The sequence below is a fragment of the Rhizobium indicum genome, from assembly GCF_005862305.2.
GTDB classification, from domain to species: Bacteria; Pseudomonadota; Alphaproteobacteria; order Rhizobiales; family Rhizobiaceae; genus Rhizobium; species Rhizobium indicum.
Genome location: NZ_CP054021.1, coordinates 4,651,527 through 4,875,726 on the forward strand (window position 1 = coordinate 4,651,527; position 224,200 = coordinate 4,875,726).

The window sequence follows — 224,200 nt, forward strand, 5'->3', positions numbered from 1 at the left end:
TCACCGTGCGCAGCGTATCCTCCCTGTCGTGCCCCTCCGTCGAGACGACATGTTGTTCGAACGGGCCAAGTGACGAGAATTGCTGATAGAGCGCCGCAATAGGGCCGGGATCGGTCAGCGTGTCGCCGCCGCGCTCCCGGCAGCGCCGGATGGCGACATCGAGCGGCGGACGCAGAATCACGTAGTGGAGGGGTGCCGCGATTTTCCGGAACGGTTCCAGGAACCACGGCCCGACGATGCCGTCGACGACGACGAAGTAGCCGCCGCCGGCATAGCCTGTCGCCGCCTTGGTCAAGACATCGACGACGACGACATTCTGTTCATGCGCTTCCGGCAGATAGGGCGGGATCACGCCGTTCTTGATGAAGTGCCAGAAGTCGTCGCAATGAAGATGAACCTTCGGCGAGCCGGGCTCGCGGGCGAGCGCCTCGGCCGTCGTGGTTTTCCCGGAGCCCGGCGGCCCGGTGAGAATGAGAACTTCGCCCGTGTGATCCATCGCGCGGCATTTTCGCACGAAGCAGCATCGTTTCGCAATTAGCCGATAGGGGGTCGGCAATAGCCCGGCATGACCCCTTCGTTCGGAAGAAGCCGCTGAAGCGGCGGCTACTCCGGTAGTCCCGCCATCCTGAGAGCCTCGATATATCCATTGCGATCGTCCGGTCGCCGGAATGGTGGCAGCACGTCGGCGAGATTGGAAAGTCGGAGGGCTGGGTCCATCAGGCACAGGCGGGCGATCGTTTCCCGGGCTTGCGCAAGCCGCCCGGCCATGGCCTGGCTCGCCGCCATCACGCGCATCGCGCTCGGGTAGTTCAGCTGGTGGCGTAGCGATTTTCCTGCCCAGACGGCAGCATCGTCATAGTGGCCGGCGCAAAAATGCGCGAGACCGATGTTGAACTGCCAGGCAAACAGGCGCGGATCCAAAGGGCTGAGACGCATGGCGAGTGTTGCGTGTTCAATGGCCCTATCAGGCTCGCCCAGGCACGCCTTCACCCAACTGCTGACGCCGAGCGCAGCCGCCAGGTTCGGGTTGAGGAAGAGTGCGCGATCGATGCAGGCCGCACTGTCATCGAGGTCGCCGCCGACATAACCGATGACATATCCGCCGTAGGTGAGCGCAACCGCATCGTCCCAGCCGAGTTCGACCGCTCTCCTCGCCAGCCGGGTCGCTTCGGCAGTCTCGTCTGCGGGATTGAGCATCCAGCCATTGCTCTTTCGTGTGGCGTAGCAGCGTGCCGCCCGTGCATGCGCTACGGCGAATTCCGGGTCACGCTCGATTGCCTCCCTGAAAAGCCGCAGCGCCTCGTCGATGACCGATCGGTTGGTGACCGTCCGGTCGAAGGCCGCCAGGCCGCGGAGATAGTAGTCGTAGGCGTCGAGGTTCTCTGTCGGCTTGCGTTTGGCACGCTCGATCTCAGCCTCCTCCACTTTCGGCGTTATGGCGCCGACGATGCTCGAGGCGACCTGATCCTGGAGATCGAAGACATTCGCCAGGGTTCCGTCAAAACGATCGGCCCAAAGATGTGTACCGGTCGACGTATCGATGAGCTGCCCGGCAATGCGCAGGCGGTCACCCGTCCGGCGCACGCTTCCTTCGACCACATAGCGCACGTCCAGCTCGCGCCCGACCTGCTTTATGTCGACCGCCTGACCTTTGTAGGTGAAGCTCGAATTCCGGGCGATGACATAGAGGTGGCGGAATTGAGCAAGCGCGATGGTGATGTCCTCGACAATGCCGTCGGCGAAATACTCCTGCTCCGCGTCGCCGCTCAGATTCTGAAACGGCAACACGGCAACCGATGGCCGGTCGTGATGTTTCGCCGAGGCTGAGATGGCCTGCGGCTGCAGCGCGAGGTCGGGGCTCGGTGTGGTCCGCTGATGTTCAGATCCCTGGCGCGATTGCAGCGAAGCGGCCAGGGAAGAGGTCTCTGCCTCGGGTTCTGCCTGAAGATGCTTCTTCAAGAACGCCCGACAGGCCTCGAACTGGCGCAAGGCCGCGTTTTCGTGACCCCTGAGAGCGTGGATCCGCATCAGCGCCCGATGGGCTGCCTCCATGGTCGGGTCCACAGCCAGCAGCCTCTCCGCCAGCGCTTCGCAGGCCGATTCTTCCGCCGCGCCCGGCTCGGAGAGCGCGAGGCTCAACCGCTCCACCAGCTGCAGCGCCTTGCGTTGATATGTGCTCTGGTAAGGTCCAAACCACTCATCCAGCCCGTCCGGAATGGCCTCGCCTGCGAGCACCTCGCCACGGTAGAGATCGGCGGCGAAGGCGAGATCGGCGGTCCGACCTGCCTCCAGTTTACGGTCGAAGATCGAAATGTCGGTTTCATCAGGACCTGTTATCAGCGCGACGGTCTCCTGATCCCCGTCGATGTAGACGGCGGCATCCCCGCCAGCCGGGAACGATCGTCTGATATCGACCAGCGCCTGGCGCAGGCTGTTGCGGGCCTGCTCATTGCTTCGTCCCGGCCAAAAGGTCTCGGAAAGCAGTTCCCTGCGATAGCCGCGGCGGCCTGCGAGCACGAGGGCAGCAAAGAGAAGCGACGTCTTGCGCGTGGTGAAGCGAACCTGCCGATGCTCCGGCGAAGTCACTTCGAGGCCACCCAGCAACCTGATGCGCACAGATTGTCCCCCAGATTTCGACTGCCGCCGCAGAATAGCATCTCGGCAAAGAGATTTAACACCGATTTAGCGGCGGCTTGTCGAAGTTTTCCCGGCCGTTCACGCTGAGCCGAACAGCGCGAAAACACCCGCGTGGCAGGCTCCCACTTGCAAATCTCACAGATGGGAGACTGAAAATGGCTCACACGGAAACGCATGCCGGCATCAGCGCGCCGGAAAGACAGCTGTTCGGGTCCGAGCCGAACAGCTTGGCAACCATCGTCGCCGCCCTGAGGGCGTGGCGGCGGGCCGTCGTTAGACGGAAGGCACTGGCAGAGTTGACGCCCGATCAGCTGAGGGACATCGGGCAGCCTGGGGATAATCGACCCGTGCTTGAAATCAAAGCCGGTCTGATGACGAAGTTGATGTCGATGAGGTGATCACAAAAGCGACGGTGCGGACGTGGCTGCTGCTGGTCGACAAGGCGAGGATCCAAGGCGCAAGGCTCGCGCCAGATTCGATTGGCAGAAGGCAGTCATTGATTCCTCCCAGGACGTATTGCCGACCGCTTTTCAGCAAGCACAGCCCCGTCAATGATTGGCGGGGCTTTTTGCTGTCCGGCGGCGCCGATCGGTCTGGCCGCTGGAAAAACGCGGAAGGAATATCAATTATGATGGGACGCAGGAACGATAGGAACGGCACGGCATGATCGATCATATCACCATGGCAGTCAGTGACCTTGAGAAGAGCAAATTGTTCTACGAACGCGCTTTCGAACCCCTCGGTTATCGCCTCTCCTTCGGGAAGGAGGGCGTGTTCTGGGCCTTCGATGTCGGCGGCAGCCTGTTCGAGATCCAGCACACCGACGACAAGCCGCCTTTGACGCGTGTGCACGTTGCCTTCCGGGTGCAGAGCAGGGCGGAGGTCGAGGCGTTTTATCGGGCTGCGCTCGAAGCCGGCGCCCGGGACAACGGCTTGCCCGGCCCGCGGCCGGAATATGAAGAGAACTATTATGCCTGCTTCGTTCTCGATCCCGACGGATACAATATTGAAGCGATGCTCAACCAGCCGGCGCCGCATGGGTGAGGCGCAGGCTCCGCCCAAAGATTGCAATCGAGGGGAGGTGGATATGTCGAGTTTCAGGAATGCTGTCGTCTCTTTACCCGGCAAGGAGCGTGTGGCGAAGACGCCGTTTGGCGCGAGGATCGTCATCCATGCCACGGCCGCCGAGACCGGCGGCGCGTTCGGGATGTGGGAAACCTTCACGCCGCCCGGTCATGGTCCGGCCCCGCACACGCATACGCGGGAGATTGAAGTCTTTCGGGTCATCCGCGGTCTCTATCGATTCCAATGCGGCGACGAGGCGTTCGACGCGCCTGTGGGAACCGTCGTCGTTCTGCCGCCACATGTACCGCACAGCTGGCGAAACATAGGCGACGAACCCGGCCAGATGTTCGGCACAGTCACGCCAGGCGGCTGCGAGCAAATGTTCATCGATATCGAGGCTTTTGGTGCCGATACGCCTGAGAAAATCGCGGTGATCGAAGCGCGACTGGGGATCATCAACGACATCACGCTGGCCCTCGGATTGACAGGCCCGCAACCGCGCTGATCGATCATCTGGGTGTCGATCGGATCCAGTTCAGCCCTGCGCCATCGCCCGCCACAACACCTCTCATTCGGGCTGCTCTTGGGCTTGGGCGTCGGCCTTCTTGGGTCTCAGCCGACAGTTTCGATGACAGCGGCAAGATCGGCAGTTGTGAACGGCTTGGTCAGCACCGGTCGGCCGGCAAAGGCGGGATCGATACCCGCTGGCCCATATCCGGTTGCGAAGGCAAACGGGATACCGCGCTGCTGAAGGACTGTCGCCACCGGGAATGACTGATGCCCAGCCAGGTTCACATCGAGAATGACGAAATCAAGATTTCCATCGGCGGCAACCTCCAGCGCCGTGGGCAAACGCGCGGCTGTCGCGACAACCTCGTGACCGAGGTCGATGAGCATATCTTCGATCATCATGGCGATGGTCATTTCATCTTCAACGACAAGAACGCGCTTGGCCATGTCATTCGTTCCGAAGACGGTCTGCCGGAGCGTCGAGGCTGAAGGAAAAACCCGTTTCGGCAAACGAAATCTCCACATTGCCTCCCGTCTCCGCGGCGAGGCCGCGCTGTATGAGGACCGTGCCGAATCCCTTCCGCTTCGGCTGTTCGACAGGCGGTCCGCCATGTTCGTTCCAGTCTATGCGGTAGCGTTGCGTTCCGTCGATGATTTGGAGGGAACATTTGACGCTGACGGCGCCGCCGTCATTCGACCATGCGCCATGGCGCACAGCATTCGTGCCGAGTTCGTGAAAGGCCATGGTCAGGGCCAGCGCCGTCTTTGCGGAAACCCGGATTTCGTCTCCGGTCAACTCCCACCGCCCGCCGTCCGGCCGATGTGGAACGGTCGCCTGGTCGAGCGTCTGTTTCAAGGAGGCGCTGCTCCACAATTCGCCTGTCAACAGATCATTGGCACGGCCGAGCGACACCAGCCGCGCCGTGAAACTGTCCAGTGCACGAGGGATGTCTTCGGCATCCCGGAAGGTGCGGTACGCAAAAGCCTGCACCATCGCCAGATTGTTCTTTACGCGATGGTTGAGCTCATGAACGACAAGTTCCAACTGCTGCTGTTTGCGTCGCCGCTCGGTGATATCGGTCGCGGCCCCAAACCATTCGACGATGGCGCCTGCGTCGTTCAGGAGTGGAACAGCCCGTGACAGCACCCACCCGGTGCTGCCGTCGGCCCGCCGGACGCGATGCTCGCATTCGAAAACACCCTTACTTGATATGGCCTCGTCGATCACCGCCTGGATCGCGGGAATGTCCTCGGGAAATAAATAGGCCTCCTGCCACGCGACAGTCGGATCGGCCGTGTCGGCGAGAACGTTACGACCGTCGAGCTGCTGCATCTCCTTCCAGTCGGCACTCATACGATAGACGATGTCGGTCGTCGCGGTCGTGAACGCCCTGAACCTCTCTTCGCTCTCGCGCAGTCGGCGCTGGCCAAGGACGCTTTTCGTCGTTTCGACGACGATCGCGATGACGCCGGCGGGTTTGCCGCTTTCGTCGAGGACGGGCGAATAGTCGAGGTTCATCCAGGCGGGAGCCGGACTGCCATGGCGCAACAGCGTCAACTCCTGGTTCTCGTAGGCGAGCGTTTTCCCCGACAGTCCGACTTTCATCACATTGTCATTGAAATCGGCAATTTCGCTCCAGCCCTCGCGGACCTTGGAACCGAGAAGATCCGGATGGCGGCTGCCTGCGAAGACGGAGTAGGCGTCGTTGTAGATCATCACACCGTCTTCGCCCCAGAGAAGAACGATCGGCACGGGTGAAAGCAGGAGCATATTCGTGGCCGTCTTCAGACTTTGCGGCCAGAGGTCGAGAGGACCGAGCGGCGTCTTGCTCCAGTCGCGGGTCTGGATCAGCCGGCCAATTTCCCCGCCACCGACAGGAAAGCGAGTAGTAAGTGGCTTAGGGGATTCGGAATCCAAGGCTCGCTCCAGAATTTGATGGTTTTTCTAATTAGCGCATCCTTTGATTCTTTCCACCCATGGATGTTGCGGCTTCTTCCTACCAATCTCCCTTGAGCATTGGCGCTTATTGAGCCGATCATCCTCTACACCCGCGCCATCGCCCGCCAGGCGGCCGGTGGGGTGGCGAAGGCGCGGGAGAAGGCGCGGTTGAAGGCGGCTTCGGTGGCATAGCCGGCCTCGTAAGCGATCGCCGCGATCGGCTGGCCTGATGTGGCGAGTGCGACGCTTGCGAGGTAGAGCCGCCAGTCCCTGATATAGCGGATCGGTGATGTCGAGAGCATCGCCTGGAAGCGGTCGGCGAGGGCGCTGCGTGACTGGCCGGCGGCGGCGGCGAGGTCCTCCAGCGACCAGTCACGTTTGGGATCGTCGTGAATGAGGGAGAGGCAGCGCGACAGCGCCGGGTCGGCGAGCGCTGCCAGCCAGCCGACCGAGCGCGGCTCGGCCATCATGATCTGATGGCGCAGAATCTCGATGAAGACGATTTCCGTCAGCCGCGGCAGCATCGAGACGCCGCCGGCGCGCGGCCTGTCGACCTCCTCGACCATCTGGCGGATGGTGGCGCGCAGCCAGTCGCCGTCATTGGCGGCTCGTGTCCTGACATGGATCAGCTTGGGCAGCGCTTGACGCAGCGGCGCAAAGCTCAACCCGTCCCATTGCAGATAGCCGCAGAGCAGCCGCACCCCTTGAGCCGCCTCACCATAGCGCAGCACGGGAATCTCACGCCATGGCTTCTGCGGAAGGTCGCGGGTTGGCAGGACCAGCGTGCCGTCTCTGCCCGCGCCGAGCTGATGGCCGGTGCCGAAGGGGAAGACCAGTACGTCGCCGGCCTCCAGCTCGGTCTCTTCGCCTTCCGTTTTCAACCAGCAGCGGCCCTCCACGACGATGTGAAACGGCATCGTGCCCGAAGCCTTGGCCGAAAGATTTGCCAGCGACGGCGCGGCATCGGTCTGCCAGTCGCCCGTCGGCATGAAGCAGAACTGCAGCGATCCCGAAAGGCGGATCGTCGACAGCAGCGCCGACAGCACGTCGTCGCGCGCAACACCCGCAGCGTCTGGATTTTCGGACAAGGCTTCACGCATTCCGGCCAAATACGCGCGCCGCGCACCCTCCTATGGTGTTCCCGCTCGCTCGTAGTGAGCGTTCACGTCAACTCACTGGGAGAATACTATGCAAACTCAAAGCGACAAACTGGTCGTGCTTGTTACCAAGGGCATCGAATCCGAACTGTCCTCCGTCGCCTTCACCATTGCCAATGGCGGCATCACCGCCGGGCTGAAGGTTTCTGTGTTCCTCACCAGCACCGGGATCGACCTGGTGCGCAAGGGCGGCCAGCGCATGACGCATGTGCCGCCGCTCGATCCGCTGTCGAGCCTGATCGAGAATTTCCAGCAGCGCGGCGGCACGATCTGGGCCTGCCCGCCCTGCGTGACCTCTCGCGGTTACACGCAGGAGGACATGCTCGACGGCGTCGTCATCGTCGGCGCCAGCGCCATGCATGCCGAGATCAAGGAGGGTGCTGCAACGCTGTCGTTTTGACGATACACCGTCGGGATGGGCGGGAGTTCGGGCGGCGTCTCCCGCCGGCGTCGTCAGGCTTTGCGGACCGGCGACAGGCGCGGAGGAATACCAAGCGCCTATTCTTGCGCTCGGCAATATACTTGTGAGATTGTATCGATATACATGCGATAATGCCCGACGAAGGCAGCGCGGGGACTTCGATGACATCCGTGAAGGTCAATGAGCTGATATCGGTGGCGGGGCAGCCCGATGCCGCAGGCTTTGCTGCCTTCGCGGCTCAAGGCTTTGCCGCCGTCATCAATGCCCGGCCTGACGGCGAGGAGCCGGAGCAGCCGGGCAATACGGTGGAAAAGGCTTCCGCCTCCGCGGTCGGGCTTTCCTACAGTTTCGTGCCGGTGAAGGGGACCGAGATCACCGAAGCCGATATCCGCGCCTTCCAGGCGGCGATGGCGCAAGCGAAGGGGCCGGTTGTCGCCCATTGCAAGAGCGGCACGCGGGCGCTGATGCTCTATGTGCTGGGCGAGGTGCTGGATGGGCGGATGAAGCCCGGGGATGTCGAAGCCTTCGGTCAAAACCTCGGTTTCGATCTTGCCGGCGCGCGCCGCTTTCTCGAGAAGCGGGCAGGGCAGGTGCCTCATGTGAAGGCCTTCTTCGAGCCCCGCACCTGCAGTGTGCAATATGTCGTTTCCGACCCGGCGACGAGACGCTGTGCCATCATCGACCCGGTGTTCGATTTCGACGAGATGTCGGGGGCGACGGGAACGGCCAATGCCGACGCCATCCTCGCTCATATCGAAAGTGAAGGGCTGACAGTCGAATGGATCCTCGACACGCATCCGCATGCCGATCATTTCTCCGCCGCGCATTATCTGCATGAGAAGACCGGCGCGCCGACGGCGATCGGCGCCCATGTCACCGACGTGCAGAAGCTCTGGAAGGAGATCTACAACTGGCCGGCCCTTAAAACCGACGGTTCGCAATGGGACCGGCTGTTTGCCGATGGCGACACGTTCGAGATCGGTGCGCTTAAAGTCCGCGTGATGTTTTCGCCCGGGCACACACTCGCCTCGATCACCTATGTGATCGGTGACGCCGCCTTCGTGCACGATACGGTGTTCACGCCGGATTCCGGCACGGCGCGTACGGATTTCCCCGGCGGCAGTGCGAGCGCCCTCTGGCACTCGATCCAGGCCATCCTGTCGCTGCCCGAGGAAACCCGGCTCTTTTCCGGCCACGATTATCAGCCCGGCGGCCGGCACCCGCGCTGGGAAAGCACGGTGGCGGCGCAGAAGCGCTCCAATCCGCATATTGCAGGCATCGACGAGGCCGGTTTCGTGGCGCTGCGCCAGGCACGCGACCGCACGCTGCCGAAGCCGAAGCTGATGCTGCACGCGCTGCAGGTGAATATCCGCGGCGGACGGCTGCCCGAGCCGGAGGGGAATGGCCGGCGGTATCTGAAGATACCGCTGGATGCTTTGTGAGAGCGGGGGATAGTTGGCCGGTGACGACGTCTGGACGCTGCGCCGCCCGGGAAAAAGAGCTGGGTATCAGGAGCGACCTTTGCCATCGAGCAATTCTGACACCGGTAGCGGCAGGTCTGGATGTGCACGGCATAATCCGAGTAGATCTTCCCTTGCATCCGGGTAATCCTGAAGTGCAGCACGACGGTACCATTTGAATGCTTCTGTCAGATCGATCTCGCAGCCCACGCCGTGCTCTTTCAACTGGGCTAGCCTGTACTGTGCACCAGCATGATCCTGATCTGCGGCTTGGCTGTACCATCTGACAGCGTCTGCTGCATCGATATCGCAACCGTCGCCGTCTTCTCTCATCAAGCCCAGCAAATATCGCGCGTCGGCGTGGCCTTGATTGGCGGCTTTCTCAAGCCACTCGCAGCCTTCGGGCGCGCTCTGTGCAACTCCGTCCCCCATGAGATAGAGGCCCGCCAGGAGGAATTGCGCGTCGGCATGACCTTGTTCGGCGGCTTTCTGAAGCCATCCCGCGCCTTCTGTTTTATCGCGGGTGACACCTTCACCTCGTGCGGTGATGTGGCCCAATTCAAATTGTGCTTGCGCATCGCCTTGCTCGGCTGCTTGGCGAATCGCGTCTATCCTGGCGGCGGCGAGATCGGTGCTATCCGGATTGCTCATTGCTACATCAAACCTCGTTGAAATCGGTGGCGCCAAAACTATGTCGGGGCCTGCCTTCCGCAATCCGTCGTGACGCAGGTCCGGCAACGACTACGCCTGCGGATGTCCCAGCGCTTTTTCCAGCACGCCAGGCGGCAGCTTCTGCGCGAGGGCATCGCCAAGCTTTGCCTCGAGGTCCCGCAATTTGCCGTCGAGGGAGGGAAGGCCCGCGGGGCCGAAGGCTTCGATGTAACGATCGGCTTCACCCTTTGCCAGGAATTCGACCAGGACGTTGTCCTCGACCCAGAGCTTGACGATCCGGAAGAGGCCGGTTTCCACCTGCTCGGCGCACCAGCCTTCGCGGGCGGCGGCAGTCTCGATCGACGCGGCGTCTACCGCGGCGCTGACCAGCACGTGGGCGGTGACCGGCTCGAAGGTCGCCGGGCGCTGGCGGATGCCGAGCGGTGCGTCCGGATCGAAGACCGCGGTTGCGGGCAGGATTTCGAGGAAGGAGCCTTGCGTATCGCCCGATACGACGAGCCAGGCGTCATGGGGAAAGGGCGGGGTCGGCGCCCGCAGCGCGGTCGCCTCCATGAGCTCCGCCAGCACCCGGGCGACGCGACCGGGATCGCGCACGCCGAACGACATGTGATGAATCATCGCGCGTCTCCTTCCATTGTTGCCGGCTGGCGGGCCTCGGTCCCGCGGGAACGCCGGCGTGCATCGTCGATCAGGGCCTGCACGGCCCATTGCGCGGCCTTCGCGGCTTCAGCGCCCGACAGGCTCCAGTTATCTTTCATGCTCTCCCATCCCGAAGCAGAGCAGAGCGCTGTCACAGCGGCGAGCAGATGCCGGGCATCTTCTGCGGGAATCGTCCCGGTGACATCGCGCAGCGCGATCGAAAACTTCTCGCGCCGCGCCTCGGCATGGGCGAGCCTCACCGCGCGACCATGAGGATTGTGCAGCATCGCTCTCACCAGCGGCTCGTCGCGGTCGAAGGCAGAAAAGAGCTCGGGAATATGCGCCACTACTTGCTCAGGCGAAGCCGGCAGCGCCGGCACGGCGATCAGCGCATTCACCCAGTGCCAGAACGCGGCGAGCAGTGTCTCCTTGTTGGCGAAATAGCGATAAAGCGTGCGCTGCGGCACGCCGGACTGGCGGGCGACGAGATCGAAGGTGACCTCGTCGCTACCGGCGCGCAACAGGGCGGCAAGACCTTCCATGATGCGGTCCTGCGTGATGGTCGCCAACTCTTCGCGGGCCGTGGGTCGAGGCGGTGTCACTTTATTCATGGCAGTATTAATGCCATAATGGCAGCATTGCTGTCAAACGTCTTCTGGCAACCGGCGGTTTGCGCGGTGAGACGGCATGAAGCGCATTTGTCGGTGAGGCGGCATGACACGCGGGAATAGTTATTGACGCCGGGCGGGCCGGCGACGTAACTGGGTGCGACGGTTCCCTGAAGATGACTCCAAGGGGATTAATAGGGAACACGGTGAGGATGACCCAGTAGGGACCGAGACCGTGGCTGCCCCCGCAACTGTAAGCGGATTGTCGATCATCTCAGGAGTGGCCAGCGACTGGCCATCTCTGAAGGGCTCATGGCCCTGCCACTGCGAGATATCGCGGGAAGGAGGATGAAACGACGGATATCCGCAAGCCAGGAGACCTGCCGTCAATCACGATCCAATCAACCGGGCGGGGATGCCCGGACAAGGAACAGATATGATTGACCTGCTGAACCTTCGCCGAATTCCGGCATGCATCCGTCTCGATTGGGCCTCCTGCGGCTAGTGCACGCCTAAGCGTGCTTTCGGTCCGCGCATATGCGCGGAACGGCCGTGATTTTCCCTTCATCGAGGTTTTCCATGCGCCAGATTCTCGCCACCATGACATTTGCCTTCGGGCTCGCCGGCTTTGCGGCACCAAGCCTTGCCGCGACCCGATATCCCTTGACCATCACCAATTGCGGCCAGCAGGTGACCTTCGAAAAGGCGCCATCCAAAGTCGTTTCGATCGGTCAGGGCATGACCGAAGTGCTCTTCTCGCTCGGCCTTGCCGACAAGATCGCCGGAACGGCCGTCTGGGTCGGTCCCGTCCTGCCGCAATATGCCGAGGCCAACAGCAAGATAAAGCGGCTTGCCGACAACGACCCGAGCTTCGAATCCGTCGTCGGGCAGGAGCCCGACCTGGTGACGGCCGAGTTCGAATGGCATGTCGGCGCGCAGGGCTCGGTCGGCAAGCGGGAGCAATTCAAGGATCTCGGGATCAATACCTATCTCGCGCCGGCCGATTGCGTCGCCAAGGTCAACACTGATGGCGGCGACGGCGTGCGCAAGGAGCTGTTCACGATGGACCTGATCTACCGGGAAATCGCCGAGCTCTCGGAGATCTTCGACGTCAAGGAGCGCGGCGATGCGCTGATTTCCAAGCTGAAGAAGCGCGAGTCGGATGCCGTCGCCTCGATATCAGGCGCGTCGGGCAAGAACCTGCCCGTCGTCTTCTGGTTCTCCAGCAAGGAGGTCAATGGCGACGCCTTCATCGCCGGCAAGAACAGCGCGCCCGCCTATATTCTGAAGACGATCGGTGCGAAGAACGTCGTCACCACGGAAGAGGAATGGCCGCTGGTCGGTTGGGAAACCATCGCCCAGGCTAACCCTGCCGTCATCGTGCTCGCGACCATGGACCGCCGCCGTTACGCCGCTGACGATCCCAAGGTCAAGGTCGATTTCCTCGAGAACGATCCTGTGACCAAGGAGCTGGACGCGGTCAAAAACAAGCACTTCGTGATGATGGACGCGCAGTCGATGAACCCGACGATCCGCACGATCGACGGTATCGAGACATTGGCGAACGGCATCAAGTCCTTCGGCCTGGCGCAGTGAAGGCAGTGTCGGTCAGGCAACAGGGATGGTGGGCGCTTGCCGCGCTCACCACGGCGGCACTTCTCCTGCTCGGGCTGATGGTCAGTCTTGCCGTTTCGATCGGCGAGATCGCGATCCCGCTTGCGACGACGGCGGAGGCGATTTCGAACCGTCTGTTCGGAACGGATTTCGAGCTCAGCCGCATCCACCAGGGCATCGTCTGGGATTATCGTCTGAGCCGCGCGCTCGTCGCGGCCAGCGCCGGCGCGTCGCTCTCGCTTTCGGGCGCGATCCTGCAGGCGCTGCTGCGCAATCCGCTGGCCGAACCCTACGTGCTCGGCATCTCCGCCGGTGCCTCGACGGGGGCCGTCTGCGTGATGATCCTCGGTTTCGGCTACGGTGTTCTCGGCCTGTCGAGCGGCGCCTTCATCGGTGCGGTCATTGCCTTTTTGCTGGTCGGCATCCTGGCGACGGGTGCGGGGGGAACCGGTGAGCGCATCATCCTGTGCGGCGTCGCCGGTTCGCAGCTCTTCAATGCACTAACCTCCTACATCGTGACGACATCGGCGAATGCCGAGCAGGCGCGCGGCATCCTGTTCTGGCTGCTGGGTTCGCTCAGCGGCGTGCGCTGGCCCGATGTCTATCTGTCGGTGCCAATCGCGCTTGCCGGCTTCGTCATCTGCATGGCCCATGTGCGGGCGCTCGACGCCTTCGCCTTCGGCACGGATGCCGCCGCCTCGCTCGGCATTGCCGTACGCCGCGTCCAGATCGTGCTGTTCGCCATGACGGCGGCGATGACGGCAAGCGTCGTCAGCATGGTGGGTTCGATCGGCTTCGTCGGCCTCGTCATCCCCCATGCCGCCCGCTTCCTCGTCGGGCCGGCGCATAGGCGGCTGCTGCCGGCAACGGCGCTCGGCGGCGCGATCTACATGGTCGGAGCCGATATCATTTCGCGCATCATCATCCCGCAGCAGATCCTGCCGATCGGGGTCGTCACCGCGCTCTTCGGCGCACCGGCCTTCGCCGTCATCCTCTATCGTGTGCGGGGGAAGGCATGAGCATCAGCATCGACGAGGTGAGCTTTGCCGCCGGTAATATCGTCATCGTCAACGGCGTCAGCCTGACGGTGGAAAAGGGCAAGGTGCTCGGTCTGCTCGGGCCGAACGGTTCCGGCAAGTCGAGCCTTCTCAGATTGATCTGCCGGCTGCGCAGGGTTCGCAGCGGCATCATCCGGCTGGGTGACGACGACATTTCCTCGCTGCCGCGCGCAGCCCTTGCGCGTCGCGTCGCCTTTGTCGAGCAGCAGTCGACGACCGATACGCAATTGACTGTGCGCGACGTGGTGCGGCTCGGCCGCACGCCGCATCGCGGGCTGTTGTCGTCCTGGGGTGCCGGAGACGACGCCGCCGTCGACGAGGCCCTGTCGCGGGTGGGTATGCAGGAGAGGGCGGGCCAGCTCTGGCAGACGCTGTCGGGCGGCGAGCGCCAGCGCGTCCATATTGCCAGATCGCTGGCGCAGGCGCCGAGCGAACTGCTGCTCGACGAGCCGACCAACCATCTCGATATCCAGCATCAGCTCGACATTCTCTCGCTGATCTCGAAGCTCGGCATCACCTGCATCGTCGCGCTGCACGATCTCAATCTGGCGGCGATGTTCTGCGACAGGCTGGCGGTGCTTCAGAAAGGCGAGATCGTCGCCTCCGGCGCGCCGGAGGAGGTGCTGACCGAGGATATGATCGGCCGGGTCTTCGGCGTTCGCGCCCATGTCCAGAAATCGGCCGTGCATGGCCGGCATCATATCCAATACGTCATGGATTGACGGATGGCCGGGAATTTCGATCTCAAGGAGGGGATCCGGGATTGTTGGTCGAGACGGTCGGAGACCTTCGACCTCGCTTTCGGCCACAGGATCGCCAGCGGTCACAAGGCCGGCGCTGTCTCTTCATGCATGCCGTCCTGCCAAAACCGCTGGGCATTTTCCGGCGACATGCATGAGTACAAAGATCTAAAGCGGCGGAAACCGCATTGCCTCCCGCAGCAACTTAATAGCCTCTGAGACAGAAGGCCCTCTGATCGGCGGCGGCTCTGCGCGTTCACAGAACTCTCGCCAGACAAACAGCGTCAGTTCTGCGCCATCCGTTGCAGTTTCCCCCGGTCCCTCTGCAAAATTCTCAAGCAGGCGATATCGAGCGTCCTTCCAGAACAACGCCTCCACCCATTCATATATCGGGATCACATGGAAGTGGATCGGATAACCGGGCGTGTGTCCATACCGGCCGATATAGACGCGCTGAGCATTCAATTGCCGTTTCAGCGTACTCTGAGCCCTTGCGAGCAATGGGCCGAATTCGGCCAAAGCGTCTTCAGGCAGATCCGACAGATCGTTGGCGTCGGTCTTGGAACTGATCATGAGGTAACCGGGAAGGGCGGAGTTCATGCGGTGGTTCACAAGCCATCCGGCCGTCTCGACAACGTGAAAGCGCTGAGGGATCTCCACGGACTGCCTCTTACTCCTGATGCCCCGTCAGGGGACGCTGTAACACATTGGATTGCTGCATAATTTTATCCTTAAATCGACTGCAATTTAAGGTATGGGTTGAGATAGCAGCCGGCAACGGTTATCTCCAGCCGACCTGCAAGCGGATCGTCCGCGAACGACAAGGCGCATAGCTCCCATGATCCCCGATTTCCTCGTCACCCATTCCGGTGGCTTTCATGCCGACGAATTGCTGTCGAGCGTCATCCTGACCCGGCTTTTCCCGCAGGCTCGTATCGTTCGCAGCCGCGCGGCGGAGTGGATCACGCCGGGCGAAGACCGGATCATCTACGATGTCGGCGGAGCCTATGATCCCGCTGCCGGGATATTCGATCACCACCAGCGCGGCGCGCCGTTGCGCGACGATGGCCAGCCCTACAGCTCGTTCGGCCTGATCTGGAAGCATTACGGCCGTGATTATCTCGCAGCCTTCGGCCTTCCCGAAGCGCATGTCGAGGCGATGCATGGCTCTTTCGACGCCAGCTTCGTGCTGCCGGTCGATCTGACCGACAATGGCGCGCTCAGCCCATCCGGGCCGCTGGCCGCGCTGACGCTGCCGGCGCTGCTGGAAACCCTGAAACCGGTTTTCGACGAAGCAGACCCTGAGGCCGACGATCGCGCCTTCCACACGGCCCTTGCCATTGCCCGCAGTTTCGTCGAGGCCAGGATCGCTCAGAGTGCCGCAAAATTGCGGGCCGAGGCGATCGTGCATCGGGCAATCGAGGCTGCGGGGCAGGGGCGTGTTCTGGAATTGCCGAGGGGCATGCCCTTCCGTCCCGCTATCGTCAAGGCGGGCGCCGATCACCTGCTGTTCGTCGTCCACCCGCGCGAAAAGGATTGGTGCGTGACCGGCATCCGCCGCGCCGAGGACGGGTTCGAGCTCAGGGCCGACCTGCCGGCGGCCTGGGCCGGGCTCACCAATGGCGCATTGGAGGCGGTTTGCGGCATAGAGGGCGCAAGCTTCTGCCATAACGGCCGCTTCATCGCTGCCGCCAGGACCCGCGAAGCCGCTCTCGCCATGGCCGAGCTGGCGGTAAAGGAGGCGCTTTCGATCGGCACGTAGGTCAAATGGCGGCAGTTGAGGTGGCGCGGGGCCTGCATCATATCCATTACGCCGTGGATTGAAGGATAGCTGGCCGGATTTTCGATCTCAACGAGCTTATCCGCGTCTCGAGTCCCCTGGACATCAGATGGCGTTCAAGTGGCCCCAATTGTGGGGCCGATTGACTTGTTGCCGCGAAGGACTAAGCTTTATGCCATAACAACCACTACTCCCACGCGAGAGATTGCGGAGGGTGCAAGTGGCTGGCAACCTTGAGGAGGATGAGGTTTGCCATGGATTACCGTGTTGTTCTGCTGATCGCCACATCCGTGATTGCTCTTTCCCCTGCTGACGCCGGGGCGCAGGAGGGCGATGCGACGGCGGGTGCTGCCGTTTTTAAGAAATGCGTGACCTGTCATGTCGCCGATTCCGATACGAACAAGGTCGGCCCGTCGTTGAACGGGCTGTTCGGCCGGAAGGCCGGAACGCATCCCAATTACGCCTATTCGGCCGGGATGAAGGCGGCCGGCGAGGGCGGTCTCGTCTGGGACGAGACGGTGCTGCGCGACTATCTGCACAATCCGAAGGGGAAGGTGAAGGGTACGAAGATGGCCTTCGTCGGGGTGAAGGACGACCAGGAAATCACCAATCTCATCGCCTATCTCAAACAATATTCCAAGTGATGGGCAACATTCCCCGCGACGGGCAATACTCCAAATGGCGGCTCGCGGCCCGGGGCGCATGCCTAAATTGCCGTAATTGCCGATATTTTCTATCTGTGCGATAATAAACACGGACTTTTTGCGGAATGCGGTTTCACGGGTCGACCTGCTCGAGGAGGAGCGGACATGGCTGTCGTGCTGATCCTCGTCCTGATTGTCGTCGGCTCCGTGCTGTTCCATGTGCTGAGCCCGTGGTGGTGGACGCCGATCGCGTCCAACTGGACCTATATCGACACCACCCTCGTCATCACCTTCTGGATCACAGGCATCGTCTTCGTGGCGGTGGTTTTGTTCATGGCCTATTGCGTCTTCCGCTTCCGGCACAAGCCGGGCAACCGTGCACATTACGAGCCCGAGAACCGCAGGCTGGAATTGCTGCTGGGAGGGGGAACGGCGGTCGGCGTTGCGGCGATGCTGGCGCCCGGCCTGATCGTGTGGAACCAGTTCATCACAGTGCCTGCCGATGCCGCATCCGTCGAGGTCGTCAGCCAGCAGTGGCTGTGGAGTTTCCGGTTGCCCGGAGCCGACGGAAAGCTCGGCCGCGCCGAAACCGGCGACGTCACCCCCGAAAACCCGCTCGGCCTTGATAAAAACGACGCAAGCGGCCTTGACGACGTGATCATCGAGGGCGGCGAATTGCATCTGCCGATCGGCAAGCCGGTGCACATATTGCTGCGCTCGGTCGACGTGCTCCATGATTTCTACGTGCCGGAATTCCGCGCCAAGATGGACATGATACCCGGCATGATCACCTATTTCTGGTTCACGCCGACGCGGACAGGGACCTTCGACATCCTCTGCGCCGAACTCTGTGGCGTCGGCCATGGGCAAATGCGCGGCACCGTCGTTGTCGAGGAGGATGCGGATTACCAGACCTGGCTCGGGCAGCAGCAGACATTCACCCAGCTTACGGCGTCATCGGGAGAGATGCCGCCGGCAAACTGACCCCCAGCGGTCGCAGACCGCTGGGAGACGAAGGGGAGAGAGATCATGGTCGAGATTCCATCCGACAGCGCAGGCGCCGTCCCCTCTGCTGAAGTCGAGGATGTCGAACTCTATCATCCGAAAAGCTGGTGGACAAAATATGTGTTCAGCCAGGATGCCAAGATCATTGCCGTCCAATATTCGCTCACGGCGATCGCAATCGGCCTGGTGGCGCTGGTACTCTCCTGGCTGATGCGGATTCAGCTCGCCTTTCCCGGCTATTTCACCTTCATCGATGCCGATCATTATTATCAGTTCATCACCATGCACGGCATGATCATGGTGATCTATCTGCTGACCGCACTGTTCCTCGGCGGCTTCGGCAATTACCTCATTCCGCTGATGGTCGGCGCGCGCGATATGGTGTTTCCCTACGCCAACATGCTGAGCTATTGGATTTACCTGCTCGCAGTGCTGATCCTCGCTGCGGGCTTTTTCGCCCCCGGAGGCCCGACGGGGGCCGGCTGGACCCTCTATCCGCCACAGGCCGTTCTCTCCGGCACGCCTGGCGGCAAGGACTGGGGCATCCTGCTGATGCTCTCCTCGCTGATCGTCTTCATCATCGGCTTCACCATGGGTGGGCTGAACTATGTGGTGACTGTGCTGCAGGGGCGGGCGCGCGGCATGACACTGATGCGCATGCCGCTCACCGTCTGGGGCATCTTCACCGCGACCGTGATGGCGCTGCTCGCCTTTCCCGCGCTCTTCGTCGCCTGCGTCATGATGATGTTCGATCGCCTGCTCGGCACGAGCTTCTTCATGCCTGCCATCGTCGAAATGGGCACGCAGCTACAGCATGGCGGCGGCAGCCCGATCCTCTTCCAGCACCTCTTCTGGTTCTTCGGGCATCCGGAGGTCTATATCGTCGCGCTGCCTGCCTTCGGCATCGTTTCGGACCTGATCAGCACGCATGCGCGCAAGAACATCTTCGGCTACTGCATGATGGTCTGGGCGATCGTCATCATCGGCGCGCTCAGCTTTGTCGTCTGGGCGCATCACATGTATGTCAGCGGCATGAACCCGGCCTTCGGGTTCTTCTTCGCCACGACGACGCTGATCATTGCCGTCCCAACGGCGATCAAGGTCTACAACTGGGTGCTGACGCTGTGGCGCGGCGACATCCACCTGACCCTGCCGATGCTCTTTGCGCTCGCCTTCATCGTCACCTTCGTCAATGGCGGGCTGACGGGCCTGTTCCTCGGCAACGTCGTCGTCGACGTGCCGCTGTCGGACACGATGTTCGTCGTCGCGCATTTCCACATGGTCATGGGTGTGGCGCCGATCCTCGTCATCTTCGGGGCGATCTATCACTGGTATCCGAAGGTGACGGGACGCATGCTGAACGACGTGCTCGGCCATATCCACTTCTGGATCACCTTCCTCGGCACCTATGCGATCTTCTTTCCGATGCACTATCTCGGCCTGCTCGGCGTGCCGCGTCGCTATTTCGAGATGGGGGAGACGGCCTTCGTTCCGCCTTCGGCCCATACGCTGAATATCTTCATCACCGTCATGGCGCTGATCGTCGGGGCCGGACAGATGGTCTTCCTGTTCAATCTGGTCTGGAGCCTTTTCCGGGGCAGGGAGTCCGGCGGCAATCCATGGCGGGCAACGACGCTCGAATGGCAGACGCCGCAGACGCCGCCAGCCCACGGCAACTGGGGAAAGGATCTGCCTGTCGTCTACCGCTGGGCCTATGACTACAGCGTGCCCGGGGCGGCCGAGGACTTCATTCCGCAGACAGTGCCATCAGGCGGCGGCGTCACACGGGAGGTCCACGCATGAACGTCATGCTGATCTTCCTCGCCGCAGTCGCCGCCATTATCTTCTGGTGGCTTTCCGGGCAGCGGTTGACCTCGAAGCCCTGGCTCGAAACCGGGTCGGTGCAACTGCCGGGTCATGACGGTGCCGAGCGGCAAAGGCTGCCGGCGCCGGCGGTGAAAATCGGGCTCTTCGTGTTTCTCGGCGTCGTCGGCGCTGTCTTCAGCCTTGCTGTTAGCGCCTATTTCATGCGCATGGCGTCGACCGACTGGTGGGCGACGCCTGTTCCCCGGCTGCTCTGGGTGAACACTGCGGCACTGGCCTTAAGCAGCGCTGCCCTTCAATGGGCGAAAAGAGAAGCAGGTCATGGCCGCATGGAAGTGCTGCGACCGGCGCTTGCTGCAGGGCTTGCGCTTGCCATTTTCTTCCTCGTCGGACAAATCCAGGCATGGCGGGAGCTGACGGCGGCCGGGTACGTGCTGGCCGATAACCCTTCCAACAGCTTCTTCTACATGCTGACCGGGCTGCACGGCCTGCATATCCTCGGCGGGCTTGCCGTGCTCGCGCACACGACGGTCAGGGCCTTTTCAACGGCTGTGGCGACGGACAGGCTGCGCCTCAGCGTCGATCTTTCCGCCATCTACTCGCATTTCATGCTCGCCGTCTGGCTGTTGCTCTTCGCGCTCTTTGCCGGATGGGCGAATGATTTCGTCGATCTCTGCCGCACACTGCTCAGTTAGGAGATTTGCAGATGGCACATCCTGTCCAGACACACGGCGAGCCAGGCCTAGGCCCGGTCGGCCTGCGCGGTGTCGCCGCCGATTTCAGCTCGGATCAGCGCGCCTTCAAGACCGCCTCCTGGGGCAAGGCGATGATGTGGATCTTTCTCTTGAGCGACACCTTCGTCTTCGGCTGTTTCCTGATCGCCTATATGACGGCCCGGATGTCGACGCCGGTTGCATGGCCCAATCCGAGCGAGGTCTTCGCGCTGCATATCGGCGGCCAGAACGTTCCGCTGATCCTGATCGCGATCATGACTTTCGTGCTGATCTCAAGCAGCGGCACCATGGCGATGGCGGTCAATTTCGGCTATCGCCGCGACCGCCGCATGACTGCCATGCTGATGCTGCTCACGGCCGTTCTCGGCGCAGGCTTCGTTGGCATGCAGGCCTTCGAATGGACGAAGCTGATCACCGAAGGCGTGCGCCCCTGGGAGAACCCGTGGGGGGCGGCACAGTTCGGATCGACTTTCTTCATGATAACAGGTTTTCACGGAACCCACGTCACGATCGGCGTCATCTTCCTCATCATCGTCGCCCGCAAGGTCTGGCGTGGCGATTTCGACGTGGAACGGCGCGGCTTCTTCACCAGCCGGAAAGGCCGCTACGAGGCCGTCGAGATCATGGGCCTCTATTGGCACTTCGTCGACCTGGTCTGGGTCTTCATCTTCGCGTTTTTTTATCTGTGGTGAGGTCGTCATGAGCGAGACAACGGCGCATGCGCAAAGCCAAACGGTGCATGCACAAACACACACCGGACAGCAGCACCCGATCCGGCTCTATCTATTCGTCTGGGGCCTGCTCTTCGTGCTCAGCGCCTTTTCCTACATGGTCGATTATCTCGGCGTCCAGGGTTATCTCAGGTGGACGCTAATCCTCGTGTTCATGATGCTGAAGGCCGGGCTGATCGTCGCCGTCTTCATGCACATGGCCTGGGAACGGCTGGCGCTCGTCTACGCCATCCTGCTGCCGCCGCTGCTGGTGCTGGTTTTCGTGGCGCTGATGGTATCGGAAGCGGACTACACGATCTTTACCCGGCTGGCATTCTTTGGGGCTGGGCCGTAGGGTCTGTTGGACAGGATGGACAGATCGGAGCGGACTTCGACCATGACCCAGGAAATCCGCCTTTTTGGCGCTATTGCGGTCCGACCCGCCGTCCTTGCTCTCATATCCCAGTTCGAAACGGACACAGGATTCACAGTTGCGGTCAAGTGGGAGCTCAATCCTGTCGTCAAGAAGCAGATTGAAGCTGGGGAGCCTTTTGACCTCGTCATCACCAATCCGAACCTGGTTGAGGATCTGGCCGCCTTGGGAAAAGTCAAGGCGGGGAGCGAGGTCGCGTTCGGCCGGATAGCAATGGGGGTGGCGGCCAAGGCAGGCGGTCGGTCGCTCGACGTCGGGTCGGTGGAAGCATTCAAACATGCGTTGAAGAGCGCCAGATCGATCGCCTACGCCAGTGAAGGAAGCAGCGGCGGCTACTTCTCCGGTTTGCTGGAACGCTTGGGAATAGCCGATGAGGTGAAGCCCAAGCTGGTGGCCATATCAGGAGGGCAGACAGCGCCGGCCGTAGGCCATGGGGAGGCCGAGTTGGGCGTCGTTCCCGTGACTTCGATTCTCGCCGCCGCTCCCGAGGTCATGCTTGTCGGTCGGTTTCCGGCAGAACTCCAAAGTTACATCGACTTCGCTATTGGCATCAGCGCCGATTCAACGGACGCAGAAGCTGCCAGGCAGCTGTCGGAATTTCTGATGTCGACAGCCGTTGATGACATCCTGGCGGCAAAGGGCGTCGAGCGTTGCTGAAAGCGTGCTTGGCTGACGACGGGAACGCCAACCCAACCTCCCTCATTCCTGTGCTCGTCACAGGAATCTAGTGTGCCCAAGTCCTTGGGCGCGGGAGAACGACCTCGTCGTATGAGAGTCATTCACGGCGCGGACGCGCCGTGAATGGATTCCTGTGACGAGCACTGGAATGAGGGAGGAGAAGTAGGCACCGTCACCATAGGGGCGTTGGAGAATGCCGCGCTTGGGCGCTGGAGGATGCCGGGCTTTTGCTTCCGTCCGTAGGGCAGTAATCGTGCGGTCTCCGTTGCCGTGCATCTTCGATCAAGCTGTCGAAGATGGGTCGTTCCCCTTCTTTTCCCAGGAGCGCAGCGCACGCCAGAGCACCGTGTTGTCTGCATAGCCCAGCACACGCGCAATCTCGGACATCGGTGCGGCATGTCGGTCGCCGAGATAGTGGGCGGCGAGTGTCTGGCGGTGCTGGCGAACGAGATCGCGAAGCGACACGCCTTCCTCCGACAGCCGGCGCTGCAGGCTTCGCGGCGACATTTTCAGTTCGGCGGCAAGCGTTGCGACCGTGACCGGTTTGCGGCCGAGATAGATGCTGATCAGAGCCCGCACCTTTTCCGTGACGATATCGCCGGCGGTTGGCTCGTTGACCAGATCGCCGATATGCCGCTCCAGGATTTCGATCAGGCTTTTGTCTTCCGCACGGTGCACACGGTCAGCCTCCGCCTTGTTCATGACGATCCGGTTGCCGGATTGGCCGAACAGGATGGGCGCGCCACAGATGCGTTCCAGCACACTGGCGTCACGCGGGGCGTGATGCTCGAGCTGGATTTCGATCGGCCGCCAACCACGGCGGAAGCACGAACGGACGAGCTGACAGGAGGCGGCGATCGTGAATTCGCTGTCTTGCCGGCGCGGCCACATCGCTGGATCGACGATCCGATAGCTCCAGACAAAATCGCCATTTTCCTCGAACACGCCGGAACTGGTCGCGCCTTGTACCGCGTTGACATATTTCGACAGCCGCTCGAAAGCGCTGCGAATGGTCGGCGAGAGCGCAAAGAGCATACCGATAGGGCCGATGTCGGCGGGCTTGAATCCAGTGCCCATGCGGGCTCCGAGTGCCGGTTCGTCGGTTATGGTCGCGGCATCTTCGAACAGCGCGACATAACGCGCCATGGGCAGGACAGCGTAGGGATCTTCCAATTGCAAGCGCAGGATGCCGTGCGAAGCGAGAAGAAGGTCGGTTTTCCCGGATCTTTTATCGATTTGTTGCACCAGCGGGATCAAGACGGAGGCTCGAATTGAAGCAACTGCGGGCATGCGGCTGATCAAATGCGATGCAACTGCCATTTTCAGCGTCTCCGGCGACATCAGTGGCGCGAATTATCGATTCATTGGCATAAACTGCAATTTCGGGGCCAGATCGCCGCGCTTACCTTCTTGGCAACAAACAAGCAAAGAGGGGTTCTCCATGACACTGGAAGCAAGCATGCCCGCACCATCATCGCCGGAGCGTCGTCTGGCCAAGGACTCGGTGGGTCTCGCCCACATCGTGTTCTTCGTCGTTGCCGCGGCCGCGCCGCTCACGGCTGTCGTCGGCGCTTCGCCGGCCGCCTTCGCTTTTGGCAATGGCGCAGGCGTTCCCGGCGCTTTCGTGCTTGCCGGCATGCTTTACCTTCTCTTCTCGGTCGGCTTCACCGCCATGAGCCGGCATGTGGGCGGGGCAGGAGCCTTCTACACCTATATCACCCACGGTATTGGCAAGCCGGCCGGTGTGGGTGGTGCCTTCATGGCGCTGGTTACCTATAGCGCGGTTCAGATCGCCATCTATGGCCTGTTCGGTTTCTTCATGGCCAATGCCATGGCGCCGCTCGGGCTGGTCCTGCCTTGGTGGGCCTGGGCCTTCGCGGCACTGGTCGTCGTGCTGGTCTGCGGTCAGCGCAACATTGCCTTCTCAGGCGCGATCCTCGGCGTCTGCATGATTGCCGAAATCGCCATATTGCTGATTCTGGATCTTGCCATCGTCTTTTCAGGCGGCGGACCAGAAGGCATCAGCTTCTCCTCCTTTGCGCCATCGTCGGTCTTTGCGCCCGGTCTTGGTGTGGCGCTGGTCTTCGTCATCGGTTCCTTCATCGGCTTCGAAGCGACGGCCATTTTCGGCGAGGAAGCCGAAGATCCGGAAAAGACCATTCCCCGCGCCACCTATGTCGCCGTGCTGCTGATTACCCTCTTCTATACCTTCTCCACCTGGGCAATCGTGCAATTCTATGGTCCGGGCCAGGTGCAGGCCGCTGCAGCCGCCAGCCTCGAGAGCTTCTACTTCACCGCCGCCAATTCCGTGCTTGGTCCATGGTCGAGCCAGGTGATGAACGTGCTGCTGATCACCAGCCTGTTTGCCTGCATCCTGTCCTTCCACAATACGCTCAACCGCTATTTCTTCGCCCTTGGCCGTGAAGGCCTGGCCGCCAGGGTGCTTGGCAAGGTTCATACCAAACATGGCTCGCCCTATGCCGCAGGTGTTCTGCAAAGTCTTATCGCGGCTGTCGTCCTTGCCCTGTTCGTGATCTTCGGCGCCGATCCCTACACTGTCGTGTTCTCCTGGATGGCAGCGCTGGCAGGTATCGGTATCCTACTGGTGCAGGTGCTTGTCTCCGTCGCGATCATCATGTTCTTCCGCAAGACGCCGAACAGCTACAGCGCCTGGACCACGATGACCGCGCCAGTGCTGGCGCTCCTCGGCCTCGTTGGTTCGCTGGTGCTGGTCAGCTCCAATCTTTCACTCCTTTCCGGCAGCGAAAGCCTGATCGTCAAGGCTTTCCCCTATGCCATGGTGCTGGTGGGGATTTTGGGCGCGCTGTTTGCCATGCGGGTCAAGAAGTCCAAGCCCGCTCTCTACGCCTCGCTTGGAAAGGTCTTCGAATGACTGCGGTTGCTGAATTTGCACCCGTCGATCGCCTTCTGGTTCTCGCGGTCGCGATCCTCGCCGGCGCAACATTGCTGGTTGCCGTCGAGGCACACGCCTTCTGCTCGATGTTCTGCATTCATGCAGACCAGATGATGATCGAGACACAGATCTGCTCCGGTCGATCCTGATCACCGCAGCTTGCGACGCGCCATGTTGCGTCGTCTCTTCCAAAAACAAGAGGTATACCAATGGACGCCGTTGTCGCAGTTAGCCATCCGCTCGATCCTCTGAGCCTCGACGAGATCGCTTCTGCCGTTGCCATACTCAAGGATACGCAGACACTCGCAGCCACCTTCCGCTTTCCGATCACCCGGCTGGAGGAGCCGACCAAGGCAGATCTTGCCGCCTATCGCCTGGGCGACAGGCTGCCGCGGCTTGCCTTCATCCTGGCAATCGACATCAGCAATGGCGAAACCTTCGAGGGCATCGTAGACCTGACTGTCTGCACGGTATCCTCCTATATCCGGCTGCCTCTTGATGAATTGCCCTATGGTCAGCCGCCGATCATGCTGTGCGAATTCGAAACCGTTGAAGGCACCGTCAAATCCGATCCGCGCTGGATCGCTGCCGTCAAGAAGCGCGGCATTACCGATGAGGATATTCCGCTCATCCAGATCGATCCTTTTTCCTCGGGCTATTTTGGCCGCGAATTCGAGAAGGGAAAGCGCATCGTCCGCGCCGTGTCCTATTGGCGCGAGGATGTCCGTGACAACGGCTACGCGCATCCGATCGAGGGCGTGGTGGCGGTGGTCGATCTGATCACCAACCGGGTGGTCGATCTCGTCGACGATGAGAAGATCATTCCGGTCCCGAGGAAGAAGCGCAATTATGGCCGCGAAACCTTTCCGGAACCGCGGCCCGATCTCACGCCGCTGCATATCGTTCAGCCGCAAGGGCCGAGCTTTACGGTCGACGGCTGGAAAGTCGAATGGCAGAACTGGAGTTTCCGTGTCGGTTTCACTCCGCGCGAGGGCCTCGTTCTGCATGAACTCGGCATCAAGGATCAGGGCAGGCTCAGGCCCGTCGTCTTTCGCGCCAGTGTCACGGAAATGGTCGTGCCCTATGCCGATCCGACCGCCAACCACTATTGGAAGAGCGCCTTCGATGCCGGCGAATATGGCCTCGGGCGCCTGGCCAATTGCCTCGAACTCGGCTGCGACTGCCTGGGCCATATTCACTATTTCGACGTGCCGGCGGCGGACGATCTCGGCCAGCCTTTCACCATGAAGAACGCCATCTGCATGCATGAGGAGGATTACGGCATCCTCTGGAAGCACTACGAATTCCGCAACGGTATTTTCGAAGTGCGCCGTTCGCGCCGCCTCGTCATCTCCTTCTTCGCAACCGTCGGCAATTACGATTACGGCTTCTACTGGTATCTCTATCAGGACGGCACGATCCAGCTCGAAGCCAAGCTCACCGGCATCATCCAGACGGCGGCGGTCGCGACCGGCGAAACCTATCCATGGGGCGGCATGGTCGATGACAATCTCGGCGGTCCGACCCACCAGCATTTCTTCAATGCGCGCCTGCACATGGATGTCGATGGCGGCGACAATACCGTGACCGAGCATGAGTTCGTGCCGCGTCCCTGGGGTGAGGATAATCCCTATGGCAATGTCTTCGATACCAGGAGCCGTGTGCTGAAACGCGAACTTGATTCCCCGGCACTCGCCAATGGCGAGACCGGCCGTTACTGGAAAGTCTCCAACCCCAACATAAAGAACAGCGTCGGCAAGGCGCCGGGCTACAAGATTGTCGTCATGCCGTCGCCTGTTATGCTTGCCCAGCCGGATTCGACCGTTGCCCAGCGCGGCGGCTTCGCCAAGAAACACATCTGGGTCACGGCCTTCGATGCCAGGGAAAAATATGCGAGCGGCGATTATCCGAACGTGCATGCCGGCGGCGACGGCCTGCCGGGTTATGTCAAGCAGAACCGCGAAATCGAGAATGCCGATGTCGTGCTCTGGCATTCCTTCGGCCATACCCATGTCTGCAAGCCCGAGGATTTTCCGATCATGCCCGTGGAATATGCCGGCTTCACGCTGAAACCGAACGGCTTCTTCGCATCCAACATCGCCATGGACCTGCCGCCGGAAGGAAACAGCCAGAGCGTCGACAATCGCCTGCAACATTCGCCTGATGACACCGGAAATGGTTCCTGCTGCCACACATAGCTGGACGGCTGTTCCTTTTTAACCGCCCGGAAGGGGCCTTCCCCGTCAGGTCAGACCTTCAGAAGAGGATATCTTCTGTTGCCGATCGATCGCTCGGCGGCTATGTTGCCGATGTCGGAAAAGGCATGACTTGGTGTGGTTGGCCCAAGTCCTTTCGGAAACGAAAGCTCTGTTCCTTGCCTCGTGCATGAGTACTCCACGACGAACAACGGACGCTGTTCAAGCGTCCCATTGTTCGTCCGTGTGGTTCTCAAAACGACGAACTGCTCCGGTCGAACGACCATAAAGGAGTAGTTCATGCCCGATTTTCTCATGATTCATGACGTTGTGATTTCCGGTGCAGGTCCGGTCGGCCTGTTTCTGGCCTGCGAGCTGCGGCTGGCCGGCCTCTCGGTGTTGGTGCTGGAGCAGGCCGAAGACCCGCATTCGCCGTTGAAGCGGCTGCCGTTCGGCATGCGCGGCCTTTCCGCACCGACCATCGAAGCCTTCTACCGTCGCGGGCTGCTGGATGACATCATGGCGCCGCAGCGCGAAAAAGATCAATCGACTTCAGCGCATTGGATGCAGCAGCCGCGTCGCCCGGGCGGGCATTTCGCCGGCATTCAGTTCTTTCACGACACCATCGACACCTCGACGTGGCCCTATCGCCTGCCAGGTCCGGCCGGTACCAGCATGGCGGTCGAGATGGAGCACTTCGAATCCGCGCTGGCCGCCCACGCAAGCGCGATGGGTGTCGAGATCAGGCGCGGGCTCGGTGTCGATGGCTTCGATCAGTCGGGCGAAGGCGTGACCGTTCGCGCGGGTGGCCAGATCTTTCGCGGACGATGGCTCATCGGTTGTGACGGCGGGCGCAGCACCGTGCGCAGGGCAGGCGGTTTTGAATTCGTTGGCACCGATCCGGAGTTCACCGGCTATTCCGTTCAGGTCGAGATGGCCGATCCGGAGAAGCTCGTCGCGGGCCGCCATTACACGCCAACAGGCATGTATACCTACCAAAAGCCCGGCACGATCGCGATGGTCGATTTCGACGGGGGCGCATTTCACCGAACGCAGCCAATCACGCCGGAGCATGTGCAATCGGTGTTGCGGCATATTTCCGGCGCCGATGTCACGGTGACGGGCCTTGAGCTTGCCACCACCTGGACGGATCGCGCCTATCAGGCGACGGCTTACCGCAAGGGGAGGGTGCTGCTTGCGGGTGACGCTGCGCACATCCATTCCCCCTTGGGCGGCCAGGGCCTGAACCTCGGGCTCGGCGACGCGATGAATCTTGGATGGAAGCTTGCAGCGACGATCCGTGGCGATGCGCCGGAGGGCCTGCTCGACAGCTATTTCTGCGAACGGCATCCAGTTGGAGCGCAGATTCTCGACTGGTCGCGCGCCCAGGTCGCACTGATGCGGCCGAGCCGGAGTTCGCGCGCGCTCGAAGCCATCATCCGCGATCTGATCGACACGCGTGACGGCGCGACATACTTTGCCGAGCGCGTCTGGGGTGTGTCTCTCCGCTACGATCTTGGCGGCAGTCACCCGCTGGTCGGCCGCAGCGCTCCCGATTTCGAGCTGGCCGACGGCACGAAGCTCGGCGATCATCTCAGGGAGGGCAAAGGCCTGCTTTTGGACTTTGACGCCGGTGCACCGCTGCAAGCGCTCGCAAGCCGCTGGAATGGGATCACCTATGTCGCCAGTGACGCCAGGGCTCGGCTGGGGCTGAGCGCGCTGCTCGTGCGCCCCGACGGCTTCGTGGCGTGGGCTGGTGAGGCTGCGCCTGACAATGAGGAAGCCGCGCAGGCCGCATCGCGGTGGTTCGGCAAAGCCTGAAACTATGAATGGAGCAATCGATGTACCGGTCTCGGAAAGGTCCTTTATCAGTCCGGTAGAGCGTCAGGAGGTTTCCCCCCGATCGGTTTTCGGCGGGGTTGCAGATGTTGCTTCGGCAACGTGTCCGCACTCTTCCCGGCAAGGCGGCGACGCTGTAGAGTGGCGATGCGCCCGACCGTTCCGCCCGGAGGCTCCTTATGGCTGAGATCCTGTTGTTCCATCATGCACAGGGGCTGACCCCAGGTGTCCGCTCGTTTGCCGACGATATCAGGGCAGCCGGTCACATCGTGCACACGCCTGATCTGTTTGACGGGCGCACATTCCCAAGCATCGAAGCGGGGATCGCCTATATCGGCGAGATCGGATTCGATGCCATGCGGGAGCGCGGCGTGCGCCTCGCCGACGAATTGCCGCCCACGCTGATCTATGCCGGGTTCTCGTTCGGGGTGCTGCCGGCGCAAAAGCTGGCGCAGACGCGGCCCGGCGCCCGCGGGGCTCTGCTCTTCTATTCCTGCCTGCCGATCAGCGGCGAGTGGGCCTTCGGACCGTGGCCGGACGGCGTCGCGGTGCAGATCCACGGCATGGACAACGACCCGATTTTCGTCGGCGAGGGCGACATCGACGCCGCCCGTGAGATCGTGGAGAAGGTCGAGGACGCGGAGCTTTTCCTGTACCCAGGCGACCAGCACTACTTCGCCGACAGCTCGCTGCCCTCCTATGACGCGGAAGCGACCGCGCTGCTCACCCTCCGCGTGATCGAGTTCCTGAATCGCGTCTGACCCAGACATTCCGCGGGAGATCCGGTTTGGCGCTGGCATAGCCGACCTGAGATGGGTGCCGTTCATGCTGCAGGGCGGGCTTTCGGCCCGGAGGGGACTATTCCGACACCACGCAGAAATTGTTGCCTTCGGGATCATTCAAGACCGTGTATCCATCCGCTTCCCGGACGAAGCTCGCACCGAGCGATAGAAGCCGCTCTACCTCCCTGGCCCGATCGGGGGTGGCAATATCGAGATGAAGTCGGTTGCGGGCGGGACGTTCCCCTGGGCGAAGGTGGAAGCAAAGGCGGGTTCCGGGACCTTCGACCATCACGGTCGGGTCAGTCTCGGGTGTCAATCCGAGAGCGGCCAGGCGGGCCAGTTCGTCGTCGTCATATGGCATCACGTCGTAGCCATCGAGCGCCTCCGCCCAGAAGCGGGCGACACGCGAGGGAATGTCGCAATCAATGACGATTTCTTTCAGCCTTGCCATGGAACCCTTCAAGAATTGTTGGGTCGGCGATGGCAAACGCGTTCGACGAGAGCGCCGCCGACTGCCGGCAGCAATGCAAAAAGCACGAGCTGCGGTGTCTCCGACAGCATCAACAGGCGAGATATGAGAAAGGCGACCAGCAATCCTGCCAGCGCCCCGGCTGCATAGGGCAGATAATCCTTCAAGAGAACCTCCGTCTTGTGCTGATCTCAAACAGAAGGGGCATTATTGGCTTGAGATAGAGATCTTCGCGGTATCGGCAATGGCTTGTTGCGGCCGAACCTCACGTCGTCCGATCGGCTTATACGGAATGGCACCACGTTGGTTTACGGGACAGGTCGATCCAAACAACGTGAGCCGGTGTACCTGTTTTGCAGGAGACGACCGATTTCTTTCGCGCTATGAAGACTGACCGCATATCCCGCCACATCCGACACTGAGGTCCTTCCCATGGCTTTGAAAATCCTTTTTGTTGGCGGTACCGGCCAGATTTCATATCCATGCGTCGAGCGCGCCGTGGCTCAGGGCCACCATGTCAGCGTCTATAACCGCAGTTTGAGAGGCAACCCATTGCCTGCAGGGGTTACCGCGATCGTCGGCGATCTCGCGGCGCCCGCCTATGCGGACTTGGCCAAGGCCAATTATGACGTCGTGTGCCAGTTCATTGCCTTTACACCCGATCAAGTCGCGCGTGACATCGATGTGTTTGCCGGGCACTGCGGCCAGTACATCTTCATCTCTTCGGCTTCGGTCTATGAAAAGCCGCCGCGCCATTATGTGATTACCGAGCAGACACCGGCGATCAACCCCTACTGGCGCTATAGCCAGGACAAGATTGCCTGCGAGACGCTGCTCAGGAATTCCGAGAATCTCGCCTGGACCATCGTCCGTCCCAGTCACACCGTTCGCACCGGCCTGCCGATCATGATGGGCGATAGCGACGTCATGGCGAGACGCATGCTGGACGGCGAGCCCACCATCGTGGCGGGCGATGGCCACACGCCCTGGACACTAACCCGCTCGGTTGATTTCGCGGTGCCCTTTGTCGGGCTTTTCGGCAAGCCGGCGGCGTTGAACGAGATCTTCCACATCACCTCCGATCGCGCTCATATCTGGGATGATATTCAAAAGACGATCGCCAGATTGCTTGATGTCGAGGCCAAGATCGTACACGTGCCGACGGACATCCTGGTCCGGTACAATCCGGAGTGGCTTGGCCCGCTGCGAGGCGACAAGGCATGGTCGGCGATCTTTGACAATTCAAAGGTCAAAAGCGTGGCGGGCGACTTCACCTGCGCCGAGAGCCTTGATGAAATTCTGGCGGAGCCGATCATGCATCTCAAGCAGCGCCTGGCCAAGAACCGTCCGCCAAGGGGCGATCTCGATGCTTTGGTCGATCGGATTTGCGCAGCACAAAGCGCTCTCGGCTAGGCAGGTCCTCGTAGAGCGCGTGCAGGGTATTTTATGATCCGCGTTCGCCTGTAGGGGCGCGCATTGCCAAATGCCAACCGGCGCACGGTTCGCCACAATGATCGCCGCCACTTGTCCTCGACGCAGAATCTGCACGGCCGCCCCGGACCGTCGGATGAGGGATGGCACGGCATATCGCTCACAAAAATCCCAACCTAAAACGCGTCCTAAAACATGATGGAGGTCGCGCCGGCTGAGGATCTCGGCAATGATGGCCATCCATTCGCCACTCCGATCCTATCAGGCCATGCTGTTCATTCCGCTTCCCTTCGTCGTTGCCCTTCTGCTGCTCATCCTCTTCGTCACCGTCCTCAGGCGGGACGAGGAGGCGCAGCCCAACCTGCCGTTTCTGGCACTGATCCTGCTCGCCCTGCTGCAATCCGTCCTCTCCGGCCTGCGCTGGGGGTATGGAGTGCAGGCGGTGGGTGTGATTGCGCCTGTCACCGCGGCGATGGTGCCGCCGCTTGCCTATGCTGGGGTTTCCAGGCTGGTGAGGACGAGCCGGCGGCCGCTGGCGGCGCGGATTGCGCTGCATGCCGTGCCCGCTGCCGTCATCCTCACGTTGATGGTGGTCCGGCGGGATGTGATCGATATTGCGCTGGTGCTTGTTTTCGTCGGTTATGCCCTGGCGATCCTGCTTCTGATGCGGTTGGGCGCCGATGCGCTTCGGCTTGCGCCCTTCGAGGGAGCGGTGCCGGCCTATCGGGCCATCATCTTCGCGGCGGTGGCGCTGTGCCTGTCGGCCTCGGTCGATATCTTCGTCTTTTTCGATTTCACATGGGCGCATGGCGAGCATGCGCTGACGCTGATCAGCGTCAGCAATCTCGCGGTTCTCGTCATCCTCGGCATTGCGGCAGCCGCCGCCAGCCGAAGCCGGGCGCCGGCCGAGATGGTGGAGGCGGTGCCGAAGTCCGAAACGACCGAAGACAAGGAGACGATCGCCACCGTCGATGCGCTGATGGAGGCAAAAAAACTCTATCGCGACGCCAATCTCAATCTCGACCGGCTGGCCCGCAAGGCCGGCATTCCCGCCCGCCAGATCTCGGCGGCGATCAACCGGGCGATGGACAAGAACGTCTCGCAATATGTCAATGACTACAGGATCGGCGAGGCCTGCCGGCTGCTTGCCGCGACCCAGAAATCGGTGACCGAGGTGATGTTCGAGGTCGGCTTCCAGACCAAGTCCAACTTCAACCGCGAATTCCGCCGGGTCACGGATATGACGCCGATTGGCTGGCGGGAGAGGAAGGGTGAATCCGGCGTCTCTTCGGCTTCGTCGTGAAGTGACGCCTGTCCTCTCTCCAGCCTCATCCTGAGACGCCCGGTAGGGGGCCTCCAAGGACGGGGCGGGCCACCGGCGCTTCACACAGCAAGCATGAGGCTGCACCCACGCAATCACCCGCCCTCGCGGTTCGAGCCGGCGCTTCGTTCGTCACTGCAATCGATTCACTGGATCGATTGCTCCGCTTCGCGGATCGCTTCTCACCCTCACCATGAGGGCTGACCCGGGTGTCTTGCCGCGCCAAGTACACAATCGCGATCGAGGACTGTCGGAAACGCGTTCGAGGTCGCGGTTTTGCTGCCGTTGGTCATTCTGGCGGCATGAACACGACATCAGAACATGACCGAGACCTTGCCGCTAAGCTGAGATCGCTTTCGATCGAACCCGCGGCCTTCAAGACGGAACCGCCGGATCGTCAGGCCCGGCGGCGGGTGATTCCCGGAGCAATACTGGCCCTTGTCGCGACGGCATCGCTGGCGGTGGCGCTTCTCTATCGGCCCGAGACGCTGGAGCGCATCGAGACCGTGCTTGCGGGTCTTATAAGCAAGGACGAGATCACAATATCCGTCGATGGAACAGACAGGCCCGCCGCCAGTCCTATTCGGGCTCTGCCCTCAGATACCCCAACGAAGAGGGGATTGCCAACCCGGGAAGTCACCGGCTCCGGCTACGTCGTGGCGCCCGATATCGCTACCGTCTTTTCCAAATATGAAGGTCGGATCGTTGCCGTCGAGGTCGAGGCGGGCGACAGGGTCGTACCAGGCCAGGTGCTGGTGCGGCTCGATGATGCGGGCGCCCGCTTTGCGCTTCAGGGCGCCGAGATCGCCCGGCAATCGGCGGAGCTGGCGCTGGCGGCGAAGACTATTGAATTGGGGCAGGCGCGGTCTTCCCTCAAGCGCACCGAGCGGCTTGCCGGGCGCGATGCGATGTCGGCGCAGACGCTGGAGGAGGCGAAGACGGCATTCGACGCTGCCGAGAATGCCGCCCTGCAGGCACGGCAGGACGTGGCCAAGGCGGATCTCGATATCGACAGGGCGCGCGAGCAGGTGGAAGCGCTGACCGTACGGGCGCCGATATCGGGCACCGTCACGCGGCTTACCGCACATGTCGGCGACACCGTGCTGTCGAGAGAGGACAGCGTCCGGGAGAATGAAAACCTGCTTGCGATTGCCGACATGGCAACCATGGTCATCGATGCCGACGTGGCCGAGGCGAATATCGCCTTGATGCGGTCGGGCTTGCGTGGCGAGGCGGTGCTCGACGGCTTTCCCGACCGGCCTTTTGCGGTCGAAGTATCGAAGATCGCGCCGATGATTTCGCGGGAGAAGGGGACGGTGACGCTTCGCCTGTCACTTTCCTCACCGCCGTCAGACATGCGCCCCGCCATGGCCGCGCGCATCCGCCTTCTGGTGGGTGAGGCCGGGGATAGCACAGACCATCAGCAAGGAGCAGAGCGATGACCGACACTCAAGAACCCTATATCGCGCTTCGCGGCGTCAGGAAGGTATTCAGGATCGGCGCGGAGACGATCCCGATCTTTTCCGGGCTCGACCTTTCCATAGCACGCGGCGATTTCGTCGCCGTCATGGGCCCATCGGGCTCGGGGAAATCGACGCTGCTCAACATGCTCGGCGGCATCGACAGCCCCGACGGAGGGGAGATCAGGATCGGCCGCAGCCATCTCGAGCAGATGGGCGAAGGCGCCAGAGCCGCCTGGCGGGCACACAGCATGGGCATCGTCTTCCAGTTCTACAACCTGCTGCCGATGCTGAATGCGGGCGAGAATATCGAGATGCCGCTGCTGTTGAAGCCGCTCAAGCGCAAGGAGCGGCGGGCGCGCGTCGAAACCGTGATGGATCTGGTCGGGCTCTCCGGGCGGCAGCGGCAGTTTCCATCCAGCATGTCCGGCGGGCAGCAGCAGCGCGTCGGCATCGCCCGCGCCATCGTCGGCGACCCCGACCTCTTGCTCTGCGACGAACCGACTGGCGATCTCGACCGGAAATCCGCTAATGATATCCTTGAGATGCTTGGCTTTCTTAATCAAGAACTGCGGAAGACCATCATTATGGTGACGCATGATCCCGAGGCGGCTTCCTTTGCCCGGCGCACGCTGCATCTCAACAAGGGCGAATTCGTCGAGCAGGAAAGGTTGGCCCAATGACCTTCTTCCAGCTGATGCGCCGCAATGCCTGGCGTAAGCCGCTCAGGGCCACGCTTCTGATGTTCTCGGTCGGCGTCGCCTTCCTGATCTATGGGCTGACGGCGAGCTTCCTCAGCGGCTCGCAAGGGGCGGCCGGGGCGAGCGATACGCTGCTCGGCGTCTTCAACAGATCGGGGCGGGCGCAGCCGCTGCCGCTTGCCTATCTCAACAGGATCGCCGCCGATAGCGATGTCGCCGCCGTCGCCTACATGACGCGCATGCGGGGCTTCGTCGATGTCGAGAAGAATGTCGTGATGACGAGCGCGGTCGATCCACGATTGATCGCCGCGGCCAATGGTGACGAGCTCGGGCTGACGCCGCAGTTGATATCAGCGCTGGAAGAGGGCCGTGACCGGGTGCTGGTCGGCCGGGCGCTGGCGGAGGCGCAGGGCTGGTCGGTCGGCCAGCGCATCGGGGTCACCAGCCACCTGACAAGGGAAGACGGCAGCCGCAACTGGAGTTTTGAGATCGCCGGCATCTTCGAAGGGGCCGACGCCAGCACCGACACCTATTTCATGATCGCCCGCTATGATGCCGTCAATGCGGCGCGCGCCCGCGGCAACGATACGGTCGATGGCTTCGTGGTGCGACCGCGACCGGGCGTTTCATCCGGCGTGCTGGCGGCAAGGATCGACGCGCTGTTTGCCAATTCGGCGGCACCGACGCGCACTCAATCGGAAAAGCAGTTCCTCGAGGCTTTCTTGCGGCAGTTCGCCGATATCGGCCTGATCGTCAGCCTCGTCGTCGGCGCCGCCTTCGTGACGATCCTGATGATCGTGGTCAACACCATGCTCTTTGCCGTGAGGGAGCGCAGCTTCGAGATCGGCGTCATGAAGGTGCTCGGCTTTTCCAGGGGGCGGATCATTGCGTTGATCCTCGGCGAGACACTGTTCGTCTTCGCCGTCGGCGGGGCGGGCGGGCTCGTTCTCGCCAAGCTCGCGACGCTGTTTGCCGGGCCGGAATTCGGCCTCGCCTTCACCTCGTCCGTGCTGCTGAAATCCGTCGCCATCATCGCCGGTCTCGGCCTCCTGACTGGATTGTTCCCTGCCGCCAATGCCATGCGCCTGCCCATCGTCAACGCCTTCAGATCGAGATAGTCCAATGTCATCAGCGCTCAAGCAGATCTTTTTCATGATCAGAGTCAATCTCGGCAGCCTGCCGCGGCGGCTTTGGATCTCGCTGTCGATGGTACTCTCGGTGGCGCTCGTGGTGGCGGTGCTTGCGGGTTTTCTCGCCATGGCCAGGGGCTTTGAGGCAGCGCTTCAAGGCGCGGGTTCGACCGGCATCGCCGTCATCCTCGGCGGCGGCACCAACCAGGAGACCGGCTCGGATGTGCCTGCCGAGGCAATCCGCAGCCTGACTGCCGCAACCGGCGAGATCGGCGTGGCGCGGAATGCCGCGGGCGGCCTGGCGCTGTCGCGCGAGATCGTTGTTCCCGTCGATGTCCTCAGGGCAAGCGACGGGGTGGAACAGACACTGTCGTTGCGCGGCATGGACACTACGGGGCCGGGTTTGCGCGATCGCGTATCGCTCTCCCAAGGGCGGTTGTTTTCGCCGGGAGCCCGCGAGATCGTCGTCGGTGGGCGCATCGCCGATGAATTCTCCGGCTTCGCCGTCGGCGACAAGGTGCGGCTCGGCGCGGTGGACTGGACGGTCGTCGGGGATTTCGCGTCAGGCGGCAGCGCTTTCGAATCCGAGATCTGGGCGGATCTGGAGGCCGTGCAATCGGCCCTCGACCGGCAGGGGCAGGTGCAGAGCCTGCGCGTGCGTCTCGATGGGGCAGGCGGGTTGCCTGTGTTGCAGGAGCATATCTCCGCATTTCCCGGCCCGCCGCTCACCGCCGTCTCCGAGGCCGATCTCTATGCCGCGCAATCTGAGCGTACCGCGAGCCTCATCCGCCTGTTCGGTTGGCCGCTGGCGCTGTTGATGGCGGTCGGCGCCACCGCTGGCGCGCTGAACACGATGATGAGTTCGGTCTCCGACCGCACGGTCGAAATCGCCACGCTGCGCCTGCTCGGCTTCGGCCGCCTGCCGGCCTTCACTGCCACCTGGGTCGAGGCCGTGCTTCTCTCGATCGCGGGTGCCGCCCTCGGCATCCTCGCCTCATGGCTCGCCTTCAACGGCTGGCAGGCCAGTACGATGGGCGCTAACAATACCAAGATGGCCTTCCAGCTCGACGTCACCGCCGACGTCGCGCTGACCGCCGGGCTGCTGGGGCTTGCAATCGGCATCATCGGCGGGGCGTTGCCGGCGCTGGCGGCGACACGGCTGCCGTTGACTTCGGCTTTGAGGGCGAGGGTGTAAGAGGCCTGCTGTCTGAACCTTCCCGGTGGGTCACGTCATCACGGCGACCCGTCAGGCGGAGCGCCGCCGCCTCATCTGTGCAGCCCATGGAAATTGTGGCATAACTGAACCATGGCAATGAATGTCTTGGCGGTCCATCGCGACACGGTCGGGACGGAACAGGCGGGGGGCAGTTCGCTTGCCGCCGCCTATTCCGTCGGCATTTTCTGCTGGCTGCTGTCGGCCGGCGTCTATATCGCTGCGAAATGGGTCTCTTCAGAAATGCCGCCCTGGGCGCTCTGCTTCTGGCGCGTGCTGATCGCCTTCGCGATCCTGATGCCGATCGTGCGCCGGCATTTCGCCGAGATGGTCGCGCTCGCGCGGGCTCGCGCCCTCGAACTGCTTCTCATCGGCGGTGTGGGACTGGCGATCTGCCAGGGCATGATTTTTGTTGGGCTGGAACATGCCGATGCCACCACCGCGGGCATCATCATCGCCCTGATCCCGATCATCACCATGATCCTTGCCCGTTTGATGCTGGCCGAGCCGATGGGACGCTGGCAGGTGATCGGATCGATCTTGGCCTTTCTCGGGATCGTGGTCATCATTATCAAGGGCAGTCCGGCCGCGCTGATGCGGCTCGACTTCAACCGGGGTGAACTGTGGATCGTCGCCGGCGCGTTCTGTTTCAGTCTTTATACCGTCCTGCTCCGCCGCGCGAAATTCGACATGAATCGCCTTGCGCTCCTGGTGATGCTGCTCGGTGCGGCGGTGCTGACGGCGCTGCCCTTCTACCTGTTCGAGCTATTCTCAGACGAGCGCTCGACGCTCAACGGCAGCGGGCTGATCGCGCTCGCCTATGTCGCGATCCCCGGCGGGGCGGTCATGTACTACCTCTTCAATCGCAGCATCGAGGCACTGGGCGCGGCTCGGGCGGGCGTCCTCCTCTACATTCAGACCATCTTCATAGCCGTGCTCGCCTATCTGATCCTCGGCGAGCAGTTGCAACGCTATCACCTCGAAGGCGCGGCACTCATCATCGCCGGCTTGCTTCTCATCATCCTGCTGAAGCCGAAGATCAAGGCCGAAGCGGCTACTGCATAATTCCTTAAATCGGGATCGATTTAAGGATAAAATTATGCAGCAATTCAAAGTGCTACAGCGTCCTTTGCGCGTCTGAAAAGACGCGCGGCGCTGTAGGGCCTGAAGTCTCGCCATCGCTGCGACATGGTTGCCGCTGACCTCGGCTTTGAGGGCGAGGGGTAGGGTTTCACCTTGGAGTGCGCCTTTCGCTTACGCTCAAGGCGTTCGTCGCTGGCGCTCCTCCCCCCCTGAGCGGAAGCGAAGGCAAGAATCACATGGCGCACAGACCGAAGGCGACGTATGCCTCGCGCAAACACGCCGCGATTTATTCACCTCGAAGTCGCCGATTTCTCGGCCCAAGTTGTAACTTTGGTCACACCAGGCAATTGCCTGTGGAATGAGGCGCGCGAACTCGCCCGCTGCCCCATTGACAACATCTTATCGCCTTCTTGCCATGGCCGGTTGCCCCCGCCGCATCCGATCGGCCGATCCTGGGCGATGCCGGCGGCGACATTAGCGATCCGACGAACAGGGCAACATGGCGATATGACAGTCTACTATGTGAACTCAGCGACTGGCTCCGACCGCAACGGTGGAACGGGCCAGAATTCGGCTTTTGCGACTTTGTCCAAAGTGGAATCCTTGAAACTGAAACCCGGCGACAGCGTGCTTCTTGCCAAAGGGAGCGTGTTCAACGAGCAGTTCGATATCAAATATTCCGGCAGCGAGACTGCGCCGATCAAGATCGGCAGTTACGGGGCGGGTGCGGCACCCGTCATCCACAGCAGCGGCGACGGCATCCACAGTCTCTATGCCTCGAACATCGTCATCGAGAACCTGAAGATATCGAATACCGGCGGTTCGGGCATCTATGGCGGCAGTGTCACGAACTGGACGGTCCGCGACGTCGAGATCGCCAAGACGGGATTGTCGGAAAACGCAGGCGCCGTCACCTTCCGGAGCAGCAAGAATGTCACGGTCGAAGACAGCAAGATATCGGGCGTCAAAGGCGACGGCTTCTGGATCGAAAAGGTCGCCGGCGTCAAGCTTCTCAACAACACCGTCACCAGCGCGAGCGGCTCGACGGCCGATGCCGTGCAGATGAACGACAGCAGCAACATTCTGATCAAGGGCAATCATCTCGACCAGACGCATGCCAGCAGCCCCAAGGGCGTCATCGCGCTCGTCAGGCCCACCAATGCGGTTGTCGAGGACAATGTGATCACCGGCGGCGGCTTCGGCATCAGCGCGCAGGCGGGCAAGAACGTTGCCATCCGCGACAACGACATATCCGGATATCACGGTTACAGCTGGTCCTTCGCCGTCGGTCTCGGCGACCAGGGCAATGCGCGGGACTATGATATTTCAGGCAACCATATTCATGACGGCGCGTGGGGCGTTGCCGTCAGCGGGCCCATCGGTGCCAGCTATAGCCGCACGAATATCAAGGTTCACGACAACGTCTTCGACGACCTCTCGCAGGCGGCGCTGAAGGTCGACAGGCCGGCATCCGGCTCCTTCACCAACAATACGATCGAGACCGGCACCAAGGCCACCAGCATATCGCCTGCCATTGCCGACGCGCATACCTTTACGGTCAAAGGCAACCATACGGTCGCCAATGTCGAGACGGCGCTGGCAAGCCCGGTTGCGAAGACTGCGGCAGTGATGGAGGCCTCCGCGGATCCGGCGGTTGTCGCTGTCCATGACAATTTGAAGATCTTCACCGATACGGGCGACGCCCATCGCGGCAATCTCCTCGAAAACGATAGCTCGGACAATGACACCCTGGTGCTTCGGCGTTTCGGGGACGAAACCGTCGGCAAGCACGGCCTGACGCTGACCGGCGAATATGGTGAGATCCACGTGGACCGCGAAGGCAACTATGCCTACACGCTCGATGAAACGAAGCTCCCTGACCATAGCGGACATGTGAGCGAGTCATTCAGCTACGGGATCAACGATGGAAGCTCGCATCATAGCGACGGGGATACGCTGACCGTCTTCATCCATCTGGATGGCTTGCTGAGCTGAGGTGAGTGTGCCGGGAGCCGGCGCTATGCCGGGAGGCGTTCCTTCCGGGGAGGCGTGGACTCCCCCCGGGGAAGCGTTGCCCTCGCCATCAAATGGCTCCGCAGTGTCCCTCACCCGGCTGCCGCCGGGTGAGGGTAAGGGGCTGCAATACGGCCTCAACCTTTCCGGCTTGCGACTGACCTGAAACAGGACGTCTCACCTCTGCGACCATACGTCGCCGAGGCGTACGATTATCGTTCATTCACCTTTCGGTCGTTATTTAGTAGATTGTTTTCGTATAAGTTGTCATCTCCAGAATACCGCCTCCGCCAGGCGTTCTCGGGACCAAGGTAGGCCCACAGGGTCTGCCAACCGTCGTGAGGGCAATATCGAAGGCCTTTTGACATGGCCTTTAGCCCCGACCGCATCCGATCCACGCGTCGCAGCCGATTCAGACGGCTGCGCGGGCAATTCGAGAACAAGGCGATATGGCAATCTATTATGTGAATCCAGCGATAGGCTCCAACAGCAACAATGGAACGAGCGAGGACACGCCGTTTTCGTCGTTCTGGGCGGTAGAAAACTTGAAACTGCAGTCGGGCGACAGCGTGCTGCTTGCCGCCGGAAGCGTGTTCAACGACCAGCTTGACCTTAAATACTCCGGCAGCGTTGCGGCTCCGATTACTATCGGCAGTTATGGTGTCGGCGATGCGCCGGTCATCCATAGCCCCAACGACGGCATCCACAGCCTCTATGCATCGAACATCGTCATCGAGAATATCAAGATCTCCGACACCGGCGGCGCGGCCATCTATGGCGGCAGTGTTTCGAACTGGACGGTCCGCAACGTCGAGGTCGATCACACCGGACTGGCGGGCAAGTCAGGTTCGATCACCTTCAGGACCGGCTCGAACATCACCATCGAAAACAGCACGATCAACGACGTCAACGGCGACGGCGTCTGGATCGAAAAAGTCAACGGCGTCAATTTTCTCAACAACACCGTCACCAATGCCCACGGCACCGCGGCAGATGCCGTCCAGATGAACGACAGCAGCAATATCGTGATCAGCGGCAATTACCTCGACCAGACGGGCGCCGCTACGCCGAAGGGCGTCATCGCGCTCGTTCGGTCTGTAAATGCCGTGGTCGAGGACAACGCGATTATCGGTGGCGGCTTCGGGATCGGCGCACAAGCCGGCACTAACGTCGCTATCCACGACAACGATATTTCAGGCTATGGCGGCTACAGCTGGTCCTACGCCATCGGTCTCGGCGACCAGGGCAATACGCGGGACTACGATATATCGGGCAACTATATCCATGACGGCGCATGGGGCGTGGTGGTCAGCGCCGCCGGCACGACCAGTTACGTTCGCGAGGGTATCGAGATCCACAACAACGTCTTCGACGACCTGACGCAGGCAGCGCTGAAGGTCGACAGGCCGGCATCCGGCTCCTTCCACGACAATGTTATCGCCAGCGATGTCAAGCCCTACAGCATATCTCCCGCCATCATCGCCGCGAACACCTTCCCCGTCAGCAACAACACGACGCTCGACGAGGCCCAGGCGACGATGCTTGCGAGCAGCGATAGTCTCGCGGTCGGCGATACGACGCACACGGACACGGCGCCGGCGCTTGTCGCAACCCATGACAGCCTGAAAATCTCCTCCGATCTGGATGGCGCCCATTACGGCAATCTCCTCGAAAACGACAGCTCGGCCAATGGAACCCTGCTGCTTCGCCGCTTCGAGGGCGAATTCGTCGACAAGGACGGCGTGACGCTGACCGGCCAATACGGCTCCATCCATGTCGACAGTGACGGCGATTACACCTATACGGCCGACGCGGCAAAGCTCGCCGGACTTAGCGGAGACGTGAGCGACACCTTCCACTACAAGATCTCCGATGGGACTTCGCTACATTTCGACACGGATACGCTGAGCATCTCCATCCATGTGGATGACCTGCTGAGCTGACAGGGATGCCGGCAGGAAATGGCGTTGTATCGCGGCGGCATTCCGCCCAGCACTTGCGAAGTCTCATTGATCGCCGAGCAAGATCCTGATGACGTCGACTTCGATTTCCGCGCAGATGATCTCGTATTCGGTGATGATTGCGGGATCGGCCGATCTATCCCGACGCATGCGATCGAGGACGGCGCAGGCTTCGCCGTAGGCGCCGCATAATTCGTAAAAATGGGGCTGGCTCGCCGCAACTGCTCTGATCGTTGCCCGCGTCGCAGGCAGCCTCATCATCAGCCTGGCCAGCCCCTGTTCCGCGGCTTGCCGGGTGAGGTGGGCTACGCCTTCTTTCCTGACCATGCCGTCATTCCTCGCTGCCTGTGTTTTCCGATCCAGGGGGTACGCAATACTCACCCACCCCTGACTAGTACGCAGGAATGCTGCATCTGGTTTCATGCCGGATGAAGGTTTAGTGGCGCAGTGCCGCAAACAGCCTGTGCTACCAGCGCAGGAGGCGGGGGCCGAACAGCGCGCCGATTCCGCCGGTCAAGAGGATGCCGAGCGAATACCAGAGGGTGACGAAGGGCAGGCCGTTTTCCGTGCAGAACCAGGAATAGACCCAGGCGCCGGATGCGCCGGCGGCAATGCCGGCGATGAAGCCAGTGATGCCGAGGTTGCTCGGGGCGCCGCCACGGAGAACCCAGGTATTTGCGATCAGGATCGGCATGGCAAAGGCAAAGATCAGCAGTGGGCAATGCAGGGCGGAGGAGCCGAGCACCAGCACGGGGTAGCTTGCGGCCGGCGACAAAGTGAGCTGAATGACCGCCAGGACGGCGAGGGTAAGTATGATGGCCGCGGCAATCCCGAAAAAGCGCCCCTCCGTGCCATCCGGCCGGGACAGGCGGTAAACGGCTGCGAAGGCGGCGACTGCAAGCAGGGCATTGTAGGCGGACTTGATCCAGAAGACCGGCAACATCAGCGCCTGCGCCATGTCGGTGCGAAGGCCGAGGACGATAAGCATCAGCAGCAGCGAGACTGCCAGAGCAGGCAGGATGGCGAGCACGAAGCGGCGTTCGAGCGCATGTCTCGGCACCGGCTTCAGATTCCGGACAAGGCTGTCGATCAGGTCCTCAGTCTCTCTCACATCCCACCTCGCAATCTTGCCGCCAGCGCCTTGATGCCCCTGTGAACGCCGACCTTGACCGCCGATTCCGACTGTCCGGTGCGGCTGGCGGTATCGGCCACCGACTGCCCCTCGAGCTTGACCTGACGGATCAGCTCCTGCTGGTGCTGCGGCAGGCCGTTCAACAGCCGTTCGACATCCATGCGCGCTGCAATCGCATCCTCCCTGAAGTCGTCTTCGATCTCCTCGTCCAGTTCTATTTCCGCCTTGTACCGGCCGCCATGCTTCCGGTGGTGGTCGATCAGCTTGTAGCGGGCAATCGAGAAGAACCACGCGGTGAATGGCCGCTCCCTGTCATAGGTCGCCCGGCGCGAATGCAGCGCCAGCAACGTCTCCTGCACGAGATCTTCCGTGTCGGATTTCGCCGTAGTGCCGATCCGCCCGCCATAATAACCGACGAGCAGGGTTCGCAACGTCACGAGCAGACGCCGATAGGCTGCCTCGTCCCCGTCGAGGGAAAGAAGCATCAGCATCTTCAGTGCTTGTTCCGAATGGGCGCTCGTCATGTCGTCTGCAATATCATTCGGGTGGATGACGCTTTGGTTACAGGTGGGTTCAAAAATCTTCCGGCGGCAATTCAAAGTGTACAGCGTCCCTTGCGCGTCTCCAAAAGACGTGCGGCGCTGTAGCGCTATCACATAAGCGTGAGGCTGTAACCGCCTTGGCAAGGGGATCGAATTCAGGACTGTGAGCCGTCGGCGGGTGCCGGCGGACATGTCAATCGATCCGAGGAGACCCTCATGACCAAGATCCTTTCCAGCCTTGCCGCCTGCACCTTCGTCATCGGCCTGTCGCTTGCCGGCGCCGCCAGCGCCCAGAGCAGCGATGCCATGAAGAAAGACAGCATGAAGACCGACACGATGTCGAAGGACACCATGTCCAAGGATGCAATGTCGAAGGACGCAATGGCGACCGGCAGCACCAAGGCCGACTGCATGCACAATGCCGGCATGGAGAAGGACACGATGAAGAAGGACACGATGATGAAGGCCTGCGACGCGATGAAGTAAGCTTTAGCCGCGGTCGCTGAAGCTATTTGGCCGGCGGCCGCGTCCTTTTTCGCGAAGACCTTTCATGTCGATCCGGAGGAACTACAATGGCCACGACCGATGCCGGCATGGCGAGCGGACGCACGCTCTTCTACCGCCATGGCCTGCTGGTGCGCCTGTCGCACTGGGTAAACGTGCTGTGCATGACAGCGCTGCTGTACAGCGGCCTGCAGATATTCAACGCCCATCCGGCGCTCTATTGGGGCCAGTACGGTGCCGACAACGATCCGTCCTTCATTTCCATGGTGGCCGAACAGGAAGGCGATGCGCTGAAGGGCGTGACGCACTTGGGCGGATTGAGCTTCGATACGACGGGCATTCTCGGGGTTTCGAATGTCGACGGCGAGGCCGCGGTGCGCGGCTTTCCGAACTGGCTAACCTTGCCGAGCTACCAGGATCTGGCATCGGGCCGGCGCTGGCATTTCTTCTTTGCCTGGCTGTTCGTCATCAACGGCTTCATCTATCTCGCCTATGGTTTCGTCAGCCGGCATTTCCGCCGCGATCTGCTGCCGGCGGCCGAAGAGCTGAAGCCTTCGCATCTCGGCCATGAGATCGTCAGTCATGCCCGGCTGCGCTTTCCCAAGGGGGCCGAGGCCCGCCACTACAATACGCTGCAGAAACTCGCCTATGTCGCCGTGATCTTCGTGCTGTTGCCGCTGATGATCGGGACAGGGCTTACCATGTCGCCGGGCTTCAACGCGGTCGCGCCCTGGCTGCTCGATCTGTTCGGCGGCCGGCAATCGGCCCGCACGCTGCATTTCCTGACCGCCTTCTCGCTCGTCGCCTTCGTCGCCGTGCATGTGGCGATGGTGCTGGTCTCGGGCGTGTTCAACAATTTGCGTTCGATGGTCACCGGTTATTACGACATCGGGCAGGGAGGAAAGTCATGAGCCGCATCATCACCAGGCGTCGCTTCCTGATCGGCGCGACCATGACGGCATCAGCGCTGGGGCTCGCCGGCTGCGATGCCCTCGTCGAAAACGATCGGACGAAATCGGTGTTGAAGATCGCCGAAGGCCTCAGCATGAAGACGCAGCGCTTCCTGCTCGGCGACGACGCGCTCGCCCGCGAATTCACCGAAGCCGATATCTCGCCGACCTTCCGCGCCAACGGCACGAGCATGCCCGACAATGCCCGCTATATCGACTGGATGAACCAGCGGTTTTCGAGTTGGAAGCTCGAGGTCGGCGGGCTGGTCGACAAGCCGATGCAATTGTCGCTGGCGGAGCTGAAAGCCCTGCCGGCCCGCACGCAGATCACAAGGCATGACTGCGTCGAGGGCTGGAGCGCGATCGGCAAATGGACCGGCGTGCCGCTCGGCGCGCTGCTGCAGGCGGCGGGCCTGAAACCCGAAGCCCGCTACATCGTCTTCCACTGCGCCGACGAATATGAAAAGACGCTCGACGGCAGCGGCTGGTATTACGAAAGCATCGATCTCGTCGATGCGTTCCACCCCCAGACGATCCTTGCCCACACCATGAACGGCCGCGATCTCGAAGTCGCCCATGGCGCGCCGCTCCGGCTCCGGGTCGAGCGCCAGCTCGGCTACAAGCAGGCAAAATATCTGACCGGCATCGAAGCCGTCGCCGATCTCGGCCAGCTCTACGGCGGCAATGGCGGCTTCTGGGAGGATCGCGGTTATGAATGGTATGCGGGCATATAGGCGGGGTGCCCCGACCGACGAGGGTGCAGGAAGCTCCTTCGCTCAGGCAGCGAGGCCGATCGTAATGGTGGCGGACAGCACGCCGCTGTCGAGCTTTTCGAAATCGAACATGTGGTCGGCGGCATCCTCCGGGATGAGGCCGTCCTCGTCGTTGCGCGTATCGCGGGCAGGGCGCCCGAGATAGTCGGGATGCTCGCCGTAGATGATGTCGCTCAGCACATCGTCGAAATAGATCTGGCTGACGAGAAGCTCCTTGCCCTCGACGAGGATGCGGCAATGAACATGCGGCGTGCGGCCCTTGTACCATCCGGGATAGGCCGTCAAAAAGCTTGCCTGCCCCTTGGCATTCGTCAGCTGGCGGCCGCGGAAGGCGAGCCCGCTGATCGCCTCGGCATCGCCGAAGGTGCACATCTCAGCAGCCTCGCGGCCGGAATAGATGCCGCGATGATCGGTATGCCAGATTTCGATATCGGCATTTTCGATCGGCCGGCAGTCGGTTGCTTGGACGAGCCGAACGGCCAACCGCAAAGGCAGCCCGGCCGTTCCTTCTGAGATGTCCTGACGAGCCGGGACATTGTTGACATGGCAGGGGCCGAGGGTCTGCGCGACGGTCACGACGCAATTCGGACGGGTACGGAAGAGCGGCTCAGGCAGTTTTTCCAAGGTAACCGACTTTGTGCCGCCGCTTACGAAATCCGTTCCCTTCCAGTCGAATGTCCTGGCGGCAACAGTGACATGCCGCCGCGGCCAGATCGCTACCGCCGCCACGGATGATGCGACAATGGCCGCACCTCCAAGCACAAGGGTTCGCCTCTTCATCTGTCTTCCTTCGCTTCAAGACGCAGGATCTAAGGAGGGTAAACCGAAAATTCCAATTAAATCTGAGCAGAGAAGCTTTATGCCTGTCAGCTCATCGAGCTTGTCCATGAGCTGGTCCTGGAAGGCCGGGTCCGGAACGTCGGCGGCGGGCCTGTGCCGTTCGCGGTGATACCAGTAGCCACCGGTGGTTCTGGCGGCGGTATCGTCGCTGACCGCGAGCCACAGGATCTTCCTTTCCTGCGGCCCTTGCTCCGGAGATCGAAGCCGGGAGCGTCGGTGAAGCAGGCATTTCCTCGAGCGTCAACGATCAGTCTGACATAGACAGCCAGTCGGTGTATCGCAGCGAACCCGCCCGTACCCCCTTGCGCGGAAGCAATGTGTTGTCGTTCAGTTCGACGCCATAGTAGCGCGCGCTGTCGTCGGTCATAACCTGGCGTGTGTCTTCGTTTGCGGTGAGGTGCATGCGGGCAATTTCGTCGAGGCCGAATTGCTCGGGCCCGCAGATCTCTATCGTGTCATTCCTTGCTGCTCCCATCGCCAGTTCGGCCAGGATTTCAGCAACGTTGTCGGCCGCTATGGGCTGTATGGACGCCGAGGGAAGCCGGAAGCCGTCTCCATCTGCCGCCATGTCGACCACGCCGCCGATGAACTCGAAGAATTGCGTGGAATGGAGGATGGTATAGGGCCGCCGCGCTGCCCGGATGAGATTTTCCTGCACCATCTTGGCGTGGAAATAATCGCTTTCGACAAGGCGAGGCGTTCCCACCACGGAAAGCGCGATATAGTGGCCGACGCCTGCATCCGCGGAAGCCGCCAGCAGATTCCGGGTGGAGGCCTTGAAAAACGCCAGCGCGGAGCTGTCGCCAAATGACGCGGCGTTGGTGACGTCGATGACGACGTCGGCTCCTGCTATGGCTGACCTCAGGCCTTCTCCCGTCACGCTGTCGACTCCTGTGAGAGACGGGGATGCGCTGACCACTTCGATACCTGCCTGTCGAAGATCCTCGACGAGCCGCGTTCCGATGCGCCCGCTCGCTCCCATGACCGTAATTTTCATCTGCTTGCTCCATCTGTTGTGCCGAACTGCGATGTGGACGCCTTGGCTGCCAAGGACGCCTCGGTGGTCGCCGATAACCTCGCTCTTTACTCGACGTCATCCTCGGCCTTGCGCCGAGGATCTGCTGCGCGGTCTGCAGATGCTCGGGACAAGCCAGAGCATCTGCATGTCACTTCACCGGCATGACAACCGGAGCGTCTTTCTTCTTCAGCAGCACGACGATGAACTTCGCCGGTTTGGACGTGCTCGCATTGCGGCTGACCAGGTGAATGTCGGAAGGACCTTCGTAAAAGGTCTCTCCCGGCGATAGGGTGACTTCCTTTTCGCCTTTGACCTGCATCACGATCGAGCCCTCCAGAACGTAGACGAATGCATTCGCCTCATGTTTGTGAATAGGCGAGGAACCTCCCGGCCCATACTCGACCGATATCATCAGCCCTTGCTTGCCGGGGTAATTCGGAAGATCCTTTTTCATGAGCGGTGTGACGGCTGCGCCGTCTTCGGCAGCAACCGCCAAAGTGCCGAAAAGGCAAACCGTAGCCGACACATATAACGATAACAAAGCTGAATTCATTGCCGTAATCCTTCTGCTCGTTGAATGCGGATGTGGGTTTTGATGCCTTGATCTAGGTCGGCCGTTGGGACTGTCGAAACCAATCCACAAGGCCGATCTTGCCGAGCCTCGCGCCCTCGCCGGGCACAAGCGAGCGATCGTCCAGTTCAGACCCGAAGTAGCGCGCATGAACGTCTGCCTCGACCCTCCTCGGATCGTTGATCGCTTTCAGATACCGGGCAACGATCTCGTGCATGGGGCCGCGCTCAGGTCCGGCAATCTCGATTGTGCCGTTAAGCGGCTTTGAAAGCGCGACATCCGCCATCACATCGGCAACGTCGTCCGATGCGATGGGCTGGAAAGCTGCGGGAGAAAGACGCGCGACGGTGCCGATGGTGGCTTCGTCGGCGATGCCCTTCAGGAATTCGAGGAATTGGGTGGAGTGGACGATCGTGTAGGGGATGGGCGATGCCTTGATGAGTTTCTCCTGGGCGAGTTTGGCCCGGAAGTAGCCGTTTTCAGGCAGGCGCTCCGTTCCGACGATGGAGAGCGCAATGTGGTGCTTGACGCCGGCCTTGGCTTCCGCAGCGAGCAGATTGCGGCCCGAGGTTTCGAAGAAATCGAGGACCGCCTTGTCTTCCCACGACGGTGAGTTTGCAAGGTCGACGACGACGTTGGCGCCAGCCAGCGCTTCTGCCAGGCCCTCGCCGGTGATGGTATTGACGCCGGTGCTTGGCGAGACAGCCAGCACCTCGTGGCCTTTAACGCGCAGACGCGCCGCGGTCTTGGACCCGATGAGCCCAGTGCCGCCGATAAGAACGATTTTCATGACGAACCTCCCTGTTGACGCCCCTTCGGGTCGGCGTTGACGCCCTTTTGGGCCAGATGTCTCAGATCTAGATCACGCAAGTCGGAATGAGCCGCGAAAGACGTTTGCGGCTTGGACAAGCCGAAGTCGCCGTATATCGTCGCCATGGCTGAGGTCAGCCGAGACCGAACCTGGCATCGCGGTGCCAGGCAGAATCCTCCTTAATGCGATCAGGCGCAACTCAAATGGCGCGCGGAGATTCAGCGTCGCCACATGGCATGTGCCGGGCGGGTCATTGAGGTGTGATTGAGGTGAGGGCGGTTCCAAGCAAGCTCAATACGGCTAGCTCTGAAGGAATCGCTAGGTGTAGACCTAGCGTTGATAGCACAAAGCGAAAATTGTCTCCGGCCGTTGCCAGGCCGGCGGCGTTTGCAGCGCCACGCGTCTGTTCAGATGTGCAAGAACGCTGTAACACTTTGAATTGCTGCATTCTTCCCTAGATCGATTTCGATCTTCCCTAGATCGATTTCGATTTAAGGAAGAATGCCGTAGGCATCCAAGATTCGTTTCCGAGCCGGGGCAGAGGCATATGGAACCAACCCACTTGTTCGAGCTCGTTATCGCGATGTTTCTGGCGATCATCGCGCTGCATTATGCCGCCCACAGGCTCGGGCTGCCGCCGTCCGTGGCGTTGCTGACCGGTGGCGCTTCGCTGGCGTTCGTGCCGGGGCTGCCGGCGATATCAATTGATCCCGGGCTGGTGCTGGTCATCTTCCTGCCGCCGCTGTTGATGGACGGCGCCTGGTCCATTGCCGCCGGGCGGTTGCGGCGACATGTGATCGGCATCGCCTCGCTTGCCGTCGGCGCGGTGTTCTTCACCTGCGCGGTCGTCGCCGTTGTGGCCCACCTCATCTTTCCGTCGCTTCCCTGGGCGGCGTGCGCTGCCCTTGGCGCGATCGTTGCGCCGCCTGATGCGGTTGCGGCGCGCGCTGTGCTGCAGCGGGTCAGGCTGCCGCGGCGGCTTCAGATTCTGCTGGAAGGCGAGAGCCTGCTCAACGATGCCAGCGGCCTGGTTCTCTTCCGCTTTGCCGTTGCCGCTGCCGCAACGGGCGCCTTCAGCGCGGGGGCGGCGGCCGGCAGCTTCCTCGTGCTGGCGCTCGGCGGCGCCGTCGTCGGCATCGTTGTGGGAACGGCATGGGTCAAACTCGTCCGGCGTCTCGGCGACGAATATCTCATCATCGCAGCCTCGGTGCTGCTCGGCTGGATTGCCTATCTGCTCGGCGAGCAACTGCATGTTTCCGGCGTCATCGCCACGGTTACCGCCGGCCTGATCATGAGCTGGCACCAGCACACCGTGCTTTCAGCCGCAATGCGCATGCGCGGCATCTCGTTCTGGACGGTGATGATCTTCCTGATGGAAGCGGCGGTGTTCATCCTGATCGGGCTGTCGCTCCGGGATGTGGTCGAACGCGGCGGCGGCTTTGCCACCGTGATCGCGACCATGGGATTGCCGATGCTGGCGATCCTCGTGGCGCTCGTGCTCGCGCGTTTTGCCTGGGTCTTCGCCGCCGATTTCGTCATCAGGTTATGCACTGCCCTGGGGTTCACACGCGCCGCGCCGCTCGGCGTCGGCGGCGCCACCGTTCTCAGCTGGGCGGGCGTGCGCGGCGTGGTGACGCTTGCTTTGGCGCTGAGCTTGCCGGAAGGATTTCCCGGCCGCGACTTCATCCTCGTGACGGCCTTCGCCGTCATTCTCGGAACCGTGCTGGTGCAGGGCACGACATTGGGGCGGGTGATTGCCTGGGCGCGGTTGGTGGAGCCGGAGTCGGAAAGAGCGCGCCTGACGATGAGCCAGGCCGAAGCCGCCATGGCGCAGGCGCAGTTCGGGATCGTCCAGAGCCTGGCCTATGACGCGGAGGGAAAACTCATCCACCCGCAATTGCTGGAGCGCTACCAGCGCCGGGCCACGTCGATCGTCGACTATGCCGAGAAAACCGAGCAATACATGCCGGTGCTGCATGCGCATTTCGACGTCATTCTCGAAGCGGTGGCAATTGGACGCCGGGAACTCATCCGGCTCCACCGGGCCGGCGACATCGATGACGAGACGCTACGGGAGCTGGAACGGGATCTCGATCTCGAGGAACTGAGCGCGATCTCAGCCAAGGCGTGATGTTCAGCGCCTCGCGCTTTCGACATCATCGTCAACGCATTGCGATATCGAGGCTGATACCGGCGCGATCCTGATGTCGCCGCCGAGCGGTGTCCTGACCTAAATGGCGATCTGTTCGCCGAGTTCGACGACGCGGTTGGACGGCAGGTTGAAATAGTCGGAGGGATCGATCGCTAAGCCCTCCAGCGCCATGAATATGCGCTCCTGCCAGGGGGGCAACCCGGTGTTCGGCGTCCTGACGAGGTTCCGGCGGCCGAGATAGAAGGAGGTCCTCATGATCTCGAACTTGAAGCCGCCCTCCCGGCAGAGAGCCAATGCCCTGGTGACGTCGGGGTCGTCCATGAAGCCGAAGGTGATGTCGAGGCGCACGAAACGCGGCGAGAGCTGGCTGAGCTTGATGCGGCGGCTGTCGGGAACATAAGGTTCGTCCTCGGTCCAGACGGTCAGGATGACGTTCTGTTCGTGGAGCACGTGGTTGTGCTTGAGATTGTGGAGCAGAACATTCGGCGTGCGATCCGGGACGCTGGTCAGGAAGACTGCCGTTCCCGGAACAGTGACCGGCGAATGGTCCGACTTTCGCTCGATCGATCTGATGAAGGAATCGAGTGGGATCTCGTTGTTGGCGCGCAGTCTCTTCAGATAGGCCTGTCCTCGCGTCCATGTCCACATCAGGATCATGATCGCCAGCGCAAGGGCGACCGGAACCCAGCCGCCATCGTGGATCTTCAAGAGGTTCGCCGCCAGGAACAGGACTTCGATGATGAAGAGCGGTAGCAGCAGGACGGCGGCGAGCACGAGGGAGTAGCCCCAGACGGCTCGGAGAAACTGGAAGACCAGCAGGGTCGAGATGACCATGGTTCCGGTCACCGAGATGCCATAGGCCGTCGCCAGAGACTCGGAGTCGCCGAAGGAAAAGATCAGCATCAAGACGCCGACCAGCAGGAGAAGATTGACGCTCGGCACGTAGATCTGGCCGGTGTTGGTTTCCGACGTGAACTTGATCCTGAGCCTCGGCAGGAAGCCGAGGTGAACCGCCGAGCGGGCCAGCGAAAATGCCCCTGTTATCACCGCCTGGCTGGCGATGATCGTTGCCATCGTCGCCAGGATAACCACCGGCAGCAAGGCCCAGTCGGGATACATCAGAAAGAACGGATTTGTAGCCGTCTCGGGATGGCTAAGAACCAGCGCGCCTTGGCCGAGATAATTCAGCAGCAATGCCGGAAAGACGAGCACGAACCATGCTATCTGGATTGGCCGGCGCCCAAAATGCCCGAGATCGGCATAGAGCGCTTCGGCGCCGGTGACCGTCAGAAAGACGGCACCGAGCACGATGAGGCCGACGCTGCCGGCATGGGTGAGGAACAGGAATGCATTGATCGGATTGAGCGCTTCCAGAATCCTCCAGTCGTCGCCGATATGGATCAGGCCGCCCGCGGCCATGGCCAGAAACCACAACACCGTTATCGGCCCGAAAAAGATCGAAACGGCGGCGGTTCCCTTCGACTGGACGGCAAAGAGAACGATCATGATCGCTGCCGACGCCAGCGGGACGTATTCGGCAAAGGCCGGCGTGACCAGTTTCAGGCCTTCTAGCGCCGACATGACCGACAAGGCCGGCGTGATCATCGCATCGCCGATGAACAGAGCCGCGCCGATCAGGCCGGCGAAGAAGAGCACCGGCACGTTTCGCCCCATCTTCTTCATCAAAAGGGCGAGAAGCGAAAGCGTGCCGCCTTCGCCGTCATTGTCCGCCCTGAGAAGGAAGAGCACATATTTGAAGGTTACGATGATCGTCAGCGTCCAGACCATCAGCGAAATCAGGCCGATGACCTCGGCTTCGTGTACGCCATCGGCGGCGAAGGGCCTCAGCGCCTCGCGAAGGGCATAGAGCGGGCTGGTACCTATATCGCCATAGACGACGCCGACCGCGCCGATGACCAATCCGACAAAACCCTTCCGGCCGGCGCCATCCCCCGTCTTATCCATATGCGTCGACGTCATGGTTCCCCGCTCATGCCATTTGCCTATGAGCACAAACATATGCCGCATTGCGGAACGGCAAGCAAATTGATGCGGGTGCTAATTTTTTTATGACGGGCGCAGGCGGATCTGGGCCTGGGAAGGGTGGCGTTGCGATCCGTTCAAACCTTGTTCGCATCCCCTTGTGATTGTGCTTTCGCATGGTAATAAGGATTCATGACCTGCGCCCGGACCCTTTCGAGCTTCTACTATTCGCTGCTCCCATAGAGAGCGGCGCAAGGTCATATTCCTGACACTCGAGACGCCGCACGGTCGGCGGCACGTGTGTCAACAGAAGGTCTCCGGCCTCATCGGCCCAAATGGAGACCCTCGTGAAACTGTCCTCTCAGCCTACCGGACCTAGATCCGACTTTCTTCGCACTTTGAGCGAGCGCGGCTTCCTGCATCAATGCACCGACTTAGGAGCACTCGACAGCTGGCTTTGTTCAGGAGCAGGCACCGCCTATAACGGATTTGATCTCACCGCCGACAGCCTGCATGTCGGGCACCTCATTCCGATCATGATGCTCCGGTGGTTCCAGAAGACGGGTAACAAACCCATTGCGTTGCTCGGCGGTGCGACAAGCCGCCTGGGCGATCCGAGCTTCCGCGACACGTCGCGTCCTTTTCTCAGCCAAGAGCAGATCATGAAAAACCTGATCGGCATCCGGCTGGTCTTCGAGCGCTTCCTCGCTTTCGGGGACGGCCCGACCGATGCCATCATGGTCAATAATGCCGACTGGTTGGGCGGGCTCAACTATCTCGATTTCCTCCGCGATATCGGGCCGCATTTTTCAGTCAACCGGATGCTTACATCGGAGAGCGTGCGCCAACGGTTGGAACGAGAGCAATCGCTGTCATTGCTGGAATTCAACTACATGGTCATGCAAGCCTACGACTTCCATGTGCTCGCAGAAAGCCGCGGCTGCCTGCTTCAACTGGGTGGCTCCGACCAGTGGGGCAATATTGTTAGCGGCGTCGAATTTGGACGGCGGATCGGTGGACGCACGCTGTTTGGATTGACTGCCCCGCTGCTGACGACATCCTCGGGCGCTAAGATGGGCAAGAGCGTTTCGGGGGCGGTTTGGCTAAACGCCGACCGGCTGTCGCCCTATGAGTTTTGGCAATTCTGGAGAAACACCGGGGATGCCGATGTGGGGCGTTTCCTCAGGCTATTCACCGAGTTACCCCTAGGCGAAATTGCATGCCTCGAAGTGCTTCGGGATTCCGAGATCAACGAAGCGAAAAAGATCCTTGCCGACCAGATCACCAGCCTGTGCCACGGGGCCGATGCGGCAGTACAAGCTTCCGAAACTTCCCGGCGCATCTTCGAAGCGGGCGAGGTGCCGGCGGGTCTTCCGACGGTGAAGCTCCCCGATAGCCTTCGCGGTGATTTTCCGCTTGTCGACGCCATGGTCGTTGCCGGGCTCGCCAAGTCGAAAAGCGAAGCACGTCGATTGATCGGCGGCGGCGGTGTGCGGGTGAACGGCGGCAGCGTGAGCGATGAGGGAATGCGGCTTGGCGACTTCGACGTCCAGGGCGGGGTGATCCGGCTGTCGGTCGGCAAGAAGCGACACGTCCTGCTTCAGCTGGTCTAGCGTTGTGTATTCAATTCGGGGAGCGGGACAAATCCCAAACACCTTGTCGCGCTTCCCGCGATACTCCAGAACAGGATGATTTTAGGCCTGTTCGGCCTAAAATCTGAATCCTGTTCTAAAATTAAATAGTTAGAGCATGATGTCGTCCGAAAATCGCTCACACTTTTCGGCATCATGCTCGAGGTCAATCAGCGAACAGGCGTGCAGCTCCCAACGTCATCAGGCTTGACGCGGCCGGATTGAAGGTCGCTCCATTGCGGTATCGACGGATCGGGGCCGCCGATCGTTGCCTCGAACGTGGCACGGTCGACCTTGATAAGGCGCCCTGACGACGTGATGCTCACCATCTCCTTTTTGCTGACATAAGCCAGGCTGGCATTCAGCCGGCAGAAGAACCGCTTATTGCTGTTGGAGATGACCCAGCCGTAGCCGCCGGCCTTGCCTTTGGTGAGTTTCCCGACGGCATAACCCTGCTTTTCAAGCTTCGAAAAGGATTCCGCCTGGGCAATGCCTGGCATCAAGGCAAAGCCGATCACCGCGCCGACGAGCAGTCCGACAAAGCTCTTCCAGCCGGCACGTGCACCCGTATTGTTTATATGCGTCGACGCCATAGTTCCCCTCGTGCCACTTGCCTATGGCACAAACATATGCCGATCGCGAAACGGCAAGTAAATTGAGGTGAGTGCGAATTTTGTGAGGGAGGGGAGGTGGACGTGGACGGAGCAGCTGCGCGTCACAGAAATACCAGCGGCCGACAAGCACCCGTGAAGTCGGCGGCGGCTGCATGATGCTGACAGGGGCTGTCAGCAGGGTGGTTGATGATCCTGAGAGCGCGGGTTTCTAAGCCCGCGCCATTTCGTCGGAAAGTCCGGCTATCTGCGGGATCGCTCTGCTGCGATCCCGCCCCAATCGGAGCAGAGTGTCGAGATGAAGCCGCACCACCGCATTTTCTTCATTCAGTTTGCCGTAGCCCTTTCGTTAGGCGCGTTTGTTTCGCGGCTGCCTGATCTTCAGGTCAAGTTTAGCCTGACGGAAGGCGAGCTTGGCCTTCTGCTCGCCGTCCTGTCCTCGGGGGTTCTCTGCGGGTTGACGTTCTCGGTGAGGTTCATCGAGAGGCTCGGTGCGCGCGCCACCGCCTTCGTGACCGTCTTCGGTGCGTCGCTGTTTTTCGCGTTGATCCCTTGGATGCCTTCAGCTCTTCTGGCGGTGCCATTGTTCTTCATTGCCGGCGTTTTCACCGGAGCATTCGAGATCAACGCCAATATCGAAACCGATCGCCATGAGGCGCTGCTTGGGTACCGCATCATGAGCCGGGCTCACGGCATGTGGAGCCTCGGCTTCTGCATCACCGCCCTTGTTGCCGCCGGCATGCGGCAGGCTGCCGTCTCCATCGAACTGCATACTTTCATCGTCCTGGTGACGGTCTTGATTGCCGGGTCGATCGTTTTCTCCGGGATCGAGAATGCGCCCCGACGGCAGGACGCTCACCCCGGAGATACGCCGATCATCGCTTTTCCCACGCTCGGACTGCTCCCCCTTTGCCTTGTCGCCGCAGCTCCGCTTCTTGCCGAAGGCGCAAGCGTCGATTGGTCGGCGATCTATATGCGCGACGTATTCGCGGTCGAACCCTTCGTCGGCGGGCTCAGCGTGGCCATTTTCTCCTCGTTCATCGCCATCGGGCGGCTCGGCATGGATCCTGTCATCGACCGCTTCAATCCGCGCCCGGTTGCAATCACTCTCCTTGGGATCGCGGCCATCGGTGTTGTCATGGTTGCTACGGCGACACACCCTGCTATCGCGCTCGCAGGCTTTGGCCTGACAGGTATCGGCTGCTCTTCAGTCTATCCGCTTGCCATCTCGGCTGCGGCCCGACGCACGGATCGACCCGCACCCGTCAACGTTGCAGCGCTCGGGCAGACGACGTTCCTTGTGTTTTTCGCCGGGCCGCCACTGCTCGGTTTCGTTGCCGAACACTTCGGCATCCGCTTTTCGTACTGGGCGGTCGTCCCTGTTCTCGCCGCAGCACTCCTGGTCACCAGGGCACTTGCCGCTGATCCTGCCCCAGGCACAGGCCAACCCGAACCGGCGCAACCACACGGTTGACACGCCACGCCGGCCTCCGCTGTCCTAAGCTCGTTCACGTCCGCAACCGGAGGGGCAACCTCCGGCTTTCGCTGATGAATCGGGCGAGCACAATGTATTTCCTATTGCACCGAAGTATTATTAACGGCCATAGGAAATATAGCTCGTATAGGTGAGGAGCTAATTCCGCGCACTGTCGTCAACTCTTGGCGAATGGTTTTGCTGCTCAAGCATTGCGGGCGCAGTCCGTGTCGTCTGAATAGACCTGGTTGGGATGGCGAAATTTCCAGCCTTTCGGCTCAGCAAACATACGTTTTTCGGGGTTTGCGATGTCGTGTCCGGCCAAAAGGCAGGCTCGCCTACGGAGCTTCCGCGCCTCGCTTCGGACAAATTTCTGCCGCCAAAATGCCAGTATTAGTTGTTTCTAAATCACGCCATAATTCGCATCTACGTTGCCGCGCCTGTTTTATTCTTCGCCACATTTTGGAATTTCAACATTATACAAACAATGGTGGGTAACTATGAAGGTTATTCTCGTCATCGTCCTCACGGCGCTTGCCGTGCCCTGTGAGGCAGACATGCTCGTTACGGCATCCAAGTACAAAAGCATGCACGAACGTTCCATCTCCTTCCTCAGCATCAATCCGCGCAGAGTATCGTGGTGCGGGGCGTTCCTGGCCTTTGTCGCCAAGCGATCTTCGCGGCAACCGCCGCCCAACCCCAACATGGCGGCGTCCTGGAGGAAATTTGGCAAACCGGTCGGTGTCCGCTCCGCCAGGCGAGGGGATGTCGTGGTGATCCGCACCGGCCGGCGCTTTCATGTGAGCCTGTTCGATCACATCGACCAGCGCCGGCAGTACGTCTACCTATTCGGCGGCAACCAATCCAACCGGGTCCAGCTGTCGCGCTATCGCGCCAGCTCGGTGGTCGCCGTGCGACGATGATGTTGGGTGAGAACCCGGGTGAGAACTCAGCCTCCTCCAAACCTCGGTGGCGGCGGGAAAACAGGCCTTACGCCTTGCGCGCCCTGATGTGGAGGAAGATCGGCGCGATGCGGGTATCGGCGACCATTGGCTCGGCGAGCGCCACCTCGACTGACGCCATGGGCTCGCCGAAAGCGTCGATCGTCAGCCCCGCTTCGACGATCATCGACACCCAGGTCGACAGCGTCCGGTGAAAACGCGGAATGGCAAAGGGCGTCAGCGTCGCCCGTTCTTTCTCGGGGATGGCGGAAAAAATCCAGCGCTCGACCCGGCCGTCGCTCTCGTCGAAATAATCGGCAATCTCAACGGCGACGGGCTCGCCGGCCTGATTGCGGATGTTGCGGCGCGTCGGCGGCACAAAGCAGGGATGCAGGATCGAAAACTGCAGGAAGCCGCCCGATTTCAGGACGCGGTGGATGCCCTTCAGAACCTGGCTCTGATCGGCCATGTCCATCATCGACATGAAGGCGGTGACGAAATCGAAACTCGCCTCCGGGAAATCGATGCTCTGGCCGTCGCCGAGCACGTAATCAATGCCGAGCGGCGCTTGCGTCTCGGTCTCTCTGGCATAATGAATGAAGGTCGGGGCGATGTCGAGACCGATCATGCGGGCGCCGAGGCGAGCGACGGCGCGGGTGTTTGAGCCTTCACCGCAGCCGAGATCAAGCCCGGCAAGGCCCGCGACTGGCGGCAGCATCTTCAGAAAGGCCGGCGTGTTCAGCGCGTCGCGATACTTGTCGTAACCGGCGCGGCTATAGATCGTCCAGGTCTCGGCATTGCTCTCCCAATGGGCGGCGACATCATTGGCGTTCATGGCTCTGCTCCTTGCTCGATCTGGATGGGCGGGGAGCTATAGGCGGTGCGGGTGACAATGGGAAGACAGGCCGTCCACTGTAAGTTGTTCCCGCCTATGGATCATGACCAAGTTCGCGTGCACTATCATGCGATCGAGAGTATAGGGGGCTGCTTTGTCCGACGAAGTGATCATCCGTGAGCTGGTCGGCCTCGATCAGACGATGACAATTTTCCCGCTGTACAGCCAGGTTAGTCGCCTGAGTGAGGCCGTGGTTTGCCAACGACTTTCAGCCATGTTCGCACAGAGCAACTACCGCTGCATAGCAGCCTACATCGACGAACGGATGGTGGGTGCGTCGGGTTTCTGGACCGGCACTCAGTTGTGGTGCGGCAAGTATGTCGAGGCGGATAACGTCGTGGTGGACAGCGCTCTCCGGTCAAGGCATCGGCGGCAAGATGATGGCGTGGATCGAGGCGGAGGGGGAGCGGATTGAATGCGCGGTGATCCGCATCGCCATGGTGCTGGGCAGGGAGCGTACGCACCAGTTCTACGCGAGAAACGGCTACTTCGACGACGGCCTGTTGATGGTGAAAGCCCTAAGTCGCGGTGCGGCCGAGTTTCCGGAATATGTCTCTCAACAAGTTTGACTGTCGGCCCTACAGATTGGCCGCAAGTTGTCACCAGTGGCGCGCCCGCCTTCTTGTTCGGGGCGGCGATTCTGCGGTCGGATGACCGAGCTTAGAGATGCCGAGGCACCTTTGCCTTCAGCAGCTGCACGAGCGCGGGATCCATGAAATCATAATCATCAGGAATATGAAGGCAGACCAGCCGCTTGTCCTTGAGAGCTGACCGGTACTTGCCCTGGACTTTCGCACGGTGAGCCTTCTCCATAACGAAGACGATATCGGCCCATTCGATCAGTTCGTTCGATAACGGATTTTCGGCGTCATTGTTGGTGCCGGCCGAGGAGACCTCGATATCAGGCCAGTTTGCGAAGACCTGTTCGGCCGTCGGGCTGCGAAGCTTGTTTTGACTGCAGACGAACAGGACGTTTTTCACGTTTTCTCTCTTCAAGTGAACAGAGCCGGCGATAGCACAATTCCGTGCCCGGGCGAACCAAGGCAGTAGTTGCGTCAGCCGCCGCTCACACTCTTGAACGCGGCGATGATGCTTTGGGCGGCGAGCTGCGCCTCATCCGATGTCGTCTGGAAATTGGTGACCGAGAGGCGCAGGACGTCGCGGCCGCGCCATTTGGCGCCGCCGGCGAAGATCATGCCGTCCGCCTGAATCTTTTCGATCGTCTTTCGCGTCAGCGCGTCGCCTTCTTCGGAGGGCAGGTCCGCTCCGAAGCGGATGACGAGCTGGTTCAGCGCGACCTCGTTCAGAATGGCGATGCCGGGCTCGCGCGCAAGAAGGTCGGCCACCAGCCGAGCCGAGGCACAGCACTGATCGATAAGGGCGGCGATGCCGTCGCGACCGAGATGTTTCAGCATCGCCCAAGTGGCAAAGCCGCGCGCCCTTCTCGAAAGCTCGGGCACGTAATGGGAAGGATCGCGTTCGCCTTCGCCGGCGAGCGGCAGATAGCTCGCGGCGATCGTCATGGCGCGGCGATGGGCGAGCTCGTTGCGGACGATCGCATAGCCGCAATCATAGGGCGTCTGCAGCCATTTGTGGCCGTCCGTCGCCCAGCTGTCGGCCGCTTCGATGCCGCGGCTGAGGTGGCTGATCTTCGCTGAAGCCTGCGCCCAGAGACCAAAGGCTCCGTCGACATGCACCCAGGCGCGCTTCGCCCTCAACAGCGGGATGATGGCAGCGAAATCGTCGAAGGCGCCAGTATTGATCTGCCCCGCCTGGAGAATGGCGATGACCGGTCCAGAGACCGTATCGAGCGTGCCCGCCAGCGCGGCGCGGTCTATCCGGCCTACCGGATCGGTGCGCACGCGCAGCACGCGATCATGGCCGAGACCTAGGAATTGCAGCGCGGAGAATACCGTCGTGTGGGCATCGTCGCCGATCAGAACGGTGATCTCAGGCGCCCCGAACAGGCCGTTGGCATCGGCATCCCAGCCCACCTGGCGCAGCACTTCGCCGCGCGCGGCGGCAAGGCAGGTGAAGTTCGCCACCGTCGCGCCGGTGACGAAGCCGACCGAGCTTTCGGCCGGCAGCTTCAGGAGATCGAGAAGCCATCTCGCCGCGACGGTCTCGACGGCGGCTGCGGCCGGTGCGGCGGCATGGTTTCCGGCATTCTGGCCCCAGGCGCTGGTGAGGAAATCGGCCGCGACGCCGACCGGATGGGAGCCGCCGATGACCCAGCCGAAAAAGCGCGGCCCAGTGGTTGCATGCAGCCCGGGTTCGGCGCCGTCCGAGAGACGCCTGATGACATCAAGCATATCGGAACCGGCCGCCGGCAGCGGCTCTTCGAAACAGGCAAGCGAGGCTGCGTAGTCATGGGTGGGCATATGGCGGGCGGGCGCTGCCTGCCGGAATCCTGCCGCAAGGCGGGCGGCTTCCTGAAACAGAGATGCAATTGCCGTCATGCGGATCCCCCTGCCGTCACCGATCCTGGAGGGCCTCACCCTCGAAGCAGGCTGCCGGCACACGCAATCTAGCCCATATCGCCGAGGCTGTCTTCGCCTGGCAGATCTCGGATCTGGGTTCCGGGGCCTTCCTTGGGCTTGCCGAGACCTCAAGACAAATTGAGCATCGGGGAGGCGCTTCCTAAATATCTACAATAACTACCTTATCCCGTTCTGTGCATTTTTGAAATTTCGCGGCTCTTGTTGAAAATGATTGCCTTCGCTTCAAGTATCGTTCAATGATGTGGAAATATCATTTGCGCCATTGTCAAGTTGGCGCTGCCAATCAGCGAGGATATGCACTGAAATATTTCCTTCTCTACGCGCTGACGTGCACGTTGGTCGGGATAGTTCTTCTCTTCATCATCCATGAAGTTGTACCGTTCACGATCGACAAGCCAACCGATCAATCGGTGGCCGACTCAACTGATGAGCCAGTTGCCGGGCCAACCGAGCAATCGGCGGCCCGACCAACCGGCGAGCCGTTGAACGCGGCAACCGGCCAGCCGGTGCCGGGGGCAACTGGCAAGGCGGTGCCCAGGCAAACAACCGATCAATCCGCCGTCCAGCCAGCCGATCCCCTGGTCGTCCGATCCACCGGCCAGCCGGTCGACGGGCCAGCCCGTGAACCGGTCGTCGGGCCAACTGGCGAACCGGCTGCGAGGCCGACCGATCAATCGGTGGTCGGTCCGACCGGCGAACCGGTCGTCCGGAAGGGTGGCCGGCTGGGGAGTCCGGCGCAGTGACCGGCGCCTGAGATGACGGATTTCCGTTCGATTTCGTAACTTCGAACCTATGCTGAACTAGGAAGCCTCCTGGCACCGGTTGCATCGGCTGAGGCCATCTGTATTGAGAGTACCTCTCATCTTGCAGGAGGTCCCGATGGATGGAAGCGGCGCGACGATCAGGCATGTCAGGGCAGACGAAGTGGAGGCTTTTCGGCGCATCCGTCTGGAAGCGCTTCGCACCGAACCGTCCCTCTTTGCAAGCCGCTACGAGGACTGGGAGGCTCTTTCTCTCGAGGAGTGGCGCAATCGCCTGAACGAGCCGGTTTTCATCGCCTTTCAGGATGGCGAACCCGTTGGCATAACCGGCCTAGTTCGGCAGCGGTCGAGCAAGATGGCCCATCGCGCGACGATCATCATGGTTTACGTCAGAAGGAGCCTGCGTGGAACGGGCCTTGCCGGCAAGCTGCTCGGCACGGTGGCCGACCACGCGCGCGATATCGGCATCCTGCAGCTGGAACTCTTCGTCAGCGCGGAGAATCCGGCGGCAATACGCTTCTATCAGCGGGAAGGCTTCTCCGAGATCGGCAGGATTCCCGGCGGGGTTCTGGAGGAGGGCAGGGAGATCGACGACGTCATGATGGCTCGCCGTCTGGTCGGTTAGGTCTCACGCGGATGTTTCAGCGCATATCGGCTTGCCCAGCCTGTTGACCTCAAGTGGGGTTGGGGTTGCAGCATGCCGGCATGGGCTGGAGGTTTGGCTGTGACGAAAATTCTTAAAGACGAGGATCTGGTCGGCGGCGCGCTGATGGTGGTCGCGATCGATGCGCTCGAGACCGCTTTTCTCGCGAGGGCCGGCAATCGACTGATCTCTCCACCCCGGCACCATGTCTCATTTCCCGATCGAGGCGATCTCGTCTTCACCATCGGCGGCATCCTCGGCAAGAAACCGCTTGCGGGCTTCCGGGTCTATGAAACATTCGAGGGGGTGGAGCATTCGCAGATCGTCACTGTGTGGTCGGCCGACGACGCGAAGCTCAAGGGCATTATTCTCGGAGAGCGTCTCGGCAACCTCAGAACTGGTGCGATCGGAGGGCTCGCCATCCGGCATCTCAGCGCGCCTGACGCCGGCATCGTCGGGATCCTCGGCAGCGGAGCGCAAGCGCGAACCCAGCTTGCCGCGGCGGCCGCCGTTCGAAAACTGGACCGCGCCCGCGTCTATAGCCGCGACGAGAAAAATCGCGCCGCCTTTGCAGCTGAGATGCAGCAGGTCTTGGGTATTGAAGTGGAGCCTGCCGGCAGCGCCTCGGAAGCCGTTGATGACGCCGACATCGTCATCTGCGCGACGACGAGCCGAACGCCCGTCATTCATGCCAGGGATCTGAAGCCCGGCGTGCACGTCAACACCGTCGGCCCGAAAACGTGTGAGGGATACGAACTCGGCCTGGATATCGCCAATGTCGCAGCCGTGATTGCGACGGACTCTTCCGAACAGACGCGCGCCTATGCTTCGCCCTTTTTCCTGGCCGGCTCCGGCAATGAGCACCGCATGGCCGACCTTGCCGATATCATTGCCGGGAAAGCGACCGGGAGAGGATCGCCTGGCGATACGACGCTGTTTTGCTCCGTCGGGTTAGCTGGAACCGAAGTCGTCGTCGCTTCGGCAATCCTCGATATGCTGTGAGCCTGTTTCCCCTATTCACGCCAGGCCCAGCACATCCCCCATGGTGTATTCGCCGGGTGCGCGCCCTGCGATCCAGCGGGCGGCGGCAAGCGCGCCGCGCGCGAACATGCCGCGATCGAGAGCCGAATGCGAGAGCGTCAAGACTTCCTCGGCCGCGGCAAACAGGACGCTGTGTTCTCCGACGAGCCCGCCGGCCCGCAGGACGGCAAAGCCGATTTCGCCGGGCGAGCGCTCGCCGGTGATGCCGTCACGCCCGCGCCGCTCGACGGATGCGAGGGAAACGCCGCGGCCTTCGGCCGCCGCTTCGCCGAGCATCAGCGCCGTACCGGACGGCGCGTCGATCTTCCTGTTGTGATGGGCTTCGAGGATTTCGATATCCCAGCCATATGCGGGAAGGGCGCGCGCCGCCTGAGTGACGAGGCCGACCAGCATGTTGACGCCGATGGAGAAATTGCCGGAGCGCAGGATCGGAATCGCGCGGGCGGCTTCTGCGATCCGGTCGAGCTCATCCGGCTCGAAACCCGTCGCTCCGATCACCAGGGCCGGTCCGCCGGCCGAAGCGCACAGGCCGGCAAGTTCGTCAGCAGCACGTCCCGTCGTGAAATCCAGGATCACGTCGGCCGCTCCGATCGCAGCCGAACGTTCGATCAACCCGGCGCCCGCGGAGCCCTCGCGGCCGATGCCGCCGACGAACGCAAAATCCGGATCGGCCGCCAGCAGTGGCAGGATGGCGCGCCCCATGCGGCCGTTCGCGCCGGCGACGGCTATTTTGATTGGTGAGGTCACGGACTTTCCTTGGCTCGCGATATTTCCAACGGACGGCTGTTTGCATCGGCATTACGCCGGCGAATGGGATCTGCCACTACCGCACTTGCGCTTCCGCGGCAAAGCAGGGATCTCCTCTGGTCAGCTGAGGCTTACCAGTTGCCGGGGTCGGCGGTGTGATCGATGCTGGCGAATTCGTCGGCCTTTTGCCGATCCAGCTTCACCTCCGTGGCAGCCTTCGTCTCGTCGACGACCGAGTAGCGGTCGGGGATCGGTCCCGTTGATAGTTCCTGATACAGGAGCAAAGCGGCCTCCTCGGCGGTGTCGGCCTCGATCTCCCGGGTGATTGATACGGTGAACTTGTGCATGGCTTCGGCCCTCTCGATCGGTGCGCCGGCGTGTGCGTGGCTTGCACAGTCTGACACGAGTTTTGTGTCGATGACACTAAAACTGCTCGCTTAGAATTTGATTCATGCGACGGCTTCAGGTCTTTGTTTTTATGAATGTCGTGGTGCCAAGCCGCCGCACAGTTTTGGGCGAACTCAGCCGAGGAGATAGATCATGCGCCTGAATCAAGTAACAGTTACGATGCCTGACCTCGATGCGGGCTGGAACTTCTACTGCGCTCTCGGTCTCAAGCCCGTCGTCGACGCCCGTCCTCGCTATGCGCGCTTCGTATGCCCGGACGGGGACAGCACCTTCTCCCTGCATCAGGGCGAAGGCGGCGGTGGCGGCACCACGGTGTATTTCGAGTGCGAGAAGCTGGACGAGATGGTCGGCAGTCTCAGCGAGGCCGGTCTTCGTTTCGTCAGTGGACCGGAGGACAAGAGCTGGCTCTGGCGCGAGGCTGAGCTGTTCGATCCCGGCGGCAATCGCATCATCCTTTATTTCGCCGGATCGAACCGCACCGATCCGCCGTGGCGCGTGGATAAAGTGGACCGCCCGAAATAGGGCGCCTCGGCGCCTGTCTATCCCGGCCATTCCCCGAATTGACGAATCGCGGTCGCCTCGGCATCTTTGTGTCGGCGTGGCCTAACGCCGAACCTCCCAGGACCTTCCCCAGCAGGGTCTTCAACCGGAGGCAAAGGGACTTTCGTCTCGGGTCGTGATCCTTGGTCCTGATGTTTCGGGCCTGTTGCTGGGGAACGATGTCCGGAACGTGAGAGGCCCTGATATGACTGAGAATGGAAATTTCAAGCGGCGGGTGCGTGCGCGCGCCGCCAAGACGGGTGAATCCTACACCACCGCCCGCATCCATGTTCTCCCTAAATCGGCGAACGACGAAGCGCCTGAGGCAAGACGCCTGCGTCTGGCCGTGGCGCAGACCACCTATGCGGACGATCCCCGCGATATCGACAAGCTTCGCCAAAGCGGGCAGGAGATGCGCCTGCTGATGCGGCAGGCGCGGGAGGCAGGCGCGCGGCTCGTCCATTTTCCCGAAGGGGCGACATCATCGCCGAACAAGCGCATCATGTCGGAAATCGGGCCGCGGGAGATCGGGCCCTCCGATTGGCGGCGGTTCGAATGGGCCGTGCTTCGCGAGGAGTTGGATGCAACACGCAGGCTGGCGCACGAGCTGGGGCTCTGGGCGGTCATCGGCTCGGTGCATCCGCTGACGGCGCCGCACCGGCCGCACAACAGCCTCTATGTCGTCTCCGACCGCGGCGAACTGGTGACGCGCTACGACGAGCGTCTACTGTCGAACACAAAGATCTCCTTCATGTACACGCCGGGTTCGATTCCTGTCACCTTCGAGGTCGACGGCATCCGCTTTGGCTGCGCTCTCGGTATGGAATGCCACTACCCGGAGATTTTTAGCGAGTATGAGCGGCTCGACGTCCATTGCGTGCTGTTCTCGACAACAGGCGGTTCGCCGGCCAACGAGCCGTCCTTCGCCGCCGAGGCACAAGGGCATGCGGCGAGCAACAGCTACTGGGTCAGTTTCTCGGCCCTTGCCCATCCCGGTCAGGCTGATCCGGCCTCTTCCGGGGTCGTCGCGCCCGGCGGCCGATGGGCGGCGCAATGCCCTTCGGAAGGAACGGCTGCTATATCGCTCGCGGATATCGACGACAATCCCGGCGATCTTTCCCGGCCGTGGCGGCGCAAGGCGCGGAGCGGCCTCTACGAGCCGCACCGCGTGGCGGGCGATCCGCGCAGCGACGCGCGGAATATGTTTTAGATCGCGTCGCGTCCACGGCATGCCCGCCAAGTAAATGCAGATGACGCTGAATGCACATGCGGAACTGTAATCCACAGTTCCGCAATCTCCCGCTTGTAAAAGTATCTCCCGCGCCCAGGACTGGGCGCACTGGATCCCTGTGAAGAGCACGGGGATGAAAGGAGGGGAGGTAGGCGGCGCTCCACTAATTTAGCAGCGTTCGCAATCGTCCGCGTGAAATCGCTAGGACCGGGCTGGAGAAAGACGGTTTGCCTCTTATTTCAGTGGGCAATGCGAAACGAAGAGCGAAAGGACTGCGCAATGGCAAAGAACACGATCTGCGTATGGTACGACAAAGACGCCGAGGCTGCTGCCCGCTTCTATGCCGCGACTTTTCCCGATAGCGCCGTGGGTGCCGTTATTCGGGCACCGGGAGATTATCCTGACGGCAAGCAGGGAGACGTCCTGGTCGTGGAATTCACCGTTGCGGGGATTCCCTGCATCGGCCTGAACGGCGGTCCCGTGTTCAAACACAACGAAGCCTTCTCCTTTCAGATCGCAACCGACGATCAGGAAGAAACCGATCGTTACTGGAACGCCATCGTCGGCAATGGCGGCCAGGAAAGTGAGTGCGGCTGGTGTAAGGACAAGTGGGGTGTGTCCTGGCAGATTACGCCGCGCATCCTCTCCGAAGCGCTGGCGGCGGGTGGCGGTCAGGCAAAGCGTGCTTTCGATGCGATGATGACCATGAGGAAGATCGACGTCGCGGTGATCGACGCCGCCCGGCGCGGCTGAGGCAGCTTCGCGCCGAACGATCTTTTACCAGGAGCTCGTATCTGGTGCGATCCGGCCCGGTGGCGTCTTCGCGGTTGGCTCAGAACCAGAGATCGCGTACGCAGCGCCCCTTGGACGGAAGGTCTTCAAACGTATCCAGGCCATCGAAATGATCGATAGTCAGATCCTGAACGACATCCGGCGGCGCAAGCCGGATATTGACAGCCATGCGCCGGCGGCCATCCTTTCGAAGCCGTAAGCCGCGCCAGCTCAAGACACAGGCGCAGGAAGGGCAGAACAATATTTCGAGAGACGGATCGTCCCTATCGGCGCGGGTGTAGGAGGCGGTCTCACCGGTGAGAGCGATGCGCTCTCCTTCGTAGTCATAGGCCCACAGCGTGCCGTAGCGTCGGCAGAGCGTGCAGTTGCAGGCGGTAATCGAGCCTGGATCACCTTCGAGTTTCCAGCTTGCCTTGCCGCAATGACATGAGCCCGTCAGCATGAGCGTCGGTTCGATCCTGCTCTCTCTTCAAGGACGGCATCCTGCCTCAATCGCGCGATGACCGCAATTGGGCGATCCAGGTGCCAGGTCTTATGCTATCGGCGCCTCAAGTGCCCGCCTTTATGGGGGCCGGACGACCCACTGTCAGCGCGGGTTTTATCTATCGCGTTATCCATGGATGCCTGCAGGAGCCTTACGAGCCAGACCACGCCCTCGTCACGCATTGCCGCCTTCGGCGCAGTCGCGTTTATGGCGAAGCGTCCGAGTGACAGGGGAGGATTGACGCTGACGACGCCGAACCGCGCGGCATGCATTTCGACGAAGCGGCGTGGCAAGGCCGAGATAAAGTCGGTTTCCGCAAGCACGGCGAGTGCGAACATGAAGTTCGGGACCGTCAGGGCCACTTGCCTGGAGCATCCATGGCTGGCCAACACAGTGTCGACAAAGCCATGTGTATCGCCCAGATGCGAGACCACAAGGTGCTGCATGGCGCAGTAGGTGGCCAGTGTCTGATTTGTCAGAAAAGGGTGGCCCTGACGCGCAGCGATGACAAAATCCTCCTCGTAGAGCAGCAGGCATGCAAAGCGGACCGGAAACTCGGCCTGAGGAATGATGGCGATGTCCATGTCGCGGGCTTCCAACGCGGCCAACGCATCGCGCCAAGCCAGATCAGGCGATGGTTCGCCCTGTCTAGGCAACAATTGTCGGACGCTGATTGCGATGCCGGGAGCAGACTTGGCCAATAGATCGAGCAATGGCGGCAAAAACACTGACGAAACACCATCGGGCGCGCCGATCGTAAATCGTCGCTGAGAGCGGGCTGGATCGAAAGGCTCCGCTGTCGCCACCACGCTGCGAACACGTGCCAATATATCGGCGATGGGGGCTGCAAGTTGCTCGGCCCGATCTGTCGGAACGACACCCTTCGGTGTTTTGAGAAACAGCGGGTCACCCAGCAGCATGCGCAGCCGACCAAGACCGTGACTGATGGCCGAAGGCGAGAGGTTCAACCGCTGCCCCGAACGCCCGACATGGCGTTCCTCAATGACAGTCTCGAACAGCACGAGCAGGTTGAGATCGATTCTGGAGAGATCAATTTGGTTCAGCATATCGATGAAATCGTATCATTGGATTCATCATCATGAAAGTGAGAAATAACCATCATTCCGGTATTGCCGGCCACCGAAGGGAATATCCAATGTCCTCTTTCAAAAACAAAACGGCGCGCGGCGACCAACCCGTGCGCGAGGCCACAACCATATCCCGGCGAGCCGCCCTGACGATGGCGATCGCTGCAACAGGGCGCGTCGCGCATGCCGCCCCGGCATCCGATCAGGCGTTGCCAGGCATCATCCGCCGCACGGAACAACAGGCCGCGGCTTTCATGGCCGGCGACATGACAAGGTGGGCGAGCCTCATCCAGCTCGATGACGATTTCACCCTGATGCAGCCATTCGGCGGCCCGGCCAGCCATGGCTTCGACGACAGTCCCGAGCATCTGGCCGAACTCGCTCGGTACTTCCGCAACGGCGGCGGAACCCTGGAGGTGGAAAAGTCCTATGTCTGCGGCGATCTGATCGTACTGGTGATGATCGAGCGCCAGCATGGTGAGATTGGCGGCCTGCCGGACCAGAACTGGTCGCTGCGCGTCACGCAGGTCTATCGCCGGCATGGATCGGACTGGCGGCTCGCCCATCGTCACGCCGACCCCCTGGTTGGGAAGATCTCGCTGGAACAGGCCGCAGCCCTGGCCCGAGGCGAATGATGTCTGTCCGGATTTGAAAACGGTCGCCTTGCGGTGGACCCCGGCTCTCGTAGGGTAGCGGCTCTTTCTTAGATTCTCTGAAATTTCTAATTGAGTTCGCGGCTGGAGGATGGTTTTCTGCGACCCAGCGTAGCTGAGTCCACGCCTCCTCCCGATTTTTGATCCGAGCGGCCCATGTCGATTTCAGATGCGATCTATCGTCCCTTCGAAAGCCTGATCCGGCCGCTCGATATCCCTTACCGACCACTGCCGTCGAAGGGGCCGGTGGCGGTACTCCTGCATTTCATCTCGATGTTTCGGGGTGTGCTGATTGCGCTGGCATTTTGCTCCATGGTGTTCGAGGCGATCAACCTGACAATCGTCTGGGGACTTTCGGTCATCGTCGATGGTGTGACACAACACGGCGCTCCCGCCTTCCTGCGCGATGAATGGCTGCTGCTGACCATTCTCGGGTTCCTGATTTTTCCGGTCATGCCGATCATGTCCTTCATGCTCAATACGCTGAAGTCGCACACGCTCGGCATCGGCATGCCGGCTGCCATTCAGTGGCAGGGCCATAAGGCTGTCGAGCGGCAGGACCTTGCCTTCTTCCATGATCTCTATGCCGGCCAGGTTTCCTCACGGCTGCAGCAGGTCTCTTCCGCCGTCCAGCAGCAGATCCTCGCGGCATTCCAGTCCATCCCACGCTTCCTGATGCAACTGGTTGGCTCCGTGATCCTGCTGAGTGCGCTCGCGTGGCAGCTTGCCCTGCCTGTCGTCATCTGGATCGTGCTCAATGTCGTATTCACCGCCAGGATCGTGCCGACCTTCGTCGAGCGCTCGCGCCGCACCGCGAAGCAGCGCAGCCTGGTCGCCGGCGCCATCACCGATCTCTATACCAACATGCAGATGATCAAGCAGTTTGCGGCTGAAGATAGCGAGGCAGGCGCGATCCGCCGCATCATAGGAAAGGCTGTGCAGACGCAGCACAGCGAACAGCGCATCTATCGTTCGTCGGAATTGACGGTCGTGGTTCTCAACACGCTGCTGTGGCTGACCATGCTGGCGATTGGATTTTCCGGCCTCGTCAAAGGCTTTCTCACGATCGGCGAATTCGTCGGCTCGGTTTACATTCTCAACCGACTGTCGTCGCAGATCTTCGTCTTCCTGCAGATGGGCCAACAGATCTTCCAGGCAATCGGCACGATCAAGGATGCCATGCCTGTTATGACGACACCGCCCACCATCACCGACCGGCCGGGTGCGGCAGACCTCGCTGTCAGCAGCGGCGAGATCCGTTTCGACCATGTCCGCTTCGCCTACAAGTCCGGCAAGCCTGTCATCGATGATCTGTCGCTGACGGTCCTGCCCGGTGAAAAGGTCGGCCTTGTCGGCCTCTCGGGCGCCGGCAAGACCACGCTCGCCAACCTGCTTCTGCGCTTCTACGACATCAAGGACGGCGCGATCTTCATCGACGGGCAGGATATCCGCGCCGTCACCCAGGCAAGCCTTCGCCGCTCCATCGGGGTCATCGCGCAGGACGTCGCGCTGCTGCACCGTTCGGTCGGCGACAATATCCGTTACGGCCGGCCGGAGGCGACGAAGGACGAGATCGAAGCGGTGGCGAAGATGGCAAGCGCCGATGCCTTCATCGCCGATCTTTCCGACGGCGAAGGCCGCAGCGGTTATGAGGCCTTCGTCGGCGACCGCGGCATCAAACTGTCAGGCGGCCAGCGCCAGCGCGTAGCCATCGCCCGTGTTCTCCTGAAGGACGCGCCGATCCTGGTGCTCGACGAGGCGACCTCCGCCCTCGACAGCGAATCCGAAGCCGCCATCCAGGAAAGGCTCAACCTCGTCATGGAGGGAAAGACGGTGATCGCCATCGCCCACCGCCTGTCGACTATCGCCAGAATGGACCGGATCGTCGTGATCGATCACGGGCGCATCGTGGAGGAGGGCAGGCCGGACGAACTGGTCGAACAAGACGGTCTATTTGCCCGCTTGTGGAAACGCCAGACCGGCGGCTTCATTCCCGAAGCGATCGACGAACTTTTGCCGACCTCGCCTGCGGCCTGAGCGGCTGGTCCTCACGTAAACCGGGATAACATCAGCGGACTATGAGCAGGCGACTGCCGATGAGGATCAGGGCGGCGCCCATCACGCGCTCGATGCCGGCCTTGAACCGCAGGAAGCTGGCGGAAACGCGCGGGTTCGAGAAGAAAAAGGCCAAGCCGCAATACCAGAGCGCCGAAAGAAGGAAGCAGGTCAGGGCGATGACGCAATAAAGCCAGACAGGCGCATGTGCGGGGATGACAAGCGCAAAGATACTTCCGAAGAAAGCCACTGATTTCGGATTGGTCATACTCACGACGTAGGCGCGGCGCATCGCGGAGCGCCAAGTGACTTCGGTCGGCCCGGTCGTGCTCAAGGCTTTGGCCGCGCCGCGGATCATCTTCAGGCCCAGCCAAATCAGATACAGCGCGCCGACCACCTGCAACGTTATATGCAGCCAATCGAAATGCGTCAGCAGAAAGCCAAGCCCCGCCATCGCCATGATGGCCCAGGTCAGGGATGCGATCGCAAGTCCGAGACCCGCAAAAAGCCCGGCTGTGCGTGATACCGTCATGCTTGTGTTGGTGACGATGATGAAATTCGGTCCGGGGCTGACGAGGGAGACGATGTAGACGCTGACGAGCAATGCGAGTGAATCGATATATTCCATCCGGCTTTCCTACTTTGCAGGCCGGGAGCCTATGCGAAGCAGGCGGTTTTTGAAAGGCTCGCCCTCCCAAGCATGATGCATCCGTGTACGGGATTGGCACCTTCTCCATCGCCGCGCCCCTTGACGATGGCGGCGACCGTCCTGCCTATTGCCGGCAAGGGAATCCGGGGCAGGGTGCCTTTGGCCAAACGCGAGTGCGCTATTCAACAAGCCCGAAGATAGGGCCGTAGCCGCCGTGCCAGGACCAGTCGTTGCGGCCCATTGCCGGATTGTAAAGTCCGACGCCTCGTCCGCCATCGAGAAATAAGGCATCGGAGCATTTCAGATGGTCGCGGAAGAGCCGTGCGAAATGGTGGAAATTCACCCCGTCTTCGCTGATCGCGAAGCGAACCGTGCCGCGCTCACAGGTTCCGACACCGCTGCGGCGGGTCCGGTCTGTCGAGCCGACGATGAAGATCGGGTTCAATTTGTTGGCGATGACAAGCATCGGACCGGATTGGGTGGCGAACCGCACCTTGGCCCGACGCTTCAGAAATTCATCGGTTGGGAGTATCCCGGCGCCTGCCTCACTGAGAAAGAATACGCCGTTTGGCTTCTTATAGAAATTCGGTACCTGGCCCGAGGAGCTTTTGGCTTCTGTCGTATTGGCAGGTTTTAATTCCCTGCCGTTCTCGACATAGAGTCCCATCGGCGAAAAATCGGCACGATACATCCCGGCGTTAACGGCGAAAGTCAGCGTTTGCCCCTCGGCGCGAACGGCTTCGGCTAGGCTTGAAAAAGTGCGGTATGGCGCGCCATCGGCGTTCGTCCAGAACAATCGCAGGTCGGCTTTGCCCGGTTCCAGCGTGCAGACGACGTATTTCGCCTCTTCGAAGGTTTGCTGTTCGCATTGTTCAGCATGCGCTTGATGCAAGAATGTCATCGTTGCTGCCAGCATGATGGCGGCGGCGAGTATGCCGTGTTTGAGAGAGGTCATCGGTGCCACATCCTTGAGCTGCTTACCATGTGCCTGACAAAGCTGCGCAGGCAAGAAGCACCCCCGTCAGGATATTCGCGAGGAACAGGCGATAATTCATGTCCGGGCGGGCAAGATCGATCCGTCGGGTTTGCCAGGCAAGATGGACGGCGATCATCAGAATTCCGATCGCATAAGGCGGCGACATCTCCAACAGCCAGCCCCCGAGCGACCACGCGCCGACCGCCAGAGCATAGAACAGGCCGATCAAGGTCTTGCCGTGCCGGCCGAACAGGATTGCCGTCGATTTCAGGCCAAGACGATCGACATAGGCATAGATCGTATCATAGCCGATCTGCCAGGCGATGGCCCCGGCCCACATCAGCACGGCGCCGACCGGGATATGTCCAGCAGCCTCGGCCCATGCCATCAGCATCCCCCAATTGAACGCCGCGCCCAGGACGGCCTGGGGCCAGTGGGTGAAGCGCTTGCAGAGCGGATAGACGAAGACGAGCGGCAGCACACATATCGCGATGAGGCGGGTATAAGGCGTCAGGAAAAACAGAAGCGAAGCTGCCAGTGCGAGCTCAGCAGTCAGGAAGACAAAGGCCGGCAGCGTGGCGATCTCTCCGCTTGCCAAGGGCCGAAAGCGGGTCCGCTCGACATGGCCGTCAAACTTCCGATCGGCGATGTCGTTGACCGTGGAACCGGCGCTTCTCATCAGAAGAGCGCCAAGAGAGAAGATCGCCAATTGCCTGAGGTCCGGGAGACCGTGGGATGCCTGGATAAGGGCGGCCCAGCACGGGAAGAGAGTCAACCATATTCCGACCGGGCGATCCAGCCGCGCCAACCGCGTATATGGCCGCCATGCGGCCGGCAGCCGGCGATCCACCCAGTCGCCACGGTGGCTATCGCTGAGATCGGGGCGGCTCAGAGTCGTCATGATGTGATCCAAATTTCCTGTCGCAAATAGCCGTGAAGCCTGAGGTTTTTGTCGCCATCGGCGTTGCCCAGAATAGGAATTTTTGCAGACACGGCAATAACCGTCGGTTTGCGATTGATCGCTGACCTTCTGCGGAAAATGCAGCTAGCTGTTCTTGTTGCGTTCACATGCTTGCGATATGAATTCTCCCGATCTTGGAGCAGCGAGAGGAAAGATCATGAGTGTCTACGCAACCGTCGGCGCAATCGATTCCGTCAAATCGAATGGCTTCTATGATGCGAGCTTGGCAACGATCGGATGGAGCAAACATGAGGACTTTCCGGGATGGCGCGCCTATTCCGAAGGCGGGAAGGGGGAAGGTTTCGTTCTATGGGTTTGCAAACCGTTCAACGGCGAACCGGCGAGTGCCGGAAATGGCTCGATGGTTGGTTTCATGGCTAAGTCCCGCGCCGAGGTGGACGCTTTTTACGATGTTGCCATGACCAACGGCGGAACGGACGAGGGCGCGCCTGATCTACGTCCGCACTACGGGCCGAACTGGTATTCCGCTTACGTGCGTGACCCCGCCGGAAACAAGATTGCGGTCGTCCACAACGGCTGAATATGACGTGGGTGCCTTGCTGATGATAGACGGCTAGATCGAACCCGGTGCCGATCCCGACGCGAAGGTCGAGGGAAGCTCGGCATGGGGCCGCCTGCCGCGAGATAAGCTGTCGACGCGCTTGGCTTCATCCAATTCTGCATAGGCCGATCCAGCAGGACTGTTTCGATCCTATTGTGGACGGCGATGCCGGGACATTCAATCTCTACCAGGCAGTACGGGCGGTGCCGAGCGCGGTCGTATGAGAGGATGAGACCTGTGCGACGTGTGTCTTGAGCGACACGACGCAGTTTCCCGGAAAGCTCAGATTGTGCAACGTCAAGTGTTTCAGCAATGTGTCCGCGTCGCGCTTTTCTGTTAGCGGAAATGTCACAGTCATGCGAGTTCTCCAACGAATAAACTGAGCATCCGCAACAATTAATGTCTAAATTCTTTTGCGTCGCAACAAGAAAATTTTAACGATAAAATTAAAATCGATTAACTTTCGAGTTGCTGTTTTTAAAATCGTTTGAATTGGTCGCGCTTCTCCATCCTAACCGGCTCGTTTCGTCCGGTTTCCGCCGGGCGAAGTGCTGAGGAGAAGGCGTTTGCAGTGTCGTCAGCGCGAAGTGCGATGACCTAAGATCGCCGGTCATCTGCCGTTGCGGGCTGCCCAGCTCTTAAGCCGCAAGCCGTTAAGCCTGATGAAACCTTCGGCGTCACGATGATCGTAGGCGACCGCGCTTTCCTCGAAGGTGACGAGGTCGGCTGAATAGAGTGACCAGGGAGAGGTGCGCGAGATGACCGAGGCGCTTCCCTTGTAGAGCCTCACAGTCACTTCCCCGCTGACGAAAGCCTGGCTTTGGTCGATCAAGGCTTGCAGCATTTCCCGCTCCGGCGCGAACCAGAAGCCGTTGTAGATGAGCTCGGCGTAACGGGGCATGATCTCGTCCTTCAGATGCGCCGCGGCGCGATCGAGCGTGATCGATTCAATGCCGCGATGGGCGGCGAGGAGGATCGTCCCTCCCGGCGTCTCGTATATTCCCCTCGACTTCATGCCGATGAAGCGGTTTTCGACCAGATCGAGGCGTCCGACACCATGCCGGCCGCCCAGTCCATTGAGTTCGCTCAGCAATGCGGCCGGTGTCATGGACTTGCCATTCACCGAAACCGGGTCACCTGCCTCGAAACCGATGGTGATGATCTCGGGGGCGTCAGGAGCATCGAGCGGATCAACCGTGCGCTGATAGACATGATCGGGCGCGACCTCCGCCGGATTTTCGAGGATCTTGCCTTCGGTCGAGGTGTGCAGCAGGTTGGCGTCGATCGAGAACGGCGCCTCGCCGCGCTTGTCGCTTGGCACCGGGATGTGATGCTTCTCGGCATATTCCAGAAGCTGCGTACGGGAGCGGATGTTCCATTGGCGCCAGGGAGCGATGACCTTAAGCGACGGATCGAGCGCATTGATGGCCAGCTCGAACCGGATCTGGTCATTGCCCTTGCCCGTCGCGCCGTGGGCGATGGCATCCGCGCCAACCTCCCGGGCTATGCCGACCAGACGCTTGGCAATCAGCGGCCGTGCAATGGAACTGCCCAGCAGATATTGCCCCTCATAGAGCGCGTTCGCCCGTAGCATCGGAAAGACGAAATCGCTGACGAACTCCTCGCGCAGATCGACGATGCGGATGTCCTTGACCCCTGACATCTCCGCCTTGGCGCGCGCCGGCTCGAGCTCCTCGCCCTGGCCGAGATCGGCGGTGAACGTCACCACTTCGCATCCGTAGACCTCCTGCAACCATTTGAGGATGATCGAGGTATCCAGCCCGCCCGAATAGGAAAGCACAATTTTCTCTATCTTCGTCATCAACCCATCTCCATCTCGATGCTGGAACGATAGGCCAAGTCCTACGCAATGAGCTTGCGAAGCATCCGTAAAATTGCAAAAATTTAGCATGTCATGCCATTACAGCCCGAGTAGGAGCTATGAAATGCCAGTCGCCTTGGATCCGATCGATCGCCATATTCTGCGCGTGCTTCAGCGTGACGGGCGTATTTCGAATGTCGATCTGGCGAAGGAGGTAGGCCTGTCACCGTCACCGTGCCTGCGTCGCGTGCGGCTGCTGGAAGAGGCCGGGATCATCGATCGCTACGTCGCCGTACTGGACCCTGCAAAGGTCGGGGCGGGACTGACGGTTTTTGCCCGCGTGTGGTTCAAGACCCAGGACGCCGAGGTCACGCTCCGGTTCGCCCAAGCCGTCAGGCGGTTTCCCGAGGTGATGGAATGCTATCTAACGACAGGGGAGTGCGACGCCGTGCTTCGGATCGTCACCGCCGATCTGCACAGCTACTGGCGTTTTCAGGCCGATCACCTGACGCGCATTCCGAGTGTCCTCAGCGTCAAAACCGACGTGCCGATGGAAACGCTCAAGCGAAGCTTCGAACTGCCGTTGAGATAGGCGTCGTAGCTCGATCCCTATCCCAGGGGAGAGGCGTTCCGGTTCCTTGCCAGCCAGACGAGGCCTGTGACCAGGAGCAGGATCATCACGGCATGGGTGATGTAATCGAGCGTGGTTTGCGCGGTCGTACGGCCTCCCTCCGGCCTCATCCTGAGGTGCCCCGGAGGGGCCTCGAAGGACGGGGCCGGCCACCGGCGTCTCATCCGGCGATATCGGCATGCAGCGCCACTTGCGCCTTCCCTGCCACCCGGCGTGGCTGGTGTTTCGGCGTTTGATGGATGCAGGATGCAGTGCTGCGGCGTGTCCTTCGAGGCTTCGCCCTTCGGGCTGCGCGCCTCAGGATGAGGGACGTTGTAGGATGCCGCACTTCCAATAGATACCGTTGGTGAATGCCGCACCAGCGTTGAAGTGAGCCTCATCCCAAGGTGCGATCCGCTGAGCATCCGCGTTTGGCGGACGAACCGCCGATCCCGAGGGTCTGGGCCAGAGGGCCGGCGAGAGGGTTACTCGACCTGGATATGAATATGGTCGTCGTGGCGGGCGGCGCGGCAGCCTTGAAAGCGGATATGGCTATCGGAGATGCCGAGCGCGTTCTTCAGATGCGGCTCGATGAAGATCTTCTGCAGGCCGAAGCGCGTCACACCTTCGCTGGTCAACCAGCCGATCGCGGCCGATGTGCGCTGCTCCTCGATCCGATAGGCCGGAAACAGAGGCTGCAGCGCATCGAAGTCCCAGCGGGTGGTAAGCCAGTCATTGCGCCCTTCGCACGGCAGTTCGTCGCCGGGGGCGGGTTGCTCGAAAGCGAAATAGCCGATCGGGGAGCGGGTGGCGCCATTCAGGAAGGCGCCGTCCACATCCTTGTAATAATAGGCGAAGTCCAGCTTTTTTCCGTCGGCATGCGACAGGTGCGGCAGCAGCGGAAAGCCTCTCACGAAGGGGAAATTCGCATCCAGCGCGACGGTGACGGTTCCAGGAAATTCCCTGTCCATGTGGGCGGCAAGCGCCTTTGCCAGATCGTGCACCTCGGGTGTGACGTAGTTGCGGTTCAGCAGGCAATAGATCGGGGAGCGGACCACGAGCCGGTCCGCGGCGTCGGCGATGCAGGAGAGGGGAACCCGCCCGAAGATCGGCGCGGCGAAGGTCGCGGTAAAGGCGGCGCCAGCATAGCAAAGCAGGAAGATCGCAAGCTTGGGCAGAAATCGCCGTAAGCCCCAGGCGCGTGAGGCGGCCAGCGCCACGAGATAGGCGATGCCGCCGATCTGCGTCAGCAACGTCAGAACGAGAACGATCAGGGCGTGGAGAGCAAAACGGAACACGGGAAGGCCTTGGGGACGTTGCCATTCCCATAGGCGAGGGGATGGTGGCGCGCAAGGCGGATGGTGGGGAGTGCGCGGCTCATTTGCGCGTCCCCTGGAGTGCTTTGAATTGACAGGATCAATTATCTGACTAAAGTCAGACAATATGACCTACGATCCTGTCTCTCGTGTCCGTCGCTTCAACCGTGCCGTCACCTCCGAAGTTGGCGCTCTCGATACGTCTTTCCTCGGACGCGGCCGTCCGCTGGGTGCTGCCCGCGTCCTCAATTCGATCGGGCGGGGGCAATCGGATGTTGCGGTGATCCGCGATTATCTCGGTCTCGACTCTGGCTTGATGAGTCGCCTGCTGCGCAGTCTGGAAGAGGAGGGACTCATTGAGACGGTGCCGAACCCTCAGGACGCGCGTCGCCGCGTTGCCAGGCTGACCGAAACCGGCCGTTGCGAGTTTCAGGCTTATGAAACGCTTTCCAATGCGCAGGCGAAATCGTTTCTGGCGCGCCATCGTCGCCCGGACGAATTGCTGCGCGCCATGGATATCGTCGCTTCTTCGCTGAGACGTGAGCAGATCGTGTTCGAGCAGAAAGACCCGCGACACGAGGACGCCAGCTATTGTCTCCGTCAATACTACGGCGAACTTGCACGCCGCTTCGAGAAGGGTTTCGATGTATCGCTTTCTCGCGATCCCGACGCCGAGGATATGATCCGTCCGCGCGGTGCGTTCCTGGTGGCCATGTCGGATGGCCTGCCGATCGGTTGTGTCGGGCTGAAGGGCAACGGCGGCGAAGTCGCGGAGATCAAAAGGCTCTGGGTTGCTCCATCCGCGCGTGGCCTTGGGCTCGCAACGCGTCTTATGACGGCCGCCGAGAACGTCGCCCGCGAGTTATCCATCAAGCTCCTGCGTCTGGATACAAATAGCGCGCTGCCCGAGGCGACGCAGCTTTATCGTGGAACCGGCTGGAGTGAGATCGATCGTTTCAATGACGATCCGTACCCGGACACGTTCTTTGAGAAACGCCTTTAAGTGAAGGTGCTTTTGAGTGCGAACGTCTGACTTCTTGGCCTGATTTGTAATGATCCATTGTGCCATCCGACCCGCGATAGGAGATGGTGACTGTTTATGGCAGACGCTGCCGACTTCTCCTCCCTCATTCCTGTGCTTGTCACAGGAATCCAGCGCGCCCAAGTCCTTGGGCGCGAAAGAGTTTGTTCCTTAGATAAGAGCCATTCACGGCGCCGACGCGCCGTGGCTGGATTCCTGTGACGGGCACAGGAATGAGGGAGGGGGAGGTGGCGTTCGAGCCAAAACTTGCTGCAGCAGCGCAAGGGCTACGCTCATCCGAGGATCAGGCGGCGAAGCGCTCCGTTATCGGGCGGCGGCGCAGGTTCGGCTGCGTTACCGCAGGCGGGTTATAGGCCGCCTCCAACGGGCCGGTGTCGGTGCCGGGCGGGACGATCGCGTCGATCCGGTCGAGGATTTCGTCCGTCAGGCTTACCCCGGCGCCGGCAAGCAGATCGTCGAAGTGCTCCATCGTGCGCGGGCCGATGATCGCCGAGGTGACGGCGGGATGGGCGATAGCAAAGGCCATCGCCATGTGCGCCAGCGAAAGACCTGCCTGCTGCGCGAGCGGGATGAGCCGTTCGACCGCGTCCAGCCGGCGCTCGTCGTTCATCTGCTTGGGGAAGCGTTTGGCGCGGGCGCTGTCGGGTTGCGGTGCGCCCTTGCGATATTTGCCTGTGAGCATGCCCATCGCCAGCGGGCTCCACACCATTGCGCCCATTCCGTAACGTTCGCAGGCGGGTAGAACCTCGCGTTCGATGCCGCGGTTCAGGATCGAATAGGGCGGCTGCTCGGCGCGGAAACGTGCCAGATCACGGCGCTCGGAAACCCATTGCGCCTCGATAATCTCCGAGACGGGGAAGGTCGACGATCCCACGGCGCGCACCTTGCCCGTCCGTATCAGGTCGGTGAGGGTCGATAGCGTCTCCTCGATATCGGTATCGGGTGCCGGCCGGTGGATCAGGTAGAGATCGATATGGTCGGTCTGCAGGCGACGGAGCGAATCCTCGACTGCGCGGATCAGCCAGCGGCGCGAATTGCCCTGTCGGTTCGGGTCGTCGCCCATCGGCAGATGCGCCTTGGTGGCGAGCACGACGTCGTCGCGCCGTCCCTTGAGCGCCTTGCCGACGATCTCCTCGGATTCGCCGCGGCTGTAGATATCGGCAGTATCGATGAAGTTGACGCCGGCATCGAGAGCCTTGTGGATGATCCGGATCGAATCCTCGTGGTCGGGATTGCCGGCGGCGCCAAACATCATCGCGCCGAGGCAATAGGGGCTGACCTTGATGCCGGTTCTTCCAAGCGTGCGGTATTGCATGGTCTGTTCCTTTTATTGGGAGACGAACTTCGTGCGCATCGATGTGGCCAACACCGTCGCGCTGTGTTAAATTGCGTAAACGGAACCGCATTCCGTTTATATACGGAACTTTGTTCCGTTTTGCAAGCGAGTGAATGATGAGCGACGAGAGGAAAGAGCAGGAAGACGGCTGGAAGCCCGGGGAAAGGGTGGACAGGCGCGTGCGCGCCGACGCCAAGCGCAATCTCGATGGGCTGCTTCAGGCGGCATTGACGGTGTTTGCGACCTCCGGCGTCGATGCCCCGGTGCGTGAGATCGCGGAGAAGGCTGGTGTCGGCATCGGCACCGTTTACCGGCATTTTCCCGAGCGTTCCGACCTCGTCGTCGCCGTCTTCCGCCGCGAAATCGACGCCTGCGCCGACTCTGCGCCGATCCTTGCCGCCGAATATGCGCCGGGCGAGGCGCTAGCCAGATGGATGCAGCGTTTCGTGGATTTCATCGCGGCCAAGCGCGGGCTTGCGGCGGCCCTGCACTCCGGCAATCCGGCCTTCGATGCCTTGCCCGCCTACTTCCAGCAGCGGCTGCAGCCGGCCCTTCGCTCGCTTCTCGACGCCGCCGCTGCCGCCGGCGAGGTCCGCACCGATATCGCCGCCGAGGATCTTTTGAATGCGGCCGCAAGTCTCAGCATGCACGCCTACGCCCAAGGGTCCGAACATGCCCGGCGCATGGTGTCCCTGCTGGTCGACGGGCTGCGCTACGGCGCCGTACAGCGGTGAAGCCCCGACAATGAAACGGGCCGTTGTCATCAGGTCCGCATCGACAGCTCGATTTCCTCTTCGAATGGCGTCGAGAGGTAGCCAGCCGCGGGCGAGCGCACGCGGGCGAGGTATTCCGGGCAGAGGTCGGCATTGTCGGCGACGATGAGGGCGCCCGGCCTCAGGCGGTCTTCCACCAGTTCCAGAATATCGCGATAGAGCGCCTTGGCTCCGTCGAGGAAGAGCAGGTCGATCGTTTCCGGGAGATCCGTACTCAGGGTCTCAAGGGCATCGCCTTCACGGATCTCGACGAGGTCGATGAGGCGGCCGGCCGTCAGGTTGGCGCGGGCGCGGGCCAGCTTCGACGGCTCGAACTCGCTGGTGATCAGCCGGCCGCCGCCATTGTCGCGCAGCGCGGCTGCGAGATGGAGGGTCGAGATGCCGAAGGATGTGCCGAATTCGACGATCGTTCGTGCGCGGCTGCTTCGCGCCAGCATGTAGAGCAGCACGCCGGCCTCTCTGGAGACGGGAAGCCAAAGATCCTTCAGGCGCCCGTAAAGGTCGAGATATTCGGTCTTGCTGCCGATCAGGCGCATCCGCTCATCGCCTGACAGCCCCGACATTGCAGGGCTTGTCGCCGTATCAGCCTCCTCGAACAGGCCGTCGAGCAGGGGCGCCAGCGGGGCGGTGGTCAATGTTGTCATGTAAAATCTCCTTGTGACAGGTTCTTGTGTCGAGTGGAAAATACGAGTAATTCGTCGCATCTGCTATTCGCATTGCGTAGCGCTGCCATGACCGAACGTCCAAGAGCCCGGATTTCCTCACGAAAACAGCCCAAACAGGCCCGTTCGGCAGAGCTCGTGGCGGCGATCCTGGATGCCGCTGCTCAGGTTTTGGCGCGGGAAGGCGCCCAGCGCTTCACGACGGCGCGGGTGGCCGAAAGGGCCGGCGTCAGCATCGGATCGCTGTACCAATATTTCCCCAACAAGGCGGCGATCCTCTTTCGGCTGCAAAGCGACGAATGGCGGCAGACGACGGACATGCTCGGCGGCATCCTTGCCGATGCGCAAAGGCCGGCGCTCGAAAGGCTGCGCCGCCTCGTTCATGCCTTCCTCCGCTCGGAATGCGAGGAGGCGGCGATGCGCGTGGCGCTCCATGATGCCGCGCCTCTTTATCGCGACGCACCGGAGGCACAGGCGGCGAGGGCATCGGGAGACCGCATCGTCGATGTGTTCATGCAGGAAGTGCTGCCTTGCGCGACGGAGGCGACCCGGGCACTTGCGGGCGATTTGATCACTACGACGCTTGGCACTGTGGGCAAGCAATTCTCGGAGGCTCCGCGGAGCCCTGCCGAGATCGACGCCTATGCCGACGCCATGGCCGACATGTTTTGCGCCTACCTCGAACGGCTTCGGTCTGGCCGGGGCGGGGCATAACGTTCCCGGCTGCGCAACCTGGCTTGCTCCTTCTTCTCCCCTGCGGGGAGAAGGTGGCCCGAAGGGTCGGATGAGGGGGCTGCACGGGATGCCCTTCACGATTGCCCTTCGCTTACGCTCAGCGCATTCGCGGCTTTGCCGCTCAACCCCCTGCCGGCACCTTCTCCCGCCGGGGAGAAGAGGCATGCGGCGACGCCTCACCCTTCGGCAAGCGCATCCTCACATCTGTCGTGGGTTTCGATGGATGGATGTCGGGTCCTACCGCTCGTCCAGTTGCTTCGACAGTTCGGCAAAAAGCCTGTCGCAGTCGGTGTTCATCTGGACGAGATCGACGGCGACAGTGATGGCGTGGCGTCCTTCGATGCTGTCGATGTCGAGCTTCCTCTCGCAGCACCATTGCCGAACGGCATCGGTGACGATGGTAATTTCATCATCGTTGAGCGAGATGAGCGACAGGAGCATCTTCGTACCCTCCATGAAGCGGCAAGAGCACCTATAGTCTCTCAAGCGGTCGTGTCGATGATCCGATGGCGTTTACTCTACGCCCATTCCACAGCAATACCACGGCCATTTTGACACGGTTTGGTGACAGCCGAACGATCCCGACAGGCGGCCGTCAGAGCGGTACCTGCCAGGATTGCTTGATCTTCTGCATCGGGATTTCCGTCTTGATGTTGCGGACGCCTTCAATGCGGCCGAGGTGTTCCATCTGGAAGCGCCTAAGATATCGACCGGGCTCGTTTATTTCGCCAGCACGATATGCGTGGCGTGTTCGGTTGCGACATGCTCGGCGACGCGGAAGCCGAGGGCCGGGAGGTCGATGCCTGTGAACATTGCTTCGCCCTTGCCGAGGACGACGGGGGAGATGGCGAAATGCAGTTCGTCGATCAGGCCGGCCTGCAGATACTGACGGACGGTGCTGACGCCGCCGCCGATTTTCACATCCTTGCCGCCGGCCGCAGCCTTCGCCTTGTCAAGCGCTTCCTCGACGCCGCCGGTAATGAAGTGAAACGTCGTGCCGCCTTCCATGACGATGGGTTCGCGGGGATAATGCGTCAGGATATAGGTCGGCGCGTGATAGGGCGGGTTCGGTCCCCACCAGCCCTTCCAGGCATCATCCGGCCAATCGCCGCGGATAGGGCCGAACATGTTGCGTCCGAGAATGAAGGCGCCGAAATTCGCCATGCCGCGGGCCGCATAACCCTCGTCGACGCCTTCAGAACCGCCGTCCTTTCCGATCATCGCGCGGAAGGTGCGGGTACGGAAAAACCATTCGAACATCTCCGTTCCCCGCTTGCCCAGCGGATCGTTCATGCTTTGCTCCGGCCCGGCGCCGAAACCATCCACGGAAAGGGAAAATGCTGCGACACGCACCTTGGACATGCTGCTCTCCTCCATCTGATTGCGGATCGAAACTAGTTGCGTTGTCGCATAAGTGATCCTATATTGCAACCAGTTTTAAGGAGAGAATTCGTGGATATTGAACTGCGGTCGGGCTGCCCGATCAACCTGACGATGGAAGTGCTGGGCGATCGGTGGAGCCTCATCATCATCAGGGACATCATGTTCGGCAACCGCCGCCATTTCCGCGATCTCCTAACCCATTCGGAAGAGGGGATTGCCTCCAACATTCTGGCCGCCAGGCTGAAGCGTCTGCTCTCGCTCGGATTCATCAGCAAGCGGGACGACCCCAGCCACAGCCAGAAAGCGATCTACAGCCTGGCGGAGCCAGCGATCCAGCTCGTGCCCGTCTTTGCCATGATCGGCGCCTGGGGACGACGGCATCTGCCTGTGAGCGAGGAGTTGAGCATTCGCGCGCAGCTTCTCGAAGAAGGCGGGTCGCCGCTGTGGGGCGAGTTCATGGAGGATCTCCGGCAGATCCACATCGTCGATCCGATCGGTGGCGCCAACGGTACATGCACCTCACCCGTACTGGCCAAGCTGACGGCTGCGTTCCTCGAGGTCCGCGCGAGATCGTTGTCGCAGGCATCCTGAATATACAGGAAAGTAGTCGGCCCGATCAGCCGCCGGCACCCTGGTATTTGCCGGTGGCGTAGCGCCAGTGAACGATTGCTATCAACACCCAGATTGGACCGGCCACAAGGGATGCAAGCCCGGCCCAGTCCCCGAGGCTCGGGATGGGCTTGCCGAGCAGGGCGCCGACGGGGACAGAACTGGTGAGGGCCAGCGGGACCGCGGTGATGAGGATGGTCTGGATGCCGCCGGGGAAAATGTTGAGCGGGTAGCGCGTCAAATCCCAAAAGCCGAAGAAGATCGAGAACAGGTGGTTGGAGCGCACCCAGATCAGCGCCGTAGCGCCGATCATGGTAATGAGGGCAGCGGTCAGCAGCGTCGCGCTGATGAGCGCGGCAATAAGGAACGAGGCGGACCAGACCGACCAGACGAAGTCGACGGACAGAACGGCCCAGCCCATCAGCGCCACCGCGAGGATAACGTGGCCGGTATAGCCGATATTGAGGCCGGAAAAGACCAGATAGGCCCAAGGGCTGAAAGGCTTGACCAACAGTGTGTCGAAAGTGCCGAGCCGCACCAGTTCTTCGAGGTCGCGCAATTGCACGAAACTCATGGCAGCACCCAGCGAATAAGCTAGCAGTTGGAAACTAAAGAGCAGGGCAAGCTCCGGCCAGGTCCAGCCTCCGAGCGTGTCGAAGCGGGCGAGCAGGATGCCGATGGTGGCGAAGACGCTGCCATAGGAAAGGATCTGCGCAAGACGGTCGAGCCAGAAAGCGCCGCAATATTCCATCTGGGAGCGGACATGCATTCGGACCAGCAGCGGAAGGACGCGTAGGTGATGAATGAGCACGATCAACCTCCCTGCACGGTAATGCGGCCGGAGGCACAGCGCCACAGCCAGAGGACGCCGGTAAGGAACAACGCGGCCCAGGCAAGGCCCAGGCCGAAATGGAGCCAGACATCGGCCGTGGAAAGCCTGCCGAGATAGACCGCATTGGGATAATAGACCACCCAGGCGAAGGGCAGGTGGCGGGCAATCGTGGCCAGCGGTTCGGGGAAGAACCAGAACGGTATCAGCAGGCCCGAGAACAATTGCAGCAGGGCGCCCAGGATCCAGTCCAGCGAGAAACTTGTCATCAGCCAGAAGGCGACGAGGCCGAAGAGCGCCGACATCAGGAACAGCAGCGTAAAGGATAGCGCCCAGAAGGCGATGAACATCAGGCCATCGAATAGGCTTGCCGGCGGCAGCATGCCGTAAAACAACGCGGTGAAGGCGATGGTCGGAATGACCTGGGTCATCAGGCGATAGCCGAAGCTGCCGCATTCGTTGGCGAAGAGATAGAGCGGATAGGACAAGGGCTTGAGCAGCCAGACCGCGATATCGCCTGTCTTCAGCGACCGGCCGATCTCGCCGATGATCCTTTCAGGGCGGGTTGCGCCCAACACAGCGCCGCCGAGCAGGGCATAGGTCACCATCTGCTGCAGGGAAACGCCGTCGACCACGATTGCGCTGACGCCGGCATAGGCCGCCTGCCAGATGGCGACACGCGCGAAGACCTGCACGAGTTTGCCGAAGATATTGGCCCATACTTCGTTGCGGTAGGCGAGTTGCGAGTGGAAGGAACTGCGCGCGAAGGCGAAATAGGCGCTCATGATGCCCGGGCCTTGGCATTGCGGCCCTGGTAGAAGGTGCGGATGACCTCTTCGATGTCAGGTTCCTGCAGCGCCACATCCTTGAGATCGCGCCCGTTGCCGACCTCCGACAGGATCGCGACCAGCGAGATGTCTTCACGCTCGATGAGATAATTCTTGCGCAAACCCTCGTCGCTGACGAGGACCGCGGTGCGCAATGGCAGCGGTCCAGGGTCGCTGGCAAATTCGAGTGTCAGCCGCCGGGCCGAGCCCAATGCCGCGCGCAGGCTCTTCAACTCACCGTCGAAGATGAGCCTGCTATGATCGACCATAATCAGCCGTGGGCAGATGGTTTCGATGTCCTGCAGGTCATGGGTGGTGAGGATGATGGTGACGCCGCGCTCACGGTTGATCTCGGCGAGAAAACGCCGCACGGCATCCTTGGCGACCACATCAAGACCTATGGTCGGTTCGTCTAGAAAGAGGATATTGGGGTCGTGCAGCAGTGACATGACGATCTCGGCGCGCATGCGCTGGCCGAGGCTGAGCTGGCGCACTGCGCGGTCGAGAAAGGGCGTCAAGTCGAGCAATTCGCTGAAGCGCCGGAGATTATCCGCATAACGGGCGACGGGGATGTCGTAGATGCGCTGATGCAGGGTAAAACTGTCGACCAGCGGCAGGTCCCACCACAGCTGGCTGCGCTGGCCGAAAACGACGCCGATCTCGCGGGCATTGTCCATCCGCCGCAGATGTGGTGTCCGGTCGAGGACCGAGAGCGTGCCGTCGCTCGGCACCAGGATGCCGGTCATCATCTTGATCATCGTCGATTTGCCGGCGCCATTCGGGCCGAGATAGCCAACGGCTTCGCCCGCCGCGATGTCGAAACCGATGTCGGAAACGGCTAGAACTTCCGTATATTCGTTGGTCACCAACGTCTTCAGTGCGCCCAGCAGGCCCGGAAATCTCTTGTGCTGCCGGAAGCGTTTGCTGACGCCCCGCGCCTCGATCAAAGCCGTCATGTGTATTTCCTCGGGGATGATTCCAGCCGATTCGGCAGAGCATCCAGGCTAACGCGAGGCTCGGCCAGTTCAAGCAAAAGTCGCTTTTTGGGGCGTTACTCAATCGCGCCTAGGCTAGCCTTTTGCGTTGACAGCCATGATCAATCGATTCCTGTTGGGGTCATGAAGATTCTCGCAATATCCGGCAGCGCCCGGCGCAATTCCACCAATACCGCCATGCTGCAGGCTGTCCGCGCCGTTGCGCCAAGTGAGATCGAGGTTTCGATCTTCGACGGCGTCGGGCGGTTGCCGGTATTCTCGCCGGATCTCGAGGGAGAGCATCTGCCGGAGGTGGTGTGGGATTTCATCGATGCGATCGCCAAGAGCGACGGGGTGATCATTGCCAGCCCGGAATATGTTCGATCCATCCCCGGCGGCCTCAAGAATGCGATCGATTGGCTCGTGTCGAGAGATGAGATCGTCCATAAGCCGATCGCCCTGCTGCACGCATCGCATCGAGGCGACGACATGCTGGCCGGTCTTCGAAAGATCCTTGAGACCATCACCGACCGGTTCGCGGGCGATATCTTCCTCCAGCTTCCTCTGATGAAACTGGAACCGGCCGAAGTGTTCAGGACCGTCGAAACAGCGGAGAACCGCTCCAAGGTGCAAGCCTATCTTCAGGCGTTCTCGGCCCATTGGATGGCAGACACTAAGACCGCCTGAGATTCGCTCACTCTATCATCGGACATCCATCAGCAGGCCGTTCTCGAATGTCGTCTTTTCGTGAAGCGTGTGCAGAATGACGAGCGGGGCAGCGAGCAGCGCGGCAAGGATGAAGGCGGAGAGGAAGTGTCTTGTCAGGAGACGAAGGATAGGTCGGATCATTCTTGATCTCCAGCTGCTGCGGATATTCTTTGTGCTGGACCTCAACAATTGCGGCAGCATGACCGGCTGCCTTGCAAGCTCCGCAATGCTGCCGCAACCCTTGTGGCAGACAGAAGGGGTGAGCGAGACAATGGACGGGCGATGCGGATACTGCTGATAGAGGATGAGAGGGAGCTGGCCGAGGCGCTGTCGGCCGCACTCGGCAAACATGGGATCGTCACCGATCACACGATGCATCTGGCAGACGTCGTCGAGTTGACGCGGCAGAATGGCTACGATGCGATTCTGCTCGACCGGCGCCTGCCCGACGGAGAGGGGCTGACCTTCATTCCCGAGCTCAGGCGGACGGGCAAGGATACGCCGATCATCGTGCTGACGGCGCTGAACGAGCCGAGGCAGCGGATCGAAGGCCTCGACCTCGGGGCCGACGACTATCTCGGCAAGCCATTCCTGGTCGAGGAGTTGATGGCGCGGCTGAGGGCCGTGCTGCGGCGATCGCCTGAACTGGCCGAACTTAAGATCACGGCCGGGCGAATGGTGATCGACCCGCTGCATCTCAGCGTCACCGTCGATGCCGTGCCGCTCGATCTGCCCCGGCGCGAACTTCTGGTGCTGGCGGCACTCGCAAGGCGCAAAGAGAAGACGGTGCTGCGCTCGACGCTGGAGGCGGCGGTTTATAACTACGAGGAGGAAATCCAGTCGAATGCGCTCGACGCGCATATTTCACGGTTGCGCAAGCGGCTGATCGATGCCGGCGCGGGTGTTGCGATCCACAATATCCGCGGTGTCGGCTATCTCATGAAGGAAGAGTGATGGCCAAGGCGCAATCCGCCAATCCGTCGCTTTGGTGGCGGCTCAGCTGGCAGCTGAGTATCGTCTTCGTTGCTGTGGTGGCGGCTGTCATCGTCGGGCTCTGCGTCTACGGCGCGATGATCCTCTCGCCCAATGTGGGCACGGAGGATGAGCTTACCACGGTGCTCGACGAAGCGTTGGGGCGGGAGACTGACGGCAGGCTCGTGATTACCGACAGCCCGCGTCTGAGGTCGTTCAAGGCGGAAGCCGAAGGACTCTGGTTCATCGTCGCGGACCAGGATGGGCGGACGGTCTCATACGGCGCGATCCCCCAGGCTTATCGCGGACTTGCCGACTATATCCGTCTCATCAAGGAGGGTGACATTCGTGGCGCCAGGGAGACGGACGAGAGCGCGGCGATCGACGCGATCGAAACGCGGCTCGGCACCTTCAGGGTGATGTATGGTGGAGACCCGAGCAGGAGCTCGACCTTCCTGACCATGCTGATTGAGACCTATCCCATCTACATACCGCTGCTTGCGGTCTCCCTGCCGGCTGTCTTCTTCGCCGTGCCGCGGATCGTCGGACGCGCGCTCCGGGGGATCAGCGACTTGGCGCGCGAGGCGGCTGAGATCGAGCCGCGCCGGCATGGCGCGCGCCTTCCCGTGGACGGCATTCCCCGGGAAGTGGCGCCGCTGGTGAACGCCTTCAACGGCACGCTGGAGCGGCTCGAGAGCGAATTCCGGAAACGCCAGCGATTTCTGATGGACGCGGCGCATGAGCTTCGGACCCCTATCGCCATCATGCAGACGCGGATCGATGGCATGCCCGACGGGCGCGAGCGGCAGCGGCTGCTCGACGACGTGGCGCGGCTTGGGCAGGCGGCCGAGCAGTTGCTCGATTTCGAGCGCAACGATCAGGCGACTGACCTCGACGAACCCGTCGATCTCGTCGAGATCGCCCGAATGACGGTTGCCGATCTCGCGCCGCTGGCGATTGCCGCCGGCTATCAGATTTCGTTTCAGAGCGAGGTCAAGAGCCTGAAACGCAAGGGCAGCCCTTCGGCGCTACCGAGGGCGGTGAGCAACCTTGTGCGCAACGCCATCGACCATGGCGGCAACAGCGGCATGATCACGGTTTCGGTGTCGCGCTCGCCTTCCGGCGGCGGCCGGATCACGGTCGCCGACGAAGGGCCTGGCATTCCGGCCGAACATCGGGAGCTGGTGTTCGAGCCGTTTTATCGCGTCACCCCGAAGAGCAGGGGCGCCGGTCTCGGCCTCAGCCTCGTCAAACAGGTCGCCGCAAATCATGGCGGCGAGGTCAGCATCGAGAGCAGCGCTGTCGGGACGCGGGTGGTGATCGAACTCGCATAGGTCAGGTTTGCTTGAGCAGCATACGCCCTGGTTCTGACCAGGAAGGCTCAGGGGAGCGATCTGTAATGTTGCGGCAATTGTCGACCGCCACTTTCGCCCGGCACTAGAGCGCCGCGCGTCCGACAAGACGCGCTAAGGACGCTCTAGCGTTTTGAACCTGCGCATAATCCTTTCCGAAAATCGATCTCGATTTTCGGGGTTATGCGCTATCGGCGACGGAGGCCAGACAGCGTGCGCAGCAATCCATTCCCATTTTCCTTCCCTGTGGCGTCGAGAGGCTTGGCCCTCGCTCTGCCGCTGGCGCTCGCCATGGCCGCGGCCGGGTGCAGCTCGGTGCCGCTAAAGGAGGCCGGCACGCTTTCTTCCTATGGTAATCTCGGCGCGCCGAAGGGCAAGCTGTCGAAATCGCGCGTCTATGTCGATGGGACGCGCCTTAGCCCGGCAAAGACGGTCAGCATCGTGCCGACGACTTTCGCTTTCAGCGCCGCGACCCGCGTCAAATCGAACGCCGACCGCGTGATGGTGGCGAACGCCCTGGACCGGGCGCTCTGCATTTCGCTCAGCGACAAATACCAGTTGGTCTCTGCCGGCCAGCCGGCGGATCTGACGATCCGCTCGGTCGTCACCGACATTGTGCCGACCAACAAGGCGATGGCTGGTGTTTCGACCGTCGTGACCGTCGGCACCGGTTTCGTACTGCCCGTCAGCGTGCCCCGGCTGCCGGCCGGCCTTGGCGGACTGGCGGTCGAGGCGGAGGCCGTCGACAGCGGTGGCGTGCAGCGGGCGGCAATCGTCTGGTCGCGCGGGGCAAACTCGCTGCAGAACAACCCCCGCGTTTCCGAAGTCGGCGATGCCTATAGCCTGGCTTCGAAATTCAGCAGCGAGTTTTCCCGCATGTTGATCAAAGGCAAGGAGCCGAAGGGAATGGATATCTCGCTGCCCTCAGGGCAGCGGATGAAATCCTGGCTCGGCGGCAAACCGAAATACGCCGCCTGCGACGCCTTCGGCCGGCCGCCCGGACTGATGGGCGCCGTGGCCGCCAAATACGGCGCGCCGCCGCAATGGACCGAGAAGAAGCCAAAACCGGCCGCGACCTATTGAGAGAATCCTGCGCCGGCGCCCGACAAGCCGACGCGATCAGCCCTCAGCCAGCCCCAGGCTGACGGGACGGACGGAGCAAAGGCGGGCAAGGCTTGTGCTCCGTCCGTCTGGAAATCCGTCGCGAACTTAGTCTTCGTTGCCCGACAGGGTTTCCAGATCCGGCGGCAGGACGACGCGGCCGGCGGGCTTCGCTTTTTCTCCAGGTGTCATCAATCACTCACGCCGGACGACACCACGGCGGAGCGTTGTCGGGAAGCGGGTCGAGGTTGTCTTGGGACATCTCCCGGCATCAAAAAAGCCCCGCATCTTCATGCGAGGCTTGCTCTGATGGATGGGCCGGATTAGCGGCACTGGCGGCGCGGGCCGTAGTTCGGCTGGTAGGTATTGTCATAGGCGCGGTATGACCGGTAGCGGCTATAGCAGTATTCCGCATGCGAAGAACCATAGGCACGTGCGCGCGGCTGCGAAGCGATGATGCCGCCGATGAGGGCGCCTGCCGCAAGGCCGCCGATGATGGCGCCGCTGTTGTCATGTCGGCGATACCGCCGATCGTAGCGGCGATCCCAGCCGTACCGGTCGTCACGGTCATAACGGCGGTCGCGGTAGCTGCGGCGGTCGCGGTCGCGATCGTTGTCACGGTCGCGATTGCGGTAGGATCTGCGGTTGTCTCCGTCGCGCGAGCAGACGATGGAGTATGGATTGCAAGCGACGGCCATGATTTTCGCATCGGTATTTTGAGGCGCCGGCTGCGTCAATAGCGTCGTGCTTGGCACGAAGACCGGGCCTGCCGAAGCTGGCATTCCGGAGAAGGCCGTCGCTATCGACAGCGCAATGACGGCAAATCTGTTCATTTTCACTCACCTTGGGTCAACGGATTTATTGAGGGGAAAACGCGGCGGAAGGGATTAAGTTTCATTTTGGGATGGAATGAGGCGGTGTATGTGCGTAGCTGCTAACGTATCGTGCTTTCAACACATCCAGGGAGAGGCAATAGGGGGCAAAACGATTTGCTGGACGGCGTCAGATGAACTTAGAGGGTGTCGCGGGTCGCGCTCCACCCGGGGTAGAGAAATACGCGAGAACGAATATTGAGACAATCGGTGTCGAAAGATCATTGCGCGAGACAATCGCCATTTTTGAGACTGCGAAGATTCTGAGAACAGTCTGGGAAGCCGAGCAGTGGGCTTTCGGCCATGAAAAAGCCCCGCAATCTTCATGCGAGGCTTGCCCTAATGGACGGGCCGGCTAGCGGCACTGGCGGCGCGGGCCGTAATTCGGCTGGTAGGTATTGTCATAGGCGCGGTATGACCGGTAGCGGCTATAGCAATACTCCGCATGCGAACCAGAACTATAGGCACGTGCGCGCGGCTGCGAAGCGATGATGCCACCGATGATGCGCCGGCCGCCAGGCCGCCGATGATGGCGCCGGTGTTGTCGTGGCGGCGGTACCGGCGATCGTAGCGGCGATCCCAGCCATAGCGGTCGTCGCGGTAATAGTTCCGGTCGCGATAGTTATGGCGGTTGCGATACCACCTGCGATTATTGCCGAACTGACCCGGGCAGTTCGTGAAGTTGTTGCAGCCAATGGTCATGATGCGCGCATCGGTGCTTTGAGACGTCGGCTGCGCCGATTGCACCGGGCTCGGCACGAAAGCCGGCCCTGCCGAGGCCGGCATTCCGGAGAAGGCCGTCGCTATCGACAGGGCAATGATGGCGAATCTGTTCATTTCACTCACCTTGGGTAAACGGATGTATCGAGGGGATAACGCAGGGGCAGGGAATAGGTTTCATTTTGGGATGGAATGAGGCGGTGTATGCGCGTGGGTGCTAACATAATAGGCCTGTGCACCACTACCGGAGGCAGGAACCGACCGGTCCTAAAACGCTGCACAGCTTCGCCACCGCCAATGGGCGGGAATGTCTGAGAAGATCGCACCGACGACGCGGCGCAGACGAACTTTACTCTTATCGACGCTCAATGTCGGACGGCTCGTTCGGGGCCCGGCATGTGCGTCGAAAGCGCGACAGCAATCTCTCTTGAAATCATAGAGCGGTTTCTGGTGTTCAATATTAAAACGGCGGTCAACCTCATGTGTAACGAAGTATTAACTTCGTTTGGTAACCAGATATTAAGACTTTCCTTGAGCTGTTTTGCTGTTTCTGTTTTCGTGCGCCGGAAAATACTCTGAGGTAAGGGGCTTTCACATGGCGCAACCGACGCAATACATCATCATGGAGCCGCTGGGTGGCATGACCGATCTCGACTCCATACGCATGAGGCTTGCCGAGGTCGGGCTGGCCCGCGAGGCGTTCTCCCTGGATTCGGATGCAGGCCGACTCAGGCTGACCTTCTGGGAGCCGGATCGAATTGAGGCATTGCGCATATTGGCGCGGCTGGATCATTCCAATCCATGATGATCGGGCACCCTCCGGGAAGAGAGAAACGTGACGTGCGCGATCGGCAGAGAATAATTTTGAAGGGGAGCAAAGACAAAATGACAACGATCAGTTTCCGACGTCCCAAGCCATCGGTGTGGAGCCGCGTGGTCGAAGCGCTTCGTGCGCTGTTTTTCGCTGGCGTATCCGGAGAATGGCATTGGCACGGCGATGTCATGCGTCGCCGGCTTTCCGACGGCACGATAGTGACCAGAGAGCCGACTCCGGGGGAGATTTACAACAGGGACAGAGGTCTGGCTTCGTAGGGCCTTCCCCGCGGCGCGCTTTTCACCCTGCCACCATCTCCCGCTACCATCGCCCTCTCATCGAGGGCACGATCACCAATGGCAGAACTGACGCCGAGGCAGCGCCTGTTTGTGGCGGAATATCTGAAGGATTTGAATGCGAAGCACGCGGCGGTGCGGACGGGGTATAGCGGAAAGTCGCGTGCCAATGGCAACCGCTTGATGGTGAATGAGGCTGTGCGGGCGGAGATTGAGAGAGCCTTAGCGCCACGTCTTGCCGAGACGGAGACTTCCGCCGAGTGCGTGCTTGTCGCCATTGCCGACATCGCGTTTGGTGATGTCCGTGACGTGTTCGATGACAAGAGGGCGCAGAAGGCGCCTTCGGAGTGGGATGAGCGGACGGCGGCAATCGTTGTGGGGCCGGAGATCGGCACCTCGGCCAGGGGCAAGGGGGAGGTGGTGCATGTGGCGAAGATCAAGCGGGCGGACCGGTTGCGGGCGCTGGAAAGGCGGTGTCGGACTCGCAGCTAGCTCGACGTCTCAAGCTATCAGGCTCACCTTCCGCCGGCCAGCAACCGAAGCTGGTTCTCGTCATGCACACCTTGGCGGTAAAGCTCGATGATGAGGGCGCCCAGACGATTGGCCTCCTTGCTTGATCGGTCGATCTTTAGCCCGCTACAGAGAGCTTCATGGACACGCCTGCACACATCGAGGTCCTCGGAGGCGAGCGGTTCGTCACGCGTGCTGAACAGCTTGTCTGACATCGCAATCTGCCCTTTTTGGATGCCGTGAATCGCTTTCGTGAAAAAAAGATAATTTCGCGATCTTTGCTCTGCAAGATGGGCGAAGGTCCGAAATTCAAAAACTATTCGGGGCCTCGCACGGCAAGACGCGGGCGAGGGCTTCAGGGCATGGATATGGGGCGATCCGTGTGTCTGCCTGATGGATAGATGAGTGTGCTACTTGGTTGCGGGGTCCTTGGCGCGTTGCTGCGACAGGCGCAGCTCTTTCAGCCGCTTGGTTTTTTCGAGGCGGGCCCGCTGCTCCGCCTCGATGGTTTCCTTGGCGGCGCGCTCGGTGTTTTCGAAACGATCCTGCCGGTAAGCCTTTGATGAGGGTTCACGTTCTCTTTTCATGGCCGCTAAACGCAAATCGGCGAAAACGGTTTCATGGGAAAATGAGTCTCTGGCCGTCAATCGATCGACGTGGCCAGAACGCCGGCGTGCAGGATGGCAAGCCATCGTGGCAACCGGGCGCCTGATCGGCGCCCGGCAACATCACGGATCAGCCTTTGATGAAGGCGAGGATGTCGGGGTTTATGATATCGGCATGGGTGGTGCACATGCCGTGCGGGAATTTCTCGTAGACCTTCAGCGTGGCATTCTGCAGCAGCTTGGCCGAGAGCGGGGCGGAGTCGGCGATCGGCACGATCTGGTCGTCATCGCCGTGCATGACGAAGGTCGGCACGGTGATGATCTTCAGGTCTTCGGTGAAGTCGGTTTCCGAAAAGGCCTTGATGCCGTCGTAATGCGCCTTGGCGCCGCCGATCATGCCCTGGCGCCACCAATTGTTGATGATCGGTTCCGACACTTTCGCGCCCGGCCGGTTGAAGCTGTAGAACGGACCGGCCGGCAGATCGCGATAGAATTGCGAGCGGTTGGCGGCGAGCTGCTTGCGCAGGTCGTCGAAGACTTCGATCGGCAGGCCGCCGGGATTGGCATCCGTTTTCACCATGAGGGGCGGCACGGCGCCGATGATCACAAGCTTGGCGACGCGGCCCTGCGGCTGGCCGTGGCGGGCGACATAATGGGTCGCTTCGCCGCCGCCGGTGGAATGGCCGACATGGACGGTGTTCCTGAGATCGAGATGCTCGACGACGGCTGCGGCATCGGCGGCGTAGTGATCCATGTCATGACCGTCGCCCACCTGGGTCGAGCGGCCATGGCCGCGCCGGTCGTGAGCAACGACGCGGTAGCCCTTCTCAAGGAAGAACAGCATTTGGGCGTCCCAGTCGTCGGAGCATAGCGGCCAGCCGTGATGGAACATGATCGGCTGGGCGCTCTTCGGCCCCCAATCCTTGTAGAAGATCTCGACGCCGTCCTTGGTTGTGACTGTGCTCATCTTTTGGCTCCGTTGTTGGGGTTGGTTTGGATTCATGCGGTCAGAAGTTTGCGTCGTTGCGGGTAGAGTTGGCGAGGCTATGAGCGCCGTTGCGCCGGAGGCTAGGGGCAAGAAGGCCGCGCTTGATCAACCGGCTCGGAATATGTTGATGTGCTTATTGAATGCCTCTTTCTATTCTGTTGATATGACAGAAGTTTGTATCTGTCCGCGAGATGGGGGTAGCACCTGGCCATTTCGCATGACGCGAGGGGCTGGGTGATCCTCGCTTGGCTCTTCGCGCTGTGAACATTTCTTTTAATCCACGGTATCTCGACTGTCGGCCCCTCAGGCTAGTTCATAGCGAAGGTGACTGTTTTTAGCGGCGAACGTCTGTAATGAGCCATTTTTTTATTATTCGTTCAATATATCCATCCGGGTAGTTCAATATATCTGTCCGGGGTAGGTGTGTTCCCGTTCTGCCACCGCATGCATGCCGCTGCCGGCGCTCACTTGAACACGGTTCATCGTCCAACCATCTAATCCTCATAGAACAGCGCCATGGCGGACCGTCGCAATCGCGACGGCTTCGCCGGCGACGGGACGGCCGTTATTGCCGCCTGAGGATCAAATCATGGGTTACATGGATAAGGACATAGCGCCTCAGAATGATGGGGCGCTGATCGATGCCTATTCGCAATCGATCGCAGCCGCAGTCGATATCGTCGGGCCGGCAGTCAGCCGGATCGAGAGGGTGGGAGGCCGGCAAGGGCACGGGTCGGGCTTCGCTATTTCGCCTGACGGTCTGATCATCACCAACAACCATGTCGTCGACGACGCCAAGGCCGTTCGCATCACCACGCCCGATGGCTTCGTCACCGAGGGTCGGGTGCTCGGCCGGGATGTGGATACCGATATCGCCCTCATTCGCGCCAATACAAGCACCGGCGCCTGGGCGAAGCTCGGAGACTCCCAGCGCCTGCGCAGGGGGCATATCGCAATCGCGATCGGAAACCCACTCGGCTTCGAATGGACTGTTACCGCCGGTATCGTCTCGGCGCTCGGCCGGTCGATGCGGGCTGCCAGCGGCCGGCCGATGGAGGATGTCATCCAGACCGATGCGGCGCTCAATCCCGGCAACTCGGGCGGGCCGCTGGTGTCTTCGGGCGGGGAGGTGATTGGCGTCAACACCGCCGTCATCCAGGGGGCGCAGAGCATCGCCTTTGCAGTGGCGTCGAATACGGCCAACTTCGTGGTTTCGGAGATTCTTTGCTATGGCCAGGTCAGGCGCGCCTTCATCGGCATAGCAGGCGATACGATCGTGCTGCCGCGCCGGGTGGCGCTTGCGGCGGGCACGGTGCAGACGACCTCCGTTCGCATCCGGCGCGTCGAGCCGGAGGGGCCGGCGGCAAAGGGAGGGCTGCAGGAGGGCGATTATATCCTCGCCATCGACGGCAGCCCGGTCGGCGGCGTCGATGATATCGCCCGATTGATGGATGGCAGCCGGATCGGCAGGGAGACGGAGATCCTGGTGTTCTCAGTGGCGGGCCGGGTCGAGAAGAAGATCTTGCTGCCGATGGCCCGGTCCTGACGCTTCACCTCAGCGCCATGACGAGGCATCACCTCACGTCAGGCGCTGACCGCTTCCTGCTCCGTCCCCGAAAAATCCACCGCCGCAAAGGCTGCCGCCAGCACCTCCGGCCCGGCGCCGGTTTTTGCCGCATCGGTCGAGAGGATCTGACGGTAGCGCCTTGCGCCGGGCAGGCCGGTGAAGAGGCCGACCATGTGGCGCGCCACATGCTGCAGCCGGCCGCCGCTGGCGATGTGGCGTTCGGCATAGGTCATCATCCGGTCACGCAACGCCTCCCAGTCCGGCGCGCTCGCCGGCGCGCCGAAGAAGCGCTGGTCGATGTCGGCAAGGATCGCGGCATTCTGATAGGCGGCGCGGCCAAGCATAACGCCGTCGACATGGGCAAGGTGGGTTGCCGCCTCGTCGAGCGTGCGGATGCCGCCATTGATGCCGATGAAGACATCGGGCCAGCGTTGTTTCATCCGATAGACGATCTCGTAGTCGAGCGGCGGGATCTCGCGGTTCTCTTTGGGGCTCAGGCCCTTCAACCATGCCTTGCGGGCATGGATCCAGATCGCGTCGGCGCCGGCATCGAGAACGCGGCTGATCAGCTCGGGCAGCGCCCGTTCCGGCTCCTGCTCGTCGACGCCGATCCGGCATTTCACCGTCACCGGCGCGGTCGCGACTGCCTTCATCGCAGCGACGCATGCGGCCACCGTCTCCGGCGTCAGCATCAGGCAGGCGCCGAAGGTGCCGGACTGCACGCGGTCGGAAGGGCAGCCGACATTGAGGTTGATCTCATCGTAACCGTAGGGCTCGGCGATCTTCACCGCCTCGGCAAGCTTTGCCGGGTCCGATCCGCCGAGCTGCAGCGCCAGCGGATGCTCGGCAGCGTCATGGCCGAGCAGCCGATCGCGTGGGCCATGGATGATCGCATCCGCCACCACCATCTCGGTATAGAGCAGCGCCTCGCGACTGATCTGCCGGTGGAAATAACGGCAATGCCGATCCGTCCAATCGATCATCGGGGCGACCGCAAAAATCGGCCTCTTCTGCGTCATCGACGTTCCATTGTTCCTTGTTACCGGGGGCCGCAGCGCGGCGCCGTCACCCCGCATGGGGCGGGCATCCATAAAGCGCGCATATAACACTTGCCAATGCGATCGACAAATGACAGCCGCACCACAAACAGAAACGGCGCCCCTTGCGGAGCGCCGTTCATGCCGCCGAAGCGATGTCTAACTTACGAAGCCGAGATGTTGACAGCCTTCGGGCCCTTGCCCATGCGGTCCGGCTCGGTGTCGAAGGTAACCTGCTGGCCTTCGCGCAGCGACTGGATGCCAGAAGCCTGCAGCGCAGAGATATGGACAAAAACGTCCTTTGCGCCGCCGTCCGGCGTGATGAAACCAAAACCCTTGTCCTGGTTGAAGAATTTTACGGTGCCCTTGGTGGCCATTGGGATCGTCCTTTTCCCTTAGTCTGTGTAGTATCCGCGCCCCCGAGAGGAAGCGGACGGCTTTAGCTTTCGCCCCGATCGATTGGGACGAAGGGTCAGTCGGAGAAGTCACGTACGGGGAAAGAACGTCTACGTAGGCGGGTAGTCCCGCGCCGCCTTCCAAACGGAAGGGATTACCACATCAGTCCAGTCACCGGCATGCAAATGCCCGAGTAAGTCAATTCGTGCCAGCATTTCGGGCAAAAAGCAAGCGAGATTATTGTGCCATGCCCGCATCAATGTCGGGAAATGCCGAAGATTCAGATACTTGACGATGGGTTAACGGATTCTTGCACGGCTGTCCCATATCGGGATTCCGTGCCGAAACGGGATGACGGGCGGATTCGATAGCCGGGCAGGGATTTCGTGGGGCGGTCGGGGTGGCGGGCACATCGATCAGCCCTCAAGGTGAAGAGGATCGCAGAGTCTGCTCTCCAGTGTTCCTCGCGCCGTCTTTGCTCCGCCCTCATCCTGAGGTGCGTAGCCCGCAGGGCGAAGCCTCGAAGGACGGGGGCGGCCACCGGCGCCATTGCCTTCGATTCTGCATAGGGGCTTTGTGGAATGCAGGTGGGAGGAGTTTCCACGCCCGCCTCGAGGTTCGAGACGGCCCCTTGGGCCTCCTCACCATGAGGGCTCTCTTTGGCGCCTGCGGCTTTTATTCTACAGCTAGTGCAATTGTCCGCTCCATCCTCGTCGTAGGCGAGCCCCCCAAAGGCTTCCCACCTACTGCGCATCCCCCAGCAACCCGCTCAAGCTCCACGGATTATCACCCTGCTGGTTGGCGATATCGTCGACCTTCCAGCCGCCGTGTTCGCGCACCAGAGTATAGAAGAGCGTCACCTCTTCGCCGTTTTCAAACTGCACCTCCACCTCGGCCTTGTCATCCAGCAGGATCGGTTGGCCGATCCTGACGTCGCTCGCGGCGCCGTCCTGGCCTGCGATGACGGGATCGAAGTCGATCGCGCCGACATCGCCTTCCGGCGTGTTGTCGAGATCGGTCTGGAGAATCTTGTTCAGGTGGTCGGAGAAGAAGGTCGAATAAGGCGAGGGCGCCTCGGCGTCGCTGTTATCGGTGTCGTAGCTATAGAGCGCCTTGAGCAGCGCCTTCGGCGTCTTGTAGGTCTGCGCCGATGCCGGCAAGGCTGCGACCGCCGACACGGCGAGGGCGAGAATGAATGTGGGCAGGCGCATGCGGGCTCTCCTCGATGAGCGGTGAATCATAGCGGAGTCGGGCGCTGAGGTGGAGCGGCATTTTAGGGGCGGGTTGTCAGGATCTGTCGTGGTCATCGGCCCCGTTCGAATGACCACGCCCCACGCTTGTTTGTGACAGGCGCCCGGGCGAGACTTCCAAATCAAGCTGGGGAGGGTGAGATGAAATGCATCGTCGGATTCTTCATGACCAAGCCTGGAAAGCGCCATGCCTATCTGGCCGCGGCGCAGAACCATCTCGAACAGAGCCGGCTCGACCCGGATTGTCTCTATATCGAGCTGGTGCCGATGCCCGAGCATCCCGACAAGATTCTGTTGGCAGAGGCCTTCACCAGCGAGGAAGCGCATCGCCGGCACGAGGATACGGACCACATGCGCGAGCTATGGGCCGTCGGCCCGACGCTGCTGTCGCATGTCGTTATCGACAATGTGATTTCCGCTCAGGTGGAGCATATCGACGAGCGGTTTGACTGATGCGTGCCTGATTTCGCGCGGCCACCCATCGGTGGGGCTTGCACGACTGCAAGTCCCACCTCGGTGCCCGGCAATTCTGTTGCGGCTAGATCAATGCCTCATGCGACAGCGCAAACGACGGCTCGAAGACGTCCTTTACTGCCACCGTGAAATCGTGGCTCGTGACGTTTCCGACCGCGTCATAGGCTTCGGCGGTGAAGGTCAGGCTGTGGGTGCTTTCGTAGTCGATCGCAGCCTTGGTCTGGATCTTGTTGCCGACGAGCTTGAAGATGCCGTCGGCATCGTCCGTCAGCCGCCATTTCACTGTGTCGCCTTCCGGATCCTTCGCCGTGAGCAGGCCGACGGAGGTGCCGATCGCGACATTCTCGGAGATCGAGCTGCGCGAGAAGGCGAGATTGGTCGGCGCCTTGTTGACGGGGGCCTCGTTGACGTCGAGCACGTTGATGGTGATGTCCTTTTCGACCGTGACCTTGCCATCCGAAACAGCGACCTTGATCGTGTGTGACTTGGCGGTCTCGTAGTCCAGCGCCTTCGAGGTGACGATGCGGTTGCCATTGATCCGGAAGTGGTCGTTGGCTCCGTCGATCAGCGTATAGGTGAGCGCGTCGCCATCGGCGTCCTTGGCGCTGAGCAGGCCGACCGTGGTCCAGATCGGTGTGCTCTCCAACAGGGAAGTTTTCGAGAGCTGTATATTGGTGGGCGCGCTGTTGCTGCCGTCGGGCGTGAACTTTCCCTTGGCGAAATCGTAGACGCCGTCGGCAAAACGGGCGAATTCAACATCGGTCAGCGTATCCTTGCCCTCCAGGGCGCTCGTCAGGATGTGGCTGCCATTGTTCAATGCGAAGGTGTATTTGGCGAAATTGCCTGAGAAGACCGCCGTATCGATGCCCGCACCGCCCAAAAGCACGTCGTTGCCGGCGCCGCCTTCGAACCTGTCATTGCCGCCGGTTCCGAAGAAATAGTCGTCGCCGCCGCCGGTCTTGACGTCGATGCCGAAGGCGGTGCCGAAGATGTCTACGTGGCGGCTGGCCAGTTCGTCGGAGAGGTCGGCATGGGCGCTGTCCGTCAACGTCAGTGCGAGGACATCGTTCTCATAGCCCGGCATTTCGTATTTGACGATCTTGTCGAAGCTTTCGAACTGGGCGGCCGAAGCAAGAACCTCGGCTCCCGCCGTTTCAAGAATTTCGACGTTCTTGATCGTCAGGCCGGCAAGCCCGATGAATTCCATGCTGGGGCCCAAGGTCGGCTCGATGACGCGCAGCGTATCCGTGCCGGCGCCGCCGTCGATCACTCCGGAAATCGCGGAAGAGTGTGTCCGCAAGGTGATCGCATCGTTGCCTTCGCCGGCGTCGATATCGAAGGTCTCGGGAGTGGTGGAAACATTGTCGCCGTCGAAGATTGCGTCGTTGCCCGCACCGCCGGTCAGCTTGTCATTGCCGCCATTGCCAGAGATCGTGTCGTTGCCGGTGCCGCCGTCCAAAATGTCATTGCCAGCGGCACCGTGTAGATAGTCGTTGCCGCCGCCGGTCTTGACGTCGATACTGGAGTCCGTGCCGCCGATGGTGACCGAATTGTTTGCCAGTTCGTCGGAAAGATCGAGATGGCTGCCGTCCGTCAATCTCAGGGAGATGGGAAACTGATCGGTCGGACCGGTCGAGCTGATGATCTTGTCGAAGCTTTCGAACTGAGCGGACGATCCTTTAGTCTCGATCGCCGACGCGCTGAGGATTTCAAAGTTCTTAATCGTCAGGCCCGTCATATCATTGGCTTTTAGCGTGTCGATGCCGGAGCCGCCATCGACTGTTCCGGACATCTGATGACCGAAGAGGCCCTTGACCAGGGTCACGCCGTCGTCGCCAGTGCCAGCATCGATATTGAAGACCTCAGCGACGTTAGCAAAACTATCGCCATCGCTGATCGAGTCGTTACCCGCACCGCCCCTGATGACGTCATTGCCGAGACGGCCGGAGAGCCCGTCATTCCCGTCTCCGCCATCTAAAGTGTCATTGCCAGCGGTACCGCCCAAGAGGTCGTCGCCGCTACCCGTCGTCACGTCCATGCTGGAGCCGCTGCCGACGATTTGGACCTTACGGCTTCCCAACTCGTCGGAAAGATCGAGATGGGCGCCGTCCGTCACTTGCATGAGGATGATATTGGCCGGATTGTCCGTGTTTGTGATCTTGTCGAAGCTTTCGAACTGCGCCGCCGAGCCAATCGCCCATGTTCCCGTATCAAGGATTTCGAAGTTCTTGATCGTCAGGCCCGTCAGAAGACCGGCCTGCAGTTTGTCAGTGCCGGCACCGCCATCGACCGTTCCGGAATCGGCGATGCTGTCATAGTTCTGCAAGATCACGGTGTCATTGCCATCGCCGGCATCAATGTCGAAGGCTTCGGAGCCAATGCCACTGAAAAATTGGCCATCCATAATCTTGTCGTTGCCGGCGCCGCCCCTGATGACGTCGTTTCCGTAGCCGCCATCGATGGTGTCGTTGCCAGCTCCGCCGGTCAACCGGTCATTTCCTGCATTGCCGTCGATGACGTCGTCACCGGCGCCTCCATCCAGGATGTCATTTCCGCTGAGCCCGATGAGATGGTCCCGGGTGCCGCCGGTGGTGACGTCGATACTGGTAGTGTCCTTGTCAGGAGAGATGTAGACCACGCTGGGCCCGATCTCCTGCGAGAGATCGACATGGGCGTCGTCCGTCAACCGCAAGGTGATCGTAGGAGTGAAGCCGGGACCGAGGTTGGGGGTGATAATCTTCTCGAAGCTTTCGAACTGCGCGGACGATCCGGTAACTTCCAATCCTTGCGTGTCAAGGATTTCGAAGCTTTTGAGCGTCAGGCCGGTCAAATTGGTGGCTTGCAGCGTGTCGACACCGGGACCGCCATCGACTTTGCCCGAGGGTGTACTGCCAGGCACCTGTGACAACAACACGGTGTCCTTGCCTTCACCGGCATCGATATTGAAGACGCCGGTCGTAGAACCTTCATCGACAATCAAATCGTCGCCGGCACCACCCTTGATGACGTCATCGCCGGCGCCGCCGAAGAGCTTGTCGTTGCCGTCGCCGCCGGTCAGCGTGTCTGCACCGTCACCACCCGAGATGGTGTCATTGCCTGCGCCCGTCGTGATCGTGTTGTCACCGCTAGAGCCCGTCACGCTCGCGGAAACCGCGCCCAGTTCGTCAGCCAGATCTGCCACGCTGGAATCGGAGACGACCAGAGTGACGGCGGCGAGGGGAGTGGCTTCGGAGTGGCGGATAAGGTCGTATGCTTCGAACTCAGCGCCGGTCCTGGTAAGCGTCGTGCCGTTCGTGTCCAGAATATTCAAGGCCATGTTAAACTTTCCAGATGCGTTGGATTCTGCAAGAACGGATTGTGTCTTTTCTGCCGTTCCGGGTGGAGAAGGTCAGTGTCGGAGGCGGCAGCCACTTTCTTTGGAAAGCGGCGACCGCAGGTTGGAACTCGGGGCAGTAGCAGCGCCGGGTGTCCGTTTAAGCAGCTACGCGGGCCTCCTGCCCTTGTCGCGGGACGCATTTCTGCGTCCCGCGACAAGGTCGTTGCTAGATAAGCGCGTCGTGCAGCAGGCTCGAAATCGACGGCTCGAAGACGTCCTTCACGGCCACCGTGAAGTCATGGCTGGTGGCGTTTCCGGCCGCGTCATAGGCTTCGGCGGTGAAGGTCAGGCTATGGGTGCTTTCGTAGTCGATTGCAGCCTTCGTCTGGATCTTGTTGCCGACGAGCTTGAAGATGCCGTTGGCATCATCCGTCAGCCGCCACTTCACCATGCCGCCTTCCGGATCGCGCGCCGAGAGAAGGCCGACCGAGGTGCCGATCGCGATATTCTCGGAGATCGAGTTGCGTGAGAAGGCGAGATTGGTCGGCGCCTTGTTGACGGGGGCCTCGTTGACGTCGAGGACGCTGATCGTAATGTCCTTCTCGACGGTGACCTTGCCGTCGGAAACGGCAACCTTGATGGTGTGCGACTTGTCGGTCTCGTAATCCAGAGCCTTCGAGGTGACGATGCGGTCGCCCTTTATCCGGAAGTGATCGTTCGCGCCGTCGAGCAGCGTATAGGTGAGCGCGTCGCCATCTGCGTCCTTGGCGCTGAGCAGACCGACCGTGGTCCAGATCGGCGTGTCCTCGGAGAGGGCGGTTTTCGAGAGCTGGATGTTGGTCGGCGCGGCGTTGTCGGGCTTGAAGGTTTCCGCAGCGAAATCGTAGACGCCGTCAGCAAAACGGGCGAATTCGACCTCTGTCAGCGTATCCTTGCCCTCGAAAGCACTTGTCAGGATGTGGCTGCCATTGTTCAACGCTAAGGAATAATCGGCAAAATTGCCGATGAGGATCGCGGTGTCGCTGCCAGCGCCGCCGTAGATCGTGTCGTCGCCGGCATTACCTTCGAATGTGTCGTCGCCGGCATTACCTGCGAATGTGTCGTTGCCAGCGGTTCCATAGAAGTGGTCACGGCCGCTACCGGTCTCGACGTCGATGCCAAAAGCGCCACCATATATATAGGTCGGACGGTTTGCGAGCTCGTCGGCGAGATCGGCATGGCTGCTATCCGTTAATACCAGGGACACGACCTCATTCTCGTAGCCCGGCTCGTCATATATGACGATCTTGTCAAAACTCTCGAACTGTGCGGCTGAACCGACCACAGCGATGCGTTGTGTTTCCAGAGTTTCAAAGTTTCGGATTGTCAGGCCTTCAAAATTAAAGGCTTGCAACGTATCGACACCGTCGCCGCCATCCACTGTTCCTGAAGCCCCCACGCTGAAGGCGTTCTCCAGGCTAACAAGATCTCTGCCGTCGCCTGCATCGATATCGAAGATTTCCCCATCGATGTAAAAAGCGCTGTCGAGGATTCTATCGTCGCCCGCTCCGCCCTTAATCACGTCATTGCCGATATCACCGTAAATTTGGTCGTCGCCTTCGCCTCCAACCAGCATGTCGTTCCCAGCATAACCATAGATCATGTCGTTCCCGGCTCTGCCGTCGAAAGTGTCGTTGCCGTCGGTACCAGACAGTTGGTCGTCGCCGCTACCTGTTGTGACATCGATGCCGAAGGCGCTGCCGCTGATGGACACGGCGAGGCTCGCCAACTCATCGGAGAGGTCGGCATGCGCGCTGTCCGCCAACGTCAGCGAGCGGTGAATGATCTTATCGAAGCTTTCGAACTGCGCTGCCGACCCGACGATGTCCGGCCCTGCACCAAGAATTTCGAAGTTTCGGATCGTCAGGCCGATCAGATTGGTGGCTTCCAGCGTATCGGTGCCGGCGCCTCCATCGACTATTCCTGAATCTTCGAGAAGGTTCGAGCTCTGCAGGTACACCGCGTCATCGCCGTCGCCTGCATCTATGTCGAAGACTTCAGCGTTGGCGGAATCATAGATTGAATCGTTGCCGACGCCTCCTCTGATGACATCGCTGCCAGCGTCGCCTAAGAGGTGGTCGTCGCCGTCTCCTCCAATCAGCACATCATTTCCGAAATCGCCACTAAGCCAGTCATTGCCAGCGCTGCCGTCGAAAGTGTCGTTGCCGTTGGTGCCAGCTAACAGGTCGTCTCCGCCGCCGGTTTTGACGTCGATGCCGGAGGCGGTCCCACCGATCCTCACAGACCGGTTTACCAGTTCATCGGAGAGATCGGCATGCGCACTGTCCGTCAACGTTAGCTCGACGCCGGCGCTCTCCGTGCCATCCAGATAGACGATCTTGTCGAAGCCTTCGAATTGCGCGGCCGTGCCGGTAACGGTTGCACCCGTCGTTTCAAGTGTCTCGACATTCTTTATCGTCAGACCGCTAAGCTTGTAAGCTCGCAGTACGTCAGTGCCGGCACCGCCATCGATTGATCCAGAATAAACGGCGGGACCACCTTGCAAATTCACTTTATCGTTGCCATCGCCTGCATCGATATCGAAGTCCTCTGTCGTAATGCTATAACCATCATTGTCAGTGATCGTATCGTCACCCGCTCCGCCGCGGATGATATCGTTTCCAGTGCCGCCGGAGATCTGGTCGTTGCCTTCACCACCGGTCAACAGGTCATTTCCCGCTCCGCCTTTGATGGTGTCGCTGCCGGCGCCCCCGTTCAGCGTGTCCGCGCCGTCGCCGCCTATGATGGTGTCGTTGCCGGCGCCTGTCTTGATCGTGTTGTCGCCGCTCGACCCGGTCACGTTGGCCGAGACAGAGCCCAACTCGTCGGCCAGATCGGCCACGGAGGAATCGGAGACGGTGAGAGAGACAGGTGCGGCGGGGCTGGCTCCAGAGTCGCGGATAACATCGTAAGCTTCGAACTCAGCGCCGGTCTTGGTAACTGTGGCGCCGTTCGTGTCCAGAATATTCAAGGCCATATATATATCTTTCCCCAAAAGATGCTTTGTACTCGGCAATATGAGACATCCCCGAAAGAACTGTTTTATTGCTCGGCGGACGACAACCCCTCGGGGATCTATGCCAATCCCCGATTAAGTTTTCAATGCAAAATTGTGTCTTTTCATTGCTTTTTTAATGAAAAACTAAGGATGAAATACTGGGGAAACGAATTTTAATTTGAGAACTCAAAGTCATACTTTGGTTTCGTAAATAGTATTATCTTTCATGTTCGGGTGGGAAGCTCTCGCGAAAATTGTGTTTTCAGCAGGATCTTCGTTGGCGCTACGTCGCGCGGAGCATTCGCGTCACTATCGCAGGTTGCTGTTGGCTTCGACTTGTTCAGGCTTCCCGCGCGGGAGACCTCACACGAGCTTGATGAGGCCTGCCTTCGTCGGCCTGAAACCGCAGGCGCGGTAGAAGCCGGTCAGGTGTGGCTCGAAATCGACATGCAGCCATTCGGCGCCGCGCTCACGGGCGAGGCTCGTCGCTTGCCGAACCATGCGCGTCGCGATGCCTTGCCTTCGCATGTCGGGATGGACCGATGTATCGAGGATGAAGGCGTGGATGCCGCCATCCCATGCGACGTTGACGAAGCCGATGAGCTGGTTGTCGTGGTAGGCGCCGATATGGGCGAGGCTGCGGGACAAGATCGAGGAGAAGTCGCGCGGGGCAGGGGTGCCCCACGCGGCGGACCAGAGGGCGTCGAGTTCGGCGGCGGAGGGGAAGGGGTCGATGCGGAGTTCTGGCATTGGTCCCTGTCCCACAAAACCATTCTGAAACTGCGAGAGTGTTTCGCGCCTTCTTGAGCCTCGGGCTTGGCCGATAGTTGGCGCTCGTCAAGCTCCGTCAAGCTGAGCAGTCTAAAATCCCAATTCCGCGATCTCAGGGTTAGTCTCTAGGAGATCAAGGTGAGGAGATAATTCACCTAGCTTGCGCTTAATGTCTTTTACCGTTTTCTTATTAATCCAATCGTTTTTGAGAAATTCCTGCAAATAATACAATATAATTTTGGCGCATATGTATGTTCCGGAAATCTCATCGTCATTTACGTCTGTAATTACAAACCTCAAATCACTTTTTCTCATTGCCGTAATAATACGGTCAGAGGCGTCTCTGTGAACAAAATTAGACAAAGCTCTGTAAATATATTCGTAGAGGAAAATATCTTTTGGATCTCCAGTCTGTTTTGCCAATGACCTGTACGTATAAGCAATATCAATAAGTTGTCCTTGTTCGGAAATGACTTTGCTGTAGTCTGTCTTCCCGTTGGGGCGGGTTGCATACCCCAACAGACCTCGCGATGCGAGCGCTTCATATAAAACAACTTTATTATCAAGGCTTTCCAGCCGCAGAGACTTTATTCTAAGATAATGTTCAACAATTGCGCGCGAAATTATAAGGCATTCGTCACGGTACAGATCATTGATCGTTTCTGCAATAAATTCAATCGACTGGAGTGCGGATCTGAAGCTCGAAAGAATGTAGATCTTCCTATCAAATTCATTCTCAATTTTTATTGAATTTATTGTGTAATTTACAGACAGGTTACATACTATAGATATCTCACTCAAAATTTTCTTTATTCTTAAAAAGGAATAATACTGTGTGAATCGAGGTACGTGAATATATAGAAAGGATCGCTGTTGTCTTCCTTTAGCTGAAAATACTCCTTAACTGCGCTCCGGAACTCTTCTCTCTCTGCGCGAGACGTTGCTGGGGAGTCGCTCGCAATGATGAGCCCGGTTTTTTCGTAAGCGAAAATGAGTTCTTCAGGTACTTTTGCGGCTCTCATTACTTTTTTAGTGCGTTTTAATATTGTGTTTTCTTTTAGTTCAGCCCTATTCCAGAACACTGGGTCGGATTTATATGGACTGCGACCAAATATATTTTTGAATTCCTTACGACTCTCTTCAAGCTGATTAACGAGTTCCTGGGGTATTGCAACCTCCGCAACAACATCCCCATTGTCGAACTCAAAGTATTTCTTTGTTGTCTTCTTGTGGCAATATTTATATTTTATTCCCGATCCGCATGGACAAAGTTCCTTTTCCCCAATCTCACGTTTTTTGCTTCTGATCTTGGCGGGCACGTTGTGTAGCCTGTTTCAATTGGGGGTTAGTTTCCGGGCATAAGGCGCCTGTTGTTCAATCGACGTCGATCAAAAGCTGGTCTTACCAATCACCGCCCCGGCCGCCCGGTCTTCCCCTTCGTCCGCCCCTTGCGCTTCTGCTCGCCCGGGTCCTCATAGCTCCCCACGCCCGTCTTCCCGCGCACGACCGGCCGCACGTCGTCGCGTTCCGGCTGCGCGTCAAGCAACGGTGAAAACCGCTTCGTGCTCTTGGCGACCTCCGGCTTTTCAGGCACCTGTCCGATGACCGGCTTTTCCGTTCGGCCGACCGTCATTTCATCGAGGTCGTTCTTGCGGAAGAGGGTCTTCTTCGTGGGGTCGGCGATGTCGCGGCCCATCTCATCCAGAGCGGGTTTGCGGAAGAGAGGGGTGGTGGTGTCGGTGCCTGGGCCCATGTCGTCGAGGCTGGGTCTTGAGAAGTAGGAGGGGGTGGCCGCCTCATCCGCCTTGCCGGGAACCTTCTCGCCGGCTGGGAGAAGGGACTCGCGGGTCGCTTTGGCGTTCCGTCTGACGCCTTCCATCGCCTTCGACTCCTCGCGCGCCATGGGATCGTCCATAATCGCCAGCTCGGCAGCCTTGAGGCGTTTGATCTCGTCGCGGAGGCGGGCGGCTTTTTCGAAGTCGAGGTCGGCGGCGGCGTCGCGCATGCTCTTTTCGAGCGCGTTGAGATGGGTCTGCAGGTTGTTGCCGACGAGGTTGCCGCCATCGGCGAAGCCCTTGCCCGAGGCGCCCGAGATATCGGCGCGGACGTGGTCGCGTTCGTAGACGCTGTCGAGGATGTCGTTGATCCTGGCCTTGACCGATTCCGGCGTGATCCCGTGTTCCTGGTTATAGACCATCTGCTTTTCGCGGCGGCGGCTGGTTTCCTCCATCGCTCGCTTCATCGAGCCGGTGACCTGGTCGGCATAGAGGATGACCTTGCCATCGACGTTACGCGCGGCGCGGCCGATCGTCTGGATCAGCGAGGTCTCCGAGCGCAGGAAGCCTTCCTTGTCGGCGTCGAGGATGGCGACGAAGCCGCATTCGGGAATGTCGAGGCCTTCGCGCAAAAGGTTGATGCCGACGAGTACGTCGAAGGCGCCGAGGCGGAGATCGCGGAGGATCTCGATACGCTCAAGCGTGTCGATGTCGGAGTGCATGTAGCGCACGCGCACGCCCTGCTCATGCAGATATTCGGTCAGGTCCTCGGCCATGCGCTTGGTCAGCACGGTGCAGAGGGTACGGTAGCCCTTGGCCGCCGTCTCGCGGATCTCGCCGAGCACGTCGTCCACCTGGCTGCGGGCCGAGCGGACCTCGACCGGCGGGTCAATCAGGCCGGTCGGGCGGATCACCTGTTCGGCGAAGACGCCGCCGGACTGCTCCATCTCCCAGCCGCCGGGCGTGGCCGAGACGGCGATGGTGTCGGGGCGCATGGCGTCCCATTCCTCGAAGCGCAGCGGCCGGTTGTCCATGCAGGAGGGCAGGCGGAAGCCGTATTCGGCCAGCGTCGCCTTGCGTCTGAAGTCGCCCCGGTACATGCCGCCGATCTGCGGCACGGTGACATGGCTTTCGTCGATGAAGACGAGGGCGTTGTCGGGGATATATTCGAACAGCGTCGGCGGCGGATCGCCGGGGTCGCGGCCGGTGAGGTAACGCGAATAGTTCTCGATGCCCTGGCAGGAGCCTGTCGCCTCGAGCATTTCGATATCATAGCGGGTGCGCTGCTCCAGGCGCTGGGCCTCCAGCAGGCGGCCGGCCTTTTCCAGTTCGGCGAGGCGAAGCCTGAGCTCCTCCTTGATCGACTTGATGGCGCCGTTCAGCGTCGGGCGCGGGGTGACATAGTGCGAATTGGCGTAGATCTTCACCGATTTCAGGTCGCCGACCTTCTGGCCGGTGAGCGGGTCGAACTCGGTGATCGCGTCGATCTCGTCGCCGAACATCGAGATGCGCCAGGCGGCATCTTCCAAGTGGGCGGGGAAGAGCTCGATCGTGTCGCCACGCACCCGGAAGGAGCCGCGGGTGAAATCCATATCGCGGCGCTTGTATTGCTGGGCGACGAGGTCAGCCAGCAGCTGGCGCTGGTCCAGCCGGTCGCCGACCGACATCTGGAAGGTCATCGCCGTATAGGTCTCGACCGAGCCGATACCGTAGATGCAGGAGACCGAGGCGACGATGATGCAGTCGTCGCGTTCGAGCAGCGAGCGCGTCGCCGAGTGGCGCATGCGGTCGATCTGCTCGTTGATCGAGGATTCCTTCTCGATATAGGTGTCGGAGCGCGGCACATAGGCTTCCGGCTGGTAATAATCGTAGTAGGAAACGAAATATTCCACCGCATTGTCGGGGAAGAAATTCTTGAATTCGGAATAGAGCTGGGCGGCCAGCGTCTTGTTCGGCGCCAGGATCACGGCGGGGCGCTGCGTCGCCTCGATCACCTTGGCCATGGTGAAGGTCTTGCCGGAGCCGGTGACGCCGAGCAGCACCTGGCTGCGGTCGCCATTCTCCAGCCCCTCGACGAGATCGCGGATGGCGGTCGGCTGGTCGCCGGCCGGCTCGTAGTCCGACTGCATGCGGATGGCGATGCCGCCTTCGGATTTATCGGGCCGGGCAGGGCGGTGCGGCGTCCAGATCTTGCCGTTCTTGTGCAGCGGATTGCCGCTCTCGATCAGCGCCGACAGCGCTTCGACCGTGGCGGTGACGGCGGTGCCGGCCTGCAGCGACGAGGCCTCTTCCAGCGTCGTATCCATGCCGGAGACGGGATTGAGGCCGGCGGCCGCGCGCGTCTTCGGATCGGTCGAGCCGCCCATGGAGGTGCCGCGCGCCGATTTCGACGCGCTGACGCCGCCGTCGCTGGTTTTCGTCCTGGCGGCGATTTCCACCTTCTTGCGATGCTTGCCGGCCTTGGAGGCGATCTGGCGCTGCGTCTCGACGCCCGAGGTTTCGGCATCGGCCTCCAGCTGCTTCACCCAATCGGCAACCGAGCCTGAGAGGGGGGCTCCCTCAAAAGACGATTGAGGGGCTTCCTCGAAGCCATTCGGGGCGGGGGATTTCTTCGGAGATTTGGCCATGGCGCGAATATGGAGAGAGTCAGCGCGAAAGTGAAGAGGGAAAGAGTACAAAAGGGAAACGAACTGTTTGTTCGAAAGTGTGAATAGTTCCCAAGCTTATGGCGCTGCGAAGCCGGCGCACCCGCCCCGCCCTTCGAGGGCCCTTGTGGGCACCTCAGGGTGAGGCTCTCTTGAGCGTTGGCGCGGCATCCTCCAGCGCCGGCTATCCGCTAAGGCATGCTCCAACGCCCGTCATGCTGAGGTGCGCAGCCCGCAGGGCGAAGCATCGAAGCACGCGCCGCAGCGTGGCTGCTGGCAGCCATTGCTTTAGCCTGGAATGAATTACCGGCGCCGGTGATGTCCGGCGGCGATCATTCGGCCCAATACTGGAACCGAGATCGGTCTCCCGCAGTTAGTTTCCCAGTCACTTCACCTCTAGGTACTACTGCCATTAGCGATCATTCTGCCTTCTGGGAAAACCCCATCTCGATCGACCTTGATTCCGGCGAACGGCTGGTTCTTCGCTCACCGCAGGATGCGCTTTATGCACTCGTCTCGGACTGGCCGGTCAATGGCGGCGTCCACCAGCAAAGGGCGATCGATTTCTGCCGCGCCTGGCTTGCCGGACGGATGCCGGCCGAGACGGTGCGGCAGGCCTTCATCCTGGCCGCGCTGGAAGCCGGCGTGCCGCTCCATGATGATGAAGACGGGGCCGAAGCCGCGGTTGTGAACCCTCCAGTATAGGAGGAGCGACGCCGGCTACATTCAGTCTTCACGCGGCCCGGTATTCCCCAGCATCAACAATATTCCGTTGATGTATTGCAAATATTATTCCCGCTGTGTTTGTAGGAAATACGCAGCGTTACCGCGCTCCGATTCTTTGGGGATTCAACTGAATGAGAATGAAAGTCCTTGCTTGTGCCGCTCTGCTGATGCTGGCCGGCTGCAACGCCCCTGTGTCGCAATCCGTTGCGGATTCCCAGCGTCCTCCCTCGAATGACGTCCGGCAGAACTTCATCAATATCGTCTTCAAGAGAAGTTATCGGCACGAAGCAGGAGAAGTCGTATGGGCTCGCATTTCCAGCGTGGTGGTGCTTGAACCTGAGAAAAAGATCTATGCTTACTGCGTCCGTTTGGTGCCCAAGCGCGGCTGGGGAGACTGGGCCTATCTCGGCGTCTCCTTTACGGATGGCAAAATATTAGGCGCGACAGTGAATGACGATCGCTGCCGCGACAAGCGGCTGCGCTACTACCCGTTTCCTGAGCTGACCGGCATGAAGACCTGACGCGGGGCGAAGGTTCCGGCCGCGTCGTTGTTCAAGGCTTTGTTGAACAGCGGCGCGACGGCGTCGTTGGGCGCGGCGTCCTCCGACCTTCCTCAAGCTGAGGTGCGCAGCCTGCAAGGCGGAGCCTCGAAGCACAGGGTGCGACGTTGCTGCTTGCAGCCATCGCCTTCGGGAAACCCGGTCCATCAACTTTGATAGAGGGAGATCCAACTGAATGAAAGTCAAATTCCTTGTTTGCGCTGTCCCGCTGGCACTGTCTGGCTGCCAGACTCCGGCGCCGCAGTCCGTTGTAGATTCCCAGCGGCCGCCTTCCAGCGCGGTTCGACGCGAGTACGTCGACGCTCTGCGGGGAACCATTAAACCGGGGAACTTCGTCAAGGCCGAGATTTCCAGCGTGGTTCTGCTCAATCCGGAAAAGCAGATATATGCTTATTGCACGCGCACGACGGAACGAGCCTACCCGAACTGGTCCTATATCGGCCTGGGCTTGCAACACGACATGATACTGTACCTGAAAAAGAACGACTATCGCTGCCACGACAAACGGCTGCGTTACTATGATTTTCCCGAATTGCGTAGCATGAAACACTGAGAGAGAGAGAGAGAGAGAGAGAGAGGCGCTTGGCAGCCTCGCGATCACCTTCCGGCCGCCGTCCTGCTCAAACCGCGAGAACCATCCCCACGTCGCCGGCGCACCATACTCAGAAAACGGACGCCCTGGAGTCATCCACGGACGGCGCTCTGCAATACCACACGATGACGGCAATCGTTCCAATGGGAAACAGAATCCCAAGAAGCTGGTGCCATCCGCTTCGGTTGATGTCGTGAAAACGCCGAGCGGCCATGGCGATTGAGGGAAGAAACGTCGCCAGCGACCAGATCAAGTTCAATGTTGCGGTTCGATCAACAAGGTACAAAGCGATGCTGACGAGAGCGACAAAGACCGCCGAAAACCAGAATCCCGATCGGCTGGCTCTGCCGCTGAAATCCACATATTTCTTGAAGTAGCTGCCGATCGCTTGGCCGAAACCCATTGCGTCAGGCAGGCCGCCGAAGCGGTTCGGCCCGGCGGGTGGGTTTCTGAAAATGAAGAACAACGGCACTGTTAGCGGGATCAAGACGACCAGCCAGTGAAAGAGAGAAAAACTACCCATGAAATACCCCAACGATTTGAATGGCATAGAGATAAGCAATGTTCGTTGCCGGAAGATTAATTGGCTTGCAATCTGACGCGTTCGGCAATCGCAGCGGGAGAAACAGCGGCTGCCACGTTGAGGACAGTGTAGACGCTTGGAAGAGGTTGGCAGCGCAGCTGGCAATTCAGGGCTTGGCCAGCACCCGTGCCTGCACCGGCTGCTCGATGCCCTTGAGCACAAGCATGCGGGTTTCGGCGCCTGCGGCGAGATCGGCAGCCTTCGCCGCCGTTTCGGAGGAGATCAGAATCTCACCGGCGGCGGCCTGGGATTCCAGCCTTGCGGCCTGATTGACGACGCCGCCGATGGCGGTGAAATCGCTGCGGAAGCTTGAGAATTCGCCGATCTGGACCTCACCGGAATGGATGCCGACGCCGACGCCGAGAGTGCGACCGGGCAATGCCTCGAGCGCCAGACCGTTCAGCGCGGCGGCGCAGTTTTGCTGGATCTCCTGCGCAGCCAGGATCGCCGCGCCCGCGTGATCCTTTCTGACGATCGGAAAATTGAAGATCGCCATGAGGCCGTCGCCCATCTGCTTGTTGACGATGCCGTCATGCGCCCAGATCGCCTGTGCGCAGCGATCCTGGAACAGGCTGACGATCTCGCTCAGCTGCACCGCTTCGATGCGCTCCGAAAGATCCGTGAAGCCCCTGATATCGGCAAACAGGATGGTGGCGTCGACGGTGATCTGGCGCTGCTTCTTGACATATTGGAAGGAGCGCTCGCAGATCGTGCAGATATCGGGGTTCATCTTGCTGCGGGTGATGCCGAGGGCGCGGAAGGGCAAGGCAAGCGGACCGCCGATCGGGATCGGCATATGCATCTGGTCCCAGCAGCCGCGACAGATCCGGGCGCTGCCGTGCCTGGTTGGCTCCGTGGAAGAGGCTGTCGTCATATCTCGCAATCCATCGCCTGATAGCTGAAAATAAGCTTCCGACACTCGCCTGCTTTTGGCAACTCTGCTGATGCTGCGGGGTGATGATGGATTGGAGTATTTCATATTGAATTATCATGCGTAATTTCTTGAGCATTCCGAAACGCGCCTTGCAAAGTGCTATTCCAGGTAGATAAATTCAATCCAATGTCATCTCCGTGCTTACAGGGAGCCACGTTTGCGCCGTTGAACAGGCACGCGTGCGGTCGATATTTTTTAGCGAGAACTTTGGATGAACCCTGAAGAATTGCGCAAATCGGAATACGCCAACAACCGAGGCAAATTGCTTCTGATCTTCCTGGTTATAGTTGCCATCACGGCAGGAATCATTTGGCTAGGCTTCCATCCCCCCAGGGATAAGGACCCTCGTGTGGCTTGGTTCTTCGTGGTGCCGGGCGCAGCGTTTTTTGGGATACTAGCATTGCTGCTGTTGCCCAAGCTCTTCTCTGTGGAGCCGGGACTCGTCATGTCGACGGCCGGAATCCGTTTGCCGAATTTCCCTGGCCAGATACTGCCGTGGTCCGCCATTCAAAGCTTTGGCAGAGTCCAGACCAAGTATGCGGATAACATCGTTCTTCACCTTGATCCCACTGTCGCCGGGACCTTGGTCAGACGGGGGCTGGCGAGCCGGCTGCCGGAATGGTTCGTTGGTTCACGCGCCAAGGTCGGCGTTGCTCTGAAGCTCTTGCAGGGCAATTCGGACAGGATATTCGATGAGTTCGTCGAATTGCTGTCCGAAGCTTACGAAGCCGAACGCCAAACCATGCAGGAAGTTGGCTCGATCGCCCCGGACGACGAAGACGAAGCGCCGGAACCCGCGATCAACAGCGGCGGCCATCCGGTATTCACCTACGTTCTTCTTGCCGTTCTGATTGCGGTCTATGTCGGCGAACTAACCTTCGGTCTCGAGCCGCCCGTCGCCGGCACTCCCACCAATTGGACTCTCTTCGTCCTCGGTGGGACGTTTCGTCAAAGCATTGTCGAGCAGGGTCAATGGTGGCGGCTGTTTACCGGACCTTTCATGCATGGAGGTATCCTCCATCTCGTGTTCAATTGCGTTTCCTTATGGTTCGCAGGAGGGCTCTTTGAACGGCTGATCGGCTGGCGCTGGTTTGCAGCGATTTTTTTCGCAAGTGCCCTTGGCGGATCTGTCGCATCGGTGTGGATCAATGCGCCGAACACGATCGGGGTCGGCGCCTCCGGCGGGATTGTCGGACTTTTTGCAGCCGTGATCGCTGCCAGCTTCCGTTTCCGCTCAGGGCCGATTGCAGATACCCTGCGGATCGGGGCAGCTCAAATTCTCATTCCCTCGCTGCTGCCATTCCTTTCGGCAGCAAGAGGCGGTGAGAACATCGATTATGCCGGACATTTCGGCGGCGCCTTGACCGGGGCCGCGCTATCGTCGCTGCTGTTGGCTTTCTGGCCGAGAGAACGCCCGACGCCTCGTTTCGGCGCGGCGGCGACAGCCTTCAGCACTCTGTTCGTTATTATAGCGGCGGCGTCGCTTTGGCCTATCAGCAACACACGTCAATTCATCGTCAATGACCCCATGGCGAACTATTTCGCAGGAAAGTACGAGCAGGCCGCGACAGGGTTCGCCATTAGGACAACCGAGAATCCCCCGACGGCTCCCTATTATCATCTCTGGCGTTTTATGGCTCAAAGCCGGGGCAATGATTCAAAGGCAATCGCCGATCTCAAAATCGCGGCCAGTAAAACGGACGAGGGAACATGGCCCTATCCCGTTTTCAGTCTCTTTCTCGGCGAGTTGAAACCGGATGAACTGATGGCGAAAGCGGCCGATAGTAACCAGCGTTGCGAAGCCACATTTTACAATGGCGAATGGTATCTGTTGGGTGGCAACACCCAGGAGGCGCGCCAACGTTTCGAGGCTGCCTTGTCCTCCTGCCCCACGACATACATCGAATATGACGGCGCGAAGGGTGAATTGAACAGCCTCGGCGTGCAATAATTCTGTGGCCGCTCAGGCCCGAAACCAACCGGGATCGGGAAAGGAGGATGAATTCGCCAGTATCGATCACACCGCCAAGCCCGTAATGGGTAGGCGGCAGACGTCTGTTTTGTCATCCGATAGCATCGCTAAGTTGAATATCGCGCGGTCCGACGATAGCATCGCGGTAGGACATACTGTAGGATATTGTTAATAATACATTCGCTCTCCAGGAAAGACCGGGGATGGAGCGCCGTCTTGCAGCAATCCTGATCGCTGATGTCGTCGGTTACAGTCGATTGAGCCAGATCGACGAAGAGGGCACCCGTGCGCATTTTCAGGCGGACCAGAACGATATCTTCGAGCCGGCGATCGAGCGTCATCACGGCCGGCTGGTCAAAACCATGGGCGATGGTCTGCTGGTCGAATTCCAGAGTGTCGTTGATGCCTTGCGTTGCGCGGTGGAGGTCCAGCAACTGAAAGCCACGCAGAGTGCTGCGGCCCTCCCGGAGCACAGGCTCGAGTTCCGGATCGGCATCAATCTCGGCGATATCATCGTCGAGGGCGAAGACATACAGGGTGACGGCGTCAATATCGCCGATCGAATTCAGGCGCAGGCGGAACCGGGCGGTATCGCCATATCGGGCACGACATACGACCAGGTGAAATCGAAAATCCCGGTCGGTTTCGCTTCGCTCGGCGAACAGCGGTTGAAGAGCATCACCGAACCGATCCGGGTCTATCGCATCCTGCTTGACCCGACTGCTGCCGGCAAGACTATCAAGACCCGCAGGCGGCTGCCGAGACGCCGTCTTGTTGCCGGCATAGCAGCGGCCATTGTCCTCGCGCTTGCGGGCGCAGCACTCTGGTGGCAGCCATGGATGCCGGCAAAGCCGCCGGGGCCTGGCGAACGTTTTGCCTATCCGTTGCCGGACAGGCCCTCAGTCGCGGTTCTGCCCTTCATCAATGTCAGCGGCGACACTGAGCACGACCATCTTGCAGCGGGGTTGACGGACGATCTGATCACCGAATTGTCCAAAGTATCGGGTCTTTTCGTCATCGCCCGCCACTCGGTCTTCGCCATCCGGGACTCCGTCGGCAAGATCCAGGACGTGGCCGCCGAACTCGGCGTGAAATATGTGCTCGAAGGAACCTTGCAGCGCGCCGGGCCGCGGCTGCGGATCAATGTCAAACTGATTGACGCGGTCAGCGGCCTGTCGCTCTGGGCTGAGCGCTACGATCGCCAATATGCCGACCTCTTTGCCGTTCAGGACGATGTGATCGGCAAGATCATCTCGGCCCTGTCGGTCAAGCTCAGCGCCCGCGAGCGCGACCAACTGGCCCGGATCCCGACCGAAAATCTCGAAGCCTACGATTTTTACATGCGGGCCGAGCAGGAAGGCTTCATCTTGAGGGATGTCGATACCTATCGTCGGACGCTGTCCTTCTACCAGAAAGCGATCGATCTCGATCCGGGCTTTGCCAATGCCCATGCGGGAATCGCGCGGGTGGCCGTCGATGTCTGGCGCAACGACTATAATTACCTCTGGTCGGCTGCCGTCGCCCGCAAGATCGCCTATGACGCCGCCGGGCAAGCCCTCAAGCTCGATCCCAACAATGCCAGGGCGCACACGGTGCTTGCCCTGCTGCAATGGGTGGATGGACGCGAAACGGAGGCCAAAAATTCCGCCAACATGGCGGTTGCCATGGAGCCGAACGATGCGGAGGCCGCCGCCAACCTCGCTCTCATACTGGTCCACACCGGAAGCAGCGGGCAGGCCATCACGGAGATGGAAAAGGCTTTGCGGCTCGACCCTTCGCCGGCGTCGAGTTTTCAACTGCTGGCGGGGATCGTCTTTTATACCGCGGGTGACGATCAGCGCGCGATCTCGCTGATAGAGCCGACGCTCGACAGCCTGCCGAAGGTCGAGCCGGCACGCGAATACCTGGCGGCGGCCTATGCCGACCAGGGCAATGAAACCAAGGCTGCAGCGGAGACAGCAAAGCTGCTGGAGCTCTTCCCCGAAAGCAATCTCACCTATTACGGTTATCTCTATGATTACTGGCGGGACGGCGATCTGCGGCGCCATCTAGCCGCATTGCGCAAGGCCGGCATTCCCGAATGGCCCTTCGGTTTTACAGGCAATCAAGCCGACAGGCTCGGCGAGGCAGACCTGCGCAATCTCGTCGACGGCAAGAGCTGGACCGGCAAGCACAAGAACGGCACGGATTTCACCCAGTATTTCGACAAGGCTGGAAACACTGCCTATCGCAGCGCGAATACCAACATCACCGGTGTCGTCGAGGTGCGAGGCGACAGTCTCTGCGAAAAATTCGACGGGTATTTCCTCGACCGGATGGTGTGCGGATATGTTTACCGCAACACGTCAGGTGAGCAGCGCGACAGGTCATACGTCCATGTCACGCCGCGCGCCTTGACGTTCTTTTCACCCACACCCTGACGGGTCGGGCGTTGCGGCTTCATTTCGTATCCGGTTGCTGCCAGACGGTGTGCATCTTCTCCGAAATCAGCGTCTGCTGAACTTCGGACCAATGTTTCTTCGAGTCGGTCACCTTGGTCGGATTTTTCTCCATGCCTTCGGCTGCCCCGGGATCATAGCTCAGGTACAGTTTGCCATCGATGATCCGCCAGGCTTTCGGATCGATATTGGTGGTTACTGTCCCGAAAGACACGCCGTCAGCGCAATAGCCGCCATATTGCGGCGCATATTTGGATGGATCGCCCTTGAAGAGGTCGCGATTTTTAGCGCTGGCGAAATACCAAGTCGCGCCAAGCCAGTGGTGGGAATATGTCTCGGATCCTTCGACGGCCTGGTTTTCAGTGAAATAGGCGACCGGGTCGTAGCCCTTGATCGCGATATCGCCGAAATAGCCGGTATTGACGAGTTCCTCGGCCCCCGCAGGCTGAAGGAAGGAAAGCAGCATGACCGCAGCGCCAACAGCCACGCCCATTCTCTTTCCGGATTTTCGCGCATGGCCGCATTTTTGCACATGATAAGACATAACAAGCTCCGTTCCCGGACGCGGTCTGTTACTTCAAGCGAAATGCTATTGCCGTTTGGTGCATTCCTTGTAGAGCGGTTCGCCCACAAGCTCGGCTTTCTGGCAAACAGCACCGGCTTCCATGAGTAATTTGGCCGTGTCCCAATGCGCCCGCCACCCGGCTTGAGTGAGAGGCGTGTACCCGTTTCTTTCCGTCGCTTCGACATCCGCGCTCTTCGTCAGCAGAAAAGCGACCACGTCGGTGCGGCCCTCTTCGGCGGCGCCGTGCAGCGGCGACATTTGATAGAAATTCTTCCTGTCGTTGACATCAGCTCCCTCGGCGACAAGCCGTTTCACCACCTCCAGATTTCCTCCATAGGCTGCTGCATGCAGCGCCGTCAGCCCACCCTTGTTGCGAATTTCGATGTCGGCGCCGCGATCCAGCAAAAGAACGACGACATCGGCATGGCCCGCCAATGACGCGATAATCAGCGCCGGCTCGCCCGCCTCATCGAGCTCCGACAGATCGGAGCCCTGGTCCAGCCACTGTGTGACGCGGGCGATATCGCCGTCCTTGGCCGCCTGATGCAAAGGACCTGCCCATGCCGGCAGGACGCCAATGACAAGCGTAGCAACAGTCGCGATAAAAATATTCACGGGCACGATCTCGGTTTGATCAGGGTTCGTATGCGCCGTTTTGTTGCGTTTTAGCACGTGTGCAATTCGTAAACAAGATTGCGCTAATGGACGCGCTCCCGGTCAACCCCACTTGCGCGCTACGGCTGCGACCGGCGGTTTCATGGAATACGGTCACACTTGTTACTCCCCCTGTTCGATTTCCGATGCGAAACTATCTCAGACCAATGCGCGATGAACCGGGCTTCCAAGCCCCAGAAATCGCCCCAATGAGGAGATGGAAAGCCATGACTGCTTCAGCCGAGAATGGAAAAAGCGGACAAGCCATGCACAAGCCACCGGTCGTGTCGCCGCAGGCCTGGGAGGCGGCCCGCGAGCAGTTGCTCGTCAAGGAAAAGGCTGAGACCCGCGCCCGCGACGCGCTGGCCGCCGAGCGCCGGCGCATGCCGTGGATGGCTGTAGAGAAGGCCTATGCGTTCGAAGGTCCTCAGGGCAAAGTCAGCATGCTGGACCTGTTCGACAACAGACACCAGCTCATCCTCTACCGCGCCTTCTACGAGCCCGGCGTGTTCGGCTGGCCCGAACATGCCTGCCGAGGCTGCTCGATGGTTGCCGATCAGGTTGCCCATGTCGCGCATCTCAACGCGCGCGACACAACGCTGGTCTTTGCCTCGCGTGCGCCGCAGGCCGACATTGCACGGCTGAAGGCGCGGATGGGCTGGCCGATGCCGTGGGTCACGATCACCGACAGCTTCGACAAGGACTTCGGCGTTGACGAGTGGCACGGCACCAACGTGTTCTACCGCGACGGCGAGCGCATCTTCCGCACCTATTTCATCAACAACCGCGGCGACGAGCAGATGGGCGGTACCTGGAACTATCTCGACATCACGCCGCTCGGCCGCCAGGAAGTTTGGGAGAATTCGCCCGAGGGCTATCCCCAGACCCCGACCTACAAGTGGTGGAACTGGCACGACAGCTATGTGCCGGACGCCGAGCCCGACAAGAAATGGGTCGAGGTGTCAGATGCGGGGGAGGCGGCGTTTCGGGCCGAGAGTGCGAACGAGAAACCGTAGGGTCGGTCCGGCCGTATCCTCCGTCCCGGCAGGAGGGTATGGCGGTCCGTCTGAAAGTCTGCTCAACCGCAAATCTCCTTTCATGACGACGCATCAGCTGGGCAGGTCGTGGCGGCGCTGGCGCTTGCTCGGTACCGTCGCCTCCCTGCACCTTCTGCGCGCAAAATTTCACCAACATATCTCCTTACTGTCACGGAACCATGCTAGATTTCGCCCGATTTCCAGGGGAGGCGGGCATGGATACGGATTTTCGTGTGACCGGCAGGAATGCGGCAGCGCTTTTTGCGCTGACCATCCATCGCGGCGACGGCATGGTGCTGCTCGGCATGGATTGGAAGAATGGCCGACCGCCGATCGATTTCGTCGGTTTCGCCATCCAGTATCGTGAGCCGGGTACGGACTTCTTCAAGACGGTGCGCAACCGCATCGGCTTTCCGGGCCAACCGGTTCCAGACGACGGCATCCGTACCACCGAGGCGCCGATCCAGAAGTTCCGCTGGGTGCATTTTCCTTTCAACGCCGATCTGCCCGGCAAGTTTCTCTATCGCGTCACGCCCAAGTTCATGGATGCCGCGGGCGCGCTGACATCGGGCGAGGCGCACGAGGCGGAACTGGCGCTGATGCGCGAGACCATTCCCGGCAAGCTCAACGTCGCCTTCACCCGCGGCTTCGTCTCGTCGCAGGCCTTCGTGCGCAATTTTGCCCCCGACGCGCCGACGATCATCACGCTGGTGCCGCCTGTTGGTGATGAGGGGCTGGACTTCGTGCCGACGCACGCCGATGCCGAGCGGGCGCTTGCCTGGATGGGTTTCGAGGCGCGGGCCGAAACGCTTGCGCTGCTTGACAAAGCGCGCAACGCGGGCGCCGAGGTGCGCGTCATCGCCTATGATCTCAACCTGCCCGAGGTGGTCACCCGGCTGGAGGCGCTGGGGCCGAAGCTCAAGATCATCATCGACGACAGCGACCGCACGAAGGGCCACGGCCGCCCGAATTCGCCGGAGACGAGGGCAGCGGAGCGGCTGATCGCCTCGGCGGGTGCAGCCAACGTCAAGCGCCAGCATATGGCCAACCTGCAGCATCAGAAATCGATCGCGGTCAGCGGCGGCGGCATTTCGACCGTGCTTTACGGCTCGACCAATCTCAGCTGGCGCGGGCTCTATGTGCAATCGAATAACAGCCTTGCCCTCCACAGCGAAAAGGCGATCGACGATTATTTCACCGCCTTCGAGAGTTATTTCACCGCCAAACGCGCCGAAGACTTCCGCGACTCGCCAAGTTCCGCCGGCTGGATCGACCTCGGCCTCGACGGCGTCGACGCCAAGGTCGCTTTCTCGCCGCACAGCGATGCCAATGGCCGGCTGGACGAGATCGGCGCCGATATCGATACCGCCCAGTCCAGCGTGCTGTTCTCGCTCGCTTTCCTCGGCCAGATGACCAGGGGAGCGATCGGTCCGGCGCTCGGCCGCGCGCTCGAACGCCCCGAGGTGCATGTCATGGGCATCGCCGATGCCGAGGTGCGCGCCGGCAATCTCGGCCTCAACGTGCTGACGCCGGACAATCGCCGGAGGGTGGTGCGGGCGGCGGCGTTGACGGGCAACGTACCGCCGCCCTTCCTGACGGAACCCTCGGGCCTTGCCGGCGTCGACGGCAACCAGCGCGGCACGCGCATGCACCATAAATTCGTCGTGCTCGATTTCGACAAGCCGACGGCGCGCGTCTATCTCGGCTCCTATAATTTCTCGAACCCCGCCGATGACGAGAACGGCGAGAACCTCGTCGTCGTGCGCGACCGGACGGTTGCGACCAGCTACATGATCGAGGCGCTCAGGATGTACGACCACTACATCTTCCGCGTCGCCTCCGAAGCAAGCGACGGCCCGGCCCGTCCGCTGGAGCTCAAACGCCCGCCTCAGCCTGGCGGCACGCCCTGGTTCGAGCGCGACTGGACCGACCCCATCCGCGCCCGGGACCGGGAGTTGTTTGCGCGGGCGGAGTAATGTCTGGTCACGATGGCCCTTGAACCTCAACCATTCCACGCGGGTGATTTCGAAAGGCGGTCCTTCGCTTTGGGGACGATGGCCTTGTCCGTCGAAGAGTATGCAAAGTGGCTATCCGCATGGCCGAAGGGCCAGGGAGCACCTGACATCCCGAAGTCAAATTAATACTTTGCCGGTTGCCAACATATTCTTCTCAAGGTGGAAACATTCCGGGGACGGTTGCGTTTTACCCGCTACCGGCAGTGCGACTGACATCCCGTCTAGGAGGAGGCTTATCCATGAAGGTCATGATCGTCGAAGATGAGAATTTTATCGCTCTGGAGCTCGAACGCATTGCGCAAGAGGCCGGACACCAGACCATCGGGCCGGTTTCGACGGTTGAGCAGGCTCTCGCCTACGCTCAAAGAAGCGAAGTCGCGCTCGTCGATCTCAGTCTCTCCGATGGGCTGAGTGGCGCCCAGCTGGCGCGTCGGCTGATCGACCGCCATGGGGTTGACGTCATCTTCGTAACCGGCAGTCCCGAGAATGTCGGTCACGGTATCGAAGGGGCGCTCGAGGTGATCTCCAAGCCCTTTACCGATGAGAGGATCGCCAGTGCGCTCTCGCGGGCGGAGGCCCGACGCAAAGACTTCGACAGCAGCAAAGCTGCGTTCTGAACAGCAGCAGCGCTACGTGTTATAAGGAAATCGACGTCGCCCAGGCCGCTGCGCCTGCCCGAGGAGAAGTCCGGATGAAACACCCGCTCATTGCCGTTCTCTTCGCTCTCTCGGCCTGCGCCAGCGCAGGGGATCCGCAGCCTCTTCCCGGCAGCCTCACCTATGGAGGAAAGGTTCTCCGTTCGCCCTATCGTCCGGGAACGGTGGTCAAGAATACCTTTCTTGGCGATTTCGGTTACCGTGTGTTCGAGACCTATGTCGTCCAGCCGGACGGGACGCTGAAGCTTACCTCGCAGAGCACCGGGCCGGACTTCCTCTGGCAGTGAGGACTTCCGGTTCCTCAGCGCCCAAGCGAAGGGGTGAGCAGAGTGCCGTCCGGCGAGAGGCGTTCGGCTCGTGCGTTTTCGCTTTCGTCCTTCGCAATTGAATGTTGCGCTGCAGTAAAGATCTCGTCTATACCGCAGGCATTCACCACGGACCCGGTGAGACCCCGGGTGGCTCTTCTGGCCGCCGATCCGCCAGACAACGCAAAACCTGCATGCCATTACGCGACCGCTCGACAGAGTAGGGCCGGCCATGCTTTGCGAGAATCCATCCTATGCTGCTTTCCTCCATCCGCCGTGATTGGTCCGCCAATCCCATGCGCGAAATGCTTGCCGGAGCGGTGGCGACCTTCGCGCTGATCCCCGAGGTGATCGCCTTCTCCTTCGTGGCAGGAGTGGACCCAGAGGTCGGGCTGTTCGCCTCTTTCGTGATCGGTATCGTCATTGCATTTACCGGCGGACGTCCGGCGATGATCTCGGCCGCCGCCGGGTCGGTGGCACTCGTCGCGGCACCGCTGGTGCACGCCCACGGTTTGCCCTATCTCTTTGCTGCCGGGCTGCTGGCGGGGTTGATGCAGATCACTTTCGGCCTGCTGCGGCTTGGTGTGTTGATGCGTTTCGTGTCGAAATCCGTCCGCACCGGCTTTGTCAATGCACTGGCCATCCTGATCTTTGCCGCGCAGATGCCACACATCATTGGCGTCGGCTGGATGGAATATGCCGTGCTGATCGCCGGGCTCGTCATCATCTATCTCACGCCGCGGGTCACCACCGCGATCCCGTCGCCGCTGATCTGCATCCTGATCCTGACCGTCGCCTCGATAGCGCTCGGGCTTCCGGTTCTCACTGTCGCCGATCTCGGCAAGCTGCCGGATTCGCTACCGGTGTTCGGCTGGCCGGCAGTGCCGCTGACGCTGGAAACGCTTCGGATCATTGCAGCCCCCGCGCTTGCCATTGCCATGGTCGGGCTGCTGGAATCGATGATGACGGCGAGCGTCGTCGACGATCTCACCGATACGCCGAGTTCGAAGAACCGCGAATGCACCGGTCTCGGCCTCGCCAACGCCGCCGCCAGCCTTTTCGGCGGCATCGCCGGCTGCGGTATGATCGGCCAGACGGTGAGCAACGTGAAATATGGCGGGCGCGGCCGGCTCTCGACGCTGTTTGCCGGCGCGTTCCTGCTGATCCTGATGGTGCTGCTGAAGCCGTGGGTCTCCGAGGTTCCGGTCGCCGCACTGGTGGCGATCATGGTCATGGTATCGATCGACACGTTCGACTGGTCGTCGCTTCGAGCTGTCATCATTCATCCCAGGATGTCGAGCGCCGTCATGGTGGCGACCGTCCTCGTCACCGTCTTCACGGCCAACCTGGCGCTCGGGGTGACGGTCGGCGTGCTGCTCAGCGGCGTGTTCTTCACCTTCAAGGTTGCCCGCCTGCTGCGCGTCGACGTGGCGCCCGACCAAGCCGCCGGGCGGCTGACCTATCGCGTGGCCGGCCAGGTGTTCTTTGCCTCCGCCGACGTCTTCGTCGAAGCCTTCGACGTTCAGGACGCGGTCGGCAAGTCGGTGCTGATCGACGTGTCCGAAGCGCATTTCTGGGACATCACCGCCGTTGCCGCGCTTGACAAGGTCGTGCATCGGTTCGGAGCGCACGGCATTGCCGTGGAGGTCGCGGGCCTCAACCAGGCGAGCGCAACCTTGATCGGAAGCCTCGACAGCAAGGTAGTGCTGAAGGAAGTGTGACCAAGGCCGGGCGGATTTCATCCTACCGCGAGACAATCGCGAAATCATCGCCCCCGCCGGTTCCCGTGGCGTTCAGCCGTCTGACGGCCAGTTCGATGAATGCCTTGACCAAAGGCGGCAGGTGCCGGCTGCTGGGATAGACGACATGCAAGCCGCCGGCCGGGGTCGTATAGCCGTCGAGAACGCGGCGCAGCCGCCCGTCCTTGATGCAGGCTTCGGCGAATCGGTGCGGCAATTGCGCAATGCCATGGCCGGCGATCGCGGCGGCCATCACCGCCTGCATCTCGTTGGCGGCGAAGCGGCCCGAAACCGCGACCGTTTCCTGGCCGTGCGGGCCTTCAAGCAGCCATTGCGCATGGGCGGCCTGGCCGGCGATGACGCAGTCGTGGCGGACGAGATCTTCAGGCGCAGCGGGCGGGCCGCAGCGGGAGAGATAATCCGGGCTTGCGCAGAGAAGGCGGTGCATCGAGCCGAGTTTGCGGGCGACCAAGGTAGAATCTTCGAGGATGCCGGTGCGGAAGGCGAGGTCTATACCGTTTTCGACGAGGTTCAGCCTGTCGTCGGTCAGGCGCAGCTCGACGCTCGTTTTCGGGTAGGTCGAAAGAAATTCGAAGATCGCATCCTGGAGGAAGTGACCGCCGAAGCCGACCGGCGCCGATATGCGGATCGTGCCGGCAGGCTCCGCACGCGCTTCGGCAAGCCGCTGGTTGGCGCCTTCGATGGTGCGCAGCGCTTGGCTGATTTCTTCGTAATAGAGACGTCCTGAAGCCGTCAGGTTGAGGCTGCGGGTCGTGCGCTGCAGCAGCCGCACGCCAAGTTCGCGTTCCAGCTCGGCGATACGGCGGCTTACCGTCGTCTTCGGCATGCCGAGCAAGCGCGCGGCGGCGGTAAAGCTGCCCGCTTCGACGACTCGGGCGAAGATCATGATATCGTTGAGATCGAGCATTGTATCCTAGGATGGCACGATGTTTTCCAATTATATGCCATTATGGTTCAATGCGACAGGCCCTAACTTTGCTTCATCAGTCACAACAAGGAGCAGGCAGATGAGCAACACACGAAGCGTACTGGTCACAGGCGCCACGGGCCAGCAAGGCGGCGCGGTTGTACGCGCGTTGATGACGCGGGGACACCGCGTCAAGGCGATCACCCGCCGGCCCGAGAGCGACGGCGCAAAGCGGCTGACCGCGGCAGGAGTCCAGGTCGCCGCCGGCGATCTTGACGACGCGGCATCGGTGGCGGCGGCGGCAGAGGGCGTCGACGCGATGTTCCTGATGGGCAACAGCTACGAGGCCGGAACGGACGCGGAAACCCGTCAGGGCATTGCCGCCGCCGATGCGGCAAAGGCCGCCGGCATCGGCCACCTGATCTATTCCTCCGTCGCCGATGCCGACAAGAAGACCGGCATTCCGCATTTCGACAGCAAGTATCTCGTCGAGAAGCACATTGCAGGCCTCGGCATCCCTTACACGATCAGCGCACCCGTCGCCTTCATGGAGAACACCGTGGCGCCCTGGGCGATCGACGGGCTTCGCCAGGGCGTCTATGCCGCCGCCCTGCCGCCCGCTCGCGTGCTGCAGCAGATCACCATCGATGACATCGGCGCTTTCGTCGCGGCACTGGCCGAGCGGCGTGAGCAGGTGTTCGGCAAGCGTTTCGATATTGCCGGCGACGAATTGTCGGGCGAGCAGCAGGCGAAGATCCTCACCGAGGCGCTCGGCCGCCCAATCACTTACCGGGAATTGCCGATCGCGGCGATACGGCAGCAGAGCGAGGATACGGCGCTGATGTTCGAATGGTTCGACCGCACCGGCTACGACGCCGATATCGCCGCCTTGCGCCGGGATTTCCCTGAGGTCGGCTGGCACAGCTATGCCGACTGGGCGAAGGGCTTCAACTGGAGTGTGCTCGACAAGACGGCCGGTTAGTCGCAGCGACGTCATCGAGTGGTGACATCCTGATGGAGGCGGGCTGGTCGAGTCCGCTTCCCGATCTCGTCGAGCGAGACATTGTGCTCAGGCCCGCGCTGCCGGCGCCACTGCCTGTAGCGCCGCCTCGACATTGGCGGGCAGCCGGAAGCGGCGGCGGTATTCGCCGGGCGTCAGGCCTGCCAGCTTGCGGAACAGGCGGCGAAAGGAGGCGAGGTCGGAATAGCCGACTTCGAGCGCAATCTCCTCGATCGGCCCATCCTCCATCTCGAGCATCTGCTTGGCTTCCTCGACGCGGAGCCACTGGACATATTCGAGCGGCGAATAACCCGTCGCCTTCCTGAAGCGGCGGTCAAAGGACCGCTTCGGCAGCCCGGAAAGCCTGAGTAGCTCGGCGACAATATCCGCCGACTGGTAGTGCAGGGGGGCATATTCCTGGCATTTCTTCACCGCGGCGTCGCCGTGATCGGCATTAGCGATCATCGAGGCGTAGGGCAGCTGGCCATCGCGATGCCATTGATAGAGGAAGATCTTCGATATGCGGATGGCTTCGGCCGTTCCGGCATGCCGGGCGATGAGAAAGAGCGTCAGGTCCTGCCAGGATGATGCGCCGCCGGCGCAGACGATCGAATGACCAGCGCCGGCCTGGACCAGGATGCGCTCTTCCTTAAGCTCCACATTCGGAAACTGACTGCGAAACAGCGGCGCATACATCCAGTGCGTCGTTGCCGACTGCCCTTCCAGCAGCCCCGCCTCGGCAAGCACGATTGAGCCGCCGCAGGCGGCCAGCAGGCGGGCGCCGCGCCGGTGCATCTCGACAATCCAGTTCAAGAGCCTGCGGTCGAGCGCCCTGATGGTTTCTGGCGTGTCGACAAGCACGTTCGGAACGAGGACATAGTCAGTCTCTTCGATGTCATCGATCGTTTCCTGCGGCATGATCGTCACGCCTGTTATCAGCCTCAGCGGGCCAGGCTCTGCGGCGACCAGGCGCGGCGCGAACATCACCTCGCTCGTCGGCTCGTTCGAGCTGCTCTTCCAGTTGGCGCCGGCGATCCACAGCGTGTCGAAGATGCCGTACATGATCGAGGGGTCGCATTCCGGAAATGCGACGATGCTGACCCGCAACGGGCGCCCGGCGTTCTGGGAATGTGGCTCTATCGGCTTCATAGCGGCCATCCTGCCTCTGCTGCGAACCATTGGCAACACGTAAAAGACGCTTCGAAACGGGCGGCATGCCGCTGCCTGATGGAGAGGGTATCGCATCAATGGAACTGAATATCGAGAAATTGCAGACGCTGCTCGGCGTCATGGTGACTGAGCTCGGGGCAGCGCAGAACTCCGCCCTCGTCATCATCGGCGAGGAGCTGGGTCTTTATCGCAAGATGGCGGAGAGGGGAGCGATCTCATCGATCGAGCTCGCCGAAGCGACCGACACAAAAGAGCGCTACGTCAGGGAATGGCTCGCCGCCCAGGCCGCGTCGGGATTTGTCGACTATGACGCGGCGACCGGCAGGTTCACGCTTTCGCCTGAACAGGCGGCGGTCTTTGCAGTCGAGGACAGCCCGGTCAACATGATCGGCGGCTTTGTCGCCCTCGACGCCATCTATGCCGATCGCGCCAAACTCACCCATGCCTTCCGCCATGGCGGCGGCGTGTCGTGGACGGACCGGTGCAACTGCATGTTCTGCGGCACCGACCGGTTCTTCCGGCCGGGCTACAAGGCCAATCTCGTCGAGAGCTGGCTTCCGTCGCTGGAAAGTGTCGTCGAGAAGCTCGAGCGCGGCGCGTGGGTTGCCGATATCGGCTGCGGCTTCGGCTCGTCGACCCTGCTGATGGCCAAGGCCTTCCCGAAGTCGGAATTCACCGGCATCGATTTCCATGCCGCGTCGATCGAGCATGCGAGCGGGCACGCAAAGGGAATGAGCAATGTCCGGTTCGAGACGGCGCGGGCGCAGGATTTCGAGGGGGCGGGCTTCGACCTCGTCACCATTTTCGATGCGCTGCACGACATGGGCGACCCGGTCGGTGCCGTCAGACATATCGCCAAGGCTCTGAAGCCGGAGGGCACGCTGATGCTGGTCGAGCCGATGGCGGGCGACAGCCTGGCCGACAACCTCAATCCCGTTGGCCGCGTCTTCTATGCCGCCTCGGCGAACACCTGCGTCCCGGCCTCGCTCGGCCAGGAGGTGGGGGCCGCCCTCGGCGCGCAGGCCGGCCAGGCGAAGCTGACCGAGGTGCTCAAGGCGGGCGGCTTCTCGAAGGTGCGGCGCGCAACTGAGACTCCATTCAACATGGTGCTGGAGGCTCGGCTCTGACGTCTGTGGGGGCAAATCGAGATGCGGGTGGCCGATGGCCGCCCGCGGAACGCACTGGAGATGCGTCCGACTTTTTCAACAGCTGCCGCCCGCCATCGTCACGCCTGCGCGGTCGGCCGCACCACGATGTCGCTGATATCCACATCGGCGGGTTGCTCGATGGCGAAGGCGATGGCGCGGGCAATGGCATCGGGTGAAATTGCCATCTCGTCCATGCGTTTTGCCATATCGGCCTTGATCCCTTGGTTTGTCATGGAGTCGGCGAAATTAGTTCTGATGAATCCCGGGGAAATGTTGGTGACGCGCAGATGTTGACCGGCCTCCAGCCGCAGGCCTTCGGCGATGGTACGCATGGCATTTTTCGTGCCGGCATAGACGGCCATGGTCGGCTTGATGATGAGGCCGGCTGTCGAGAGCGTGTTGACGAAGTGGCCGAAGCCCTGGCGGCGGAACACCGGCAGAGCAGCGGCAATGCCATAGAGCGGACCCTTGATGTTGATGTCGATCATCTCCTCCCAATCCTCGACTCGCAACTCGTCGAGAGGCGAGATCGGCCCGATGCCGGCATTGTTGATCATCACGTCGATCCTGCCATAGGTGTCGCAGGCAAGCGCGACGAGGGCGGTGAGATCCTCGCGCTTCTTGACGTCCATTGCGAGGCAGACGGCTTCGCCGCCCTTGTCGGTGATGCGTTGCGCCAGCGCTTGCAGCCGATCGGCGCGGCGGGCGCCGAGCACGAGCCATGCGCCGCGCTCCGCCAGGATCAGTGCAGTGGCTTCGCCGATGCCGCTGCTTGCGCCGGTGATGGCAACAACCTTATCCTTGATAGCAGACATGTTCGTTCTCCTTTGTGCGGCTGAGGATTGCAGACGCGGACTGGAGAATCTATGCTGTGAGCTCCGTGATTTCGTCGAGATCGTCCAGGCCCCATGATCGATCCCTTGTCCGATGTGTTTTCACTGCTCGATATCGAGAGCGCGCGCTGCACACGTTTCGAGGTCGGCGGGCAATGGGCGTTTCGTTTTCCGGCCAAGCCCGCGCTCAAGTTCGTCGCCGTTCTCCGTGGCGCCTGCTCGATCGTTCTGCCTGACGAGCCGCCGTTTGCGCTTGTTGCGGGCGACACCTTCCTGCTGGCCAATGCGCCCGCCTATGTGATCGCCAACGATCTCGACCGCGAGCCGGAGGACGGGATCGCCTTCTTCGACTGGGAGCATTCCAACATCGCTCGCCACGGTGGCGACGAGACCGCGTTGATCGGCGGCAGCTTCGTCATCGAGGGCGGCAATGCCCGGTTGCTGCTCGATGCGCTGCCGCCGTTCATTCATATCCCTGCCAGCGACCGCGCGGCGGCGATCCTCAGCGCCACGCTCGCGACCCTCGACGACGAACTTGGGGCCGGGCAGATGGGCTCGACGCTGATGACGCGGCGCATGGGCGATATCCTGCTCGTGCAGGCGCTGCGGGCCTATGTCGGCCGGAAGGGCGCCGCCGAAACGGGATGGATCGGCGCGCTCACAAATCCGCAGATCGGCGCGGCGATCAGCCTGATCCACAACAGGCCGGGCCATCGCTGGACGGTCAACGAACTGGCGACCCGGATCGGCATGTCGCGCTCGGCCTTTGCGCAGCGCTTCAAGGAACTGGTCGGCGTCGCGCCGCTCGACTATGTCACACGCTGGCGCATGCATCGCGCCCGCGAAGCCCTGCGCCGGGAGGATGTCTCGGTCGCCGGCCTTGCCGCCGCACTCGGATACTCCTCCGAAAGCGCCTTCGGAAACGCGTTCAAGCGTGTCTTCGGGCGCGCGCCGAAGCGCTACTGGTCGGACGCGAAGCCGGGTTGATAATGGCTGTCCGCTTGCGACGGCTGCCGCGTAACCCTATTGTTCGACGGCAGACCAGCGTCCTTGAGGGGGAGACTTCAATGCCGTCGAGTTTCAATGTCGGAAGTGCGGATGGTTATGAACGGCTGATGGGGCGCTGGAGCAGGAAGCTCGCGCCGATGCTCATCGATTTCGCCGGTCTCGCTGATGGGGATCGCGTGCTCGATGTCGGCTGCGGCACCGGCAGTCTGGCGTTCACGCTGGCGGAAACGCCGGGCCTGCAGGAGATCGTCGCCGTCGACTATTCGCCGGTCTTCGTCGAGGCGGCAACGCGGCGCAACACCGATCCGCGCGTATCGATCCGGCAGGCCGATGCCTGCGCGCTTCCCTTCGAGGATGACCGCTTCGACAGGGCGATGTCGCTGCTCGTGCTGCATTTCGTGCCGGAGGCGGGAAAGGCGGTATCCGAGATGGCCCGTGTCGTGCGCCCGGGCGGCGTGGTCGCGGCCGCCGTCTGGGACCATTATGGCGGCATGTCCGGCATGCGGATGATGTGGGATACGGTGGCGATGCTTGATGAGGGCGCGCTGCCCCTGCGCCGCAAATATTGTTTCCAGCCGATGATGCGGCCGGGGGAAATGAAGGAAAGTTTCATCGCGCAGGGTCTTGCCGATGTCGAGGAAACCTCGCTGCTCATCCGGATGGAATACCTCTCCTTCGCGGACTACTGGGACCCGATCGCCGCCGGTGAGGGACCGCTCGGCAAATATGTCGCGGGGCTGGACCCGGCGAAGCGAAAAGCGGTCGATACAGCCGTCAGAGCTGCATACGAGGCGGGCGAGCCGGATGGGCCACGGTCGTTCGCGTCGGTGGCGTGGGCGTGCCGGGGCAGGGTTCCGGGCAAGAGCTAGGCATAGCGTTTTCGCTGTGGCTGCCTGTGGTGCGTATGGCGGCAACATCCAAGAGAGCCTCATCCTGAGGCGCCCCGTAGGGGCCTCGAAGGACGAGGCGGGTGCTTCGACGTCAAATGGACGCAAGGAGCTGCGTTGCAGCGTGTCCTTCGAGGCTTCGCCCTACGGGCTCCGCGCCTCAGGATAAGGGATGTTGGAGGGTGCCGCGCCCAAGGGCAGGGCGCTGGACGGTCGTATGCCTGCGACAAGGAGCCGCGTGGGACGCCACCCGATCACGGCAATCGTGATGGAACACGGGCAGCATTGCTGACGTTATTGCCCGCTGTCTCCGACTGCAAACGCTGCCGCAACAGCATCACCCGCCCGTTTCGGGCACCCCTTCCGACGGCATCCGGAATTGCCCGCCTCGCCGCCGCTTTCGGACGGAGGAATATCAGATGTCCGCTTTGGAAAGCCTGCGCCGGCTGACGCCGCAGCAGCGCAACACCGTCATCGCCAGCTATCTCGGCTGGACGCTCGACGCTTTCGATTTCTTCATTCTCGTCTTCGTTCTCAAATATATCGCCGAGGAATTCCATACCGACGTTCCCGCCGTTTCGGCGGCGATCTTCCTGACGCTTGCCATGCGGGCGCTCGGCGCACTGGTCTTCGGGCTGGCGGCCGACCGTTACGGGCGGCGCATCACATTGATGGCCGACGTGCTGCTCTATTCGCTGTTCGAATTTCTGACCGGCTTCTCCACCGGACTCACCATGTTCCTTGTGCTCAGGGCGCTCTACGGCATCGCCATGGGTGGGGAATGGGGCGTCGGCGCCTCGCTGGTCATGGAGACGGTGCCGGAGCAGAGCCGCGGCATCGTCTCGGGCATCCTGCAGGCCGGCTATCCCTCCGGCTATCTGATCGCCTCGATTGTGTTCTTTCTGCTTTTTCCTGTCATCGGCTGGCGCGGCATGTTCTTTGTCGGCGCGGTGCCGGCGCTGCTGGTGCTCTATATCCGCCGCAACGTCGAGGAAAGCCCGGCCTTCCTGAAGCGGCAGGCCGAGGGGCGCCGGCCGTTCCTGACAGTCTTGCGCGAAAACATTCCGCTGTTCATCTGGGCGGTGCTTTTGATGACGGCGTTCAACTTCTTCAGCCATGGCACGCAGGATATCTACCCGACCTTCCTCGAGACGCAGCGCAACTATTCGAGCTATACGGTCGGCGCGATCGCCATCGTCTACAATATCGGAGCGATCTGCGGCGGGCTGTTCTTCGGGGCGCTGTCGCAGCGGATCGGGCGCAAAAAGGCAATCGTTATCGCCGCGTTGATCGCCGTGCCCGTCGCGCCGCTTTGGGCCTATGCGCCCGGGCCGGTGCTGCTCGCTATCGGCGCCTTCCTGATGCAGTTCTTCGTCCAGGGCGCCTGGGGCATCGTGCCGGTGCATCTGAACGAGCTGTCCCCCGACGAGGTGCGCGGCACATTCCCCGGCTTTGCCTATCAGCTCGGCAACCTGCTGGCGTCAGGCAATGCGACGCTGCAGGCGGGGTTGGCCGCTCGTTGGGACGGCGACTATGCCTATGCACTCTTGATCGTCGCGGCAGTCGTGGCGCTCATCGTCGCGGCCCTTGCCGGCTTCGGCTATGAGAAGAAGGATGTCCGCTTCGGCACGGAGGAGACCGAGGAGCCGCATGGCGCGATGCGAATCTAGCGCTGCCTGCGGTTATGAAGGCCGGCGGCGACAGCTGCCGGCCTTTCAGCTCTTGAGCACGTTGCAATCCCAGATGCCATCGTAAAACGCCGGCCGCAACAGCGTGATGCCGGAAGGCAAGCGCTGTGCAAGCTGCCGCTGGCCGGCATTGGTGACGTGAGACGATTGGTCCGAGCCTTGCAGGACTTGCCGTCGAATGGCGGCGTGCTAGGTAAGGCCCGCCGGCATCTCGCCGGATCCACCGTTCCTCCCACAGCCCCGAGTGACTCCATGCCATTTTCTCCCGCCGCCGTCTGGCCCGTCGTCATGCTGTTTGCCTCCAACATTTTCATGACCTTTGCCTGGTATGGGCATCTCAAGCACAAGAGCAGCGCCATCTTCCTCGCCATCATTGTCAGCTGGGGCATCGCCTTTTTCGAATACTGCCTGGCGGTGCCGGCCAACCGTATCGGTTCGGCGGTTTATACGACGGCGCAGCTGAAGACGATGCAGGAGGTGATCACGCTGATCGTCTTTGCCGGCTTTTCGATCTTCTGGCTCGGCGAGAACCTGACCTGGAACCATGCGATCGGCTTCGCCCTGATCGCAATCGGAGCATCCTTCATCTTTCGTACATAAACTTTAGCCTTTTCAATAGATTACAAATCGTCCATGTCTAGATATCGCCACATTTCCTACAGATTGGCGTCGCAATCGGCTGGCAGCCTGTCACCATCAAGTGATCAGGAGGTGATCTGCCATGAGCCTGGCTTTCCCGACGATGGCGGCGATCCGGTTCGGCTATGGTTTCCGGCCGGGCGAAGCGCCGCCGAGCAGCAAGGATGATCTCATCGGCCAGCTGCGCATGGGGGCGGCGGCAACGCCGGACTTTCCCCTCGGCGGCCCCGACATGCGCCACCAGGCGATTCTCAGCCTACAGGCGCAACTGCGGCAGATCCGGCAGGACGCCAAGACGGTGACCGACGATACGACGCAGCGCGAGATGCGCAAAGGGGTGCAGCGGCAAGCGCAGCAGCAGTTCCAGCACGATGCGAACCTCCGGCTGATGCAGGCAGTGCTGTCGCCGTATGGCTTCTACGAGAGGCTTTCGACCTTCTGGACCGATCACTTCTCCACCAGCGCCAATAAGAGCCTGCCGATGCGCCTCATCGTGCCGCTCTACGAGGCCGAGGCGATCCGGCCGTTCATATCAGGCAGGTTCGGCGATCTCTTGCGCAATGCCACCGCCCATCCGGCCATGCTGATCTATCTCGACCAGGCGGATTCGCTGGGGCCGGATTCGGCCGGCGGCATCAAGCGCAACAAAGGGCTGAACGAAAATCTCGGCCGCGAACTGCTGGAGCTGCACACGCTCGGCGCCGGCAGCGGTTACAGCCAGGCGGATGTCACGGCGGCAGCCATGGTGCTGACGGGGCTCACCATCGATCGCAAGGAGATGGACATCGCCTTCCGGCCGAACATTTCGGAGCCCGGCGTACATGAGGTACTCGGCGTCAGCTATGGCGGGCGCAGGCGTTCGCGCGACGATTATCTCGACATGCTCGATGATCTCGCGCTCCATCCGAAGACGGCGGCGCATATCAGCCGCAAGCTCGCGGCGCATTTCATCGCCGACCAGCCCAATGAGGGCTTGGTGTCCGACATGGCCGAAGCCTGGAAGAAGACGGATGGCGATCTGACTGCCGTCTACACCGCGATGCTCGATCATCCCGCCGCCTGGCGCGACGGGGGCGCCAAGGCGCGCCAGCCTTTCGACTATATCGTCGCCGGCCTGAGGGCGCTGAATGCGGGGCCGGTCAACGGCGTCGTCGGCAGTTTCTTGACGGCCAACCAGCAAGGTACTGATGAGGGCGACATGGCGGCGAACACGCCTGGCATGGCGGGATCGCCGGTGCCGACGGATCCCGCCGGCGAGGCGAGGGAGAAGCGCCTCAAAGCCTTCCAGGCGGCGCGGGCGCTGGGGCAGGGGGCACTCAGGCGCATGGGCCAGCCGACCTGGCTGCCGCCGAGCCCGGCTGGTTTCGAGGAAGGCTTCTCCGCCTGGATCACTGGTAGCCAGCTCGCCGAGCGGTTGGCCTGGGCAAGGCGGGCCGCAGCGCAGTTCGGCCGGGACGAGGATCCGCGCGAATTCTTGAAGTCGACACTTGCCGATGCCGCCCGCGACGAGACGATCCGCGTCGTGTCGCAGGCGCCGAACAAGATCAGCGGGTTGACGCTGGTATTGGCATCGCCCGAATTCAATCGCCGCTAAGCAGACTTTCGTTGGCAAGCCAACGCTTCGTCTGCTTAGCTCCTTTGTCTTGTCGCAGGTTCTGGCCGGAAAACCGTTGGACACTTTTCCGGAACCTGCTTAGGAGGCCCCGCCCATGACGCTGCCCATGAACCGGATTTCGCTGTCCCGCCGCGGCTTTCTGACCTCTGCCTGCTGTCTTGCCGCCGCCCCCGTCTTCACGCCGGTGACCTTCGCGGCTATGCCGGGCGACAACCGTTTCGTCACCATCGTGCTGCGCGGCGCGATGGACGGGTTGGATCTGGTGCAGCCCTATGGCGATGCCGGATTTGCGGCACTCAGGCCGACACTGGCGCTGACGCCCGAGACCGGACTTCTCGATCTCGACGGGCATTTCGGCCTCAATCCAGCGGCCGCCGAGCTGATGCCGCTCTGGAAGAGGCGGGAGCTCAGCTTCGTGCATGCGGTGTCGACGCCCTATCGCGACCAGCGCAGTCATTTCGATGGACAGGACATGCTGGAATCCGGCGGCGAACATGTCGCCGAGGAAAAGACCGGCTGGTTGAACCGGGCGCTCGCCGTCATTCCGCGCTCGGATGCGCGCAAGGCAATCGACATCAACACCTCGACGGAGCTGATCCTCTCCGGACCGAACAATGTCGATGTCTGGGCTTCGGATTCCAATCTGGCGCCGGCTCGCGACGAGATGCAGTTCCTGGCGCGGCTCTATGCCGGCGATCCGCCGTTCGCCGAGGCGCTTGCCGAGGCGACGCGGGCCAATAGCGCTTCGATGATGGTCGAGCCGGAGGGCCAGCGCGGTGCAAAGATCGCCGATGTGGCGGCGCTTGCGGCCAACATGCTGAAGGGCGACTACCGCATCGCCAGCTTCTCGATATCAGGCTGGGACACGCATATCGGCCAGGCCGGCCAGTTCAAACGACCGGTGCAGGACCTTTCGCAGGCGATCAACACGCTGAAGACCACGCTCGGGCCCGAGATCTGGGCAACGACGGTGGTGCTTGCCATGACCGAGTTTGGCCGCACCGTGCGCCAGAACGGCTCAGCCGGCACTGACCACGGCACCGGCGGCTGCGCGCTTCTTGCCGGCGGAGCCATCAACGGTGGCCGCATCCTCGGCCGCTGGCCGGGCATCGGCGATGGCCAGTTGCTCGACGACCGCGACCTGATGCCAACCGCCGACGTGCGCGAGCTTGCGGCCGCGATGCTCTACCGGCAATTCGATGTGTCTGCCGATGATTTGACGGGGAAGATCTTCCCGGGGCTGGGTTTCGACAAGGGGTCGCAGTTTCTGCGTGGGTGAGGCCCGGTCCCGCAAAGCGGGAGCGATCGATCCAGTGAATCGATCGCAGGGCCGAACGCCCTGAGCCCAAGCGAAGGGCCGGGCGGCATCGGCGACAGGCCCTATCGGCCGGTCATCTTGAGCGCTGCCTCGGGAAGTCGCTCGCCTTGGACCTCGATCTCCGACAGGGCGGCGTCGATTTCGGCGAGGTCCTCAGCGAGCAGGTCGACGTCTACCGCTCCGAGATTCTCTTCCAACCGATGCTGCTTCGTTGTTCCGGGGATCGGGACGATCCATGGTTTTTGGGACAGCAGCCAGGAGAGGGCGATCTGCGCGGGTGTTGCGCCCTTGCGGTCGCCGATCCGCTTGATGAGCTCGACGAGCGCAAAATTGGCCTTGCGCGCTTCAGGTGAAAAGCGCGGCACGCTGTTGCGGAAATCGCTTGGATCGAACTTGGTGTTCTCGTCGATCTTGCCGGTCAAAAAGCCTGCGCCGAGTGGGCTGAAGGGCACGAAGCCGATGCCGAGTTGCTCAAGGGCGGGCAGCAGTTCCGCCTCGGGGCCGCGCCAGAAGAGCGAATATTCACTCTGGACGGCAGTGACCTTCTGGATGGCATGGGCGCGGCGGATCGTCTGAACGCCGGCTTCGGAAAGGCCGAAATGTTTGACCTTGCCGGCTGCGATCAGGTCCTTGACGGCGCCGGCCACATCTTCGATCGGCACGTCGGGATCGACGCGGTGCTGGTAGAACAGGTCGATGCGGTCCGTCTTCAGCCGGCGCAGGCAGGCATCGGCAACCGCCTTGACATGTTCGGGGCGACTGTTGGTGCCGCCGCGGCGTTCACCGGTTTGCTGATCGATATCGAAACCGAATTTGGTGGCGATGACCACCTGGTCGCGGATCGGAGCGAGCGCCTTGCCGACAAGCTCTTCATTAGCGAAGGGGCCATAGGCTTCGGCCGTATCGAACAAGGTGACGCCCTGCTGATGAGCGGTGCGCATCAATCCGATCATGTCGCCTTCGTCGGCGGGCGGGCCGTATGCAGCGCTCATGCTCATGCAGCCGAGACCAAGTGCCGAGACTTCGAGGCCGCCGATATTGCGTGTTTTCATTGTCATATCCGTTCGTAGTTTTGCTTGGGCTCGGAAAAATCCATTCCGCGGTGCGGGAGCAGCCGGGCTCGCGGTCCAGTTGACGTGAACTTAGTCCTCGTGTCAGCTTTCGATTAGATGCTGTAATGCGCATGCACCTATAAGACGGACTAATGAATGCCCCAGGACAACAACTTCAACGAACTCGTGGCCTTTTTGACCGTTGCCAGAGAACGAAGCTTTACCAGGGCGGCCGCCAAGCTCGGCGTGTCGCAATCGGCGTTGAGCCAGACGGTGCGCGGTCTCGAAGAGAAGCTCGGGCTTCGCCTTTTGACCCGCACGACCAGAAGCGTGTCGCCGACCCAGGCGGGAGAACGCCTGCTGGAACGGGTCGGACCCAGATTTGAAGAAATCCAGTTCGAGATCGCCGCCTTGAGCGAAATGCGCGAGCGGCCGGCCGGCACCATTCGCATCACGGCGGGCGAGCATCCGGCGATTTCCGTTCTCGCCCCGGCATTGGCTCGGTTTCTTCCTGATCATCCCGATATCAATGTCGAGGTGATCGTCGACTACGGCCTGACCGACATCGTCGCCGAGCGTTACGACGCCGGCATCCGGCTCGGCGAGCATTTGGCAAAGGACATGATCGCGATCCGGATCGGCCCCGAGATATGCATGGCGGTCGTCGGAGCGCCCGCCTATTTCGATCGCCATCCGCGCCCTGATATCCCGCAGGATCTGACGGCGCACAACTGCATCAACATGCGGTTGCCGACGCACGGGACGATATATCCCTGGGAGTTCGAGAAGGACGGCCGCGAACTGCGCGTCCGTGTCGAGGGCCAGACGGTGTTCAACAACATTGCCATGAGGCAAGGCGCCGTGCTGGACGGGCTGGGGCTGGCCTACATGCCCGAGGATCAGGTTCAGCCTTACATTGAAGACGGGCGGCTGATCCGCGTTCTGGAGGACTGGTGCCAACCCTTCCCAGGATATCATCTCTACTATCCGAACAGGCGGCATGCGTCTCCCGCCTTCACCCTGTTCGTCGATGCGCTCCGCTATAGAGGAAAGTAGTGCCGATTTTATTCCATCACGGCTTATCAACAGCCAGTGATTAATTAGTCAGCCTAATAGACCCTAGCTGTCCAGGCCGGCTAATCCTTTCCATCCGATGCCGCTACTTTCTCGCCATCTGAAACGAAGCGAGAAGCCGACATGCGATATGGATTGTCCAACACCTTGGCGGCAGTGCTGCTTGCCTCTGCACAGCTTGCCGGGACATTGGCGACGGCTGCCGATGCGGTAAAGCCTGAGCCGTTGGTCATCCAGGAGCAAGGCAGTTTTGCCGTCGGGGGAACCAGCACGGCAGCGCCTGGAACCTTCGATCCGCTGAAACCTCTCGATCCCGCAGGCCAGACCTATCACGGCGATCATGCCTTTGCCTTCTATCAGGTGCCGGCAAACCCGCGTCAGTACCCGATCGTGATGTGGCATGGTGCCGGACAATTCTCCAAGACCTGGGAGACGACGCCGGACGGCCGCGAAGGTTTCCAGAACATCTTCCTGCGTCGAGGCTTCTCCACCTATCTCGTCGACCAGCCGCGCCGGGGCGGCGCCGGACGGAGCATGGCCGAGACAACAGTTAAGCCGACAGCGGACGAGCAGCTCTGGTTCAACCAGTTCCGCGTCGGCACCTGGCCGAACTATTTCGACGGCGTACAATTCTCCCGTGATCCGGAAGCGCTGAACCAGTACTTCCGCGCGATGACGCCAAATACCGGGCCGTTCGATATGGAGGTCGTGTCGAATGCGGTGGCAAAGCTGTTCGAGAAAATCGGTCCCGGCATTCTTTTCACCCATTCGCAGGGCGGCGGACCGGGCTGGCTAACGGCCATCAAGAGCTACAAGGTCAAAGCCATCGTCGCCTTCGAACCCGGCAGCAGCTTCGTGTTCCCGGCAGGCGAGGTCCCCGCCGATATGCCGAGCGCCTTCGACACGCTGAAGGGCGTGCCGGTGCCGATGGACGACTTTATCAAGCTGACGAAGATCCCGATCGTCATCTATTACGGCGACAACATCCCCGACCAGCCGACGACGATGCCGGCGCAGGACAGCTGGCGGGTTCGCCTGGCAATGGCCCGCCTGTGGCGCGATACGGTGAACAAGCATGGCGGTGATGTCACTGTCGTGCACCTTCCCGAGATCGGCATCCACGGCAACACCCACTTCCCGTTCTCCGACCTGAACAACGTAGAGATCGCCGACCTGGTCTCGACGTTCCTGCGCGAGAAGAAGCTCGACTGATCCGCCTCGGACGCGGTGCGGCGCTGCTCGGCTGGCCCAAAGGCCGGTCGTGCAGGCGGCGATCCCGTTTGTATCCTGCTCAGAGCCCATACGATCTGCAGACTAAGGGAAACATATCCATGCGTGATCTCTTCAAACGTGTTCCCATCCTTCTCGCCTTGGCCAGCGCCGTCGTTCTTGTCGGTTGGCAAGTCGACGCGGAGCCGAACCGGACGACGCTGCCCGAATTGGCAGGCCTCGTTCATTATACGACCGTCAGACGGGGGAACGTGACTGAGCATATCATGACGACAAACGAAGCCATCCAGGCGGTGAAGACCGGGCAGCCCATTCCCGACGGCACGCACTTCGTCCTGGTGGATTACCGCGAAGGCGCAGTCTTTCGCTATTTCGTCATGGAAAAGGGCCGCGGCTGGGGAGCGGACTATGATGAGGACCGCCGCACCGGCGATTGGCAGTTCCAATGGTTCAAGCCGGATGGCACGATCAACATGGCCGAGAACACGGCGCGGTGTCAGTCCTGTCATTCGTCCAGAGCCGACGAAGGCTTCCTCTACACCCTTGAGAAACTCAAGGAATTCGACGGAGCCGTCGTTGACTAGGCTGGATCCAACGCATGACGGAGGCGCGGCGTCATGAGTCCGTTCTTTCTGATACGGCTCGTGCTTGATTTCACTGCAGCCGGGCTGCTTCTTGTCGCGCTCGCCTATTGGTGGCTCGACAACATGTCGCACGAGCTGATCGGCACGAGCATGTTCATCCTTCTCCTATCCCACAACGTCTTCAACAGGCGATGGTGGGCCAGGCTCCCGAAGGCGGCGCCTGGCAGGCGCAGCTTCGTGACGATCGCGTCGAATATCTCGATCGCCGCGACCATGGCCGCGTTGCTGGTGACGAGCGTGCTGATGTCACGCACGGTGTTTGCTTTCCTTCCTTTAAGCGGCGGTCCGACGGCACGCGAAATCCACATCCTTGCGGCATATTGGGCATTTATTCTCGCGGCCATCCATCTCGGCCTTCACTGGTCGATGATCATGGCCGTCGTGGGCAGGCTTTTGCGCGTCGGGCCGCCAAACGCGATCCGGACAGCGTCTTTTCGTGCCACCGCGGCTGCAATCGCCGTGTGCGGCATCCACAGCACTGTCGTCATGGGAATCGCAGACAGGCTCGTTGCCCGGCCGTCGATGGATTTCTGGGATTTTCAGGAATCGACCGTGGGCTTCTTCCTGCATCATATCGCGATCCTGGCTGGGTGCGGGTGCGCTGCGCATTATGCGGCCGTCTGGCTTCGATGGGCGGGTGGAGTGCGCAGGGTGACGGATGCCGGCGACTGATGTGTGCGGCGGCTTTTGTGGGGAATGGAGTTTGCGGCCGCCCGGCCCTTCGCTTGGGCTCAGGGCGTTCGAAGCTGCAATCGATTCACCGGATCGATTGCTCCCGCTTTGCGGGACCGCTTCTCACCCCAACACATCATAGAGCCGGAAGATGAAGCTGATCTGGTAGATCAGGTTGGCAATGATGAAGGCCGTGTGGAAGCGGCGGTTGGGAGTCCAGGCAGCGATGGCGCAGAGAATGATGTAGACGATGTTGCGGGCTGGGTATTCCCAGCCGAGCGAGAGGATGCGTTCATGGCCCTTGATTGCCGTGTCGAGAATATCGACGGCGTAGGTGAGGCCGAGGATGCCGAAGAACCATTTGCGCCGCGAGATGAAATATTCCTCGTAGCCGCCATATTCGTCGAGTGAGGCCGGAAAGAGCAGGGCGCAGAGCAGGAAGAACAGACTGCAGAAGCAGATGAGGAAGAGATAGATGCCGAAGCCGATGGCCGGCACGGCCTGCAGGCGATATTCCCACCACCAGATATGGATGATGAACAGGAACATCGACAACGCCCAGCCGAGATGGATGGCATAGACCTTGGCCTTACCAGGATGCTGGACGATGCCGGCAAGGCCGGTCAGCACCCTGGCGAGCGAAAGGCTGATGACCATGCCCATCACCACCTTGATGTGAAGGAAGACCTCCGGCGAGCTGACCGTTTCCATGCTTTCGATCCTTAGGATGTCACTCCTCGGGGACTTGCTTCGGTTTGCCTTCTTCGTCGAGCGCCACCATGATGAAGGTGCCCGCCGTGACCTTTTCCATCTTGGCGTAACGCGCGCGGTGCGCCCAGGCTTCGACGCACAGCGTGATCGAGGTGCGGCCGACACGGTCGATATCCGTATAGACGGACAACGTGTCGCCGATCTTGACCGGCAGCTCGAAGGCCATCTCCTTGACGGCGGCGGTGACGACGCGGCCCTTGGCGCGCTCTGCAGCGCGGATGCCGGAGGCAAGGTCCATCTGCGCCATGACCCAGCCGCCGAAGATATCGCCGGCCGGATTGGCGTCACCGGGCATGGCAAGCGTCCTCAGCGTCAGTTCGCCTCTCGGCTTGGCGGCATCGGTCATCAAGTCTTCTCCATCTGGTGCGGCGTCGGGCCGGCGATTCACTGCGAAGCACCCTAGTGCAAAGACCTTGGGCTGTAAAAGACGGCAAGGTCGGGCACTACAGGCCGCTGACGGGAAAAATATTGTAGCCGTTGCCGATTGAAATTTCATTCGATTTCAAATGGTTGAATTTTACAGCCGTCACCTGACCTTACGTTATTTAATCGTTTTCTAATTAAGCTTTACGCTCCAGTAATTCCGGCACTTCAGAATGCGATTGATCTCAAATACAAGAATCGCCGGGAACCTCATGCGCAACGTCAAGATTTCCACCCGTCTTTACTGCCTCGTCGGATTCACACTTGCCGTGCTCGCGGCGACGATGGTCTTCTTTCTGAATTATTCCTATTCCGAGCTGGAAGCGGAGCGGAAGGCGGGGCTGGCGCAAATGGATGCGACGGCGCTCGGCATCTTCGACAAATATTACAAAATGGAACAGGCGGGTACGATGACCCGCGAACAGGCGCAGGCGGCCGCCAAGGACGTGATCGGCGCGATGCGCTACGGCGCCGACGGCTATTTCTGGATCAACGACATGCACCCCACCATGGTGATGCACCCGATCAAGCCGCAGCTGAACGGCACCGATATCTCCCAGATGAAGGATCCGACGGGCAAGTTCCTATTCGTTGAGTTCGTCAACAAGGTGAAGAAGGACGGCAAGGGCTTCGTCGATTATCTTTGGCCGAAGCCGGGCGCCGACCAGCCAGTGCTGAAATATTCCTATGTCGCCGGTTTCGAGCCCTGGGGCTGGATCGTCGGTACCGGCGTCTATGCGGATGACCTTGCCGCGCTCTATCGCCAGAACGCGATGTGGGCCGCACTGCTCTGCCTGTTTGGCGGCGCCGCCACGATTGCCATCGCCTATGCCATCGTGCGCAGCGTGACAGTGCCGATCGCCCGTCTGAAAGCGGCGATGAACGCGATTGCGGCCGAAGAAGCATCGGTGGAGATTGCCGGCAGCGACCGTCGCGACGAGATCGGCCAGATGGCCAAGGTGCTGCTGGTGCTGCGCGATTCCGTCGACGAGCGCAGCGCTCTGCGCGGGCGGGAAGACGAAAGGCAGCGCCAGACCGAAGAAGAGCGCCGCGGCAACGAGGCGAGCCTGCGCTCGGCCTCCGAACGGCAAACCCAAGCGATGCAGGCGCTCGGCATCGGCCTGGAAAAGTTGGCGAGCGGTGACTTGACGGTTGCGATCGGCGATATCGGCGAGGATTACGCCAAGCTCAGGGGCGATTTCAACGCCGCCGTCGATGCGCTGAACGGCGTCATCCATGCGATCGCCGAATCGAGCCATGTCGTCAACGAAAGTGCTTCCGATATCAGCGAAGCGACCGGCAACCTGTCAAAGCGCACGGAACAGCAGGCGGCCGCACTCGAAGAGACGGCGGCAGCGCTCGACGAGATCACCGCGACGGTCAAGACGGCATCCGAGCGGGCGAACGAGGCGCGCGAGATGGTAGCGGAGACCAAGGCGAGCGCCGGAAAATCCGGCGAGATCGTCCGCAATGCGGTCACCGCGATGGGCCGGATCGAGGATTCGTCCAACCGCATCGGTCAGATCATCTCGGTCATCGACGAAATCGCCTTCCAGACGAACCTTCTGGCGCTGAATGCCGGCGTCGAGGCTGCGCGGGCGGGCGAGGCGGGCCGCGGCTTTGCCGTCGTCGCCCAGGAAGTGCGCGAACTCGCCCAGCGTTCCGCCAATGCGGCCAAGGAGATCAAGGAACTGATCAGCCGGTCGGCAACGGAGGTCGAGGGTGGGGTGGCGCTGGTGCGCTCGACGGGTGAGGCACTGCTGGAGATCGAGGCGCTGGTCAACCAGGTCAACGATCACGTCGCATCAATCGCGACGGCGGCGCGCGAGCAGTCGACGGGGCTGAACGAGATCAACGGCTCCGTCAATCACATGGACCAGATGACGCAGCAGAATGCCGCGATGGTCGAGGCGACGACGGCGGCAAGCCGCACGCTCGCCGACGAGAGCACCCAGTTGAAGACGCTACTTTCGAATTTCCGCCTACGCGGGGAGCCGCCGCCAGTGGCCCGATACACACGGGCAGCGTGAGAAAACGTAGAGATCAAAGGCCGGGAAACCGGCCTTTTTTATTTCCGTCGCGTTCAGATTGTGCCGGTAAGTTTTCATTCACCGTTTTTAATTAAAATTGGAGTGAGTTTTTTCGGTCACTGCCCAGCCAGCCTGCGGAAGCGATAAGAGTATGGCGTTTGTTTCCTTTCCTCGGCGATCCCTTTTGCCCTTGCTGCTTTCGGCGGCGCTGACGACCTGTTCGATCAGCGACGGGCTGGTGCCGCCGGCCAATGTCGACAACGGCACCAGGGTCAGTTCGATCTCGCCGTCGCGGGGGGCAGCGCGCATGGCGCCTGCCGTGCGCATGGCGCCGGTGGAGAGCCAGGCATCCTATCCGGTTTCCAGCGCGCCCGTCGGCAATAGCCAGGGCTCCGTCGATTATCTCGATACGCCAAACCTTGCCGGCACCGGCCACGCGACGCGAGCCGCACCGCCGCAAACCGCACCGGGACGTAAGCTGCCGATGATCGACAGCGACGAGGCGCTGGCGCAGCAGAACCAGAACTGGGGCGGCACGCAAGATCTTGCGATCCCGTCCGGCGGCGTCAACATGGATGACGATCTCGGGGCGGAGCCGGTCGTCGGGCCGGCGCAGGAACAACATCAGCAGATCGCCGAGGGCAACGCCACCGAGCCGGTTGTCGACGGCATCGGCACCGATAATCCAACGCAGCTCAACCAGCCCATGCGCCAGCCCCCGCAGCAGCCAATGCCACAGCCGGCTGCCGAGGCACAGATGAGCCGGGCGCCCGCCTGGAACGACGGCAGCCCTGTGGTGGCGCCGACCCGTGTTCCCGAAGAGGACGAGAGCGAAGAGGTCGCGATGCTGCGGCCGAACAATCCGATGATGAGCCAACCGGCGGCGCCCGTCGATCCCAGCGTCATGCCGTCCTCCGAGCTTGCCTGCCGGCGCGAGCTGAAGCGCATGGGCGTACTCTTCGACAACAAGCCGCCGATCTCGAACGGGCCGGCCTGCCAGGTACCCTATCCGGTGTCGCTGAAGGGGCTTTCCGGTAATATCGGCGTCCGCCCCGCCGTGACGTTGAACTGCCAGGTGACGCTCGCCTTCGCCAAATGGGTGAAGAACGAACTGGCGCCGTCCGCCCGCTACCGCTACTGGTCCGGCATCAAGACGATCCAGCCGCTCGGCGGCTATTCCTGCCGACGCATGAACAATAGCCGGCAGAAATACAATCCGATGTCGGAACACGCCCGCGGCAACGCCATCGACGTCGGCAAGTTCGTGCTGAAGAACGGCCACGAAATCGACGTGCGCAAGAAGGGCCTGTTCTCGCTGCGCGAAGGGCGGCTTTTGAAGGCGGTGCGCAGCGACAGCTGCCGCTATTTCAACACCGTGCTCGGCCCCGGCAGCAACCCGGAGCACTGGAACCACTTCCACTTCGATCTTCGTTCCCGCAAGAGCGGCAAGGCCTATTGCGACTGATGCATATCGCCTAAACCATGCGGCGCGGGTGCAGCTGATGTCGCAGCATCGGGCTTGGCCGCCAAAAAACGGTTCATCCCTGCCGCAGGGCGCGCTATAGATCGGCGAGCCGATTGCGTTTCGAAAGTTTGATCCATGAGCTATGATTTCCATGTCGGCCAGAAGGTCGTCTGCATCAACGACACCTTCAAGCATGTCAGCATCGACCAGCTGATCCGCAAGGGCGAGATCTATACGATCCGCTGGGTGGGTGAATATACCCATTATATCGACGGCACGTTCATCGGGGTGAAGCTCGCGGAAATCAATCGCGGCAATGACGACGGGCCGGAAGGTTATGGGGCGGCCGACATGCCCTATCGCGCGACGCGCTTCCGGCCCCTGGTGAAGGACAAGATCTCGTCACTGCGCAAGCTGTTGGCGCCGACGCCCGATGCACCGGTCGAACCGAAGGAAAAAATCAGGAAGAAAGAGAAGGTCTGAACGCCCCACGGCACCGATCAGGCCGTCTTTCTGCTCAGGAACAGCGCAGTCTCTTTGCGGACCTCAAGCACGCCGCTGCGTTGGCTGAACGCTTCGGCAATGGCTTGACGGAACCGGATGAGTTGAGTTTCGCCGGCGCGATCGCCGGGCGGATAGGAGGTGAGCGCCAGGAATACATCCTCGGGCTCGGTGATACGCAGGCCTGCCGGATGCTGCGACATGCTGACGTTTCCAAACTGCGACCGCATCGATCGTTCGGCGGCGTCATATCCGAAGGCTTCGGCAGCCGGATCGGATGGGGCGCTGCCGAATACGGCCGTTAGTTCATAGATCTCCCGCATATTGTCGGCGCCGTTGGTTGTAACCGCGAGAACGCCGCCCGGCTTCAACACTCTCGACATGTCCGCGATGCCGGCGGCCGGGTCGGGTAGGTGATAGAGCATGTGCATCGCGATCACGGCATCGAAGGTGTCATCTTCGAAGGGGAGCGCGACGGCATCAGCTTGACAGCCCCGAACGGAGCCGAATGGCAGTGCGCTGCAACGCGCCATCGCCTCGTCGACCATGCCGGGTGAAAGGTCGGCGAGCGTCAGGTGGAGGTCCGCCGGCAGCAAACCTGCCGTTGCCGCCCAGAACCAGGCTGGCCCGCAGCCGACGTCGAGGACGCGATCGCCCGGTTTCAGGGGCAATTGCGCCGCAATCCACGGAAACCAGGCTGTCTCGGCGATGGTGTATTGGCTATGCAGTCGAGCCCGTGCGGCAAGCTTCCGGCTGTCGCCATACTGCTCGGCATTGTCTGCTGTTATGGAGGACATGGCATCTCTCTGGGTTTCTTCACAGGATGCGCCCCGCCTCTGGTTCGTCGGCAGAGCCTATAGATGGCCCTATTCCCGGACAAGACGTGACCTTGCGCAACGGGCCAGCTTGTTCGCATAGCTGCCGCCGAAGGTTGCCCGGATATGGCGCGTTTCCACCTTTGAAAATAAATCGCATCCGATTAAATCGGAATGTTGTTGACATCGGTTTTGGTGGAGCGTATTAGAGCGCATCCGATTTAATCGGATGCGTATTAAACTTAAACCGAAAGGATATCACCATGACCGAGAAGCTTCTCTTTACCGGCAAAACCCACATCTCCGGCGGCCGCGACGGCTCCGCACGCAGCAGCGACGGTACGATCGACATCAAGCTGCCGCAGCCGCATCCGGCCGCTGAAAACCTGTTCGGCATCGCCTGGTCGGCCTGCTACATCGGCGCCATCGAACTTGCCGCTGCCCAGAGAAAGATCACGCTGCCTGATGGTCCCGAGGTCGACGCGGAGATTACTCTCAACGCCGACAACGGCTCCTTCTTCCTGAGGGCGCGCCTCAATGTCAGCCTGTCCGGCATCGATCGCGACATCGCGCAGGAGCTGATCGAGGCAGCCCATGGCATCTGCCCTTATTCCAAGGCGACACACGGCAATATCGACGTCGAGACCAAGCTTGTCTGAGCGGGCGAGGGCAGACCTCCTCGCCGGAGGATTTGATGCGGAGGGCCTGCCGGTCGGCCGGCAGACCTCTTTCTGAAGTAGCAGGCACGGGAAACCTTGCCGATCTGGAGAGCAAGCGATGATCAATAGCCACGGCCAGTCGCACCAGGCCTATGACGAGTTTTCACTTGTGCTCGACCCTGATGTCTATGAGCCGTTGCCCGATGACTGGCTGATCGGCATCACTGATGTCGTCAACTCGACCACGGCGATCCGGTCGGGGCGCTACGAAGACGTCAACTATGCGGGCGCATCGATCATCGCCGCCCTCGGCAATGCCTGGGGTTCGTTCGATTTTCCCTTCGTGTTTCGCGGAGACGGGGCAGCATTCGCCTTGCCGCCACAGGGCATGATGGTGGCGACATCGGCATTGCGGCAGGTCGCGGACTTTGCAAGAGCCGATCTCGATCTAACCCTTCGTATCGGGCTGCTCACCGTACGCGAAATCCGCACCAGTGGGCGCGACGTCAGAATTGCCCGTTATGCCGCCTCCGAGAACGCGACCTATGCGATGTTTGCAGGGGGCGGGCTCAAATGGGCGGAGCAGCAGATCAAGAACGGCCGGTACCTGGTCAAGCCGGGCCGCTACGCGACGAAGCCCGACCTGACCGGTCTCAGCTGTGACTGGACCCCGTTCCCAAGCCAGCGAGGCGAGATCCTGTCGCTGCTGGTCGAGCCAAATGACCATACCCGTCCCGAGGTCTTTGCGGCGCTGGCGAAACGCCTGCTTGCGATTTTCGATGCCGCACCGCGCCAATCTCATCCGCTTCCCGGCGATGTTCCCATGTCAGGAGACAGCGGGAAGCAGGTCGATGCGAAAGGCTGGTCGGAGGTCGCCGCCAATTCGGATTTCCGCAAGTTCGACGACGGTTTGCGTCTGACGCTGGACTGCACACCGGAACAGATCGACAGGGTCGAAGCGATCCTCGTTCCGGCGAGGGCGCGCGGCAAGATCAAGTTCGGACTGCATCGGCAATCCCATGCGCTGATGACCTGTCTCGTGCCATCAGACAGGCCGGATTCGCACCTGCATTTCCTCGATGGAATGGGCGGCGGCTATGCCAGGGCCGCCGAGAAGATGGAGGAAGGCGCGCTTGACGATGTCGTCCGGCATCACGGTCGGTAGGCTCAGGACCCAGCCGGCGCGGGATCATGGCTGCCAAGAGATCTAAGCGGGCTTCCCCGTTTCCCGGCTGGCCAGGTTTGCGAGCATTTTGCCGAGTTGAGGTGGCGCCAGCTCGACATCGCATTCTATCGTGGCGACACTAAACCATCTAAGCTCGGTGTGTTCGTCATCGACCAGCCGCGGATAGCCGTGCCACTGATCGATGCGATAGACATGAAAGGTGACGGATGCCTCAGGCGGGTCTTCCGATATGAACTTTCCCGCAAACTGCCAGCGCTGCGGCGTCACGCCTATTTCTTCCATCAATTCCCGGCGCATTGCCGTCTCGGCGTCTTCGCCGTCTTCGATATGGCCGCCCGGGAGGCTCCAGCGGTCCGGGTGTACCCTGCGCTTGGAACTGCGCTTGGCCAGAAGAACGGTTCCGTTCTGGCTCAAGACGCCCATCGCGATGTCGGGCATGCAATCTCCTCTGCCTCATCGATCTCGCGCCGATGCTGCCCGCAGCCACGGCTCTTTGCAACGACCGGTCGTCCATCGAGACAGTCGAGGCATAGCCTGACAGGGTAGGTTGACCCCCGACGTTGCCCGGGAGCATAGTCCCCGGACAGACGCGAATGACCTGCTGATGCGAACGAGGTCGGTCAGTCGATCTTCGTCCGTTTCCGAACAGATCAAACGGAGAGGAGAGCGTCATGCCACCCACATCCCTATCAACGCCCACGCGGCGCGAGCTGCTTGCCGCCGCGGCCGCAGCCGGGGCCATCGGCATGCTTGCCGGGACGCGCAGCGCTGAGGCAAACGGCGACGGGCTTAGCCCGTTCAGCGTCAATTTCCCCGAGGATCAGCTTGACGATCTGCGCCGGCGCGTCGCGGCCACCCGTTGGCCTGATAAGGAGACCGTCGCCGATGATACGCAGGGCGTGCAGCTCGCGACAATCCAGAAACTCGCGAAACATTGGGCGACGGATTACGACTGGCGCAAGATGGAGGCGCGGCTCAATGCTTTGCCGCAATTCATCACCGAGATCGACGGGCTGGATATCCACTTCATTCACGTCCGCTCCAAGCATAAAAATGCGCTGCCGCTGATCGTCACACATGGATGGCCCGGCTCGATCATCGAGCAGTTGAAGATCATCGAACCGCTCACCGATCCGACAGCGCATGGCGGGAGCGAAGAGGACGCATTTGACGTGGTGATCCCGTCTTTGCCGGGCTACGGCTTTTCGGGGAAACCGACGGGGTCGGGGAACTGGAACCCGCCCCGCATCGCGCATGCCTGGGCGACGCTGATGCAACGTCTCGGCTACACGAAGTTCGTGGCGCAGGGTGGCGACTGGGGCAATGCGGTCACCGAATTGATGGCGGTGCAGGAGCCGGCGGGATTGCTCGGCATTCACACGAACATGGCGGCCACGGTTCCTGCTGACATCGCCAAGGCTCTTGCCGCCGGCGGCATGCCGCCAGCCGACCTGTCGCCGGACGAAAGGCGCGCCTTCGATCAGCTCGACGATTTCTACAAGAATGGGCTGGGCTATGCCATCGAGATGAACAACCGACCGCAGACGCTCTACGGGATCGTCGACTCGCCGGTCGGGCTTGCGTCGTGGATGCTCGATCACGACATCCGCAGTTACCGGATGATCGCCCGCGTTTTTGACGGAGAGCCCGAGGGGCTGACCAAGGATGATATCCTCGACAACGTCACCCTCTACTGGCTGACGAACACAGCAATCTCCTCGGCACGCCTCTATTGGGACAACGCGCACCATCCGTCGGGCGGGTTCTTCGATCCCAGGGGCATCAAGATCCCGGTGGCGGTCAGTGCTTTTCCCGATGAGATCTACCAGGCGCCGCAGAGCTGGGCGGAGAAGGCCTATCCGAAGCTCATCCATTACAACCGGTTGCCGAAGGGCGGTCACTTCGCCGCCTGGGAACAGCCGATGGCTTTCACTGCCGAGCTCAGGACTGCGTTCCGGCCGCTGCGGCAGTAGACCTAAAGCGTGTCGGATCTTTCAGATTCGCTTGCCACGCTTTAGGTTTTTGATTTTCCATGCCGCGATCGCAAATGCCGCGATCACGATTTCCCCGGTTCGCCCTGCGTTGACCGCAGGAGGTTGTCGCGCAGCGTCGTCACCGATTTCTGCACGACGGGAAAGTCGTCGCCAAGGCCGGTGGCCCCAAGCAGCGCGTTGCCGGGATCGGTTTCAACGAGTTGGCGCCCTGCCGGCGTCAGGCTGAGCCGCACCTGCCGTTCGTCGGCGGGATCGCGGTGACGGGTGATATAGCCATTCGACTCCAGCTTCTTGAGGATGGGCGTCAGCGTGTTGGATTCGAGGAACATCTTTTCCCCCAACACTCCAACGGTCTGGTCGTCCTCTTCGGAGAGGGCCACCATGGCGATGTATTGGGTATAGGTCAGGCCAAGTTCATCCAGGATCGGCTTGTAGGCGCGGCCGAAGGCGAGATTTGCAGAATAGACCGCGAAGCACAGAAAGTTGGAAAGTTTCCGGCCGTCCTTGCCCACCGACGGGGAGGCGGGCGCGGACGTGCCAGGCTGTCTTGCGGTTTTAGATACGGGCATGGTTTCATCCTATCCAGGCTCTGAATGTTAGGAGTGACATATACATCGTATCCGATTAAATCGCAACTGAATTGATGACTCTTTTCGACCAGCTTGTCCGGCCGTCGCCCCCAGCTTCACGAGCGGCGGCCCGTCGACGCCTTGCCGCCTAGCCGAACTTCTCCGTCGTATCGGCCTTGCCGAATACCCAGTAGCCGGATGCCTTGATCCAGCCGAGCGGGCAACCTCGTTCCAGCAGGTAGGCGCGGATATCGCGTGTCACCGAGGCTTCCGCCGCGACCCAGATGAAGGTTTCCGGCTGGATATCGACCGTGCTTAAGAGTTTCAGCAGCGCTGCGGCATCGGTTGCCTGCGAAAGAGGCCGGTGCGCCCAGTGGAGGTGCAGTTCGGCTGATGTCTCGAACGTCTGCTCTTCCAATGGGCCGGTGACGGCTGCGATTGTGGTGATGACGGTTCCGGCGCCGCTCTCCTCGATCCGGCGGCCGATCGCCGGCAGCGCGGTTTCGTCGCCGATCAGCAGCCACCGTTTGACCGTCGCGGAAACGACGGCGGAGCCTCTTGGTCCACCGATCTCGAGCCTGTCGCCGGGGCGCGAATTGATCGCCCATTGCGTCACCGGGCCCGCCTCGTGCAGGGCGAAGTCGATGGTCAATTTCCGCTCGGCATTGTCATAGCGGCGCGGCGTGTAGTCACGACGCTCTTCTCCACCATCGGCAGTGGGAGTGAAGATCTTGATGTGATCGTCAGCACCGAGACTGATGAAATCGGCGAGATCATCACCTGCCAATATGACCCGGCGCATGCTCGGAGTGATATCGACGACGCTTTCGACTGTCAGTAAGCGCCGCCGCGTGTCGTGGCGAATCCGCTCAATGCCAGGGGTCGATGAAGCTTGATCTTTGAATTGATTGTTATCCATGTGTCCTTCCGGGGCTTCTGAAGCTCGATCCGCAGGACACAGTCGCGCAGATCGAAGCCGCAAAGCCGTTCGATCATACGCGTTGAGTGACGTTAACGCTTACGTGGCCGGGTGACCCGACCATTGACGGCATGATGTAGCCGACGGCGGCGGCATGTGCAACCGTAAGGGAACCAGCAATGGCGATGATTGCCAAAGTTTAACTTTCCGGCGGTGTTCCGGTTGGGCAATAATCGGCCGATCAGTGGTTATGGAGAAGACAATGGACAGCAGAATCCAGGACGTGCTCGACATTTATCACGCGATGATTGAGACGGAGCATAACAGCCCGCGCGAGCTGCCCCCCGGCGGCCGCGACGGAGGACAGGATCAGCGGCTGCGCGCGGTCGGACCTGCGACCGGACAGTTCATCAATGTCCTCGCCAAGAGCCTCAAGAGCCCGACCATTCTCGAACTTGGCACCTCCTTCGGTTATTCCGGGATATGGCTGGCGGAAGCAGCACGCGCTTCCGGCGGGCGGCTGATCACCATGGAAATGCACGGTTACAAATCGGCCTACGCACGCGACATGGCCGTCAAGGCGGGGCTCGCGGAGTATGTGGAATTCAAGGTTGGGGATGCGGTCCAGATGATCGGCGAGCTTTCCCAGGGCATCGATTTGGTGCTGGTGGATCTCTGGAAGGATCTCTACCTTCCCTGCCTCGAAGCCTTCTACCCTAAGCTCAATCCGGGCGCGATCATTGTCGCCGACAACATGCTGCGCCCAGGAGGCGATGATCTCAAACGCTACGGCGAGGCTGTCCGTGCCAAGCCCGGGATATCAAGCGTGCTGCTGCCGGTTGGCAGCGGGCTTGAGGTCAGTCGGTTCGATTGAGGCTGAGGTGAGATTAGCGGCTATTTTGTTTTTAGTTGCAGCAAAAAAGATGACACGTTTGAAGCTAATTTCCGACACTTTCCCGATCAAAGCTCCGCCATCGCGAGCTTTGGAGATGTGATGTCGGGCATTCTTATCGCCACCCTGTTGGCAACGGTTTCAGCAAAGATTCCCGCCGGATTTTCCAGCGGTGACCTCCTCTATTCTGATTGCGGCGGCTCACGGCAGTTTGTCGTCGGATATGTCGCGGGTTGGTTGGACAAGTGGAACCGGGACGAGTATTTGGCCCGCCGTATTTTCACCGAAGTCGTTCCTGCGCCGAAAGCAATGGTGAACTCGGCGTATTTTGCCAACTCCGTCGGGGTAAACGTCTGTGTGCCGGTTGGAACGACCGCGGAAGCAATCGGCAATACGTTGTGTACATTCCTAGAAGAGAATCCCGGCATTCGCGAGGCCACTGGCGACGAGCTGATGACGACCTTGATCGCCTATAAATACCGCTGCCCCGTGCCGTAGGAACGTCAAACTCCCCCCGGCTTGTTGGTTTCGATGAAACGGCTGAGCGAGGTGGCGGCGTTCAGCATGTGGGCGCGCATGCGCCGCGATGCCATCTCACCGTCGCCTTCGGCGATCGCCTGCATGATTGCCTCGTGCTCGTCCCGGGATCGGCGCAGCCGTTCGCCCTGGCGCAGCTGTGTGCGCCGGAAGGCGTTCAGGCGGTTGCGCACGGCGATTGCCTGTTCGGCAAGGAAGCTATTGTGGGTGGCGTGATAGATGGCTTCATGGAATTGGCGGTTGAAGCTGTCATAGGCGTCGAAATTTCCGGCTTCGACAATCGGCTCTGAGAGGTCGTGCAGTTCGATCAGATGGCTGCGCTCCAGCGGTGTCATGCGGTAGGTGGCGAGCCTGACGCATACGGCCTCGATTTCGGCCACCGTTTCGAACATTTCCATGATGCGCTCCGGCGTCATACGGGCGACGACGCCGCCGCGCCGGGCGCGAAGCTCGACGAGGCCGCCCGCAGCCAGCTGACGCAGCGCTTCGCGAACCGGCGTCCGGGAGGCGCCGAAACGATCGGCAAGCTGCTGTTCGTCCAACGCTGCGCCCGCCGCCAGCGTGCCGGTGGCGATCTCGTCCGTCAGGGCGTTGCGGATGCGGTCGGAGAGCAACCCGCGATCATCGCCGTCATCCTCGGTTTCGAAACCACTCGCCATTCCGTTATCTCCGATCGGTTTTAAACATCGACGGCTCGGTCGATTGTATGCAAATGCGATTGATGTGCCGCTAGGCGTATACACTTATTGCATCACGAAGGTGTTACGTATTCAATAATTGACTTTATATCGAATGGGAATACATAAATCTCCAGCAGGCAGGCTTTTGCATACACGAAGCCGATTGAAACACCGAATTTGAATACGACGGGAGCCGCAACGCGGCGAAGGCCAACGCCTCGCGCCGGGCAAAGCAAACCGTGCCGACATGGCATCACAGACCAACCGATTTTGACTTGGCTTCGGGTCTTCAGTCCCGAGCCACATGCTTTCGATCCTTCAATTCCTGGACGCACAAGGAACCAGATCATGATGATGAACAGACGGACTTTCTCGGCCGCCCTTGTTGCCGGCGCCACCGCTTCTCTGCTTGCCACCCGCGGCATGGCCGCGACATCCGCTCCGGTTAAGGCGCGCAACGTCGTGCTGGCGCACGGGCTGTTTGCCGACGGCTCGTGCTGGACCGAGGTGATCGCGCGCCTGCAGGCGGCCGGGCTCAATGCCACGGCGGTGCAGAACCCGCTGACGACGCTGCCGGAGGCCGTCGCTGCCGTGAAGCGGGTGCTCGACCGGCAGGACGGCCCGACGGTTCTGGTCGGGCATTCGTTTTCCGGCATGATGGTCACCGAGGCCGGCGTGCACCCTGATGTTTCGGCGCTCGTCTATGTGGCGGCGCGGGCGCCGGATGCAGGTGAGGATTATACCGCTCTCGCCAAAACCTTCCCAACGCCACCGGCTTCGGCCGGCATCGTCTTCGACGGCGACGAGGGTCGGCTGAGCGAGGAAGCCTTCCTGCGTGATTTCGCCGGCGACCTGCCGGAGGCGAAAGCGAAAGTTCTCTATGCTGTGCAGCAGCCATTCCAAAAGGTGCTACTGACCGGCAAGACGACACAGGCCGCCTGGCGTTCGAAGCCGAGCTGGTATGCCGTCTCGACCGAGGACCGGACGATCAATCCCGATCTCGAACGCTTCATGGCCAAACGCATGGGCGCGAAGGCCATTGAAATCCAGGCTAGCCATCTGTCGTTGATCTCCCACCCGGACGAGATCACAAAGCTGATCCTCGAGGCTGCGGGGCAGAATACGGACTGATGCCGAGGCCGGGAAGCGGCAGGGCCGTTCGCCGGCTGGCTTTGGTGATGGGCCATGATGCCGCGACGGTCGCGTCAAGTTTGGCCGAGGTTCGGAACAAGAGGCGGCCGGGGGTGTTAACCGAGCTAAGCCTCCATCGAAGTTGCAGTTCACCTCGCTTGCGAGAGACCGCTATGGCCATCCACTTTAATCATACCATCCTCTTGGCTCGCGACAGCAAGACCTCGGCAGATTTTCTGGCCGATATGTTGGGGCTGCCGGCGCCGCGGCGCTGGGGGCCGTTCTACATGGTCACGACCGACAACGACGCCAATCTCGATTATATGGATACGGAAGACGAGATCGTCCGCCAACACTACGCCTTCCTGGTCGGAGACGGTGAATTCGAGGCGATATTTAATCGAATTCGCGAGCGGAACCTGCGCTACTGGGCTGACCCCGGCCAGCGGAAGCCGAGCGAGACCAATGACCACGACAACGGGCGCGGGGTCTATTTCGAAGATCCGAACGGCCACCTGGTTGAAATCATCACGCGCGCTTATGGCAGCGGCGGCTGGAATCCGTGAGCTTGGCGCCAAGGGAGGCGACCCCGGTGCATCCCTGAGCGGCGAGGGCCGCCGCTCCTCTCATATCGGTCGGCGCAGCGGCCTGAACGCTGCTCGAAGCTCGGCGGAGAAGAGCTCCGGCTGCTCCCAGGCGGCGAAGTGGCCGCCCTTGTCGACCTTGTGGAAATAGCTAAGGTTGCGATAGGCGCGACGGGCCCATGTCTCCGGGGCCTGATAGCTCTCCCCAGGAAAGACGGTGATGGCGACCGGAAGCGCGATCTTGGAGGTCTTCTCCCCGGCCGCAAGGACGGGACTGCGCCCGCCGCCATATTCCCAGTGGATCCGGGCCGAGGAAGCGGCGCTGTTGGTCAACCAGTAAAGCGTGATGTCGTCGAGCACCTCGTCGGGAGACTTTTCGGGATCGCTGCTGTCGTAGGTCCAGTGCGTGAAGCCTGGATGACCGAGCATCCATGCCGCAAGGCCGGCCGGGGAATCCGATATGGCGTAGCCGATCGTCTGCGGCCTCGTGCCCATCATCGTGGCATAGGACCTGTTCCCCATCTTGGCTGCGGCGCTGAGGGCATCGAACGCCGCGCGTTCTTCGGTGGAGAGTCGCTGCGGCGCCGGCCCGCCCGCGGCGAGCACTGCGGCAACTTCGGGCGGCACGACAGCCGGCAGGTTGATGTGGATGCCGAGCAGACCTTGTGGCGCGAGCCGTGCCATCGCGCCGGAGACCGGCGAGCCCCAGTCGCCGCCCTGGGCAACGTAGCTGCTGTAAGCGAGGCGCTTCATCAATTCCGCCCAGGCCTGCGCGATGCGGTCCGGCCCCCAGCCGGTGCCGGTCGGCTTGCCGGAGAAGCCGTAGCCCGGCATCGAAGGAATGACCACGTCGAACGCATCTTCGGCGCGTCCGCCATGAGCGGTCGGATCGGTGAGCGGGCCGATGATCTTGAGGTTCTCGAATACCGATCCCGGCCAGCCATGGGTGATGATGACGGGCAGAGCATTCGGATGTTTCGAGCGGACGTGAATGAAGTGGATGTCTAGGCCGTCGATCTCGGTGATGAATTGCGGCAGCGCGTTCAGCTTCGCTTCCGCCTTTCGCCAGTCGTAGCTGGTGCCCCAATAATCGACGAGCGGCTTGATCTTTTCGAGCTGTATGCCCTGCGACTGGTCGTCGACCGTCTCGCGTTCGGGCCAGCGTGTTGCCAGCACGCGCCGGCGAAGGTCGAGGAGGTCCGCCTCGGGAGTGTCGACGCGAAACGGGCGGATCGCATCTCCCGTGGCAGCCGATGCTGGATAGGACGGAAACAGGCTGGTCGCGCCCACCGCGGCGATCCCGATCGCCGCGGTGGTCAGGAACCTGCGCCGGTCGCGGTTCAGGGATTCCGGGCCGGCACTTGTGAGCATTTTGAAGAGCATGGTCATGGCATTGTCTCCTTTGAAGCCGACGCCTTGGGCAAGACTTCGATGAGTTCGGCCGTCGTCAGAATAGCATGGGCGTAGGTCGGGCCGTTCAGCTTGTGCGCAGCATCTATCATTTGGTGCGAGAAGGCGGCCGTCGCGTCGCTCACCAGGGTCCCGAAATAACCGAGTTCCATGGCGAAGCGGGCGGTGGATTCGATACAGGTATTCCCGCCGGATCATCTCGATGCGAGGCCGGCCGTATCGCGCAGGTGATCGGGATGCGTGCCGCCGCCCATACTTCTCGCCACCATCGCGACGATGGTTTCGAAGAGTTCGTTCTTTGCCTCGACAGCGGTGATGTCGCCCGACGCGGCGGCATAGGAGAGCGCTTCGGCGGCGCCGAGCATGGCCCAGAGGCCGGCTGCGGCGATCGTGCCGGCACCGGTAAAGGGCGAAAGCGCGATGCGGCATTTCTCGATGAAGGCCGCTTCGTATTCGCGCTTGATCCTTTCGAGTTCCGGCGAGCCGGCAAGTGCTGCGATCACACCGGGGATTTCGCGGCCCTGAAGAAGCACGCAGTCGACATAGGAGGTGGCGATGACTTTGGCCCGGTCGGCGAGCGACGGCTGGCTTGCCGCAAGGGCTGCATCCATCACAGCCGTCTGGCGGGCGTCGAATTCGCGGTAGAGCGCTGCGAGCAGGCCGGGGCGGGTTTCGAAATGATCATAGACCACGGGTTTCGTTACGCCCGCCCGCTCGGAAAGCCGGCCGAGGGTCAGCGCTTCCGTTCCCTCGTCACGGGCGATCTGCCAAGCGACGTCGAGAAGCTGGCGATGCCGGTCCTGCCGCGACAGGCGGCGGCGCGGTTGCGGATCGGTCGGCTGCCCGGTTGTTTCGGCGCTTGACATGACTATATACCAAAAGTAACTTACTGAAAGTAGCTTACCAAAAGTATACAGCCTGTGCCTTTCATCCGCAATCATTCAGCAGGAGTTTTCGCCATCCACGCGCTCATCGTCGTCGCGCATCCCGATCCCCGGTCGCTCACCCACGGCGTTGCCGCCCACCTTGCCGAGGGTGTCGCGCTTGCCGATGCCGGCCATTCCCTGGAGATCGCCGATCTCGCGGCCGAGGGCTTCGATCCCCGGTTCAGCGCTGCCGATCTCGGCCTGCATCTGAGGGACGAGGCGGTGCCGGCCGATGTCGCCGCCGAGCAGGCGAGGATCGACCGCGCCGATGCGCTGGTGCTCGTCTATCCTGTCTACTGGTGGTCGATGCCGGGGCTGCTCAAGGGATGGATCGACCGGGTGTTCACCAATGGTTGGGCTTATGACGATCGCTCGGGTACCGGGGTGGCGAAGCTGCTCGGCCGTCTGCCGGTGCATCTGGTCGGGCTTGGCGGCGCCGATGCCGGGACCTATGCGCGGCACGGCTATTTCGGCGCCATGAAGACGCAGATCGATCACGGCATCTTCAACTATTGCGGCGCCCCCGTAGTGACATCCGAGCTGCTGCTCGAAGCCGGGCCGGACAATGTGGCCGCTCATCTCAAGGCGGCGCGCGCCATCGGCTGCGGGCTTTTTGGTTCGCGGCAATAGAGGGCTGTCCGGCCGCGCCGTTTTGCGGGTCGGCGCGGGCAGAGTCTTGCGCCACCGGCCTTTTCACGAGAAAAGCCTTGGATGAGCATTCCCAAGACACATCCCTTCGATTTCGACCCCACCTACGGCATGCATCTCGCGGAGCTTCTCGCGGTCGAGCCGCCCGAGGCGGCTGCGGGTTTCGACGATTTCTGGAAGGCGCGTTATCTCAAGGCGCTGGCGGTCGATCCGCAGCCGGTGCTGCGCCGGAGCAAGATCACCCATCCCGACTGGCACGTGCTCGATCTCGTCTATATCTCGACCGGTTCATTCAGGATCGGCGGCTGGCTCATCCTGCCGCGTCGGGGGGAGGTGCGGCGCGGCCTCGTCGTCGGGCATGGTTATGGCGGGCGGGATCGGCCTGAATTCGATCTGCCGGTCAAGGAAACGGCAGTGCTTTTTCCCTGCTGCCGCGGGCTGTCGCTTAGCGCTCGTCCGCCGATCTCGCAGAATCCGTCCTGGCATGTGCTCCACGATATCGACAAGCCGAAATCCTATATCATCGGCGGCTGCGTCGAGGATATCTGGCTCGCGGTTTCGACGCTTGTTGCGCTCTATCCCTGGCTTTCGGAGCATATCGGTTATAGCGGCATCAGCTTCGGCGGCGGTGTCGGGGCGATGGCGATCGCTTACGACCAGCGCATCGATCGCGGTCATCTGGCGCTGCCGAGCTTCGGGGATCAGCCGCTGCGGCTGACCTTGCCGACAGTCGGCAGCGCGCAATCGGTGCAGGAGTATCATAAGAAACACGCAGATGTGCTCGAGACGCTTCGGCTCTACGATGCGGCAACGGCCGCTTCGCGGATCAAGGTGCCGATGCTGGTTGCTGTTGCGCTGTTCGATCCTTCGGTGGCGCCGCCCTGCCAGTTTGCTGTCGCGAATGCGATACCAAAATTTAATGAAATCTTCATCCTGGATGCAGGGCACTTCGACTATCCTGGCAGCGCTGAGCAAGAGGCGGTTCTCCGCGACAAGGTGGGACAGTTTTTCAGGGTGCCATGAACCGCGAATATCTGCGCTGGTACAGTCAGCGGCTGCATCGAGACATGGAGATGCTGGTGTTCGGCCATGCCGGCGCCAAGGTGCTGGTTTTCCCGACGCGGGAAGGGCGCTTCTTCGAATATGAGCAGCTCGGCCTGGTCGGAAGCCTTGCCGACAAACTGCAGGCTGGGCAACTTCAACTCTATTGCATCGAGGGTCTGGCCGCCGAGAGCCTCTATGGCTTCCACCGCCATCCGGCCGAACGCATCCGTCGGCATGCGGCTCTCGAAGAGTATATCCTCAACGAGGTGCTGCCGCTGATGGCAGCGAAGAACTCACACGACTGCACCATCGTGCACGGATGCAGCCTCGGCGCCTTCCAGGCGGCGAGCCTCGTCTTTCGTCATCCGCATCTCTTCCGCAAGCTCGTCGCCTTTTCCGGCCGATACGACCTGACGATGAAGGTGGAATCCTTCGGCGACCTGTTCGACGGCTATTACGATGACAGCATCTACTTCCACACGCCGGCGCATTTCCTGCCCGGACTTGGCGACGACTGGCGGCTCGACAGGTTACGTCAGCTCGACATCGTTCTCACCATCGGCGATGCCGATCCTTTCCTCGACAACAACCGCTATCTCAGCCGGCTGCTGGGCGAGAAGAATGTCGGCCATCAGCTACATGTCTGGGACGGACGCGCCCACCGCGCCGGCGCCTGGAGGAAGATGGCGCCGCTTTACATCTGACACCTCGGGATGCCCCTCACGGCCAACGCAAAGCCGCCGTCGCCACCGGCTCGTCCCAGAGCACGATCTCCTCGTCGGTCAGCAAGGCAAGGGTGACCGACAGTCCCTGCATGTCGAGCGAGGTGACGTAGGTTCCGACCAGTGAGCGCTCGATCGGGATGCCTCTTTCCTCGATGAAGCGGCGGGCGCCGTTATAGGCGAGGTAGAGTTCGGCGGGCGGCGTGCCGCCGAGGCCGTTGACGAAGAGCAAGGCCTTGGCGCCCGGCGCTGCCGCGATGTCGCCGGCGACGGTCTCGCAGAGATGGCCGATGATGGCGTCGGAGGTGGCGAAGGGCTGTCTGGCATGGCCGGGTTCGCCATGGATGCCGACGCCCATTTCCATTTCGTCGGGTCCGAGCGCAAACGTCGCGCGCTCGGTCTGCGGCACCGTCACGCCGTTCAGCGCCACACCCATCGAGCGGATGCGTGTGTTCAGTCTTTCGCCGAGCTGCTTCAACTCGGCCAGCGACATGCCGCGTTCGGCAGCAGCACCCAGGAGCTTTTCGACGATCAGCGTTCCGGCGACGCCGCGCCGGCCGGGGCCTTCGCCTATTCTCGACGTCTCGATATCGTCGCTGACGACGACCATCTCGAGGCTGTGGCGGTCGCCGGCCATCTCGATCGCCATTTCGAAATTCATCAGGTCACCGTCGTAATTCTTGACCACGAGCAGGCAGCCGGCGCCGGTATCGGCCTCTTCGATGGCGGCAATGATCTGGCTCGGCGTCGGCGAGGTGAAGATATGGCCGACGCAGGCGGCATCCAGCATGCCGTGGCCAACGAAGCCGATATGCATCGGCTCATGACCGGCTCCGCCGCCTGATACAAGCGCCACCTTGCCAGGCGTGACATGGCGGCGGCGGATGCATTTGCGCTCGGGCCCGAACACCACGAAGGCCTCATGGGCGCGCACGAAGCCTTCGACGCTTTCGGCGACCATGGTTTCCGCAGTGTTCATGAACTTCTTCATCAAGCCCCTCCCAAGGCCAAGGGCACTATGTTACGTCAACCTGCTCACTACTCACGGCTCACTCGCCCCTGAAATCGCGACGATCTTCTGCACCAGATCGGAGATCGCCTCTTCCAATAGGCGGTTTTTCCTGTCGTCACCGAAGTCCGGCACCATCAGCGACAGGTGCCGCAATTTCTCGGAATGGCCGAGATCCGGCAGCTTGCCGGGATGGGCGGCCTGATAGGCTTCGAGAAAGCGCTCCTGTTCAGCGGCGCTGAAATGGCAGACGCGGACGATCGTCGCGAGATGGCGCGCCGGCAGCGGCGTCGCATAGGTCGGGCTGGTGATCTGGGTGACGAAGCTGCGATGTTTTCCAAGCGCCGTCGCCAGGCGCTGGCGCGTGCCCGATGGCCTGTTGTCGATGATCTGCGCCAGAATGGACTTGTAGGCGATAATGGCGTCTTCGGTGTCTTCGCGCGCCATTCTACTCTCCGGCTGCCCTTGTGCCATCGGCGTTGAGGCCGATGATCGCCGATCTTATCGCGGGACGCCGGGCCGGCGCCACGGAAAAATGCCGGAGGCCGGCGGCGAGCAGCCCGGGCAGGTAGCTGGGATTGCCGGCCATGTCGCCGCAGATGCTGACCGGCTTGCCGGAGGTCAGCTTCACCGCCTGGGCAATCAGCCGGAGTACGGCGGGCGCCGCCTTGCCGGCATCGGCGTCGATGTCGTCGCGGGCGGAGGCGGCGAGATATTGCGCGAGATCGTTGGTTCCGAACGAGAAGAACGCCGCCGACCCGAACTTGTCGAGCATCAATGCGGCTGCCGGCACCTCCACCATCATGCCGATCGGCGGCATACGATGGAGCAGCGAACGGCGGCCGAGCTTTTCGGCTTCCTCGCGGAATATTTCGCGCATCCTGTCGATCTCGTCGGGAAAGGTCACCATCGGTAGCATCACCGACAGCCTGCCGAAGACGGCAGCGCGCAACAGGGCGCGCGCCTGCACGCTGGCGATTTCGGGCCGGGCAAGCAGCAGCCGGATGCCGCGCAGGCCAGAAGTGGAGAGAGCCGGCAGGTCTTCAAGGCCGGCGAGAGGCTTGTCGCCGCCGATATCGAGCATGCGGATCGTCACTGGCCTGTCGCCCGCCTGCTCCAGCACGCGGCGATAGATCGCCAGCTGGCGCTCCTCGTTGGCGGCATCGGCGATCGAGGTGAATGAAAATTCCGAGCGCATCAGGCCGACGCCTGCCGTTGCCGGATCGAGCGCGTCGATATCGGCGGGATCGTTGATGTTGATGGAGAGCAGGATCGGCACGCCGTCCGCCGTGCGTAGCTCGCCGCTTTCGGTCTGCATGTCGCGGGCAGGTGTTTGTGCCGGTGCCGGGATCAGCATGCCGCCGGCCTTCAGGACGACCGCACCGGTGTCGCCATCCACGCGAACGGGATCTCCATCTGCTGCCGAAAAGCGACCGGTGCCGACCACCATCGGTACCGATTTCGCCCGGGCGAGCAGGGCGACATGGCCGGCGGTGCTGCCTGCGAACAGCGCGATGCCGCCGCCTTTCGACCAGTCGTGGGCGAGAAATCGGCTCGGCTCCATATCCTTGCCAATGAAGACCGAACCGGGCGGGAAATCGGCGATCGGGGTGCCGGCGAGCGCCCCGAGCACGCGGTTCTTGATGTCGAGAATATCGACGGCGCGGGCCCGCATCTGCTCCTCGTCGGCCGCTTCGAGTTCGCCGATATAGGCGTCCAGGGTGGCGACCCAGGCGAAGACGACGTTCTCATCGGCCTGCATGCGTGCGCCCGTCGCCTCAGCGATCGTCGGATCACGCAACACCTCGATCTGGAAATCGATGATATCGCGGCTTTCGGCGTCGGCGCCCTCGGCAAGGTGCTCGAGTTCACTGATCGAGATGTCGATCGCCTTTTCCAGTGCGCCGAATCCGCCGGCGATTCGAGGCGCGGGTGCGACGTCCGGCCGCTCGGCAGCGGAGGGAGCCTTCAGCTTCTCCGCGAGAAAGGCCGGGCCGGATGCGATGCCCGGGGATGCGCTCTTTGCTTTCAGCTTAAGCGGTTCGGCCATGTTTCTTTTCCTCATCGAAGTTGCGCTCGATGAGTTCCTTCAGCGCGCGGATCGCCTCTTCGGCGAGAATGCCGTCGGCGCGGATCCGGAGGATCGATCCTTTGCGGATTCTCGCGCCCATGATCTTGATGATGCTCTTGCCGTTCAGCCAGATATCGCTGCCGTTGACGGCGACCTCGATCGAACAGGGAAAGGACTTGGCAAGCCGCGTGAAGGTGACGGAGGGGCGGGCATGCAGCCCGACGCCGTGCTTGACTTCCACCTCCGTCTGGCAATTCACGTGCAATGGATCGGGCTCCTGTTTTTCAATACGCAATCCGCTCGTCATCAGGGGGACAGTTCCTCGGCTGTGGCGACGACCTTGGCCAATGATGCGCCCCCCGACGCTTCAGCGGCAGCGATGACGGCACCTTCGACCAGCGGCGCGTTGCAGATGGAGACGAGGCCCGAGCGGGGAAGCCCCAGCATTTCGATCGCCATCTCGCTATTGGTTTCGGCGCCGCCGAGATCGACGAAGACGGCGACGCCGGCATCGGACCAGGCGGCCTCGATCGCTTTCAGGATGCCGCCGGCATCGGTGCCGAGTTCGCCATGGACGTTGCCGCCCGACCAGGCGAGCGGCACGCAGTCGCCCACCATCTGTCGCACCATATCGGCGATTCCCCTTGCCACCAGCGGCGAGTGAGAGACGATCACGATACCCACATTTGCGGTCTTTCCATTCATTGCGGACGATGCTCCCCGAGATAGCGGCAGATCGCCGTGGTCAGCAGCGCGCAACTCGACGCGCCGGGATCGACATGGCCGATTGAACGATCGCCGAGATAGGCGGCGCGTCCGCGCATCGCTTTCATGTCAGCGGTGCGGTTGGCGGAACGCTCGGCCCTGCGGGCGATTGCGCCGAGCGGCGAGCGGCTGGCGAGTGCCGCATGCACGGGATAGAGCACGTCGAGCAGGGTCTTGTCGCCGGCATGCGCCCGACCGCGTCTTGCGACGGCATCGATCGCCTGTTTCAGCACCTGTGGAAAATCGGCCCTTTCGTTACTTTTGCGAAGCTCGCGGCCGATCTCCATCAGCAGCGTGCCGTAGAGCGGGCCGGCCGCACCCCCGACATTCATCACCAGCGTCAGGCCGATCTTTTCCACGGCGTCGGGGAAGGGCAGGCTGGACAGGCTCTCGCCCTCGGCGCTCACCGCCTCGCAGCCGCGCCGCATGTTGGTTCCGTGATCGCCATCGCCGATGGCGCGATCGAGCGCGCAGAGATGATCTGTGTTTGCCGCGATCGTCGCGCGGCACACCTCGATCAATCCTGCCACAAGCACCGGTTCCGCCTGCACTGCCATCCTCCCTGTCGCCGCGCCTCCCGCGGGCTTTTGAATTTCACGCCGGTCAGGCGAGGCTTGCCGCCACGCCGAACGCGCCAGCAACCGCCACGGCGCCGGGATCGGCAACGCCCGCCAGATCCCTTTCGCCTACATAGGAGGCACGTCCGGCTCTCGCCTTCAACATCGTCTTCGTCGACTCCGCACCCGCTGCCGCAGCCCTTGCCGCAGCGGCGATATCGCCGGATGCGAGCGCCTGCAGGGCAGGCGAGAGCGCATCGACCATCGTCCGGTCGCCGACTGCGGCTCCGCCATAGAACGTCATCCTGTCGAGCCCGGCAAGAAGGGCTGCTGATATATCGGCCTTGTCAGCCATCGCCTTTGCTGCGGCGGTGAAGAAGATCGACAGCAGTACGCCGCTCGATCCGCCCATGCTGGTGCCGAGGATGTCGCCGAGCGAGGCAAGCGTTGCCGCCGGCCGGTCGAGCGGCAGCGTGTCGAGACGGGCCAGCACGCTGCGGGCGCCCGTCGCCACCGTCGAGCCGGTATCGCCGTCGCCGACGCGGCCGTCCAGGCGGTTGAGCTCGCTTTCCTGCGAGATCAGATGTTCGCAGAGCGCCGTGATCAGGCGACGGTTGCGGCTGTTCTCCCCGGCCACGGCCGTACCGTTCAATCCGGCTGATGTTTTCGGCGCGGCGATGATCTGGATCTCGTGGCGTTCGACGGCCGGCATCCAGGCATGCGGTTCGACCGCGGCCGTCAGCGCCGCCTCGCGCGCGGCACCCAGCCGGATCAGCGACAGCGAGAAGCCGTTCATATTGAGCGCGGTCATCATCGGCCCCGGGCCAATGATGAGGTGGACGCGGCGGCCAAGCGGCGAGGACAGCACGGCATTGGCGATAACGGTCATTTCGAGAGGCGGCACGGCGCCGAGATTGTTGATGAGGAGGCAGTGGCTTGCCCCTTCGCGAAGCGCAGGCGATAGGCGCGCCACCATAGTGGCAACAATATCGGCGACCGGCTGCAGCGTGATGCGCTCGACGCCGGGCTCGCCATGGATGCCGAGGCCGAGTTCGCCTTCGTTCTCGCCGAGACGGTCCTCATGGGCTTGGCCGGGCACGCTGCAAGTGGAAAGCGACATGCCGAGCGAGACGATTTCGCCGGCCGCAGCCGCGGCATGGGCTGCGACCGTCTTCAGGTCCTCGCCCCTTTCGGCGTGATAGCCCGATATCTTGTGGACGAACAGCGTGCCGGCGACGCCGCGCGGCTGGTTGATGCCGGGAATGGCGATGTCGTCGGCGACGATGACCATCTCGACGTCGAAGCCCTCGGCGCGCGCCTTTTCGGCGGCAAGGCCGAAATTCAGCCGGTCGCCGGTATAGTTCTTGACGATCAACAGGGCGCCCTTCGGGCCGGCAACGGCGCGGATCGCCGTCAGGACAGCATCGACGCTCGGCGAGGCGAAAATCTCGCCGGATACGGCAGCCGTCAGCATGCCCTTACCGACGAAGCCGGCATGGGAGGGCTCATGACCGGCGCCGCCGCCTGAGATGATCGCCACCTTCGACTTGTCCCAGTCCGCGCGCAGGATCACCTTGATGTCGGGAAAGCTGTCGAGGCGGGCAAGACGACCCTTGCTGCTCGTCAGAAGCAGACCGTCCAAGGCTTCGGTGACGATGTTTTCCCTGCGGTTGAAGAAGTGTTTCATCGATTGAGACCCGTCTGTTTGTTTTTCATGCCATCATCATGTCTGTTTGCCGGTCAGGAAAGGCGCTGTCCAGCCGCATCGAAATAAAGCGGATCGCGCAGCGTCAGGCTGATCCGGTCGCCCGGCGCGATCGCCAGATATGGATCTGCAAGTGTGACGAGCTTGTGATTGCCAGCCCTGATGTGCAGATGGTTCTGGTCGCCGAGATGTTCGATCCAGTCGATCTTGGCATTGGCATCCTTGCCGACGATGATGTCGAGATGCTCGGTGCGGGCGCCGACCGTCTTCGTGCCGGCAGGCGGCTGGCCGCCAGGCAGCAGGTCCGCCGGCAGAAGGTTGATATGCGGCTGGCCGAGGCGGGCGGCGACGTGCAGGTTGGCGGGATTGCCGTAGATTTCGCGCGGTGTTCCAACCTGCATCAGCCGTCCCTCGGCAACGATGCCGATGCGATCGGCCATGGTCATGGCTTCCACCTGGTCGTGGGTGACATAGAGCAAAGTCGAGCCGAGTTCCTTCTGGATGCGTTTCAGCTCGAGGCGTAGTTCGGCGCGCAGCTTGGCGTCGAGCGAGGACAGCGGCTCGTCCATCAGGTAGATCGCCGGCTTGCGCACCAGCGCCCGGCCGATCGCGACACGCTGCATCTCGCCGCCGGAAAGCCTGGTCGAGCGGTTCTCCAGCTTATGGTCGATCCGGACCATGCGCGCGACTTCGCGCACGCGCCGATCGATCTCCGCCGCACTCAGCTTGCGGATCGGCGCCTTTAGCGGGAAGGCGAGGTTCTCGTAAACAGTCATATGCGGATAGAGCGAATATTGCTGGAAGACGAAGGCGACGTCGCGTTCGGCAGGCGCCTCAGTGGCGACATTGCGACCGCCGATCTCGATGCCGCCGCTATCGGGCTTTTCGAGGCCGGCGATCAGCCGCAGCGTCGTGGTCTTGCCGGCGCCTGTGGGACCGAGCAGCACGACGAACTCGCCGTCGCGGATCGAAAGGTCGAGGTCGGCCAAAGCCTGGGTCTCGCCGAAGCGCTTGGCGAGGTTCCTGAGGACGACATCAGCCATGCCGGGTCTCCTGATAGAGCTGGGATGGCACCGCACGGCCCGATGTGCAGTCGAAGAGCGCGAGTTTCGCCGGGTTGAATTCGAGGCCGACCCTTTCGCCGATCTGGAAGCTGCGATTGGCGGGAACGCGGGCCTTGATCAGCCCACCCTGGGTTTCCACAGCCACGACCTGGTTGGTGCCGAGATATTCGCTGCCATAGACGGCGCCGCGCAGCGCCGAGGCGTCGCTGAAGCGGATATGCTCCGGCCGCACGCCGAGCGCCAGTTCGCTTTCGGCCATGTCCTGGTGGATCTCGGGAACAGCGACATCGACGCCGTCGAGCAGGATGGAGCGATCGCCGCTTTTCAGGCCGGAGGTGAAGCGCATGAAGTTCATCGGCGGCGAGCCGATGAAATCGGCGACATACATGGTCGCCGGTTTTGCATAGATCTCCTGCGGCGTACCGAATTGCTCGATGACGCCATGGTTCATGACGGCGATCTTGTCGGCCATTGCCATCGCCTCATGCTGGTCATGGGTGACGTAGACGGTGGTGGCGTGGATGCGGTTGTGCAGTTCGCGCAGCTCGTGGACCATGATCTCGCGGAACTCGGCGTCGAGCGTGCCGAGCGGCTCGTCCATCAGGAAGCACTTCGGACGCCGGACGATGGCGCGGCCGAGCGCCACGCGCTGCCGGTCGCCGCCGGCAAGGCCGGAGACCGAGCGGTTGAGAATATGGTCGATCTGCAGCAGACGCGCGGTCTCTTCGACGCGCTGACGGATTTCGGCCTTGGGCATGCCCTGCGACAGCAGCGGGAAGCCGATATTCTTGCGCACGTTCATATGCGGGTAGAGCGCGAAGAGTTGGAAGACGAAGGCGATGTCGCGGGCGCTGGCGCGGTTGAAGGTGACGTCCTCGCCGTCGAGATAGATCTTGCCGCTCGACGGCAGCTCGAGGCCGGCGATCATGCGAAGCGTCGTCGTCTTGCCGCAGCCGGAAGGTCCGAGCAGCGCCAGGAACTCGCCGTCATGGACGGTGAAGCTCGAATCCTCGACGGCGACGAAGCTGCCGAATTCCTTGCGGAGATTTTCGATCCGGATGTCCGCCATGGTTCACTCCGGGAATTTCGAGACGATGATGAACATGACCGTGCCTATGAGCAGAGTGACCAGCGAATAGGTGTAGAGCAGCAGCAGGAAGGGCTGGAACAGCATCAGGAAGCCGAGGCCGATCAGCACGGTGGCGATGGCCTCCATCGGGCCACGGCGCAGGAAGAAGGGCCGTTTCGGACGGGCAGGGGTGCGGGTGCGTGTTTCTATCAGATGGCTCATTTGCGGACGGCTCCGAAGGTGATGCCGCGCAGCAGCTGCTTGCGCAGGAGAATGGTGAAGACGAGGATCGGGATCAGGAAGATCGTCGTGCCGGCGGCGACCGCCGGCCAGTCCTGCCCGCCTTCGCCGATGATCGTCGGGATGAAGGGCGGCGCGGTCTGGGCCTCGCCCGAGGTCAGAAGGGCGGCGAAGGCATATTCGTTCCAGGCGAAGATCAGGCAGAAGATCGCGGTCGCGGCAATGCCGGTCGTTGCCTGCGGCAGCACGACCTTGCGGAAGGCTTGCAGTCTCGTATAGCCGTCGATCATCGCCGCTTCCTCGTACTCGCGCGGGATCTCGTCGATGAAACCCTTGAGCAGCCAGACGGCGAGCGAGACGTTGACGGCGGTGTAGAGCAGGATCATGCCGAGCGCCGTGTCCGACAGGCCGAGCTCGCGATACATCAGGTAGATCGGGATGGCGACGGCGATCGGCGGCATCATGCGCGTCGACAGGATGAAGAACATCAGGTCGTCGGCGAGCGGGATCTTGAAGCGCGAGAAGCCATAGGCGGCGAGCGTGCCGAGGAAGACCGCGAGGAAGGTGGAGCCGAAGGCGATCACAAGCGAATTGACGAAGCGCGGCAGGAAGTTCGACGGGCCTGCTATCACCATGTTGCGCTTGCGCGTCACCTCATCGCAGGTGCCGACCGGCGCTGGCAGCGAGGCGATATAGTCGGGCGTCTGCCGCGTGCGTGTCGTGAACAGGTTGCAATAGCCCTCGAGCGACGGCGTGAAGACGATCTTCGGGGGATAGCTGATCGAATCCGGCGGCGACTTGATGCTGGTCAGGAAGATCCAGACGAGCGGGATGAGGGTGATCAGCGCATAGAGGACGACGATCGTGCCGGCGATGCGCTTGCTGGACAGGCTCGGTTCGACGACCGAATGGGCGGAATTGGCGGCGCTCATCGTTGCTTCACCTTGTTCAATGCCTTGACGTAGATGTTGGCGAGGCCGAACACCGCGACGAAAAGGATGATGGCGAAGGCCGAGGCCCGGCCGGTCGCCCAGCTTTCGAAGGCGGCGCGTTTCAGCGTGATCGAGGCGACCTCGGTGACCGAACCGGGACCGCCGCCGGTCAGCAGCGTCACCATGTCGAACATCTTGAAATTCTCGATGCCGCGGAAGAGCACGGCGAGCATGATGAAGGGCAGGGCCATCGGCACGGTGATCGACCAGAACTGCCGCCATGGCGAGGCGCGGTCGACCTCGGCGGCCTCATAGATATAGTCGGGGATCGAGCGAAGCCCAGCGAGGCAGATCAGCATCACATAGGGTGTCCACATCCAGGTATCGACGATGATGATCGCCCAGGGCGCCAGTGTCACGTTGCCGAGCATCTGAATATCCGACGTCGGAATGCCTGTGACCAGCGACACGGCATAGGCGAAGAGGCCGATCTGCGGCTCGTAGAGAAAGCGCCAGAAATTGCCGACCACGGCAGGCGACAGCATCATCGGGATCAGGATGATCGTCGTCCAGAAGGCGTGGCCGCGAAACTTGCGGTCGATCAGGTAAGCGAGCGTGAAGCCGATCACCGTCTGCAGCACGATCGTCCAGAAGACGAAATGCGCGGTGGTCTGCATTGCCTGCCAGATGTCGGGGTCGTTGAGAACGCGCTGGTAGTTTCCAAAGCCGACGCCCAGGACCGGCGCATTCGGCCGGTTGGCGCGGTAGTTGGTGAAGGAGAGATAGACCGCCCAAAGCAGCGGGAAGATGTTGATCGCCAAGAGAAGGGTGATGGCAGGCGCAATGAACAGCCAGGCGATTGCCCTGTCGGAGAGGCCGCGGACGCGCCGGGCGACCGAGGAGGGCGTTGCCCTTGCTGTCGCATCGGCTGCCTTCTCGACGATGGAGGATTGGGAAATAGTCAAGTTTTCACCTGGTCGTTTCGGGGCACGGGGTCTTTTAGGATATGAGAGATCTGGCGGCCCGGCTCGTCTGCCGAACCGGGCCGCCAACCTGGTGAGGATGGCGCAGAGGGATGCCGCCGGTCCCGTCGGGCACTAGATCTTGCCGTCGTCCTTGAAGACGTCGCTCCAGTCCTTCACCAGACCGTCGAGCGCTTCCTGGGCGGTGCCGTTGCCGGCGACCACGTAGTTATGGACGCGCTTCTGCATGGCCTGCAGCAGCGAGGCGTAACTCGGCTCGGCCCAGAAGTCCTTGACGATCGCCATCGAGTCCAGGAAGGCCTGGGCATAAGGCTGGCTCTTGGCAAAGCCCGGCGCGTTGACGACGGAGTTCAGGCAGGAGAACCCGCCGAGTTCCCACCATTTGGCCTGCACGTCTGGCTGTGCGAACCATTTGATGTATTGCAGGGCTGCGTCGCGCTTGTCGGAGTAGGAGACCACCGAGATGCCCTGGCCGCCGAGCTGGGCGAAGTGCGCCTTTTCAGCCGGATTGGGGAAGAAGCCGATCCTGTCGCCGCCGACCTTCTCGTCCTTGTAGAGGCCTGGCCAGGTGAAGGCGAAGTTCATCTGCATGGCGACCTGGCCGGATTTGAAGGCGTCGGCGGATTCGACCATGTAGACGTTGGAGCTGCCGGGCGGGGTGCAGCAATCATAGAGGGACTTGTAGAATTCGAGGCCCTTAACCGCGTCGGCCGAGTTGACGAAGCCTTCCATGTCATAGGGCTTCTGCGGGTTCTCGTACTGGAAGCCCCAGTCGTAGAGCACGTTGGTGACGCCCATGGTGATGCCTTCGGAGCCGCGCTCGGTATAGATCGAGGCGCCGTAGACGGTCTTGCCGTCGATCTGACGCTTCTGGAAGAACTCGGCGATCTGCTTCAGCTCGTCGTAGGTCTTCGGGGCTGCGAGATCGTGGCCGTACTTCTCCTTGAATTCCTTCTGCAGTTCCGGCTTTTCGAACCAGTCCTTGCGGTAGGTCCAGCCGACGACGTCGCCCATGGCAGGCAGCGCCCAGTAGTTCGGCGTGTTCTTCGGCCATTCCGAGTAACCGACGACTGTCGCCGGCACGAAGTCATCCATCTTGATGCCTTCCTTGTCGAAGAAGTCGTTGAGCTTGACGTAGTGGCCGTTCTCGGCCGAGCCGCCGATCCACTGGCTGTCGCCGATGATGAGGTCGCAGAGCTTGCCATGGGAGTTCAGCTCGTTGAGGAAGCGGTCGGCGTAACTCGTCCAGGGAACGAATTCGAACATCATCTGCGTGCCGGTCTTGGCGGTGAAATCCTTCGACAGCTCGACGAGCGCATTGGCGGGGTCCCATGCGGCCCAGCACAGCGTCAGTTCATCGGCTTTGGCGAGATTGGGCAATGCCGACGACATGACGAATGCCGTGGCCAGCCCGAAAAGGGCTTTCGATGTTTTCTGCATAAGTTCCTCCCAGAACCAAGGGCCGGCTCCCCGCCGGCGTCGCATGTTCACCCACTTCAGAGAATGCTCACATGAACTCCTCAATCATCATGTTTAGCAATATGTTTAGTGATATCAATTTTTATAAACATTGCAAGCGCCAATCGTTGCTGCAATGCGACAGGTGTTGCACCACATGGGTGGATAGTTTGGGGCGATCTTTTTTTGGCGGATCGCGAAAAAATCTTTGGCGAGCGTACCGATGCAGCGACATCTGGCCTCGTTGCGACATCGATCGCACGGTATGGACTGCACGCCGCTCCTGTTTTTCCCCGGAGCGGTTCAAGCTTGGCCTCGCTTCGGTGGGGCCTTTTTCTTGAATCCTTTCTTGGGTCGACGCCGCTAGAACAGGATGATTTTAGGCCGGGTCGGCCTAAAATCATCCTGTTCCACGTTGTATAGTTAGAGCATGATGTCGTCCGAAAACCGCTCACACTTTTCGGCATCATGCTCTAGGTATCGGGCCGCATCGGGAATATTCCTGCGTAGTGCGAGATTTAGCCTTTCCGGCCGGATGCAACGGGCGTATTCAGCCAGTGCGCGGCTTTCCATGTCCGCGCTCCTCCGCGCGGCAGATCTCCGATCGGCTTCCTTCCCGTTTTCCTGCCGCGTCATCCTGAATTTTCATTGGCAGATCGATGACCACGGCAGAGACGAGCGAGAATGGGCAAGAGGCGGCAAGCGGCCGCCAGGCGAAGATCGTGGCACTGGTCGTTGCCGTTTCCTTCTTCATGCAGATACTCGACGGCACGATCGTCACCACCTCGCTGCCGCAGATGGCGGCAAGCTTTAACGTGCAGCCGGTGTCGATGAGCATCGGCATCACTGTCTACATGCTGACGATGGCCGCCTTCATTCCGCTGTCGGGCTGGCTCGGCGACCGGTTCGGTGCGCGCCGCATCTTCCTGATGTCGATCGCCGTCTTTACCGGCGCCTCGCTGTTCTGCGGGCTGTCCGGCAGCCTTGCGGAATTCGTGCTGTGGCGCGCCGTGCAGGGGGCGGGCAGCGCGCTGATGACGCCGGTCGGGCGTATCATCGTGCTGAAGAATGCCCGCAAGTCGGAACTCGTCCAGGCGATCGCGCTGATCACCTGGCCGGCACTGACGGCGCCGGTGATCGGCCCGGTGCTCGGCGGCTTCATCACGACCTACGCCAGCTGGCACTGGAACTTCCTGATCAACATCCCGATCGGCATTCTCGGCATCGCGCTGGTGCTGCGTTTCGTGCCGGAGCAGCGCGAAACCAATCCCGGCCGGCTGGATCTCGTGGGCTTTGTGCTGAGCGCCGCCGGGCTGACCTTTCTGCTCGCCGCCCTCGAACTCTCGGTAAAATGGGACGGCGGGCTTTTGCCCATTATATCAATGCTGGCGGCGGGCATCGTGCTGTCAGTCATGGCGACGCGGCATTTCCTCGCCGTCGACAATCCGCTGCTCGATCTTTCAGCCTTCCGCATCCAGACCTTCTCGATGTCGACTTTGTCGGCGGGCACGGCCTGCCGAATGGCGATCAATGCGACGCCGTTCCTGCTGCCTTTGCTGTTCCAGCTCGGCTTCGGCCTGAGTTCGATTGCCGCCGGCACCTATCTGCTCGTCTATTTCCTCGGCAATTTCAGCATGAAGGCGGTGACGACGCCGCTGCTGCGCTTCTTCGGCTTTCGCACAGTGCTTGGGGTCAATGGGCTGATCGCAGCATTTTCGATCGCCGGCTGCGGTTTCCTCTCGCCGGCGACGCCGCCGTTTTTCATCCATGCGCTGCTTTTTCTCGCCGGCCTGTCGCGGTCGATGGAATTCACCGCGCTGAACACGCTGGCTTTCGCCGATATCGGCCCGGCGCAGCGAAGCTCGGCCTCGACGCTGTCGAGCATGCTGCAGCAGGTATCGATGCTGCTCGGCGTGGCAGTGGCGGCGGCCGTGCTCAACATTGCCTCGGCTTTCAGGGGCGCCGACAATCCCGTCCTTGCCGATTTCCGCTGGGCTTTCATCGTGGTCGGCGTGATCGGCGTCGTCTCGTCTCTGCGCTTCCTGCAATTGCCGGCGGAGGCGGGAGCCGAAGTTTCAGGCCATCGGAAATTCCAGAAAAATTAGCTTATCCGCGGAACCAATCGGGCCGCTCGGCGTTCATGCATCTCATTTCAGGTTTTTCGTTTCCCCATCTCCTTCAACGACTTCCACAGGGATCCTCCCCAGGCCAGGGTCATGTCTGAAAATGCCGGCTTCCCGACATCCTCCTTCTGCGCCGCCTGCGACAAGAGCGAGGGATAACCGCTGTTTACCCCAGGCCGCCAATGCAATACGACATTGCCATGCGGACGACTCGGACGCTTGCGGGCGGTCGTCGCTGCGAGAAAACGCCGGGAGACCGAATGAGCAATTCTAGCGGCGATGCGGATGCCCTGATCCACATCCTCTATATCGACGACGACGAGGGGCTCGCCCTACTGATGCAGAAAAACCTGCGCCGGCGCGGCTTTTCGGTCGAGTGGGCCGAGAGCGGCGCTGCCGGCCTTGCAAGACTGGGCGAAGGCGGTATCGACGCCGTCGTGCTCGATCATGTCCTGGCGGGCGAAACCGGCCTCGACATTCTGCCCTGCATCACGGCGATGCCGGATCATCCGCCGGTCATCTATGCGACGGGTTCGGACGATACCAGCATCGCGGTCGCGGCGCTGAAGGCCGGCGCCGACGACTACATGCTCAAAGGGATCTCACCCGACTATTTCGACCTGCTCGCCGCCGCCCTTGAACAGGCGCTGGAACGAGCGCGTTTTCGCCGCGAGACGGCGCAGGCGCAGGAGGTGATCCGCCAGCAGCGCGACCTTGCCGAAATGCTGCTCACCGAAGTCAATCACCGCATCGCCAACAGCCTCGGCCTCGTCGGCGCGCTGATCCGCATGCAATCCTCGATGACCACGGATCAGGTTGCGATCGACGCGCTGCACGAAACGCAGATGCGGATTAACGCCATCGCCAGCGTGCACCGCCGGCTCTATACCAATCGCCAGGTCGGCTCGGTACAGGTCGATGAATATCTGAACAGCCTGCTCACCGAACTCGAAACCTCGATGCGCGACGACAAGCGGCCGCACCGGATCGTCCTCACCGCGCAGCCGGTCAATCTGGCGACCGACAAGGTGATCACGCTCGGGCTGATCGTCAGCGAGCTCGTCACCAATGCCTTTAAATATGCCTATCCGGACAACGTGCCGGGCGAGATCCGCGTCATCGTCGACCAGACGGATGGGGCATTGCGTGTCATCGTCGAGGATGACGGCGCCGGTTTCGACCCGTCGAGCCCGGCCAGGGGAACCGGCCTTGGTACACGCATCCTGACGGCGATGGCCGCCAGCCTGAAATCGGATTTCGCCTATGATCCCGGCCACGACGGAACCAAGGCGACGCTGGTGTTTTCGTTGCATGAGGGGAAGTAGGGGATTTTCCCGTCCGGCACTGAGTTTGCCGCCCCCTCATCCGCCTGCCGGCACCTTCCCGCTGGGTAGAAGGGGGAATGAGGCGCCGCCGCAAGTCTCTTCTCCCCTCGGGGAGAAGGTGCCGGCAGGCGGATGAAAGGGCGAAAGGAACGGAATTTATCCTATCTCTACAATATTTTACCGACAAAACATCATCATTCCTAACGCCAGGGAAGAGGAAACATGGCGACGATCCGCACACCACGCGAAGTGTATGATTTCTGGTTCGTGAGATGCGGCCCGGAGCTGTGGTTCCGCTCGACGCCGGAACTCGACGTGGAGATCCGCGAAGGCTTCCGCGATACCCATCTGGCTCTTGCGGCCGGTGTTGGCGCCGAATGGCGGGGGGATGCGGAGAGCCGGCTGGCGGCTGTGATCGTGCTCGACCAGTTTCCTCGCAACATCTATCGCGGCACTGCGCTTGCCGTCGCGACCGATGGTCTGGCGCTTCGGGAAGCCAAGCTCGCGCTTGCATCGGGCGCCGATCAGGCGGTCGAGGCCGCATGCCGTACCTTTTTCTACATGCCGTTCGAACATGCCGAGGACCTTGGGGAGCAGGAGCGATCGGTGGAACTGTTCGACGCCCTCGGCGATGCGGAATATCTCGATTATGCGATCCGCCACCGCGACGTGATCGCCGCCTACGGCCGCTTTCCGCACCGCAATGCCATGCTCGGACGCGAGTCGACGGCTGAGGAATGCGACTATCTCTCCCGGCCCAATGCCGGTTTCTAAGGGTTTCCAGGGAGCTTCCGCCTTTCTGTCGCCTTTCTTTACTAAGACAAGCTGGCATTCTATTCCGACGACAACCTTTCCCGGAGGCGCTTTTGCGGCTGAGACCGATTCTGCTTCGCACCATTCTTCTGCTGACGCTGGCGGTCGCCGGCGCGCATTTCAAGGGTGCTGCGGCCTTCGCACAGGAGCCGCAGGCACCGGCGGCGGCGCAGGCACCGGCGGCGGCGCAGGCACCGGCGGCGGCGCAGGCACCGGCGGCGGCGCAGGCGCCGCTCGCCGATATGCCGTTCGACCAAGCGACAAAGGAAATCGACAAGGCGAAGGTCCAGCTGACGGCGCTTCAGGACGGCGTCAAGCAGAATGCCGACAATGACGATGCCCTGGTCGGGCTTGCGACCAAGGCCGACGAGCTCAGTCGCGCCGTCATCACCATATCGGTCAATCTGAGGCCGCGTTTCGACCAGATCAAGAACCGGCTTGCCGAGATCGGCGATCCGCCGAAGGACGGGCAGCCGCCTGAAGCCGAGATCGTCACCCAAGAGCGCAACGCGCTCGCCGCCGAACGCGCGCAGATCAACGCGCTGACGGGCGATGCCGAAAACCTCTCGATCACGGTGACGAAGCTCGTCAACGAGATTACCGAGATGCGGCGGCGGCTGTTTGCCGATACGCTGCTCAGACGCACCGAGATTTCGGTCTCGGTGCTCGACGATGCCGGCAGCGCCTTCGTGCACGAGGCCAGCGAATTCACGCAGGCTCTGTCGAGCTGGGCCACCTTCGTCTGGAAATTTAAGCGTTTCCCAATGTTTGCCGCGATCTTCCTGTCGCTCGCCGCGGCGCTGATCCTACTCTCCGGCAGTTACCGGCTGTTCGGCTCCTACCTGCGCCGCGACGAGGCTGTCGAGAATCCGTCCTATATCGGCCGGCTGTCGATCGCCTTCTGGTCGACGTTGATCCGCACGCTGGCGCTCTCGGTGCTGCTCGTTACTTCGTTCTTTTTCCTTAACGGGTTCAATGTGCTGAGGCCCGATATCGCGCCTGTCATCGGCGCCCTGTTCGGGGCGATCGGGCTTGTCTATTTCGTCGGCCGCTTCGTCAACGCCATCTTCGCGCCGCGCGAACCGCGCTGGCGGCTCGTGCGGCTTTCCAATCTCGGCGCGCGCTCGATCGGCTACTGCCTGCTGGCGATGGCGATCGTCAACGCGCTCGATTACCTCTTCGGCACGATCGGCGAGGCGATGGGCTCGCCGCTGGTCTTGACCGTGGTCAGAAGCCTGATTGCTGCGCTGATCATCGGCCTGATCCTGATCGCGGTCTCCTTCGGCAGACCGATGCTGGCGAAGAACGGCGATCCCGATGCGCCGGGACGGCATTGGCCTCGCGGCATGGCGATCATCCTGCGGGTCGTCGGCGCCGGCCTCATCCTCACAGCGCTCACGGGTTATGTCGGGCTCGCGCGCTTCGTCGCCACGCAGCTCATCATCACCGGCGCGCTGGTCGCCACCATGTATGTCGGCCTGCTCTCCGGCAAGGCGATATCAAGGCAGGAAAGCTTCGGCGATACCTTCTTCGCAAGCTTCCTGACGCGTCGCTTCAAGCTCGGGCCGGTGGCGATCGATCAGGCTGGCCTGCTCGTCGGCCTTGCCATCTATGCGGTGGCGCTTCTCGTCGGCATCCCGCTGATCCTGCTGCTCTGGGGCTTCCATGTGCAGGATCTGCAGATTCTTGCCTATCGGCTGTTCACCGAGGTCAGGCTCGGCGGTATCAGCATCTCGCTGCTCGGCATCTGCACCGGCATTCTCTTGTTTGCCGGCGTCTACCTGCTGACGCGCTGGCTGCAGCGCTGGCTCGATGGCAATGTGATGGCCAGAAGCCATGTCGATCTTGGCGTGCGCAATTCGGTCAAGACGGGCATCGGCTATCTCGGCGTCGGCATAGCAGCGATCATCGGCGTTTCGGCGGCCGGCATCGACCTGTCGAGCTTCGCGCTCGTCGCTTCCGCACTTTCGGTCGGTATCGGTTTCGGTCTGCAGAACATCGTCTCCAACTTCGTCTCCGGCCTGATCCTGCTCGTCGAACGGCCGTTCAAAGTCGGCGACCATGTCGTTTCCGGCACCGCCGAAGGTATCGTCAAACGCATTTCGGTGCGCGCCACCGAGATCGAGACCTTCCGCAAGCAGTCGATCATCGTGCCGAATTCTGATTTGATCAACGGCCTCGTCGGCAACTGGACGCACCGCAACAAGATCGGCCGCTCGGAAATCCCGGTTTCCGTCGCCTACAACGCCGATCCGCAGCAGGTGATGGACATCCTGCTGGAACTGACGGCCAAGATACCGCTCGTCATGCGCAATCCGGAGCCGCATGTCGAATTCCTGCGCTTCGGCCCCTATTCGCTGGATTTCGAGCTGCGTTTCTTCCTCGCCGACATGGGTGACGGCATGGCGGTGCGCAACAATCTCAGGATCGAGATCCTTAAGCGCTTCAAGGCCGAGGGCATCGAGATCCCGCTGCCACAGACCGATCTTACCATCCATCGAGAGGCTCGTCCCGCGCTTGCCGATGCGGGCAGGGATCAACCCAACGAGCAGGAAAACTCGGCGGACACGCCCATGGAGGAGGAAGAGCAGCCGGTGCGGCAATTGCGCAGCAAGACGGCGGACGGCAATCGGAAAGGCTGAACGGGTCATTCAGCCATCATTCACAGCTATATGTGCATGATCTCCACTATCGGGATCGCTGCCGGGGGCAGCACCGATCGTTCGAGGGGAGGGCGCGCCAGCGCCGCCGCACATGATGGCAAGGTTTGCCGCCGTTCTGCTTATCCCGCTGCTTGCCGCACCCGCGGCTGAAGCGGCATCCATCACCAACACCGATCCAGCCGCCGTCGTGCTCGTCATCACCGAGAGCGGCCAGCGCGTCGAGGTCGTGGTCGATGCCGGCGCTTCGGAAAACCTCTGTGCTTCCGGCTGCTTCATGACAACGCCCGACGGCGACCGCATCGGACTCGACGGCGGCGAGACGATCGACATCGTCAAGGGCTCGGCCGTCGTCAAGTAGCGCCCGTCCTGATTAATGCGCTCAAGCTTCTCGGGGATGGGGAACAGTTTCCGGCCGGGCAACCGGGCGCGTCAGCCGCATAATGGCGAAGAATGCGGCTACGGCGACGGTGCTGAGCAATGCAGCGATCGACAGCGACCACGATACGCCGAGATTACCCATCAGGAAGGCGAGCGCGAACGGCGCCATCGAGGAGACGACGAGACGGACCGACATGATTTGTCCTTGCCGCCGGCCGTAGCCATCGCTTCCGAAGAGCGCGAGCGGCAAGGTTCCGTAGACGATGCTGTTAAGGCCAGAGCCGAGGCCGAAGACGACGGCGAAGACCAGCGCGCCCGGCACCGAGGGTGCGGTGGCGATAAGGATGACAAGGGCTGCCGGCAGCAGGATGGCGCAGATGATCGCCAGCATCACTTGCGACAAGCTCTCGCCGAAGACCATGTTGATGAGGCGGCTCAGCACCTGTGACGGACCGAAGAGCGTCCCGACCACCACTGCCATGGCGCCGAGGCCGAGTGCCGACATGACAGGCACCATGTGAACCAGAAGTGCCGAGTTCACGAAGCTTTCCAAAGCAAAGCCCGTCACCATCAGGATAAAGGCCGGCCTGCGCACCGACGGCGGAAGGCTCGGCTCGACGCGTTTTGCGGTTTCGTGTGCATGTCGTCTCTTGGTTTGGCTGACGCCATGGGAGAGCCAAGCATGAATGGGAAGGCAGACGACGAGATTGAGCGCGGCGAAGATCAGATAGACGTTCTGCCATGAGAGATGCGCATGCAGCGCCGTGGTGATCGGCCAGAAGATGGTCGAGGCGAAGCCGGCGATCAGCGTCAGGTAGGTGATGCTGCGCTGTGCGACCTGCGGCCTGATCTGCACGAGCAGGGCGAAGGCTGCGCCATATTGCACCAGGTTCGAGGCGATCTCGATGCCGATCAATGCCGCGACGAAAGCGATCTTTCCCGGCGCGAAGGCGCAGGCGACGAGGGCGGCGGCGGCAATCGCCGAGCCTGATGTCATGATCCTGCCGGCGCCGAAGCGATCGATCCACGTGCCGATGAGAGGTGCGGCCAGACCGCCGATCAGAAGGGCCGCGGAGAGCGCGCCGAAGATCCATTCCGATGACCAGCCGAGATCACGGGCCATGTCGGGGGCGAGGATGCTGAAGCTGTAATAGAGCGATCCATATCCGATGATCTGCGTCAGCCCGAGCGCGGCGATGGCCGCTACCGGCGGTCGTTCGGTGCTGATTGTCATAGGGATCTGAGGCTCACACGCTGTTCGAGCTTTTCGACTTCTTCCTTCCGCTCGCTGTAGCGGTCGGTCAGATAGTTCGAGGCATCACGGGTCAGCAGCGTGAACTTCACCAGCTCCTCGCAGACGTCGACGACGCGGTCGTAATAGGACGAGGGTTTCATACGGCCGTCCGCGTCGAATTCCTGGAAAGCTTTGGCGACCGAGGACTGATTGGGGATAGTGATCATCCGCATCCAACGGCCAAGAATGCGGAGCTGGCTTATCGCATTGAAGGACTGGGAGCCGCCGGAGACCTGCATCACCGCCAGCGTCTTGCCTTGCGTCGGCCGGACCGAGCCGACCGACAATGGAATCCAGTCGATCTGCGCTTTCATGATGCCGGTCATCGCGCCATGACGTTCGGGGCTGACCCATACCTGGCCTTCAGACCATGCCGACAATTCACGCAGCTCCTGAACTTTTGGGTGGCTCGCCGGCGCCGCATCAGGCAGCGGCAGACCTTCCGGATTGAAGATGCGCACTTCGCAGCCGAAATATTCGAGCAGCCGCGCGGCCTCCTGTGCGAGGAAGCGGCTGTAGGACACTGCTCGCAGGGAGCCATAAAGGATCAAGATGCGCGGCTTGTGCGTCGAGAACGCCGGCCTGAGCGCGTCCATATCCGGTTGATGCAGATGCATCGGCGATACGGCAGGCAGATCAGACAATGCGCTTGCCTCCGGCATCGAGCACTTTCTCGCCGTCCTCCTTGGTGAAGGCGCCCTGATGCGTCTCCGGCAGGATTTCGAGGACAAGTTCCGACGGCCGCGACAGGCGCGTGCCGAGCGGCGTGATGACGAAGGGCCGGTTGATCAGGATCGGATCTTTCAGCATCGCGTCGAGCAATTGCTCGTCGGTAAGATCAGGGTTGTCGAGGCCGAGCTCCGCATAGGGCGTGCCCTTTTCGCGGATCGCCTCGCGAACGCTCAAACCTGCATCCGCAATCACCTTGATTAGCTGCTCGCGCGACGGCGGGTTTTTCATATATTCGATAACGTTCGGCTCAATGCCGGCGTTCTGGATCATCGCAAGCGTGTTGCGCGAAGTGCCGCATTCGGGGTTGTGATAGATCGTAACATCTATGGTCATGAGGCGGATTCCGTCTTGGTGAGGGTTTCAGGATCGCGGGCTTCCATCAGCAGCCATCCCGCAAGGATCAGCGCCAGCAAGGCGCCGAGGACTTCAGCGGCTATAAAGCCCGGTAGATCGATCGCGCGGATGCCGGAAAAGGTGTGCGTCAGCGATCGAGCAATCGCGACGGCGGGATTGGCAAAGGACGTGGAGGCGGTGAACCAATAGGCGGCGGTGATATAAAGGCCGACCAGCCATGCCACGGCATCGGCGCGATAGCGCACACCGGCTAAGATGACGAAGACGAGGCCGAAGGTTGCCGTCACTTCAGAGAGCCATTGCGCGCCGCCGGTGCGCACGGTTTCCGAGGCCTGCAGCACGGGAAGGGCGAACATCGCATGAGCGAGCATCGTCCCGGCAATGCCGCCGACGATCTGCGCCGCGATATAGGCGGGAAGGGAGGAGGCAGGCAGTTCGCGCCGGAGCGCAAACACCAGCGACACGACCGGATTGAAATGAGCCCCGGAAATCGGGCCTAAGATCGTGATCAGGACGACGAGGATTGCCCCCGTTGCCAGCGTATTGCCGAGCAGCGCAAGCGCCGTATCGTCCGTCAGGCTATCCGCCATGATGCCCGAGCCGACGACGGTTGCTACGAGCAGCATCGTGCCGAGCGCTTCGGCGACCAGTCGTCGAGACGGGGGGAACACCGGCGCGCTCATGCCGGCAGGCTCCGGACCATCAAGGCGGCCGATGCCGGGCACAGGCTTGCGGCCTGCCGCGTCGTCAGAATCTCGGCCGGCGCTTCATCACGGGCGATCGAACGAAAACCGAGCGATTGAAAGAAGGGGGCGGCTGTTTCTGTCAACAGATAGGCGGCAGTTGCGCCTTTCCTTTGGGCCTGATCGAGCAGGCCACGGGTGATCGCATGGCCGAAGCCAAAACCTTGCTGATCGGACAGCACGACAATGGAACGCAGGAGTACAGTCTCGCCATAGAGTTCCAGCCCGCCGAAGCCGACCGTCTCGCCGCCACGTGAAAACCGATAGAAGCTTCGGCCGGCGTCTGTGAGGTCATCGACCGGAAGCCCGGCGCCTGCGAGCGCGCCGCGAAGTCTGTCGTCGTGCCCTTCCAAGGCCTGCTGGTTCAATTCGAAACCCATCAGCTCGCCTTGGGCTGTTTAATGCTGGCGCCTTCCATTGTGCCGATCTGGCGCAGGTGCGATTCCAGGGCGAGCTTGTCGATCGAGGAAAGAGGCAGGCTCAAAAAGGCGCTGATCCGGTTCTTGAGGAAGCGGGCGGCCTGCGCGAAAGCGCGGCCTTTGTCGACTTCGCTGCCCTCGACGACAGCGGGGTCCTCGACGCCCCAATGGGCGGTCATCGGATGACCGATCCAGACGGGACAAGCCTCGCCGGCAGCGCTGTCGCAAACCGTAAAGATGAAGTCCATCTCCGGAGCGCCCGGTTCGGCGAATTCGTCCCAGCTCTTCGAGCGGAAACCGACTGTTGGGTAGCCCTGCGCTGCAAGCTCCTTCAGCGCATAGGGATTGACTTCACCCTTCGGCTGACTGCCGGCCGAATAGGCCTTGAATCGACCCTTGCCTTCGGTCTCCAGGATGGATTCCGCCAGGATCGAGCGGGCAGAATTGCCCGTGCAGAGAAAGAGCACATTGTAAACGCGGTCAGGGGTCATTGCAGTTTCTCCTTCATTTTAGGGGTACAGCAGGCCGCAACCTCCGCGGCAGGTGCGCAGATTTCCGGATGCCCGGAACAGCAATCTTCCATCAGGAAGCGAACCAAGCCGCCAAGCGCCTCGTAGTTCGCGGTGTAAATGATCGACCGGGATTCACGCTGCTGCGCGATCAGGCCCGACCGTTCGAGCTCCTTCAGGTGGAAGGAGATATTAGAGGGCGAGACCTCCGCCTTTTCAGCGATCGCGCCTGCCGCCATGCCGTCGGGACCCGAAACTACGAGCATGCGGACGATGTGAAGGCGGGTTTCCTGCGAGAGCGCGCCGAATGCGATGAGGGCTTGACGTTGATCCATATTTCAATAATCCTTGAATCATTGAAACGAGGATTAGCGCAAATGAACGTCATCGACAACAGCAAAATTCAAGAGAACGACATCGATCTCGGCCTGCTGCTCAGTGTGCTTACCGGCGCCAAGGATTCTCCGCTGATTTTCTATTATGACGGCAAGGCGGTGAAGCCTGGCTATCATGTCACCGAGGTCAAGGCGGGCCAATTCTCAGGCCTGGATTGCGGCGCCAATCCCGAAGCGTGGGCGGAAATCTTCATCCAGCTCTGGGATATCGAGGAAGCCGACCGCACGCATATGCCGGCCGGCAAGTTCCATGCAATCATCCGCAAGGTTTCCGATCATGTGCAACTGGATGGTTCGGCGAAGCTGACCTTCGAAGTCAGCGACGGCGTGCGGCCAATGCAGCTTTATTGCGCGGCGATGCCGGTTCTTCGCGCCGGCGCCGTCCATGTTACGCTTTCGCCGCGGCCGGCAAGCTGCAAGCCGCGCGATCGCTGGCTGGCAGAGGAAAACAGCAGGGCGGCGGCCTGCTGCGGGCCACAAGCGGCAGCGAGCGGCTGCTGTGCGTAACGACACATAAGATCGCGCGGCAGGGCAGAGTGGCAGAGAGATCGGAAGTGTATTGACTGACCACCAGTCAGTGATGTAGATGGAGGCTGCCGGTGGTATGCCGGCGGCATCCAGTTCACATCCGGAGATCGCCATGAGCGCGCAGACACTGTTGAACTCTCTGTTCCAATACAAAGCCAGCGTCGACGACGAGCTTCTCGATGCCTTGAACGCGCTCGGGGTGGAGGCGCGATCCGACGAGTTCCGATCGGCCCTTCGCGTCCTCAATCACGCCCATCTCGTCGATCGGATCTTCGCCGCCAATCTTCAACGGCTGGATCACTCCTATGCGGCGAGCTGGAGCAGCGAAGTGCCGGCTTTGGCGCAGTTGTCCTTCGATATCCAAGATACGGACCGTTGGTATATCGATTACACCTCGCGTATAACGCCCGAGGAAATGGAGGAGGTCGTCGACTTCACCTTCACCGATGGCGGACGCGGACGCATGTCCCGCGAGGAGATGCTGGCCCATGTGGTGACGCATGCCGGCTATCATCGCGGCGAAGTCGGTCGTCTGCTGCCTGAGATCGAGAGCACCGCAATGCGCGACGTGTTTACCGGCTACCTGCACAGGACCGATCCCACGCGCCGCCAATGAGAGTGGACTAGTCCTGCCGATGCCGGCCAATCCTGTTTCAAAACCGAGAACCAAACCCCCCGAAGAGCGGCGTGACGAGCTCATGACCGCGGCCGAGCGGCTGTTTCTGGAAAAGGGCCTGGAGCAGACCACGATCGAGGAGATCACGACCGGGGCGGGGGTCGCCAAGGGCACGTTCTACCTGCACTTCTCCTCGAAGGCTGATGTTCTTCAGGCACTGCGCGCCCGTTTCGTGCAGGGTGTGCTGGATGGCATCATCGTGGCGGTCGAAGGACGGAGGCAAGAGGATTGGTGCGGGAAGCTGGCGGCCTGGTCGACGGCATGCGCCACCGGCTATCTCGACGCGGCTGGGCTGCATCATCTCGCCTTCGTGGCAGCCCCTCCCGCAACAAAGGAGGGGCTTTCGCGCAACATCCTGATTGATCATCTGACCGAATTGCTTGCCGCCGGTGCTGGCGAGAATGCCTGGTCGGTCATTGATCCCGGCTTTACGGCGGTGTTTCTGTTCAACGCCCTGCACGGTGTGGTCAATCAGCCCGGCATCGCGGAGACACCGTCCGATCGTGCCGAATTGCTGGGCGCTATCGAGGCGCATTTCCTGCGCTCGCTGGATTTGCCGTCAGGCATTGATTGAGGGCCGGGCATTCCACCATCTGAGCACCCGCATCGCCCGGAGCGTCACCCACCGTGAGGGCTTGCCTTGCCCGTCATCGACCTCGAACCACACCCGACCGGCAGGGCTCTCGTCGAGCGGCCAACTGCCGTCCTGCAAGCGTCTGAAACGCAGGTGCTCGATCGCCACGCCGAGGCGCGGATCGGGATCGGCGCCGGTCAGGATCGCGCTGGCGCGGAAATAGTCGAGCGCGCGCAAAATGTCGTAGCGCCACCGGTTCGGATGCGGGAAGCGCAGGAAGCGTTCGTCGGCCGGCTCGCCGGTGCCAAGGCGGCGGAAGAGGTTGCGGGCCAGCAGAAACTCCTCACCCGTCCTGCGCGCCTCTCGAGACTGATGCGTGCCGCCGGTCGATCTCTGGTATTCCAGCAAACCTTCCAGCACATTGATGGTGCTGGCGAAAGACGAGCGGACGGAGCCATTGATCCGCTCGCAGTTCCAGCCACCGTCCTCGAGACGCTCGCCGGCCAGCCTGTCGACGATGGGTGAGACGTCGATCCCGAAATAGGCGCCATCGGCAACGGTGCGGCCGTTGATGCACTCTTCGACTTCGCCTTCCCAATAGGGCTGGCCGCCTTCTTCCCAACGGGCGTTGGCGCCGATCAATTTGACGGTGCGCTTGGCGCAATCGCAGGCGGGATCGAGACCGAATTCGCGCAATTGCGACAGCGAGAAGGTCGTGGCCGTCCACGGCTGGCCATGCTCCTTCCACTCGCGCGGGTCGAAACCGGCGGGCAGGAAGGCGCCGCCTGCCCATTGCCCGTCCTCGTCCTGGCAGGAGAGCAGCCTTGCGCCCCAGCCCTCGGTCTCGACTTTGGCCCGCTCAGTCATCCACTCCCGCTCCGGAGCATCGAGCAGGTCACGCATCACCTGCCATCGGATCGACGGGTCGGAGTCGAGAAGCCATGCGATTACCGGGTCGGATTGGATCATGGGCGAACCTGTCGGCGGGTCGGGGTCGATGGCTCGTTTATAATTGCTTCGGCCGAGCGGTGCCAGCCGGGTGGGCTCGTCGGCAGCCGTATTGCGCCAAGGAAGGCACGAAGCTGAAGATCAAAACCTCGGTTCGACCTATAATGCGACGGTTGTCGGCGAAAGCCTTTTCGATGCCGAGAATGCGGCGCTTCGCGCCCGATTTCTTAATCATATCCGCAAAGAAGTCGGAGGCAGCCCGATCGGGCCGCCTCTTCATTTATATCCAGGCGCGTCGATTAATAATTACTCAAATCAATTGATGTATCAGTTTGATCCGGGGACAGATTTTACATCAAAGGTTTGCTATGGCGTTTCTAGGTATTTCGGGGATGCAATATTCCGGGGAAATGTTTGCGGGTGCGCGTATTATTGTCGCGGAAGATTCCAACGTATTCACCTCGATGATCAGCAAACGCCTCAAGGAGCTGTTCGACATCGATGTCGAGATCTGCCGCAGCTTCGAGGATCTGCAGGTTTCCTACGACAAGTCTTCCGATCCGATCACGCTGGCGATCTCGAACATCAACCTGCCCGGCGCCGAAAACGGCGAAGCGCTCGAATATCTGGTCGATCTCTCCATCCCGACCATCGTTTTCACCGGCACCTTCCATGAAAACATGCGCGACAAGCTGATGGCCAAGGATATCGTCGACTATATCCTCAAGGACAATATCTTCGCCGTCGATCTTCTGGCGGAATCGATATGCCGCTTCCTCACCAATCATCGCCACCACGTGCTGATCGTCGACGATAGCGCGACCGCGCGGGCTTTGCTGTCGAGCCGGCTGAAGCGCTACAATTTCCGTGTCAGCGTCGCCGAGAGTGGCGGCAAGGCGCTGGAGATCCTGAAGGTCAACCGCGATATCGGCCTTGTCATCACCGACTACAACATGCCCGACATCGATGGCTTCGAACTGACGCGGCGCATCCGCGCCAGTATCGGCTCGCACGAACTGCGCATCATCGGCGTTTCCTCCTCTTCGAACCGGCTGCTTTCAGCACGATTCCTGAAGGCCGGCGGCAATGATTTCATGCTGCGTCCCTTCATCGACGAGGAGTTCTACTGCCGCGTCAACCAGAACCTCGATACGCTGCTGCAAATTCAATCGATGCGCAAGGAACGGGCGGTTGCCTGACGGCCCCTCCAGTATCGCCAGGGGGGCGGAAATGACGGTCGGGGACAGTCGTCGAATTTTTGCAATTACAAGTAATAGCGCCATTATTTGTCCCCTTCACGCGCACAGGCCTCTCGGTTATCGTCCCCGCCGGGGAGAGGGCCGAGTCGCGCCCGTCGGACGCATGGGGGAGTAGCGGCTGTGGCTTTTCAAGCGGATTTTCAGCGGGATGGTATCGGGTTACGCTCCGGCGGGCTTAAAATACTTCTGGTTGAAGATTCCCGGATGTTTTCCGCGGTGCTCTGTCACCGGTTCCAGACGGAACTCGGCCTTGCCGTCAAATCCTGCCCGTCGCTGAAGGCTCTTCGCAAGGAACTTGCCGACGACGCTCACGGCTACACCATGGCCGTCGTCGATCTCAACCTGCCGGATTCGCCCTATGGTGAAGCGCTCGACTGCACGATCGAGCACGATATCCCGGCGATCGTCTTCACCGCGACATTCGATCTCAACACGCGCAACAAAATCATGGAGCGCAATGTCATCGATTACGTGCTGAAGGACAATGAATTCGCGCTCGACAATCTGGTCGCCACCGTCCGGCGGGCGATCTCCAACCGCAAGACGCGGGTGCTCGTCGTTGACGATGTCGTCTCGGCGCGCCAGGTGCTCGTCGACCTCCTGAAGGCACAACAATATCTCGTCGTCGAGGCAAATTCGGGGCTCGAGGCGCTGGCAGCGCTCGAGGCCTACAGCGATATCGAGCTCGTCGTCACCGACCACCACATGCCCGATATGAGCGGCTACGAACTGACGCGGCGCATCCGCCATCGTTTCGGTTCGGACAGGCTGCGTGTCATCGGCGTTTCCTCTTCCAACGACCGCATGCTTTCGGCGAGTTTCCTCAAGGCCGGCGCCAGCGATTTCGTCTACCGGCCCTTCGTCGCCGAGGAGCTGCAATGCCGCATCGCCAACAATGCCGAAACGCTGGCGCAGATGCGGCAGCTGAGGGCAGCGGCGGCCTGCGACTATCTGACCGGCCTCTATAACCGCCGCTATTTCTACGACAACGGCCCGAAGCTGGTGAACGAGTGCCTGCGGTTGAAGGTGCCGAGTTCCGTCGCCATTCTCGATATCGACCATTTCAAGCGGCTGAACGATACCTATGGCCACGAGATCGGCGACAAGGTGCTGAAGGCTGTCGCAAACAGGCTGTTCACGATCTTCGAGGGCAGCGACAATCTTCTCTCGCGGCTCGGGGGTGAGGAATTCGCCATCCTCTTCCCGCAGATGGATTCGGCAGCCGCGACCAAGCTCTGCGACGAGATCCGCTCGGACATTTCGCGGCTGAAGGTCACGGCCGACGACGAGGAACTCGGCGTCACGATTTCGATCGGCATCGCCGAGATCGCCGGTTACGAAACCTTCGAGAATTACCTCAACGCCGCCGACCAGTTTCTCTACATGGCCAAACACAGGGGCCGCAACCAGGTCTATTCCGATGCCAAGATGACGGAAGAGGCGGCGCAATAGCGCCTCTGAGGCGGGGCCAAGCCGCCGCCCTCAATCTCAGGCGGCGACGATCTTTTGCGTCAGGCGAGATCAGCTTTTCAATGTCTCAATCGGCGACGGCTGTCTTATTGGTCTCAAGCGGCGACGGCCCGTCTTATTGTCTCAGGCGGCGACCGCCTGGCGCGCGGTCGCCATGGTCATCTTACGCTCGGCACGCTCCTGCTGCGGCGAGCGATGGTAGAGTTCGCGATAACACTTGGAGAAATGCGAGGCCGAGACGAAGCCGCATGCGACGGCGACCTCGACGACCGGCATCGAGGACTGCACCAGAAGGTGGCGCGCACGGTCAAGGCGGATTTCCAGATAGTAGCGGGCCGGCGAGCGGCCCATCTCCTGGCGGAACAGCCGTTCGATCTGGCGGCGCGAGAGGCCGGCGCCGTCGGCGATCTCGATCAGCGACAGCGGCTCGGCGAGATTGCCTTCCATCAGCTCGATGATCGACAGCACCTTGGCGTTCTGCACGCCGAGGCGGGCTCGCAGCGGCAGACGCTGGCGGTCGTGCGGATTGCGCACGCGGTCCGTCAGGTGCTGCTCGCAGATACGGTTGACAAGGCTTTCGCCGAAATCTTCGCCGACGAGGTTCAGCATCATGTCGAGCGAGGCGGTACCGCCGGCGCAGGTGTAGAGATTGCCGTCGATCTCGTAGAGATCGGCATAGACCTCCGCCTGCGGGAAGGCTTCCGAAAAGCCCGGCAGGTTTTCCCAGTGGATGGCGCAGCGCTTGCCGTTCAGGAGACCGGCCTGGGCAAGCACATGCGCGCCCGTACAGAGGCTGCCGACGGCGACGCCGCGATTGTAGCATTCACGCAGCCAGGCATTGACAGACTTGTTGTTAAACTGCTCGACATCGATGCCGGAACAGACGAGCACCATGCCCGGCCGGTTTTCGCCGCCAAGATGACGGCGCTCCTCGGCGAGCGAGGAATTGGCCTCGACGCCGATGCCGCAGGAGGAATAGACCTTTTCTCCATCGACGGAGGTCAGCCGCCAGGTATAGGCCTGATAGCCGAGCATGCGATTGGCGATACGCAAGGTGTCCACGGCCGCCGAAAAGGGCAGCATGGTGAATTGCGGTACCATAAAGAAGACTACCGAACGCTTCTTGATCTGCATCCTGTTCATAGCGAAATCCATGCTCGAGGGCGATGGCACATTCGTTGCGCGGAATGCGTCGCGCCGATGTCCTGAAAGCGACACTGGCATGGAAAAATGCGGCCGGGAAGAGCAAATATGCGACATCGCCGGCGATTTGGCCGATCAAACCGCCGGAATGGCCGTGGGCAGGCAGAAGGCAGGCTGATAGGCGGCTGGAATTTAATGTTGAAAATGGCTTAGGAATGGATGGTCAGACCACGAAAAAGGCGGCGTTGCACGAGGCAGGCGCCGCCCTTATCTTGGGAGGAATGTCGCATTCATTACATGGTCCGGTGTTTGTTGTCGTCCGTGCTCGGCCAGCCGATGTCCTTGCGAATGTCGAAGGGCATGGCTTCGATTTCGCGGGCCGTCTGCCAGCGCGTCCAGGCGAGCACAAGCTTACGGGCATAATGTGCCAGGTCGAAGCGGCTTTCGCTGGAGGTGAGGGACTTACCACCACCGCGATAGGTGAGCGTGGTCATTTTCCGGTTCCTTTCTTGGGTCAGGGACATGGTCGTCAATGGGAGGTTCGTCCATGTCCATGATCACAATATGGGCCTTGGAAACCCATCATTCAAACGAATAGAACTTATGGATAACATCAGAGATATTGAATGATCGTCGTGCGCCCGGCGGCTATCGGTGAACACGTTTTGCAGTCTTTTCACCGACCTTAATCCCCGGGCTTTCCACGCAGGGGGATAGCAAATCCGCAGCTGAGCATGACGCCGAAAACCGAGCGGCTTTCGGCGCGGTCTCTTTGATAAATCCGGGTTCAGATTTTTGGACTGGCCCGGCCGCAAGTCATCCTCATCTAATGTGCCGCAGTTGGGGTGATGATGCCAAGATTTCCAAGCCCGGCGACGATCAACTGGACGGCGACTGCGGTCAGCAGAATGCCGAAGACGACCTCTGAAACGATCATGGTGACTGGCTTCATACGCTTGGCGAGCTTGTCGATGTTGGTGAACACCAGATAGTCGAACGCGCCAACGATCAGGATCAGAGCGGTGACAAGTATCGCGCTGGCGATCGAGACGACTTCGCCGGAGGCGATGATGATGACCGTGATGCCGACAGGATTGAGCAGGTAGGGAACCGCGAGCGGAAATACGGCCAGCTTATCGGGATCGACGGGCGCCGCAAAGTCGTCGTGCGGCTTCTCTGTCGGTCCTGATGCCATCTTGATCGCGATCAGCGCGAGGATGATGCCGCCGGCGACGGCGACCGCGCCGCCCGTGATATGGAGAAGCCGCATCAGCAGAGCGCCGGTGGCGAAAAGGATCAGCGCCGTGACGACGGCGATCAGAACCATCTGGCGGCCTATGCGCACCTTGGTTTCGGTATCGAAGGCGTGAGTCTTTTCCAGAAACGGCACCAGGGCGATCTTCGGCCCCATGCCGATCAGAAGCAGCAGCAGAAGTTTTCCGACGAGTGCGGTGTCGATGACTGTGAAATCCATGGAACGTACCCTCTAAAATTTGTGATGCGAAAATCGGGGCCTCCCCACTTTGGGGAGGGAGGTGACGAAGAGGACCAAGGGGCTCGCCAGTCTTTCTGCGAGCCGCTCAGCGCGGGCATACGTCCCAGAAGCCCGTCGTCTTAGCGGGCGAGGTGTAGTACCAGCATTGACCGGATTGCGGAGGCGTACCTGCCAGTGAAACGGCGGCAGCTCCAGCGACGAAGCCGATGGCAGCACCTGCGGCGATGGCAGTGCCCGGACGCCAGTAGCGGCGTGGGGCGACGACGACGACGCCGCGCCGGACGGGCGGCCGTACGGCAGGCCGGGTGCGCCCGACTGCAGCGCATCCGCGCGGCCCGCAGGCTGCAGCACCACAGCCTCTCGGGCCGCATGCCGCTACGCCACGGCGTGCCGCTTCTGCCGTCGCGGGAACGAGGAGGGGCGCGCAGACCATCATCAGCACGGCAAGTGTCGCAAGCGTGTGCGACAGGATGTCCAGGATCTTCATCTCATTTCCTCCCATTGCTTTGTGTCCTGTTTCACGGCCTGAAGAGTGCCGCTCTCAGGCCGGGTTCGCGGCGGTCGCCGCACTCTGCGCTGCGAGCGTCTGCTGGGCAGCGGCTGCAACAGCGTCGTCCTTCCCGCCTGAGACCTGGACGGTCGGCACGGCGAGCTTGATGCCGTTTTCGTTGAAGGCCTGATGGATCATCCGCAGGGCTCGCCGCTTCAGCGTGAACTGCTCGCCCGGAAGCGTCATGACCTTCATCCGCAGAAGCAGGCCGGAGTCGCCCAGGCTGTCGATCCCCTGCATCTTCAGCGGCTCGATCGTGGTCGGTTTGAACTCCGGATCCTCGAACAGTTCCAGGCCGATCTTCTTGATGATCTTGCGGGCCTTCTCGATGTCGGAATCGTAGGTAATGGTGATCGTCATCTTCTCGATCACCCAGTCGCGGCTCATATTCTGGACGGCTCCGAGTTCGCTGAACGGGACGATGTAGACCGCGCCGCGGTGGTGCCTGAGCTTGATGGACCGCAAGCTGAAGGACTCGACGGTGCCCTTATAGCTGCCGCTCTGGATATATTCGCCAACCCGGAAGGCGTCGTCCAGCAGGTAGAACATCCCGCTGATGACGTCCTTGACCACGGTCTGTGCCCCGAAGCCGATGGCGACGCCGACCACGCCGGCACCTGCGATCAACGGGCCGATTTCCACGCCGAGCGACGACAATGCCATCATGATCGCGATGGCGACGAAGAGGATCATCAGGAAATTGCGAAGGATCGGCAGCAGGGTTCTGAGACGCGTGCGCCGCCGCTCCCGTTCGCTGCCGACCTCAAGGACGGCCTCGGTGTCGCCGAGCTTGCGATCGATCATGACCTTCACGACGCTCCAGGCGAGATCGACAATCAGGAGAATGATCCCAGCGCTAAGGAGGCCGCGCACGAGGCGTAGAAACGGCGAATCCTGCATCGTCATCTGCGTGAGCCTGATATCCAGGGCATCCGCGAGCAGAACGATCGCTCCGACGATCAGCGCTGCCCTGATACCGCGCTCGACGATTACCGAGACAACGGTGCCTTTCTTGTGGCCGTCCTCTTCCTCAGCGGAAGAGCGCAGAATATTGTTGACCGACGCCTTGGTGAGGGCGATGGCCCCGGGCAGGGCGGCACAGACCACCGCGATCCAGAACAGCTTCATGGCTCCCACCACCCATAGCAGCCAGACGGCGACGAAGTAGACCGTCCAGAGCCAGTTCCGCGCGCGCAGGCCGATCCGGCTGGCTTGGCCGGCAGACAATCGGGACGGACGTCTCCAAACAGCTTCGATGCCGATGACGAGCAGCACGAGGCCAAGCGAATAGGCCACGAGTTGCCGGGCCGGGACGGAAAAGCCGAGAGTGCCGAGCAGGCGGATGGTCACCCAGCCAAAGGCATACCAGCCAACGAGATAGCCCAGGCGTTTAGCCCAGTGGCCGGCGGCATCCTTGGTGATCGGGACGACACGGAACCGACCCTCTTCCTCCGCCCGTGGCGCCAGAAGCACGTCGAAAAACGCGCTCGCCAGGCGGAAGACGACGATCGCGAAGAGGTAACCGACGACGATCTCCCTGATAACAGGTGGCCATTGGAACAGCAGGAAGAAGCCGATGCTGCCAAGCCCGAAGGAGAGGACGTAACATGCCGCCCACAGAATCCTCGCGGCCAGTGCGATCACCCTTTCGCGAACCGTGGCAAAGGGCGCGCGTGCCATCCACGAGCGCCAGCCGGCGCTGATCCACCAGAACAGCCATTGCGCGGCCAGCCCGACGGCGACGAAGGCCGCGACCAGGAAGATCGGCCGTGTCCCGCCGTTCGCCTGGATGTCCCGTTCGAGCACGGTCCCGCCGCGCATCGTCTCCAGGGGAAAGGATTGGATAGCGCCGAGAAGGCCGGAGGCGTGGGCACGGAACCGCATCGCGAATTCCGAGAATGAAGGGTCGGCGTTCGGGGTTTCAGAGGGCGTCTCCGCCGCGGTCTTGGCTGCTTGCGACTGCTGCTGCAGGAAGCGTTGGACATCAGGATCCGAGAACATCCCGATAAAGCGCTGGACGCTTTCCGGCTGTGGGCTTGCAGGCGTCACGCTCTGCGCCACGGCAATAGAGGCACAAAGGAGAACCGACGCCAGGGCAGCCCCAGTGAAAAGCGGTCTAAATATGCGGATCTTGGAAAGTAGTGGCATTGTCTATCCTGATCTCTATGAACGTCAGTTTGCCGGTTCCCGAACCGTCACTGCCTGCACGACTCCTTCGATCGGCCTCTGGCCATGCAGTCGGGCGCTCGCGGCTGCGTACCCACAGGACCCGTGAGGCCGCTGACTTGGCCGGCGTAGTTATCTCTGGTATCCGCATCGACGACGGCGACCGGGGCGGCAAGGATCAGGCCGGCTGCGCTGCCTGCCGCCGCCGCAGTGCTCGTCGTCGCGGCAAGGATCTTGTCCCCGAGCCCGACCTTGCTGTCGGTCAGCGTCTGGCCGTCGGAAATCCGCGCGCCGATGAGTTGAACGACCTCGGGCGATTCCGCAAATTTTCCGTGGTTCAGCCTGTCGCCCGCCTTGACCTTGGTGAGGTCGATCACCGTGATCTGGCTGTCGGCCAGTTCCTTCTTGAATGGGGCCTGCTCGGGATCGATGGCGCCGAGTCTAGCGACGTCGCCCCATACCCTGCGGGATACCGCGAGGGCACGATCGTCTCGCGAAACGAACAGGGTGAACTTAGGATGCTGCTTGCCCATGTCGATGATCTGCTGGCGGAAGACATCGACATCCACATCGGGCGAGGCCAGCATGACATTCTCGAACTTGGCAGGGAGGCGGCCGTTGCGGATCGCCATCTGGCGAAGCGCTTCCAGCGCCAGCCAGTTCCCCATGGAATGCGCCAGGATCGAGACTTCCTTCACCTCTGGGTCTTTGGCGAGATACTGGAAAAGTGTCTCCAAGGCGTTGCGCGTGTAGTTCGTGCTCTCCCTGTCATATCCGTATGCCAGCAGGCTGCCGCGCGACGGCCATGTCACCAGCACGGGCGCACTATGGACACCGGAATCCTTGATGATCTGGGCGAAGCGATAGACGGAATCTTCGAAACGGTTGTTGAAGCCATGGATGAATACCAGCACGCTGCGGTCGCGGCTCTTCCTGACTGAGGCGCTCAGCCATTTCTTGGCGTCGTCGCGCGTGATCTCCTCGGCTTTCAAGGTTGCGAAGTCGGTTGCCGGGTTGGATGGAAGTCTCCTCGGCCAGGCGACTTCGCCGATTTTGCGGACGTTCGCTGGGGGAATGGACACCGTGATGTCGGCAAAGGCCGGGGCGAGCGCGCGCTCGCCAGTGAACATCTCGCCTTTTATCGTGGAGCGGCTGCGCGTCGTGGTTACGAGTATATCGACTTTGGTGGAGTTCGGCGCGCTATCGGCAACGGGGATGAGTACGTTCTTGGGGTGGCCGCCACATCCGGCCAATGCGCAGAGCAGCAGGAGAGCCGAGATCCATTTCAGACCTGGGGAGGGGCTTGGTCGAATTCGGCCATCGTGACATTTTGTGCTCACTGTTGTTCCTCATAGCCCTGTCAAGTTCGGGCAGGCCTCGACGCCACGCGCCGCGGCGGTCGAAGTCGGCACTAGGCGAGACTATGCGAAGACGAGATGGCTTACCCGTATGATCGGGTATGTTACGGTCGGGGAGACAGTGTCAGCGGGGTTGCAGATCCGAGGTGGCGGCGCTCGACGCAATTGCATCGGGATCGGGCACCGTCATCCCCGCCTCGCGAAGTCCTTCGATCAGGCGGTCGCGATCTTCAGGCTGCATGTTGCGCATCGCGAGTTCCGTTACAATGTTCGGCAGGAAGTCAGGTCGCATGCTGACGAACACCTGTCCTTCCCGGCGGGCGTCGTCCATCATGCCTGCCTCGGCGTAGATGATGGCGGCGACAACATGGAAGAGAGGGAACTTCTGCATGTTCGCCTGCCTGATCTCCAGTACGGCGGTTTGGTTGTCGCGGAGCATGTAGGCGGCCAGGGCTCGCGTTCCGTGGTAGAAGCCGCCGCTGCCTGGATTGAGGGCGATGGCCTGGTCGAGGAGGGCTGCTCCACGCTGCCACTGGCCAGCGATCGCAAGCCGCGTTCCGAACTCGCCCATCAGTTCGGTGTCATTGGGGTTGGTGGCGAGCGCCTGCTCGCCCACCCGAAGTGATTCAGCGAGCTGCCTGTCGAAGAACAGCGCCGTCATCAGCGCTTGTAGTCCGCGTGTATTGTTCGGATCGATCTGCGTTGCGCGCCTGGCGGCATCGAGTGCACGCTGTATGGCTGAACCCTGGCCCGGTGTCGGATTGAACTTGTAGCGGTCCTCATCGAGATAGACGATCGACAGCATTGCCCAGGCGGTCGCGTAGCTCGGAAACCGCGCCAGTGCGGCCTCGAGGCAATCCCGGACGCGCGCATGTGCTTCGCCGCTCAGTTCCGAACGATAGGCATAGAAGCGCAGAGTGCACTCATACGCACCGAGATCGTCCGGCGGCGGACTGGCGGAGTCGACCTGTGCCATGACCCCGTAGGGTTGGGCAATGGCGGTCGCCACCTTTCTGGCGACATCCGTCTGGATCGCAAACAGGTCTCCTGATGCGAGATCATTGTCATAGTTCTCCGACCAGAGGATCTCGCCGTCCGACGTATCGAGCAATCTGGCCGTCACACGAAGACGCTTGCCCGACGTGCGTACCCCGCCGGCAAGGAGATAGCGTGCGCCGAATTCGGCCCGGATCTCCGATGCGCCCACATCCGCGGGAAGGGACTTGGAGGTCTCGCGGCCGAAGACCTTGATCTCCTTGAACCGTGGCAGGATGGTCATCAGTTCCTCGGTCAGGCCGGCAGTGTAGAGCTGCGCCTCCGGCCCTTCGCCGAGATTGGCAAACGGGGCTATCACGAGGGCCGGGCGATCGGGCGAAAGGCTCGAAACGCGTTCGAGCGACGGAGCGGGTGACCGTGTCCCGATCCAATAGAGCGAAATAGCCACCGCAGCGAGGGCAGCGGCACCCGGCAATAGGACCCGCCTTGCGCGCAACCAACGTCCGGAGCGAACCTCAGAGGGCGATGTTTCGTCAGCTTCGTCATCTCCAGCGTCGACTGACGCCGGACAGGACCAGGTGAAGGTTGGAACATATCCGCCTTTGGGAATGTCGATCCTGACCGGATCATGCTGTCCGGCGACGAGATAATAGCGCTCGAGTGATCGCCGCAACCGCCCAGCCTCGATCCTGACCACCGGATCGTCCTGGGTGAAGCCGGCATCTCGGCCGAAGACCTCGATCGCGATCGAATAGGCTTTGATCCGGTTGCCCCGACCCTCAAGGGTTTCCGAGACGACATAGCGGAGAAACGCTGCGGCGCGCCCGATGCCTGGAAATTCGGGGCTGGAGACGACACGTTCCAGTTGCTCCCTGATATCGTCGGCTTGAGGCGCCGGCCCTAAAAGAATGGGTGCTGCAGACCCCTCTGCTGGTATCCACGTCTGCATGTCTGCCCCAATCCCCCGTTGAGTCACGTCACTGCCAGACCGTATGTTACGGTAACATACTCCACGAACCCTGCGTCGTCCATGAAGATTGGGCCGGGCACACGTTGCAAAGGCAGCGTCCAAATGCCGTGAGGAGTAAACCATGGACGAAGGCATGACCGCAGTCCGTCGGCAATTTCCAGCCAGGATCAAGGCGATCGATGATCTCTCTGCCCGCAGTGAGGATTTTCGGGAAATATGCAGGGACTTTGCCGACGCCCAATCGGCGCTGCAGAAATGGAACGTCTCAACCGACCCAAAGCGCGGCGAGCGCGTCGTCGAATACCAGGAGCTGATCGCAGAACTCTCCAAGGAGATAGAGGGCGCGCTTGACGCCTCGCTACCGCCACCTCGCTGATATACGCGACCGCCCCCCGGGCGGCCAGCCATCGCGAGGCGTATGTTACGGTTACCTACTTGCGTTCCATCGCCCGGTAACGACCATCGCGACAGACGTCCGGCGTTGAAACTTTACGCTTCCACGAAACGAAACGCTTCCGAAGGATATTGCCGTGGTTTCCGAAAACTTGGACGAGCCTGCCATTTCCCCAGCGCCTCGGAATCCACTCCGCAGGATAGCCCTCATTGTCGTCCTTCTGGCGCTCGTCCTGTTCGTCCTCTCCGTCTTCATGGAGCGGCGCACGCCATCTACCTCGCAGGCTCAAGTTCAGGCCTATATCGTCGGCATCGCGCCCGAAGTCACCGGCCGGGTGGTGGAAGTGGGAGTCGTCGACAACTCGAGGGTCGACGCCGATCAGGTTCTCTTCCGTATCGATCCCGAGCGCTACGAGCTCGCGGTCAGTGAGGCCGAGGCGAGCCTTGCAAGTGTCGGCCAGTCGATGGGCGCGTCAACGGCCGCTGTCGATGCGGCGCAGGCAAAGCTCGTAACGGCCCAGGTCGATCGGGACAATCTTCGCGAACAATCTGCGCGCGCCGAAGAGCTGCAAAAGAGGGGCGTGTATTCCAAAGCGCGGGCTGATTCAACCAAATCGGCTTTCGGTCAGTCAGAGGCGGCCGTCACCGGTGCTGAGGCCGAGCTGGCCAAGGCCAAGGAGCAGCTCGGGCCGAGCGGAAATGACAATCCGCAGCTCCGGGCAGCTCTGGCAGCACTCGAAAAGGCACGACTCGATCTGGTGCGGACCACCGTTCAGGCACCCTCGGCCGGGGTCGTGACCAACCTCCAACTTACAACCGGTAAGGTCGTGTCGGCTGGACAGCCAGCCATGACCTTCATCGATGCTGGCACGATCTGGATCACCGCCGCCTTCAAGGAGAACAGCCTTGAGAATGTAGCAGTCGGCAACCGGGCGGAAGTCCTTTTCGACGCGCTTCCCGGTCGGGTGTTTCCGGCGCAAGTCGAGAGCGTTGGTTTCGGCGTATCGCAGGGCAGCACGGACCCGAACACCGGATTGCCGACGATCCGGAGTGATAGCGGCTGGGTCCAGGAGCCGCAGCGGTTTCCAGTCCGGCTCATCATCGAGGAGGCGCAGCGGCCCAAGGGCGGCGTGCGCTACGGCTCGCAGGCGACCGTCGTCATCTACACGGGCGACAACCCGATCACCAATGCCTGGGGATCGCTCTGGATCCGCATCGTGTCGGTGCTGACCTATGTTCGCTGAGAGGAGCCCCGCGGTCGAGCAGCAGAAACGCAAGGGGCTTCGGGTTGCGTTCGCGGTCTCCATCGGCTTCACGCTGGCAGTCTATGCCGGGGCCATCGTGCCGTTCCTCGGTCCGCTCTTTGCCGCCCAGTTTCTGCTCGGCAGCTCGCGGCCCATGCCGCTCGGCAAGACCATCGGCGCGGCGATCGTCATCCTGATCGCCGGGATGGCGATGATGGTTCTGACCAACGTGCTCGGCGACCGTCCGGCGCCGTTCCTTCTGATCCTGGGGCTAACTTATTTTGCGTGCTTCGCCGCACAGTCGACGGGAAAGGGAGGACCGGCCGTCTTTCTCGTGCTCGTTGTTTCGATCATCGTGCCTCTGCTCGGCATCCTGAACAAGGAGCTCGCCAATTCCATCCTGTCCATCCTGGTCGCCGGGGTGTTGTCAGGTGCGGTTCTGATGTGGCTCGCCCATGCGGTCTTTCCCGAGCCGTTCTCCCAGGAGGTCGAGGCGGTGGCGATCGACGAGCGGCCGCCGGCCTTGCTTCGGGCGCTGGCAAACACAGTCATCCTCTTGGGCTCCGTCGTGATCTGCCTGACGAGCGACAACCTGACGGCTGCGGCAGTCATTCCGATCACCGTGGCGTCGTTGCTCGGACAGCTCGACGTTGGCGCGAGCGGGCGGGCAGCGATGGGGCTCGTGCTCGTCAATCTGTTTGGTGGGGTGCTCGCCTCCGTCGCTTATGCCGCGCTGTCGCTGCGCCCTAATCTCCTCTCGATCTTCCTCATCGTTCTCGTTGTCGTCCTCCTGCTCGGAGGGCGCGCAGCTGCCCGGTCAAAGGACGCCCCGGTTTTTGCTGGCGCCCTGACGACATTCCTGATCCTCTTTGGCCTCGGGGTCTCGCCTCTGCCGGGGAGTGCGGCAGAATCCTTCGCCACCCGTATCGTCTATGTCGCGGCGGCCTTGATCTACGCACTTCTATTTGCCGCGATCCTGTGGCCACGGGCCAGCAACGCGGAGAGGATTTCGGCATGACGCACTTTGCTTCGGCAGCGACCTGAAAAGCTAAGCGTGCCCCAATCCTTCAGATCTGCTCCTCGCGCTTTAGGACTTTCTTTTTACGCATGTCGTTATCGCAAAACCGCTGCACACTTTTGCGCGACATGCATTAGCCGCCGGTTTCGAAACCGGGGTAAAGCGTCATTCCACCGTCGACATAGATCGTCGATCCGACGATGTAATCGGTGAAATCAGACGCAAGCCACACCGCGGTCCGGCCGATCTCTTCCGCCTCGCCGATGCGCTTGTACGGGATGAGCTTCATCAGCTCAGCGTAGGCTTCCGAGGTTTGCCAGGCGCTAGTATTGATTGGCGTGCGAATTGCGCCGGGGGCGATGCTGTTGACGCGGATGCGCTTTTCGGCGACCTCCTGGGCTAGGCTTTTCATAAGGAGCATCAGTCCGCCTTTCGACGCCGCATAGTTCACGTGTCCGGCCCAGGGAATGACTTCATGGACCGAGCTGATGAATACGATCTTGCCGGCTGCCACGGAAACATCAGGCCGTACGCCCCGCCGGAGAAACTCCCGGACGGCCGCGCGCGAACATAGAAACGCGCCCTTGAGGTTGACGTTCATGACGGTGTCCCATTGGGCGCTCGTCATCTCGTGAAAGGGGGCATCCCTCTGAAGTCCGGCGTTGTTGACGAACACGTCGACCGTGCCGAACTCCTCGACGGCGGTCGCGAACATCGCCTCGACCTGCGCCTCGTTGGAAACGTCGGCCGCGACCGCAAGCGCGCGCCCGCCGCCCTGTTGAATCTCGTCGACGACCTGCGTGGCGTCCTCTGGGGCCGTGACGTAGTTGACGACCACGTTCGCTCCCGCCTTGCCGAGAGCGAGGGCGATCCCACGGCCGATCCCGGAATTGGCGCCGGTGACGAGGGCAGTCTGCCCCTTCAGCAGATGGACCGGTGGCAGGGTTGGAATCACCGGCTGAGGCAACTGCCGGTTCTCGTAGTAACTTTCCATGATGACCACTCCTCATTTGCCGGAGCCGAGCTGTCCGGTGTATATTCGATCGGCGCCGCCGAGCATTTGCCCTTGAGCGCTTCCGTTTTTCTTAGAATCAGGGAAGCATTCTATCTCTTTGTTTTCACGCAATTCCGGACGCAAAACCGCTGCGCACTTGTGCTGAAATTTCTCTAGGAGGTCTTGGCGCGTTCAAGCCACGCCTCAGGCGAACCCGAGGCGAACAGATGCATTCCCCGCGCGATGAACCCGGTCCAGCCTGTCTGATGGTTCGCGCCAAGACCGGCGCCGTTGTCGCCGTGAAAATATTCGTAGAACTGAAGGCAGTCTTGCCAGTGCGGATCGTCCTGGAACTTGGCTTGCCCGCCGAACACGGGTCGTTTGCCATCGTTTCCTCGCAGGAAGATGGCCGACAAGCGCTGGGTGAGTTCCTCGGCGACCTGATAGAGGTTCATGTGACGGCCGGAACCCGTGGGACATTCAACGGTGAAATCGTTGCCATAGTAGCTGTAGTATTGCAGCAGCGCCCGGATGATCAGGCCGTTCATCGGCATCCATATCGGGCCGCGCCAATTCGAGTTTCCGCCAAACATGCCGCTGTCGGATTCTGCCGGGAGATAGGCTACGCGGTGCTCATGATCGCCGACCTGGAAGACGTAGGGGTGCTCATCGTGGTAGCGCGACAGTGCCCTGATGCCGTAGGGACTGAGAAATTCATTCTCGTCGAGCATCGTCGACAGCACGCGACGAAGCTTGTTCTCATCCAGTATCGAGGCGAGCTGACGATTGGCGTGACCCGGCTTGCGCGGGTCATGGATGAAGGCGATCAATTCCGGGCGCGTATCGAAGAAATGCTTCATCTGCCTGGTGACCTCGGGATACCGTTGGTAGATGTCGCCCTCGAACGCGGTGGCGGCGCATAGCGGCAGCAAGCCGACCATCGAGCGGACCTTGAGACGCTGGGCCTGCCCATCCGGCAGACGGAGGACGTCGTAGAAGAACCCGTCTTCCTCGTCCCACATTCCGACCTCGTCGCCTGCGTGGATCATCGCCGACGCTATCCATAGGAAATGCTGTGTAAACTTGAGCACCATCTCCTCGCCGCCCGCATCCTTGAGAGCCAATTCGGTCGCTATCTCCATCATGTTCTGGCAGTAGAGCGCCATCCATGCGGTGCCGTCTGCCTGCTCCAGATAGCCCCCGGTCGGCAGCGGCGCGCTGCGGTCAAACACCCCGATATCGTCCAGCCCAAGGAAGCCGCCTTCGAAGACATTCTTGCCGGATCGGTCCTTGCGGTTGACCCACCAGGTGAAGTTCAGAAGCAGTTTCTGGAAGGATTTCTGAAGCCAGGCGACGTCGCCCTTGCCTGACCGGGCCTGCTCCAGGCGGTAGGTGAAGATCGTCGCCCAGGCGTGGACAGGCGGGTTGACGTCGCCGAAATTCCACTCGTACGCCGGTATCTGCCCGTTCGGATGCATATAGGCTTCGCGCAGCATCAGATCGATCTGATCCTTGCCGAAGTCGGGATCGACCATCGTCAGAGCGATCACCTGGAATGCCAGATCCCAGGCTGCGTACCAGGGATATTCCCACTTGTCCGGCATGGAGATGATGTCGGCATTGTACATGTGATGCCAGCCGACGTTACGCTGTTCGATCCGGCGCTTCGGATCGAATGGATTGACGCCGTGTTCGTCCAGCCATTTGTTCACGTCATACAGATAGAACTGCTTGCCCCACATCATGCCTGCCAGAGCCTGACGCATGACATCGGCGGCGTCGGCCGTCATCGACGGCGGCGTGATCGAAGCGTAGAACTCATCGGCTTCGCGCCGACGCGCCTGCATCGCGTCGTCGAACGAACGATCGAACATTGGCCGGACATTCTTGGGTCCTGCAGCCGGCAGCAGGTCACATAGGCGCAGCCGCAACGTCCGGGATTGCCCGGCATCCACGATGACGACATAGTGTGCCGCAGCCTTGGTTCCGATCTGCTGCGGGTTCACGGTGTCGGTGCGGGCATGCACGACGAAGCTGTCGATCCCATCCTTGACGAATGGAGTGGCACTCGGAACGCCGAACAGACGTTGCGTATTCGTCTCGTTTTCGGTGAACAGCAGCGCCGGCGAGCCGTCACAATAGAGATATCGTGTGACGTCCGCGTCCGCCGGCAGCCCAGGCGCGGCTTTAGCAGCGATCACAGCCGGAGCGTCATTCCGCTCCACACGTTCCAGGGTTGGCTTGTCACCCTCTTCACCCCAGGACCATCTATTCCTGAACCATAATGTCGGCAGCACGTGCAGGGTGGCCGCTTCCGGACCGCGATTGGCAATGGTGATCTCGACAAGAATGTCCTCGGGTGCTGCCTTGGCATATTCGACGAAGACGTCGAAGTAGCGATCGGCGTCGAACACGCCGGTATCGACCAGTTCGTATTCAAGCTCGCCTTTCCCGCGCCGGCTATTGGTCTCCACCAGGTCGTCGTAGGGATAGGCGGATTGAGGATATTTATAGAGATACTTCATGTACGAGTGGGTCGGCGTCGAATCCAGGTAGAAGTAGTACTCCTTAACATCCTCGCCGTGATTGCCCTCGCTGTTGGTAAGGCCGAACAGCCGCTCCTTCAGGATTGGATCCTGTCCATTCCAGAGAGCCAGCGCAAAACACAGCCGCTGCTTGCTGTCGCTGATACCCGCCAGACCGTCCTCGCCCCAGCGATAGGCGCGCGACCTGGCCTGGTCGTGGGTGAGATAGTCCCACGCATCGCCGCCCTCGCTGTAATCCTCGCGAACGGTTCCCCACTGCCGTTCGGACAGGTAGGGCCCCCATTTCTTCCAGTCGGCTTTTCCGTCTCGCGCCTCCCGGAGGCGCTGGGATTCAGCATTCATCACGCGTCCTCACGGTCACTGATAATTGGCATGCCATATCGCCTTCAAAGGAGGCAGTGGTCCGTGACCATGACTTCGTGATCAATCGGCTGAACTGAAGGAGAAGCAGGTATGGCGGCCCATCTACACTCCCGCAAAAGGCAGAAGGGAGATCCTGTACGCGGTCGATTTAGCCTGCGCGCTGAACTCCGCTTTTGTAAGTGTGTTACTGTAACATACGTCCGAGATCGGTTCCGCGACTACGCCTGGAGCTGTCTTTGCTATAAATCTGTAGCAAAAGACGACTTGGCCGATGTTTAGCTATCAATCCTCCTCCACTGGGAGGAGTATGCGGCACGAGCGAAGATACAATAGTCGACAGCCTACACACCATGTCTGACCGCAAGGAGGATTTGAGATGGCTAGACCTCACGCTTTGTTACTCGCCACGGGCCTGTTCCTGCCTTTTGCAGGGTTCCCGTTTTCGCCACATCTGACGCTGACCGCCGCCGCGCAGGAGCCGGCCGCTTCCAATCCCGTCACGGCGGAAGACGACGCGCCGGCGCCTCTGAGCGAGGACGAACTCGAAATCCTGGTGGCGCGGATCGCGCTGTATCCGGACGAACTGGTTGCGCTCGTCACGTCGGCGTCGCTCTATCCGCTGCAGGTCGTGGAAGCAGCCCGGTTCCTCGAAACCTTGAAGAAGCAGCCCAAGCTCAAGCCGAAGACGACGTGGGATGGCAGCATCGTATCGCTGCTGAATTATCCCCAGATCGTGACGATGATGAGCGAGGATCTGGACTGGACGCAGTCTCTCGGAGAGGCGCTTTCCTACCAGCAGAAGGACGTTCTGATCGCCATACAGCAACTGCGCGACAAAGCGGTCGCCGACGGCATCATCAAGACCGACGACAAGATCAAGGTCAGCCAGGAGAACGACAACGTCGTGATCGTCTCCGCCAGTCCTGAGAAGATCTACGTTCCGCAATACGCGCCGGAGATGCTGTATGAACCGAACTATGTGGCCGAGCCTATCGGCTACTATTCCGAGCCGTATCCGAACTACTACTATCCGACCGCCACCTTTTTCGCGGGCGTGGTGACGGGAGCGGTGTGGGCCGCCGCCGTCGACTGGAACCGCTGGGGCGTATGGGGCGGGCGCTGGAACGGCAATGTCGATATCGATTGCAACAACTGTTTGAACAACATCAACGGCAAGGTGAATATCAACGACGTCGACTGGAAAAACGTCGACCGCAGCAAGATCGGGTTCGACAGCGCGCAGTTCAACAAGATCGACCGCAGCTCCTTCCGGACCAGTATCGAGGCGAACGCCAGCAACAGGGTCGGAGCAAGAGGCAACGACCGTGCGAACACGCTCCGCGACAAGCCAGGCAAAGTCAGTGTCAACGATGTTCGCAAGAGTAAGATCGATGCGGACAGGGTAAATGCTGCTCGCAACAAGGCAGCCAATACAGGCGCGGCGGCTGGGGGCGGGAAGGTAGCGCAGGCTGCGCAGAACCGCAGGCCCGACGCAAGAACACCGAACAGGGCTGCCGAAAACGCAAGGCCCGGGGTCAACGCCAAACGCCCGGTCGCAAAGCCGAAGCCTGCGGCCCGGGTCGACAGCCGGCCCAGAAAGCCTTCGGCGCTCGGTCAGGTCGACAGCGGCAAGCGCGCTCAGATGCAGTCCAGCCGCGGCAGACAGGCCATGGCCGGAGGCAACCGCGGTGGTGGCGGTGGAGAAATGCGCCGCGGCGGTGGCGGCGGCGGCCGTCGTCGATAACCAGAAGAAGGAGGAAAGTCATGACAAAGTCAGTCAGAAACATGCTTCTGGGTTCGGTGTTCGCTCTTGCGGCTCTCGCCACCAATCCGGTTCCGGCATCTGCAGCAGAGCCATCCGATGCGACCGTCATATCGGGCTTCGCTTCGCAGAGCGATCCGCCCATATTCGAGACGCCGGAACAAGCCGTCGACGCCTTCAAGGCGGCGCTAGCGGCTGATGATTTCGACAAGTTCGCGGCGCTGCTGGGTATTGATGCAGCGAAAGCGAAGGCAGGCGAAGGGGTGATGGACACCTATGCCCAAATCCGCGACGGCACGAAGAAGAAGATCGTCGTGAAGGACGTCGATGGCCGCAAGATCATCGAGATCGGCGACAAACTATGGCCTCTGCCATTTCCGATCGTGAAGGGCGACGATGGCAAGTGGGGTTTCGACACCTATGCCGGGTTCGAGGAGATCATCAATCGTCGCGTCGGCGAGAACGAATTGCAGACCATCGACACGATGCAGGCCTATGTCGATGCCCAAAAGGAATATTCTTCCGCTGACCACGACGACGACGGCGTTCTCGAATATGCCCAGAAACTGATCAGCAGCGACGGCAAAACCGACGGTCTCTATTGGTCGCCCGATCTGGGCGAGGGGGATAGCCCGGCGGGCAATGCTCTCGAAGACAATGCCGCGCTTGATAAGGCCAAGGCCGGCGAAGGTTATTACGGTTATCGCTACAGGATCATCGACGGCCAGGGACCGAACATCGCGGGCGGAGAGTTCGACTATGTGATCAACGGCAACATGATCGCAGGATTTGCCCTTATCGCCTGGCCGATCCGATATGGCGAAACCGGCGTGCACACATTCGTCGTGAACGCGAACGGCACGGTCTACCAGGCCGATCTCGGCCGGGAGACCGAAAAAATAGCTGCTGGCGTCAGGACCTTCAACCCGGGTGACAATTGGGACGTGACTCCTGATTGAACGAGGGTCTCGCGTGTTGGGAACCAAGTTTGCTCCACCTCGTTGCCGCTTCGTACCTGACAATGATGCAAAGGAGGAAACGATGATTTCCGCAGATCAGATCCGTGAGCATATGGAAGTGCGGGCTGCCGACGGCACCCATGTCGGCTCAGTCGATCATCTCGACGGCCCCACGCGCATCAAGCTGACGAAGCTCGACACGGAAGACGGCAAGCACCACTTGATCCCGATCGATTGGGTCGACCACGTGGATGCTCACGTCCATCTGTCGAAGAACGCCAGGGATGTCCGGATGCAATGGGCTACCATCAACTGATAGCCGGTCGGCTGCGGCTTAGCGGCCGCAGCTTCCACACTTTTCGGCATCATGCTCAAAGGAGCCCGCCATGTCGAAGCAATTAAAGAGCGGCGATGAGGTAAGCTGGAATACCAGCCAGGGAAAGACCGAGGGCAGGGTAGTCAAAAAGCAGAGCACTCCGACGAAGATCAAAGGCCACAGCGTGAAGGCATCGAAGGCCGAGCCGCAATATATCGTCGAGAGCGACAAATGGGGAAAGCGGGCGGCACACAAGCCTGACGAACTCAAGAAGCTTTGACGCCCGCGGCCGTTCTGTTCGAGCAAAGGAGATCGATATGCCAGCCAAGTCCAAGGCCCAGCAGAAGGCGGCAGGCGCCGCACTTTCGGCCAAGCGTGGCGAGACGCCGAAGAGCGAACTCAAAGGCGCCTCGAAACAGATGGTCGAATCCATGAGCGAGAAACAGCTCGAGGAATTTGCCTCAACCAAGAGGAAAGGCAAACCTCAGCACGTCTCGAAATGAGAGATGTCGAACCGCCATGCGTTGCAAGACGTTCCCGCCGCTTAACAGCTACGGGGCGTGAACCTTGAAAGCGGCTGCCTCTGCCGCCGCGACGGCTGCCTATGAAGCAAGATTGGCGGTTCGGCCGCGGTCGGTGTATGGTTCCGACGATCGTTTCGGGGCAATTGCCCATCAGCTAGAAGAGCGCATCGCGCTAAAACGGAGTCCGAGATTGGCCGTCGCTTTTACCAAGGAAGAGAGTTTCGAAACCGCTTCGGAAACCCTGCTGCCCGATCGTCCGATTTCGCCGCATCCGAACTTGGTCACTGAAGCGGGATTGAAGGCTCTGGAATTACAGTTCCAGCAGGCTCGCGAGGTCTATGATGCTGCGAGCCCTATCGAAGACGTGAACGAACGGCGGCGGCAGACGGCCAATCCATTGCGTGATCTTCGCTACTTAGCCGCAAGACTTCGCACCGCTCAGCTCATGCCTGCCCCTACGTTGATCGAGACCGTCGCCTTCGGCAGCACGGTGACCTTCCGTCGCGACGACGGGCGTGTGCAGACCTATCGCATCGTCGGAGAGGACGAGGCTGATCCCAAGGCCGGATCGATTTCCTACGTCTCCCCGGTGGCGCGGTTGCTGATGGGCAAGGCTGTCGGCGATGTGGTGGAGACAGGCGGCCAGGAACTGGAAATCATCGCCATCGCATAGGAGAGTGCTATTCGCGTAGCTCTCATCATTTTAGTACCGTTTGGTACTTTATTTATCGAACCTTTACCATCCGTGGCTAGAACGATGGCACTCCATCATCGAAAGTCATGCTCATGGTCAGCGCAATTTCCAGTTCTGCATCCACCATTTTGAGTTCAGCCGTTTCAACCTCGTCTTCCAGTTCGTCGGATCAGCTTGCCTCTCTCGAGGCACAGCTTGCCGAAAAGAAGGCAGCCCTATCGGAAACGCAGGACGAGCAAGAGAAGGCCACGATCGAAAAATCTATCGATACGCTGGAAGCAAAGATCGCCAAGCTCGAAGCGAGCGAGAGCAGCCAAACTCAAGCGTCTGCTGCATCGAAGCCCGCCGGCGAAGCTCCGAAAGAACTCTCCGGCGAAAGCGAGCGTATCGGCACGACGAATTTTGGCGAAACCAGCGAATTCGGCAGCCGCACGGCTTACGTCTGATAAAAGCGACCCGGTCACCGGGATGACGCTGCATTTTTGAGTGATGCATCAAAGACGGCGCTTGGCCACGGTGACGACTTCGCGTGTCAGATCCGCCAGGCGGTCGGCGGCGAGTCGATTGATCTGCCAATAGAGCGGGACATCGAGCGGCGTGTCGGGCACCAGCTCGACCAGCCGTCCGGATGCGAGGTGCTCGCAGGTCAGTTGGGTCGGGTTCATTCCCCAGCACATGCCCGAAAGGCTGGCCTCGACGAAGCTCTGCGGCGAAGGCAGCCAGTGGGTGGGGTAATCGAGATCGCGTCCGAATGTTCGCCTGATCCAGCTGCTCTGCAGCCTGTCCTTTTGATTGAAGGTCAGCGCGGGAGCGTTGCGGATCGCCTCTGATGTCACGCCCTGCGGAAAATAGCGTGCGACGAAGTCGGGGGTTGCCGTTGCATGGTAACGCAGAACGCCGAGTGCAAAACGCCGGCAGCCGCGGACCGGCTTTTCCAGGCTGGTGACGGCGGCGATCACCCGCCCGCGCTGCAGCCATTCGGCGGTGTGGTCCTGGTCTTCGACGGCGACGTTCAGCAGATAGGAAGAGCTTTTGGCAAAATTCGACATCGCCTCGACGAACCATGTCCCGAGGCTGTCGGCATTCGTCGCGATTTGAAGCGTGACCCTTTGGCGTGGTTCGTCGGGATCGACGAGGGCCGGCAGTTGTCCGAAGAGTTCGGCTTCGAGCATGCCGACATTCTCCATATGGCGGCAGAGCCATTCTCCCTTTTCCGTCGCCGTGCACGGCGTGCCCCTGACGATGAGGACGACGCCGAGACGCTCTTCGAGCTGCTTCACGCGCTGCGAAATGGCCGAAGGGGTCACGTTCAGGACGGTCGCAGCTCTTTCGAAGCTGCCTGTCTGGACAATAGTTGCGACGGCGCGAAGAGCGGGATAGTCGAGCATGGATTAGTTTCACTTAATCTGGGTAAGCTGGATTAATTAGCCTAATTCTCGAAATAGCGATAGCGCAACCTCACCGAAATGAGGGGCGTTGGCCGAAGAGATGAATTTTTCGATCTATGGAACCGGCCTGATGATGGGCCTCAGCCTGATCGTCGCCATCGGCGCGCAGAACGCCTTCATCCTGCGCCAGGGCTTGCGCAACGAACATGTCTTCGCCGTCTGCCTCGCATGCGCGATATCGGATGCCGCGCTGATCGTGCTTGGCGTAACCAGCCTCCATCAAATCGCCAGGTTCATGCCCTGGCTCGATCCCGTCATGCGCTACGGCGGAGCGGTATTTTTGATCTGGTACGGGGCAAGAAGCCTCTATTCCGCCTTGCGGTCGTCCGCCGCTCTGACAGCCGGGGAGGCCAAAACGTCGAGCTTTCGGCAGACGCTGGCAACCTGCCTCGCACTCACCTGGCTCAATCCGCATGTTTATCTCGACACCGTGGTGCTGCTCGGCACGATATCGACACGATATCCGGGAGAGCAGGCTTCTTTTGCGGCAGGGGCGGTGACGGGGTCCTTCCTGTTCTTTTTTTCGCTCGGTTATGGCGCGAAGCGGCTGCGGCCGATCTTCTCGAAACCCTCATCCTGGCGCATGCTGGAAACGCTCGTCGCTTTCACGATGTGGATCATAGCGTTCAAGCTGCTGGGCGGGTTGTGACCGCCGATCCGCTTCACCGCGTTTCGGCGGCCGACTCCTCGTTCGACGAGACGAACCTCAGGAATAGTTCCTGCGCGCGCGTCGGCATCCAGTTGACGCGCAGGGTGAGGCCGATCGGCCGTGCGGTGTGGCTGAGGTCGAGCGGCAATGCCTTGAGGAGGCCGCGTGACAATTCCGCCTGGGCCTGCAGATAGGAAATGCAGCCGAGATGGTCCGTTCCGTTCAGCAGTTCGCGCATCAGGATGAGCGAACTGGACTCGACGATGCTTGTCGGCGGGTGGTCCAGGCCCTCGAACAAGGTGTCGAAATGCCGCCGGATCGGCGTGCCGCGCTGGCCGACGATCCATGGATAGGCCGCGAGTTCCTCGACCGAGAGCTCGGAGCGTGCCGTCAGCGGATGGTTGCTGCCGGCAACTATGACCAGCGTGTCGTTGAATAGGAAGCGTTGCTCGACGTCACCGATCGGTGCGGGATCGCGCAACGCGCCGATCAGGAAATCGATCTCGCCGCGTCTGAGGCCGGCAAGCAGATCGGCATAGGGACCTTCTAGAATGTGGATCGGCGTGTTCGGACGGAACTTCCGGAACTCGGCAATGGCTCTCGGAAGCACGAAGGAGCGTGAAAGCGGCATCGCACCGACGACGATCCGGCCTGCTTCTTCCGAATGTGTTTCGGCGAGATCCACCTCCGCCTGCGCCAATTCGGCAAAGGCGAGGCGTGCGGCCTGGGCGAGCGTCCCGGCGGCGCGGGTGGCGACGATGCCGTAGGAAGTCCGCTCGAACAGCGGGCGGGCGGCTTCCTCCTCAAGCTGCGTCACCGCCCGGTGAACGGTCGGTTGTGCCAGGCCGAGCCTGCGAGCGGCAAGCGTGAAGTTCTCGGCCTCGCGCACGGCGATGAGGGCCTGCAGCTGCGAGGACGTCGCGACCATGCGAAGGCGGGGGCTGAGTTCATTGAGGGCCGGATCGAGGAAACCGAAGGCTCTTCGTACGCGCTTTGCGAGGACATCGCCCTGCGCATTGGCGAACAGTCCTTGCGGGGTCCTGGTGAACAGGGTCGTGCGCAGGCCGCGCTCTATCTTGGAGAGCGCCTGCGTGACGGCGGGCTGCGAGAGATGGCAGACATCGGCGGCCCGGGTCACGGAATTGGTGTCGACCACTGCCAGGAAGACCCGGAGGTGGCGGAGGTTGTGCTGGACTTGCGATGCCTGAGATGCTGTCGGATTCAAGTCAAATTACGCTCCAGAATGGCATCCGCCCGCGCTTCCAGAGAATTCTCCTCCGTGCGGATGTCCAATTCGCCGATCTGCCGCTGCCAGTCGGTCGTTGCCGAGGCCATGCGGTCCGGCAGGCCGAGTTCCCTGAGTGTCGCGGCGACTTCCTGCATCTCCGCCGCCCGCCGCCTCCCATGGGCCATCATGCGTTCAAGGTTGTAAGCTGCGCGCGCGGTCCAGTCCATCCCGGGATCAGAAGCCTGGAGAGAGGCGAGCACTGCCTTCTCGACCCCGGCGCGGCGCGCGGCAAGCAGGCATTCCGCGGTCAGCGCTTCGAAACCCTTGATCATCACCGATCGGAGCATCTTGATCGAGGAGGCCTGCCCGACCTCGTCTCCCGCGGTCTGGACGTTCATGCCGAGGTCGAGGAGCAGGCGTTGCGCGCGGTCGGCCTGTGATCCGGAGATCAGCAGCGGCGTTCGATGACGGGCGGGATGGACGGGCGACATCACGGCGACGTCGACATAGATGGCGCCGGCGGCTTCGACGAGCTTGGCGGCGGCCGCCTTCGTCGCGGGGGAGCAGGAATTGCAGTCGAGATACAAGGCGTCCCTGTCGAGGAATTCGGCGAGGCGCGCCGCAGCTTCCAGAGAGCGATCCGCAGTCACTAGACTGAAGACGGTGCCGGCGCCCGCCAATGCCAGTCCCGGAGTTTCGGCGCAGTCGACGCCAAGGTCCGAACAGGCCCGGAGCAAATCGCTACGCTGGGATGGATCCTCCACCTTTATGTCGAATGTGGAGATCCTACCGGGGGACGCAGCGCCATTCTCGGATATCCAGCCCGACACAAAGGCCTGCGCTGCTTCGCCGAATCCGATCGTTGCAATCGCCGACATCGGTTTTTCCCTTTCCCCATGCTGCCGGGCAGCTCGTTCCTCAAAGTGAAATTAGGCAGGTAGGCGCGGTCCCGGCCGCGCCTGCCGCGAGAAGGCATATATGTGATGCCTCGACATGGGTCTTCGAGCCTGATCGTAACGTTAGGCTGTCCGGATGTGAGGGAAATGGCCATTTCAAAATGATCGGCGAGATATAAAAAAAAGCTATAGTTCGCTGCCCGAGGGGATCCGCTGAGGCTTTCCTATAGCGAAAACTTATGAGATCGGCGCCAATTCCAAATTGGCAAACGGCAGGCTGAGGCATGAAATCCCGTCAACTAGGAACGAGATATTCATGTCGGAAAAGAAGACGGCTCTCGTCATCAGCGTCCATGTTGCGGATTTCGTCTGGCGCTGCGGCGGCGCAATCGCGCTACACGCCAAAGGGGTTACGACGTCACGGTCGTGTGCCCGTCCTTCGGAGAGCGCGGCAGTCCTGCGGACGCGGCGCCCAATATGCGGAAGGCTTTCAATCGGTCTTTCCGCGCACGGTCGACGAGCTCTGGCCGGCCAAGGGAGGAGGAGATAGATGGAACCTTGTTTCGACATTGCGCATCTGGCGCATGTCGAGATGTATTCGAACAAGTTCGAAGAAAGTCTCGACTTTTTTCTGCGGGTCTACGGCCTGAGCCTTGCCGGCCAGGATGAGAATTCCGCCTACCTCAGGGCATGGGACGATTACGAGTTCCATACGCTGAAGCTGACGCGTCATCACACGACCGGCGTTGGGCACATCGCCTACCGGGCATCGTCGCCGCAGGCGCTCGAGCGGCGGGTGAAGGCGATCGAGGCGAGCGGCTACAAGGTTCTGGGATGGGTCGACGGCGATCTCGGCCATCACAGCGCCTTCCGCTTCGAAGATCCCTTCGGGCATGTGTTCGAAATCTATTACGACACGGTCCGCTACCGACCGCCCGACGATGAAAAGCCCGCTCTGAAAAACATCGCGCAGCGCTATCATGGCCGGGGATGCCACCCCCGGCGTCTCGACCATCTCAATCTTCTGGCGTCGGATGTTTCCGAGTTCCGGCGGTTCATGGAGACGTGCCTCGGGTCCCGGGTGACCGAGATGATCCAGCTCGACAACGGGCGCGTGGGAGGCTGCTGGTTCACCATCAACAACAAGGGCTACGACCTTGCCTGCACCGAGGAGCATGGCCGCGGCAACGCCCGTCTTCACCACGTCACCTATGCGACAGACACGCGGGACGACATTCTGCGGGCGGCCGACATCTTTCTGGAAAACGGCGTCCACATCGAGACCGGCCCGCACAAGCACGCCATCCAGGGCACGTTCTTCCTCTACGTCTGGGAACCGGCCGGCAATCGCGTCGAGCTCGCCAATGCCGGCGCGCGCCTCATCCTGGCGCCCGATTGGGAACCGATCGTCTGGACCGAGGCCGACCGGAAAAAGGGACAGGCCTGGGGGCTGAGGACGATCGAAACATTCCACACCCACGGCACGCCGCCGGCGGACGAGAACGGAGTATAAGCATGGGCATCGTCGTACAGAACATACCGCGGGCGGAAGCCGATGTGATCGACAGGCTTGCCAAATCAGGCGTCGCGACGGTCCACGAAGCCCAGGGGCGCAAAGGCATGCTCGCCAGCCATATGAGGCCGATCTATTCAGGTGCGCAGATCGCCGGCTCCGCCGTCACGATCTCCGCACCGCCCGGTGACAACTGGATGATCCATGTGGCGATCGAGCAGATCCAGGCCGGCGACATCCTAGTGCTTTCGCCGACCTCGCCCTGCGATAACGGTTATTTCGGCGATCTGCTCGCCACCTCGGCGCGGGCGCGAGGTTGCCGCGGCCTCGTCATCGACGCCGGTGTCCGCGATATCAGGGATCTGACCCAGATGCAGTTCCCGGTGTGGTCCAAGGCCGTGTCCGCGCAGGGGACCGTCAAGGAAACGCTCGGTTCGGTCAACGTTCCGATCGTCTGCGCTGGCGCCTTCATCGAAGCTGGCGACATCATCGTTGCCGATGACGACGGGGTGTGCGTGGTGAAGCTCAACGAGGCCGAGGAGGTTCTGACTGCTGCCGAGACACGGGTGGCGAACGAGGAGGCCAAGCGCCAACGCCTCGCCGCCGGCGAACTCGGGCTCGATATCTATGACATGCGGTCGAAGCTCAGGGAGAAGGGGCTCAAATATGTATGAGGACGGCATTCGCTGCCTCTGGATGCGAGGCGGAACGTCGAAGGGCGCCTATTTCCTGGCCGAGGACCTGCCTGGGGATCCCGCCGAACGGGACGCCCTGCTGCTTGCCATCATGGGCTCGCCGGACCCGCGGCAGATCGACGGGATCGGCGGCGCCGATCCGCTGACCTCCAAGGTTGCGGTGATCTCCGCCTCCTCCCGAGAGGATGCCGATGTCGACTATCTCTTTCTGCAGGTGTTCGTCGACCAGGCGCTGGTCAGCGACGCGCAGGGGTGCGGAAACATCCTTGCCGGCGTCGGTCCTGCCGCGATCGAGCGGGGTCTGGTGAAAGCGTCGGATGACGTGACGCCCGTCAGGATTCACATGGTGAACTCCGGCGAGATCGCGCTTGCTCGGATCGAGACGCCGAATTGCAGGGTCAACTACCAGGGCAGGGCCGAAATCGCCGGCGTGCCGGGAAGCCATGCGGCGATACCGCTGCTCTTCGTCAACATTGCGGGCTCGATGTGCGGCGCCCTTCTTCCGACAGGAAACGAGGTCGATGTCATCGACGGCGTAGAGGCGACGCTGATCGACAATGGCATGCCCTGCGTGATCATGTGTGCCTCGGATTTTGGGCTTTCCGGGGAAGAGAGCCGCGAGGCGCTGGAAGCAAATGAGGGCCTCAAGCAGCGCATCGAATCCATTCGCCTCAAGGCCGGCCCGATGATGAACCTCGGCGACGTCAGTGCTGCGTCCGTTCCCAAAATGACTCTGGTATCGGAGCCCCGAACCGGCGGATCGATCGGCACACGCAGCTTCATTCCGCACCGCGTTCACGCCTCGGTCGGCGTGCTGGCCGCCGTCACCGTTGCGACGGCGACGCGGCTCGGCCGTTCTCCGGCGCATGCACTGGCACATGCTTCCACAGACGGCCGTTACCGGATCGAGCATCCCACAGGTGACATGGAGGTGTTCCTTGATCTTGCCGCAGACGGCTCGGTCCAGGGGGCGGGGACGATCAGAACGGCGCGCAAGCTGTTCGACGGAAGAGTGTTCCCCAATTTGCCGGCCCGCTCGAGCCCTGGTCAAAACCGTCTCGACTGACTGGCCGAGACGCGTCCATTTCGCGCTGGCAATCTGCCAGCAGATGTGGCGGAAAACGCCTTAGCTCCCGCAGCGCATGCTCATGGTTGGCATCCCTGCGCCTCTGCGACTTGAATGCGGAAAGGGCTTGTACGATATTCCAGATGTTTGTTTGAGACATGTCGGGCCTCCTTTGCTGCGTTTAGCTGCCGACACCCGAAATATGAGGGTCAATTGACATTCAATCAAACAAAATGATATGGGGTTATAAATCAGAAAAATTGAAAGATGTGACGATGAGCATTCCCTTTCGCCGTCCCATTCCGCTGCTTGACAACGAGGTGCTGCGTACCTTCGTGGCTATCGCCGAGACAGGCAATTTTTCGACCGCCGCCGAGGCGGTCTTCCGTACGCCGTCGGCAGTGTCGATGCAGATCAAGAAGCTTGAAGAACAACTGGGGGCAACGCTGTTTCTGCGCGACGCCCGTTCGGTATCGCTGACACGCCACGGCGAGATGTTGCTGTCCTATGCCCGCAACATGCTGGCTCTGTCGAACGAGGCGGTGTCGCGCTTCATCATGCCGGAGCTTAGCGGCGTCGTGCGGCTCGGCGCGCCGGAGGATATCGGCGAACGGCTGCTGCCGAGTATCCTGAAGAGTTTTGCCGAAAGCTATCCCGGCATCATGGTCGACGTGACCATCGACATGAGCATCGGGCTGAAGAAGCGCATGGAGGAGCAGCGGCTCGACCTGGCCTTGATCAACTGTGCGACACGGCCGTTCCCGACGGGCGGAGAGGTGGTGTTCCGCGAGCGGCTGGTCTGGGCCGGCGCCAAGTGCGGTTCGGCGCATCGGCGCGATCCGCTGCCGATCTCGATCTGGGAAGACGGCTGCATCTGGCGCCAGGAGGCGCTCTCCCAGCTCGAACGCAACAAGCGGCATTATCGCGTTGCCTATCTCAGCGGCCACACGATGGCGCAGCGCGCCGCCGTGCTTTCCGATCTCGCCATCGCGCCGTTGCCGCTGTCCTATGTCAACGAGGACATGGCGATCCTCGGGCCCCAGGAAGGGCTGCCGGAACTCGGTGCCTTCGATATCCGCCTGCTGACCGCCTCGCAGGTGTCGGGGCCGATCGAGACGGTGGCCGACAGCATTCGTGGCGCCTTTGCCGAGAGAGCGAAGGCGGTCGCCGCCTAGCTGCATCGGACAGGATTATGCGCCGATCGAAAGTGATGGCGCGTCCTATCGGACGCGCGGCTGTAGCGGGTATCCTTATAACTAGTGAACCTTTTGGTTTGTCGTGCGTTATTGGCGCGGGACGGCAATTGTCGCCGTTCGGGGTTGATTTCAAACAAGGATATCCGAGATGACGACAACGGCCAAAATTGCCGCAGCTTTTATGGTTCTTCTTGCCCTTTCCTCCTGCGGCAACACGATCCGCGGCATCGGAAAGGATACCGCAAATACCGTGAACGCCACGCAGGATGCCGGCCGCTCGGTCGACCGCGCCGCGAAGAAGTAACGACTGTTCAGATTGCTGCTAGAATCACCGGATCAGATGCTGACCGGGGGATCAAGTGTTGGCCGGGTCCGGATCATCCTAACGGATGACCGGGGGATAAAGCTTTTCCAGCCCGCCGGATCGGTCGAGACCGGTCCGGAAGGCCTGGTAGGCGGGGTGCTGGCTGGAGCGGGCGGTTTCCATCAATCGGATCTGTAACCGGTCCGGCGCCTGGGTTCCGAGCCACATTCCCAGATTTTCGAGCTTCAGCGAGTTCAGGAAACGCGATTCCGCAGCAAGATCGAGATGGCGGCGCAGGCCGTCGAGCAGGTTGTCGTCCTGGGCGGCGTTTTCCATGAGCAGCGCCAGGTAGGACTTGTCGGTCTCCGACAGTGCGGCGAGCTTTTCCGCAACGGTATCGCGGTCGGGAAAGGGAACATTGCCTGTCATCGAATCGTCCATGCTTCATCGTGTTTTGGGTCGTTATAAGCTCGCCTTGACCTTCTCGGCTACATCGACCGGCACCCATTTCGTCCACAGAGTCTCGTAATTGCGAAGGAAGTAGATCGCGGCATCCTCGTTGCTTTCGCGGTTTTCGTCCTGCCAGGCGAGCACCTGGTTGATCGTCGCATTGTCCCATTTGCGGGTCTTGAGATAGGTCGTGACAGGTCCGGTGCGGCTGGCGAAGGACCTGGTCATTAGTGTGAAGGCGCGCGAGACCGGGTAGGAATTGACCTCGGGCCTGGCGCAGCCGGCAACTGCGGTACAGCGGTCCCATTCGCTTTTGTTGTGGCCGACGCCGAAGCTCAGGCGCGTCATGTCGTATTTGCCGAGGATGGCGGTCGGCGCCCAGTAATAACCGAGCCAACCGATCTTGTTGTCGAAGGCGCGGGCAATCGACGCATCGAGCCGTTCGGGACTGCCGGTCTCGACAAGCTCGAAGCCTTTCTTGTCGGCGGCAAGCGCCTTGAACAGGTTGGTGGTCGATATCTGGCAGCTCCAGTCGGCGGGGCAGTTGTAAACTGCGCCTTTCGACGGGTCGTCTTCGGCGGGAAAGAGTTCGGGATGCTTGAGCGCGTCCTCGACCGAGCGGATGTCGGGGTGGGCGTCGGCGATGAATTTCGGGATCCACCAACCCTCGACGGCGCCGTCAGCCAGGATTTCGGCCCCCTGGACCAACCGGCCGCTATTGACGGCCTGATCGAGC

Annotated in this window: 228 protein-coding genes, 4 pseudogenes, 1 riboswitch and 1 other annotated feature (2 of these 234 only partly in view); of the genes and pseudogenes, 123 read left to right on the top strand and 109 right to left on the bottom strand. The window is 61.3% G+C overall.

Translation table 11 applies throughout. The features are described 5' to 3' along the window. Positions 1–496 carry the 5' portion of an ATP-binding protein gene (locus FFM53_RS22645; protein WP_138387303.1) on the bottom strand. It extends 41 nt beyond the left edge of the window, so the window shows 496 of its 537 coding nt (coding positions 1–496); the start codon lies at positions 494–496; its stop codon lies beyond the left edge, outside the window. A 107-nt stretch (positions 497–603) separates the two neighbouring features. After that, on the bottom strand, positions 604–2,616 hold the full coding sequence (locus FFM53_RS22650) for a BTAD domain-containing putative transcriptional regulator (protein WP_138387304.1): 2,013 nt from the start codon (positions 2,614–2,616) through the stop codon (positions 604–606). Between the two features lie 176 nt (positions 2,617–2,792). Here FFM53_RS22650 and FFM53_RS22655 point away from each other — a divergent pair, with 176 nt between their 5' ends. The 3 genes from FFM53_RS22655 to FFM53_RS22665 all read left to right on the top strand — a co-directional run bounded on the left by FFM53_RS22655 (position 2,793) and on the right by FFM53_RS22665 (position 4,207). Next, positions 2,793–3,035 (top strand): YjiS-like domain-containing protein, encoded by a 243-nt coding sequence (locus tag FFM53_RS22655; protein WP_138387305.1) that lies wholly within the window; start codon positions 2,793–2,795, stop codon positions 3,033–3,035. 265 nt (positions 3,036–3,300) lie between these two features. Further along, positions 3,301–3,681 carry a VOC family protein gene (locus tag FFM53_RS22660; protein WP_138387307.1) on the top strand — a complete coding sequence of 127 codons (381 nt, stop codon included), beginning with the start codon at positions 3,301–3,303 and terminating at the stop codon, positions 3,679–3,681. 43 nt (positions 3,682–3,724) lie between these two features. Continuing rightward, positions 3,725–4,207: a cupin domain-containing protein gene (locus FFM53_RS22665; RefSeq protein ID WP_173883645.1), complete on the top strand. Its 483-nt coding sequence runs from the start codon at positions 3,725–3,727 to the stop codon at positions 4,205–4,207. A 107-nt stretch (positions 4,208–4,314) separates the two neighbouring features. On the opposite strand, the gene FFM53_RS22670 is transcribed toward FFM53_RS22665, so the two are convergent. From FFM53_RS22670 to FFM53_RS22680, 3 genes are all read right to left on the bottom strand, one after another. Further along, entirely contained in the window at positions 4,315–4,659 is a 345-nt protein-coding gene (locus tag FFM53_RS22670) for a response regulator (RefSeq protein ID WP_138387308.1), read from the bottom strand. A 1-nt stretch (position 4,660) separates the two neighbouring features. Next, positions 4,661–6,130 (bottom strand): sensor histidine kinase, encoded by a 1,470-nt coding sequence (locus FFM53_RS22675; RefSeq protein WP_138387309.1) that lies wholly within the window; start codon positions 6,128–6,130, stop codon positions 4,661–4,663. Between the two features lie 125 nt (positions 6,131–6,255). Then, positions 6,256–7,251, bottom strand: coding sequence for an AraC family transcriptional regulator (locus FFM53_RS22680; RefSeq protein WP_138387502.1), 996 nt, complete (start codon positions 7,249–7,251; stop codon positions 6,256–6,258). 88 nt (positions 7,252–7,339) lie between these two features. On the opposite strand from FFM53_RS22680, the gene FFM53_RS22685 reads away from it, so the two are divergent. Further along, on the top strand, positions 7,340–7,708 hold the full coding sequence (locus FFM53_RS22685; protein ID WP_138387310.1) for a DsrE family protein: 369 nt from the start codon (positions 7,340–7,342) through the stop codon (positions 7,706–7,708). Between the two features lie 182 nt (positions 7,709–7,890). Beyond that, positions 7,891–9,171, top strand: coding sequence for a bifunctional sulfur transferase/dioxygenase Blh (blh, locus tag FFM53_RS22690; RefSeq protein WP_138387311.1), 1,281 nt, complete (start codon positions 7,891–7,893; stop codon positions 9,169–9,171). A 66-nt stretch (positions 9,172–9,237) separates the two neighbouring features. Here blh and FFM53_RS22695 read toward each other — a convergent pair whose 3' ends face one another. From FFM53_RS22695 to FFM53_RS22705, 3 genes are all read right to left on the bottom strand, one after another. Further along, positions 9,238–9,840, bottom strand: coding sequence for a tetratricopeptide repeat protein (locus FFM53_RS22695; protein ID WP_138387312.1), 603 nt, complete (start codon positions 9,838–9,840; stop codon positions 9,238–9,240). Between the two features lie 90 nt (positions 9,841–9,930). Then, positions 9,931–10,479 carry a hypothetical protein gene (locus FFM53_RS22700; protein ID WP_138387313.1) on the bottom strand — a complete coding sequence of 183 codons (549 nt, stop codon included), beginning with the start codon at positions 10,477–10,479 and terminating at the stop codon, positions 9,931–9,933. Beyond that, positions 10,476–11,042: a TetR/AcrR family transcriptional regulator gene (locus FFM53_RS22705; protein ID WP_171598294.1), complete on the bottom strand. Its 567-nt coding sequence runs from the start codon at positions 11,040–11,042 to the stop codon at positions 10,476–10,478. Before FFM53_RS22705 ends, FFM53_RS22700 begins: the two co-directional genes overlap by 4 nt. A 212-nt stretch (positions 11,043–11,254) precedes the next feature. Next, positions 11,255–11,510: riboswitch (cobalamin riboswitch) on the top strand. A gap of 177 nt (positions 11,511–11,687) precedes the next feature. On the opposite strand from FFM53_RS22705, the gene FFM53_RS22710 reads away from it, so the two are divergent. Genes FFM53_RS22710 through FFM53_RS22720 form a run of 3 tightly spaced genes read left to right on the top strand, consistent with a single transcriptional unit; the run spans position 11,688 to position 14,502 of the window. Beyond that, a complete protein-coding gene (locus FFM53_RS22710) occupies positions 11,688–12,704 on the top strand; it encodes an ABC transporter substrate-binding protein (RefSeq protein WP_138387315.1) in 1,017 nt (338 codons plus the stop codon). Continuing rightward, on the top strand, positions 12,701–13,741 hold the full coding sequence (locus FFM53_RS22715) for a FecCD family ABC transporter permease (RefSeq protein ID WP_138387316.1): 1,041 nt from the start codon (positions 12,701–12,703) through the stop codon (positions 13,739–13,741). The genes FFM53_RS22710 and FFM53_RS22715 overlap by 4 nt, the downstream gene beginning before the upstream one ends. Then, positions 13,738–14,502 (top strand): ABC transporter ATP-binding protein, encoded by a 765-nt coding sequence (locus tag FFM53_RS22720; protein ID WP_017988788.1) that lies wholly within the window; start codon positions 13,738–13,740, stop codon positions 14,500–14,502. Before FFM53_RS22715 ends, FFM53_RS22720 begins: the two co-directional genes overlap by 4 nt. A 186-nt stretch (positions 14,503–14,688) precedes the next feature. Here FFM53_RS22720 and FFM53_RS22725 read toward each other — a convergent pair whose 3' ends face one another. Further along, complete coding sequence (locus tag FFM53_RS22725; protein WP_138387318.1) at positions 14,689–15,180, bottom strand: HIT family protein; 492 nt, start codon at positions 15,178–15,180, stop codon at positions 14,689–14,691. A gap of 178 nt (positions 15,181–15,358) precedes the next feature. On the opposite strand from FFM53_RS22725, the gene FFM53_RS22730 reads away from it, so the two are divergent. The 8 genes from FFM53_RS22730 to modA all read left to right on the top strand — a co-directional run bounded on the left by FFM53_RS22730 (position 15,359) and on the right by modA (position 22,307). Continuing rightward, complete coding sequence (locus FFM53_RS22730; RefSeq protein ID WP_138387319.1) at positions 15,359–16,282, top strand: MYG1 family protein; 924 nt, start codon at positions 15,359–15,361, stop codon at positions 16,280–16,282. A 272-nt stretch (positions 16,283–16,554) separates the two neighbouring features. Continuing rightward, positions 16,555–16,944, top strand: coding sequence for a c-type cytochrome (locus FFM53_RS22735; RefSeq protein WP_003540937.1), 390 nt, complete (start codon positions 16,555–16,557; stop codon positions 16,942–16,944). 165 nt (positions 16,945–17,109) lie between these two features. Then, positions 17,110–17,928, top strand: coding sequence for a cytochrome c oxidase subunit II (locus FFM53_RS22740; RefSeq protein WP_138334793.1), 819 nt, complete (start codon positions 17,110–17,112; stop codon positions 17,926–17,928). A 45-nt stretch (positions 17,929–17,973) separates the two neighbouring features. Further along, positions 17,974–19,752, top strand: coding sequence for a cytochrome c oxidase subunit I (locus FFM53_RS22745; RefSeq protein ID WP_138387320.1), 1,779 nt, complete (start codon positions 17,974–17,976; stop codon positions 19,750–19,752). Next, positions 19,749–20,468: a cytochrome c oxidase subunit 3 gene (locus FFM53_RS22750; RefSeq protein WP_138387321.1), complete on the top strand. Its 720-nt coding sequence runs from the start codon at positions 19,749–19,751 to the stop codon at positions 20,466–20,468. Before FFM53_RS22745 ends, FFM53_RS22750 begins: the two co-directional genes overlap by 4 nt. Before the next feature lie 11 nt (positions 20,469–20,479). Continuing rightward, positions 20,480–21,199, top strand: coding sequence for a heme-copper oxidase subunit III family protein (locus tag FFM53_RS22755; protein WP_138387322.1), 720 nt, complete (start codon positions 20,480–20,482; stop codon positions 21,197–21,199). 7 nt (positions 21,200–21,206) lie between these two features. Next, a complete protein-coding gene (locus tag FFM53_RS22760; RefSeq protein WP_138387323.1) occupies positions 21,207–21,572 on the top strand; it encodes a cytochrome C oxidase subunit IV family protein in 366 nt (121 codons plus the stop codon). Positions 21,573–21,614: 42 nt separating this feature from the next. Beyond that, on the top strand, positions 21,615–22,307 hold the full coding sequence (modA, locus tag FFM53_RS22765; protein ID WP_173883627.1) for a molybdate ABC transporter substrate-binding protein: 693 nt from the start codon (positions 21,615–21,617) through the stop codon (positions 22,305–22,307). 303 nt (positions 22,308–22,610) lie between these two features. Here modA and FFM53_RS22770 read toward each other — a convergent pair whose 3' ends face one another. Further along, positions 22,611–23,648 carry an AraC family transcriptional regulator gene (locus tag FFM53_RS22770; RefSeq protein ID WP_138387325.1) on the bottom strand — a complete coding sequence of 346 codons (1,038 nt, stop codon included), beginning with the start codon at positions 23,646–23,648 and terminating at the stop codon, positions 22,611–22,613. A 121-nt stretch (positions 23,649–23,769) separates the two neighbouring features. Between FFM53_RS22770 and FFM53_RS22775 the strand changes: the two genes are divergently transcribed. The 5 genes from FFM53_RS22775 to FFM53_RS22795 all read left to right on the top strand — a co-directional run bounded on the left by FFM53_RS22775 (position 23,770) and on the right by FFM53_RS22795 (position 30,037). Beyond that, positions 23,770–25,221: an APC family permease gene (locus FFM53_RS22775; RefSeq protein ID WP_138387326.1), complete on the top strand. Its 1,452-nt coding sequence runs from the start codon at positions 23,770–23,772 to the stop codon at positions 25,219–25,221. After that, positions 25,218–25,391: a hypothetical protein gene (locus FFM53_RS22780; protein WP_173883628.1), complete on the top strand. Its 174-nt coding sequence runs from the start codon at positions 25,218–25,220 to the stop codon at positions 25,389–25,391. Before FFM53_RS22775 ends, FFM53_RS22780 begins: the two co-directional genes overlap by 4 nt. A 60-nt stretch (positions 25,392–25,451) precedes the next feature. After that, on the top strand, positions 25,452–27,440 hold the full coding sequence (locus FFM53_RS22785; protein WP_138387327.1) for a primary-amine oxidase: 1,989 nt from the start codon (positions 25,452–25,454) through the stop codon (positions 27,438–27,440). Between the two features lie 297 nt (positions 27,441–27,737). After that, positions 27,738–29,258: an FAD-dependent monooxygenase gene (locus FFM53_RS22790; RefSeq protein WP_138387328.1), complete on the top strand. Its 1,521-nt coding sequence runs from the start codon at positions 27,738–27,740 to the stop codon at positions 29,256–29,258. 197 nt (positions 29,259–29,455) lie between these two features. After that, a complete protein-coding gene (locus tag FFM53_RS22795; protein ID WP_138387329.1) occupies positions 29,456–30,037 on the top strand; it encodes a dienelactone hydrolase family protein in 582 nt (193 codons plus the stop codon). 97 nt (positions 30,038–30,134) lie between these two features. Here the strand turns inward: FFM53_RS22795 and FFM53_RS22800 are convergent, their stop codons facing one another. Together FFM53_RS22800 and FFM53_RS22805 are read right to left on the bottom strand one after the other, a co-directional pair. Then, entirely contained in the window at positions 30,135–30,509 is a 375-nt protein-coding gene (locus FFM53_RS22800) for a VOC family protein (protein WP_138387330.1), read from the bottom strand. 8 nt (positions 30,510–30,517) lie between these two features. Continuing rightward, a complete protein-coding gene (locus FFM53_RS22805) occupies positions 30,518–30,694 on the bottom strand; it encodes a hypothetical protein (RefSeq protein WP_173883629.1) in 177 nt (58 codons plus the stop codon). Positions 30,695–30,959: 265 nt separating this feature from the next. Between FFM53_RS22805 and FFM53_RS22810 the strand changes: the two genes are divergently transcribed. The 9 genes from FFM53_RS22810 (at position 30,960) to FFM53_RS22850 (ending at position 42,822) form a co-directional block, all read left to right on the top strand. Then, a complete protein-coding gene (locus FFM53_RS22810) occupies positions 30,960–31,940 on the top strand; it encodes an SDR family oxidoreductase (RefSeq protein WP_138387331.1) in 981 nt (326 codons plus the stop codon). Between the two features lie 247 nt (positions 31,941–32,187). Further along, on the top strand, positions 32,188–33,261 hold the full coding sequence (locus FFM53_RS22815) for a helix-turn-helix domain-containing protein (protein WP_138387332.1): 1,074 nt from the start codon (positions 32,188–32,190) through the stop codon (positions 33,259–33,261). A 227-nt stretch (positions 33,262–33,488) separates the two neighbouring features. After that, positions 33,489–34,721 carry an efflux RND transporter periplasmic adaptor subunit gene (locus FFM53_RS22820; protein WP_138387333.1) on the top strand — a complete coding sequence of 411 codons (1,233 nt, stop codon included), beginning with the start codon at positions 33,489–33,491 and terminating at the stop codon, positions 34,719–34,721. Next, complete coding sequence (locus FFM53_RS22825) at positions 34,718–35,422, top strand: ABC transporter ATP-binding protein (RefSeq protein ID WP_138387334.1); 705 nt, start codon at positions 34,718–34,720, stop codon at positions 35,420–35,422. The genes FFM53_RS22820 and FFM53_RS22825 overlap by 4 nt, the downstream gene beginning before the upstream one ends. Further along, complete coding sequence (locus tag FFM53_RS22830; RefSeq protein WP_138387335.1) at positions 35,419–36,558, top strand: ABC transporter permease; 1,140 nt, start codon at positions 35,419–35,421, stop codon at positions 36,556–36,558. Before FFM53_RS22825 ends, FFM53_RS22830 begins: the two co-directional genes overlap by 4 nt. Before the next feature lie 4 nt (positions 36,559–36,562). Beyond that, on the top strand, positions 36,563–37,765 hold the full coding sequence (locus tag FFM53_RS22835) for an ABC transporter permease (RefSeq protein ID WP_138387336.1): 1,203 nt from the start codon (positions 36,563–36,565) through the stop codon (positions 37,763–37,765). 111 nt (positions 37,766–37,876) lie between these two features. Next, positions 37,877–38,848, top strand: coding sequence for a DMT family transporter (locus FFM53_RS22840; protein ID WP_138334777.1), 972 nt, complete (start codon positions 37,877–37,879; stop codon positions 38,846–38,848). A gap of 525 nt (positions 38,849–39,373) precedes the next feature. Further along, the gene (locus tag FFM53_RS22845) at positions 39,374–40,861 is read left to right on the top strand and encodes a right-handed parallel beta-helix repeat-containing protein (RefSeq protein ID WP_138387337.1); all 1,488 of its coding nucleotides are present in this window, start codon (positions 39,374–39,376) and stop codon (positions 40,859–40,861) included. 467 nt (positions 40,862–41,328) lie between these two features. Continuing rightward, positions 41,329–42,822 carry a right-handed parallel beta-helix repeat-containing protein gene (locus FFM53_RS22850; protein ID WP_138387338.1) on the top strand — a complete coding sequence of 498 codons (1,494 nt, stop codon included), beginning with the start codon at positions 41,329–41,331 and terminating at the stop codon, positions 42,820–42,822. A 63-nt stretch (positions 42,823–42,885) separates the two neighbouring features. On the opposite strand, the gene FFM53_RS22855 is transcribed toward FFM53_RS22850, so the two are convergent. The 3 genes from FFM53_RS22855 to FFM53_RS22865 all read right to left on the bottom strand — a co-directional run bounded on the left by FFM53_RS22855 (position 42,886) and on the right by FFM53_RS22865 (position 44,496). Beyond that, positions 42,886–43,167 carry a hypothetical protein gene (locus tag FFM53_RS22855; RefSeq protein ID WP_025395071.1) on the bottom strand — a complete coding sequence of 94 codons (282 nt, stop codon included), beginning with the start codon at positions 43,165–43,167 and terminating at the stop codon, positions 42,886–42,888. Positions 43,168–43,306: 139 nt separating this feature from the next. Further along, complete coding sequence (locus FFM53_RS22860) at positions 43,307–43,951, bottom strand: NrsF family protein (RefSeq protein ID WP_138387339.1); 645 nt, start codon at positions 43,949–43,951, stop codon at positions 43,307–43,309. Next, positions 43,948–44,496, bottom strand: a complete 549-nt coding sequence (locus tag FFM53_RS22865; protein ID WP_017961002.1) for a sigma-70 family RNA polymerase sigma factor — start codon at positions 44,494–44,496, stop codon at positions 43,948–43,950. The genes FFM53_RS22860 and FFM53_RS22865 overlap by 4 nt, the downstream gene beginning before the upstream one ends. Before the next feature lie 234 nt (positions 44,497–44,730). Between FFM53_RS22865 and FFM53_RS22870 the strand changes: the two genes are divergently transcribed. The 3 genes from FFM53_RS22870 (at position 44,731) to FFM53_RS22880 (ending at position 46,702) form a co-directional block, all read left to right on the top strand. Beyond that, a complete protein-coding gene (locus FFM53_RS22870) occupies positions 44,731–45,000 on the top strand; it encodes a pentapeptide MXKDX repeat protein (protein WP_138387340.1) in 270 nt (89 codons plus the stop codon). Positions 45,001–45,086: 86 nt separating this feature from the next. Further along, the gene (locus FFM53_RS22875) at positions 45,087–45,929 is read left to right on the top strand and encodes a cytochrome b/b6 domain-containing protein (protein WP_138387341.1); all 843 of its coding nucleotides are present in this window, start codon (positions 45,087–45,089) and stop codon (positions 45,927–45,929) included. Further along, a complete protein-coding gene (locus tag FFM53_RS22880; RefSeq protein ID WP_138387342.1) occupies positions 45,926–46,702 on the top strand; it encodes a molybdopterin-binding protein in 777 nt (258 codons plus the stop codon). Before FFM53_RS22875 ends, FFM53_RS22880 begins: the two co-directional genes overlap by 4 nt. Positions 46,703–46,744: 42 nt before the next feature. On the opposite strand, the gene FFM53_RS22885 is transcribed toward FFM53_RS22880, so the two are convergent. The 4 genes from FFM53_RS22885 to FFM53_RS22900 form a co-directional block, all read right to left on the bottom strand. Then, a complete protein-coding gene (locus tag FFM53_RS22885) occupies positions 46,745–47,521 on the bottom strand; it encodes a dioxygenase family protein (protein ID WP_138387343.1) in 777 nt (258 codons plus the stop codon). A gap of 307 nt (positions 47,522–47,828) precedes the next feature. Then, positions 47,829–48,578: an SDR family oxidoreductase gene (locus FFM53_RS22890; protein ID WP_138387344.1), complete on the bottom strand. Its 750-nt coding sequence runs from the start codon at positions 48,576–48,578 to the stop codon at positions 47,829–47,831. Between the two features lie 169 nt (positions 48,579–48,747). Continuing rightward, positions 48,748–49,152, bottom strand: coding sequence for a cupin domain-containing protein (locus FFM53_RS22895; RefSeq protein WP_173883630.1), 405 nt, complete (start codon positions 49,150–49,152; stop codon positions 48,748–48,750). A 52-nt stretch (positions 49,153–49,204) separates the two neighbouring features. Further along, the gene (locus FFM53_RS22900) at positions 49,205–49,960 is read right to left on the bottom strand and encodes an SDR family oxidoreductase (protein WP_138387345.1); all 756 of its coding nucleotides are present in this window, start codon (positions 49,958–49,960) and stop codon (positions 49,205–49,207) included. A 568-nt stretch (positions 49,961–50,528) separates the two neighbouring features. Here FFM53_RS22900 and FFM53_RS22905 point away from each other — a divergent pair. Next, positions 50,529–52,112 (top strand): Na+/H+ antiporter, encoded by a 1,584-nt coding sequence (locus FFM53_RS22905; RefSeq protein WP_138387346.1) that lies wholly within the window; start codon positions 50,529–50,531, stop codon positions 52,110–52,112. Between the two features lie 99 nt (positions 52,113–52,211). Here FFM53_RS22905 and FFM53_RS22910 read toward each other — a convergent pair whose 3' ends face one another. Further along, positions 52,212–54,113, bottom strand: coding sequence for a potassium transporter Kup (locus FFM53_RS22910; protein WP_138387347.1), 1,902 nt, complete (start codon positions 54,111–54,113; stop codon positions 52,212–52,214). Positions 54,114–54,463: 350 nt separating this feature from the next. Here FFM53_RS22910 and tyrS point away from each other — a divergent pair, with 350 nt between their 5' ends. Beyond that, positions 54,464–55,729, top strand: a complete 1,266-nt coding sequence (tyrS, locus tag FFM53_RS22915; protein ID WP_173883631.1) for a tyrosine--tRNA ligase — start codon at positions 54,464–54,466, stop codon at positions 55,727–55,729. Positions 55,730–55,917: 188 nt separating this feature from the next. Here tyrS and FFM53_RS22920 read toward each other — a convergent pair whose 3' ends face one another. Continuing rightward, positions 55,918–56,340 carry a hypothetical protein gene (locus tag FFM53_RS22920; protein ID WP_138387349.1) on the bottom strand — a complete coding sequence of 141 codons (423 nt, stop codon included), beginning with the start codon at positions 56,338–56,340 and terminating at the stop codon, positions 55,918–55,920. Between the two features lie 316 nt (positions 56,341–56,656). On the opposite strand from FFM53_RS22920, the gene FFM53_RS22925 reads away from it, so the two are divergent. Next, positions 56,657–57,832 (top strand): MFS transporter, encoded by a 1,176-nt coding sequence (locus FFM53_RS22925; protein WP_138387350.1) that lies wholly within the window; start codon positions 56,657–56,659, stop codon positions 57,830–57,832. Positions 57,833–58,332: 500 nt separating this feature from the next. Beyond that, complete coding sequence (locus FFM53_RS22930) at positions 58,333–58,755, top strand: TIGR02594 family protein (protein ID WP_138334759.1); 423 nt, start codon at positions 58,333–58,335, stop codon at positions 58,753–58,755. Positions 58,756–58,822: 67 nt separating this feature from the next. On the opposite strand, the gene FFM53_RS22935 is transcribed toward FFM53_RS22930, so the two are convergent. Next, a complete protein-coding gene (locus tag FFM53_RS22935) occupies positions 58,823–59,608 on the bottom strand; it encodes a class I SAM-dependent methyltransferase (RefSeq protein WP_138387351.1) in 786 nt (261 codons plus the stop codon). A gap of 154 nt (positions 59,609–59,762) precedes the next feature. Between FFM53_RS22935 and FFM53_RS22940 the strand changes: the two genes are divergently transcribed. Further along, positions 59,763–60,083 (top strand): hypothetical protein, encoded by a 321-nt coding sequence (locus tag FFM53_RS22940; protein WP_246413047.1) that lies wholly within the window; start codon positions 59,763–59,765, stop codon positions 60,081–60,083. Then, complete coding sequence (locus FFM53_RS36465) at positions 60,049–60,237, top strand: hypothetical protein (RefSeq protein ID WP_246413049.1); 189 nt, start codon at positions 60,049–60,051, stop codon at positions 60,235–60,237. The genes FFM53_RS22940 and FFM53_RS36465 overlap by 35 nt, the downstream gene beginning before the upstream one ends. A gap of 91 nt (positions 60,238–60,328) precedes the next feature. On the opposite strand, the gene FFM53_RS22945 is transcribed toward FFM53_RS36465, so the two are convergent. Then, positions 60,329–60,649 carry a low molecular weight protein tyrosine phosphatase family protein gene (locus tag FFM53_RS22945; protein ID WP_138387352.1) on the bottom strand — a complete coding sequence of 107 codons (321 nt, stop codon included), beginning with the start codon at positions 60,647–60,649 and terminating at the stop codon, positions 60,329–60,331. A 74-nt stretch (positions 60,650–60,723) separates the two neighbouring features. Continuing rightward, complete coding sequence (locus FFM53_RS22950; RefSeq protein WP_138387353.1) at positions 60,724–62,127, bottom strand: pyridoxal phosphate-dependent decarboxylase family protein; 1,404 nt, start codon at positions 62,125–62,127, stop codon at positions 60,724–60,726. 312 nt (positions 62,128–62,439) lie between these two features. Between FFM53_RS22950 and FFM53_RS22955 the strand changes: the two are divergent. The 3 genes and pseudogenes from FFM53_RS22955 to FFM53_RS22965 all read left to right on the top strand — a co-directional run bounded on the left by FFM53_RS22955 (position 62,440) and on the right by FFM53_RS22965 (position 64,575). Beyond that, positions 62,440–62,912: pseudogene (locus FFM53_RS22955) on the top strand (hypothetical protein). A 136-nt stretch (positions 62,913–63,048) separates the two neighbouring features. Beyond that, on the top strand, positions 63,049–63,555 hold the full coding sequence (locus FFM53_RS22960) for a GNAT family N-acetyltransferase (RefSeq protein ID WP_138387354.1): 507 nt from the start codon (positions 63,049–63,051) through the stop codon (positions 63,553–63,555). Between the two features lie 99 nt (positions 63,556–63,654). Next, the gene (locus tag FFM53_RS22965) at positions 63,655–64,575 is read left to right on the top strand and encodes an ornithine cyclodeaminase family protein (protein WP_138387355.1); all 921 of its coding nucleotides are present in this window, start codon (positions 63,655–63,657) and stop codon (positions 64,573–64,575) included. Positions 64,576–64,590: 15 nt separating this feature from the next. Here FFM53_RS22965 and dapB read toward each other — a convergent pair whose 3' ends face one another. Beyond that, positions 64,591–65,361: a 4-hydroxy-tetrahydrodipicolinate reductase gene (gene dapB, locus FFM53_RS22970; protein ID WP_138387356.1), complete on the bottom strand. Its 771-nt coding sequence runs from the start codon at positions 65,359–65,361 to the stop codon at positions 64,591–64,593. Between the two features lie 131 nt (positions 65,362–65,492). Next, positions 65,493–65,708: a hypothetical protein gene (locus FFM53_RS22975; protein ID WP_138387357.1), complete on the bottom strand. Its 216-nt coding sequence runs from the start codon at positions 65,706–65,708 to the stop codon at positions 65,493–65,495. A 193-nt stretch (positions 65,709–65,901) separates the two neighbouring features. Here FFM53_RS22975 and FFM53_RS22980 point away from each other — a divergent pair, with 193 nt between their 5' ends. The 3 genes from FFM53_RS22980 (at position 65,902) to FFM53_RS22990 (ending at position 68,293) form a co-directional block, all read left to right on the top strand. Beyond that, positions 65,902–66,291, top strand: a complete 390-nt coding sequence (locus FFM53_RS22980; RefSeq protein WP_138387358.1) for a VOC family protein — start codon at positions 65,902–65,904, stop codon at positions 66,289–66,291. A 223-nt stretch (positions 66,292–66,514) separates the two neighbouring features. Then, a complete protein-coding gene (locus FFM53_RS22985; RefSeq protein ID WP_138387359.1) occupies positions 66,515–67,519 on the top strand; it encodes a carbon-nitrogen hydrolase family protein in 1,005 nt (334 codons plus the stop codon). A 300-nt stretch (positions 67,520–67,819) separates the two neighbouring features. Then, positions 67,820–68,293 carry a VOC family protein gene (locus FFM53_RS22990; protein ID WP_138387360.1) on the top strand — a complete coding sequence of 158 codons (474 nt, stop codon included), beginning with the start codon at positions 67,820–67,822 and terminating at the stop codon, positions 68,291–68,293. 79 nt (positions 68,294–68,372) lie between these two features. On the opposite strand, the gene FFM53_RS22995 is transcribed toward FFM53_RS22990, so the two are convergent. Both FFM53_RS22995 and FFM53_RS23000 read right to left on the bottom strand, forming a co-directional pair. Then, complete coding sequence (locus FFM53_RS22995; protein WP_138387361.1) at positions 68,373–68,774, bottom strand: GFA family protein; 402 nt, start codon at positions 68,772–68,774, stop codon at positions 68,373–68,375. A 95-nt stretch (positions 68,775–68,869) separates the two neighbouring features. After that, positions 68,870–69,883: a LysR family transcriptional regulator gene (locus FFM53_RS23000; protein WP_246413050.1), complete on the bottom strand. Its 1,014-nt coding sequence runs from the start codon at positions 69,881–69,883 to the stop codon at positions 68,870–68,872. Positions 69,884–69,972: 89 nt separating this feature from the next. On the opposite strand from FFM53_RS23000, the gene FFM53_RS23005 reads away from it, so the two are divergent. Further along, on the top strand, positions 69,973–70,539 hold the full coding sequence (locus FFM53_RS23005; protein WP_138387362.1) for a YybH family protein: 567 nt from the start codon (positions 69,973–69,975) through the stop codon (positions 70,537–70,539). A 174-nt stretch (positions 70,540–70,713) separates the two neighbouring features. Then, positions 70,714–72,594 (top strand): ABC transporter ATP-binding protein, encoded by a 1,881-nt coding sequence (locus FFM53_RS23010; protein WP_138387363.1) that lies wholly within the window; start codon positions 70,714–70,716, stop codon positions 72,592–72,594. A 31-nt stretch (positions 72,595–72,625) separates the two neighbouring features. Here FFM53_RS23010 and FFM53_RS23015 read toward each other — a convergent pair whose 3' ends face one another. The 3 genes from FFM53_RS23015 to ubiA all read right to left on the bottom strand — a co-directional run bounded on the left by FFM53_RS23015 (position 72,626) and on the right by ubiA (position 75,138). Then, positions 72,626–73,240, bottom strand: a complete 615-nt coding sequence (locus tag FFM53_RS23015; protein WP_138387364.1) for a LysE family translocator — start codon at positions 73,238–73,240, stop codon at positions 72,626–72,628. A gap of 199 nt (positions 73,241–73,439) precedes the next feature. Further along, positions 73,440–74,216 carry a phosphodiester glycosidase family protein gene (locus FFM53_RS23020; RefSeq protein ID WP_138387505.1) on the bottom strand — a complete coding sequence of 259 codons (777 nt, stop codon included), beginning with the start codon at positions 74,214–74,216 and terminating at the stop codon, positions 73,440–73,442. A gap of 22 nt (positions 74,217–74,238) precedes the next feature. Next, positions 74,239–75,138: a 4-hydroxybenzoate octaprenyltransferase gene (gene ubiA, locus FFM53_RS23025; protein ID WP_138387365.1), complete on the bottom strand. Its 900-nt coding sequence runs from the start codon at positions 75,136–75,138 to the stop codon at positions 74,239–74,241. Between the two features lie 217 nt (positions 75,139–75,355). Here ubiA and FFM53_RS23030 point away from each other — a divergent pair, with 217 nt between their 5' ends. Continuing rightward, positions 75,356–75,739, top strand: coding sequence for a VOC family protein (locus FFM53_RS23030; RefSeq protein ID WP_138387366.1), 384 nt, complete (start codon positions 75,356–75,358; stop codon positions 75,737–75,739). Between the two features lie 631 nt (positions 75,740–76,370). Here FFM53_RS23030 and FFM53_RS23035 read toward each other — a convergent pair. Continuing rightward, on the bottom strand, positions 76,371–77,582 hold the full coding sequence (locus FFM53_RS23035; protein ID WP_138387367.1) for an argininosuccinate synthase: 1,212 nt from the start codon (positions 77,580–77,582) through the stop codon (positions 76,371–76,373). A gap of 124 nt (positions 77,583–77,706) precedes the next feature. Between FFM53_RS23035 and FFM53_RS23040 the strand changes: the two genes are divergently transcribed. Beyond that, complete coding sequence (locus FFM53_RS23040; protein ID WP_138334738.1) at positions 77,707–78,174, top strand: Lrp/AsnC family transcriptional regulator; 468 nt, start codon at positions 77,707–77,709, stop codon at positions 78,172–78,174. 503 nt (positions 78,175–78,677) lie between these two features. On the opposite strand, the gene FFM53_RS23045 is transcribed toward FFM53_RS23040, so the two are convergent. Next, a complete protein-coding gene (locus tag FFM53_RS23045) occupies positions 78,678–79,490 on the bottom strand; it encodes a hypothetical protein (protein ID WP_425504946.1) in 813 nt (270 codons plus the stop codon). A gap of 145 nt (positions 79,491–79,635) precedes the next feature. On the opposite strand from FFM53_RS23045, the gene FFM53_RS23050 reads away from it, so the two are divergent. Further along, positions 79,636–80,511 carry a bifunctional helix-turn-helix transcriptional regulator/GNAT family N-acetyltransferase gene (locus FFM53_RS23050; RefSeq protein ID WP_138387368.1) on the top strand — a complete coding sequence of 292 codons (876 nt, stop codon included), beginning with the start codon at positions 79,636–79,638 and terminating at the stop codon, positions 80,509–80,511. A gap of 322 nt (positions 80,512–80,833) precedes the next feature. Here the strand turns inward: FFM53_RS23050 and FFM53_RS23055 are convergent, their stop codons facing one another. Beyond that, positions 80,834–81,865 carry an aldo/keto reductase gene (locus tag FFM53_RS23055; protein WP_138387369.1) on the bottom strand — a complete coding sequence of 344 codons (1,032 nt, stop codon included), beginning with the start codon at positions 81,863–81,865 and terminating at the stop codon, positions 80,834–80,836. 134 nt (positions 81,866–81,999) lie between these two features. Here FFM53_RS23055 and FFM53_RS23060 point away from each other — a divergent pair, with 134 nt between their 5' ends. Continuing rightward, positions 82,000–82,620, top strand: coding sequence for a TetR/AcrR family transcriptional regulator (locus FFM53_RS23060; RefSeq protein ID WP_138387370.1), 621 nt, complete (start codon positions 82,000–82,002; stop codon positions 82,618–82,620). A gap of 29 nt (positions 82,621–82,649) precedes the next feature. On the opposite strand, the gene FFM53_RS23065 is transcribed toward FFM53_RS23060, so the two are convergent. Continuing rightward, complete coding sequence (locus FFM53_RS23065) at positions 82,650–83,303, bottom strand: O-methyltransferase (protein WP_138387371.1); 654 nt, start codon at positions 83,301–83,303, stop codon at positions 82,650–82,652. 87 nt (positions 83,304–83,390) lie between these two features. Here FFM53_RS23065 and FFM53_RS23070 point away from each other — a divergent pair, with 87 nt between their 5' ends. Further along, the gene (locus FFM53_RS23070; protein ID WP_138387372.1) at positions 83,391–84,035 is read left to right on the top strand and encodes a TetR/AcrR family transcriptional regulator; all 645 of its coding nucleotides are present in this window, start codon (positions 83,391–83,393) and stop codon (positions 84,033–84,035) included. A gap of 258 nt (positions 84,036–84,293) precedes the next feature. Here the strand turns inward: FFM53_RS23070 and FFM53_RS23075 are convergent, their stop codons facing one another. Together FFM53_RS23075 and FFM53_RS23080 are read right to left on the bottom strand one after the other, a co-directional pair. After that, positions 84,294–84,497, bottom strand: a complete 204-nt coding sequence (locus tag FFM53_RS23075; protein WP_138387373.1) for a hypothetical protein — start codon at positions 84,495–84,497, stop codon at positions 84,294–84,296. A gap of 279 nt (positions 84,498–84,776) precedes the next feature. Next, positions 84,777–85,418 (bottom strand): dihydrofolate reductase family protein, encoded by a 642-nt coding sequence (locus tag FFM53_RS23080; RefSeq protein ID WP_138329015.1) that lies wholly within the window; start codon positions 85,416–85,418, stop codon positions 84,777–84,779. Positions 85,419–85,508: 90 nt separating this feature from the next. On the opposite strand from FFM53_RS23080, the gene FFM53_RS23085 reads away from it, so the two are divergent. Further along, complete coding sequence (locus FFM53_RS23085) at positions 85,509–86,030, top strand: winged helix-turn-helix transcriptional regulator (protein WP_138329016.1); 522 nt, start codon at positions 85,509–85,511, stop codon at positions 86,028–86,030. A 25-nt stretch (positions 86,031–86,055) separates the two neighbouring features. On the opposite strand, the gene FFM53_RS23090 is transcribed toward FFM53_RS23085, so the two are convergent. The 3 genes from FFM53_RS23090 to FFM53_RS23100 are packed head-to-tail and all read right to left on the bottom strand — an operon-like array spanning position 86,056 to position 88,660. Continuing rightward, on the bottom strand, positions 86,056–86,859 hold the full coding sequence (locus tag FFM53_RS23090) for an ABC transporter permease (RefSeq protein WP_138387374.1): 804 nt from the start codon (positions 86,857–86,859) through the stop codon (positions 86,056–86,058). A gap of 2 nt (positions 86,860–86,861) precedes the next feature. Next, positions 86,862–87,662: an ABC transporter permease gene (locus FFM53_RS23095; RefSeq protein WP_138387375.1), complete on the bottom strand. Its 801-nt coding sequence runs from the start codon at positions 87,660–87,662 to the stop codon at positions 86,862–86,864. Beyond that, a complete protein-coding gene (locus FFM53_RS23100) occupies positions 87,659–88,660 on the bottom strand; it encodes an ABC transporter ATP-binding protein (RefSeq protein WP_138387376.1) in 1,002 nt (333 codons plus the stop codon). The genes FFM53_RS23095 and FFM53_RS23100 overlap by 4 nt, the downstream gene beginning before the upstream one ends. Before the next feature lie 162 nt (positions 88,661–88,822). Between FFM53_RS23100 and FFM53_RS23105 the strand changes: the two genes are divergently transcribed. Then, positions 88,823–89,365, top strand: coding sequence for an NADPH-dependent FMN reductase (locus tag FFM53_RS23105; protein WP_138387377.1), 543 nt, complete (start codon positions 88,823–88,825; stop codon positions 89,363–89,365). A gap of 15 nt (positions 89,366–89,380) precedes the next feature. Here the strand turns inward: FFM53_RS23105 and FFM53_RS23110 are convergent, their stop codons facing one another. Then, positions 89,381–89,527, bottom strand: a complete 147-nt coding sequence (locus tag FFM53_RS23110; protein ID WP_173883632.1) for a hypothetical protein — start codon at positions 89,525–89,527, stop codon at positions 89,381–89,383. A gap of 141 nt (positions 89,528–89,668) precedes the next feature. On the opposite strand from FFM53_RS23110, the gene FFM53_RS23115 reads away from it, so the two are divergent. The 3 genes from FFM53_RS23115 to FFM53_RS23125 all read left to right on the top strand — a co-directional run bounded on the left by FFM53_RS23115 (position 89,669) and on the right by FFM53_RS23125 (position 92,793). Further along, positions 89,669–90,340, top strand: a complete 672-nt coding sequence (locus FFM53_RS23115; protein ID WP_138387378.1) for a response regulator transcription factor — start codon at positions 89,669–89,671, stop codon at positions 90,338–90,340. Then, a complete protein-coding gene (locus FFM53_RS23120; protein WP_138387379.1) occupies positions 90,340–91,692 on the top strand; it encodes a sensor histidine kinase in 1,353 nt (450 codons plus the stop codon). The genes FFM53_RS23115 and FFM53_RS23120 overlap by 1 nt, the downstream gene beginning before the upstream one ends. 201 nt (positions 91,693–91,893) lie before the next feature. Continuing rightward, positions 91,894–92,793 carry a DUF3313 domain-containing protein gene (locus FFM53_RS23125; protein WP_138387380.1) on the top strand — a complete coding sequence of 300 codons (900 nt, stop codon included), beginning with the start codon at positions 91,894–91,896 and terminating at the stop codon, positions 92,791–92,793. Between the two features lie 341 nt (positions 92,794–93,134). Here FFM53_RS23125 and FFM53_RS23130 read toward each other — a convergent pair whose 3' ends face one another. Together FFM53_RS23130 and FFM53_RS23135 are read right to left on the bottom strand one after the other, a co-directional pair. Next, positions 93,135–93,644, bottom strand: a complete 510-nt coding sequence (locus FFM53_RS23130; protein WP_138387381.1) for a BA14K family protein — start codon at positions 93,642–93,644, stop codon at positions 93,135–93,137. 394 nt (positions 93,645–94,038) lie between these two features. Next, positions 94,039–94,520 (bottom strand): annotated as a pseudogene (locus FFM53_RS23135) (BA14K family protein). Between the two features lie 478 nt (positions 94,521–94,998). On the opposite strand from FFM53_RS23135, the gene FFM53_RS23140 reads away from it, so the two are divergent. Together FFM53_RS23140 and FFM53_RS23145 are read left to right on the top strand one after the other, a co-directional pair. Next, positions 94,999–95,208, top strand: coding sequence for a hypothetical protein (locus FFM53_RS23140; protein ID WP_138329026.1), 210 nt, complete (start codon positions 94,999–95,001; stop codon positions 95,206–95,208). A gap of 365 nt (positions 95,209–95,573) precedes the next feature. Beyond that, complete coding sequence (locus FFM53_RS23145) at positions 95,574–96,005, top strand: terminase small subunit (protein WP_246413052.1); 432 nt, start codon at positions 95,574–95,576, stop codon at positions 96,003–96,005. Between the two features lie 23 nt (positions 96,006–96,028). Here FFM53_RS23145 and FFM53_RS23150 read toward each other — a convergent pair whose 3' ends face one another. From FFM53_RS23150 to FFM53_RS23160, 3 genes are all read right to left on the bottom strand, one after another. Then, the gene (locus FFM53_RS23150) at positions 96,029–96,238 is read right to left on the bottom strand and encodes a hypothetical protein (protein WP_138387382.1); all 210 of its coding nucleotides are present in this window, start codon (positions 96,236–96,238) and stop codon (positions 96,029–96,031) included. 195 nt (positions 96,239–96,433) lie between these two features. After that, positions 96,434–96,715 carry a hypothetical protein gene (locus FFM53_RS23155; protein ID WP_138329027.1) on the bottom strand — a complete coding sequence of 94 codons (282 nt, stop codon included), beginning with the start codon at positions 96,713–96,715 and terminating at the stop codon, positions 96,434–96,436. Between the two features lie 43 nt (positions 96,716–96,758). Continuing rightward, complete coding sequence (locus tag FFM53_RS23160) at positions 96,759–97,595, bottom strand: alpha/beta fold hydrolase (RefSeq protein ID WP_138387383.1); 837 nt, start codon at positions 97,593–97,595, stop codon at positions 96,759–96,761. 610 nt (positions 97,596–98,205) lie between these two features. Between FFM53_RS23160 and FFM53_RS23165 the strand changes: the two genes are divergently transcribed. Continuing rightward, positions 98,206–99,162 (top strand): S1C family serine protease, encoded by a 957-nt coding sequence (locus tag FFM53_RS23165; RefSeq protein ID WP_138387384.1) that lies wholly within the window; start codon positions 98,206–98,208, stop codon positions 99,160–99,162. Between the two features lie 38 nt (positions 99,163–99,200). Here FFM53_RS23165 and dusA read toward each other — a convergent pair whose 3' ends face one another. From dusA to FFM53_RS23180, 3 genes are all read right to left on the bottom strand, one after another. Next, the gene (gene dusA, locus FFM53_RS23170) at positions 99,201–100,202 is read right to left on the bottom strand and encodes a tRNA dihydrouridine(20/20a) synthase DusA (protein WP_138387385.1); all 1,002 of its coding nucleotides are present in this window, start codon (positions 100,200–100,202) and stop codon (positions 99,201–99,203) included. Positions 100,203–100,384: 182 nt separating this feature from the next. Then, positions 100,385–100,597: a cold-shock protein gene (locus tag FFM53_RS23175; protein ID WP_003540801.1), complete on the bottom strand. Its 213-nt coding sequence runs from the start codon at positions 100,595–100,597 to the stop codon at positions 100,385–100,387. A 762-nt stretch (positions 100,598–101,359) separates the two neighbouring features. Continuing rightward, the gene (locus tag FFM53_RS23180; RefSeq protein ID WP_138387386.1) at positions 101,360–101,827 is read right to left on the bottom strand and encodes a DUF3828 domain-containing protein; all 468 of its coding nucleotides are present in this window, start codon (positions 101,825–101,827) and stop codon (positions 101,360–101,362) included. A gap of 180 nt (positions 101,828–102,007) precedes the next feature. On the opposite strand from FFM53_RS23180, the gene FFM53_RS23185 reads away from it, so the two are divergent. Beyond that, entirely contained in the window at positions 102,008–102,319 is a 312-nt protein-coding gene (locus tag FFM53_RS23185) for a putative quinol monooxygenase (protein ID WP_011652481.1), read from the top strand. Positions 102,320–102,404: 85 nt separating this feature from the next. On the opposite strand, the gene FFM53_RS23190 is transcribed toward FFM53_RS23185, so the two are convergent. From FFM53_RS23190 to uvrB, 6 genes are all read right to left on the bottom strand, one after another. After that, positions 102,405–105,656, bottom strand: a complete 3,252-nt coding sequence (locus tag FFM53_RS23190; RefSeq protein ID WP_138387387.1) for a metal-binding protein — start codon at positions 105,654–105,656, stop codon at positions 102,405–102,407. A gap of 226 nt (positions 105,657–105,882) precedes the next feature. Further along, positions 105,883–108,672 carry a metal-binding protein gene (locus tag FFM53_RS23195; protein ID WP_138387388.1) on the bottom strand — a complete coding sequence of 930 codons (2,790 nt, stop codon included), beginning with the start codon at positions 108,670–108,672 and terminating at the stop codon, positions 105,883–105,885. Between the two features lie 384 nt (positions 108,673–109,056). Then, on the bottom strand, positions 109,057–109,443 hold the full coding sequence (locus FFM53_RS23200; RefSeq protein WP_138387389.1) for a GNAT family N-acetyltransferase: 387 nt from the start codon (positions 109,441–109,443) through the stop codon (positions 109,057–109,059). 111 nt (positions 109,444–109,554) lie between these two features. Beyond that, entirely contained in the window at positions 109,555–110,265 is a 711-nt protein-coding gene (locus FFM53_RS23205) for a hypothetical protein (protein WP_138387390.1), read from the bottom strand. 14 nt (positions 110,266–110,279) lie between these two features. Then, entirely contained in the window at positions 110,280–110,783 is a 504-nt protein-coding gene (locus FFM53_RS23210; protein ID WP_138387391.1) for an SEC-C domain-containing protein, read from the bottom strand. Between the two features lie 89 nt (positions 110,784–110,872). Beyond that, positions 110,873–113,866, bottom strand: coding sequence for an excinuclease ABC subunit UvrB (uvrB, locus tag FFM53_RS23215; RefSeq protein WP_138387392.1), 2,994 nt, complete (start codon positions 113,864–113,866; stop codon positions 110,873–110,875). Between the two features lie 336 nt (positions 113,867–114,202). Here uvrB and FFM53_RS23220 point away from each other — a divergent pair, with 336 nt between their 5' ends. From FFM53_RS23220 to FFM53_RS23230, 3 genes are all read left to right on the top strand, one after another. Then, positions 114,203–114,589 carry a DUF982 domain-containing protein gene (locus tag FFM53_RS23220; RefSeq protein WP_138387393.1) on the top strand — a complete coding sequence of 129 codons (387 nt, stop codon included), beginning with the start codon at positions 114,203–114,205 and terminating at the stop codon, positions 114,587–114,589. Between the two features lie 152 nt (positions 114,590–114,741). Further along, on the top strand, positions 114,742–115,131 hold the full coding sequence (locus tag FFM53_RS23225; RefSeq protein WP_138387394.1) for a hypothetical protein: 390 nt from the start codon (positions 114,742–114,744) through the stop codon (positions 115,129–115,131). 214 nt (positions 115,132–115,345) lie between these two features. Then, positions 115,346–115,723, top strand: a complete 378-nt coding sequence (locus FFM53_RS23230) for a hypothetical protein (RefSeq protein ID WP_138387395.1) — start codon at positions 115,346–115,348, stop codon at positions 115,721–115,723. A gap of 109 nt (positions 115,724–115,832) precedes the next feature. Here the strand turns inward: FFM53_RS23230 and FFM53_RS23235 are convergent, their stop codons facing one another. Together FFM53_RS23235 and FFM53_RS23240 are read right to left on the bottom strand one after the other, a co-directional pair. After that, positions 115,833–116,285 (bottom strand): DUF805 domain-containing protein, encoded by a 453-nt coding sequence (locus FFM53_RS23235; RefSeq protein WP_138387396.1) that lies wholly within the window; start codon positions 116,283–116,285, stop codon positions 115,833–115,835. Between the two features lie 166 nt (positions 116,286–116,451). Next, positions 116,452–117,219, bottom strand: coding sequence for an adenylate/guanylate cyclase domain-containing protein (locus FFM53_RS23240; protein WP_138387397.1), 768 nt, complete (start codon positions 117,217–117,219; stop codon positions 116,452–116,454). 271 nt (positions 117,220–117,490) lie between these two features. Between FFM53_RS23240 and FFM53_RS23245 the strand changes: the two genes are divergently transcribed. Together FFM53_RS23245 and FFM53_RS23250 are read left to right on the top strand one after the other, a co-directional pair. Next, the gene (locus FFM53_RS23245) at positions 117,491–119,230 is read left to right on the top strand and encodes a rhomboid family intramembrane serine protease (protein WP_138387398.1); all 1,740 of its coding nucleotides are present in this window, start codon (positions 117,491–117,493) and stop codon (positions 119,228–119,230) included. Positions 119,231–119,454: 224 nt separating this feature from the next. Then, positions 119,455–121,671 carry an adenylate/guanylate cyclase domain-containing protein gene (locus tag FFM53_RS23250; protein ID WP_138387399.1) on the top strand — a complete coding sequence of 739 codons (2,217 nt, stop codon included), beginning with the start codon at positions 119,455–119,457 and terminating at the stop codon, positions 121,669–121,671. Positions 121,672–121,690: 19 nt separating this feature from the next. On the opposite strand, the gene FFM53_RS23255 is transcribed toward FFM53_RS23250, so the two are convergent. Together FFM53_RS23255 and FFM53_RS23260 are read right to left on the bottom strand one after the other, a co-directional pair. Then, positions 121,691–122,182 (bottom strand): YHS domain-containing (seleno)protein, encoded by a 492-nt coding sequence (locus tag FFM53_RS23255; RefSeq protein WP_138329040.1) that lies wholly within the window; start codon positions 122,180–122,182, stop codon positions 121,691–121,693. A 96-nt stretch (positions 122,183–122,278) separates the two neighbouring features. After that, positions 122,279–122,926, bottom strand: coding sequence for an ankyrin repeat domain-containing protein (locus FFM53_RS23260; RefSeq protein ID WP_138387400.1), 648 nt, complete (start codon positions 122,924–122,926; stop codon positions 122,279–122,281). Positions 122,927–123,135: 209 nt separating this feature from the next. Here FFM53_RS23260 and FFM53_RS23265 point away from each other — a divergent pair, with 209 nt between their 5' ends. From FFM53_RS23265 to FFM53_RS23285, 5 genes are all read left to right on the top strand, one after another. Further along, positions 123,136–123,924, top strand: coding sequence for a DUF899 domain-containing protein (locus tag FFM53_RS23265; RefSeq protein WP_138387401.1), 789 nt, complete (start codon positions 123,136–123,138; stop codon positions 123,922–123,924). Between the two features lie 236 nt (positions 123,925–124,160). After that, positions 124,161–125,921 carry a phospholipase D-like domain-containing protein gene (locus FFM53_RS23270; RefSeq protein ID WP_138387402.1) on the top strand — a complete coding sequence of 587 codons (1,761 nt, stop codon included), beginning with the start codon at positions 124,161–124,163 and terminating at the stop codon, positions 125,919–125,921. A gap of 278 nt (positions 125,922–126,199) precedes the next feature. After that, positions 126,200–126,577 carry a response regulator gene (locus tag FFM53_RS23275; RefSeq protein ID WP_138387403.1) on the top strand — a complete coding sequence of 126 codons (378 nt, stop codon included), beginning with the start codon at positions 126,200–126,202 and terminating at the stop codon, positions 126,575–126,577. 74 nt (positions 126,578–126,651) lie between these two features. Next, positions 126,652–126,903: a hypothetical protein gene (locus FFM53_RS23280; RefSeq protein WP_138387404.1), complete on the top strand. Its 252-nt coding sequence runs from the start codon at positions 126,652–126,654 to the stop codon at positions 126,901–126,903. 146 nt (positions 126,904–127,049) lie between these two features. Then, positions 127,050–127,105: a sequence feature (sul1 is cis-regulatory element that is thought to sense ions involved in sulfur or methionine metabolism; They are found in Alphaproteobacteria), on the top strand. 70 nt (positions 127,106–127,175) lie between these two features. Continuing rightward, the gene (locus FFM53_RS23285) at positions 127,176–128,642 is read left to right on the top strand and encodes a SulP family inorganic anion transporter (protein ID WP_138387405.1); all 1,467 of its coding nucleotides are present in this window, start codon (positions 127,176–127,178) and stop codon (positions 128,640–128,642) included. Between the two features lie 22 nt (positions 128,643–128,664). Here FFM53_RS23285 and FFM53_RS23290 read toward each other — a convergent pair whose 3' ends face one another. Beyond that, entirely contained in the window at positions 128,665–129,588 is a 924-nt protein-coding gene (locus tag FFM53_RS23290) for a LysR family transcriptional regulator (RefSeq protein ID WP_138329047.1), read from the bottom strand. A gap of 100 nt (positions 129,589–129,688) precedes the next feature. Here FFM53_RS23290 and FFM53_RS23295 point away from each other — a divergent pair, with 100 nt between their 5' ends. Continuing rightward, entirely contained in the window at positions 129,689–130,570 is an 882-nt protein-coding gene (locus FFM53_RS23295) for an NmrA/HSCARG family protein (RefSeq protein ID WP_138387406.1), read from the top strand. A gap of 87 nt (positions 130,571–130,657) precedes the next feature. Here FFM53_RS23295 and FFM53_RS23300 read toward each other — a convergent pair whose 3' ends face one another. Then, entirely contained in the window at positions 130,658–131,737 is a 1,080-nt protein-coding gene (locus tag FFM53_RS23300) for a GlxA family transcriptional regulator (protein WP_138387407.1), read from the bottom strand. 98 nt (positions 131,738–131,835) lie between these two features. Here FFM53_RS23300 and FFM53_RS23305 point away from each other — a divergent pair, with 98 nt between their 5' ends. After that, the gene (locus FFM53_RS23305) at positions 131,836–132,885 is read left to right on the top strand and encodes a class I SAM-dependent methyltransferase (protein ID WP_138329050.1); all 1,050 of its coding nucleotides are present in this window, start codon (positions 131,836–131,838) and stop codon (positions 132,883–132,885) included. Positions 132,886–132,983: 98 nt separating this feature from the next. On the opposite strand, the gene FFM53_RS23310 is transcribed toward FFM53_RS23305, so the two are convergent. After that, positions 132,984–133,721, bottom strand: a complete 738-nt coding sequence (locus tag FFM53_RS23310; RefSeq protein ID WP_138387408.1) for an SDR family oxidoreductase — start codon at positions 133,719–133,721, stop codon at positions 132,984–132,986. A gap of 93 nt (positions 133,722–133,814) precedes the next feature. On the opposite strand from FFM53_RS23310, the gene FFM53_RS23315 reads away from it, so the two are divergent. The 6 genes from FFM53_RS23315 to FFM53_RS23340 all read left to right on the top strand — a co-directional run bounded on the left by FFM53_RS23315 (position 133,815) and on the right by FFM53_RS23340 (position 140,855). Further along, positions 133,815–134,726 carry an AraC family transcriptional regulator gene (locus FFM53_RS23315; RefSeq protein WP_138387409.1) on the top strand — a complete coding sequence of 304 codons (912 nt, stop codon included), beginning with the start codon at positions 133,815–133,817 and terminating at the stop codon, positions 134,724–134,726. 80 nt (positions 134,727–134,806) lie between these two features. Next, positions 134,807–135,616, top strand: coding sequence for a class I SAM-dependent methyltransferase (locus tag FFM53_RS23320; protein WP_138387410.1), 810 nt, complete (start codon positions 134,807–134,809; stop codon positions 135,614–135,616). A 437-nt stretch (positions 135,617–136,053) separates the two neighbouring features. After that, entirely contained in the window at positions 136,054–137,304 is a 1,251-nt protein-coding gene (locus tag FFM53_RS23325; protein ID WP_138387411.1) for an MFS transporter, read from the top strand. 270 nt (positions 137,305–137,574) lie between these two features. Next, on the top strand, positions 137,575–137,922 hold the full coding sequence (locus FFM53_RS23330) for a DMT family protein (RefSeq protein WP_138387412.1): 348 nt from the start codon (positions 137,575–137,577) through the stop codon (positions 137,920–137,922). Positions 137,923–138,043: 121 nt separating this feature from the next. After that, a complete protein-coding gene (locus tag FFM53_RS23335; RefSeq protein WP_138387413.1) occupies positions 138,044–139,555 on the top strand; it encodes a DUF1800 domain-containing protein in 1,512 nt (503 codons plus the stop codon). A 115-nt stretch (positions 139,556–139,670) separates the two neighbouring features. Further along, complete coding sequence (locus FFM53_RS23340; RefSeq protein ID WP_138387414.1) at positions 139,671–140,855, top strand: DUF1501 domain-containing protein; 1,185 nt, start codon at positions 139,671–139,673, stop codon at positions 140,853–140,855. A 101-nt stretch (positions 140,856–140,956) separates the two neighbouring features. Here FFM53_RS23340 and FFM53_RS23345 read toward each other — a convergent pair whose 3' ends face one another. Next, the gene (locus FFM53_RS23345; RefSeq protein WP_138387415.1) at positions 140,957–141,946 is read right to left on the bottom strand and encodes an aldo/keto reductase; all 990 of its coding nucleotides are present in this window, start codon (positions 141,944–141,946) and stop codon (positions 140,957–140,959) included. 156 nt (positions 141,947–142,102) lie between these two features. Between FFM53_RS23345 and FFM53_RS23350 the strand changes: the two genes are divergently transcribed. The 4 genes from FFM53_RS23350 (at position 142,103) to FFM53_RS23365 (ending at position 145,566) form a co-directional block, all read left to right on the top strand. Then, positions 142,103–143,002 carry a LysR family transcriptional regulator gene (locus FFM53_RS23350; protein ID WP_138387416.1) on the top strand — a complete coding sequence of 300 codons (900 nt, stop codon included), beginning with the start codon at positions 142,103–142,105 and terminating at the stop codon, positions 143,000–143,002. A 141-nt stretch (positions 143,003–143,143) separates the two neighbouring features. Then, positions 143,144–144,232, top strand: coding sequence for an alpha/beta hydrolase (locus FFM53_RS23355; RefSeq protein WP_138387417.1), 1,089 nt, complete (start codon positions 143,144–143,146; stop codon positions 144,230–144,232). Between the two features lie 119 nt (positions 144,233–144,351). After that, positions 144,352–144,834 (top strand): cytochrome P460 family protein, encoded by a 483-nt coding sequence (locus tag FFM53_RS23360; RefSeq protein ID WP_138329060.1) that lies wholly within the window; start codon positions 144,352–144,354, stop codon positions 144,832–144,834. Positions 144,835–144,867: 33 nt separating this feature from the next. Beyond that, a complete protein-coding gene (locus FFM53_RS23365) occupies positions 144,868–145,566 on the top strand; it encodes a DUF4405 domain-containing protein (RefSeq protein WP_138329061.1) in 699 nt (232 codons plus the stop codon). A gap of 123 nt (positions 145,567–145,689) precedes the next feature. Here FFM53_RS23365 and FFM53_RS23370 read toward each other — a convergent pair whose 3' ends face one another. Both FFM53_RS23370 and FFM53_RS23375 read right to left on the bottom strand, forming a co-directional pair. Next, complete coding sequence (locus tag FFM53_RS23370; RefSeq protein ID WP_138329062.1) at positions 145,690–146,277, bottom strand: hypothetical protein; 588 nt, start codon at positions 146,275–146,277, stop codon at positions 145,690–145,692. Positions 146,278–146,296: 19 nt separating this feature from the next. Beyond that, positions 146,297–146,683 carry an acyl-CoA thioesterase gene (locus FFM53_RS23375; RefSeq protein WP_003540707.1) on the bottom strand — a complete coding sequence of 129 codons (387 nt, stop codon included), beginning with the start codon at positions 146,681–146,683 and terminating at the stop codon, positions 146,297–146,299. Between the two features lie 289 nt (positions 146,684–146,972). Here FFM53_RS23375 and FFM53_RS23380 point away from each other — a divergent pair, with 289 nt between their 5' ends. From FFM53_RS23380 to FFM53_RS23390, 3 genes are all read left to right on the top strand, one after another. After that, positions 146,973–148,790 carry a methyl-accepting chemotaxis protein gene (locus tag FFM53_RS23380; protein WP_138387418.1) on the top strand — a complete coding sequence of 606 codons (1,818 nt, stop codon included), beginning with the start codon at positions 146,973–146,975 and terminating at the stop codon, positions 148,788–148,790. Between the two features lie 151 nt (positions 148,791–148,941). Further along, the gene (locus FFM53_RS23385; protein ID WP_138387419.1) at positions 148,942–150,255 is read left to right on the top strand and encodes an extensin-like domain-containing protein; all 1,314 of its coding nucleotides are present in this window, start codon (positions 148,942–148,944) and stop codon (positions 150,253–150,255) included. Between the two features lie 135 nt (positions 150,256–150,390). Continuing rightward, complete coding sequence (locus FFM53_RS23390) at positions 150,391–150,738, top strand: CAP-Gly domain-containing protein (RefSeq protein WP_012757920.1); 348 nt, start codon at positions 150,391–150,393, stop codon at positions 150,736–150,738. 17 nt (positions 150,739–150,755) lie between these two features. Here the strand turns inward: FFM53_RS23390 and FFM53_RS23395 are convergent, their stop codons facing one another. Further along, entirely contained in the window at positions 150,756–151,553 is a 798-nt protein-coding gene (locus FFM53_RS23395; RefSeq protein ID WP_138329065.1) for a class I SAM-dependent methyltransferase, read from the bottom strand. A 281-nt stretch (positions 151,554–151,834) separates the two neighbouring features. On the opposite strand from FFM53_RS23395, the gene FFM53_RS23400 reads away from it, so the two are divergent. Further along, positions 151,835–152,230, top strand: coding sequence for an Ohr family peroxiredoxin (locus FFM53_RS23400; RefSeq protein ID WP_025394996.1), 396 nt, complete (start codon positions 151,835–151,837; stop codon positions 152,228–152,230). A 118-nt stretch (positions 152,231–152,348) separates the two neighbouring features. Continuing rightward, positions 152,349–153,395: a DUF3095 family protein gene (locus FFM53_RS23405; RefSeq protein ID WP_138387420.1), complete on the top strand. Its 1,047-nt coding sequence runs from the start codon at positions 152,349–152,351 to the stop codon at positions 153,393–153,395. Between the two features lie 42 nt (positions 153,396–153,437). On the opposite strand, the gene FFM53_RS23410 is transcribed toward FFM53_RS23405, so the two are convergent. Next, positions 153,438–153,854, bottom strand: coding sequence for an NUDIX hydrolase (locus FFM53_RS23410; protein WP_138387421.1), 417 nt, complete (start codon positions 153,852–153,854; stop codon positions 153,438–153,440). A gap of 233 nt (positions 153,855–154,087) precedes the next feature. Here FFM53_RS23410 and FFM53_RS23415 point away from each other — a divergent pair, with 233 nt between their 5' ends. Then, positions 154,088–155,389, top strand: coding sequence for an epoxide hydrolase family protein (locus FFM53_RS23415; RefSeq protein WP_138387422.1), 1,302 nt, complete (start codon positions 154,088–154,090; stop codon positions 155,387–155,389). An 83-nt stretch (positions 155,390–155,472) separates the two neighbouring features. Here the strand turns inward: FFM53_RS23415 and FFM53_RS23420 are convergent, their stop codons facing one another. Both FFM53_RS23420 and FFM53_RS23425 read right to left on the bottom strand, forming a co-directional pair. After that, positions 155,473–155,979 carry a MarR family winged helix-turn-helix transcriptional regulator gene (locus tag FFM53_RS23420; RefSeq protein WP_138387423.1) on the bottom strand — a complete coding sequence of 169 codons (507 nt, stop codon included), beginning with the start codon at positions 155,977–155,979 and terminating at the stop codon, positions 155,473–155,475. Positions 155,980–156,127: 148 nt separating this feature from the next. After that, positions 156,128–156,898, bottom strand: coding sequence for a siderophore-interacting protein (locus FFM53_RS23425; protein WP_138387424.1), 771 nt, complete (start codon positions 156,896–156,898; stop codon positions 156,128–156,130). A 262-nt stretch (positions 156,899–157,160) separates the two neighbouring features. Here FFM53_RS23425 and FFM53_RS23430 point away from each other — a divergent pair, with 262 nt between their 5' ends. Beyond that, complete coding sequence (locus FFM53_RS23430; protein ID WP_138387425.1) at positions 157,161–157,772, top strand: O-methyltransferase; 612 nt, start codon at positions 157,161–157,163, stop codon at positions 157,770–157,772. A gap of 120 nt (positions 157,773–157,892) precedes the next feature. Next, positions 157,893–158,288, top strand: a complete 396-nt coding sequence (locus FFM53_RS23435) for a hypothetical protein (protein ID WP_003540671.1) — start codon at positions 157,893–157,895, stop codon at positions 158,286–158,288. 5 nt (positions 158,289–158,293) lie between these two features. Here FFM53_RS23435 and FFM53_RS23440 read toward each other — a convergent pair whose 3' ends face one another. Next, on the bottom strand, positions 158,294–158,986 hold the full coding sequence (locus FFM53_RS23440) for a GntR family transcriptional regulator (RefSeq protein ID WP_138387426.1): 693 nt from the start codon (positions 158,984–158,986) through the stop codon (positions 158,294–158,296). A gap of 369 nt (positions 158,987–159,355) precedes the next feature. On the opposite strand from FFM53_RS23440, the gene FFM53_RS23445 reads away from it, so the two are divergent. Further along, positions 159,356–160,138 (top strand): alpha/beta fold hydrolase, encoded by a 783-nt coding sequence (locus FFM53_RS23445; RefSeq protein WP_138387427.1) that lies wholly within the window; start codon positions 159,356–159,358, stop codon positions 160,136–160,138. 173 nt (positions 160,139–160,311) lie between these two features. Continuing rightward, positions 160,312–160,704 carry a VOC family protein gene (locus FFM53_RS23450; protein WP_138387428.1) on the top strand — a complete coding sequence of 131 codons (393 nt, stop codon included), beginning with the start codon at positions 160,312–160,314 and terminating at the stop codon, positions 160,702–160,704. 60 nt (positions 160,705–160,764) lie between these two features. Here the strand turns inward: FFM53_RS23450 and FFM53_RS23455 are convergent, their stop codons facing one another. The 3 genes and pseudogenes from FFM53_RS23455 to FFM53_RS23465 form a co-directional block, all read right to left on the bottom strand. Continuing rightward, on the bottom strand, positions 160,765–162,111 hold the full coding sequence (locus FFM53_RS23455) for an epoxide hydrolase family protein (RefSeq protein ID WP_138387429.1): 1,347 nt from the start codon (positions 162,109–162,111) through the stop codon (positions 160,765–160,767). After that, positions 162,108–162,317, bottom strand: a pseudogene (locus FFM53_RS23460) (isochorismatase family protein); the annotation flags it as partial. The pseudogene FFM53_RS23460 and the gene FFM53_RS23455, both read right to left, overlap by 4 nt. Positions 162,318–162,326: 9 nt before the next feature. Then, entirely contained in the window at positions 162,327–162,998 is a 672-nt protein-coding gene (locus FFM53_RS23465) for a TetR/AcrR family transcriptional regulator (RefSeq protein ID WP_138329078.1), read from the bottom strand. Positions 162,999–163,091: 93 nt separating this feature from the next. Between FFM53_RS23465 and FFM53_RS23470 the strand changes: the two genes are divergently transcribed. The 3 genes from FFM53_RS23470 to FFM53_RS23480 all read left to right on the top strand — a co-directional run bounded on the left by FFM53_RS23470 (position 163,092) and on the right by FFM53_RS23480 (position 165,454). Beyond that, the gene (locus FFM53_RS23470; RefSeq protein WP_138387507.1) at positions 163,092–163,688 is read left to right on the top strand and encodes an NAD(P)H-dependent oxidoreductase; all 597 of its coding nucleotides are present in this window, start codon (positions 163,092–163,094) and stop codon (positions 163,686–163,688) included. An 81-nt stretch (positions 163,689–163,769) separates the two neighbouring features. Beyond that, complete coding sequence (locus tag FFM53_RS23475; RefSeq protein ID WP_138387430.1) at positions 163,770–164,729, top strand: acetylxylan esterase; 960 nt, start codon at positions 163,770–163,772, stop codon at positions 164,727–164,729. Next, positions 164,726–165,454 carry an esterase family protein gene (locus tag FFM53_RS23480; RefSeq protein ID WP_138329081.1) on the top strand — a complete coding sequence of 243 codons (729 nt, stop codon included), beginning with the start codon at positions 164,726–164,728 and terminating at the stop codon, positions 165,452–165,454. Before FFM53_RS23475 ends, FFM53_RS23480 begins: the two co-directional genes overlap by 4 nt. Positions 165,455–165,470: 16 nt before the next feature. Here the strand turns inward: FFM53_RS23480 and FFM53_RS23485 are convergent, their stop codons facing one another. From FFM53_RS23485 to FFM53_RS23545, 13 genes are all read right to left on the bottom strand, one after another. Further along, a complete protein-coding gene (locus FFM53_RS23485; RefSeq protein WP_138387431.1) occupies positions 165,471–166,463 on the bottom strand; it encodes a dihydroxyacetone kinase subunit DhaK in 993 nt (330 codons plus the stop codon). 51 nt (positions 166,464–166,514) lie between these two features. Beyond that, a complete protein-coding gene (locus FFM53_RS23490) occupies positions 166,515–166,928 on the bottom strand; it encodes a hypothetical protein (protein ID WP_138329083.1) in 414 nt (137 codons plus the stop codon). A gap of 1 nt (position 166,929) precedes the next feature. Continuing rightward, complete coding sequence (locus FFM53_RS23495) at positions 166,930–168,531, bottom strand: putative PEP-binding protein (protein ID WP_138387432.1); 1,602 nt, start codon at positions 168,529–168,531, stop codon at positions 166,930–166,932. Continuing rightward, a complete protein-coding gene (locus FFM53_RS23500; RefSeq protein WP_097619127.1) occupies positions 168,515–168,859 on the bottom strand; it encodes an HPr family phosphocarrier protein in 345 nt (114 codons plus the stop codon). The genes FFM53_RS23495 and FFM53_RS23500 overlap by 17 nt, the downstream gene beginning before the upstream one ends. After that, a complete protein-coding gene (dhaM, locus tag FFM53_RS23505; RefSeq protein WP_138329085.1) occupies positions 168,859–169,257 on the bottom strand; it encodes a dihydroxyacetone kinase phosphoryl donor subunit DhaM in 399 nt (132 codons plus the stop codon). Before dhaM ends, FFM53_RS23500 begins: the two co-directional genes overlap by 1 nt. Then, on the bottom strand, positions 169,254–169,874 hold the full coding sequence (gene dhaL / locus FFM53_RS23510) for a dihydroxyacetone kinase subunit DhaL (protein WP_138329086.1): 621 nt from the start codon (positions 169,872–169,874) through the stop codon (positions 169,254–169,256). Before dhaL ends, dhaM begins: the two co-directional genes overlap by 4 nt. A gap of 46 nt (positions 169,875–169,920) precedes the next feature. After that, complete coding sequence (locus tag FFM53_RS23515) at positions 169,921–171,561, bottom strand: dihydroxyacetone kinase subunit DhaK (protein ID WP_138329087.1); 1,641 nt, start codon at positions 171,559–171,561, stop codon at positions 169,921–169,923. A gap of 53 nt (positions 171,562–171,614) precedes the next feature. Then, on the bottom strand, positions 171,615–172,622 hold the full coding sequence (locus tag FFM53_RS23520) for an ABC transporter ATP-binding protein (protein WP_138387433.1): 1,008 nt from the start codon (positions 172,620–172,622) through the stop codon (positions 171,615–171,617). Continuing rightward, positions 172,615–173,712 carry an ABC transporter ATP-binding protein gene (locus tag FFM53_RS23525; RefSeq protein ID WP_138329089.1) on the bottom strand — a complete coding sequence of 366 codons (1,098 nt, stop codon included), beginning with the start codon at positions 173,710–173,712 and terminating at the stop codon, positions 172,615–172,617. Before FFM53_RS23525 ends, FFM53_RS23520 begins: the two co-directional genes overlap by 8 nt. A gap of 3 nt (positions 173,713–173,715) precedes the next feature. After that, positions 173,716–173,934, bottom strand: a complete 219-nt coding sequence (locus tag FFM53_RS23530) for a hypothetical protein (protein WP_138387434.1) — start codon at positions 173,932–173,934, stop codon at positions 173,716–173,718. Then, positions 173,931–174,884, bottom strand: coding sequence for a carbohydrate ABC transporter permease (locus tag FFM53_RS23535; protein ID WP_017960896.1), 954 nt, complete (start codon positions 174,882–174,884; stop codon positions 173,931–173,933). Before FFM53_RS23535 ends, FFM53_RS23530 begins: the two co-directional genes overlap by 4 nt. Continuing rightward, the gene (locus FFM53_RS23540; protein WP_138387435.1) at positions 174,881–175,849 is read right to left on the bottom strand and encodes a carbohydrate ABC transporter permease; all 969 of its coding nucleotides are present in this window, start codon (positions 175,847–175,849) and stop codon (positions 174,881–174,883) included. Before FFM53_RS23540 ends, FFM53_RS23535 begins: the two co-directional genes overlap by 4 nt. Positions 175,850–175,981: 132 nt before the next feature. Further along, entirely contained in the window at positions 175,982–177,307 is a 1,326-nt protein-coding gene (locus FFM53_RS23545; protein ID WP_138387436.1) for an ABC transporter substrate-binding protein, read from the bottom strand. A gap of 677 nt (positions 177,308–177,984) precedes the next feature. On the opposite strand from FFM53_RS23545, the gene FFM53_RS23550 reads away from it, so the two are divergent. The 5 genes from FFM53_RS23550 (at position 177,985) to FFM53_RS23570 (ending at position 184,607) form a co-directional block, all read left to right on the top strand. Next, positions 177,985–179,430: an MFS transporter gene (locus FFM53_RS23550; protein ID WP_138387437.1), complete on the top strand. Its 1,446-nt coding sequence runs from the start codon at positions 177,985–177,987 to the stop codon at positions 179,428–179,430. A 278-nt stretch (positions 179,431–179,708) separates the two neighbouring features. Continuing rightward, positions 179,709–180,773 carry a sensor histidine kinase gene (locus FFM53_RS23555; protein ID WP_138329094.1) on the top strand — a complete coding sequence of 355 codons (1,065 nt, stop codon included), beginning with the start codon at positions 179,709–179,711 and terminating at the stop codon, positions 180,771–180,773. A gap of 222 nt (positions 180,774–180,995) precedes the next feature. Further along, a complete protein-coding gene (locus tag FFM53_RS23560; protein ID WP_138387438.1) occupies positions 180,996–181,547 on the top strand; it encodes a DUF924 family protein in 552 nt (183 codons plus the stop codon). Between the two features lie 92 nt (positions 181,548–181,639). Then, positions 181,640–184,228, top strand: coding sequence for a mechanosensitive ion channel family protein (locus FFM53_RS23565; RefSeq protein ID WP_138387439.1), 2,589 nt, complete (start codon positions 181,640–181,642; stop codon positions 184,226–184,228). Positions 184,229–184,340: 112 nt separating this feature from the next. Next, positions 184,341–184,607 carry a hypothetical protein gene (locus FFM53_RS23570; RefSeq protein WP_064250899.1) on the top strand — a complete coding sequence of 89 codons (267 nt, stop codon included), beginning with the start codon at positions 184,341–184,343 and terminating at the stop codon, positions 184,605–184,607. Positions 184,608–184,628: 21 nt separating this feature from the next. On the opposite strand, the gene arsK is transcribed toward FFM53_RS23570, so the two are convergent. The 7 genes from arsK to FFM53_RS23605 are packed head-to-tail and all read right to left on the bottom strand — an operon-like array spanning position 184,629 to position 189,013. Continuing rightward, positions 184,629–185,861 (bottom strand): arsenite efflux MFS transporter ArsK, encoded by a 1,233-nt coding sequence (gene arsK, locus FFM53_RS23575; RefSeq protein ID WP_138329097.1) that lies wholly within the window; start codon positions 185,859–185,861, stop codon positions 184,629–184,631. Continuing rightward, entirely contained in the window at positions 185,858–186,583 is a 726-nt protein-coding gene (arsH, locus tag FFM53_RS23580; RefSeq protein ID WP_173883633.1) for an arsenical resistance protein ArsH, read from the bottom strand. The genes arsK and arsH overlap by 4 nt, the downstream gene beginning before the upstream one ends. Beyond that, positions 186,558–186,986 carry an arsenate reductase (glutaredoxin) gene (arsC, locus tag FFM53_RS23585; RefSeq protein WP_138329099.1) on the bottom strand — a complete coding sequence of 143 codons (429 nt, stop codon included), beginning with the start codon at positions 186,984–186,986 and terminating at the stop codon, positions 186,558–186,560. Before arsC ends, arsH begins: the two co-directional genes overlap by 26 nt. Then, a complete protein-coding gene (locus FFM53_RS23590) occupies positions 186,983–187,690 on the bottom strand; it encodes an aquaporin (RefSeq protein WP_138329100.1) in 708 nt (235 codons plus the stop codon). The genes arsC and FFM53_RS23590 overlap by 4 nt, the downstream gene beginning before the upstream one ends. After that, complete coding sequence (arsN2, locus tag FFM53_RS23595) at positions 187,687–188,130, bottom strand: arsenic resistance N-acetyltransferase ArsN2 (RefSeq protein WP_138329101.1); 444 nt, start codon at positions 188,128–188,130, stop codon at positions 187,687–187,689. The genes FFM53_RS23590 and arsN2 overlap by 4 nt, the downstream gene beginning before the upstream one ends. Continuing rightward, positions 188,130–188,660 carry an arsenate reductase ArsC gene (locus FFM53_RS23600; RefSeq protein WP_017988649.1) on the bottom strand — a complete coding sequence of 177 codons (531 nt, stop codon included), beginning with the start codon at positions 188,658–188,660 and terminating at the stop codon, positions 188,130–188,132. Before FFM53_RS23600 ends, arsN2 begins: the two co-directional genes overlap by 1 nt. After that, a complete protein-coding gene (locus tag FFM53_RS23605) occupies positions 188,657–189,013 on the bottom strand; it encodes an ArsR/SmtB family transcription factor (RefSeq protein ID WP_003540616.1) in 357 nt (118 codons plus the stop codon). The genes FFM53_RS23600 and FFM53_RS23605 overlap by 4 nt, the downstream gene beginning before the upstream one ends. Before the next feature lie 42 nt (positions 189,014–189,055). Between FFM53_RS23605 and FFM53_RS23610 the strand changes: the two genes are divergently transcribed. The 3 genes from FFM53_RS23610 (at position 189,056) to FFM53_RS23620 (ending at position 190,851) form a co-directional block, all read left to right on the top strand. Beyond that, the gene (locus tag FFM53_RS23610; protein ID WP_138329102.1) at positions 189,056–189,580 is read left to right on the top strand and encodes a DUF6428 family protein; all 525 of its coding nucleotides are present in this window, start codon (positions 189,056–189,058) and stop codon (positions 189,578–189,580) included. A 133-nt stretch (positions 189,581–189,713) separates the two neighbouring features. Beyond that, positions 189,714–190,217, top strand: coding sequence for a DinB family protein (locus FFM53_RS23615; protein ID WP_138329103.1), 504 nt, complete (start codon positions 189,714–189,716; stop codon positions 190,215–190,217). 19 nt (positions 190,218–190,236) lie between these two features. Further along, on the top strand, positions 190,237–190,851 hold the full coding sequence (locus FFM53_RS23620) for a TetR/AcrR family transcriptional regulator (protein WP_138387441.1): 615 nt from the start codon (positions 190,237–190,239) through the stop codon (positions 190,849–190,851). On the opposite strand, the gene FFM53_RS23625 is transcribed toward FFM53_RS23620, so the two are convergent. Then, complete coding sequence (locus tag FFM53_RS23625) at positions 190,837–191,820, bottom strand: squalene cyclase (RefSeq protein WP_138387442.1); 984 nt, start codon at positions 191,818–191,820, stop codon at positions 190,837–190,839. The two genes, FFM53_RS23620 and FFM53_RS23625, sit on opposite strands and share 15 nt — an antisense overlap. A 347-nt stretch (positions 191,821–192,167) precedes the next feature. Here FFM53_RS23625 and FFM53_RS23630 point away from each other — a divergent pair, with 347 nt between their 5' ends. Further along, complete coding sequence (locus tag FFM53_RS23630) at positions 192,168–192,998, top strand: response regulator (protein ID WP_138387444.1); 831 nt, start codon at positions 192,168–192,170, stop codon at positions 192,996–192,998. 180 nt (positions 192,999–193,178) lie between these two features. Beyond that, on the top strand, positions 193,179–194,510 hold the full coding sequence (locus tag FFM53_RS23635) for a diguanylate cyclase (RefSeq protein ID WP_003540608.1): 1,332 nt from the start codon (positions 193,179–193,181) through the stop codon (positions 194,508–194,510). A 141-nt stretch (positions 194,511–194,651) separates the two neighbouring features. Here the strand turns inward: FFM53_RS23635 and FFM53_RS37045 are convergent, their stop codons facing one another. The 7 genes from FFM53_RS37045 to FFM53_RS23670 form a co-directional block, all read right to left on the bottom strand. Further along, a complete protein-coding gene (locus FFM53_RS37045) occupies positions 194,652–195,671 on the bottom strand; it encodes a GlxA family transcriptional regulator (RefSeq protein WP_003540607.1) in 1,020 nt (339 codons plus the stop codon). Between the two features lie 293 nt (positions 195,672–195,964). Then, entirely contained in the window at positions 195,965–196,165 is a 201-nt protein-coding gene (locus FFM53_RS23645; RefSeq protein WP_026157393.1) for a hypothetical protein, read from the bottom strand. 332 nt (positions 196,166–196,497) lie between these two features. Continuing rightward, complete coding sequence (locus FFM53_RS23650; protein WP_138329108.1) at positions 196,498–197,145, bottom strand: MarC family protein; 648 nt, start codon at positions 197,143–197,145, stop codon at positions 196,498–196,500. A gap of 106 nt (positions 197,146–197,251) precedes the next feature. Continuing rightward, a complete protein-coding gene (locus FFM53_RS23655) occupies positions 197,252–197,653 on the bottom strand; it encodes a hypothetical protein (protein ID WP_138329109.1) in 402 nt (133 codons plus the stop codon). 54 nt (positions 197,654–197,707) lie between these two features. Further along, positions 197,708–199,864: a mechanosensitive ion channel family protein gene (locus FFM53_RS23660; protein WP_138387446.1), complete on the bottom strand. Its 2,157-nt coding sequence runs from the start codon at positions 199,862–199,864 to the stop codon at positions 197,708–197,710. A 47-nt stretch (positions 199,865–199,911) separates the two neighbouring features. Beyond that, positions 199,912–201,222, bottom strand: coding sequence for an alpha/beta hydrolase (locus FFM53_RS23665; RefSeq protein WP_138329111.1), 1,311 nt, complete (start codon positions 201,220–201,222; stop codon positions 199,912–199,914). 142 nt (positions 201,223–201,364) lie between these two features. Beyond that, positions 201,365–203,185 (bottom strand): adenylate cyclase, encoded by a 1,821-nt coding sequence (locus FFM53_RS23670; protein WP_138387447.1) that lies wholly within the window; start codon positions 203,183–203,185, stop codon positions 201,365–201,367. A 142-nt stretch (positions 203,186–203,327) separates the two neighbouring features. Between FFM53_RS23670 and FFM53_RS23675 the strand changes: the two genes are divergently transcribed. From FFM53_RS23675 to FFM53_RS23685, 3 genes are all read left to right on the top strand, one after another. Continuing rightward, the gene (locus FFM53_RS23675; protein WP_138329113.1) at positions 203,328–203,582 is read left to right on the top strand and encodes a hypothetical protein; all 255 of its coding nucleotides are present in this window, start codon (positions 203,328–203,330) and stop codon (positions 203,580–203,582) included. Positions 203,583–203,736: 154 nt separating this feature from the next. Then, positions 203,737–204,843, top strand: a complete 1,107-nt coding sequence (locus tag FFM53_RS23680; RefSeq protein WP_138387448.1) for an HlyD family secretion protein — start codon at positions 203,737–203,739, stop codon at positions 204,841–204,843. Beyond that, on the top strand, positions 204,833–205,861 hold the full coding sequence (locus FFM53_RS23685) for a DUF2955 domain-containing protein (protein ID WP_138329115.1): 1,029 nt from the start codon (positions 204,833–204,835) through the stop codon (positions 205,859–205,861). The genes FFM53_RS23680 and FFM53_RS23685 overlap by 11 nt, the downstream gene beginning before the upstream one ends. A gap of 133 nt (positions 205,862–205,994) precedes the next feature. Here the strand turns inward: FFM53_RS23685 and FFM53_RS23690 are convergent, their stop codons facing one another. Next, a complete protein-coding gene (locus FFM53_RS23690; RefSeq protein ID WP_138330011.1) occupies positions 205,995–206,855 on the bottom strand; it encodes an SDR family oxidoreductase in 861 nt (286 codons plus the stop codon). A 173-nt stretch (positions 206,856–207,028) separates the two neighbouring features. Next, complete coding sequence (locus FFM53_RS23695) at positions 207,029–209,743, bottom strand: MGH1-like glycoside hydrolase domain-containing protein (RefSeq protein ID WP_138387449.1); 2,715 nt, start codon at positions 209,741–209,743, stop codon at positions 207,029–207,031. A 397-nt stretch (positions 209,744–210,140) separates the two neighbouring features. Here FFM53_RS23695 and FFM53_RS23700 point away from each other — a divergent pair, with 397 nt between their 5' ends. The 7 genes from FFM53_RS23700 to FFM53_RS23730 all read left to right on the top strand — a co-directional run bounded on the left by FFM53_RS23700 (position 210,141) and on the right by FFM53_RS23730 (position 214,465). Beyond that, complete coding sequence (locus FFM53_RS23700; RefSeq protein WP_138387450.1) at positions 210,141–211,508, top strand: DUF3300 domain-containing protein; 1,368 nt, start codon at positions 210,141–210,143, stop codon at positions 211,506–211,508. Positions 211,509–211,528: 20 nt separating this feature from the next. Beyond that, positions 211,529–212,485: a DUF2950 domain-containing protein gene (locus FFM53_RS23705; RefSeq protein WP_138387451.1), complete on the top strand. Its 957-nt coding sequence runs from the start codon at positions 211,529–211,531 to the stop codon at positions 212,483–212,485. An 82-nt stretch (positions 212,486–212,567) separates the two neighbouring features. Then, entirely contained in the window at positions 212,568–212,801 is a 234-nt protein-coding gene (locus FFM53_RS23710) for a DUF2171 domain-containing protein (RefSeq protein WP_138387452.1), read from the top strand. Positions 212,802–212,871: 70 nt separating this feature from the next. Continuing rightward, positions 212,872–213,081 (top strand): hypervirulence associated TUDOR domain-containing protein, encoded by a 210-nt coding sequence (locus FFM53_RS23715; protein WP_138387453.1) that lies wholly within the window; start codon positions 212,872–212,874, stop codon positions 213,079–213,081. A gap of 37 nt (positions 213,082–213,118) precedes the next feature. Then, the gene (locus FFM53_RS23720; RefSeq protein WP_003560205.1) at positions 213,119–213,304 is read left to right on the top strand and encodes a DUF3008 family protein; all 186 of its coding nucleotides are present in this window, start codon (positions 213,119–213,121) and stop codon (positions 213,302–213,304) included. A 211-nt stretch (positions 213,305–213,515) separates the two neighbouring features. After that, positions 213,516–213,998 (top strand): transcription elongation factor GreA, encoded by a 483-nt coding sequence (greA, locus tag FFM53_RS23725; protein WP_138387454.1) that lies wholly within the window; start codon positions 213,516–213,518, stop codon positions 213,996–213,998. Between the two features lie 107 nt (positions 213,999–214,105). Further along, positions 214,106–214,465, top strand: coding sequence for a hypothetical protein (locus FFM53_RS23730; protein WP_138387455.1), 360 nt, complete (start codon positions 214,106–214,108; stop codon positions 214,463–214,465). A gap of 48 nt (positions 214,466–214,513) precedes the next feature. On the opposite strand, the gene FFM53_RS23735 is transcribed toward FFM53_RS23730, so the two are convergent. Continuing rightward, positions 214,514–215,407, bottom strand: coding sequence for a LysR family transcriptional regulator ArgP (locus tag FFM53_RS23735; protein WP_138387456.1), 894 nt, complete (start codon positions 215,405–215,407; stop codon positions 214,514–214,516). 100 nt (positions 215,408–215,507) lie between these two features. Here FFM53_RS23735 and FFM53_RS23740 point away from each other — a divergent pair, with 100 nt between their 5' ends. Beyond that, positions 215,508–216,116 (top strand): LysE/ArgO family amino acid transporter, encoded by a 609-nt coding sequence (locus FFM53_RS23740; RefSeq protein ID WP_138387508.1) that lies wholly within the window; start codon positions 215,508–215,510, stop codon positions 216,114–216,116. A 13-nt stretch (positions 216,117–216,129) separates the two neighbouring features. On the opposite strand, the gene FFM53_RS23745 is transcribed toward FFM53_RS23740, so the two are convergent. Then, positions 216,130–217,341, bottom strand: coding sequence for a LysR family transcriptional regulator (locus tag FFM53_RS23745; RefSeq protein ID WP_138387457.1), 1,212 nt, complete (start codon positions 217,339–217,341; stop codon positions 216,130–216,132). Then, complete coding sequence (locus FFM53_RS23750; RefSeq protein WP_138387458.1) at positions 217,338–218,222, bottom strand: NAD(P)-dependent oxidoreductase; 885 nt, start codon at positions 218,220–218,222, stop codon at positions 217,338–217,340. The genes FFM53_RS23745 and FFM53_RS23750 overlap by 4 nt, the downstream gene beginning before the upstream one ends. 334 nt (positions 218,223–218,556) lie before the next feature. Between FFM53_RS23750 and FFM53_RS36185 the strand changes: the two are divergent. The 4 genes and pseudogenes from FFM53_RS36185 to FFM53_RS23765 form a co-directional block, all read left to right on the top strand. Next, positions 218,557–218,702, top strand: a pseudogene (locus FFM53_RS36185) (PIG-L deacetylase family protein); the annotation flags it as partial. A gap of 88 nt (positions 218,703–218,790) precedes the next feature. Next, positions 218,791–219,753, top strand: a complete 963-nt coding sequence (locus FFM53_RS23755; RefSeq protein WP_138387459.1) for a VOC family protein — start codon at positions 218,791–218,793, stop codon at positions 219,751–219,753. A 2-nt stretch (positions 219,754–219,755) separates the two neighbouring features. Further along, complete coding sequence (locus FFM53_RS23760) at positions 219,756–220,427, top strand: 4-carboxy-4-hydroxy-2-oxoadipate aldolase/oxaloacetate decarboxylase (protein WP_138387460.1); 672 nt, start codon at positions 219,756–219,758, stop codon at positions 220,425–220,427. Further along, complete coding sequence (locus FFM53_RS23765) at positions 220,420–221,514, top strand: 4-oxalomesaconate tautomerase (protein ID WP_138387461.1); 1,095 nt, start codon at positions 220,420–220,422, stop codon at positions 221,512–221,514. Before FFM53_RS23760 ends, FFM53_RS23765 begins: the two co-directional genes overlap by 8 nt. On the opposite strand, the gene FFM53_RS36485 is transcribed toward FFM53_RS23765, so the two are convergent. Further along, positions 221,429–221,674, bottom strand: coding sequence for a hypothetical protein (locus FFM53_RS36485; protein ID WP_138387462.1), 246 nt, complete (start codon positions 221,672–221,674; stop codon positions 221,429–221,431). The genes FFM53_RS23765 and FFM53_RS36485 overlap by 86 nt on opposite strands. A gap of 73 nt (positions 221,675–221,747) precedes the next feature. Between FFM53_RS36485 and FFM53_RS23770 the strand changes: the two genes are divergently transcribed. Together FFM53_RS23770 and FFM53_RS23775 are read left to right on the top strand one after the other, a co-directional pair. Further along, positions 221,748–222,689, top strand: a complete 942-nt coding sequence (locus FFM53_RS23770; protein ID WP_003560195.1) for a LysR family transcriptional regulator — start codon at positions 221,748–221,750, stop codon at positions 222,687–222,689. Between the two features lie 169 nt (positions 222,690–222,858). Beyond that, positions 222,859–223,014, top strand: coding sequence for an entericidin domain-containing protein (locus tag FFM53_RS23775; protein WP_003560194.1), 156 nt, complete (start codon positions 222,859–222,861; stop codon positions 223,012–223,014). A 78-nt stretch (positions 223,015–223,092) separates the two neighbouring features. On the opposite strand, the gene FFM53_RS23780 is transcribed toward FFM53_RS23775, so the two are convergent. Both FFM53_RS23780 and FFM53_RS23785 read right to left on the bottom strand, forming a co-directional pair. Further along, positions 223,093–223,455: a hypothetical protein gene (locus tag FFM53_RS23780; RefSeq protein ID WP_173883634.1), complete on the bottom strand. Its 363-nt coding sequence runs from the start codon at positions 223,453–223,455 to the stop codon at positions 223,093–223,095. A 21-nt stretch (positions 223,456–223,476) separates the two neighbouring features. Beyond that, positions 223,477–224,200, bottom strand: the 3' portion of a protein-coding gene (locus tag FFM53_RS23785; protein ID WP_173883635.1) for a glycine betaine ABC transporter substrate-binding protein. Its footprint extends 278 nt past the window's final position; 724 of the gene's 1,002 nt are visible here — the last part of the coding sequence; the start codon falls outside the window, past its right edge — the gene reads right to left on this strand; the stop codon is at positions 223,477–223,479.

Coding starts and splice junctions, on each gene's coding strand:
- FFM53_RS23105 (WP_138387377.1), top strand. CDS start 88,823: ATGAAGATTCTCGCAATATCCGGCAGCGCCCGGCGCAATTCCACCAAT.
- FFM53_RS23125 (WP_138387380.1), top strand. CDS start 91,894: ATGCGCTATCGGCGACGGAGGCCAGACAGCGTGCGCAGCAATCCATTC.
- FFM53_RS23185 (WP_011652481.1), top strand. CDS start 102,008: ATGAAATGCATCGTCGGATTCTTCATGACCAAGCCTGGAAAGCGCCAT.
- FFM53_RS23370 (WP_138329062.1), bottom strand. CDS start 146,277: ATGGAAACGGTCAGCTCGCCGGAGGTCTTCCTTCACATCAAGGTGGTG.
- FFM53_RS22840 (WP_138334777.1), top strand. CDS start 37,877: ATGGCAATGAATGTCTTGGCGGTCCATCGCGACACGGTCGGGACGGAA.
- FFM53_RS22700 (WP_138387313.1), bottom strand. CDS start 10,479: ATGATTCATCACATGTCGTTCGGCGTGCGCGATCCCGGTCGCGTCGCC.
- FFM53_RS23350 (WP_138387416.1), top strand. CDS start 142,103: ATGCCCCAGGACAACAACTTCAACGAACTCGTGGCCTTTTTGACCGTT.
- FFM53_RS23080 (WP_138329015.1), bottom strand. CDS start 85,418: ATGTCCAAGGTGCGTGTCGCAGCATTTTCCCTTTCCGTGGATGGTTTC.
- uvrB (WP_138387392.1), bottom strand. CDS start 113,866: ATGGCCAAATCTCCGAAGAAATCCCCCGCCCCGAATGGCTTCGAGGAA.
- FFM53_RS23740 (WP_138387508.1), top strand. CDS start 215,508: ATGAATTTTTCGATCTATGGAACCGGCCTGATGATGGGCCTCAGCCTG.
- FFM53_RS22815 (WP_138387332.1), top strand. CDS start 32,188: ATGATGGCCATCCATTCGCCACTCCGATCCTATCAGGCCATGCTGTTC.
- FFM53_RS23190 (WP_138387387.1), bottom strand. CDS start 105,656: ATGGCCTTGAATATTCTGGACACGAACGGCACGACGCTTACCAGGACC.
- FFM53_RS23200 (WP_138387389.1), bottom strand. CDS start 109,443: ATGCCAGAACTCCGCATCGACCCCTTCCCCTCCGCCGCCGAACTCGAC.
- FFM53_RS23030 (WP_138387366.1), top strand. CDS start 75,356: ATGAGTGTCTACGCAACCGTCGGCGCAATCGATTCCGTCAAATCGAAT.
- FFM53_RS36485 (WP_138387462.1), bottom strand. CDS start 221,674: ATGTCTCAAACAAACATCTGGAATATCGTACAAGCCCTTTCCGCATTC.
- FFM53_RS23610 (WP_138329102.1), top strand. CDS start 189,056: ATGAACGTCATCGACAACAGCAAAATTCAAGAGAACGACATCGATCTC.
- FFM53_RS23100 (WP_138387376.1), bottom strand. CDS start 88,660: ATGACGGCTTTGATCGAGGCGCGGGGCGTCAGCAAACGCTTCCGGCAG.
- FFM53_RS23515 (WP_138329087.1), bottom strand. CDS start 171,561: ATGAAACACTTCTTCAACCGCAGGGAAAACATCGTCACCGAAGCCTTG.
- FFM53_RS23065 (WP_138387371.1), bottom strand. CDS start 83,303: ATGACAACATTGACCACCGCCCCGCTGGCGCCCCTGCTCGACGGCCTG.
- FFM53_RS23310 (WP_138387408.1), bottom strand. CDS start 133,721: ATGTCTGCTATCAAGGATAAGGTTGTTGCCATCACCGGCGCAAGCAGC.
- FFM53_RS22910 (WP_138387347.1), bottom strand. CDS start 54,113: ATGACGTCGACGCATATGGATAAGACGGGGGATGGCGCCGGCCGGAAG.
- FFM53_RS22900 (WP_138387345.1), bottom strand. CDS start 49,960: ATGAAAATCGTTCTTATCGGCGGCACTGGGCTCATCGGGTCCAAGACC.
- FFM53_RS23480 (WP_138329081.1), top strand. CDS start 164,726: ATGAACCGCGAATATCTGCGCTGGTACAGTCAGCGGCTGCATCGAGAC.
- FFM53_RS23000 (WP_246413050.1), bottom strand. CDS start 69,883: ATGCTGAACCAAATTGATCTCTCCAGAATCGATCTCAACCTGCTCGTG.
- FFM53_RS23290 (WP_138329047.1), bottom strand. CDS start 129,588: ATGCTCGATCTCAACGATATCATGATCTTCGCCCGAGTCGTCGAAGCG.
- FFM53_RS23675 (WP_138329113.1), top strand. CDS start 203,328: ATGGACGAAGGCATGACCGCAGTCCGTCGGCAATTTCCAGCCAGGATC.
- FFM53_RS22875 (WP_138387341.1), top strand. CDS start 45,087: ATGGCCACGACCGATGCCGGCATGGCGAGCGGACGCACGCTCTTCTAC.
- FFM53_RS23570 (WP_064250899.1), top strand. CDS start 184,341: ATGATGGCAAGGTTTGCCGCCGTTCTGCTTATCCCGCTGCTTGCCGCA.
- FFM53_RS23685 (WP_138329115.1), top strand. CDS start 204,833: ATGTTCGCTGAGAGGAGCCCCGCGGTCGAGCAGCAGAAACGCAAGGGG.
- FFM53_RS23195 (WP_138387388.1), bottom strand. CDS start 108,672: ATGGCCTTGAATATTCTGGACACGAACGGCGCCACAGTTACCAAGACC.
- FFM53_RS23735 (WP_138387456.1), bottom strand. CDS start 215,407: ATGCTCGACTATCCCGCTCTTCGCGCCGTCGCAACTATTGTCCAGACA.
- FFM53_RS23375 (WP_003540707.1), bottom strand. CDS start 146,683: ATGACCGATGCCGCCAAGCCGAGAGGCGAACTGACGCTGAGGACGCTT.
- FFM53_RS23225 (WP_138387394.1), top strand. CDS start 114,742: ATGAGAATGAAAGTCCTTGCTTGTGCCGCTCTGCTGATGCTGGCCGGC.
- FFM53_RS23150 (WP_138387382.1), bottom strand. CDS start 96,238: ATGTCAGACAAGCTGTTCAGCACGCGTGACGAACCGCTCGCCTCCGAG.
- FFM53_RS23715 (WP_138387453.1), top strand. CDS start 212,872: ATGTCGAAGCAATTAAAGAGCGGCGATGAGGTAAGCTGGAATACCAGC.
- FFM53_RS22960 (WP_138387354.1), top strand. CDS start 63,049: ATGGATGGAAGCGGCGCGACGATCAGGCATGTCAGGGCAGACGAAGTG.
- FFM53_RS23175 (WP_003540801.1), bottom strand. CDS start 100,597: ATGGCCACCAAGGGCACCGTAAAATTCTTCAACCAGGACAAGGGTTTT.
- FFM53_RS23440 (WP_138387426.1), bottom strand. CDS start 158,986: ATGGCGAGTGGTTTCGAAACCGAGGATGACGGCGATGATCGCGGGTTG.
- FFM53_RS23280 (WP_138387404.1), top strand. CDS start 126,652: ATGAAACACCCGCTCATTGCCGTTCTCTTCGCTCTCTCGGCCTGCGCC.
- FFM53_RS37045 (WP_003540607.1), bottom strand. CDS start 195,671: ATGAACAGGATGCAGATCAAGAAGCGTTCGGTAGTCTTCTTTATGGTA.
- FFM53_RS22740 (WP_138334793.1), top strand. CDS start 17,110: ATGGCTGTCGTGCTGATCCTCGTCCTGATTGTCGTCGGCTCCGTGCTG.
- FFM53_RS23475 (WP_138387430.1), top strand. CDS start 163,770: ATGAGCATTCCCAAGACACATCCCTTCGATTTCGACCCCACCTACGGC.
- FFM53_RS23750 (WP_138387458.1), bottom strand. CDS start 218,222: ATGTCGGCGATTGCAACGATCGGATTCGGCGAAGCAGCGCAGGCCTTT.
- FFM53_RS23450 (WP_138387428.1), top strand. CDS start 160,312: ATGGCCATCCACTTTAATCATACCATCCTCTTGGCTCGCGACAGCAAG.
- FFM53_RS23335 (WP_138387413.1), top strand. CDS start 138,044: ATGAGCCTGGCTTTCCCGACGATGGCGGCGATCCGGTTCGGCTATGGT.
- FFM53_RS23235 (WP_138387396.1), bottom strand. CDS start 116,285: ATGGGTAGTTTTTCTCTCTTTCACTGGCTGGTCGTCTTGATCCCGCTA.
- FFM53_RS23650 (WP_138329108.1), bottom strand. CDS start 197,145: ATGGATTTCACAGTCATCGACACCGCACTCGTCGGAAAACTTCTGCTG.
- FFM53_RS23050 (WP_138387368.1), top strand. CDS start 79,636: ATGACCTACGATCCTGTCTCTCGTGTCCGTCGCTTCAACCGTGCCGTC.
- FFM53_RS23055 (WP_138387369.1), bottom strand. CDS start 81,865: ATGCAATACCGCACGCTTGGAAGAACCGGCATCAAGGTCAGCCCCTAT.
- FFM53_RS23330 (WP_138387412.1), top strand. CDS start 137,575: ATGCCATTTTCTCCCGCCGCCGTCTGGCCCGTCGTCATGCTGTTTGCC.
- FFM53_RS23620 (WP_138387441.1), top strand. CDS start 190,237: ATGCCGGCCAATCCTGTTTCAAAACCGAGAACCAAACCCCCCGAAGAG.
- FFM53_RS23555 (WP_138329094.1), top strand. CDS start 179,709: ATGAGCAATTCTAGCGGCGATGCGGATGCCCTGATCCACATCCTCTAT.
- arsK (WP_138329097.1), bottom strand. CDS start 185,861: ATGACAATCAGCACCGAACGACCGCCGGTAGCGGCCATCGCCGCGCTC.
- FFM53_RS22995 (WP_138387361.1), bottom strand. CDS start 68,774: ATGCTGACGGGCTCATGTCATTGCGGCAAGGCAAGCTGGAAACTCGAA.
- FFM53_RS22705 (WP_171598294.1), bottom strand. CDS start 11,042: ATGGAAGGTCTTGCCGCCCTGTTGCGCGCCGGTAGCGACGAGGTCACC.
- FFM53_RS23775 (WP_003560194.1), top strand. CDS start 222,859: ATGACGACAACGGCCAAAATTGCCGCAGCTTTTATGGTTCTTCTTGCC.
- FFM53_RS23300 (WP_138387407.1), bottom strand. CDS start 131,737: ATGAAGCCGATAGAGCCACATTCCCAGAACGCCGGGCGCCCGTTGCGG.
- FFM53_RS23315 (WP_138387409.1), top strand. CDS start 133,815: ATGATCGATCCCTTGTCCGATGTGTTTTCACTGCTCGATATCGAGAGC.
- FFM53_RS23255 (WP_138329040.1), bottom strand. CDS start 122,182: ATGGGCGTGGCTGTTGGCGCTGCGGTCATGCTGCTTTCCTTCCTTCAG.
- FFM53_RS23485 (WP_138387431.1), bottom strand. CDS start 166,463: ATGAAGAAGTTCATGAACACTGCGGAAACCATGGTCGCCGAAAGCGTC.
- FFM53_RS23670 (WP_138387447.1), bottom strand. CDS start 203,185: ATGCAGACGTGGATACCAGCAGAGGGGTCTGCAGCACCCATTCTTTTA.
- FFM53_RS22950 (WP_138387353.1), bottom strand. CDS start 62,127: ATGACGGCAATTGCATCTCTGTTTCAGGAAGCCGCCCGCCTTGCGGCA.
- FFM53_RS22655 (WP_138387305.1), top strand. CDS start 2,793: ATGGCTCACACGGAAACGCATGCCGGCATCAGCGCGCCGGAAAGACAG.
- dhaM (WP_138329085.1), bottom strand. CDS start 169,257: ATGAATGGAAAGACCGCAAATGTGGGTATCGTGATCGTCTCTCACTCG.
- FFM53_RS23325 (WP_138387411.1), top strand. CDS start 136,054: ATGTCCGCTTTGGAAAGCCTGCGCCGGCTGACGCCGCAGCAGCGCAAC.
- FFM53_RS23240 (WP_138387397.1), bottom strand. CDS start 117,219: ATGACGACAGCCTCTTCCACGGAGCCAACCAGGCACGGCAGCGCCCGG.
- FFM53_RS23495 (WP_138387432.1), bottom strand. CDS start 168,531: ATGGCCGAACCGCTTAAGCTGAAAGCAAAGAGCGCATCCCCGGGCATC.
- FFM53_RS23560 (WP_138387438.1), top strand. CDS start 180,996: ATGGCGACGATCCGCACACCACGCGAAGTGTATGATTTCTGGTTCGTG.
- blh (WP_138387311.1), top strand. CDS start 7,891: ATGACATCCGTGAAGGTCAATGAGCTGATATCGGTGGCGGGGCAGCCC.
- FFM53_RS23705 (WP_138387451.1), top strand. CDS start 211,529: ATGACAAAGTCAGTCAGAAACATGCTTCTGGGTTCGGTGTTCGCTCTT.
- FFM53_RS22790 (WP_138387328.1), top strand. CDS start 27,738: ATGCCCGATTTTCTCATGATTCATGACGTTGTGATTTCCGGTGCAGGT.
- FFM53_RS22880 (WP_138387342.1), top strand. CDS start 45,926: ATGAGCCGCATCATCACCAGGCGTCGCTTCCTGATCGGCGCGACCATG.
- FFM53_RS23530 (WP_138387434.1), bottom strand. CDS start 173,934: ATGAGCCATCTGATAGAAACACGCACCCGCACCCCTGCCCGTCCGAAA.
- FFM53_RS23010 (WP_138387363.1), top strand. CDS start 70,714: ATGTCGATTTCAGATGCGATCTATCGTCCCTTCGAAAGCCTGATCCGG.
- FFM53_RS23275 (WP_138387403.1), top strand. CDS start 126,200: ATGAAGGTCATGATCGTCGAAGATGAGAATTTTATCGCTCTGGAGCTC.
- FFM53_RS23355 (WP_138387417.1), top strand. CDS start 143,144: ATGCGATATGGATTGTCCAACACCTTGGCGGCAGTGCTGCTTGCCTCT.
- FFM53_RS22975 (WP_138387357.1), bottom strand. CDS start 65,708: ATGCACAAGTTCACCGTATCAATCACCCGGGAGATCGAGGCCGACACC.
- FFM53_RS23710 (WP_138387452.1), top strand. CDS start 212,568: ATGATTTCCGCAGATCAGATCCGTGAGCATATGGAAGTGCGGGCTGCC.
- FFM53_RS22810 (WP_138387331.1), top strand. CDS start 30,960: ATGGCTTTGAAAATCCTTTTTGTTGGCGGTACCGGCCAGATTTCATAT.
- FFM53_RS23630 (WP_138387444.1), top strand. CDS start 192,168: ATGGCGTTTCTAGGTATTTCGGGGATGCAATATTCCGGGGAAATGTTT.
- FFM53_RS22730 (WP_138387319.1), top strand. CDS start 15,359: ATGATCCCCGATTTCCTCGTCACCCATTCCGGTGGCTTTCATGCCGAC.
- FFM53_RS23660 (WP_138387446.1), bottom strand. CDS start 199,864: ATGCCACTACTTTCCAAGATCCGCATATTTAGACCGCTTTTCACTGGG.
- FFM53_RS23155 (WP_138329027.1), bottom strand. CDS start 96,715: ATGGCTTGCCATCCTGCACGCCGGCGTTCTGGCCACGTCGATCGATTG.
- FFM53_RS23360 (WP_138329060.1), top strand. CDS start 144,352: ATGCGTGATCTCTTCAAACGTGTTCCCATCCTTCTCGCCTTGGCCAGC.
- FFM53_RS36465 (WP_246413049.1), top strand. CDS start 60,049: ATGGCGTGGATCGAGGCGGAGGGGGAGCGGATTGAATGCGCGGTGATC.
- FFM53_RS23385 (WP_138387419.1), top strand. CDS start 148,942: ATGGCGTTTGTTTCCTTTCCTCGGCGATCCCTTTTGCCCTTGCTGCTT.
- FFM53_RS23415 (WP_138387422.1), top strand. CDS start 154,088: ATGCCACCCACATCCCTATCAACGCCCACGCGGCGCGAGCTGCTTGCC.
- ubiA (WP_138387365.1), bottom strand. CDS start 75,138: ATGACGACTCTGAGCCGCCCCGATCTCAGCGATAGCCACCGTGGCGAC.
- FFM53_RS23455 (WP_138387429.1), bottom strand. CDS start 162,111: ATGACCATGCTCTTCAAAATGCTCACAAGTGCCGGCCCGGAATCCCTG.
- FFM53_RS23425 (WP_138387424.1), bottom strand. CDS start 156,898: ATGGATAACAATCAATTCAAAGATCAAGCTTCATCGACCCCTGGCATT.
- FFM53_RS23115 (WP_138387378.1), top strand. CDS start 89,669: ATGCGGATACTGCTGATAGAGGATGAGAGGGAGCTGGCCGAGGCGCTG.
- FFM53_RS22665 (WP_173883645.1), top strand. CDS start 3,725: ATGTCGAGTTTCAGGAATGCTGTCGTCTCTTTACCCGGCAAGGAGCGT.
- FFM53_RS22760 (WP_138387323.1), top strand. CDS start 21,207: ATGAGCGAGACAACGGCGCATGCGCAAAGCCAAACGGTGCATGCACAA.
- FFM53_RS23110 (WP_173883632.1), bottom strand. CDS start 89,527: ATGATCCGACCTATCCTTCGTCTCCTGACAAGACACTTCCTCTCCGCC.
- FFM53_RS23295 (WP_138387406.1), top strand. CDS start 129,689: ATGAGCAACACACGAAGCGTACTGGTCACAGGCGCCACGGGCCAGCAA.
- FFM53_RS22870 (WP_138387340.1), top strand. CDS start 44,731: ATGACCAAGATCCTTTCCAGCCTTGCCGCCTGCACCTTCGTCATCGGC.
- FFM53_RS23395 (WP_138329065.1), bottom strand. CDS start 151,553: ATGTCCTCCATAACAGCAGACAATGCCGAGCAGTATGGCGACAGCCGG.
- FFM53_RS23245 (WP_138387398.1), top strand. CDS start 117,491: ATGAACCCTGAAGAATTGCGCAAATCGGAATACGCCAACAACCGAGGC.
- FFM53_RS23720 (WP_003560205.1), top strand. CDS start 213,119: ATGCCAGCCAAGTCCAAGGCCCAGCAGAAGGCGGCAGGCGCCGCACTT.
- FFM53_RS22980 (WP_138387358.1), top strand. CDS start 65,902: ATGCGCCTGAATCAAGTAACAGTTACGATGCCTGACCTCGATGCGGGC.
- FFM53_RS23160 (WP_138387383.1), bottom strand. CDS start 97,595: ATGAGCACAGTCACAACCAAGGACGGCGTCGAGATCTTCTACAAGGAT.
- FFM53_RS23405 (WP_138387420.1), top strand. CDS start 152,349: ATGATCAATAGCCACGGCCAGTCGCACCAGGCCTATGACGAGTTTTCA.
- FFM53_RS22800 (WP_138387330.1), bottom strand. CDS start 30,509: ATGGCAAGGCTGAAAGAAATCGTCATTGATTGCGACATTCCCTCGCGT.
- FFM53_RS23165 (WP_138387384.1), top strand. CDS start 98,206: ATGGGTTACATGGATAAGGACATAGCGCCTCAGAATGATGGGGCGCTG.
- FFM53_RS23625 (WP_138387442.1), bottom strand. CDS start 191,820: ATGATCCAATCCGACCCGGTAATCGCATGGCTTCTCGACTCCGACCCG.
- FFM53_RS23500 (WP_097619127.1), bottom strand. CDS start 168,859: ATGACGAGCGGATTGCGTATTGAAAAACAGGAGCCCGATCCATTGCAC.
- FFM53_RS23145 (WP_246413052.1), top strand. CDS start 95,574: ATGGCAGAACTGACGCCGAGGCAGCGCCTGTTTGTGGCGGAATATCTG.
- FFM53_RS22855 (WP_025395071.1), bottom strand. CDS start 43,167: ATGGTCAGGAAAGAAGGCGTAGCCCACCTCACCCGGCAAGCCGCGGAA.
- FFM53_RS23535 (WP_017960896.1), bottom strand. CDS start 174,884: ATGAGCGCCGCCAATTCCGCCCATTCGGTCGTCGAACCGAGCCTGTCC.
- FFM53_RS23525 (WP_138329089.1), bottom strand. CDS start 173,712: ATGGCGGACATCCGGATCGAAAATCTCCGCAAGGAATTCGGCAGCTTC.
- arsC (WP_138329099.1), bottom strand. CDS start 186,986: ATGACCATAGATGTTACGATCTATCACAACCCCGAATGCGGCACTTCG.
- FFM53_RS22895 (WP_173883630.1), bottom strand. CDS start 49,152: ATGAATTCAGCTTTGTTATCGTTATATGTGTCGGCTACGGTTTGCCTT.
- FFM53_RS23590 (WP_138329100.1), bottom strand. CDS start 187,690: ATGAGCGCGCCGGTGTTCCCCCCGTCTCGACGACTGGTCGCCGAAGCG.
- FFM53_RS22775 (WP_138387326.1), top strand. CDS start 23,770: ATGACACTGGAAGCAAGCATGCCCGCACCATCATCGCCGGAGCGTCGT.
- FFM53_RS23075 (WP_138387373.1), bottom strand. CDS start 84,497: ATGCTCCTGTCGCTCATCTCGCTCAACGATGATGAAATTACCATCGTC.
- FFM53_RS23550 (WP_138387437.1), top strand. CDS start 177,985: ATGACCACGGCAGAGACGAGCGAGAATGGGCAAGAGGCGGCAAGCGGC.
- FFM53_RS22885 (WP_138387343.1), bottom strand. CDS start 47,521: ATGAAGAGGCGAACCCTTGTGCTTGGAGGTGCGGCCATTGTCGCATCA.
- FFM53_RS23645 (WP_026157393.1), bottom strand. CDS start 196,165: ATGACCACGCTCACCTATCGCGGTGGTGGTAAGTCCCTCACCTCCAGC.
- FFM53_RS23095 (WP_138387375.1), bottom strand. CDS start 87,662: ATGAGCGCCTATTTCGCCTTCGCGCGCAGTTCCTTCCACTCGCAACTC.
- FFM53_RS23420 (WP_138387423.1), bottom strand. CDS start 155,979: ATGCCCGTATCTAAAACCGCAAGACAGCCTGGCACGTCCGCGCCCGCC.
- FFM53_RS22755 (WP_138387322.1), top strand. CDS start 20,480: ATGGCACATCCTGTCCAGACACACGGCGAGCCAGGCCTAGGCCCGGTC.
- FFM53_RS23140 (WP_138329026.1), top strand. CDS start 94,999: ATGGCGCAACCGACGCAATACATCATCATGGAGCCGCTGGGTGGCATG.
- FFM53_RS22845 (WP_138387337.1), top strand. CDS start 39,374: ATGACAGTCTACTATGTGAACTCAGCGACTGGCTCCGACCGCAACGGT.
- arsN2 (WP_138329101.1), bottom strand. CDS start 188,130: ATGGGTTTCGAATTGAACCAGCAGGCCTTGGAAGGGCACGACGACAGA.
- dhaL (WP_138329086.1), bottom strand. CDS start 169,874: ATGGCAGTGCAGGCGGAACCGGTGCTTGTGGCAGGATTGATCGAGGTG.
- FFM53_RS23605 (WP_003540616.1), bottom strand. CDS start 189,013: ATGGATCAACGTCAAGCCCTCATCGCATTCGGCGCGCTCTCGCAGGAA.
- FFM53_RS22990 (WP_138387360.1), top strand. CDS start 67,820: ATGGCAAAGAACACGATCTGCGTATGGTACGACAAAGACGCCGAGGCT.
- FFM53_RS22865 (WP_017961002.1), bottom strand. CDS start 44,496: ATGACGAGCGCCCATTCGGAACAAGCACTGAAGATGCTGATGCTTCTT.
- FFM53_RS23340 (WP_138387414.1), top strand. CDS start 139,671: ATGACGCTGCCCATGAACCGGATTTCGCTGTCCCGCCGCGGCTTTCTG.
- FFM53_RS23770 (WP_003560195.1), top strand. CDS start 221,748: ATGATATGGGGTTATAAATCAGAAAAATTGAAAGATGTGACGATGAGC.
- FFM53_RS23600 (WP_017988649.1), bottom strand. CDS start 188,660: ATGACCCCTGACCGCGTTTACAATGTGCTCTTTCTCTGCACGGGCAAT.
- FFM53_RS23765 (WP_138387461.1), top strand. CDS start 220,420: ATGTATGAGGACGGCATTCGCTGCCTCTGGATGCGAGGCGGAACGTCG.
- FFM53_RS22830 (WP_138387335.1), top strand. CDS start 35,419: ATGACCTTCTTCCAGCTGATGCGCCGCAATGCCTGGCGTAAGCCGCTC.
- FFM53_RS23230 (WP_138387395.1), top strand. CDS start 115,346: ATGAAAGTCAAATTCCTTGTTTGCGCTGTCCCGCTGGCACTGTCTGGC.
- FFM53_RS22710 (WP_138387315.1), top strand. CDS start 11,688: ATGCGCCAGATTCTCGCCACCATGACATTTGCCTTCGGGCTCGCCGGC.
- FFM53_RS23365 (WP_138329061.1), top strand. CDS start 144,868: ATGAGTCCGTTCTTTCTGATACGGCTCGTGCTTGATTTCACTGCAGCC.
- FFM53_RS22890 (WP_138387344.1), bottom strand. CDS start 48,578: ATGAAAATTACGGTCATGGGAGCGAGCGGGCGCATCGGAACGCGGCTC.
- FFM53_RS23690 (WP_138330011.1), bottom strand. CDS start 206,855: ATGGAAAGTTACTACGAGAACCGGCAGTTGCCTCAGCCGGTGATTCCA.
- FFM53_RS22930 (WP_138334759.1), top strand. CDS start 58,333: ATGAAGGTTATTCTCGTCATCGTCCTCACGGCGCTTGCCGTGCCCTGT.
- FFM53_RS22920 (WP_138387349.1), bottom strand. CDS start 56,340: ATGGCGTCGACGCATATAAACAATACGGGTGCACGTGCCGGCTGGAAG.
- FFM53_RS22735 (WP_003540937.1), top strand. CDS start 16,555: ATGGATTACCGTGTTGTTCTGCTGATCGCCACATCCGTGATTGCTCTT.
- FFM53_RS22780 (WP_173883628.1), top strand. CDS start 25,218: ATGACTGCGGTTGCTGAATTTGCACCCGTCGATCGCCTTCTGGTTCTC.
- FFM53_RS22720 (WP_017988788.1), top strand. CDS start 13,738: ATGAGCATCAGCATCGACGAGGTGAGCTTTGCCGCCGGTAATATCGTC.
- FFM53_RS23390 (WP_012757920.1), top strand. CDS start 150,391: ATGAGCTATGATTTCCATGTCGGCCAGAAGGTCGTCTGCATCAACGAC.
- FFM53_RS22785 (WP_138387327.1), top strand. CDS start 25,452: ATGGACGCCGTTGTCGCAGTTAGCCATCCGCTCGATCCTCTGAGCCTC.
- FFM53_RS22680 (WP_138387502.1), bottom strand. CDS start 7,251: ATGCGTGAAGCCTTGTCCGAAAATCCAGACGCTGCGGGTGTTGCGCGC.
- FFM53_RS23285 (WP_138387405.1), top strand. CDS start 127,176: ATGCTGCTTTCCTCCATCCGCCGTGATTGGTCCGCCAATCCCATGCGC.
- FFM53_RS22985 (WP_138387359.1), top strand. CDS start 66,515: ATGACTGAGAATGGAAATTTCAAGCGGCGGGTGCGTGCGCGCGCCGCC.
- FFM53_RS22770 (WP_138387325.1), bottom strand. CDS start 23,648: ATGGCAGTTGCATCGCATTTGATCAGCCGCATGCCCGCAGTTGCTTCA.
- FFM53_RS23020 (WP_138387505.1), bottom strand. CDS start 74,216: ATGACCTCTCTCAAACACGGCATACTCGCCGCCGCCATCATGCTGGCA.
- FFM53_RS22825 (WP_138387334.1), top strand. CDS start 34,718: ATGACCGACACTCAAGAACCCTATATCGCGCTTCGCGGCGTCAGGAAG.
- FFM53_RS22925 (WP_138387350.1), top strand. CDS start 56,657: ATGAAGCCGCACCACCGCATTTTCTTCATTCAGTTTGCCGTAGCCCTT.
- FFM53_RS22695 (WP_138387312.1), bottom strand. CDS start 9,840: ATGAGCAATCCGGATAGCACCGATCTCGCCGCCGCCAGGATAGACGCG.
- FFM53_RS23220 (WP_138387393.1), top strand. CDS start 114,203: ATGTCCGGCGGCGATCATTCGGCCCAATACTGGAACCGAGATCGGTCT.
- FFM53_RS23780 (WP_173883634.1), bottom strand. CDS start 223,455: ATGGACGATTCGATGACAGGCAATGTTCCCTTTCCCGACCGCGATACC.
- FFM53_RS23755 (WP_138387459.1), top strand. CDS start 218,791: ATGGAACCTTGTTTCGACATTGCGCATCTGGCGCATGTCGAGATGTAT.
- FFM53_RS23655 (WP_138329109.1), bottom strand. CDS start 197,653: ATGAAGATCCTGGACATCCTGTCGCACACGCTTGCGACACTTGCCGTG.
- FFM53_RS22850 (WP_138387338.1), top strand. CDS start 41,329: ATGGCAATCTATTATGTGAATCCAGCGATAGGCTCCAACAGCAACAAT.
- FFM53_RS23250 (WP_138387399.1), top strand. CDS start 119,455: ATGGAGCGCCGTCTTGCAGCAATCCTGATCGCTGATGTCGTCGGTTAC.
- FFM53_RS23430 (WP_138387425.1), top strand. CDS start 157,161: ATGGACAGCAGAATCCAGGACGTGCTCGACATTTATCACGCGATGATT.
- FFM53_RS23180 (WP_138387386.1), bottom strand. CDS start 101,827: ATGCGCCTGCCCACATTCATTCTCGCCCTCGCCGTGTCGGCGGTCGCA.
- FFM53_RS23070 (WP_138387372.1), top strand. CDS start 83,391: ATGACCGAACGTCCAAGAGCCCGGATTTCCTCACGAAAACAGCCCAAA.
- FFM53_RS23490 (WP_138329083.1), bottom strand. CDS start 166,928: ATGGCGCGCGAAGACACCGAAGACGCCATTATCGCCTACAAGTCCATT.
- FFM53_RS23345 (WP_138387415.1), bottom strand. CDS start 141,946: ATGAAAACACGCAATATCGGCGGCCTCGAAGTCTCGGCACTTGGTCTC.
- FFM53_RS23520 (WP_138387433.1), bottom strand. CDS start 172,622: ATGGCTGATGTCGTCCTCAGGAACCTCGCCAAGCGCTTCGGCGAGACC.
- FFM53_RS23270 (WP_138387402.1), top strand. CDS start 124,161: ATGGATACGGATTTTCGTGTGACCGGCAGGAATGCGGCAGCGCTTTTT.
- FFM53_RS23700 (WP_138387450.1), top strand. CDS start 210,141: ATGGCTAGACCTCACGCTTTGTTACTCGCCACGGGCCTGTTCCTGCCT.
- FFM53_RS23305 (WP_138329050.1), top strand. CDS start 131,836: ATGGAACTGAATATCGAGAAATTGCAGACGCTGCTCGGCGTCATGGTG.
- FFM53_RS23060 (WP_138387370.1), top strand. CDS start 82,000: ATGATGAGCGACGAGAGGAAAGAGCAGGAAGACGGCTGGAAGCCCGGG.
- FFM53_RS23445 (WP_138387427.1), top strand. CDS start 159,356: ATGATGATGAACAGACGGACTTTCTCGGCCGCCCTTGTTGCCGGCGCC.
- FFM53_RS23265 (WP_138387401.1), top strand. CDS start 123,136: ATGACTGCTTCAGCCGAGAATGGAAAAAGCGGACAAGCCATGCACAAG.
- FFM53_RS23435 (WP_003540671.1), top strand. CDS start 157,893: ATGTCGGGCATTCTTATCGCCACCCTGTTGGCAACGGTTTCAGCAAAG.
- FFM53_RS23695 (WP_138387449.1), bottom strand. CDS start 209,743: ATGAATGCTGAATCCCAGCGCCTCCGGGAGGCGCGAGACGGAAAAGCC.
- FFM53_RS22745 (WP_138387320.1), top strand. CDS start 17,974: ATGGTCGAGATTCCATCCGACAGCGCAGGCGCCGTCCCCTCTGCTGAA.
- FFM53_RS23035 (WP_138387367.1), bottom strand. CDS start 77,582: ATGACGAAGATAGAGAAAATTGTGCTTTCCTATTCGGGCGGGCTGGAT.
- FFM53_RS23015 (WP_138387364.1), bottom strand. CDS start 73,240: ATGGAATATATCGATTCACTCGCATTGCTCGTCAGCGTCTACATCGTC.
- FFM53_RS23040 (WP_138334738.1), top strand. CDS start 77,707: ATGCCAGTCGCCTTGGATCCGATCGATCGCCATATTCTGCGCGTGCTT.
- FFM53_RS22905 (WP_138387346.1), top strand. CDS start 50,529: ATGGAACCAACCCACTTGTTCGAGCTCGTTATCGCGATGTTTCTGGCG.
- FFM53_RS23465 (WP_138329078.1), bottom strand. CDS start 162,998: ATGTCAAGCGCCGAAACAACCGGGCAGCCGACCGATCCGCAACCGCGC.
- FFM53_RS23005 (WP_138387362.1), top strand. CDS start 69,973: ATGTCCTCTTTCAAAAACAAAACGGCGCGCGGCGACCAACCCGTGCGC.
- FFM53_RS23380 (WP_138387418.1), top strand. CDS start 146,973: ATGCGCAACGTCAAGATTTCCACCCGTCTTTACTGCCTCGTCGGATTC.
- FFM53_RS23130 (WP_138387381.1), bottom strand. CDS start 93,644: ATGAACAGATTTGCCGTCATTGCGCTGTCGATAGCGACGGCCTTCTCC.
- FFM53_RS23410 (WP_138387421.1), bottom strand. CDS start 153,854: ATGCCCGACATCGCGATGGGCGTCTTGAGCCAGAACGGAACCGTTCTT.
- FFM53_RS23615 (WP_138329103.1), top strand. CDS start 189,714: ATGAGCGCGCAGACACTGTTGAACTCTCTGTTCCAATACAAAGCCAGC.
- FFM53_RS22660 (WP_138387307.1), top strand. CDS start 3,301: ATGATCGATCATATCACCATGGCAGTCAGTGACCTTGAGAAGAGCAAA.
- arsH (WP_173883633.1), bottom strand. CDS start 186,583: ATGCCGGAGGCAAGCGCATTGTCTGATCTGCCTGCCGTATCGCCGATG.
- FFM53_RS22835 (WP_138387336.1), top strand. CDS start 36,563: ATGTCATCAGCGCTCAAGCAGATCTTTTTCATGATCAGAGTCAATCTC.
- FFM53_RS23120 (WP_138387379.1), top strand. CDS start 90,340: ATGGCCAAGGCGCAATCCGCCAATCCGTCGCTTTGGTGGCGGCTCAGC.
- modA (WP_173883627.1), top strand. CDS start 21,615: ATGACCCAGGAAATCCGCCTTTTTGGCGCTATTGCGGTCCGACCCGCC.
- FFM53_RS23545 (WP_138387436.1), bottom strand. CDS start 177,307: ATGCAGAAAACATCGAAAGCCCTTTTCGGGCTGGCCACGGCATTCGTC.
- FFM53_RS23730 (WP_138387455.1), top strand. CDS start 214,106: ATGCTCATGGTCAGCGCAATTTCCAGTTCTGCATCCACCATTTTGAGT.
- FFM53_RS23760 (WP_138387460.1), top strand. CDS start 219,756: ATGGGCATCGTCGTACAGAACATACCGCGGGCGGAAGCCGATGTGATC.
- FFM53_RS22750 (WP_138387321.1), top strand. CDS start 19,749: ATGAACGTCATGCTGATCTTCCTCGCCGCAGTCGCCGCCATTATCTTC.
- FFM53_RS22795 (WP_138387329.1), top strand. CDS start 29,456: ATGGCTGAGATCCTGTTGTTCCATCATGCACAGGGGCTGACCCCAGGT.
- FFM53_RS22935 (WP_138387351.1), bottom strand. CDS start 59,608: ATGAACGCCAATGATGTCGCCGCCCATTGGGAGAGCAATGCCGAGACC.
- FFM53_RS22685 (WP_138387310.1), top strand. CDS start 7,340: ATGCAAACTCAAAGCGACAAACTGGTCGTGCTTGTTACCAAGGGCATC.
- FFM53_RS23400 (WP_025394996.1), top strand. CDS start 151,835: ATGACCGAGAAGCTTCTCTTTACCGGCAAAACCCACATCTCCGGCGGC.
- FFM53_RS22670 (WP_138387308.1), bottom strand. CDS start 4,659: ATGGCCAAGCGCGTTCTTGTCGTTGAAGATGAAATGACCATCGCCATG.
- FFM53_RS23320 (WP_138387410.1), top strand. CDS start 134,807: ATGCCGTCGAGTTTCAATGTCGGAAGTGCGGATGGTTATGAACGGCTG.
- dusA (WP_138387385.1), bottom strand. CDS start 100,202: ATGACGCAGAAGAGGCCGATTTTTGCGGTCGCCCCGATGATCGATTGG.